The following is a 222,094-nucleotide window of genomic DNA, read 5'->3' on the forward strand; positions in this document are numbered from 1 at the left end:
ACGAGTGCCGACCGCTACGCGGCGCTCGAAGCCGCGGTCCGCGCCGCGCACCCATACGAACTTCCGGAGATCATCGCGGTCCCTGTTGTGCGGGGTCTGCCTGCTTATCTCGACTGGGTGGCCGCAGAGACGGCTCTGGCATCCACCGGGCACAGACCGACCCCGTGATCGCGCGCAGTGCGTCATCTTCGGACAGCTTGATCCTGGTTCAGGCTCCGTTGCCGGCCACGCCCCAGAATCCGACTAATTCCGACACCCTTCCCGAACCGATGCGCCGCCTCCTGTTACTGCTGGCCGCCCTGGCCAGCCTGCTTGCCCTGCTCCCGCCGACATTCGCGCAAGGCAGCCCGATCGAACCCGAAAAAGCCTTCCGCTTCGCTGCTCGCGCGCTCGATCCCGCCACCGTCGAGATCACGTTCGACATCGCCGACGACTACTACCTTTACGGCGACAAGTTCAAGTTCACCGCCGACCCGCCGGCCGTGCAACTGGGCATTCCGGAACGCGCGCCGGGCAAGATCAGGCACGACGAATTCTTCGGCGATGTCGAGACTTACCGCGACAAGATCAGGATCCTGCTGCCGGTCACCGCAGCCGAAGGCGTCACCGCGTTCCGCCTGACCGCGACGAGCCAGGGCTGCTGGGACGGCGGCATCTGCTACCCGCCGCTGCAGCAGAGCACCGACATCGACCTGACGGCGACGCCGGTAGCGGCGGGCGGCAGCCTGATCGACCGCCTCCTGTCGCCCGGCAACACGGCGGGCGCAAGCTCCGGGACGGCGCCGAGCGGCGACGAAAGCGGGCGCATTGCCGGCCTGCTGCGCGACGCGAGCGTACCGCTGATCCTGTTGAGCTTCTTCGGCTTCGGCCTGCTGCTCGCTTTCACGCCCTGCACTTTTCCGATGATCCCGATCATCTCGGGCGTCATCGTCGGCCATGGCCACCACATCTCGCGCGGACGGGCTTTCGCGCTGTCGCTCGTGTACGTGCTCGGCATGGCGACGGCCTATGCCGCGGCCGGGGTCGCGGCGGGCATCTCCGGCACGCTGCTGTCGGTAGCGCTGCAGAACGCGTGGGTGCTCGGCGCCTTCGCGCTGGTGTTCGTGCTGCTGTCGCTGTCGATGTTCGGCTTCTACGAGCTGCAACTGCCGAACGCGCTGCAAAGCCGCCTGAGCTCGACCGCGAACCACCAGAAAGGCGGCAGTCTCGGCGGCGTCGCGATCATGGGCGTGCTGTCGGCGCTGATCGTCGGGCCGTGCGTCGCCGCGCCGCTCGCCGGGGCGCTGCTCTACATCGCGCAGACCGGCAACGCGACGCTCGGCGGAGTCGCCCTGTTCGTCATGGCGCTCGGCATGGGCGCACCGTTGATCGCAGTCGGTGTCGCCGCGCGTTCGGTGCTGCCGAAAGTCGGCCCGTGGATGGAAGGCGTCAGGAAAGCGTTCGGCGTGATGCTGCTCGCCGTCGCAGTGTGGCTGCTGACACCGGTCGTCCCGGCGTTCGTGACGATGCTCGCGTGGGCGGCGCTGCTGCTGTTCTCGGGCATCTTCCTGCACGCGATCGACCCGCTGCCGGCGCACGCGAAAGGCTGGGCGCGCTTCTGGAAAGGCACCGGCGTCGTCATGCTGATCGCCGGGGCGGCGATGTTCGTCGGCGCGCTGGCGGGCTCGCGCGACCCGCTGCAGCCGCTCGCGGTGCTGCGGGCGGAAGCGTCGGCGTCCGTCGCGACTGCGCCGCGTTTCGAGAAAGTCGCGTCCGTCGCCGAGCTCGACGCGCGCCTCGCGTCGGCCGATCGGCCGGTGATGCTGGATTTCTACGCCGACTGGTGCGTGTCGTGCAAGGAGATGGAGCGCTTCACGTTCAGCGACGGCGCAGTGCAGGCGCGCATGGACCGAATGCTGCTGCTGAAAGCCGACGTCACCGCGAACAGCGACGACGACAAGGCGCTGCTGAAGCGTTTTACGCTGTTCGGCCCGCCGGGAACGATCTTCTTCGATCGCGACGGCAAGGAGCGCGAAGGCCTGCGAGTCGTCGGATTCATGGCAGCGGAACCGTTCGGCGAATTGCTCGACCGCGCGCTGCGCTGAACCCGGCGCAAGGGGCCGCGCGGGAAGCGATTGGCAATCCACCGTTTTTCGCCCACTTTCGCCTACAATCGCTGCTTCCCCACTTGCCCGTCCCTCCATCATGTTTTCCGGAATCGTGGCCGCCTGCGGCCGAATCGAACGTATCGAACCCCTGCAGGACGGCGTGCGCCTGACCGTGGATGCCGACGGGCTGGACCTCGCCGACGTGCAGATCGGCGACAGCATCGCGAACAGCGGCGTCTGCCTGACCGTCGTCGCGCTCGACGGCAGCCGCGTGCAGTTCGACGTGTCGCGTGAAACGCTGAACTGCACCACCGGCCTCGACACCGCCGGCAACGAAGTCAATCTCGAGAAGGCGCTGTGCCTCGCGGACCGCCTCGGCGGCCATCTCGTCACCGGCCACGTCGACGGCGTCGGTGAAGTCGTGAGCTTCACGCCGGTCGGCGAGAGCCACGACCTCGTGATCCGTGCGCCTGCGACGCTTGCCGGCTACATCGCGAAGAAAGGTTCGATCACGGTCAACGGCGTGAGCCTGACGGTGAACCGCGTCGAAGCCCGCGAATTCTCGATCAACCTGATCCCGCACACCGTGGCCGTGACCAATCTCAAGCATCTAGCCGCCGGCAGCCGCGTCAATCTCGAGATCGACCTCATCGCCCGTTACGTCGAACGCATGCTCGCCTGGCGCGAGGAGTCCGCACAATGACCGCATTGGCCCCGATCACCGAGATCATCGAGGACATCCGCGCCGGCCGCATGGTCGTGCTCGTCGACGAGGAAGACCGCGAGAACGAAGGCGACCTCGTGCTCGCCGCCGAACACGTGACGCCGGAAGCGATCAACTTCATGGCCAAGTTCGGCCGCGGCCTGATCTGCCTGACGCTGACCGAAGCGCGCTGCCGCCAGCTCGACCTGCACCTGATGGTGCGCGACAACCGCTCGCCGCACGGCACCGCCTTCACGACCTCGATCGAGGCGGCCGAAGGCGTCACGACCGGCATTTCCGCCCACGATCGCTCGCGCACGGTGCAGGCGGCCGTCGCGCGCCACGCGAAAGCCGCCGACATCGTCCAGCCCGGCCATATCTTCCCGCTGATGGCGCAGAAAGGGGGGGTGCTGATCCGCGCCGGCCACACCGAAGCGGGCTGCGACCTTGCGGCGCTCGCCGGACTCGAACCGGCGTCGGTGATCTGCGAGATCCTCAAGGACGACGGCACGATGGCGCGGCTGCCGGATCTCGTCGAGTTCGCGAAAGAGCACGGCCTGAAGATCGGCGCGATCCGCGACCTCATCGAGTACCGTTCCGCGAACGAGCACCTGGTCGAGCGCGTCGCCGAGAAGGACGTCGAGACGCCGTACGGCCGCTTCCGGCTCGCCGCGTTCGAAGACAAGACCACCGGCGAAGTGCATTTCGCGCTCTCGCACGGCGAAATCCGCCCCGAGCGCGAAACCCTGGTGCGCGTGCATGAGCCGATCTCGGTCGTCGACTTCATCGATCCCGAGAGCGGCCGCCACACTTTCCCCGTCAATCAGGCGATGGCGCGCCTGGCCGAAGCCGAACAGGGCGTCATCGTGCTGCTCTATCGGCCGCAATCGGGCAGCGAGCTGCTCGCCGGCCTGCGTGGCGACCCCTCGCTCGCCGCGAAATGGGACGCGCGCCTCTTTGGCGTCGGCGCGCAGATCCTGCGCGACCTGAAGGTCGGCAAGATGCGGCTCCTCGCGAGCCCGCGCAAGATCCCGAGCATGGCCGGCTTCGGCCTCGAGATCACCGGCTTCGTCGAGCGCCCCTGAGGGTGTTACCCTGAACCTCCCGCGCCGGAGCCGTCGCGCATCGCGGCCGCACTCCCGGCCTTTTTGTCGTTCAAGAATCGAAAATGACCCGCTACGAAAACATCCCCGAATTCGAAACCGATCTCGACGGCCGCGGCTTGCGCGTCGGCATCGTCATGAGCCGCTTCAACCAGGACGTCTGTGAAGGCCTGTTGTCGGCGTGCACCGCCGAGCTGCTGCGCCTGAACGTGTCGCCCGACCTGGTGCGCATCGCCACCGTTCCGGGGGCGCTGGAGATCCCGCTGACGCTACAGGCGATGGCGCGCAGCGGCCGCTTTGATGCGCTGATCGCGCTCGGCGCGGTGATCCGCGGCGAGACCTACCACTTCGAGCTGGTGTCGAACGAAACGGGCAGCGGCATCAACCGGGTCGGGCTCGACACCGGCGTACCGATCGCCAATGGCGTGCTGACGACCGAAGACGACGATCAGGCCCTCGCGCGGATGCAGGAAAAAGGCACCGACTGCGCCCGCACCGCGATCGAGATGGCCAAGCTGTTGAAGCAGCTCCAATGAGCGGCAAGGCTGCCCGCCGCCGGGCGCGCGAATTCGCGCTGCAGGGGATTTACCAGTGGCTGCTTTCGGCCAACTCGATGCCGCTCATCGAGGAGCATGTCAGCCAGGTCTCGGGCTTCGACAAGGCCGACCGCGAGCTCTTCATCAGCCTGCTGCGCGGCACGCTGAACAACGTCGACGACCTGCAGGCGGAGTTCGCGCCGTTCATCCATCGCGCCGTGCATGAACTGTCGCCGGTCGAACGCGCCATCCTGCTGCTCGCGACGCACGAACTCAAGCACAATCTCGACACCCCCTATCGCGTCATCATCAACGAGGCGATCGAGCTGGCGAAAGGCTACGGCGGCACGGACGGCCACCGCTTTGTCAACGGCGTCCTCGACAAGCTCGCGGCGCAGCTGCGCGCCACCGAAGTCAGCGCCGGCCGCAGCTGAAGCCGGCGGCGCCGGACGCGGCAGCCGGGTCCGGCGCCGCCGGAACGCACAACGCTGCCATCACCGGCGCGGCACGATGCCAAAAAACGAAAAGCGCGGAACCGCATTGTGGCGGTTCCGCGCTTTTTTCATTCCGGCATACAACGTGGAGCAGCCGGCCTGGCTGCGCGACGAGGTGCGCGGGCGGCTCACGCGCCGCGCGCCTCGTCGCAAGGACGACCCGTGGGCGGTCGTCCCGCTCGGTCGTTCAGCCGCGAGCGGCCGGACGCGGGCGGCGGGCGCCGTCCGGACGGTCGCCGCCGAAGCGGCTGCCTTCGCTGCGACCGGCGCCACCGTCACGACCGTAGCCGCCGCGGTTTCCGGACGGCGACTCCGACGACCAGCCCTTGCCGGCGCCCGGACGACTGTCGCGGCTTTCACGACCATACGACGACCCGCCCGGACGACCGCCGAAGCCCGGCTTGCCACCGGTCGGCGCGCGACGCGGCGACGACGGGCGCTGCGTCGGCTCGAGGCCTTCGATGACATGCACCGCCAGCGGTTTGCCGGTGAAGCGCTCGATCGCGCGGATGATGCCCATCTCGCGCGGCCCCGAGAACGTGATCGCGATGCCGTCGCGTCCGGCACGGCCGGTGCGGCCGATGCGGTGCACGTAGTCCTCGACCTGGCGGGGCGCGTCGAAGTTGATCACGTGGCTGATGCCCGCGACGTCGATGCCGCGCGCCGCGACGTCGGTCGCGACGAGCACGCCGATGCGGCCCTGGCGCAGCTTGTCGAGCGTGCGGTTACGCGCGGTCTGGTGCATGTCGCCATGCAGCGCGGCGGCCGAAAAGCCTTTTTCCTGCAGGTTCAGCGACACTTCCTCGGCCCCGCGCTTGGTCGCCGTGAACACGACGGCCTGCTGCAGGTCATCGCCGCCGAGCAGCGATTCGAGCAGGCGGTTCTTGTGCACGATGTTGTCGGCCATCAGCAGGCGCTGCTCGATGTTCGCGCGGTTCTCGACCGTCGCGGCGATCTCGATGCGCTGCGGATTGCGCGTCATCTTGCGCGCGAGGTTGCCGACGACGCCGTCGAGCGTTGCCGAAAACAGCAGCGTCTGGCGGCTCGCCGGGGTCGCGGCGACGATGGTCTCGATGTCCTCGACGAAGCCCATGTCGAGCATGCGGTCGGCTTCGTCGAGCACCAGCACTTCGATGTCGGACAGCTTGAGCTTGCGGCGGTTGAGGTGATCGATGAGGCGGCCCGGCGTCGCGACGACGACGTCGACGGGGCGCGACAGCAGCTTCGCCTGGGCGAAGAACGGCGCACCGCCGACGAGGCACGCGGTGTTCAGGTAACGCAGGTTGCGGGCGTAGGTCTTGACCGCTTTTTCGACCTGCTGCGCGAGTTCGCGCGTCGGGGTCAGCACCAGCACGCGCGGGCCGGCGCCGGGCGCCTGCTTGCGGTCGATCAGGCGGTGCAGGCTCGGAAGCGTGAAGGCGGCGGTCTTGCCGCTGCCGGTATGCGAGGACACCATCAGGTCGGCGCCGGCAAGCGCGGCGGGAATCGCCTGCTCCTGGACCGAAGTCGGGACCGTGTAACCGGTGGTTGCGATGGCTTGAAGCAGGGCTTCGTGGAGGCCGAGTTCCTGGAACGTCATGTGTTCTTCCTTGTATGTCCGGCACAACGGATGGTCGTGCCGAATCGATGCCCGGGTGAACGGGCAAATCAAAAAGCATCGCACCGTCCCACAGGGGACGCGGTGGCGGCAAGCGCGCGATGGGCTTGGGCCGGCCGGATTCCGCCGGAAAAACAGGCGAAAATCGACCGCGCATCGGCACCAACCGGCATTCGCGATGCCATACGATCAGAAGAACGAATGGAGTTCGACGGGAGGGTCGGGGGCGATGGGGCTGTGGATACAGTCCCTCGGCTGGGTCCGCGGAATCCTGATCCCGCGAGATAGACCTGAAAAAAGACCGACTGCTGCATTGCACAACGACGCGAATGGTACCCGATTTTCCGTATTCGGGAAAGAGAAAAACGAAGGACGAAAAACGAAGGACCCGGCACCAGGAGGCGCCGGGTCCTGCTTCGGCATGAAAAAGCCGGACTTCTTACTTGCTGTTGATTGCGGTCTTCAACGTGGCGCCGGCGGAGAACTTCGGCACGCGCGACGCGGCGATCTTGATCGAGGCGCCGGTTTGCGGATTCCGCCCGGTACGCGCAGCCCGCTCGGACACTTCGAAAGAGCCGAAGCCTGTGAAGGCAACTTTTTCGCCGGCAGCCATGCGCTCGACGATGATATCCAGCACGGTCGACAGCGCCCGGTCGGCCTGCGCACGGGAAACATCCAGACGGTCGGCCAGGGCCTCGACGAATTCACCTTTGTTCATGCTTATCCTCGATTGGTGTGTGTGTGGTACAGAATTGCAGCTTTACCGCGCGGATTCTAGCACCGTCACGGTCGCCGGGGATTTGCCCGGAACGTGGATACAACACGAAAAACAGCGATTTCATCGCCATAAAATCGTCATCCACCGAGCGTAGGATAGTCGATATAGCCCCGGTCGCCTCCCTGATAGAAGGTATCCGCATCCCACTCGTTCAACGGCGCCCCCACCCGGAAGCGTTCGACAAGATCCGGGTTCGAGATGTACGGGCGCCCGAACGCGACCGCATCGCAGATTCCGGCGGCGAGCGCAGCTTCGGCGCGTGCCTGGTCGAAGCCACCATTCGTCACGATCGCCATCGTTGCGATGTCGCGAAAATGGCGCGCCACCTCGTCGATCGCGCCGACCGCACCGTCGAGCTGGTTCGGCAGATACGGTTCGGTCAGGTGCAGGTAGGCCAGCTCATGGGCATTGGCACGACGCACGACGTACTCGAACATCGGCAGCGTGTCCTCGTCGACGCGCATGCCGTGGAAGCGGTTCATCATCGGATTGAGGCGGAAGCCGATGCGCGACGGCGACCACTCGGCGGCGACCGCATCGAGCACCTCGAAGAAGAAGCGCGCGCGGTTCGCGTGGCTGCCGCCGTATTCGTCGTCGCGCCGGTTGGCGGTCGGCGAAAAGAACTGGTGGATCAGATAGCCGTTCGACGAATGGATCTCGACGCCGTCGAAGCCCGCCCGCACCGCGTTGCGGGCAGCACGTCCGAAGTCGGCGACGATCGCGGCGATCTCCTCGCGGCTCAGCGCGTGCGGCGTGGGCGTCGTCTTCAGCCCCTCGGCCGAGAACATCTTCCAGTCGGCATTGACCGCGGACGGCGCGACCGGCAGTTCGCCGTCGTGGAATTCGGTCAGCGACAGGCGCCCGCAATGCCACAGCTGGCAGACGATGCGCCCGCCCGCAGCATGGACTGCGTCGGTCACGCGCTGCCAGCCGGTGACCTGGGCGTCGGACCAGATGCCGGGCGTGTAGGGGTAGCCGCGCCCTTGTGCCGAGACGATCGTCGCCTCCGACACGATCAGGCCGGCGCTCGCGCGTTGGGCGTAATAGCGTGCCGTCGACTCGGTCGGGGCAAATTCCGGATTGTCGGCGCGGCAGCGTGTCAGCGGTGCCATCACGACACGGTTCGGCAATTCCAGCGCGCCGAGGCGAACGGGTTCAAGCAGACGGGAATTCACGGTGCCTCCTGGGTCGGGAATCGAAAATTCGAACCGCGGTCATTCTGCCAGCATTCGCGGGCGATGCGCCACCGCATGGGCCGCTGCCCAAGGCCCGTTTCCGGCTCACCGGGCGGGCCCATGACTGCCGGGCAACGGGTGCGACGGACACCGGCATGCCGGGGGGCCGCCGCACCTCCCGCACTCAGGTCGACAGCATTTCCTGATGCTTGCCGCCGAGGCCGAGGTAGGCCTCGATGACGCGCGGGTCGTCGGCGAGCTGCCGGGCGGGGCCTTCCATCGCGATCTCGCCGGTCTCGAGCACATACGCGTAGTCGGCGACCTGCAGCGCGGCGCGCGCGTTCTGCTCGACGAGCAGGATCGACACGCCACGCCGGCGCAGCTCGCTGATGATGCGGAAGATCTCGCGCACGATCAGCGGTGCCAGGCCCAGGCTCGGCTCGTCGAGCATCAGGAGCTTCGGCTTCGCCATCAGTGCGCGGCCGACCGCGAGCATCTGGCGCTCGCCGCCCGAGAGCGTGCCGGCGAGCTGGCTGCGCCGCTCCTTGAGGCGCGGGAACAGCTGGTAGACCTCTTCCATCGTCTGCGCGTGGTCGCGGTGGCCCGAACGGTGGCGCTGGAACGCGCCGAGGACGAGGTTGTCCTCGACGGTCATCTCGCCGAACAGCTCGCGCTTTTCCGGCACCAGGTTCATGCCGCGCGCGACCATGCGCTCGACGACCGGCACGCCTTCGATCGTGCCGTCGAAGTCGACTTTGCCGCGCGACTCGAGCAGTCCCATGATCGCCGACAGCATCGTCGTCTTGCCTGCGCCGTTGGGACCGATGACGGTGACGATCTGGCCTTCGCCGACCTTGATGTTGGCGTTCGACAGCGCTTCGACCTTGCCGTACGACACGGTCAGGTCGCGCACTTCCAGCACGGTTTTCAGGATCAGGTTGCTGCCGTGGATGTTCGCGTTCATTCGACGCCTCCGAGGTAGGCTTCGAGCACCGCCGGGTTGCGCTGCACGTCTTCCGGCAGGCCCTCGGCGATTTTCTCGCCGAATTCCATGACGACGACGCGGTTCACCAGGCCCATCACGAAGTCCATGTCGTGTTCGACAAGCAGGATGCCGATCCCTTCGCCGCGCAGCTTGCGCAGCAGCTCCGCGAGCGCCTGCTTCTCCTTGAAGCGCAGGCCCGCGGCCGGCTCGTCGAGCAGCAGCAGGCAGGGGTCGGCGGCGAGCGCGCGGGCGATCTCGAGGATACGCTGTTGGCCGAGCGCGAGGCTGCCGGCCGCATCGAACATGTGCTCGGCCAAGCCCACCCGCTCGATCTGCCGCGCGGCTTCGTTCAGCAAGCGTGCCTCCTGGTTGCGGTCGAGCCGCCACGCCGACGACAGCACGCCCTTGTCGCCGCGCAGGTGGGCGCCGATCGCGACGTTCTCCAGCACCGTCATCGTCGGCAAGAGCTTCACGTGCTGGAACGTGCGGCTCATGCCCATGCGCGCGATCTCGCGCGAGTCGCGCCCGGCCACCGCGCGGCCGAGGAACAGCACTTCGCCCGAAGTCGGCGTATCGACGCCCGAGATCTGGTTGAACATCGTGCTCTTGCCCGCCCCGTTCGGACCGATCAGCGCGAGAATCTCGCCAGCGCGCACCGACAGGCTCATGTTGTTGTTGGCGACCAGGCCGCCGAAGCGGCGCGTGACCTCCTTGGCCTCGAGGATCACTTCGCCTTTGGCCGGCAGCGGCTTTCTCGGCAGCGCCTCGGCGGCGGCGTCGAGTTCGCGGCGCGTCGCGCGCACCGGCACGAGCCGCGCGAGCAGCGGCCACAGGCCGTCGCGCGCCCGCTGCAGCACGATGACCATCATCAGGCCGAAGAAGATCACTTCGAAGTTGCCGCTCTGGCCGAAGATTCTCGGCAGCACGTCCTGCAGCCACTGCTTGGCGATCGTGATCACGCCGGCACCGACGAGCGCGCCCCACACCTGGCCCGCCCCGCCGACGACCGCCATGAAGAGGTACTCGATGCCGATGTGCAAGCCGAACGGCGTCGGGTTCACGAAGCGCTGCAGGTGCGCGTACAGCCAGCCGGACGCACAGGCGTGCAGCGCGGCGATGACGAAGATGATCATCCGCGAGCGCGCGGTGTTCACGCCCATCGCCTCGGCCATCACCATGCCGCCCTTGAGCGCCCGGATCGCCCGCCCTTCACGCGAATCGAGAAGGTTCTGGGTCGTGAACACCGCCGACAGCAGGAACAGCCAGATCAGGTAGAACAGCTCTTCGCCGCGGTCGAGTTCGAAGCCGAACACCGTGATCGGCGGCACGCCGGTCAGGCCGGTGTGGCCGCCGAGCGTGTCGAGCGTGCCGAACAGGAAGTACAGGCTGATGCCCCAGGCGATCGTCCCGAGCGGCAGGTAGTGGCCGGACAGCCTGAGCGTCAGCGATCCCAGCACCAGCGCGACGACTGCGGTGAAGACCAGGCCGACGACGAGCGCGAGCCACGGCGACCCGCCCGCCCACGCGAGCCAGCCCGGCAGTTCGGTCGCCGTCGTCAGCACCGCGGTGGTGTAGGCGCCGAGGCCGACGAAAGCCGCCTGGCCGAAGCTCGTCAGGCCGCCGACGCCGGTCAGGAGCACGAGCCCGAGCGCGACGAGCGCATACAGGCCGATGTAGTTCAGCAATGTGACGTAGAACGGCGACAGCACCAGGGGCGCCACCGCGAGCACCGCGAGAAAGACGCCGAGAATCAGGCGCGGAGAGAACATCGGTTTCATTCCTCCTCCTCCACGTGGCGGCCTCTGAGCGACCGCCACAACAGAACCGGGATGATCAACGTGAACACGATCACTTCCTTGTGGGCGCTTGCCCAGAACGAGCTGAACGCTTCGAGCAGGCCGACCAGCAGCGCGCCGGCGGCGGCCATCGGATAACTCGCGAGCCCGCCGACGATTGCGGCGACGAAGCCTTTCAGGCCGATCAGGAAGCCGGTGTCGTAATAGATCGTCGTGATCGGCGCGATCAGCACGCCCGACAGCGCCCCGATCAGCGCGGCGAGGAAGAACGTGAGCCGCCCCGCGAGCGCCGGCGAAATGCCCATCAGCCGCGCCCCGACCCGGTTGATCGCGGTCGCCCGCAACGCCTTGCCGTAGAGCGTGCGCTCGAAGAACTGGTAGAGCGCGACGATCAGCACGAGCGACGAGACCACGACCCAGATCGTCTGGCCGGAAACCATGACCGGGCCCATTTCGAAACGCGCTTCCGAGAACGGCGGCGTGCGCGAGCCTTCGGCGCCGAAGAACAGGAGCCCCAAGCCCACCATTGCGACGTGCACCGCGACCGACACGATCAGCAGGACCAGCACCGGCGCGGCGGCGATCGGCTGGTAGATGAGCCGGTACATCAGCGGTCCCATCGGCACGACGACGGCGAGCGCGAAGAGGATCTGCGCGGCCATCGGGAAGTCCTTGACGGGCAGCGTGTACAGCAGCGCAACGAGGGCCAGCGGATAAGCGACATACCAACCGAGAAGGCGCACGAGCCGTCCGGGCTGGCCGGCGCGCAGCGCCAGGCGCACGTCGAGCGCCGCCGCCAGCAGCCCGGCACCGAGCAGCAGCCATACCGTCGCGGGAATCGCTCCGGCCTGGATCATGACCAGCGTGAGCGCGCCGTACGACACGAACTCACCCTGCGGAATGAAAATCACCCGGGTGACCGCGAACACCAACACGAGCGCGAGCGCGAGCAGCGCATAGATCGCCCCGTTGGTGATGCCGTCCTGCCCGAGCAGCATAGCTATCTGGAAATCCATGGACAAACCTCGTTACCGGACCAGAACCTGCCAAGGCGGGCCCGGTCTGTCTCCGATGCATCGAAAGCGGGTCCGGCGGCGCCGGACGACGCCGCCGAACTGGTCTCTTTCAGCGTGTTTCCGGCTGATTACTTGACGAGCTTCCAGGCCCCGTTCTGGATCTGCACCATCACGCGCGAACGCTGGTCGAGACCAAGGTGATCGGTCGGGCTCATCGTGAAGATGCCATGCGCCCCCGGCACTTCCTTCACGTTCTCGAGCGCGTCACGCAGCGCGGTGCGGAACTCCTTGGTGCCCGGCTTCGCCTTCTTCAGCGCTTCCGGCGCCGCCGCGGCGAGCAGCACGCCGGTATCCCAGGCGTGCGCACCGAACGTCGACACGCTGCCCTTGCCGTGTGCCGCCTCGTATTTCGTGATGTACTCGATCGCGCTCTTCTTCACCGGGTTGCTGTCGGCGAGCTGGCTCGCGACGAGCACCGGCCCGGCCGGCAGCAACGTGCCTTCGCAATCCTTGCCACAGACGCGCAGGAAGTCGTTGTTCGCGACGCCGTGGGTCTGGTAGATCTTGCCGGTGTAGCCGCGCTCCTTCAGCGCCTTCTGCGGCAACGCCGCGGGCGTGCCCGAACCGGCGATCAGGATCGCGTCAGGGCGCGCCGCGATCAGCTTCAGCACCTGCCCGGTCACCGAAGTGTCGTTGCGGTTGAAGCGCTCGTTGGCCACCAGCTTGAGCTTGCGGGCATCCGCGACGCTCGAGAACTGCTCGTACCAGCCTTCGCCGTAGGCGTCGGCGAAGCCGATGAAAGCGACGGTTTTCACGCCGCTGTTCGTCATGTGTTCGATGATCGCGGTGGACATCTGCGCGTCGTTCTGCGGCGTCTTGAACACCCAGCGCTTCTTGTCATCGACCGGTTCGACGATGCGCGCCGAAGCAGCCATCGAGATCATCGGCGTGCCGGATTCGGCAACGACGTCGATCATCGCCAGCGAGTTCGGCGAGACCGTCGAGCCGAGCACGATATCGACCTTGTCTTCGGAGATCAGCTTGCGCGTGTTCTTGACCGCCGCGGTGGTGTCCGAAGCGTCATCGAGCACGATGTAATTGACCTTCTCGCCGCCGATCGTCGTCGGCATCAGCGCGAAGGTGTTCTTTTCCGGGATGCCGAGCGAGGCGGCCGGGCCGGTGGCAGAAACGGTAACGCCGACGTTGATGTCGGCGTGAGCAGCACCTGCCGCGAAAGCCATGCCGAGAACCGCGATTACTGAAGTGCGTAGCTTCATGTGTGTCTCCTCCTCTTCGGTTTATAAGCGACCGACCCCGGACTGGGTCCCGGCCACGTGCAACACTTTTTGTTGCTCAAGCTGATTATTGTGTATCAAATCGCTGGTTGACGAGCAAAAATTCCTCATCTTGGCCGAATTGATGTGGCGGCTGGCGCCCCGTCCGGAAAACCGCCGTCGCATATCGTACATGCACCTTGGGCTGCGCTGCTCCCGGATGGCGCGAGAAGCAGTCGGGAAGGTGGCAGCGGCGGGCCCGCGAGGCTCGCCGCTCATGCCGTGACCCTGCCGCTCTGTTCGACGAAGCCTTTGACGCCATTGAGGAAAATCCCGGTGACGACCGGAGCCATGTCGCGGAAGGTGAGCCGCCCGTCGGTCCGCATCCAGGTGAAAGTCCAGTTGATCATGCCGAACAGGATCATCGCCACCGGGCGTTCGAGCTTGCGCCCCTTCAGGCCCGGCTCGATCCGCACGATCGCGTCGGCGAACGCCGAAACCACCCTGCGCTGCTTCTCGGCGATTTTCGCCGCCTGCTCCTGCTGCAGGAATTTCACGTCCTGGACGATCACGATGTGCTGGTCGTGCGCGTGTTCGTATTCCTCCATGAACCGTGTGACGAGCTCGGAGAAATGCGCGTCGTCGTCGAGGCCGCGTGCCGCAACGCCGTCGATGATCGCCAGCAGGCGGTCGATGTAGCTGTCCGCGATGTCGAAGAGGATGTGTTCCTTGTCGCGGTAGTAGTGGTACAGCAGGGGCTTCGAGACGCCGCAGGTTTCCGCGAGTGCCGACATCGATGCGTTGTGGAAGCCTTTCTGCGCAAACAGCGCGGCAGCCGCGCCGAGGATCGTCGCGCGCTGCAGTTCGAATGTGGGTGCCTTGCCTCGAGCCATGCGCTGTTTTTTCCGTTTCGTCCGTTTCCGGGCCGCCGCCGGGCGCTCAGCGCTCGTCGAACGTGATCACGACCCGCTCGGTCAGCGGATGCGCCTGGCAGGTGAGGATGTAGCCGGCATCGATATCGGGCTGCTCGAGGGTGAAGTTCTTGTCCATGCGCACCTTGCCTTCGATGACTTTCGCCCGGCAGGTGCAGCACACGCCGCCCTTGCACGAATACGGCAGGTCCATGCCGGCGCGCAGCGCGACGTCCAGGATCGACGGATCTTCGGCGCGGAACTCCATCTCGCGCCTGAGACCGTCGGCGATCACGGTGACTTTCGCCTGCGCCGCGTCGCCCGGCTCGACATGATGTTCGGGCGCGGAAGCCGGCACGCCGAAGCGCTCGAGATGAACGTGCTCGTGCGCGACGCCGGCCTTGTGCAGCGCCGCCTCCACTTCGTCGATCATGCCGCCGGGGCCGCAGATGAACGCTTCGTCGATGGTATCGACCGGGATCAGCGTGTCGAGGAACGCGGCGACGCGCGCGGCATCGAGCCGGCCGTTGAACAGCGGCACTTCCTGCTCCTCGCGCGAGAACAGGTTGTACAGCGTGAAGCGCGACAGATAGCGGTTCTTCAGGTCCTCGAGCGCCTCGGCGAACATCACGCTGCCCTGGCGGCGGTTGCCATACACCAGTGTGAAGCGGCTCTTCGGCTCGGCGCGCAGCGTCGTCTTGATCAGCGACAGGATCGGCGTGATGCCGCTGCCGGCGGCGAACGCGACGTAGTGCTTGGCATGCGACGGGTCGAGCGGCGTGTGGAACCGGCCTTCGGGCGTCATCACGTCGAGCACGTCGCCGACCTTGATGCCGTTGTCGTTAACCCAAGTCGAGAACGCGCCGCCGGCGATCTTCTTGATCGCGACGCGCAGTTCGTCGTCATCGACGCCGGCGCAGATGGAATACGAACGGCGCATCTCTTCGTCGCCGACCCGCACCTTCAGGTTCAGGTGCTGGCCCTGCACGAAGCGGTAGTCGTCGGCGAGCTCGGCCGGCACCTCGAAACGCAGGCTTACCGATTCGGCCGTCTCGCGCCGCACTTCGGTGACTTTCAGGGGATGGAATTTCGGCGTTCTGGGGGTCATCAGTGGTCTCCATGGCCGCTCTCGGGCGACTTAGATCGGTTTGAAATATTCGAACGGTTCGAGGCACGAGCGGCAGCGATACAGCGCCTTGCACGCGGTCGAGCCGAATTCGGACAGGCGCACCGAATCGGTCGAGCCGCAGCGCGGACACGCGAGCTTCTTCGGCACGAAGCGGATCGGCTGCGGGCCGACCGGCGCGTCGCCGCCCGGCGGGGCGATGCCGTAGGCGCGCAGTTTTTCCTTCGCCGGCTCGGTGATCCAGTCGGTCGTCCAGGCCGGCGCGAGACGCGTCTCGACCGTCACGTCTCCGCCGCCGGCAGCGACCAGCGCGTCGCGGATGCTCTGCGCGATGACTTCGGTCGCCGGGCAGCCGGAGTAGGTCGGCGTGACGACGACGCGCAGGCCGGTGGCCGTCGCGACGACTTCGCGCACGATGCCCAGCTCGGTCACCGAGATCACCGGGATCTCGGGGTCCGGCACGGCCTCGAGCACCTGCCAGGCGCGGGCTTCGGTCAGCATGGCGGTCGTCGCCCCGCTCACCACTGCGCGCCGGGGTAGGTGCGCTGCATGATCTGCATCTCGGCGAGCAGATGCCCCATGTGCTCGCTGTGGCGGCCGAACTTGCCGTACGAACGGAACGGCGTGCGCGCCGGCACCGTCAGCGTCGCCTCGGCCAGCACCGGCATGACGAGCGCTTCCCACGCCGTTTCCAGTTCGCTCCAGACCGGGCCGACACCGGCCGCCGCGACCGCGTCGTCCACCGGCGTCGTGGCGAAGAACTCGGCCGTGTAGGGCCACAGGTAGTCGAGCGCGCCTTGCGCCCGGGCGTGCGAATCAGCCGTGCCGTCGCCGAGGCGGATCACCCAGTCGCCGGAGTGCTGCGCGTGGTAGCGCGCTTCCTTGATGCTTTTCGCGGCGATCGCGGCCAGCTCGGCATCGCTCGACGTCATCAGGCGTTCCCACAGCAGCTTCTGGAAGCTGCTGTAGAGGAAGTTGCGCACCATCGTGCGGCCGAAGTCCTGGTTCGGCAGCTCGCACAGCGTCAGGTTGCGATAGTTCGGCTCGGTGCGCAGGAACGCGAGTTGGTCCTCGTCGCGGCCGCGCCCTTCGAGCCGGCCGGCGTGGGTGAGCAGCATGCGCGCCTGGCCGATCAGGTCGAGCGACATGTTCGCGAGCGCCATGTCCTCCTCGAGCACCGGCGCGTGGCCGCACCACTCGGACAGGCGCTGGCCGAGGATCAGCGCGTTGTCGCCGAGGCGCAGCACGTATTCGATATGTTCGGGGCTTGTCATCTGTTGGGTCATCGTCATCGCCCTCTTACATGTGGTTCACTTCGTCCGGCAGCTGGTAGAACGTCGGGTGCCGGTAGATCTTGTCCTCGGCCGGATCGAACAGCTCCGGCTTCGCGTCGGGGTCGGAAGCGACGATGTGGTCGGCCTGCACGACCCACAGGCTCACGCCTTCCTGGCGGCGGGTGTAGACGTCGCGCGCGACCTGCAGCGCGAGCTTCGCATCCGGCGCATGCACGCTGCCGCAGTGTTTGTGGTCGAGTCCGTTACGGCTGCGGACGAAAACTTCCCACAGCGGCCATTCCTTGCGTTCCATGTCTATCTCCTCTGTTGAGAGCGGCTCAGCCCGCCCTTCGGTCAATTTGTTATCGGGATTCAGGCCGCACGGCTGTCGCGTGCGTCGTGCTTGCGCGCATATTCGAGCGCGGCCTCGCGTACCCACGCGCCGTCGTCCCAGGCCTTGACGCGTGCCGCGAGCCGGTCGACGTTGCCCTGGCCGTGGCCGTCGACGACATTCCAGAACTCGTCCCAGTCGATCGCGCCGAAGTCGTAATGGCCGCGCGCCTCGTTCCACTTGAGCTCGGGGTCCGGCATCGTCACGCCGAGCACCTTGGCCTGCTCGACCGTCGCGTCGACGAACTTCTGCCGCAGGTCGTCGTTCGAGATGCGCTTGATGCCCCAGCGCGAGCTTTGCGCGGAGTGCGTCGAATCCTTGTCGTGCGGGCCGAACATCATGATCGACGGCCACCACCAGCGGTTCACCGCGTCCTGCACCATGTCGCGCTGCTCCTCGGTGCCTTTCATCATCGTCAGCAGCAGGTCGTAGCCCTGGCGCTGGTGGAAGGATTCTTCCTTGCAGATGCGCACCATCGCCCGGGCATACGGACCGTAGCTGCACTTGCACAGCGGGATCTGGTTCATGATCGCGGCGCCGTCGACGAGCCAGCCGACGACGCCGATGTCGGCCCAGGTCAGCGTCGGGTAGTTGAAGATCGAGCTGTACTTCGCACGGCCCGAGTGCAGCGCGTCGAGCAGCTCGTCGCGCGACACGCCGAGCGTCTCGGCCGCCGCGTACAGGTACAGCCCGTGGCCGCCTTCGTCCTGCACTTTCGCGAGCAGGATCGCCTTGCGCTTCAAGGTCGGCGCGCGCGTGATCCAGTTGCCTTCGGGCAGCATGCCGACGATCTCGGAGTGCGCATGCTGGCTGATCTGGCGCACCAGCGTCTTGCGATAGGACTCGGGCATCCAGTCCTTCGCCTCGATATAGCCGCCGGCGTCGATCTTCGCGTCGAACTCGGCTTGGTAGGCAGGGTTCTCGATCGTCCGCGGCCCCTTCGCCTCAGTGTTCTGCTGGGGAATATCCAGAGCTTGTGTGTACATCGAATGTGCTCCTTCTTCATGTCCGGCCGCGCACGATCGCGCTGCCGGAAAATTCAAATTCTCTGATGGGTGCTGCTGCGTTCATTCCTTCGGGCGGCGGTCGATGACGCGCCTGGCCTTGCCGATCGTCACGCGCTCGATCGAGAACGGCTCGCCGACATGCACCTTCGCCGAAACGCCGATGAAAGTCTTGATGTGGTGCGCAAGCTCCTTCGCCAGCGCTTCCTTCTGCTCCGGATGACGGCCGACATCGGCCTCCGGGTTGATCTCGACTTTCACCGTCAGCGTGTCCATGTGGCCCTGCTTATCGACTTCGAGCACGTACTGCGGCGCGAGCTTGGGCATCTTGCAGATCAGCTCCTCGACCTGCGTCGGGAAGAGGTTCACGCCGCGGATGATCAGCATGTCGTCGGAACGTCCGGTGATCTTCGCCATGCGCCGCATGCTGCGCGAGGTCGGCGGCAACAGCCGCGTCAGGTCGCGCGTGCGGTAGCGGATCACCGGCATCGCCTCCTTCGTCAGCGTCGTGAACACCAGCTCGCCCTCGGCGCCGTCTGGCAGCACTTCACCGGTATTCGGATCGATGATCTCGGGGTAGAAGTGGTCTTCCCATACGACCGGGCCGTCCTTGCTCTCGATGCACTCGCTCGCGACGCCCGGCCCCATCACTTCCGACAGGCCGTAGATGTCCACCGCGTCGAGCCCGGAATGCGCCTCCATCGCCTCGCGCATCCCCTGTGTCCAGGGCTCGGCGCCGAAGATGCCGACTTTCAGCGAAGTCGACTTCGGGTCGATGCCCATGCGCTCCATCTCGTCGAGGATCGTCAGCATGTAGGACGGCGTCACCATGATGATGTCGGGCTTGAAGTCCTGGATGACCTGGATCTGCTTCTCGGTCTGCCCGCCGGACATCGGCACCACCACGCAGCCGAGCCGCTCGGCGCCGTAGTGCGCCCCGAGGCCGCCGGTGAAGAGGCCGTAGCCGTAGGACACATGCACCATGTCGCCGGCCCGCCCGCCGGCGGCGCGGATCGAGCGCGCGACGACATTGGCCCAGGTGTCGATGTCCTTCAGCGTGTAGCCGACGACGGTCGGCTTGCCGGTCGTGCCCGACGACGCATGCACCCGCGCAAGCTTTTCGCGCGGCACCGCGAACATCCCGAACGGGTAGTTGTCGCGCAGGTCGGCCTTCGCGGTGAACGGGAACCGGGCGAGGTCTTCGAGCGTTTTCAGGTCGTCGGGATGGACGCCCTGCGCATCGAAGCTCTTGCGGTAATGCGGCACGTTTTCATACGCATGGCGCACGCTCCACTTCAACCGCTCAAGCTGCAACGCGCGCAGTTCGTCGCGGCTGGCGGTCTCGATCGGCTCCAGATCACCGGGCAACGGCGTCTTCACTGGCATGGTTCTCTCCTCCAAAGGTTTTCGGCTGCGTGGATTTCATCATGAAGCACGATTGTGGCCACCACTGGACCTCGCATGCCCCGATCCACATCAAGGGTTGTTCACAAATCCACGACCGCCCGGCCTTTCAGGCGGTATGACTTGCCGCGCATCATCGCGAGCAGCTCGCCTTTCTGGTTGACGACACTGATGTCATAGACCCCGGTGCGGCCGGCGACGAAAAGCTCTTTCGCTTCGGCGATGAGCACGTCGCCCGGGCGGCCCGGCGCCATGAAGTCGAGGCTGATGCCCGACGCGACAGTCATTTCGTTGTGGCTGTTGCACGAATACGCGAACGCCGCATCGGCGAGCAGCGTGATGAAACCGCCGTGGCAGATGCCGAAAGCGTTGAGCATGTCGTTGCGCACCGTCATCGTCAGCTTCGCGTAGCCCGGCCCGACCGCTTCGACGCCGATGCCGAAGCTCTTCAGCGTCGGGTCCTTCTCCGACATGCCGTCGCGCACCCGTTCAGCGAGTGCCTGCGGCGCGAGCCCGTTCGTGAGATCACGGAATCCGGCCTCAGTCATGCACCAGCTCTCCCTTGAAAGCCTTGCGCTGCAGGAACGGCGACACCCGATAACGCTCCTCGCCGTAATGCGCAGCGAGGTTCGAGATCACTTCGGCGATGAACGCCGCGCCGAGCTGATCGGCCCACGCGAGCGGACCGCCTTTCGGGTAGTTGGTGCCGTGGCACATCGCGGTATCGACGTCGGCAGCGCTGGCAACGCCGTACAACACCGCATCGGCGGCCTCGTTGGCGAGCATTGCGACGACGCGCAGCGACAGCAGGCCGGCCACGTCGTCGATGACCGTCACATTGACGCCGGCTTTCTGCAGCGTGCCGATGACGGCGCGGAACGCGCCCAGGCCGCACTGGTCGGCGCGCGCGACGGTGATGCGCCCGGTCGCGGCAAAGTCGAGGCACAGGTCGAGCAGCACCAGGTTCGGGCACTCCTCCTCGACCGCACGGCGGGTCGCAGTGCGCCCGTCGGACAGCGCGACGCACGCCGCGCCGATCTTCATCCAGCCGCGTCCGCCCTTGCCCGCTTCGCGCCGCACTTCGACGCCACCGGCTTCGAGCCGCGCGATCAGCGGCGCCGCGGCGCCAATGTCGCCGACAACCGCGATCTTCGCCTCGGCGTTGCGCAGCGGTTCGCTGCGCGCCGGCGGCCTGACCGCGCCTTCGGCATAGTCGTAGAAGCCGCGCCCGCTCTTGCGGCCGAGCCGGCCGGCAAACACCAGTTCCTGCTGGATCAGGCTCGGGGCGAAGCGGCGATCGTTGAAATACGCCTCGAACACCGATCGCGTCACGGCAAAATTCACGTCGTGCCCGATCAGGTCCATCAGTTCGAACGGTCCCATCGCGAAGCCGCAGCCTTCGCGCAGGATCGCGTCGAGCGTCTGCGGTTCGGCCGCTTTCTCGGCGAGCACGCGCAACGCTTCGGCGTAGTACGGTCGCGCGACGCGGTTGACGATGAAGCCCGGCGTCGACTTCGCATGCACCGGAATCTTGCCCCACGCGCGCGCCGTCGCGTGCAGCGTGTCGGCGACTGCGCGCTCCGTCGCGAGCCCCGAGACGATCTCGACGAGCGCCATGCGCGGCGCCGGGTTGAAGAAATGCAGCCCGGCGAATCGCTCGGGACGAGCGAGTCCGGCGCCCATCGCGGTGATCGACAGCGACGAGGTGTTGCTCGCGAGGATCGCGTCTTCGCCAAGCAGCGCTTCGAGGTCCCTGAACAGCGACTGCTTGACGCCGAGATCCTCGACGATCGCCTCGATCGCGAGGCCGGCATCGCGCGCGTCGGCAAGGGCTGATAACGGCAGCACGCGCGCCAGGATTGCCTGGGCGTCGGCTTCGGGCAGCCGCCCCTTGCCGACGAGGTAGCGCAGGTCCTTGTCGATACCGGCAAGACCTGACCGAACCGCCTCGGGGCGGCCGTCGTACAGATACACCGTGTGGCCGGCGCGCGCGGCAACGTGCGCGATGCCGCTGCCCATGGCGCCGGCGCCAATCACGAGCACTTTCACGTTCTTGTTGAGCGCCTTCATTTGACGTCCTTTACAGCGAATGGCGAGAGTTGCATGGTCCTAATCCCCCTTGAACCGGGGCGCGCGCTTTTCGATGAATGCGGCGACGCCTTCGCGATAGTCGTTCGACTGGCCGCACACCGTCATCATGTTGCGCTCGAGGTCGAGCTGGGTTTCAAAGTCGTTCGTCGAGCTTGCCCAGATCGCCTTCTTGGTCTGCGCGTAGCCGAAGGTCGGACCTTGCGCGAGGCTCGCCGCGACCTGCTGCACGGTCGGCATCAGCGCGTCGTCGTCGACGCATTTCCAGATCAGGCCCCACTGTTCGGCCTGTTCGGCGCCGAGCTTCTCGCCGAGCAGCGCGAGGCCGAGCGCGCGCGCCGGGCCGACGAGGCGCGGCAGGATCCAGCTGCCGCCGGTGTCCGGCACCACGCCGAGCTTGCTGAACGACTGGATGAAGCTCGCCGAACGCGCCGCGAACACGAGGTCGCACGCCAGCGCGATGCTCGCCCCGGCGCCGGCCGCCACGCCATTGACCGCAGCGATAACCGGCAGGTCGAGGTTGCGCAGCGCCATCGCCAAGGGCTTGTAGTTCTTCTCGACCGATGCGCCGAGGTCGACCGGCGCCTCGCCCGGGGCGACCGCGCGGTCGGAGAGATCCTGCCCGGCGCAGAAACCGCGCCCGGCGCCGGTGATCACGAGAACGCGGACGGTGCCGCTGTCGCGACCGGCCTTCACCGCGGCGAGCGCCTCGCGCACTTCCTCATGCATGCGGTTCGTGAAGCTGTTGAGCCGGTCAGGGCGGTTCAGCGTCAGCGTCGCGACTCCGCCGACGACTTCCATGCGGATCGTTTCTCCCTGCATGTCAAACTCGTTGCTCATTCAGGTCTCCTGATTGTTTGCCCGGGTGCGGCGTGGCACCCTGTCGGCGTCCCGGTCGCGTCCTGCCAGCGTCGAATTGGGGGTGCTGGGGGGTGCTGGAGTTGTTTGACCGACCGGTCAATCAATAGTAATCTTGACCCAGATCAAAAGACAACTGTTTTTTGCTTGACAAGTTTTCCGCGCTGCAACATCGGCGCACCCCAGAACGCAGAGCCCTGCGCGGCGGCATCCCATCCCGACGAGAGGAGAGTTCCATGACCCACCCGCTGTTCGAAAAACACCGCGCCACGCTCGACGCAGCCGTCCAGGCAATCCGCACCCGCGGCTTCTGGACGCCGTATCCCGAGATGCCCAGCCCGAAGGTCTATGGCGAGACCGCCAATGAAGACGGCAAGCGCGCGGTCGAAGCCTGCTTCGGCCAGGACTTTCCGCTCGACCAGGCGGGCGAAACCGGCCGGCACGCTCCGGAACGCTCGCCGTACGGCATCGATCTCGGCGTGCGCTATCCGGTGTGCTCCCCATCGGCACTCGTCGAGGCGGCGCAGGCCGCGCAGGATGGCTGGCAGCGGCTCGGGGCGGAAGGGCGCGTCGGCGTCTGCCTCGAGATCCTCGACCGCCTGAACAAGCGCAGCTTCGAGATTGCGCACGCGGTGATGCTGACGACCGGCCAGGGATGGATGATGGCTTTCCAGGCCGGCGGCCCGCACGCCCAGGACCGCGGGCTCGAAGCGGTCGCCTATGCGTGGGACGAGATGAGCCGCATCCCCGCCGAAACGGTATGGGAAAAGCCGCAGGGCAAGAATCCGCCGCTGCGGATGAAAAAGCACTTCGAGGTCGTCGGCCGCGGCGTGGCGCTGGTGATCGGTTGCGGCACGTTCCCGACTTGGAACACCTATCCGGGACTCTTCGCCGCGCTGGCGACCGGCAACCCGGTGATCGTCAAGCCGCACGAGCACGCGATCCTGCCGGCGGCGATCACCGTGCGCATCGCCCGCGAAGTGCTCGCCGAGCAGGGCCTGGACCCGAACCTCGTCAGCCTCGCGGTCGTCACGAAGCGCGAGGACACGCAAGCGCTCGCGACTCACCCGGCGGTCAAATCCATCGACTTCACCGGCGGCAACCTGTTCGGCCAGTGGCTGATCGACAACGCCCGGCAGGCGCAGGTGTATGCCGAGCTCGCCGGCGTCAATAACGTCGTCGTCGAGTCGACCGATGCATACAAGGCGATGCTGCGCAACCTCGCGTTCACGCTGTGCCTGTATTCCGGCCAGATGTGCACGACGACGCAGGCGATCCTGGTGCCGGCCGGCGGCATCGACACCGACCAGGGGCACAAGAGCTTCGACGAGTTCGCCGCCGACCTCGCCGCCGCGATCGACAAGACGCTCGCCGACCCGGCGGTCGCGACCGCGGTGCTCGGAGCGATCCAGTCCGCGGACACGCTGCGCCGCATCGACGAAGCCGGCGAGTACGGCAAAGTGGCGCTCGCGTCGCGCAAACTCGAACACCCCGAGTTCCCGAACGCGGAAGTGCGCACGCCGGTGCTGCTCACTTGCGACGCAAGCAACGAGAAAAGCTACATGACCGAGCGTTTCGGCCCGATCTCGTTCGTCGTCCGCGTCGCCGATGCCGACGCCGCGGTAGCGCTGTCCGAGCGCATCGTGCGCGAGCACGGCGCGCTGACGGTCGGCGTGTACTCGACGAAGCCGCAGGTGCTCGATGCGATGACCGCGGCGACGATGCATGCCGGGGCGGCGCTGTCGATCAACCTGACCGGTGCCGTGTTCGTCAATCAGTCGGCGGCGTTCTCCGACTATCATGGAGTCGGCATGAACCCGGCGGCCAATGCGAGCTACGCCGACAGCGCCTTCGTCGCAAACCGCTTCCGCGTCGTGCAGCGGCGCTATCACGTCGAATGAGGTAACGCCTCTCGCCGTGCAAACGGGGCGCTGCGGCGCCCCGTTTGCATCGCCGGCTGTGCGCCCACCGCACGCCGCGCTCTGGGCGCCACCCTCCGGCGCTCTTGTCCCTTTTCGAATCCGGGAGACTCAAACGATGCCCTGCTACGAAATCGACGGCCTGCGTCCGGTCGTCCACCCGAGCGCCTTCGTCCACCCCGACGCGGTGCTGATCGGTGACGTCATCGTCGGCGCGCGCTGCTACGTCGCGCCGCTCGCGAGCCTGCGGGGCGACTTCGGCCGCATCATTCTCGAAGCGGGGTCGAACCTGCAGGACAACTGCGTGATGCACGGCTTTCCGAACCTCGACACGATCGTCGAGGAGGATGGCCATATCGGCCACGCGGCGGTGCTGCACGGCTGCCGCATCGGCCGCAACGCGCTCGTCGGCATGAACGCGGTGGTGATGGACAACGCGATCGTCGGCGACTCGGCGGTCATCGCCGCCTGCGCCTTCGTCAAGGCCGACATGGTCGTCCCGCCACGCATGCTCGCCGCGGGCGTCCCGGCAAAGGTGGTCCGTGAACTCACCGCGCAGGAAATGGAATGGAAAGTCGACGGCACGCGCTGCTACCACGAACTCACCGTGCGCAGCCTCGCGACGCTGAAACCGTGCGTGCCGCTGGCCGAGCCCGAAGCGAACCGCCCGAAATTCGACCTGCCGCCAGGCATCGTGCCGCTCGTCGATCTGAAGCGGGGCAAGTGACGAGCCATGCCCGACCACGGCAATCTGTTCGACTTGCCGCCGCCCGCACCCGGCGCGGAGATTTTCGCCACGCTGTTCGCCAATGCGCACCTGCGTATCGAGCGCATCGCGTCGAACGCGGCGACGAGCCCTGAAGGCTTCTGGTACGACCAGCCCGACGACGAATGGGTGATGCTGGTCCGCGGCGAGGCAATGCTCGCGTTCGCCGACGGCCGGCAGTTGGTGATGGGTGCCGGCGACTGGGTGACGATTCCGGCACATTGCCGTCACCGCGTTGTCTCGACCGGGCCTGACGCCGTGTGGCTCGCCGTGCATGCGGCGGGCGAACGCGGGAACTCTTGAAGGGGCGCTGCGGCAGGCGAAATGCAAAAGCAAAACGGCGACGACCTTCCGGTCGTCGCCGTTTTGCCGTTCACCGCCGCCGTCACCGTGACGGACGACGGCTTGTGCGGACCAGGCTCAGTGGCCCGAGGCGCCGGCCGCGCCGATACCCGTCTCGGAGCGCACCTTCTGCGCGATGTAACCGGCCCGGTCTTCCTTCGCACGCGCACTGTTGTCGAGGATCGAGAACAGCCAGATGCCGATGAAGCCCGCCGCCATCGAGAACAGCGCCGGCGAGGTGTAGGGGAACAGTGCCGAGCCCTTCGGATTGCCGAGCGTCACTTCCCACACCGACGGCGACACGACGGTCAGCGCGACGGCAGTGATCAGAGTTTGTGAATCTTTCGTTCGCAGGACCGATTAGACGCGCGAGCGGGGTTAACGCCGTTTTGCTGGGCGCGATAGGGTTTTTGCATCGTTTGTGCTGCTATCGACGGTTCATTTGACGTTTTTCCCCATTTTTCGCCCCTTAAACCCCGATTCCGGGAACTGCGGACGCACCTGTCCCTACCCCGAGCAATTCCGGTGCGAGGCTGACCATGCGCATCAGGTTGTGCGCCAAAGCAAAGATCAGCATCACACACTTGACCTTCGCCAGACCCCGCACCCGGAACTGCTGCAGGCCGCGGTTGCGGCTGTGCGCATTGACGCATTCGGCCGTTGCCGCTCGCCGCTTGTAAATGACCTTGGCCTCGTCCGTGCCCATCCGCTGCCGCCAGGCCGCCACCGCTTCGCTGTCGCCGGCCTTCGCCTGGTGCGGATCGACCGCCTTGTCCTTGGGTTGCGGCACCGGCCCATAAACGACGGTGCTCCGGCTCGCCTGCTCGATCTGCTCGTGCCCGACGTAGCCGCCATCGACCAGCCAAGCCTCCGGGGCCTGACCACAGCGCGCGGTGACCTGCTCGATCATCGGCACCATCTGCCCTTGGTCGCTGCCGACGGTGGCCACCTCGACCCCCACGATCACCAGCGAGTCGGCGTCGCTCGCCAGCTGCGGGTTGTACGCCGGCCGAAAGCCGCCGTCGCCCATCTTCATCACCGTCGCTTCGGCATCGGTCATCGACGCGCGCGCCTGGTCGGGGTTTTTGCCTTGCCGCTGCTTGATCGCTTCGATCTCGGGCAGCCGCGCCAGCGCTTTCTCAAGACGCGCTTCACGCTCTTTCGCCGCCCGTAGCCGGGCCGCTTCCCGCGCCCGTTCGGCCTGCGCCGGGTCCGCCTCCACCTCGGCTTTGAGCCGCGCCACGGCCGCGCGCGCCGCCTCCAGGTAGCCTTCGAGCTTCTCCTTGCGGCGAAACGAGCCCGCCCCGGCGCTGGCGCGCACCCGCATCCCGTCCTGCGCCACCTGTTTGAGCTTGACCACCCCGGCCGCCATCAGGCTGGCGATGCTCACACTCAACAACTCGTCCAGCCCTTCGCCCTGATCCTTGCGAAAGTCCGAAAGGGTGTGGTGATTGACCTGAACCCCGCCGCACAACCAGCGGTAGGCGTCATGCGATTCGAGCAGCCGTGACACCGCCCGCGCGCTGCCCACCCCGTCGAGCGTGGCGTACAACCACAGCGCCAGCAAAATCTCCGGCGCGATTGCCGAGCGGCCCACCCCGCCATCGACCGCACGAATCCCGGCGTAGAACCGTGACAGGTCCTGCCGCTCGACGTACGCCCACACCAGGCGCGCCCGATGCCCCTCCGGCAGCAGTGACTCCAGGTCACTTGCCCGAAACTCCATCTGCCCCCGGTTGGGCAGCAGCACCCGTGCTCGCATCTTCGTCATCGGCGCAAATCCAGACCTCGTAGCAAGACCTAATTATAACAACGGCATATAACTGGCCGGGGATTTTTCACAGCCTCTCAGGCCGAGGAAACCCCCGATCGTCGCACCGCGCGTCGTGCAGTCCTTCCACAGCACCGACATGAACAGCACCGGGAAGTTGGCCGAAGCGGCGATCGCGAAGGCCAGCGACACCATGAACGCGATGTTCTGCTTCTCGAACGCGATGCCGAGCACGACGGCGACAACGCCGAGGGCGATCGTTGTCATCCGCGACACGCGCAGTTCCGAGGCCGAGTCCGCATTGCCCTTCTTGAACACCGTCGCGTACAGGTCATGCGACACCGCCGAGGCGCCCGACAGCGTCAGGCCGGCCACGACCGCGAGAATCGTCGCGAACGCCACCGCCGAGATGAAGCCGAGGAAGACGTTGCCGCCGACCGCGTTGGCGAGGTGGATAGCGGCCATGTTGCTGCCGCCGATCAGGCCGCCCTTCGCATCGAGGAAGCCGGGGTTCGTCGACACCAGCACGATCGCGCCGAAGCCGATGATGAAGGTGAGGATGTAGAAGTAGCCGATCCAGGTCGTCGCCCAGAACACCGACTTGCGCGCCTGCTTCGCATCGGGCACGGTGAAGAAGCGCATCAGGATGTGCGGCAGGCCGGCGGTGCCGAACATCAGCGCCATGCCGAACGAGATCGCCGAGATCGGGTCCTTGATGAACGAGCCCGGTCCCATGATCGCCTGGCCGATGATGCTTGCCTCCTCGGGCGTCTTGCCGGCCGACAGCGCGAGCTGCGCCTTGACCTGCGTCGAGGCGGCGAACAGCGCTTCAGGCGAGAAGCCGTAGGACAGCAACACCATGAAGGCCATGAAGGACGCGCCGGCGAGCAGCAGGCAGGCCTTGATGATCTGCACCCAGGTCGTCGCGGTCATGCCGCCGAACAGCACGTAGACCATCATCAGCGCGCCGACGATGACGACCGCTATCCAGTACTCGAGACCGAACAGCAGCTTGATCAGCTGGCCGGCGCCGACCATCTGCGCGATCAGGTAGAACGCGACGACGACGAGCGTGCCCGACGCGGCAAACGCGCGGATCGGCGTCTGCTTGAAGCGGTACGCGGCGACGTCGGCGAACGTGAACTTGCCGAGGTTGCGCAGCCGCTCGGCCATCAGGAAGGTGATCACCGGCCAGCCGACCAGAAAGCCGATCGAGTAGATCAGGCCGTCGAAGCCGCTCGCCATCACCGCCGCGGAAATACCGAGGAAGGACGCCGCCGACATGTAGTCGCCGGCGATCGCCAGCCCGTTCTGGAAGCCGGTGATGCCGCCGCCGGCGGTATAGAAGTCGGCCGCCGATTTGGTCTTTGCCGCGGCCCATTTGGTGATGTACAGCGTGCCGAGGACGAACGCGCCGAACATCGAGATCGCGGTCCAGTTGGTCGCCTGCTTCTCGGCCTGGCCGAGGTCGGCGCCGGCGGCGAGCGCCGCGGCCGACAGCAGCGCGAGGATCAGTCCTGCGCCGATATGCGTGAAACGGCCGCTCATTTGCCGGTCTCCTTGATGATTTCCTGGGTCAGCGTGTCGAACTCGGAGTTCGCGCGGCGGACATAGATGCCGGTGATGATGATCGTGAACACGATCACGCCGAAACCGACCGGGATGCCGACGGTCATGACGCCTTCGCCGAGCCGCTGCGAAAACACTTCTTTGTTGAACGCGATGATCGCGATGAAGCCGTAGTAGACGAACATCATCAAGGCGGTCAGCAGCCAGCCATACGACGAACGCGTCTTGACCAGCTGTTGGTACTTCGGATTGGCAATGACTCTTGCCACCATATCGTTCTGCATGTCTCCCTCCACTCGTACGGTAGTCAGGCCGGATTTTCATCCGGACAGACGAAACGTAGTCCCGGAGACTTACGCCCGGCTTACGCATCTCAAAAACTTGCTCTTATGTGCGTATAAAGACGGTTTTCGATTCGCCAGCGGGAGGCGAGCGTGGCGCAGGACGCGCTGCCCGGCACAATCAGTTGACGCGCACAAGCTGGCGCGGGCCGGCCAGCGGCGATGCCGGCGAATGATCGGGCGCGACCAGCTGCACCGGGCCGACGTCGGGCGCCGGAGGGAGTTCCCACAGTTCGCGGTAGGCTGCGCTGTAGTTCATCAGCTGCTCTTCCATGCGCGCGAGGCGATCGGCCGGGCGGGTCACCGTGACCGGGCCGATCGCCGAGTAGCCGAGTCCGGCGCGCTGGCCTTCGACGCGCAGCCCGATGAGGTCGAGCATCGTCGGCAGCATGTCGAAATGCGTGACCTGGTCGGTATTCTTCACGAGCTTCCTGTCGCCGCCGATCAGCAGGTTGAAGATCGTGCGGTGCGGGTTGCTGACCAGCTTGTCGTATGACGTGTTGCCCATCGCGAGGTGGTCGCCCTGCACGACGATCGCGACGCGATCCATCCAGCCCTTCGCGGCGATATGCTCGATGAAGTCGGCGACCTGGCCGGCCGTGCATTCGACGATGCCGTCGAAATCGCTGCGTCCCTCGCGCGCGCAGCGCGACGACAGATGCCCGTAGGGATGATGGGTGTCGATCGTCAGCACCGTCAGGTTGAACGGCCGTTTCGCTTTCATCAGCACGCCGAGTTCCTCGCGCGCGCGGCGGAACAGATCATCGTCGTGCAGTCCCCAGCCGCTCATCGTCTCGGGTTTTTCGCCGAGGCCGACCCACTCTTCGCGGCCGAGCACTTTTGCGTAATGGTGATCGCGGAAGAAATTGCCGACCCCGCCGAAGACAAGGCTCGAGCCGTTCAGGAACACGTTCGTGTAGCCCGCCCCGGCGAGGATGTCGCCGAGGCAGTGCGCCCGGGGCAGAAAGCGGTCGATCTGCTCGCCCTGCGTGTTGCCACCGAACAGCGCCACCGACTTCAACGGCAACCCGCACTGCGTCGCGACGATTCCCGCGATGGTGAAATGGGCGCCGGGCATCTGGCGATAGTCGTCGAACGCGATCGCCCGCGGCTTGTAGGCGTTCAGGCGCTGGAGCAGGTCGCGCCCGAACAGCGCCGGGTCCGAGTAAGTGTTCTCGAGGCTTTCGACGTAGATCAGGACCAGGCTTTTCGGTTTCTCCTTGCGCAGGCTGACGCGGCGCGGGTCGACATAGGATCCGGAAAAATAATCCTCGCCGAAATAGGTGCGGACATAGCTCGCAAGCGAGAAGCTGTCGATGAAGAACGCGCTCCCCGTGCCGAACACGACCAGCGGCAGGGCGTGCGGCAGCGCGCGCCGGAACGCTCCCTTCAACAGCTCGCCGACGTGCGCGCTGCGCCTGCGGATCGCGCCGAGCACCGGGCCGATCACCCGCATCGGCGCGGCTTCGCGATGCGCGCGGAGGTAGCGGACGTACGTGTCGAGTGCCCACAGCACGAGCGCGAGGGCGACCGGCAGCGCAACGCCGCGCCACAGGAAGCGCACGAGCAGTTGCGGGTCGCTCGAGAGCAGGCCTTCGGTGCCGAGGTTCAGGTGATAGAGAACCTGGTCGATGCTGACCGACCCGAACTCGTCGGTCAGCCAGTCGGGGACGGCGTAGAGGAGGCAGCCTGCGAGGTAGGCGAGGGGTTTCAAGAGTGAGTGCAGACGCATGGCCAAGCCCTCCGGAGGCCGGCTTCCGGGCGCAAGCAGGGTCCGGAAGGTGCGCAATATTACCGTAATGTTGCAGCGACCACCGAACGACGCGGCGGAGGCGTCCGTTGAAGGACCGCCACCGGCATGACGAACGACACACGCCTGTCACAGCCAGCGACGAATGCGGCGGCGGTGTGGCAAAGTAGCGTCTTGTCGCCTACCAGGCCCCGCGCCTTCACTACATGAGACCCGCCCGCGCGCTGATCGATCTCGACGCCCTGCGCCACAACTACAACCTTGCCCGCGGCCGTCACGGTGGCCGGGCCCTTGCCGTCGTCAAGGCGAACGCATACGGCCACGGCGCGGTGCAATGCGCGCGGGCGCTCGCCGCCGACGCCGACGGTTTCGCGGTCGCGTTCCTCGAAGAGGCGCTTGAACTGCGCGCCGCCGGCATCGACCAGCCGATCCTGCTGCTCGAAGGCGTGTTCGCCGCCGCCGAGCTCGACGAAGTGGTTCGCCACGACTTGTGGATCGTCGTCCATCATGCCGAGCAGCTGCGCATCATCGACCACGCGCGCCCGGCGCTGCCGCTCGAGGTATGGCTCAAGATGAACAGCGGCATGAACCGCGCCGGCTTCCTGTCGCACGAGCTGCGCCCGGCGTGGCAGCGCCTCAAGGACAGCGGCAAGGTCGGCGGCATCACGCTGATGACCCACTTCGCGCGCGCCGACGAACCGCACGTCCTCGCGACCACCGAGCAGCTCGCGGCATTCGACACTGCGACGCGCGACTTGCCCGGTCCGCGCAGCCTCGCGAACTCCGGCGCGATCCTCGGCTGGCCGGCCACTCACCGCGACTGGTCGCGCCCAGGCATCCTGCTGTACGGTGCCGACCCCATGCCCCACGAGCCGAACGGCCTGCGCCCGGTGATGACGCTCGAGAGCACGGTGATCGCGGTACGGGAGATCCCCGCAGGCGCGCCGCTCGGCTACGGCGGGCACTTTCACGCCGAGCGCGCGACCCGCGTCGGCCTCGTCGCGCTCGGCTACGCCGACGGCTATCCGCGCAGCGTGCCCAACGGCACTCCGGTCGCCGTTGACGGCCTGCGCACGCGCCTGATCGGGTGCGTGTCGATGGACCTGCTGACCATCGATCTAACCGATCTCCCCGCTGTCGGCCTGGGCAGCCGCGTCGAGCTGTGGGGCGCGAACATTCCGGTGAACCGCATCGCCCAGGCCGCGAAGACGATTTCCTACGAACTCCTCTGCAACGTCAAGCGGGTACGTTTCGAATATTCGGGCTGAGCGCACGGCCGGGAGCGGGAGGCTGCATGGCGACTGGCAAGAGACGAACGCTCGCCGCGCTGATCGCGGCGGGAAGCACGCTGCTGGCCGCGTGCGCCGGCCCGCCGTTTCGCGCGGCACCGCGCCTCGACCCGCACACGCGTTGCGAAGCCCTCTTCGCCCGCGTCGATGACGCCGTCGCGCGCGAAGGGGTCGGCGACGCGTCGGCGGCCCGCATCCGCGGCTTTCCGCACCTGAGGGTCGATCGCCTGCTCGCGAGCTTCGGCACCGAAGCGAGCGGCGACGCCGCGGTGCGGTTCTGGGCGGGGCGACTCGCACACCTCGACGCCGCGGCGCGCGACGCCGAAATCGCGAATCTTCCGCCGCCGGCACGCGACGCGCTCGCCGTCGCAATTCCGCAGCCGCACGCCGACCTCGCCGCGGCGCTCGCGCAGTGTCGCGGCGAACTGCTCGCGGCCGACCTTGCCGACCCCGTCCGGCTCGCCGCGCTGCGCGACGCCGCAGTGGTGCCGGATGACTACAGCACCGTACGGCGCATTGCCGGACTCTACCCGCTGACGCGGATCCCGTTCGCCGCCGGCGTCCGGATGTTCGAGCGCGAGACCGCGCAAGTCTTCGCGCTGCCGCTTGCCGCGTTGCCCGTTCAGGGTCGGCTGCAGCGCTTCGCCCCGTCCGACGAAGCATTGCCGTCGCGACGTGAACAGGCGCGACGGATTCGCCAAGCAGCGGCGAATCCGCTCGGCGTGCCGTACGTGGAGGGCGAAGCCCTGCACGTTCTCGCGCTCGCCCATGCCCCGGTGCTGGAAGTCGATGTCGCGGGCGACGACGACCTGATCGGCACGCCGGCGTGGCCGCCGCGAGGCCCGGCAAGCGTCGATCCGTCGCAGCCGGCCGTTTTCTACCGCGCGGCGCACACGCGCGTCGGCGGGCAGGTGCTGCTGCAGCTGGTCTACACGGCGTGGTTCCCGGCGCGGCCCCCGCACGGCGCGCTCGACCTGCTCGCCGGACATCTCGACGGCCTGGTGTGGCGCGTGACCCTTGCGCCCGACGGCGAACCGCTGCTGTTCGACAGCATCCACCCCTGCGGCTGCTACCATTTTTTCTTCCCGACGCCGCGAGCACGACCGCGCATCGCCCCGGCCTCGTTCGACGAGTGGCGGTTCGTGCCCCAGGCCCTGCCGCGCCAGGCCGAGCCGCAGCGCGTCGTGCTGCGCATCGCCGCGCGCACGCATTACCTGCAGCGCGTGCACGAGCAGCCATCTTCAGTGCCGACGCCGCCGTCCCGTTATGCCCTGCAACCGGACGACGTCCTGCGCCGCCTGCCGCTGTCGCACGGCGAAAGCCGCAGCCTGTATGGTCCCGACGGCTTCGTCGCCGGCACCGAACGCGCCGAGCGCTTCCTCTTCTGGCCGATGGGAATCGTCAACCCGGGCGCGATGCGCCAGTGGGGGCGGCACGCGACCGCGTTCGTCGGGCGCCGTCATTTCGACGATCCGCGCCTGATCGACGAGCGCTTCGAACTGCTCCTCGATGGCGAGGATGTTCCGCCGGCAAACACTCGATGACGTCGTCGCGCCGCCACGCGATTCTTGTTCTTGCTCAAGGCGGCAGCGCTTGCGGCTCCCTAGCATTTCCAACCAGCGGACACTTGCCGCACCCACCCCCACCCCCGGAGGATGCTTTCATGAATGAACTGCCGATCATCGACCGTTCCGTATTCCCGTTCGACGCCCGCGGCGTCGCCAAGCGCTTTCGCCACGCGGCGATCTTCGGCGCCCTCGAGTCCCTCGAAGAAGGGGAAACGATGCGTTTCGTGAACGACCATGATCCGCTGCCGCTGCTCGGTCAGATCCAGCAGCGTTATGGCTCGCAGATCAAGATCAATTACGTCGCCCGCGAACCGGGCAACATCGTCATCGATTTCACCGTCCAGCTGAACGCCCAGGAACCCGTACCGGCCGAACCGGCGCCGCGCAGTGCCGGCGGATGCGGTGGCGGTGGCGGCGGCTGCGGCTGCGCCGGGACCTGAGCACCTCCTCTTGCATCGGACGCGCGGGGTGCAACGTGCACTCCGCCGCGGCCGGATCGCGGCCACCTCCCCCGCGGTAACGTCCTCGCGGAAATACCATCGCCCGCGCATCCGGCGGATGACAGCGTTACTGGCGAACGCGGTCGATCACGATCTCCACGTTCGCCGCATCCGGCGCGACGTTCACCGGCTCCCCTTCGAGATCGCCTGCCCGGGCGGTCGCCTCGCCGTGCTTCGACAATCTCGCCCCGATGCTCAATTGCGCCGGGAGCGGTTCCTTCGACATGCGCGGTGCGTTTTCGAAGCTGAATGACGCGGGCAGGTCGCCCGCGCGCAGGCGCAGCGCCGCCACCGGCATCCCGCCCTCCACCGGGCGGGCGAAGACGAACACGGTGTCGTCCGCTTCGACCTGCGCAGCAAGCCCGGCCGAGATGCTGATCCGGCCGCTGACCTTGAGCGCCTCTTCAGCCCCCTGCGCGGCCCCCTCCCCGGCGCTGCCGCCCGTCCGCGCCGCGCCCGCACCCGCCGCTTCCAGCAACGGCATGCCGCCCTTGGCGCGCGCCTCGTTGATGCTTGCGACGACCGCTGCGTACACGCCTTCGCCGGGGTCCATGTTCGCGAGGATGCGTTCCCAGTGAGCGGATGCGGCGGCGAAATCCTCGCGCTGGAACGCCGCCGTGCCGGCGAGCGCCAGCGCCTTGAGGTGAGCCGGGTCGAGTTCGAGCGCCCGGCGGATGAGGCGGTCCGGGTCGCCGTCGAACCTGCCCCCCGCCGCGCCGGCGAGCAGGTCGGCCCAGTCGGCGAGAATGTCCGCCTGGTCCGGAATCTTCGCGCCGAGCTTGCGCCAGGTCGCCGCGGCCCCGTCGAGATCGTTCGTCATCGAGTAGGAGCGGCCGAGCATCATCCACCCTTCGACATCGTTCGGCTCGCGTTCGAGGCGCTGCGCGAGTTGGGCGACCAGTGCCGACATCTGCTCGGGCGTGATCTGGTGTTCCTGCTGCGCGGCGATCTGCGCCGGATCGAGCCCGCGCGGTTCGCCAAGTGCGAGGTAGAACAGCACCGCGAGCGCCGGCAGCGCGACCACCACCGCGACTGCCCATTGGCGTGCCGGCCGCAGATCGGCGCCGCCTTCAGCCGCGCGCCCCTCTTCGAGCGCGCGCTGTTCGAGCTCTTCGCGCGAGCGCTGATAGTCGGCCTCGGCAATGTGGCCGGCCGCATGTTCGGCCTCCAGCTCCGCCAGTTGCTCGCGCAGCACGACGAGCACGGTTTCGGCCTGGCGCTGCCGGTGCGCCTGTTCGCGCGCGCGGCTCCCGCCACCGAGCAGCGGCGGAACGACAAGCAGCAACGCACCGGCCACCAGCACGGTGGCCAGAATCAGGAAGGGAATCACGAACGGGGCTCCTCGGAGGAAGGGGACGTGCCAGGGGACGTGCCGTCGAGCAGGGCGCGGGCGCGGGCACGCTCGTCACGCGTCAGGTGCGGCGCGCTGCGGACCTCCTCGGCGCGGCGGCGCAGGCGCCATCCCAGCCAGCCCGCGCCGGCGACGAGCAGCAGCGCCGGCCCCAGCCACAGCAGCAGCGTCGTGCCCTTGAACGGCGGGAGGTACAACACGAAATCGCCGTAGCGCGCGACAAGATAATCGACGACTGCCTCTTCGCTCTTGCCGGCCGCCAGCTGCTCGCGGACCTGATTGCGCAGGTCCAGCGCGAGCGGCGCGTTCGACTCGGCGATCGACTGGTTCTGGCACACCAGGCAGCGCAGCTTGTGCGACAGATCCATGACACGCTCTTCGAGCTGCGGGTCGGTCACGAGCGGCGCGGCTTCGTCGGCGGCGAATGCCTGCGGCGGCGCGACGGCGAGGATCAGCGTGAACAGCGCGGCCGACACGGCCGAAGGCAGCAGATGCCGGAAGGAGCTAGCTCGCACGCGACAGCTCCGCGATCTTCGGCAGCAGCACGTCGCGCACCGCCTCCCGGGTGACCGGGCCGATATGCTTGTAGCGGATCACGCCCTGCCGGTCGATGAGGAAAGTCTCGGGCACGCCATACACGCCGTAGTCGATCCCCACGCGCCCGTCGGCATCGACGACCGAGGCCGTGTAAGGGTCGCCGTGCGCTTCGAGCCAGGCGATCGCTTCGGGGCGCGTGTCCTTGTAATTGAGGCCGACGAGCGGCACGACCTTGTCGCGCGCGAGTTCCATCAGCACCGGATGCTCCTCGCGGCACGACACGCACCACGACGCCCAGACGTTCAGCAGCCACACTTCGCCGCGCATGTCGGCGACGCCGAGCGCGGTGTCGGCGGCCGCCAGCGTCGCGAGGCGGAACTGCGGCGCCGGTTTGTCGACCAGCGGCGACGGCACTTCGCGCGGATTGAGCTGCAGCCCGTAGCCGAGGAAGCCTGCCAGCACGAGGAACAGCGCGAGAGGGACGAGAAACTTCGCTTTCATTGTCGATTACTCATGTCGTCCGGCGCGCCGCACCGGCAGGGACTTCACGCTCGGCGAGGCGGCGGTAGCGACGATCCGAGGCCGCGAAAACGCCGCCGACCGCCATCAGCAAGCACCCCAGCCATACCCAGCTGATGAAGGGTTTGTAGAACAGGCCGACAACCCAGCTGCCGTCGTCGAGGCGGTCGCCGAGGTTGACGTACACGTCGCGGAACGGGCCGATGTCGATCGACGCCTCAGTCATCGGCATCTGCTGCGCGACGTAGAAGCGTTTTTCGGGCTGCAGCGTCGCGACCGGAATGCCGCTGCGCGCCACGTCGATCGTCGCCCGCGCGGCATCGTAGTTCGGCCCCGGTGCGTCCGCGACACCGCGGAACGTGAAAGTGTAGCCGGCGAGTTGTGCGGTCTGGCCGGGCTGCATCTTGACGTCGAGGCGTTCGTGGAGACTGCCCGCCATGGTCGCGCCGATGATGAAGATGCCGATGCCGGCGTGCGCGAGCCACATTCCCCACCACGCTGCCGGAATGCCCCGCAGCACTGCCGCGGCGCTCGCGCCGCGACGCTCCGCGAAGCGGCTCGCCAGCAGCTGCGCGCTGCCGAGCAGCACCCACGACGCCAGCACCAGGCCGAGCACCGTGCGCACCGTGACGTGACCGACCGCGAACGCGACGCCGAGCCCGATCGCGATGCTCGCCACCATCACCGGCAGCAGCGGCCGCAGCACGCGGCCGAGGCCGTCGCCTTTCCAGCGGACGAACGGCCCGAGCACCATCAGCACCACGACCGGCGTCATCAGCGGCACGAACACCGCCTCGAAGTACGGTGGCCCGACCGAGATCTTGCCGAGGTTCAACGCGTCGAGGAACAGCGGGTAGAGCGTGCCGAGCAGCACCGAACCGGTCGCCACCGCGAGCAGGACGTTGTTGCCGAGCAGCGTCGCGTCGCGCGACACGAGGCCGAAGCTGCCGCCGCCTGAGAGCTTGGGCGCGCGCCACGCGAACAGCGTCAGCGAAACGCCGATCACGACGACCAGCAGCGCGAGGATGAACAGGCCGCGGCGCGGGTCGGTCGCGAACGCGTGCACCGACGTGATGACGCCCGAGCGGACCAGGAAAGTACCGAGCAGCGACAGCGAGAACGCACTGATCGCCAGCAGAATCGTCCAACTGCGGAACGCACCTCGTTTCTCCGTGACCGCGAGCGAATGGATCAGCGCGGTGCCGAGCAGCCACGGCATGAAGGAGGCGTTTTCGACCGGGTCCCAGAACCACCAGCCGCCCCAGCCGAGCTCATAGTAGGCCCAGCCCGACCCGACCGCGATGCCGGCGGTGAGGAACACCCACGCGACCGTCGTCCACGGCCGCGACCAGCGCGCCCAGGCGGCATCCATGCGGCCGCTGAGCAGCGCGGCGATCGCAAACGCGAAGGCGACCGAAAAGCCCACGTAGCCCATGTACAGCAGCGGCGGGTGGATGATCATGCCCGCGTCCTGGAGCAGCGGGTTGAGGTCGCGTCCCTGCGCGACCGCCGGCAGCAGGCGGTCGAATGGGTTGGACGTGACCAGCGTGAACGACAGGAAACCTGCGCTGATCCAGCCGAGCACGCCGAGGACGCGCGCCATGAAGGCGTCCGGCAGGTTGCGGCTGAACACCGTCACCGCGACCGTCCACAGCGACAGCGACAGCGCCCACAGCAGCAGCGATCCCTCGTGGTTGCCCCACACGCCGGTGATCTTGTAGATCAGCGGCGTGTCGGTATGCGAATTGACTGCCGCGAGCTGCAGCGAGAAATCACTCGTGACGAACGCCCAGGTCAGGCAGCCGAAGGCGAACGCGATGGCAAGGAACTGCCCTTGCGCCGCCGGCCGCCCGACCGCCATCAGCGCGATGCGGTTGCGGCTGGCGCCGATCATCGGGACGATCGCCTGGACGAGCGCGAGCACCAGCGCGAGAATCAGCGAAAAATGGCCGAGTTCGGGAATCATTGGGCCACCGTCTGTGCCGCTTTCTTGGCCTGATCCACGGCGTGCTGCGCCTCCGGCGGCATGTAGTTTTCGTCGTGCTTGGCGAGCACTTCGGACGCCTGGAACTGGCCGTCGGGGCCGAGCGTGCCCTGCACCACCGCACCTTTCCCTTCGCTGAAGAGGTCGGGCAGGGAGCCTTTGTAGGAGACCGGGATCACTTTCGCCGTGTCGGTGATCGCAAACTGCACGGTCACGCCATCGGCCGCGCGGCGGATCGAACCGGTCTCGACCATGCCGCCGATGCGGAATGCCCGGCCGACGGGCGCCTTGCCTTCCGCGACCTCGGTCGGCGTGTGGAAGAACACCAGGTTCTGCTGGAACGCGTTCAGCACCAGCGCCACCGCACCGACCAGCAGCGCGACGGCGCCGGCCACGAGCAGCAGACGTTTGCTACGGGGTTTCATTCAACGATCTCCTCAAAAGCCCGCCGCCCGCCGCTGCCGCCCGCCTTCGCGCGACGCAGCCTGAGCAGACGCCGCAGGGCGTCCTTACGACGGCGCATGACCATGATCAGTTCCCCGACCACCAGCAGCGCCGTGATGCCGTAGCTGCCCCACACGAACGGGGCGGCGCCTCCCATCTGCCAGAACGCGCTCCATGATTCCCACTGCATCAGACCTTGCCCTCCAGCGCGTCGAGTTCGGCCGCGACCCATTCGGCGTGGCGTTCACGCTCGAGAATCAGCGGGCGCACCCGCCACAAGGTCACCGCGATCGTGTAGGCCCATGACGCCAGCGCCATCACGAGCATGCCCGCGAGCATCGTCGCGGCCATCGAAGGTGCTTTCGTCAGGCTCACCGACGCCCCCTGGTGCAGCGTGTTCCACCACTTCACCGAGAAATAGATGATCGGCACATTGACGGCGCCGACCAGCGCGATGATCGCGCCCGCCTTGTCGGCGCGGCGCGGATCCTCGATCGCCTCGGTCAGCGCCATGAAGCCGAAATACAGGAACAGCAGCAGCAGCTGCGACGTCAGGCGCGCATCCCACACCCAGTACGCACCCCACGTCGGCTTGCCCCACAGCGCGCCGGTCACGAGCGCGACGACACAGAACATCGCTCCGGTCGGCGCCAGCGCGCGGGCCATCATGAACGACAGGCGGGTGTTCATGACCAGTCCGACCGCCGACCAGAACGCCATGATCAGATACACGAACATCGACATCCACGCCGCCGGGACGTGGATGAAGATCACGCGGTACACCTCGCCCTGCTGCGCGTCGGTCGGCGCAACGAAGAACGCGAGCCACAGCCCGATGATCGTGAGCGCCGCGGCGGCCGCGGCGAACCACGGCGCCAGCGCGCCCGCGAGCGGGTAGAACAGCTGGGGGGCCGCGAAGCGAAACAGGCTCTTGCCGCGTTCAGGTCTTTTCATCTCTTTCATCATTCGACTGCGATTCTGAGCGCCGCTGCGCATGCGACCGGCGCCAGCGCCAGCGCCCCGAGCAGCCCGCCACCGAGCAGCAGGATATGGGCGTCCGCCCCAGTGCCGGAAAGGTGGGAATCTACCGCGCCGGCACCGAAAATGAGCACCGGAACGAACAGCGGCAGGACCAGCAGCGCGAGCAGCATGCCGCCGCCGCGCAGCCCGAGCGTCAAGGCCGCGCCGACTGCACCGAGCAGGGCCAGGATCGGGGTGCCGAGCGCCAACGATAGGACGAGGACCCCGAGCGCTCCTTGCTCCACGTCAAATAGCAGGGCCAGCGCAGGCGCGACGAGCACGAGCGGCAGGCCGGTGGCGATCCAGTGCGCGACAACCTTGGCGACGACCCACAGCACGGTCGGCTCCGGTGACAGCAGCAGCTGTTCCAGCGTGCCGTCGGCGTGATCCTGCGCGAACAGGCGGTGCAGCGACAGCAGCGTCGCGAGCAGCGCCGCGACCCACAGCACGCCGGGCGCGATCGAACGCAGCTGGTTGGTTTCGGCGCCGACGCCGAACGGAAACAGGCACACCACGACGACGAAGAACGCGAGCGTGACCAGCACGTCGGCCCGGCCTCGCCATGCGAGCAGCAGATCGCGGCGCAGCACTGCGGCAAACGGACCCAGCGTACGGCTCAAGCAGCCACCTCGGAGAGATCGAGCACCGTCGGCGGCACGGCAAAAGGAGCGTCCTGATGTGTCGTCAGGATCACGACGCCGCCCGCGGCGCAGTGGTCCGACAGCGTCGTTGCGAGATCGGCGACCGCTGCGGCGTCGAGCGCGGTGAACGGTTCGTCGAGCACCCACAGGCTGCGGCGGATGCCGAGAAAAAGCCGCGCCAGCCCGACGCGCCGGCGCTGGCCCTGCGACAGCACGCGCGCCGGCAGATCGAGCTGGTCGGCGAGGCCGATGCGCACGAGCGCGTCGACGCAAGCGTCCTCGTCGACGTCGTCGCCCGCCGCGGCACACGCGAAGCGCAGGTTTTCGAGCGGCGTGAGCAGGTCGTTCAGGGCCGGCGCATGGCCGAGATAGAGCAGCGTGCGATGAAAGGATTCGCGGTCGCCCGTGATCGGCCGGCCGTTCCAGCGGATCTCGCCCGCTTCGGGATGCGCGAGCCCGCACAGGATGCGCAGCAGGCTGGTTTTGCCGAAGCCGTTCGGGCCGGCGATCCGAAGCATGGCACCGGGCGCCACCTGCAGGGAGAGGCCACGGAACAACAGGCGGTCACCCTTCAGACAGGCGAGATCGGCGGCATAAAGCATGGGCGTGGATTTAACCACAGAGCGGAGCGCTCCGGGAGGCTGCTTGAAGGTCGAACAGCGCGGTTTCGCCACGGGAAGCGAAACCGCGCTTCAGGATCGCCGGAACTCGCTCACTGCGGTTTCGCCGCGGCCGGCATCTGCCCCCCCATCACGACAGCGCTCGAGCGCAGCCCCTCACAGGCGTGAAAGTTCCAGGGTACGGGGGTCGCCGATCCACGCCTTGTCCAGCATGCCTCTGACAACCCGGGCACCCGGCGCATCGCCGCGCTGCTCGTAAAGCCGCATCAAGCCGAACAGCGCCCAGCCGTTGTTGGGCGCGCGTGCCAGGCTCGAACGCAGCACGTTCTCCGCATTGTCCAGGTCGCCGGCGAGCAGCAGTGCCGCCCCGAGGGACTGGCGCGTCGGATAGTACCAATAGGGTGGCTCGGTGTAGGCCAGCCCATCTTCCAGCGCGACCGCCGCTTCAAAATGACGGACGGCGCGCATCGGGTCCCGGTTCGCCTGGGCGATGCGCGCACGCAGCACCTGTTCGGCGAGGCGCAGCACGTCCTTCGCGGGCACGCCGCCGGCGACCAGATCGGCAAAGTCGTTTTGCTGCCCGAGGCGGACGATCGCATCGGCTTCGGCCTGCGCCGCGCTCACGTCACCGGCGCCGGCCAGGCCCACGCCGCGTGCGTAGTGCCACATCGCCTGCACATAGGGGAAGTCCGCCGGATCGGGCAGGCCGAGAATTGTCTTCGCGTCACTGAACTGCGCGTGGGCGAAATAGGGCGCGGCCATGATCGGCTGCACCCAGGGGATGTTCCTGGCCGCCGCATCGGAGACGATCCGGCTCAGCTTGGCGGCGGACTCGATGGCGGTGGCGCCATCGCCGGCCATTTGTGCGGACACCATCAGCGAGTGAATGTTGTGCGGATAGTAAGCCTGCGGATAGATGCCGACCGGTGCCGAACGGGCGATGTAGGTCTCGTCGGCACGCACGGCCTGCCGGTTCGCCTCGATCGCCTCCTTGTACATGCCGACACGGAAGAAAGTGTGGAACGGCATATGCACGACATGTCCGGCGCCCGGCATCAGCCGGCCGAGACGTTGCGCGTAGGGCACGGCGCGCGCAGGATCGCTGGAACTCTCGGTGAGATGGATGTAGTAGTGAATCGCGCCCGGATGATCCGGCGTCTTGCGCAGCACTTTCTCCAGCAGGCCGACGATCTCGGCCGCGCGCCCCTTGGCTCGAAAGCCGCCGGCTTCCCAGTAGTCCCAAGGCTGCCGATCCATCAGGGCTTCGGCGTAGGTCAGCGTGATCTGGTCGTCGTCGGGATAACGCTCCGCGACCCGCTGCATCGCGTCGGCATACGCCGCGTCGAGCGTCGCGCGGTCTGCCTGCGGATCCCGCGCGTAGCGTGCCGTCAGCGCTTCGATCAGGGCGCGTTCCTTCGCGCTCGCCCTGGCCGAGAGCCCGTGCGCCTTGTTCACCGCGTCGAAGGCAGGCGCGACAGCAGCGGGGTCCATCGGAGCGTTGATGTTGGGGCCCAGCACGAGCGCTTCACCCCAGTAGCACATCGCGCATTCGGGATCGAGCGTGCGCGCCTTGCGAAAAGCGCGCAGCGCCTCGCCGTGGTTGAAGGCGTAGGCAAGACGCAGGCCCTGGTCGAAGAACTGCTGCGCAGTGGGCTTGGAAGTCGTGATCGGGTAGTGCAGGGTACCCAGGTTGTCCATGAGCAGCGGGTTGGCATCTGCTTGGGCGATCGACTCCGCATCCGGGATCGCTCTGCTGAACGGACCGACTTCGGTTCGCGCCGGCTTACGGCCGTCGTCTGCTTGCGCCATGGCGAGCCGGAAGAAGGTCTTGTTCTTGTATTGGGGTCCGCTGCGTTGCGGCGCACAAAACGGCACGCCGATCGTCGTCAGCAGCGCGGAAGTATTGGCCCTGCGCGAAGCCTGGTACTCGCCGAACGCCATCGTACCGATCAGGCCAGCGCCGATCAGGGTAGTGATGAGTAGCTTGCGTTTCAACATGGTCCGGTTCCTCCGCGAAAAACGCTCCCTGCCAGGAAGCCCCGCTTGCAGAGGGCGAAGCTTCTGAACGAGTCGCGTCCTCAGCCGTCAATCTGACTTCAACATAGACCACGGCCTGGAAAAATGAGGGGGCCGGCCGGAGATCGCTGCGCGACGTGCGACCGGGAGGGCGCGAGCGATCGGCATTCAGCGCTCGCCGCGCTGGTTCGCGACCGCCCAAACGGCCGCTTCGACCCGCGAACGGAAGTTGAGCTTGCGCAGCACGTGCTTGACGTGCACCTTGACGGTGCCTTCGGCGATGCCCAGCTCGCGGGCGATCAGCTTGTTCGACAGGCCGGCCGCGATGCGCTCGAGGATGCGCTGCTCCTGCTCGGTGAGGCCTGCATCGGTGACGCTGTCGGGGCGTTTTTCCCGCCGCAGCGCCGCCGCCATCAGGTGGGTCAGCGCTTCGGACACGACGATGCGTCCCGCTGCCGCGGCCTGCAGCGCCTCGACCATCTGCTCCGGCTCCATGTCCTTGAGCAGGTAGCCGTCGGCGCCCGCGCGCAGCGCCGCGACGAGGTCCTCGGCAGCATCCGAGACCGTGACCATCACGACGCGCGTGTCCAGATCGGCCTGGCGCACGAACTTCAGCACCTCGAGCCCGGACATGTCCCTCATGTTCAGGTCGAGCAGCAGCAGGTCGGGGCGCAGATGCAGGATGTGTGCGATGCCTTCCTTGCCGTCGGCCGCTTCGGCGACCAGGCGGAAACCGGGCACGGTGCGCAGCAGCTGGATCAGTCCTTTGCGGAACAGCGGGTGGTCGTCGATGATGACGACCGACTGGTGAGTGTCGTTCCTGTCGTTCATTGCGCCTCGGGAGTCGGTGCGGGTGACGAAGCCTCGTGCCGGGCGACCGGGTCGAAGCGCACGCTGACGCGCGTGCCGCCGTCGGGACGGGGCACGATCTCGAGCACCCCGCCGAGCCCCCGCGCCCGCTCGCCCATGATCGCCAGCCCGTAATGGTGCGGCTCGGTGGCAGCGGCCGGGCGGATGCCCTTGCCGTCGTCCTCGATGATCACCCGGACTCCATCCGGATGGCCGAACAGCCCGACGCGGATCGAACTCGCGCGGGCATGGCGCGTCGCGTTCGACAGCGCCTCGCGGATGATGTGCAGCACGTGGATTTCCTGGTTCGGGTTCAGATGGCACACGCCGAGGCGGATCTCCAGCTCGATCGGCATGCCGCTGCGGCCAGCGTACTCCTCGACGGTGCTGCCGAGCAGGCGGGCGAAATCCCCCTCCATCTGCAGGCGGAAGGTGGACAGCAGCTCGCGCAGCTGCCGGTACGCGGCGTTGATGCCGCCTTTCATGTCGGCAAGGATGTCGGACGCGTCGTCGCGGCGTTCGGGCCGCTGCAGCGCCGACGCCAGCAGGCTCGCCTGGATCTTCATGTACGACAGCGACTGCGCCAGCGAGTCGTGCAGTTCGCGCGCGATGATCGAGCGCTCCTCCTGCAGCGCGAGGAGGCGCTCGCGCTCGCTCTGGTGCGAAATCCCCAGCGCAATCCCCATGTGGCGGGACACCGCCTCGACCAGCGTGTGCTGCCACGCGCGCAGCCGCTCGCCCGGCGGCAGCGCGAGCCGCATCATGCCGTAGAGGTGGTCGGCATCGCGCAGCGGCACCAGGAACACATCGAGGTCGCCTTCGCGGCGATAGCTCCACGGCATCGTCCGCCCGGGGCAATGGGTGCACTCCTCCTCGCTGCGCGAGCGGACCGGACAGTCCCCCATCGTCGTCGACAGGACGGTCGCGACCCCGCCATGCTTGGGCTGCACGCACACGAAGCTGCCCTTGAGCCCGAGCACCTGCTCGAGATCCTTGAGCGTCTCGGCATACGTCTCGGGCGAGGCCGGAGCGTGATAGAGACGCGCGATGACGTGGTACAGCAGCTCCAGCGCGCGGTTGCTGCGCATCAGGTCCGCGGTCTTCTGCTCCACCCGCTGCTCGAGGTCGCGATAGACGGTCGACAGCTCGTCGGCCATCGCGTTGAACGCCGAACCCACGCGGCCGAGTTCGTCGCGCCCGGTGTAGCGGCTGCGGGCGCGGAAATCGCCGCCGGCGATGCGTGCGGCGCAGTCGCGCAGCTCGGTCAGCGGCATGAACACGCGCTGGCGGATGACGCAAAGCGCCGCGACCATGACGACCATCACCATCCCGAGCGCGACCGCAAGCGTCATGCGCAGCTGCTCGATGCCGGTCTCGGTTTCCTGCTCGAGCACCGCCACCAGCGCGTCGATCTGCGCCGTGAAGGCGTCGACGTCGGCGAGCAGGTGCTCGTAGAACAACGCGTCCGGACTTTCGCTCGCGAGCTCCGGCGCCCCGAGCAGGCGCGGCCTGAGCTTCACATACCAGTCCGTGTGGATGCCGCGGTAGACCGAGGCGAAGAGGCTGCCCGGTTCGCGTTCGAGCACCTTCTCCAGCGTCGCATGGCCCAGCCCGGCCTCGAACGCACCGATCGCCGCTGCGACTTCGGCATGTCCGGTGCGGCCATCGAGGGCTGCGGCGAGCGCGACGCTGGCTGCGCGATGAGCAAGACGGCGCAGGCCGCCCGCCGCGTTGACCGCGCTGCCGCTGCCCTGGACGGTTTCGACGATGACCACCGAGGCGCCGATTCCGACCAGGCTGATGAACGCCACGGCGACGAACGCCAGCACCAGCAGGAGCTGCGTCGCGCGACCGGCGAGCGAGGCGCGCACACCATCCATGACCCTGATGCCGACAAAGACATCCGCATTGCCGGCACTGTTCACACCCATACCCCCTTTTCCCCGCAGTTGCTGGCGATCGCTACCATTATTCCGTATAAACCATTTACATCAATGGCTTGCATTTATTTCTCTCTACCTCCAAGGAGGTATCTTCCGTTTGCCTGCCCGACCCGCGGCGGGTCGATCGTCACGTGGAGCGTCTAGACTGCGGCCTGCATCCCTGAACACGAGCATCTCGAAGGAGCACGACAATATGGCGACCGCTATCCAGACCCCGGCGTTCCAGTCACTTTCCTGTCTTGAACCCTTCAGCAGCCTCGATGCGGCAACGCTGCAGCGCCTCTCGCGAGGCGTGCGGGTCTGCCGTGCGTCGCGCGGCGAAATGCTGATGCACCGCGGCGCGCGTCCGGCCGGCATGTACGCGGTCATCGAGGGCGAAGTCAAATTATTCCTGATCTCCAGTGCGGGCGCCGAGAAGATCGTGCGCCTGGCAGGCCAAGGCGACTCGTTCTGCGAGGAGAACATCCTGTCCGACACACCGCAGACGCTCGCGGCCCAGGCAACGCGCGACAGCGTGGTGCTGCATCTGCAGCGCCCGGCGCTGCAGACCGCGATGGCCGCGCACCCGTCGCTGACGCAGGCGCTGATGGCGCGGCTGTCGCAACGAATGGGCGAACTCGTCGAAGGGATGGAGCAATGCATCCAGCGCAGTTCGACCCAGCGCGTCGCTCATTACCTCGTGCAGCATGCCGACTGCAGCGCGCAGAACGTCGAAGTGCGCCTGTCGTGCGACAAGCAGACGATCGCCTCGCAACTCAACCTGACGCCGGAAACGTTCTCGCGCGTCCTCAACCGGCTCACCCGCGACGGCATCATCGTGCCGCGCGGCCGGCGGTCGATCACCCTCACCGACCTGCGCAGCCTGCAATCGATCGCCGCCTGACCCCCGAGGCCGCCCGGCCGGGAGCCCCAGGCCTGGCTCAGCCGGGATTTTCGATCGGTCGCACGGTGGCCAGATTCGCCTCGGCAGCGAACCAGCGCACCAGCATGCGGTAAGTATCGAGGTCGAAGCGGCGCGCGGGCACGTTGCCGAGCAGCGCCGCGAGCGCCTCGGCGCTGTCCGCGCTGCCAAGATGACACCAGTGGTCAACGAGATGGAAAGCCTCGCGCCCCGAATGCGCACAGCGCTCCTCGACGACGACCGCCCCGGCCCACGGCCACGCCCGCAGCGTCACCGCCCCGAGCGCGCCCGCAAGGCGCGCATCGTGCGCGGCGATGCTCTCCTTGCCGGCGCACACACCGGCGCAACGCCTTGCCTCGTGCGCGCCGCAGGGGCCGCTGCCGCCCTCGAGACCGAGACGGCGCGGACACAGCTGGTAAAGCTGGGCGAGTTCCCGCAGCAGGCTGTCGGCCTCCTTGCGGGTGCGAAAAGTGCCATGGACCGCTTCCCAGGCCGCTGGATCGGTCGCGTGCAGCGGCACGCGCTCGAAGATCGGCGCGCGCTTGCGCTGCGGCACGAGGCGCAGGCCGAACACCTCTTCGCCGCCGACCGCCGGCCGGGCATGAAGCGGCCGGCGCGCCCTGAGCAGCTCGGCTTCACGCAGCGACGCGGCAAACTCGCCGGCAGTTTCCTCCCATTCCACGCGGCGCACCTGGCGCGCCAATCCCGCCTCCCGGCTGCCGCCGCCGCCCGCCGAAAAATGTTCCATGACGCGCGCCCGCAGGCTCGCGCTGCGCCCGATGTACAGCAGCCGGTCGCTGTCGCCGAAGAACGAATACACGCCCGGCGCGTCCGGCACGCCCTCGAGCGCCCCTTCGGGCAGTCCGGGCGGCCGGGCCGGCAGCTTCATCGCCCGCTCGCACGCGCGCGCGAGCACGTCGGCGGAAAAGGATCCGGAGACCAGGCGCGCAAACTGCCACAGCACGTCGGTATCTCCCATCGCGCGATGGCGCGCGCCGCACGTGAAACCGTGGCGCTCGATCAGCGCGTCCAGTCCATGACGATGGTGTTCGGGGTACAGCGCGCGGGAAAGCTTGACGGTGCACAGCACCGACGCCTCGAACTGCTGGCCGAGGCGGGAGAACTCGTTGCGGATGAAGCCGTAATCGAAGCGCGCGTTGTGGGCGACGAACACTGCCCCGTCGAGATGCCCGCGCACGCGGTCGGCGAGTTCGGCGAACGTCGGAGCGGCCGCGACCATCTCGTCGGTGATGCCGACCAGACGCTGGATCAGCGACGGGATCGGGCGCTGCGGGTTGACGAGGCTCTCCCAGCGCGCGACGATTTCACCGCGCTCGATGCGCAGCACGGCAATCTCGGTGACGCGGTCGGAGACGGGGTTCGCGCCCGTCGTCTCGACGTCGATCAGGACCAGCGAATCAGGAAGCGACATGGGGGCATCGGTCGGACACGTTCGTGCATCCGACCCGCTCCACAATCAGGCGTTGCGTGCCGCAGCGCGGGCGGCGCGCGTCAGTGGTTGATATCGTAATAATAGGGCTTGACCGGCACTTTCGACTGGTCGAGGCGCGCCTGCGCGACGACGTCCTGCGGCTTGTCCCACCACAGCGCCCGGCCCTTGCGCTGCTCCTCGATTTCCTGCGGATGCTTCGCCAGCCACTCGCGCATGAATTGGGTGTGTTCGGATTCGTAGATCGCCATGCATTGCTCCCGGAAAGATCGGCAATTGTAGGCGAGCGTCCCGAATGCGCCAATCGCGATCGATGGGGCCGGCCGCATCGCACCGCCTCGCCGCCCGGTCAGCTGCGCACGTCACCCTTGAGCCGCCCGATCCGCACGACTTCCTGCACCCGGCGCACGCCGCGCATGACTTTCGCCAGATGCATCCGGTCGCGGACCTGCAGCACGAGGTTGATCGCGGTGTAGATGCCCTGCTCGTTGTCCATGCTGACGTTCTGGATGTTGCAGTCCTCCTCCGAGATCGCGCTCGCGACCTTGGCGAGGACGCCGCGGGTGTTGCGCGTCAGCACGCGGATCGTGACATCGAACAGGCGGTCTTCACCCGCCTCCCACTCGACGTCGACCCAGCGTCCGCGGTCGCTGCGCAGCTTCGCCACCACCGCGCAATCGTGCAGGTGGACTTCCAGGCCCTGGCCCTTGCGGATCATGCCGATGATCGGGTCGCCGGGGATCGGCTGGCAGCAGCGCGCGAGCTGCACCGCAATGCCCTCGCTGCCGCGGATCAGGATCGCGCCCGCGGGCTTGGGCTTGATGACGTCCGGCCGGCCCGATTCGAGGTCCTGCGCCTGCGCGACGCGCCGCGCGACGATGACCGGCAGGCGCCGGCCGAGCCCGATGTCGGTAAAGACTTCCTTTTTGCTGCGCATGCTGCGGTCGCGCAGGAAGCGCTCCCACGCGAACGTGCTGATCTGGCCCAGCGTCAGCCCGTGCGGGCGCAGCGCCTGGTTCAACAGCCGCTCGCCGAGGGCGACCGATTCTTCCTGCTGCGCGCCCTTGAGGAAGTGACGGATCTGCGCGCGCGCCTTGCCGGTACGCACGTACGCGAGCCAGGCTGGATTGGGATTGGCGTGCGCGGCGGTGATGATCTCGATCTGGTCGCCGTTGTGCAGTTCGGTGCGCAGCGGCATCAAGTCGCCGTTGACGCGGCAGGCGACGCAGCGGTTGCCGATGTCGGTATGCACCGCGTAGGCGAAATCGACCGGCGTCGAGCCTTTCGGCAACGACAAAATCTTGCCCTGCGGCGTGAAGACGTACACCTCGCCGGGGAACAGATCGATCTTGACGTGTTCGAGGAACTCGGTCGCACCGCCCGAGGCCGACTGCAGTTCGAGCAGCGACTGCAGCCACGAGTGCGTCTTCTGCTGCAGTTCGGTCAGCGTCTTCTCGTCTTCCTTGTACAGCCAGTGCGACGCGACACCGGTCTCGGCGATGTGATGCATCTCGGCGGTGCGCACCTGCACTTCGACCGGCGTGCCGAACGGCCCGATCAGCGTCGTGTGCAGCGACTGGTAGCCGTTCGCCTTCGGGATCGCCAGGTAGTCCTTGAACTTGCCCGGCACCGGCTTGTACAGCGAATGCAGCGCGCCGATCGCGAGGTAGCAGCTGGGCACGTCGCGCACGATGACGCGAAAGCCGTAGATGTCGAGCACCTGCGAAAACGACAGCCGCTTTTCGGCCATCTTGCGGTAAATCCCGAACAAATGCTTCTCGCGGCCCTGCACTTCGGCTGCGATGCCCCACTGCGGCAGGCGCTCCTCCATGCCCTGCAGCACCTTGCCGACGACCTCGCGGCGGTTGCCGCGCGCCGCCTTGATCGCGCGCGACAGCACGCGGTAGCGCAGCGGGTACTTGTGCTCGAACGCGAGTTCCTGCAGTTCGCGGTAAAGATTGTTCAGGCCGAGCCGGTTCGCGATCGGCGCGTAGATTTCGAGCGTCTCGCTGGCGATGCGGCGCCGCTTGGCGGAGCGCACGCACTGCAGCGTGCGCATGTTGTGCAGGCGGTCGGCGAGCTTGATGAGGATCACGCGCAGGTCGCTCGCCATCGCCAGCAGCATCTTGCGGAAGTTTTCCGCCTGCGCTTCCTCGTGCGAGCGGAACTCGATCTTGTCGAGCTTGGACAGGCCGTCGACGAGCTCGGCAGCGGTACGGCCGAAGCGGTCGGCGATCTCCTGCTTCGAGATGTGCGTATCCTCCATCACATCGTGAAGGAGGGCCGCGATCAGCGCCTGGGCGTCGAGGTGCCAGTCGGCGACGATGTCGGCGACGGCGACCGGATGCGAAATGTACGGGTCGCCGCTGATGCGCAGCTGACCCTCGTGGGCGCTCGCCGAGAAGTGGTAGGCAGCCTCGACCTTCTCGATATCCTCAGGCCGCAGATAGGTCCCGAGCTTCTTCCGGAGCGCGACGAAATCCGACGACACGGGGGGGCCGGACGGCGAACCGAAAGGGCCCGGAGCGGGAATCGCTGCAGCGTCCATCGGCTGTTCCCTCCCCCCGCAGGGGTCAGGCCTGCCCGCGATTGAGGACTTCCAGACCGACTTTTCCGGCCGCGATTTCGCGCAGCGCGATCACGGTCGGCTTGTCCTTGTCGCCCTTTTCAAGCTCGACCTGAGGCGTCGAGCCGATCGTGATCTGGCGCGCGCGGTAGGTCGCAGCGAGCGTGAGCTGGAAGCGGTTGGGGATCCTTTTCAGACAATCTTCGATCGTGATGCGAGCCATGGTTCAGTCCTGTTCAAGAAAATCGAAATACTGCAGATGTCGCGCGTGCTGGTTTGCATAACGCAGGCGCGAAGCCCGCACGACCGCGACGAGGTCGTCGATCGCACACTGCAAGTCGTTGTTGAGTATAACGTAGTCGAATTCCCCGACATGACGCATCTCGCCGCGCGCCCCGAGCAGCCGCCGCATGATCACGTCGTCGCTGTCGGTGCCGCGCCCGCGCAGGCGGGCTTCCAGCTCTTCGAGCGACGGTGGCAGGATGAACACGCCGACGGCGTCGGGAAAGCTCTTGCGCACCTGCTGCGCGCCCTGCCAGTCGATTTCGAGCAGGATGTCGCGCCCGGTCGCGATCTGCTGCTTCAACCAGACCTTCGAAGTAGCGTAGTAGTTTCCATGCACTTCGGCCCATTCGAGGAACTCGCCGCGATCGCGCAGCGCGCGAAACGTCGCGACATCGACGAAGTGGTATTCGCATCCGTCGCGCTCGCCGGGGCGCGGATCGCGCGTCGTGTAGGACACCGACATATTCACCTGCGGATCGCGTTCGAGCAGACCGCTGACGAGAGTCGTTTTGCCTGCACCCGAGGGCGCAGTGATGATGATCAGGGTTCCGGGCATGTCTTCGTTCGTGCCGACCCGCAGGCGGCGCACTCTCCGTCGTTTCTGGCAGGATTCGCTTACCGGGATGAAAGTATCCGCGGGACCGATTGTGCCAGCCCGTGCCGCCGATCACCAAGGGGCCCGCGTCGGAGCCGGCCGGCGCCGGGACAAAGGCGTCGATCGCTCGCGCGCAGCGGGATTCGACGGAGCGCGAGTCAGGCGTTACCCTGTCCCACTTTGCTGCGCCGGAACCCTGACGATGAACTCTTTTTTCGCGTGTAATGTCGCGCACCGACCCCCATAGCCTCCTAGGCCTGGCCCCGGGCGCCGGGGAACGCGAGATCAAGCACGCTTTTCGCCGCCTCGCCATGCGCTGGCATCCCGACCGCAATGCCGATCCGGCCGCGATCGAGCATTTCAAGCGCCTGCGCGCCGCCTACGAAGACCTTCTCGCCAGACATTCGCGCGGCCGGACGCCGGCAGCGGCGCGCCACGACGCGGAGGCCGGCGATGCCCCGCCCGACGAGCCTCCCGAAGCCACGCCGCGCGGAGCCGACCGTCGCGAGGATCTCGTGCTGAGCGTGGAGGAAGCGTTCGCCGGCGGCGAGAAAGCGTTCATGATCGCCGATGAAATTCCGTGCGACGCCTGTGGCGGCAGCGGCGAGGAAGTGCTGCGCCATACCCGGCTGTGCGCCACCTGCCACGGCTCGGGGCGTGTTCGCCATGGCAGGAGTCTCGCCCGCTGCGACGATTGCGGGGGCCGTGGCTATCTGAGCAGGCAGGCCTGCGCGGTCTGTCACGGCAGCGGGCAGGCGCGCGCAGCGCGGACGCTCCGTGTCCGGATTCCGGCCGGCGTGCTCGACGGCGACGAACTGCGGGTCGCCGGGGCCGGCGAAGTCTGCGATCGCGCCGGCGGCCAGGCGGGAGACCTCGTCCTGCGGGTCGTCCTGGCGCCGCACGCGCTGTACCGGCTCGACGGTCGCGACCTGATACTGAGCCGCCCGGTCAGCGCGTTCAGGATGCTGCTCGGCGGAGAACTGCCGATTCCGCTGCCGGACGGCGTTCGCCACCTGAAGCTCGAACCCGGGCGGGCGACGACGCGCGAACTGAGGGTCAAGGGTGCCGGCTTTCCCGGGCGCGGCGGACAGCGCGCCGGCGCGCTGATCGTGCGGTTGGTCCCGGTGCTGCCCGAAGCGCCCGACGCGGAAATCCTCGCCCTGCTCGATCTGGCCGAAAGTCACCTGCAGAACACCCTGTCCCGCCACTTGCCGGATGTGGCAAGCTGGGAAGCGCGCTGGCTCCCGGACGTCCCCGAAACGCGCTGAGCTCTCCGGCCGTCCGGTACGGTCCAATCGACAGAAAACCTCCATGATTCTCGACATCGATTTCGTTTCCGACTTCGTCTGCCCGTGGTGCTTCATCGGCAACGAACGCCTGCGCCAGGCCATCGAGGAAGTCCGCCACGGCGTGGCCGACCTCGAAGAAATACGCGTGAACCGGCTGCCGTTCTTCCTCGACCCGGACACGCCGGCGGCCGGGGTGCCTTATCGGCCGTTTCTCGACGCAAAGTTCGGCGGGCGGCGCAAGGCCGACGAAGTCCTGGCCCGGATCGTCGAAGCCGGCGCGCCCGATGGCGTGACTTTCGCTTTCGATCGCATCGCGACCCGTCCGGACACGCTGAACGCACATCGCCTGACTTACCGGGCGCAATCGCTCGGCCACACCCAGGAACATGTCAACGCGCTCGGCCACGCGTTGTTCGCTGCCCATTTCCAGGAGGGTCGCGACCTCGGCGACAACGCCACGCTCGCCGATATCGCCGCCGCGGCCGGAGACGAGCGCGAAACCGTCCTCGCCTATCTCGAAAGCGACGACGATGCGGCAGCGGTCAGGCGAATGGCGCGCCAGATCCAGCAGCAGGGCATCACCGCCGTTCCGTTCTTCATCTTCAACCGCAAGCTCGCGGTGTCGGGCGCGCAATCGCCGGCGGCGTTGGGCGCCGCGATCCTGCAGTCGCTGCACGCGTCGTAAGGCCAACCGGGCGGGTCTTGGAGCGGGGACCGGCACAACCGGGCGCCGTCCCAGGGCGCCCGGCCATGAAAAACCGCTCGCGCGGGTCGCGACGCGCCCGACCAGGGCCGCGAAGATCCGGCGTCTCGAAGCGAAACGGACGCAGGGCGAACGCAAGCGGCAACGGACGCGTCGCACGTCGCTCGACGAATGATGAATGACCAATGACGAATGACGAATGACCCGAAAACCTCACTTTTCCCCACAGGACCGCAGCCCATGAGATCTTCCCGTCCCCGCCCCGCCCTGCGCGCCCGCCGCCTCGCCGCCCTCCTTGCCCTGCTCGCGGCCGTGCCGCTGCCGCTACGGGCGGAATCGGTCGGCGAAGTATCGACGGTGTGGAAGCTGATCGGCCCGAACCACAAGGTCGTCGTCGAAGCGTACGACGACCCGCGTGTCGAGGGCGTGACGTGCTACGTGTCGCGCGCGAAGACCGGCGGATTGTCGGGGGCGGTCGGTCTTGCGGAAGACCTCGCGGAAGCGTCGATCGCGTGCCGCCAGGTCGGCCCGATCCGCACACGCGAACCGCTGCCGCAGCAGGAGGAAGTATTCTCCGAGCGCCTGTCGGTGCTGTTCAAGCGGCTGCAGGTCGTGCGCATGGTCGATGTGCGCCGCAACGTCCTGGTTTATCTCACCTACTCCGACAAGCTCATCGAAGGCAGCCCGAAGAACAGCGTCACCGCCGTGGCGGTCGACCGGGCAACGCCGATCCCGCTGCGTCGCTGACGCCGCCGCTCCCCTCGCCGCAAGGCGCCCCCCGAAAGTTCTGCCACTGAGCGGTTCTGAAATCCGGCCGCAGCAGCGATAATGCGCGGCCCGGCCGGGCGTTGTCGCTCATCGGCCGGAAAATGGCGGTCTGTGTACCGCTCTCTTCGACGGGTGTTGCGAACGCGCACGCTCAATTTAAGCCCCGGCGGCTTCCGCGCCGGGGCGGCTGACAGGAATCGGGACACGACAATGTCCGACATCAGTCGCGCCTTGCGCAGGCGCACGCTGGCGTCGCTCGCGAGCTTCGCGGCGCTTGCTGCTGCGCCGACGACGCTCGTCGCCGCAACTCGCGGCACGGGCGCGCCCGGCCGCTTCGAAGCGGTGGCGGTGGATCCGCGCGATGCACGCCCCGCGGTGCTGCAGGCGGCGCTGGAACCGCTGCGAAACCGGGCGGTACTCGTCAATTTCTGGGCGACCTGGTGCGAGCCGTGCCGCGCCGAAATGCCCGCGCTGGTGCGCCTCGACGCTGCCGAAGCGGGCCTCGCGCTGCTCACCGTCGCGGTCGCCGACCGCGAGGGCGACGTGCGCCGATTCTTCGCCGCGCGCGGCCTCGACCCGCTCGTCGTCGCCGACCCCGAACAGGTCATCGCCCGCGCCTGGGACGTGCGCTTCCTCCCGACGACGTTTCTCCTCGACGCCTCCCACCGGCCCCGCCACCGCATACGCGGCGAACTCGACTGGAACGACCCCGCCGTGCGCGAGCGCGTCATGACGCTCGTGGCGCCCCCGAACGACCCCACACCACACTGATCAGGACGATTGTCATGGACCGCAGGAATTTCCTCAAAACCTCCGCCCTCGCCGCCAGCCTCGCGCTCCCGGCCTGGAGCCGCGCCGCCGACTCCGCGACAGCGCAGCCTTTCGCGCCCCACCCCGCCAACGGCTGGCGCGTTTTCGAATTGACGAGCCGCATCGAGCCCGCCGCGAGCGGCGACCCGACGCGCGTCTGGGTGCCGTTGCCGTCCATCGACGATCCCCAATGGATACGCCCGATGGGCAACCTGTGGCGGGGCAATGCCGACACGATGCGCGTCGTCACCGAAGCGGACTACGGCGCCGCGATGCTGCAGGCCGAATGGGCGCCGGGCGCCGCGAGCCCGCTGCTCGAAGTCGTCAGCCGCTTCGCGACCTGCGACCGGGCCGTCGACTTCACCCGCCCGGGGCCCGCACGCGAGTTGCCGGCGGCCGAACGGGCGTTATACACCCGCCCCACCGCGCTGATTCCGACCGACGGCGTCGTGCGCGACACGGCAGAGTCGATCGTGCGCGGCGCAACCAGCGACGAGGAGCGCGCACGGGCAATTTACGAGTGGATCGTCGACAACACGTTCCGCAACCCAAAGACCCGCGGCTGCGGCCTCGGCGACATCCGCACGATGCTCGAAAGCCGCGATCTTTCCGGCAAGTGTGCGGATCTGAACGCCCTGTATGTCGGGCTCGCGCGCGCCGCGGGCCTGCCGGCACGCGACGTGTACGGCGTGCGCGTCGCCGACTCGCGTTTCGGCTACAAAAGCCTCGGCAAGAGCGGCGACGTCTCGAAAGCACAGCATTGTCGTGCCGAAGTCTGGCTCGAGCAGTTCGGCTGGGTGCCGGTCGATCCGGCGGACGTGCGCAAGGTCGTGCTCGAGGAACCGCCGGGCGGCCTCGCGCTCGACGACCCGAAAGTCGCAACCGCGCGCCGCGTGTTGTTCGGCGCGTGGGAGATGAACTGGCTCGGCTACAACGTCGCCCACGATGTGCGCCTGCCGGGCAGCAGCGGACCGCAGGCGCCGTACCTGATGTACCCGCAGGGCGAAAGCGGCGAAACGCGCTTCGACAGCCTCGACCCGGCGACTTTCCGCTATTCGCTGACGGCACGGGAAGTCGCTCTCGCCTGAGGGCGCTCGCTGCAGCGCGCCGGCCCGCCCCAGTCCCGGCCCGCGCGCTGCTACCATTGCCGTCATGAAACCGAATCCCGAATCCCGATGCGAGCAGCTCGATGTCCGCGGACTGCGCTACAACGTCCGGCACTGGGGCGCTGCGGACGCGCCACCGGTGTTCTTCCTGCATGGCTGGATGGACAACTCGGCGACGTTCCAGTTTGTCGTCGGCGCACTCGCGCAGGACTGGCACGTCATCGCGCCCGACTGGCGGGGTTACGGCGCGAGCGAGTGGCTGCGCAGGCCGTACTGGTTTCCCGATTACTACGCCGATCTCGACGCCCTGCTCGCCCATTATTCGCCGCACCGCCCGGCGCGCCTCGTCGGCCACAGCATGGGCGGCAACATCGCCGGCGTGTATTCGGGGGCGCGGCCGCAACGCGTGTCGCAGGTGGCGATACTCGACGTTCTCGGCCTCAAGGACGGCAGCGCCGACGACGCGCCGAAGCGCCTCGACCAGTGGCTCGACGCCGTGCTGGCCGACCCGCAGTTGCGGCGCTACGCGGATCACGACGCGCTGGCGCGGCGCCTGCAGCAGGCCAACCCGCGGCTGACGGAAGATCGTGCCGCGTTCCTCGCGCGCAACGTCAGCCGCGTACTGCCTGACGGACAGGTCGAAATGGCTTGCGACCCCTGGCACAAGACCGCCGCGCCTGCGCCGTACCGCCTCGACGACACGCTGGCCTGCTGGCGCGCGATCACGGCGCCGGTGCTGCTGCTGGTCTCGGAGGAGGGCTACGTCGTCGACCGGTTCCCCGCGGATTCGGACGACTACCGGCAGCGGCTCGCGTGTTTCACCGACGTGCGGGTCACCACCGTGACCGACGCCGGGCACAATCTCCAGCACGACCAGCCGGAGCAGGTCGCTGCGGCGCTCGAGAACTTCCTGCTGCGGGACTGAGCCGCAGGGCCGTCAACGGGCATCGCCGGGACGATCGGCGGTCGCGCCGCGCAGCCAGGCGGTGAAGCGCCGCGGGAACTCCGGCGCCCGGACGCAGAGAAAAAGTCCCGCCGCCGCGTTGAGCAGCGCCCCGACGAGAATCAGCTGCGGCACCGACAGGCCGGCCGCGAGCAGCCCCGCGCCCATGCCGGCGGCGACGACCATGAACAGCGCATTGAGGATGTTGAGGCCGGCGATGACGCGCGAGCGGTGAGCGGCCGCGGAACGGGCCTGGACGAGCGTGTAGAGCGGCACGATGAAGAAACCGCCGAACACGGCGATCAGCAGCAGATCGACCAGCACTCGCCACGTCGCCGCATCGGCGAGCACCGCGCCCAGCGGCAGCGGCGCACTGCCTGTCGCGAGCGCCGGGCTCGCCCACCACAGGTCGAACGCGAACAGGCTCAGGCCGATCGAGCCGAAAGGCACGAGGCCCGGCTCGAGGTGCTTGCCCGAGAGCCGCTCGCACATCAGCGAACCGATGCCGATACCGACCGAAAACACCGCGAGCAGCAGCGTCACCGCGTGCTCGTCGCCGCCGAGCACGTCCTTCGCATAGCCGGGGAACTGCGACAGCAGCAGCGCGCCGTAGAACCAGAACCACGAGATTGCGAGCACCGCGAGGAACACGGTACGGTCGCCGCGGGTGAAACGGATGTTGCGCCAGGTTTCGCTCAGCGGGTTCCAGTTGATGCGCAGCCCGGGATCGGCGGCCGGCGCGGTCGGGATCGCCCTGCTCGCGGCGTAGCCGAGCACTGCGACCGACAGCGCCGCGACCGACACCCACAGCGCGCCGCCCGGGAGGCTGATCGTCACTCCGCCGGCGATCGTCCCGACGAGGATCGCGACGAACGCGCCCGCCTCGACGAGCGCGTTGCCGCCGACCAGTTCGTCCTCGCGCAGATGCACCGGCAGGATCGCGTATTTCACCGGCCCGAACAGTGCCGACTGCGCGCCCATCAGGAACAGCGCGCCGAGCATCAGCGCCAGCGAGTCGAGCGCAAACGCCAGCGCCGCGAGCGCCATGACGAGGATTTCGAGCAGCTTCGTCCAGCGGATGAGCCGGCTTTTCTCGAACTTGTCGGCGCATTGGCCCGCTGTTGCCGAGAACAGGAAGAACGGCAGGATGAAAATCCCGGCAGCGAGGTTCACCAGCACGCCCGGCGCAATCGTCGTGAAACGCGCAGCTTCGAACGTCATCAGCACGACCAGGGCGTTCTTGTACAGGTTGTCGTTGTACGCGCCGAGAAACTGCGTGATGAAAAACGGCAGGAAGCGCCGTTCGCTCATCAGTCTGAATTGGGAACTCATGCCGCCCTGCACCATCGTGAATCCGGAGTGGGCGGATTCTGCCACCGGCGACGTTCGGCGCGGCAACTTTCGGGGGCGCAGGCGGCCGCCGAAAAAAGCTTCATGCGCCGCAGAATTACCGCCTGAACAGTATGACATTGCCACTGAACATACTGGCAATCCCCTATAAAACCCCGGGATGAGCGTGACAATCCATTTCACCCCTTGACCGCGCGTCCGTTTTTCACCAGACTGCGCGTGCGCATCTGCAATCGCGTGGTTTTTCGTGCTCGACGGCCTTTGGGTACTCAGTTCGTCTTTCCCCGATCTCGATTGCCGCACTTCCGGGCAAACGCCCTTCATTAACTTTGATTTGGGATTTTTCGAAATGGCAACTGGTACTGTTAAGTGGTTCAATGACTCCAAGGGCTTCGGTTTCATCACCCCGGACAACGGCGGCGAAGATCTGTTCGCACACTTCTCCGCGATCCAGGGCTCGGGCTTCAAGAGCCTGACCGAAGGTCAGAAAGTTCAGTACGACGAGACGTCGGGCCCGAAGGGCAAGCAGGCAGGCAACATCCGCCCGCTCTGATTCTCGATTCGATCTCGCGCGCAGCCGTCCGCTAAACCGCACGGCCTGCGCAACGAGCCAAAGCCCGGCATTGCCGGGCTTTTTGCTTTTGCGGGTCCGGACCCCCGCCGCTCACCCGTAGCGGCGTGCGGCCTCGACCGCGAGCCCGCTGCCGATGCTGCCGTAAAGGTCCCCTTCGACGCTGCGCGCGGCAGGCAGCTCAGCCGCGATGCGCGCGCGCAGCTGCGCGACGCCGCTCGCGCCGCCCGTGAAATAGATCGTATCGACACGCTCGCGCGCGACCCCCGCATCGGTCAGCAGCCCCGCCACCGCCGCTGCGACTCGCTCGACGAGCGCCATCGTCGCGCGGGCGAAAGCTTCGCGGCCGATCTCGTGCACGAGCCCGGCTTCGAGCCGGTCGAGCTGCAGCGCCGTGGCCGGCGCCTGCGACAGCTCGATCTTCGCCTGCTCGACCTGCAGCGCGAGCCAGTGCCCTTCGCGCCGACTGACGAGCCGCGACAGGCGATCGAGTTCCGTGCGTGCGCTCGCATCGCGGTAGATGTGCTGCAGGCCGGCCCACGCCTGCCGCGTGTAGGCGAAATTGATCGTGTGCCAGGTCGCGAGCTGGAAGAACAGGCTCGACGGCACTTCAGCGCCGTTCTTCATCCGGCCACGATAGCCGAGCAGCGGCATCACACATTCCAGGCTCAGCGCGCGGTCGAAATCGGTGCCCCCAACGTGCACACCGGCATTGCCGAGCAGATCCTCGCGGCGATCGTCGCGGCCGGCGCGCGCCGGCGACAGCCGCACGAGCGAGAAGTCCGCGGTGCCCCCGCCGATGTCGGCGATCAACACCAGCTCCTCGCGCGCGAGGCCGGTCTCGTAGTGCAGCGCCGCGCCGATCGGCTCGAACTGGAAGCTGACGTCGCGAAAACCCGCCTGCTGTGCGATCGCCTCGAGTGTGTCCTGCGCCTTGCGGTCGGCGCGCTCGTCGTCGTCGACGAAATGCACCGGCCGGCCGAACACGGCCTGCGTGAAGCTTCGTCCCGCTGCCGCTTCGGCGCGCGCCTTCAGTTCGCCGATGAAGCTCGCGAGGAGATCGCGGAACGGCAACGCGCGCCCGTGCACTTCGGTCTGGCCGTCCATCAGGCTGCTGCCCAGAAGGCTCTTCAGCGAGCGCATCAGGCGGCCTTCGTAGCCTTCGAGGTATTCGGCGAGCGCGGCGCGGCCATAGCACGTCGTCTCCTCGTCGGCATTGAAGAACACCGCGGACGGCAGCGTCCGCTTGTCGCCCTCGAGTTCGAGCGGCGCCGGGACGCTGGGCCGCAGCCAGCCGACCGTGGAGTTGGAGGTGCCGAAATCGACGCCGCAGGCCCGTGCGGAGGTCTTGCCCATAAGCGGATGCAGCCGGTCGGGAAAGGGGCGCAATGCTACGCCACGGCGGCGCACCGCGCGAGCGCATTCCAGACCACAGGACGACCCACCCATGTATGGCGCAATGCTACGCCACGGCGGCGCACCGCGCGAGCCTCACGGCGGCCCGCTGGCGGTCAGTGGTCAGTGGTCAGTGGTCAGTGGTCAGTGGTCAGCGGTCAGCGGTCAGCGGTCAGCGGAACACGATCGTCTTGTTGCGATGCACCAGCACACGGCCCTCGAGGTGGTAGCGCAGGCCGCGCGCAAGGACCATCTTTTCGATGTCCTTGCCGTAGCGGACCATGTCCTCGACCGAATCGGAATGGTCGATGCGGATCACGTCCTGGTCGATGATCGGCCCCTGGTCGAGGTCCGCAGTCACGTAGTGGCAGGTTGCGCCGATCAGCTTGACGCCTTTCGCCCACGCCTGGTGGTACGGTTTCGCGCCGACGAAGCTCGGCAGGAAACTGTGGTGGATGTTGATAATGCGCCCGGCGTACGCCGCGCACAGCTGCGGCGACAGCACCTGCATGTAGCGCGCGAGCACCATCGTCTCGCCGCGCACTTCCTCGAAGATGCGCCCCACTTCGGCGTAGGCCTGCGCCTTGTTGTCGGCGTTCACCGGCACGTGGTGGAACGGGATGCCGTGCCACTCGACGAGGCCGCGGAACGTGTCGTGATTCGAGATCACGCAGGGGATCTCGATGTCCAGCTCTTTCGACTGCCAGCGCGCGAGCAGGTCGTAGAGGCAGTGCTCCTGCTTCGACACCAGCACGACGACGCGCTTCTTGACCGCCGAATCGGTGATCGTCCAATCCATCTCGAGCTCGTCGGCGAGCGGGCGGAAACGCTCGCGGAACTCGGCGAGGTGAAACGGCAGCGACGAGGCCCTGATCTCGATGCGCATGAAGTAGCGCCCGAGCGCCTCGCCGTCGGCAGGAGGCTCGGCGTGCAGCGAAGTCTCGAGGATCCAGCCGCGATGCTCGGCAATGAAGCCCGACACCCGCGCGACGAGGCCGACGCGGTCGGGGCAGGACGCGGACAGCGTGAAACGGCGGTCGCGGTGCATGGCAGCTTCCGGTCAGGCGACGCGGGCGAAAGCCTTGTCGATCTCGCGGCGCAGCTCGGCGTAGTTGCGCGTCACCGGGAACTGCGGGAATTCGCGGATGACGTTTTCCGGCGGATGGAACAGGATGCCGCCGTGCGCCTCGCCGAGCATCGCGGTGTCGTTGTACGAGTCGCCGGCCGCGACCACCGTCAGGTTCAGCTCCTTGAAGCGCTTGACTGCCTCGCGCTTCTGGTCCGGCATGCGCAGGTGGTAGTTCACGAGCACGCCGTTCGCATCGGCTTCGAGGCGATGGCACAGCAGCGTCGGCCAGCCGAGCTGCTTCATCAGCGGCTTGGCGAATTCCTGGAACGTGTCGGACAGGATCACGACCTGGTAGCGCTCGCGCAGTTCGTCGAGGAACTCGCGCGCGCCGGCCATCGGCCCCATGCTGGAGATGACTTCCTGGATGTCCGGCAGGCCGAGCTTGCGCTCGGCGAGAATGTTCAGCCGGTACTTCATCAGCGTATCGTAGTCCGGCTCGTCGCGGGTCGTGCGACGCAGCTCGGGGATGCCGGTACGCTCGGCGAATTCGATCCAGATTTCGGGGACCAGCACACCTTCGAGGTCGAGACAGACGATCTGCACGGCGATATCCTGTAGCGGCAAGGGGAAAGCCGCGATTCTAGCAGCGGCGCGGACTGCCTGCCGGCGAATCCGGACCTCAGCCCGCGAGCAGGTTGCGCACGACGAGGCCCTGTGCGGCGAAGTGCCTCAGCAGCGCGTGCTGGTGCTCGGCATCGCGCGTCTCGATCTGCAGGATCACTTCGGTCATGCCGACCGCGACGTGCAGTTCGCCGCGGCGGTGTTCGACATGCCGCACGTTCATGCCGAGCTCGGCGACGGTCTTCAGCAGCGCGAGCAACTGGCCCGGCGCATCGGAAATCATCACCGCGACGCTCATCAGCCGCCCGCTCGACGCGAGGCCGTAGTCGATCGAACGGCCGACGAGCGTCATATCGACGTTGCCGCCCGAGATCACGACCACCGCGCGGTCGTCGGGCGCGAGGCGGACCTTGCGCTGCAGCAGCGCTGCGAGCCCGACCACGCCCGCGCCCTCGCCGATCGTGCGTGTGCGTTCGAGCAGCGTGACGATCGCCTCGGCGATCGCGTTGTCATCGACGGTGACGATGTCGTCGACGTGGCTCGTGATCACCTGCCGCGTCAGCATTCCCGGGCGCTTCACCTTGATGCCATCGGCGATCGTGTGCGCGTCCGGCCGCACCGCTTCGAGCGTGCCATCGTGCAGGAAATGCCGCCACGGCGCGACCGCGTCGGTCTGCACGCCAACGACGCGGATCGCCGGATTCTGCAGCTTCAGCGCCAGCGCGACGCCCGAAATCAGCCCGCCGCCGCCGAGCGGCACGATCGCGACGGTCATGTCCGGCGCGTCTTCGAGCATCTCCAGGCCGCAGCTCGCCTGGCCGGCGATCACGTCCCAGTCGTCATACGGGTGGATCAGCGCGAGCCCTTCGCCGTCAGCGAGCCGGCGCGCCTCGTCGCTGGCGGCTTCGAGCGTGTCGCCGACGAGTCGCACGTCGGCGCCGAGCTTGCGGCACGCCTGGATCTTCGTCAGCGGTGCGTTCGCCGGCATCACGACGACCGCGGAGAGGCCGGCCCGCGCCGCCGCCCGTGCAACGCCCTGCGCGTGGTTGCCGGCCGACGCCGCGACGACGCCGGCCGGCCGGGCCCCGCCTTCCAGCAGGCGGCCGATCTTGTGCGTCGCGCCGCGCAGCTTGAACGAGCCGGTGCGCTGCATGTTTTCGAGCTTCAGTTGCAGCGGCACGCCGAGCTCGTCGGACAGCGCGTCGTTCTGCCACTGCCCGGTGCGGACGACCGCGTCGCGGATGCGTTCGCGCGCAGCGACGAGATCGGGCAGTGCGAGCGGCACCGGGATGGACGACATGTCGATTCTCCGCAACCCGCCCGGAACGGGCGTTCGAATCGTTACTGTATGCGCAAAGCGGCGGCGCGGGCAGATGCCGGGGGCGTTGCCAACGCGCCCGGCGTGGCGCTCAGAGTCTGCGAATAGCTCTGCTGCGCGGGCCGATTGGTATGCATGCTTGAGCCGGCACCTCGAATTGCGTAGATACTGTTATCCGAGTCAAGCCCCATGCATAGCTGGATCGAAGTTCTTGCCAGACTTGAGCACGCCGTAGGCGACATGGACAAGCTTTCGCATCATGGCGCCAATGATGATCATCGGAATCTTTCCGTTTGCGGCCAGGCGCTGCTGGAAGTGCTGGCCCCAGTGGGTTCGGTACAAGGTTGCCACGGCGGGCATGTAAAGGGCTTTGCGCAGGAAGGCATGTCCGACCTTGGACATACGGGGTCGGCCTCTGACGCTGGTGCCCGACTCATGCTGTCGCGGGTCGAGGCCGGCGAAGGCCACGGCCTGTCGGGCGTTGGGGAAGTGCTGTGGATCGATCAGGTAGGCCAACAGCACGGCAATGGTGCGCTCACCCACGCCGGGAATGGACTCAAGCAGGCGCTGCTTTTCGCGCAGGGTGGGATCGCGATCGATGTGCTCGTGGATGGCCTTGACCAGGCGTTTGATCTCCTTGTCGAGCCATTGCAGATGATCGGCGATACCTTGCTCGACGGCCGGGCGGGCGACCTGCAGGCGATTGCTCTCCTGGGTATGCATGGTCTGCAGCGCATCGAGGCGCAGGACCAGGGCGCGCAAAGCCTGTTCGGCTGCAGAGGGGGCCTGCCAGAGGACGGGGTGACGCTCGAAGCAGAACTGGGCAATGAGCTTGGCATCGACCTTGTCGGTCTTGGTGCGCACCATCTGCGAGGCGCCAAAAGCCTTGATCTGAGCGGGATTGACCACGCTCACCGTGATCGTCTCGAAGGCGGCAAGAAACTCAGCCACCGCTTCCCAGTAAATGCCGGTGGCTTCCATGCAGGCATGGCACGCCTCGGCCCCTTGCTTGACGAGCCAAGCGTGCAGCGCCTCAAAGCCCGCGGGGGTGTTGGGCACAACCTTGTGTCGGATTTTGCCCTCGGGCAGGCGCAAGGCGCAGTCGAGCTTGGCTTTGGCGACATCAATGCCCAGATACGATGTGTGCATGGCGACTCCTTTGTTGCTCAAGCGCGTGGGTCCTCTCGTGATCGACCTTGTGAATGCGGGCTGCCGGCAAGCCGGGCCAAAGATACTGTCCGATCTATTCGTGAGGGTGAGCGGCTGCTGCAAGGATCTACGCAGCGGGCGCGAGGCCCAAGGGCGGATACGGCATCCAGCCGCTCGACCTGGGGCGCCCCCCAGGCATGCTGTTTCGACCGCCGCCGTTTTGGGGGCCCTCTTCAGTTGCGCTACGCGCGCCTTGCAAGGGCCCCCAAAACGGCAAACCATCAAGCGATCAACTTTGCACAAAACAAGATACAAGGGCGGATGAGCCGAAGGCGTTATCCGCCGTATGTGCCCGGCCGGCATTCGGCGGAAGGCGCTGCGCTTTTCCGCCCTACGCTCGCTGCGGCATAGGGGGCTGAACGGTTACCTCAGCACAGCTGCAATTTAATTAAATTTAGGCGCAACCATACTGTGGCAGCGAATGTAAGCTGCGGTCTCTGCCAACTCTTTTTGAAGTTTATATTCGCTGGCATAAAGCCCATGATCTTTGGTGGCACTAGCAAAGTGCAGTATTGCCGCCTCAGCCGCAGCCAACATCAAAAGCCCCGTACCTTTATCCATCTGTTTAGCTTTGCTTATCAATTCACTTACATTTCCCTGCCGAACCATCTCCTCGAAGACTTTAGCACCGAATTTTCCTACGCTCTCGCACATAGAATCTATTTGCTGTTTAGATTTAGCATTTACAGTAACTTTCGTGTCCGCTGGTACTGCAACTGCAACAGAGGCGACTGCAACAGAGGCGATTGCAGATAATTTTACAAACGTCTTAAACATTTTTCTAAATCTCTTTGAACAATTGCAAATTATCGGCAGCCGGGTGATACCTCCCGGAAACCAGCCCAATCAGTTCCGGGAACACACCCGCTGAACATCTTCGCTGCGGTACTCGGACAGCCACCGTTGAACCTGCCCAAGGTCTGACGTGGCAGCAACCCGATCATCCATGGTTTGTGCAGAATTGACCTTGCGTTCGTGATAGCGGCGATCTTTGCACAATTCGACTAGATCGCACTCACGGTCTCCCTGCCTGCCATCAGCCTTTCGAATCGAACAATCAGGATTAGCCGGGACAGCGGTAACAGCAGCCGTCCGTGAATCGGTTTTATTTCTCGGAGCCATCACTGATGCCACGATACCGATTACCCCAAGAATAATGATGTACTTCATCCAATTTTTCGACCCGCCAGCTTTCGCCGTTTCATTGGCTGTTGCTGGCTGCTTCACTTTAGGCTGCACTGCCGGTTTCGACGTTCCGCAATGCGGGCACGTCTTGGCTTCCGTACTGACCTCTTTCCCGCATTCCCTGCAAGCGACAAGCGCCATAGCTGATCCACTTATGAAAATTGCACATTTTGCCCAGTATTTTATGAAGACGAAAGCAGGAGCGACTGGGAACCTTGCGGCTTTTCATAGCAAGCAAGCGTTTTGGAACCAGATCAGGCATTTGGGCGGGAACACGGGGTCAGATCTTGCAACGCAGCCTCACCCCTCCCCGGATTGTTCGTTAGGGTCGCCGTGTCGGCGATGCCGCCGGACACCGCTCGCAGCGATTTCTTCACACCCTCGTAGAGCCTGTTCACCATCTCCGTAGCAGCAGAGCCAGGAAAGCCAAGTGGATGAACTGCGTTTTTCGTTTTATTCTCCCGTATCCCCTCGCTTTACTGGATGGAGCATTGCGATGACTGAAGCATGCCTTTCGCCGACCGCGCTGATCGACAGCGACCACCCCGAAGTCCTTGCCTTCGCGCGGAAACACTGCCGCGGCAACGACGTCCGCGAGCGCGCGGTGTCGCTGTATTACGCCGTGCGCGACGACTTCCGTTACGACCCCTATCGCATCGACCTGTCGGAAACCGGGATGAAGGCGAGCAGCGTCATCGCCAGCGGCGCGGGCTGGTGCGTGCCGAAAGCGACGCTACTGGCCGCGGTGTGCCGCGCGGCGGGAATTCCGGCGCGGCCCGGTTACGCCGACGTACGCAACCACCTCAGCACCGCACGCATGCGCGAGACGTTCGGCGCGGACCTGTACCGGTGGCACGGCTACACCGAAATCCTCATCGACGGATCCTGGTACAAGGCCACCCCGGCATTCAACCTCGCGCTGTGCGAGCGGTTCGGGTTGCTGCCGCTGGAATTCGATGGCCGCAGCGACTCGATTTATCATCCGTTCGACCGCAGCGGCAATCAGCACATGGAATACGTGCACCAGCGCGGCCACTACGCCGACGTGCCGCTGTCGCTGATCGCCGACGATTTCCGCACGCATTACCCCGTTTGGCTCGAACAGGCCGAGCAGCTGAGGGCGGCGGATTTCCTCGCGGATGTGGAAAGGGAAAACCAGCCCGCGTAGCGCGGGAAACCGGGGACGCTATTCGCGCTGTCGAGGTAAGAAGCAGGGCAATCACACGAATCCCGCCGTCGCAGACCCGCCGAAATGGTCGTTCACAATCAGGGAGTTGCGAAGGCGCTGTTCACACCGTCTCCCTATCCGTGCGCCCTTGCTCGAGCCACCATGTTTCGTACGCCTTCGGACATATTGATCGGGGTCATTTCAAGGCTCGGATGCGAGGCCTGAAAGACGCGGAAAATCTCGTCCGCAAAGGCCTGCCCGATCTCTTCGACACCGGCAAAATCGAGCACAACCGTCTGAAAGCGCTCGAAACGCATCGTCACCCGCTTGGCTTGCGAGCGCGACACGAGCTTCTCGCCCTCGTGCTGCGCAAGCCTCACCGGCACGATCGTCTTCGCAAAGGTATATTCCGCAGGCGCGGCAAATTCATCGAAGACGCCCCTGGTTGTGCGCGCGCTGTCATTGTCGAGGGTCATCACCACCGTCGTTCCGGTCACCTCTCCTTCCCCGTCGATCAGCCAGTCGTCGCTTGCAGCCTCGTGCGAAAAGTACAGGTCCCGGGAGATGATCGAAAAGCTGTCGAACATCCGTGACGTGAAGAACACCCCTTCGCCGCTGTGCCGCGCAGGGTCTGTCGTCAGTTTGCCCTTGGCAAGCTCAAGGATCGCTTCGCGCGGGTCGTACAGGCCCATCAGGCGCTGAATGCGGTGGAAGATACCTTCTTCTCCGTCATCGATGACGCGGGCAGTGGTTCGCAGCGCGTTGCGCTCGATGAAAACGGCTACTCGCTCCCCTTCGGAGTGATCGATCGCGTTATTGACCATCTCGGTGATCCCATAGCGCCAAATGTCGATCACGTTGGGCTGTAGATCCGAGACAAGCGGCGCGACATCGGCCAGCCACACCCGGTGTTCGTCGAGCCCTGTGATTGCGTAGGCCTTTCGCACCGACAGAAGCGGAAGCAGCGCGTACCGCCGACCGCGCCCCGCTCCTTCTGCCTTGATGACGTGCTCGCTCGCCATGCGTCTCAGCCGGGCAGCAATGGTTTGCCGAGAGACCCCGAGCTCCTTTGCTGCCGTGGTGGTCGGGTGCGCTTCACCTCTATCGATAATGCGCAAAATCAGCTTGTCGACGATGTCCATGGCGCCCGGATAAGTAAAGTATCTACCGGTTCAATGTAAAGTCACGCCAGAGAAATGTAAAGTGCTCGCCCACATACCCTCCGCCACAGTAATTGTTGATCCCGGTCGTGAAGCCGGCCGCCTCAACGCTGGTCCGCATTGATGCGGCGGAAGGCGCTGCGCTTTTCCGCCCTACGTGCAGGTCGCGCAAATCGTATTCGCAGGCGCTGATGAGCCGGGTATCCGCGCCGTCGGCACGAGCTGAGCTTCGTCGCCTGCCAGGGCCGCTACCACAGCGGCCGGGCGATGATCATCGCCTCGGCCGCTGCCGCGTCGAGTGGCCTGGCGAAGTGGTAGCCTTGGCCGTATTCCACCTGCAGCGCCCGCAGCTGCGCCAGCTGCCCGGCATTCTCGACCCCTTCGGCAATGAGGTCCATGTTCAGGGTGTGAGCCAGGATGACGATGGTCTGGATGATACTGGCATTCTCCCGGTCGACGTCCATGCGGCGCACGAACGAGGCGTCGATCTTCAGCGTATCGATCGGGAAACGATGCAGGTAGGACAGCGATGAGTAGCCGGTGCCGAAATCGTCCATCAGCAGCTTGATTCCCAGGGCGCGCAACTTCTCCAGCACCACCGTCGCCGCCTCGGCGTGCTCCATGATCACCGTCTCGGTCACTTCGAGCTTGAGACTCCCGGTGTCGAGACCGGTCTCCGCCAGCACCGCCTCGATCTGCTGCGCCAGGGCGGGCTCGGCGAACTGCCGTCCGGCGAGGTTCACGCTCATCTGCATCGGCGGGTGATCCGGGTAGCGCTGTTGCCAGACGCGCATCTGGCGGCAGGCCTCGGCCAGCACCCAGCGACCGATCGAAACGATCAGGCCGGTCTCCTCGGTGAGCGGAATGAATTCACTCGGCGGCACCACGCTGCCGTCGCGGCGACGCATGCGCACGAGGGCTTCGAAACCGGCGAGCCGGCCCGTCTGCAGCGAGACGACGGGCTGGTAATAGACGCAGAACTCCTCGCCCCCCAGCACCGCCTGGCGCAGTTCGGTTTCCATTTTGAACCGCGCGACGACGCGCTCGCGCATGTCGGCGGCGAATACCTCGTGGCACGCTCCGCCGCGCCGCATCGCGTCGTGGGCAGCAGTCTCGGCATCGCGCAGCAGGTCGCGGGGGTCGGCGTAGCCGGGGTGGCCGAGGACGATGCCGACGCTGGCGGTGGTGAACAGCTGATGCCCATCGACATTGTGCCCGGCCGCCAGCTCGCTCTGCAGCTTGTCGGCGAAACGCGTCGCTTCGCCAACGTCGTTCGCTTCGTCGAGGAGGATCGCGAAGCTCTCGCTGCCGACGCGGGCGAGCGTGTCGCTGGCGCGCAGGCCGGCGCCGAGGCGTTGCGCGACGGCGATCAGCAGTTGATCGCCGGCGGAAGCGCCGAGGCTGTCGGTGATCAGTCGGAAGCGGTCGAGGGTGAGGAACAGCAGCGCAAACCCACGCCCGGATTCGAGCCGGCGCCGGTCGAGGGCATCGTCGAGCCGGGACAGCAGCAGCGCGCGGTTGGGCAGGGCGGTCAGGCTGTCGCGCAGCAGCTCTTCCTCGACCACCGAGGCGAGCATGACCCGCGCCGAGGCGGCGCCGATGACGCCGGCCAGCTGTGCTTCGCAGTAGCGGGCGAGTTCGGCGTCGATCTCCTGCGGCCACTCCTGCCCGCGCTGCCGGGCATACGCGGCAAACGCCTGCTGGGCATTGTCGGCGCCGAGAAAGCGCGTCATCAGCGCCTGAAGATCCGGCAGCGAGCCGCTCGCCCGCCAGGCATGCCCGGCGCCGCGATCATGCCTGAAGACATCGACGAACAGCGTCGCCTGCGTCTGCTCGATGGCGCTCTGCTCGCTGATATTCGACACCGCCAGGTAGGCGCCGACGTTCGCGAGCATGCTCCACAGCATGGCATGGGTAATCTCGTCCAGCCCCTCCAGGCCGAACAGGGCGAGCGGCCGCAGGAGCGCGACGGCAAACGGCCCTTGCTCGAGGATCGCCATCGGCAGCCAGCCGGAACGGGCGAAGGCTGGCACCATCAGGGTATAGGCCCAGACCAGGAAACCGGCGCCGAGCCCGGCCAGCGCGCCACTTCGCGTGCCACCCTTCCAGTAGATGCCGCCGAGCAGCGCCGGCCCGAACTGGGCGACGGCGGCGAAGGAGATGAGGCCGATCGAGACCAGCGCGTAAGCCTCGCCCGCCAGCCGGTAATAGGCGTAGCCGAGCAGCAGGCCGAGCACGATGGTGATCCGGCGGATCGCCAGCAGCAGGCCGGAAAGGTCGGCGCGCTCGGCCAAGCGCAGCGCGCCGATGCGCAGCAGCACGGGCATCACCAGGTCGTTGCAGACCATCGTCGACAGCGCGATGGTCTCGACGATGACCATGCCCGTGGCGGCCGAAAAGCCGCCGAGAAAGACCAGCAGCGCCAGCGCCTCCTGCTGCGCGGACATCGGCAGGGTGAGGACGAAGGTATCGGGATTCACGCCGCCGGCACCAAAATGCAGCAGGCCGCCGAAGGCGATCGGCAGCACGAACAGGTTGAACAGGAAGAGGTACAGCGGGAACAGCCAGATCGCCTTGTTCAGGTGCGCCTCGTCGACGTTCTCGACCACCGCCACCTGGAACTGGCGCGGCAGGAACATGATCGCCAGCATGCTGATGAAGGCCAGCGAGAACAGCGAGGCCCAGCTCTGATAAATGTCGGACGAGCTGCTACCGCCGATGGTGAATACCTCGGCGATCTGTGGCTGCGCCGCGGCCCGCGCGAAGATATCGGTGATGCCGTCGTACATGCCCCAGGTGACGAAGGCGCCGACGGCGAGAAAAGCGAGCAGCTTGACCAGCGATTCGAACGCGATCGCCGCGACCATGCCCTCGTGACGTTCGGCCGTGTCGAGCTTGCGGGTGCCGAATGCGACGGTGAACGCCGCCAGCGCCAGCGCGACGTAAAACGCCGTGTCGTGCCAGACACTTTCCGGCTCCGGCGCGACCGGCAGGATCTCGGGGTAGCCGCGCAGGACCGTGAAGCTGGTGGAGATCGCCTTCAGCTGCAGGGAGATGTAGGGCGTGACGCCGACCACCGCGATCACCGTCACCAGCCCGGCCAGCGCCGCGCTCTTGCCGTAGCGCGAGGAAATGAAATCGGCCAGCGAGGTGATGCGATTGTCCTTGGCGATGCGGATGATCTTGCGCAGCACCACCCACCACAGCGCGATCATCACCGTCGGCCCGAGATAGATGGGCAGGAAGCCGATCCCGCTGGCGGCGGCACGCCCGACACTGCCGTAGAAAGTCCACGCGGTCGCATAGACGCCGAGCGACAGGGCATAGACGTAGGGGTTGGCGATCAGGCTGCGCCCGGCATCGGCCGCCTTGTCGCCGCGGTAGGCGATGACGAAAAGCAGCCCCAGGTAGGCCGCGGCAGCGAGCGCGATGATCCAGGCCGGCAAGATTCAGTCCTCGGGCCAGATCGGGTGGGACGAGCGCTCGGGCCGCATGGCCGCTACTTCCGCTCGATAACCAGCGCCAGCAGCCCGATCAGCAGTGCCCAGGCGGCGTACACATAGACGTACAGCAAAGGAACGCCCGCGACCATTCCGGTGCGGTTGAACAGGGCCAGCAGCGGGTAGTTGAACAGCAGGCCACCCAGCACAAACAATGCCGCGAGGCGCTGCGCCTTGATATTGGGCTTGTTCATGGCTCCCTCGCCGCGAAAGACTGCAAGGAGTTCCCTTGTCTTTATTCAACGTAGACAGCTTGCCTCTGCGCCGCAACACCGGCCAGGGCAGGCGGCGATCGATCCCGCCGCCCGGAATCGGTGCCACCCTCCCGCTTACCCGGCCGAGGCGCTGGCCGGATCTCGATCGGGCGTCGCGAATTTCGCAGCATCACCCCTTCCCGGATTGTTCGTTAGGGTCGCCGTGTCGGCGAGGCCGCCGGGCGCGGCTCGACGATTTCCTCACAACCGCTCAATCGGCCTGCAGCGCTTCGAGCTGCTCGGAGATTTCGAGCCAGCGCAGTTCGGCGTCGTCGACCCAGCCGGCGAGTTCCGCCTGGCGCTTCAGCAGTGTCTGCAGCTGGCCGGCTTCGGCGCCGGTGTAGAGCGCCGGGTCGGCGAGGCGCGCGTCGAGGAGTTTCTTCTCGCCGTGCCAGCCGGCGAGCTTCTTTTCGAGCTGCTCCAGTTCCTTGACCAGCGGACGGCGCGCGGCGAGGCGCGCCTGGCGCTCGGCGGCGGACTGTTCCCGGTCGGCCTTGCGCGCCGCCTTGTCAGCGCTGCGGTCGGGGCATTTCGCCGCCTCGCTCGCCTGTGCGCGACGCTCGGCGAGCCAGTCGCGGTAGTCGTCGAGGTCGCCGTCGAACGGCTGGATGCGGCCGGCGTCGACGAGCAGGAAGCGGTCGCAGGTCGCACGCAAGAGCGCCCGGTCGTGCGACACCAGCACCATCCCGCCGTCGTAGTCCTGCAGCGCGAGCGTCAGCGCGTGGCGCATCTCGAGGTCGAGGTGGTTCGTCGGCTCGTCGAGCAGCATCAGGTTCGGCCGCTGCCAGATCATCAGCGCCAGCGCGAGGCGCGACTTCTCGCCGCCCGAGAAGCTGCCGCACGGCGTCGTCGCCGGCGTCGAAGTGCCACCGACGCCGTCACCGCGGAAGTCGAAGCCGCCGAGGTAGTCGCGCAGTTCCTGTTCGCGGGCACGCGGGTCGAGGCGCGTCAGATGTTGCAGCGGCGACTCGTCCGGGCGCAGCGTTTCGAGCTGGTGCTGCGCGAAATAGCCGATCGCGAGGCCTTTGCCTTCGCTGCGGCTGCCGGCGGCGAGCGGCAGCTGGCCGGCGAGCAGCTTGATCAGCGTCGACTTGCCGGCGCCGTTACGCCCCAGCAGGCCGATGCGCTCGCCCGGGCGCAGCGTCAGGCGGATGCCGCCGAGCACGGTGCGCTCGGCGTAGCGCACGACGCCATCCTCGACCTGGAGTAGCGGATCGGGCGCCGGCGGGCCGTCGCGGAAACTGAAACTGAACGGCGTGTCGATATGCGCCGCGGCGATGCGCTCCATGCGTTCGAGCGCCTTGATGCGGCTCTGCGCCTGGCGCGCCTTCGTCGCTTTCGCGCGGAAGCGACGGATGTAGTCCTCGATGTGCGCGATCTCGCGCTGCTGCTTGTCGAACAGCGACTGCTGCTGCGACAGGCGCTCGGCGCGCTGGCGCTCGAAGTCGGAGTAGCCGCCGGAATACAGCGTCAGGCGCTGCGACTCAATGTGCGCGATGTGCGTGACGCAGGCGTCGAGGAACTCGCGGTCGTGCGAGATCAGCACCAGCGTGCCGCGGTAGTCGCGCAGCCACTGTTCGAGCCACAGCACCGCGTCGAGGTCGAGGTGGTTCGTCGGCTCGTCGAGCAGCAACAGGTCGGAGCGGCACATCAGCGCCTGCGCGAGGTTCAGCCGCATGCGCCAGCCGCCGGAGAAATCCGACACCGGACGCTCGGCCTCGCCCGGCAGGAAGCCGAGGCCGTCGAGCAACGCCGCGGCGCGGGCGCGCGCCGCGTAGCCGCCGATCTCGTGCAGGCGCGCATGCAGCTCACCGATATGCGCGCCGTCGTGCGCGGCTTCTGCCGCCGCGAGCTGCGCCTCGATGGTGCGCAGCTCGACGTCGCCGTCGAGCACGTACTCGATCGCGGCTTTCGCCAGCGCCGGGGTTTCCTGCGCGACGTGCGCGATCTGCCAGCCGATGGGGATGTCGAGATCCCCCTGGTCCTGGTGCAGTTCGCCGCGCAACAGCGCGAACAGGCTCGATTTGCCGGTGCCGTTGGCCCCGGTCAGACCGACCCGCCAACCGGGGTGGATCTGCAGGGAGGCGGCATCGACGAGGATTTTGGCGCCTCGGGCGAGGCGGAGGTTGCGGAACTGGATCACGTCAGCGCATCTTCGGGCAAAGGCGTTATTCTACGCATCCCCCCAATCGACCGCTGCCGAATGCCGATGATCCCTCGCCTGCTGCCGCTGCTGTTCGCCTTCGCCGCCGCGACCGCCGGCGCCGCCGAAGCCGATCTCGCGCACGCCGAGCGCCTGCGCGACGAAGCCCGAGCGCTGCGCGCAGCGGCCGACGACGCGCTGCGTCGCGCCGAACCGGCGTGTTATGAGCGTTTCCTCGTCAATCGCTGCATCGCGCAGGCGAAGGAAGCGCGCCTCGACAGGATCCGCAAGGCGCGCGCGATCGAAGCCGAGGCGAGCCGCCTCGAACTCGCCGAAAAACAGCGCCAGGCCGCGCTGCGCGGCACCATGCCGCCCGCGCCGCCGCCGGGAGCACCGGCTCCGCTGCCGGTCGCGCCGCCCCCTGCCGCACCATCCGCCGACACGCAGATCGCGCCCGATCCTGCCGCCGAGGCCACGCGCCGGGAACGCGACGCGCAGGCTGCCCGCGATGCCGCCTCCTCCCGTGACCGGCAGCGCGAGCAGGACGCGGAAAAAGCGCGCGAACGTTCGAGAGCCGAAGCCGACGCTGCGAAACGGGCCGAAGACGCCGCGCGCGACCGCGCGCGCTACGACGAACGGATCCGCAAGCGCGAGCAGGAAAAGGCCCGCGGCGGCAACTGAACCGTCGCGCGCGACCTCAGGCGGTCGTGCGCTGCGCCCACGCGAGCGCGTCCTCCAGGCGGTCGTTGCCCCAGAACATCTCATCGCCGATACGAAAGCTGGGCGCGCCGAACAGCCCCAGTTCGGCCGCGCGCTCGGTCTGGCGGCGCAGCGCAAGCTTGTTGTCGTCCGCCACCGCGGCGGCGAGCAGCTCCCGCGCCGGCAGACCGAGATCGGAGAGAATCCCGCTGATCACCTCCGCCTCGCCGATCTCGCGGTCCTCGGCAAAATTCGCGAGCATCACCTTGCGCGAAAACGGGGCCACCACCCGGCCCCGACCCCAGCAGCGCGACGCGCGCGGCGAGCACGCCGCTGCGCGGGAAACGGGTGGGCAGGCGGAAGGGCAGGTCGTACTTGTCCGCCAGCCGTGCCAGATCGCGCCACATGTAGCGTCCCTTGGGGGGATAGATGTTGAACGGCGAATCGTTCCAGCCCATCGCGAGGAACACCGGCCCGAGCAGGAAGGGCCGCCACTGCACGTCGACGCCGGCATCGGTCGCGAGCCCCTCGATGCGCATCACCGACAGGTAGGAATACGAGCTGGCGAACTCGTACCAGAACTCCATCTTCGGACTCGACATGGGGGTCGCACTCCAGTTCGTTGAACGGTTGATAAGTCAATGTAGCCGATCCGGAGCGCGGATGTCCCGGATCAGGCCACGCGGTGCATGCGGACGCGCCCCTCGAGCGCGGCGCACACGCGGCTGCCCGCGCGCGGATCGAGCCAGCCCGCGAGCCGCCGCAGCCAGCCCGCTCGCGCTGCTGCCGCGCTCCCCGGCTGCGCCGCGCGCAGGATCAGTTCCGCACCGCGCGACGTCGTCATGACGACGCCCGCGGCGCTTTCCAGCGTGAAGGACTGGCCCTGCTCGAGCACGATGTCGCGGCTGTCGCCATGCTGGGTCAGCCATACGCAGCCCTGGCGCGCGATCACTTCCACGCCCTGCGCGTGGTCGAGAACCATCGTTTCGCGCGGCCCGAGGGCCAGCCTGGTGATTTGCGTAGGCCTGCTCATGAGGAACTCCTGTGACGGCGATTTCGGATGCACGTCGTGCATCTATCCGTAACGCCGTGACTGCAGTATCGTCAGCACATCATGGCCCTGCAAACGGAAAAGGCGCATCGCTCGGATGCGCAAAACTCATGCATACCCCACTCCGCCGACTCCCGCCGCTCGATCCGCTGCGCGGCTTCGTCGCCGCCGCGCGGCACCTGAGCTTCACGCGCGCCGCAGAGGAACTGTTCCTGACCCAGTCGGCAATCAGCCGGCAGGTGCAGGCGCTGGAGGACGCCCTCGGAGTGCGGCTGTTCGTGCGCGGCGTGCGCACTCTGGCGCTGACCGCCGAAGGCGCCCGGCTCGCGCGTGCTGCGCAAGGCTGGCTGGACGACTATGCCGCACTCGCCGACGCGCTGCGCGCGCACGGCCCGCGGCCGGTGACGGTGACGGCCACCATCGGCATTTCGGCGCTGTGGCTGGTACCGCGGCTGTCGCGTTTCCAGGCGCGCTACCCCGACATCGACGTACGCGTCGCGGCCAGCAACCGGGTGTTCGACCTGGAGCGCGAAGGTGTCGATCTGGCAGTGCGCTATTGCGCCGACCGCGACGCGCCGGCCGGCGCCGAGCACCTGTTCGGCGAGTCGGTCGTGCCGGTCGCAAGCCCGGTGCTGGCCACGCGCCCGCTCGACGCCGCGACGCTCCCCGACACCGTGCTGCTCGACTTCGACGACCCGCGCTATCCGTGGCTGCGCTGGAGCGACTGGCTCGCGGCGATGGGACTGGAGCACGTGCGGCCACGCGCGGTGCTGGTATTCAACCACTACGACCAGCTCATCCAGGCAGCGGTCGCCGGCCAGGGCATCGCGATCGGCCGCGCCCAGCTGCTCGATCAGTTGCTCGCCGACGGCCGTCTGCAATGCGTCGGCGGCAGCCCGCGCGAGATTGCGCACCGCGGTTTCTGGCTCGTCACCGCAGCGGGGACGCCGCGCCCGGAGGTCGCGCGCTTTGCCGAGTGGCTGCGCGCAGAGGGCGCAGCCACGGCCTGAGGCCGCTGCAGGCGGGGCGCTCAGCGCGCCGGCGACGGGCGATTCGCGATCCAGATGCCGGCGCCGACGAGCGCGAGCGCGGCGAACACCGCCGGCGTCAGCGCCTCGCCGAGCAGGATGCCGCCGGCGAGCACGCCCATCACCGGCGTCAGGAACGAGAACGACGACAGCCGCGTCGCCGGATACTGGCTGATCAGCCAGAACCATGCGACGTAGCTCGCGGCGGCGACGACAACGGTCTGGAATGCGAGGCTCGCCCACACCATCGCCGTCGGCGCGAACACGCCGGGCTCGCCGAACGCGAGCGACAGCAGCGGCAGCACCAGCGCCGAGACGCCCAATTGATACAGCAGCGTCTTTTCGGCCGGCACGCGGATCAGCGGACTGACCTTGACGGTCAGCGTGGTCGCGGCCCACATGCTCGCGGCGAGCAGCATCATCAGGTCGCCGATCCAGGCGCGGCCGGACCCGAGCAGCAGGCTCTCGCCAAACAGCGTCAGCACACCGAGGAACGCCAGCGCCATGCCTGCCCACTGCGCGCGACGCATGCGCTCGTGCGGCAGCAGCCACACTGCGCCGAGCGCGACGAAGAACGGCGCGGTGTACAGGAAGATCACGCCGCGCGACGCAGTCGTGAATTCGAGCGCCCAGAAGATCAGCGCGAACTCGCCGGCGAACAGCAGACCGGCGACGAGGCCCGGCGCGAGCGTTCCGTCCGACGACCACAGCTTCACGCCGCGCGCGCTCGCCCACGCCCACACCAGCGCCGTCGCGCCGAGCGAGCGCAGACCGGCCTGCCATACCGGCGAAATGCCCGCATTGGCAAGCTTGATCGCGACCTGCTGCAATCCCCACACGGTGCACAGCAGCACCATCAGTCCCATGGCGAAGCGATCGAGATGCGGGCGAGGGGGCATGATCAACCTATTCGACGACAGTGACTCCGGGCGTGCCGGAGGGGAACTGGAGGCGGGCGCGCAGCGCGCGGGTGACTTCGATGCGGCCGTCGGCGGTGACGCGCAGCGCATGATCGATATCGTAGCGGCGGGTGTATTCGCGCCAGTCGTCGCCGGCGATGAAGGCGGGCTTGCTCGCCGCGTCCGACAGCGTGCCGGCGTCCTCGCGCGGCGTGACCAGCACCGTCAGCGACTGGCTGCCGGTCGCGGGCATGCCGGTGCGCGGATCGAGCAGATGCGAATAACGTCGCCCCTCGAGTTCGAAATAGCGCTGATAGTCGCCCGACGTCCCGATCGCCTCGCCGTCGTACAGTGGCAGTGTCGCGAGCGGTTGCGGCTCGCGCGGATGCTGCAGTCCGAGGCGCCACGGCGCATCGCCTTTCTTGCCGAGCGCCATGACATTGCCGCCGATATTGACGAGCGCGTTGTCGATGCCCTTGTCGCGCAGGATCGCGACTGCGCGGTCGAGTGCGTAGCCTTTCGCGTAACCGCCCAGATCGAGCTGCACGACCGGATTGCGGCTCTCGACGCGATTGCCGGTGATGACGAGGTCCGACATGCGCGGCCGCGCTTCGAGCACCGTGCCCAGCGCGGCCGCATCGGGCAGGCGCGGCGCGAATTCGTCGGCGTGGAAGCCCCACAGGCCGATCAGCGCGCCCATCGCCGGGTTGAACAGTCCGTCGCCGGCAGCGGACAGGCGTTGCGCGTCGGTCAGCATCGCGGCGAGCTCGTCGGACACCGTAGCGGCCTCGCTGCGCGCGATGGCCTCGTTCAGCGCCGTCAGTTCGGAAGGCTGCCACGCGTGGTAGGCGCGGTGCAGGCGGTCGAACTCCTGCAGCACCGCGCCCATCGCCTCCGCCGCGGCCTCGTGCGGTTCGCCGTATACGGTGAGATCGACGCGCGTGCCGAACACATAGGCTTCCTGGTGGAAGAGCTGCGGCTGCGTGCACGCGCCGAGGAGCACGACGCACCACAGGGCGACCCAAGCCGCGCCGAGGCGACCAAGCGCGTGCCACCGGCGCATCAGGCGCAGGCCTGTTCGAGCTTGTCGACGAACAGCCCGGCGACCGGAAAACCGGTCTGCGCGGCGATCTCGACGAAGCACGTCGGGCTCGTGACGTTGATCTCGGTCAGGTGGCCGCCGATGACGTCGAGGCCGACGACCATCAGGCCGCGCTGCCACAGGACCGGTGCAAGGAATTCGGCGATCTCGCGCTCGCGGCCGGTCAGCGGCATCGCCACGCCGCGCCCGCCGGCGGCGAGGTTGCCGCGCGTCTCGCCGGGTTTCGGGATGCGCGCGAGTGCGTACGGCACGACGTCGCCGCCGATGATCAGCACGCGCTTGTCGCCGTCGGCGATCGCCGGCAGATAGCGCTGCGCCATGATGGTGCGCGCGCCTTCGTGCGTCAGCGTCTCGACGATGACGTTGCGGTTCGGATCGTCGGCACGCACGCGGAAGATCTGGCTGCCGCCCATGCCGTCGAGCGGCTTGAGGATCACGTCGCCGAGCTCGTCGATGAACGCGTCGATATCGGCGGCGTCGCGCGCGACCAGCGTCGTCGCGGTGAACTGCGGGAATTCGGTGATCGCGATCTTTTCCGAATGGTCGCGGATCGCGCGCGGATCGTTGAACACGCGCGCCCCGCCGGCGACCGCGCGTTCGAGCAGCCACGATGCGGCGATGTATTCGAAGTCGAACGGCGGGTCCTGGCGCATCACGACGGCGTCGAACGCGGTGAGCGGCAGCGACGCCTCGTCGCCCGCTTCGTACCAGCCGCGCTCGTCGGCACGGGTGTGGATCGCGTGGCTGCGCGCGGCGACCACGCCCTCGCGCCACGTCAGCGCCTCGCGCTGGATCGCCGATACGCGGTGACCGCGCGCCGCGGCCTCGCGCATCATCGCGATGCTCGAATCCTTGTAGGCCTTGAGGCCGTGCAGCGGGTCGAGGATGAAGGCAAGGTTCAGCGGGCGCGACGGCCGCACTTTGGGCTCAGGCACCGGGCGCTCGCCGGGAATCCGATCGGGGCAGCTCATTCACGCCGCCAGTTCGGCTTCGGCCGGCATCGTTTCCTCGATCTCGATCGAGGCCGCGAGCAGCGCGAGCCGGGCGACGACGCCGTACGCGTAGAACCGGTTCGGCGCCGCGTCCGGGCCCTGGCGGCAGTCGGGCAGCGAGCAGCAGGTCTCGAACGCCAGCGGCTTGAAGTGCATGCCCGGCGCGTTGAGGTTCTCGTCGCGCGCGCGCTCGGTGTGCACGCGGTAGAAGCCGCCCACGACGTAGTGGTCCATCATGTAGACGACCGGCTCGGCGACCGCGTCGTCGACGGTCTCGAAGGTATGCACGCCTTCCTGGATGATGACCTCGTGCACTTCGAGGCCTTCCTTGACGACGCTCATCTTGTTGCGCTGGCGGCGGTTCAGGCCGCGCACTTCGGACGCGTCCCGCACCGTCATGACGCCCATGCCGTAAGTGCCGGCATCGGCTTTGACGACGACGAACGGCGTCTCGGTGACTTCGTATTCGCGGTATTTCTCGCGGATGCGCGCGAGCAGCGCGTCGACCTCGTCGGCAAGGCGTTCCTCGCCGGTGCGTTCGTGGAAGTCGATCTGGCTGCACACGCCGAATTCGGGGTTGATGCGCCACGGGTCGATGCCGATGACTGCGGCGAAATCGCGCGCGACACGGTCATAGACGGCAGCGTGGATCGACTTGCGGCGCACATGCCAGCCCGCATGCAGCGGCGGGATCAGCCACTGGTCGTCGAGTCCCTTGAGAATCGGCGGCACGCCGCCCGACAGGTCATTGTTCAGCAGCACCGCGCACGGCTCGAAATCGGCGAGGCCGATGCGCGCGCCACGTCGTTCCAGCGGCTCGAGCGTCAGCGTGCTGCCGTTCGCCAGCTCCAGCGTCGTCGGGGCAGTGATCTCGGGCAGCAGCGAGCCGAGGCGCACGTCGAGCCCGGTGAGCTGCAGCACCGACACCAGCTTGGCGACGTTCTGCAGGTAGAACTGGTTGCGCGTGTGGTTTTCCGGGATCAGCAGCAGTTGCCGCGCATCGGGGCAGATGCGCTCGATCGCCGCCTGCGCCGCCTGCACGCACAGCGGCATGAAGGCGTCGTTGAGGTTGTTGAAGCCGCCCGGGAACAGGTTCAGGTCCACCGGCGCGAGCTTGAAACCGGAGTTGCGCAGATCCGTCGAGCCGTAGAACGGCGGCAGGTGGTCCTGCCACTGCACGCGCATCCAGCGCTCGATTTCCGTCGCGTGGTCGAGGAATCGCTTTTCCAGTTCCAAAAGCGGGCCGGTCAACGCGGTAGTCAGATGAGGAACCATGAGCTTTTCTCGGGAAAGTCCGCGGGCGGACGTGCCGCGGCAAGTGAATTGCAAACAATATTACACCAGCCGGTGTAGCGTGCTCCCACGCCACTCAGACCGCGGCGAAGGCCCGGAAGTGCTCCGGCAGCGGCGCGTTCTCGAGGCTGCGCTGCGAAAAGAGGAAGCGGCCATCGCAGACGAAGCCCAGATCGGCCCAGTCGACGTCGTTCAGCGCATCGCGGAAAGCCGCGATATCGATGTCCGCGCGGCGCGGGAAAACCGCCAGCACCGCGCCGTCGTAATGGCGGCATTCGTGCAGGAAGAACGGCCGTGGCGTGCGCGTGCGGCCATTGACGTACACGCGCGGCTGCTCCGACTGATGGTAGCCGCGCCCCCAGTGCCACCAGTTCGACTCGTCGAAAGGCTGGACGCGGCGCGCGATCAGCCGCGTCTTGTGCGCGAGCAGCGCCGGCGGGGGCGGTTCACCCGGCGCGATCCACAGCATGCGGCGCGTCTCGCCGGTCCTGACCGTCGCCGAGCAGACGAAATCGCGGTTCGCACCCGCCGCGCCGGCGTACAGGTCGTCCGCGCCCGACACTGCGCCGACCTTGACGAACGCGACGTTCGAGAGCCGCAATGGATAGTCGCCGCGCGCGAACATCAGGTGCCCGGCGCATTCGATGAGGTGGCGGACCTCCCAGCGCGGCGCGGCGAGGGCCGCGGCAAGGCGGTCGGCGACGCCGATCTGCGCGTAGCGCATGCCGCGCGCGAAGCAGTCCTTCTCGAAGCGCCAGACCAGGCAGTTCGGCACCGCGTCGTCGAACACCCGCGCGTCGCCCAGTTCGATCGCCTCGGTGATCGTGCCGGCGGCGAACAGCAGCCGGTTGAGCTTCACGGCGGAGGTTCCCTTGAGGAAGTCGCGCGGCGTGATGAAGATCAGCTCGCCGCCCGGCGCAAGATGGCGCACGCACTTCTCGATGAAGAACAGGTACAGGTTCGAGCGCCCGTCGAAATGTTCCGCGTGCAGCAGCTGTCGCGTCGCCGGCGGAATGTCCTGGAAGCGCACGTAGGGCGGATTGCCGATGATGGTGTCGAAGCGCTCGGCGACCGGATAGGCGAAGAAATCCTCGTTCAGCGCGCCCGGCGGACAGTGTGCGCGATCGAACTCGATGCCCACCGCGCCGGGCAGGTGGCGCAGGAACGCGCCGTCGCCGCACGCCGGCTCGAGCACGCGGCCGCGATTGCGCCGCAGCGCGAGCATCGCCTGCACGACCGGCTCCGGCGTGAACACCTGGCCGAGCGCGGCGACGTCACGCAGGCCGAGTTCGAGCTGCACGCTCATGCGCGGCAGTCCGCAGCGCCGGCGCGGACGCTTCCGCGGCGGGGTGGTTGCACGGGTTTCATCGGCATCCTCGGGCTCGTATCGGGAAACAGCAAAGCCTGCGAAGATAAACCGCCGCGCAGACCGACGCAACGCGCGGCGCCCGCGCGGAGGTCCGGGAGGGAACCGTCTTCCCCGCCGCACCTCTGACGTTCGATACCGGAGCCACGCATGGGACTGACCGCTGCAGACATCGAAGACCTGCGCCGCGCGCGCGCGCTGCTCGAGAACCCCGGGCTGGCCGCGCGCATCAGCGACGTCGTCGGGTCACCGATCGAGCGCGGCTTCGGAATGCTGCCGAAGAGCTGGAACGCGGCGGTGATGAACGCCACGCGCAAGGCGATCGAGGCCGCGCTCGACGTCGCATTGCGCACACTGGACCCCGAACGGGCCGAGACGACGTCGAACCGCTGGCACAAGCTCGCGGTGGGGACGACCGGCGCGGCGGGCGGCGCATTCGGCCTCGCGGCGCTGGCGATCGAGCTGCCGCTGTCGACGACGATCATGCTGCGCTCGATCGCCGAGATCGCGCGCAGCGAGGGCGAAGACCTCGGCTCGGCCGAAGCGCGCCTGCAGTGCGTCCAGGTGCTGGCGCTGGGCGGGAAATCCGGTCATGACGACGCCGCGGAGACGGGATACTTCGCGGCGCGCGCGGCGATGGCGAAAGCCGTGTCGGAGGCCGCACGATACGCCGCGCAGCAGGGCGCGATCGCCCGTGGCGCGCCGGCGATCGTGCAGCTCATCACCCAGGTCGCGTCGCGTTTTTCGATCACCGTGTCGCAGAAAGTCGCGGCACAGGCGGTGCCGGTCGTCGGCGCGCTCGGCGGGGCGCTGATCAACACCTTGTTCATCGACCACTTCCAGGACATGGCCCGCGGCCACTTCATCGTGCGTCGCCTCGAACGGGTGCATGGTGCCGACCAAGTCAGGCTCGTCTATAAGGAACTGTGAAGCTCGCCACAGGCCGCGCCACCGGCGACAGTCCCGCGGCAACATACGAGGAGGCAGCGATGGTCGTTCGTATCGTGCGGCTCGGTACGCCGCGCGCCGCAGACGAAGGGTTGCGCATCGGGACTGTGCGCCGGCCTCCGCGCGGCGTACCGAAAGCCGAGTTCGCATCGCGCGACTGGTACGACGTCTGGTATCCGAACCTCGCGCCGAGCGTGGCGACGATGAAGATGGCGCAACACGCCAGCACGCCCGCCGACTGGCAGGCTTTTGCCAGGCACTACCGCGCCGAGATGGTGACACCCGAGAACAGCCGTTCGCTCGACGTGCTCGCCGCGCTGTCGCACCACGCGAACTTTTCCGTCGGCTGCTATTGCGCCGACGAGTCGCACTGCCATCGCTCGATTCTTCGCGCGCTGCTGGCCGAAAAAGGCGCGCGGGTGGATCCCCCCAGCTCCTGAATCCTGCGCCTGCCCGGCTGAAAAACTTACCGGTTTCTTGCAGTCTTTTTGCAGTTTCTACCGCTCCGGGGCGATCACCGACGGCAGCGGCCGCGGGAACCGGCAGGCGGCCCCGGGTCCGCCGATTGCTGAAGCAAGATTCGCCGTCGTAGACGAATCCCGTTACCGGCTACCGGAGACCGTCATGCCTGTGTCGCCTGTGTCGCAACCCCCTGCGTCGGCTCCTCCGCCTTCGACGCGGCAGGAAGAGCTGCGCAGCTTCCTGTTCCTCGCCGTCGTGACCGCGCCGGTGCTCGCCGTCATCGTCGTCGGCGGCTACGGTTTCCTCGTCTGGATGTACCAGCTGCTGTCCGGCCGGCTGCCGACGGCCTAGTGTCGTGCCCCCGCAAGCTGCGATACCCGAAGTCCCCGCGATGCCTGAAGTGCACATCGCCGGAATTCTCGTGCAGGCGCGCGCCGAGCGCGTCGCGAGCGTCACCGAGGCGATCCGCGCGCTGCCGGGGCTCGACGTTCCGGCCGTCGCGGCGGGCCGGCTGGTCGTCGTCAGCGAATGCGCGAGCGCCGCCGGGACGCTCGCGCTGATCGACTGCATCCGTGCCCTGCCCGGCGTGCTGAACGTCGCGCTGGTCTATCAGCACGCCGAAAGTGCCGGCGCGATGGAAGAGGAGGTGTCCGATGAAACTGACCCGCCGGGAGTTCATTAAGCACTCGGCCGCTGCCGCGACCGCCGTCGCGGCGGGAATCCCGCCCGACGCGTTCGGCCAGAACGTCGTCACCGACCGGCTGCTGACGCAGCTGAAGTGGGACAAGGCGCCGTGCCGTTTCTGCGGCGTCGGCTGCGGCGTCAATGTCGCAGTCAAGGACGGCCAGGTGGTCGCGACGCACGGCGACATCAACGCCGAGGTGAACCGTGGCATCAACTGCGTGAAAGGCTATTTCCTGTCGAAGATCATGTACGGCGCGGACCGCCTCACCGAGCCGCTGCTGCGCCAGACGAACGGGCAGTACGACAAGAACGGCGAGCTGCAGCCGGTGTCGTGGGAGCGCGCCTTCGACGTCATGGCCGAGCAGTTCAAGAAGACGCTGCGCGACAAAGGGCCGAGCGCGGTCGGGATGTTCGGCTCGGGGCAATGGACGATCTGGGAAGGCTACGCCGCGCTGAAGCTGATGAAAGCCGGATTCCGCACCAACAACCTCGACCCGAACGCGCGCCACTGCATGGCGTCCGCCGTGGCCGGCTTCATGCGCACCTTCGGCATGGACGAGCCGATGGGCTGCTACGACGACATCGAGCAGGCCGACGCCTTCGTGCTGTGGGGTTCGAACATGGCCGAGATGCACCCGATCCTGTGGACCCGCGTCACCGACCGCCGGCTGTCGGCGCCGCACGTGAAAGTCGCAGTGCTGTCGGTGTTCGAGCATCGCTGCTACGACCTCGCCGATGTCGCCCTGACTTTCCGGCCGCAGACGGACCTGGCGATCCTCAATTACATCGCGCACCACATCATCCGCAGCGGCCACGTGAATCGCGACTTCGTGAACCGGCACACGCGCTTCATGCTCGGCAACACCGACATCGGCTACGGGCTGCGGCCCGAACACCCGCTGCAGAAGGGGAAGAATATCGGCGACCCCGGTGGCGGCAAGCCGATCACGTTCGACGAGTACGCGGCCTTCGTCAGCCGCTACGACCTCGACACGGTCGCCGAGCTGTCGCACGTGCCGCGCGAGCGCCTCGAACGGCTCGCGCAGCTGTACGCCGACCCGGCAGTGAAGCTCGTGTCGTTCTTCACGATGGGTTTCAACCAGCACACGCGCGGCACCTGGTGCAGCAACCTGCTCTACAACCTGCATCTGCTGACCGGCAAGATCTCGGCGCCGGGCAACGGCCCGTTCTCGCTCACCGGCCAGCCGTCGGCCTGCGGCACGGCGCGCGAGGTCGGCACGTTCTCGCACCGCCTGCCGGCCGACATGCTCGTGACGAACCCCGAGCACCGCAAGAGCGCCGAGCGCATCTGGAAGCTGCCGCCGGGCACGATTCCGGACAAGCCGGGCTACCACGCGGTGCTGCAGAACCGCATGCTCAAGGACGGCAAGCTCAACGCGTACTGGGTGATGTGCAACAACAACATGCAGGCAACGCCGAACATCATGGAGGAGGGGTATCCCGGTTATCGCAACCCGGCGAATTTCATCGTCGTCTCGGACGCCTACCCGACCGTGACGACGCTCGCCGCCGACCTCGTGCTGCCGACCGCGATGTGGGTCGAAAAGGAAGGCGCGTACGGCAACGCCGAACGACGCACGCAGTTCTGGCACCAGCTCGTCAAGGCGCCGGGGCAGGCGCGCTCGGATCTGTGGCAGCTGGCCGAATTCTCGAAGCGCTTCCGCGTCAGCGAAGTGTGGCCGAAGGAACTGCTCGACCAGGCCCCGGCCTGGCGCGACAAGACGCTGTTCGACCTGCTCTTTCGCAACGGCAGCGTCGACCGTTTTCCGAACTCGCAGATCGAGCCCGGCTACCTGAACGACGAAGCCGAGGCTTTCGGCTTCTACATCCAGAAAGGCCTGTTCGAGGAATACGCCGAATTCGGCCGCGGCCACGGCCACGACCTTGCGCCGTTCGATATGTATCACGAGGCGCGCGGGCTGCGCTGGCCGGTCGTCAACGGCCGCGAGACGCGCTGGCGCTACCGCGAAGGCTACGATCCGTACGTCAAGGCGGGCGAAGGGGTGCGCTTCTACGGCCACGCGGACGGCAAGGCGGTCCTCTACGCGCTGCCGTACGAACCCGCCGCCGAGGAGCCCGACAGCGACTATCCGTTCTGGCTATGCACCGGCCGCGTGCTGGAACACTGGCATTCCGGTTCGATGACGCGGCGCGTGCCCGAGCTGCATCGTGCGGTACCGAACGCGGTGTGCTTCATGCACCCGGAGGACGCGCGCCGGCTCGGGCTGCGGCGCGGCGACGCGGTCGAACTGGTGTCGCGGCGCGGCGCGATGAAGACCCGCGTCGAGACGCGCGGGCGTGACAAGCCCCCGCCCGGCCTCGTGTTCGTGCCGTGGTTCGACGCCAGCCAGCTGATCAACAAGGTGACGCTCGACGCGACCTGCCCGATCTCGCTGCAAACCGACTTCAAGAAATGCGCGATCAACATCCGCAAGGCGTAGGAGAACGCAATGCGCGCCCTTCCTGTGATGCGTCCTGTCAGCCTCGTCGTCCTGTGCGCCGCCCTCGGCTTCGCGCCGGCCGCCACGCTCGCGCAGCGGCCGGTGCCTTCCGACCTGCCCGGCCATTACGACCGCATGCGCGGCAACGTGCCGATCCCCGAGGAGGCCACCCCGCCGCCGCTCACCAACCCGGACAACAGCGACGTGCGCCGCTCGCGCGCGTACGCGATGCAGCCGCCGGTGGTGCCGCACAAGATCGAAGGCTACCAGCTCGACCGCAACGCGAACCGCTGCATGTTCTGCCATGCCCGCACGCGCACCGAGCAAAGCCAGGCGCCGATGATCAGCGTCACGCACTTCCAGGACCGTGACGGCAACTTCCTCGCCGAGCTGTCGCCGCGACGCTACTTCTGCCTGCAGTGCCACGTCCCGCAGGCGCCGGTGAATCCGCTCGTCGACAGCCGCTTCGTCGACGTCGAAACGATGCTGCGCCGCAGCGGTTCACCGTCGGTCCCGCCGGGCGGGCCGGCGCCTGCGTCGCCGCGCGAGCCGGGGCAGCGATGATCGGCCTGCTGCGCCGTTACTGGCAGGTGATCCGGCGCCCTGCGGTCCATTACAGCCTCGGCTTCCTGACGATCGGCGGCTTCATCGGCGGCGTCATGTTCTGGGGCGCGTTCAACACGGCCCTCGAAGCGACGAACACCGAAGCGTTCTGCATCAGCTGCCACGAGATGCACGACAACGTCTACCAGGAGCTGCAGGGCACGATCCACTTCACGAACCGCAGCGGCGTGCGCGCGACCTGCCCGGACTGCCACGTGCCGCATCGCTGGACGTCGAAGATCGCGCGCAAGATGCAGGCCTCGAAAGAAGTCTGGGGCAAGCTCTTCGGCACGATCGACACGGCGGAAAAGTTCGAGGCGCTGCGCCTGCAGCTCGCGTCGAACGAATGGAAGCGGCTGAAGGCGAACGACTCGCTCGAATGCCGCAACTGCCACAAGTTCGAGTACATGGACTTCACGCGCCAGAGCCCGCGCGCAACCCGCGCGCATTCGACTTCGCTTGCGAGCGGCACGCGCACCTGCATCGACTGCCATGTCGGCATCGCGCACCGCCTGCCGGACCTCGCCGGCATTGCGAAGCTCCCCGAGGAGCGCCGCAGTCCCGATGCCTTGCCGGGGGTCGTGCGCAGCGGTGGCGTGGAACCGCCTGCCGAAGAAACGGCGGATTGAGGAATCCTGCGGACGCGCGCCGATCAAAGGTGCAAAAGGGCAGGCATGCTCCTATCGCCGTGCAGCTCCGGCGAAAGGGGGAGAAGCGTTTTTTGAACCCGCCCGCAGCGTGATTGCAGCCGCGGGATCTGCCCCGATGCACCCTCCACGGCATTCCGTCACCGGATGAATCTACTTGTTGTTGACATAGAGAACACCCATTACGCAGTATTCCTCACACGGCTTCCCGCGGGACGCCGTACTGGCCCACGGTAAACCCGCGAATGCACAGGGAGCGTTGAAAACTGGCGCGCCGGCCAACCCGAGGCATGCAATGAGCATCGCCGCCACCTTCCGTTTCTGCACAGCAGGCCCTGTCCTGGAGCGATGGCAATGGATGCACGATCGAGTTCCCAATGGAAGAGGCAGCATCAGCTCCCGCGCCTGATTCTTCTCGCGCTGGCGGGCGCTTTTCTCGGCATCGTCGTCGACCCGGCGCTCGCGCTGCTGCCGGTCGCGCTCCACTTCCTTTTCAGGAGCTTCGGCGCACGGCACGTCTCCGCGGCGGAGGGTTCTTCACCCCTGGTTGCCGAGGATTCCCCGGCCCATGTCCCGGGAATCCTCGTCGAGACGCAGCCCGAACGGACCGCGGAGGTTGCCCGGACAATCGCAGCGGTGCCCGAGCTCGACATCTGCACGATCAACCCGGCGGCAGGCAGACTCGCCGTGATCAGCGACTGCACGCGCTTCTCCGACACTCTGGAACTGGTCGGCTGGATACGGGAAATCCCCGGCGTGGTGAGCGCGACACCGGTGTATCACCGCCCACATGTCGACGCGGCGAACGGCCCGCCGCGCCGTCGCCCCGAAAAACGCCACGCTCCTTAGGCCGCTCGCCCGGGCCCGGCATGGCCGGCGTGCATCCGCCGCTGCGTTACGCGACACACGCCTCAAAAAAACGCCAGCAGAGCTTCAGCGCGTCAGGCCCCTGCGGATCGGAGAAAGCCTGCTTCGATGCCCCGCCGCTCCACGCATGGCCGAGCCCCGCGACGCGGATCATCCGCACATATGCGCGGCGGCCGCGCTTCCAGTCAGTCACCGCATACGGATGCCGCGCCCCGCGCCGTGCCGTGCGGGATATCCCCGCCGAGGCGACGACCGGCGCCATCAGCCCGAGCCAAAGCGCAACCGATTCCTCGGCGTTCGCCCATGCAACGCTGCGATCGGCGTCGCCGTGGATGACGACCAGTGGCGGCAGGCGGCGCCCCGCGAGCCGCTGGCGCAGCCCCGCCAGTTCGGGCGAACGCCGGCCCCGCATCGCGTGCCCGGCCTGCAGCGCCGACGACGCGCTGTGCGGCACGGCGCCGGAGTGGGTGCCGACGGCGGCGAAAAGCGCCGGATAGCGCAGCGCGAGCGTCAGCGCCATCGCACCCCCCGCCGACAGGCCGAGCGCGAACACCCGGTCGGACCGCAACGGATGGGCGTCGCAGACGTGATCGACGATGGCTTTCAGGATCGCAGCCTCCGTCGCCACGACCGGCTCGCGCCCGAACCAGTTCCAGCAGCGGTTCGGGTTCGCCTCGGAGGCCTGCTCGGGCAACAGCACCGCGTAGCCCCCGGCGCGGGCGTTCGCCGCGGCGCGTGTCGTCGCCGCGAAACTCGCCGAATCCTGACCGCAGCCGTGCAACAGCACGACGAGCGGCAGCGGCCGGCGGATGCCCGGCGGCAGGTACAGGCGGTAGCGACGCATCGCCATCGGCCCGAGCCCCCAGCGGCCGACCTCCCAACGTCCGCCGCCGCGCGTCGCGGGAGGCGGGGTCGGCGTCGCGACGCCGGTCAATAGCTGCGTCGCGGCCTTGCGCAGCGCCGGTGCGGCGCGCTTTGCCGCCGCCTTGCCGGCCGCCCGGCTGATCTTTCCCGACGCGCGGGCGCTCGTCCGGGCAAAATCGAACCACACGCCGACCCAGCCGGATTTTCGTGCTCTCATCGGCGATTTCTCCCTGTGATGGCGATGCCGGCGAATTGCTCGCACGTTGCCGGGACGCCCGACGATAACCGCGATCGCCGCGGTTGCCCGCAAGCCTTTGTTTCATCCCTGTTGCGCCCGGAACGCACGATCCGGCGACCTCCGCCCCGTTCGCGCTTGCGCCGCCCCGACGGGCCGGATGCCGGACGGTGGTCTAAGCTTCGGAAAGGTTTTCCGGCGTTGACGGCGCCTGATCGGGTGGAATCGTGCTGCCGACCGCCCCTCACGGAGGGAAAAGAATGAAAACGACAGCTTTCGCGCTCGCAATCGCAGCAATCGCAGCAATCGCAGCAATCGCAGCAATCGCAGCAATCGCGGCGGCCGCCCCGGCCACTGCGGCCACGCCTGCTGCGACTGACGCAACCGTCAGGATCACTCCGCTCGGAAGCCACGACGGCGAATTCTGCGCGTTCGACCGCGCGATGGTGTTCGAGGACCCTGACGGCACCCGCGTCCTCTACGACCCCGGGCGCACCGTGCGCGGCGCGGACGACCCGCGGCTCGGGCAGATCGACGCGGTGCTGCTGACGCACGTGCATGGCGACCATCTCGGCGACGCCCACACGCCGGCGGCGAACGCGGGGGAATGCGGCAAACCGGATGCCTCGGTGAAGGTGACGCCGAATTCCAACACGGTGAACATCGCCGTCGGCAAGAAAGCGAAACTGATCGTCGGCGGCGAGATGCACGGCTTTCTCGCGGCCCGTGTCAAGGCCGCGGGCGGCGACCCGAAGCAGGTCCAGCTGCTGCGCTTCGGCGGCAGCGCAAAAGTCGGCGGAGTCGCCATTGCCAGCGTGCCGGCGGTGCACAGCAACGGCCTCGACCCGGCGTTTCTCGACGACGGCCATGCCGAAGCGCTGAAAGCCGCCGGACTGACCGCTTACGTCGGCCCGCCCGGCGGCTACGTGCTGAAGTTCTCGAACGGCCTCGTCGCGTACCTGTCCGGCGATACCGGCGTGACGGCCGAGCAGGATCTCGTCGTGCGGCGCTTCTACAACGCCAAGCTTGCGGTGATCAACATCGGCGGCACCTTCACGACAGGCCCGGCCGAAGCGGCTTATGTCATCAACGAAATGGTCAAGCCGAACGCGGTGATCGCGTCGCACGCGAACGAGGCGGCGACGCGCGACGGCCAGTTGCTGCCGGAGACGCGCACCGCGCAGTTCGGCAAGGCCCTGACAGCACCGATGCACCTGCCGCTGAGCGGCCGGACGATGACGTTCGACGCCGACGCAAAGTGCCTCTCCGGCTGCTGAACATCAAGCGGCGGAGTCCGCGAGCTTCGCCAGATAGGCACGGATCCGCTTCGCGTTGGCACCGACGTCACTGACGCCGACGCGTGACGCCGAGCGGACGTCGACGCGGCTGCCGCCGTCCGCCGGCGCGACGCGCACGACGACATCGTCCCTGAAGCCGAACCACAGCGTCGTTGCCGTCGCTTCGATCCGCCCCGCCGCGGCATCCTGCGCGACGATCTCCCAACCCATCGCGCGTGCCGTCCGCAGCGCCGACGCGAACGCTTCCTCGGGCGGCAGCGGCAGCACCAGCGGCCGGATATCCGGATAGGCGCGGCGCTGCGCCTCGGCAACCGCCGGGCCGCCATGCTCGGGCGGATTCGACGCGTCGCCCCGCTGCGCCAACACCGCGGCGAAAGCCGGCGGATTGTCGAGGTCCGTGCTGAGGTCGTGAATCGGCGGCACCTTGCCGGCCGCCTGCAACCAGTAGGCCGGCACGGCCGCGACGGCGAGGCCGAGCATGAGCGCAGCGGCGAACCAGCGTCCCTGCCCGGCGCGCAGCTTCGGCGCGAGCAGGCCGACGAGCGCAACCGCGGCCGCCGCGAGCCCGAAATACGCGGCCCATTTCAGCAGCAGGAAGCCGGTCGGAAACGGCCACAGCCCGAAGCGCGTGCCCGAACCGGACATGAACAGCACCAGGGCGGCGAGGATCGCGACGCCGAGCGTGAGGCGGGACAGCATCATGTCGAAGTCTCCCGGGTTCGATTCCCGCCCGTGCGGCGCCACGCGATGCATATTGGCCGGTGCCGCGAGGTGGTGGCAATCTCGGCGTCTTGTGCGCCGTCGGCGCGGGCCTGCTGTATGTTTAGCATACTGGTCTCAGCGACACGATGCTTGTTCCACCCTCAAGGGACACGAGCGCTCATGCCTGCCAAGGGTTGATGACCGCCTTCCGCCGCATGCCTGTCTCGACGCCATTTACCCGAGGCGTGTTGCATGTAACGATGGCAGCGACTATATTGTCGTATGTAACAGATAAAGGACGCTTCACATGGCAAACACGCCCGTAAATGCCCGCGTTCAAAAACACCGCGACGCGTTGCGCAGGGCCGGGCTTCGTCCGGTGCAGATCTGGGTGCCGGATACGCGACGGCCAGACTTCGCAGAGGAATGCCGCCGCCAGAGCCGTCTTGCTGCCGAAGTGGACATGGCCGACCTGGACCTGCAGCACTTCATGGATGAAGTCTTGGCTGACGTTGACGGCTGGACGGAATGATGCGGGGCGACCTCGTGACTGTCGCCATGCAAGGCGACTTTGGCAAGCCAAGACCCGCCCTGGTGATTCAAGCCGACTCGTTTAGCGAGCACGCCACCGTCACGGTGCTGCCGGTAACAAGCACGCTGGTCGCTGCGCCGCTGTTTCGCATCACTGTCCAACCGAGCCCGGAGAACGGCCTGCAGAAGCCTTCGCAGGTGATGGCGGACAAGGCGATGACCGTGAAACGCGCCAAGCTAGGGCAAGCCTTCGGCCGCATTGATGCGGATGCGATGGTGGAGGTCGAGCGTTGCCTGGCCGTGTTCCTGGGGATCGCCAAGTGAAGCGGTCGCCTTGAAGAGCAAAAATCTACGCGGAAACCCTGTCGGATAGGCTCGATGGCTGGAAACCTTGCCGCTGATGTTTTCCGTCTGCGAAGTGGCGGCTGATGTCAAGCGACGTTTGCTCTACCCCCAAGGGACACGAGCTCTCATGCCTGCCAAGGGTTGATGACCGCCGCGCCGGCGGCCTCGAAGGGGCTGGTGTTCCGTGTGGCGACCGCGAAACCGTTGGCGGCAGCGATCGCCGCGATGTAGCCGTCGGCGGTGGCAATGGCGAGCCCGGCTGTTCGTGCCTTGGCCATCAGCTCCGCATAGGCTCGCGTGCAGGCCAGGTCAAAGGGCAGCACGCGGCCGGCGAACAGCGGCAGCACGCGCTTTTCCAGGTTTTCCTGCAAGCCCGAGCGCCGCTTGCCAGCAGGCAGCAGCGCCACCCCCGCGCGCAATTCCGCGACGGTGATGGCGGACAAAAACAGCGTTTCCAGCGGCTGGACGTCGATCCACTCGATCACGCGGACTTCGGGCGCGTGGCGCAGCGGCTCCGACACCACATTGGTGTCCAGCAGGATCATTCGAAGCTCACCGGACGAGAAGGGATCTTGTCGCGCACCTGCTCGAAGACGGCGAACTCCTCATCGCTCAGCCTGGCTTGGCGGCCCATGTCGGCCAGCAGCGAGCCCAGCTTCACGCGGCCTTGCGGGCTGACGGCGGACTCCAGAATCTCACGCACCTCAGCCTCCATGCTGTGACCATGCCGGGCGGCACGCATGCGCAGGGCCCGGTGCACCGCCTCCGGAATGTTGCGAACGGTCAACATCGCCATCTTCACTACCTCGCTTTGCATTCGATGCATGCATTCTATTGATTTGAATGCACTCGGGCAAATGGCCTCACCCAGCCCGTGACTGACTTTCCCCTTGAGTACGGCCAGCGAGCGGGCGGAAAAGCGCAGCGCGACGGCGGGCGGCGCGAGTGCTGATCGCTCCGCTGCGGGGGCCGCACTCAGGCGAACCAGCGCAGAAAGGCCGCCGCCGACAGCGCGGCCGCGGCGAGGGCGAACAGCGCGCGCCATGCGTCCCGGCGACGCCGCTCCTGCCAGCGGTGGGCGAAGCGCAGATAGGCGGCGGCGAGCAGGAAGCCGCTCGCCGCGCAGACCATCTTCACGACGAGTGCCGCGACCGCGATGCCGTGCAGTTCCGGAAAGCGACCGTACCAGGCATAACTCACGGCGCCGAAGCCGGCGCCGCTCGCCGCCTGCAGCGCCCAGCCGGCGAGCGCGAGCCACGCAAGGCCGCGCGGCGCAGGCGGCCGCCCGTCTGCCCACCATGCCGCCGCCGCGCTGCCGGTGACGGCGACCGCCCCGAAGTTATGCACCAGCTGCACCAACGCATAAGCGAGGTTCTGCAGATCGACCGCCACCCCGGCGGCTCTCACTGCACGTCGACCTTGACGCACTTGTCGACACCGATCGGCGTGTGGTTCTTGTTCACCACCTTGATGCACAGCTCGTGCATGCCGCTGGCGAGCGGCTCCAGCTTGTGGCTGCCCTTCAGCTGACGCAGCACCGCCGCCTCGTCCCCGTCCACATAGAGGTGGGTGTGGTCGCCGCGCGGCCCCGGCGTCGCGTCATAGACGATCTCGATCGGCGCCGTCGCGGCGAGCTTGGCGCCGTCGGCCGGCGAACTGATCGTCACTGTCGCGTCCTGCGCGAAGGCGGCGGCAGCCAGGCCGAGGCTGGTGAAAAAACTGGCGCAAAGGGCGTGGCGGATCAGGGTCTTCATGTCTCTTCCTCCTCGTGAGTATCGAAAGCCCCCGCTTTCCAATGTAGCAGCCACGCCGGCCCTGGCCAGGCGCATTCCATTACACGCAACATGAAGGTCATCCCGTAACATCGTGATTTTTCGATCGGATCACGCCCACGCGCTGGGCTGCCGAAGAGTTCGAGATCCTCGACCTGGGCGACCAGCGGCTGAGCCGACGGGCGGTGCTGCAGGCCGAGCGCCTCGCCGCCCAGCCCACGGCGAGCATTCCGGTAGCCTGCGGTGGCTGGGCCGAGACCCAAAAATCTGCTCGAAGACGACGAACTCCTCATCGCTCAGCCTGGCCTGGCCGCAGGCGCCTTCCGCCGCAGGGTACTTCCGCTGCATGACCGATGCCAATCCCCTTGCCATCCGGCGGATAACGCCGCTGCGCGGCCCATCCGCCGTTCTGTCGACGGACTCGTGATACCGCCGCCCGGGTACCGCAGGATGAATTCGAGCGTTCGATCGCACCCGTTGCACAGCGCATCGAGGGCGTCGAGATTGTCCAGGCTCACTCCGAGGGCCGGTTGTCGCGTTCCAGCAGCAGTTGGTCAACCAGCTCAACGATCAACCGCCGCTGGTGCGCGCTGAGCCTGCGCAGGCCGGCCAGCAGCCGGGTTTCGACGACGTCGGCTGCGACCGACGCGTACTTGCCGTCGACCGGTTCGCGTGCCGGGGGGAAGGGCAGGACGACCGGATCGCCCGGCGTGCCATGGGTCAGCCAACGGGCGGAAACGCCCAGCCATGCCGCCAGCGTCTCGACCTTGTCCGGCGTGGGACGGGCCCTGCCGGTCAGCCATTTATGGACGGCTTGCTGCGTGACCGGGTCGCCACGGTGGCGCAGGTTGAACTCGACGGCGAGCTCGGCCGACGAGTGGATGGCCTTCGGGCTGCGCGTCAGCGCAAGCTTCAGTCGCTCGGCAAAGGCTCGCTTCTCACCGCTGGGCATCCGCGGAGTTTGAAGCACGGCCGTAATACTGAGAAAACCATCCAGTTGATCGCAACAACCAACGTGTATATACTCCGCCGGCTGTATGCGAATGCAATAGTCCGCAACATTACTCCCGGACAGCCATGACGATTCCCCTCCACGGCCGCGCCCTCCCTGCTGAAGACGATACCGCCGAAGCGCGCGGCGTCGCGACCGATGCAAAACGCTGATGGACCAGAAGCTCCGTACACGCGGCAGCCGTCGGCGGACCCGGTTGCACCGGCTCGCCTACTACGATGCCCTCACCGGCCTGCCCAACCGGCATCTCTTCGACGACCGCATCGATCACGCCGTTGCTCGCGCACGCCGCACCGGCACGTCATTCTCCCTGCTGTTCATCGACCTCGACCGCTTCAAGCAGGTGAACGACAGCCTGGGGCACAGCGCCGGGGACCGCCTCCTGATCGAGGTGGCCCGTCGCCTGCGCGAGACGACCCGTGAGTCCGATACCATCGCCCGGCTGGGCGGCGACGAGTTCACGGTGATTCTGGAAACCGCGCCCGACGCCGGCGCTGCCGCCGCGGCGGCGAGGAAAATCCTCGCGGCCCTTTCGGCGCCCGTGCCGATCGGCGACTGCAGGCTCCAGGTTTCGGCCAGCATCGGCATCGCATGCTTCCCGGACGACGGACGATCCGCCGAGGAGCTGATCCGAAACGCGGATACGGCGATGTACAGTGCCAAGGAAACAGATCGCGGACTGCTTCGTTTCTATACCCCGAAACTGCATGCCGGGGTATCGGAACGCTTGGAGCTCGAATCCAGTCTGCGTGAGTGCCTTGCCTCGCCCCCCGACGGCCTCCCCCTGATCTGGCAACCGCGGGTACGGCTGGCCGATGGCGTGCTCGTCGGAATCGCGGCGTCGGTGCAATGGAAGCACGCCGGCGGAGATACGGCTGGCCCCTCCCGTCGGATTCCGCTCGCCGAGCAATGCGGGATGAGCGTGGACATCGACCGCAGGGTGCTGGAGGAAGCGGCAAGTGCGGCGTCGCCGTGGCTGCAGTCGCACAACGCCCGGGCGCTGCGTATTACCCTCGACGTATCGCCCGCCCGCCTGCGCCACCGCGACGCAAGCGCGGAGACCCTCGCCACACTGCGGCAGCATGGCCTGCAGCCGGACCAGCTCGAGCTCCGGCTCCCCGAGAACGCGTTTGCATACCGCGATGCGGCGGCAGCGCATTTCGTCCGGCAACTCGGCGCATTCGGCGTCCGGTTCGCCGCGGAAGAAATCGGCACCGGCCATTCCGGCCTTGGCCACCTCGGGCAATCCGCGATCGACCGAATGAAGATCGCCCCACGCTTCATCCAAGACCTCACCACGAGCGAAACCGACCGCAAGATCGTCGCGGCGCTGATCGCGCTCGGTCACGCGCTGGGGCTCGCCGCCGTGGCGCTGGGCGTCGAAACCGAGGCGCAGCGTCGACTGCTCGAGCGCTTGGGGTGCGACGAAGCGCAGGGCGGCCTGTTCGGATCGCCGGCCGACCTCGACACCCTGTGGCGACACTGGGCCCCATTGGCCGTGCCGGGAGATGGACAACAATCGTAACCCGTTGCGCGCAGCCGGCCCTCGGTGGCCCCTGCCCCGCGCCCCCCGTACCTTCGCCCGCTGGCAGGGTTCACACGGCGTGCATGGGCTCGGGTAAGACAACTCCCCTTACGGCCTTCGGGTTCAGTCCTCCAGCGGCCGCTCCGGATGCAGCCGCCGCCACAGTTCCGGCATCGCCTCGGCCGCGCGCAGGCGCAGGCGGTGGGTGACGATCTCGCTGACTCCGGTTTCGCCGGGGTTGATCTCGACGCTCGGCACGCCGACCTGGTCGGCCCACCAGATCGGCCCCGAGATGTACGGGAAGACGCTGGTGGTACCGATCGACACGACGAGGTCGACGCCGTCGTCGAGCAGCGCCTCCAGCCGGCGCAGGCCGGTTTCCGGCAGCATTTCGCCGAACAGCACGACGTCCGGCCGCAACACCCCGCCGCACACCGGGCAGCCGGGCGGAATCCGCAGCCCGGAATAGTCGGGCACCGAGCGCGCGTGCTTGCATTCGGTGCAGCGCAGGCGATGCACGCTGCCGTGGATCTCGATGAGGTTGCGCGATCCGGCCGCGCGGTGCAGGCCGTCGACGTTCTGCGTCAGCACCCATACGCCGGGGTGCTCGTGCTCCAGCGCGGCGATGATGCGGTGCGCGATGTTCGGCGCGGCGCCGCGGCAGTTGGCCTCGATCTCGGCGATGTATTTCCACGCGACTTCAGGGCGCGCCTCCATCATCTCGCCCGACAGCGCTTCTTCGATCGTCAGCCCGTCGTCGGTCAGGCGCTCGTGGTAGAGCCCGCCGATGCCGCGGTAGGTCGGCAGGCCCGAATCGGCCGAGATGCCGGCGCCGGTGATGAACAGGATGCGCCGGGCCTCGGCAACCAGCCGCGCGACGGCATCGAGAACCTGCGCGTCAGTCATCGTGCGCCGCCTTCGCGACTTCGACGAGACAGTCATAGAACGTCGGGCCGCCGCCCATGTCGGTCAGCGCCTTTGATGTCACCGCGTTCGCGTTCTCGCCGTCGCCGGACAGCTTGCGCCACCACACCGAGGGCGCGACGACGACGCCGGGGCGCACGCGATCGGTGGGCACTGCGCGTGCGTGGAATGCGCCGCGCTCGTTGAAGATGCGCAGCCGGTCACCTTCGACGATGCCGCGCGCCGCCGCGTCGGCGGGGTGGATCTCGAGCGACGGGCCGCGTTCCTCGCCGAGAAAGCGCGGCAGGTTCGCGAAGCTGGTGTTGAGGAAGTTGCGCGCCGGCGGCGAAATCATCGCCAGCGGAAAGCGCGCCGCGAGCGCTGGGTTGCTGACCGGCGACTCGTGTGGCGGCACCCACGCCGGCAGCGGGTCGTGCCCTTGCCGGGCGAGGCTGGCGGAGAAAAATTCGCACTTGCCCGACGGCGTGAGGAAACCTCCTTTCGCGAACGGCGCGAACGGCCGCGGCAGGTTCAGGCGCGCCCAGCCCTGCGCGGCAAGGCAACGTTCCAGCCCATACATACGGTTGTCGCGGCGCTTGAACGCCGCCGCGGCGATCGCGTCGTCGGATTCGAACAGCGCCGGGTCGGTGAAGCCGAGCCGCGCGGCGAGCAGGCGGAACACTTCGGTGTTCGGCTTCGCCTCGCCGAGCGGCGCGATCGCCGGCTGGTTGTCGACCGCGTACAGGTGGCCGTAGGACTTGTGCAGGTCGCGGTGCTCGAGCTGGCTCGTTGCCGGCAGCAGGATGTCGGCGTAGTCGGCGGTGTCGGTCTGGAAGAGTTCGTGCACGACGCAGAACAGGTCCTCGCGCGCGAAGCCTTCGCGCACCCTGCGGTTGTCCGGCGCGACCGCGAGCGGATTCGAGTTGTAGACGTAGATCGCGCGGATCGGCGGGTCGTCCGCGGTGAGCAGCGCATCGCCGATCGTCGCCATGTTGATCGTGCGCGGCGGGCGACCGGGCGCGTGCGGGTACAGGTCGGGCCGCTCCAGCGCGTGCTGGTCGACGGGAAAATTGCCGGACGTCGACAGCACCGCGCCGCCGGCGGGATGGCGCCACGCGCCGGTCAGCGCCGGCAGGCACGCGATGTTGCGGATCGCCATGCCGCCGCCGGCGCAGCGGTTGAGCCCGTAATTGAGGCGGATCGCCGCGGGCTTTGCGCTGCCGTACTCGCGCGCGAGGCTGCGGATCGCCTCCGCCGACAGGCCGGTCAGCGGCGCCGCCCATTCCGGCGTGCAAGGTTTGACGCGTTCGGCGAGCGCGTCGAAGCCGAGCGTATGCGCTGCGATGTAGTCGCGGTCGAGCAGGTCGTCCTCGATCAGCACCTGCATCATCGCCAGCGCCAGCGCGCCGTCGCTGCCGGGCCATGGCGCGAGATGCTCGTCGCATTTTTCCGCAGTCTGCGTGCGCCGCGGGTCGATGCACACGAGCTTCGCGCCGCGCCGCTTCGCCTCCTGGAGGTAGCGCCAGCCGTGCAGGTTCGACACCACCGGGTTCGCGCCCCAGATCAGGATCAGCTTCGCGTCGACAAGCGCTTCCGGGTCCGTGCCGACCATTGCGCCGATCGTCGCTTTCCAGCCTGCGACGCCCGCCGACGAGCAGATCGTGCGATCGAGCAGCGACGCGCCGAGGCGATGGAAGAAGCGGAAATCCATGCTGCCGCCCTGCACGAAGCCGAGCGTGCCGCCATAGCTGTACGGCAGGATGCCGCGCGCATCGTCAGCGGCAATCGCACCGAACTTTGCGGCGATCGTGTCGAGCGCCTCGTCCCAGCCGATGCGCTCGAAGCGGCCTTCGCCTTTGCGGCCGACGCGCTTCATCGGGTGCAGCAGGCGCTGGTCCGAATACACCCGTTCAAGGTAGCGCGCGACTTTCGGGCACAGCGCGCCGTTCGTGAACGGCAGGTCGGCGGCGCCGCGGATGTTCACCGCGCGGCCGTCGACGACCGTCACTTCCATCGCGCAGGTATCGGGACAATCGTGCGGGCAGGCCGCGCGGACCACCTTTTCAACGGGCTGGCTCATGAGTTTTCCTCAAAACCGTCACAGGGCATCGCGTCCGCCAAAGGGCCGCCGTGCAGCGAACGCAGCGTCGTCGCCCCTTCGCGAAGAACGCTCAGCGCCGCCCCTCAGCGGCGCCCTTCTCCGGCCGCGATCAGCTCGGCGTAGCGGCGCCGGTCGGCGGCGAAACGCGCCTGCACGGCCTCGGTTTCGCGGATTTTCGCATCGATGATGCTTTTCTGCGCCGCGAGTTCGCCGTCGACGCTCTGCTGTGCGACCGCGATATTGCGCGGCAGCTCCTTGCCGCGGTAAGCCGCCGCCTCTTCGGCAAGGCGCCTGCGCTCGGCCAGCAGCTCGGTTTCGCGGGCACGCGCCGTTTCGATCTCGCCGCGGATATCGGCGATCGCGCGGTCCTGGCGGTTGTCGATGTCTTCGAGGCTCGTGTATGTATCGAGCAGCGCCTGGTCGAGCCGCCGCTGCTTGAGCAGGCGGGCTTCTTCATCCTTGCGCCGCTGCATCTCGGCGTCGCGCTGCGCGATCTCGCGACTCGTCAGCGGCGCCGCGACGTGGCGGCGCACCGTGCCCTGCGGACTGATTTCCCGATAGGCGCGGCCGTAGCAGACGGTCGGCAGCACATCGCCGCACACCGGCCTGCCGTTCGCGTCCTCGCAGCAATAGATCGTGCGCTCACTCTGCGCAGCGACTGCGGGCGGCAACGCCAAAAGCACTGCGCACAGCAGCTCAGCGCGGCGAACAAATGCCATACGTGTCGCGATAGGCCTGCACCGCGTCGAGATTCGCGGCGAGTTCCGGGCTATCGCCGAGGTAAGCGATAAGGTCGTCGAGCGTCGCCACGGCGATCACCGGAATATCGAAGCTTGCGCGCACTTCTTCGACCGCCGACTGGGCGCCCTTGCCACGCTCCATGCGGTCCAGCGCGATCACCACGCCGGCCGGGACAGCGCCACCGGCGCGGATCAGTTCGACCGACTCGCGCACCGACGTGCCCGCGGAGATCACGTCGTCGAGAATCAGCACTCGGCCATCGAGCGGCGCGCCGACCAGCGTGCCGCCTTCGCCGTGATCCTTCGCTTCCTTGCGGTTGAACGCGAAAGGCAGATTCACGCCGTCTTCGGCCAACCGGATCGCGACCCCGGCGACGAGCGGAATGCCTTTGTACGCCGGCCCGAACAGCATGTCGCACGGCACGTCCGCCGCACGCAGCGCGCGCGCGTAGAAGCCGCACAGCTCGCGGAACGACGCGCCGTCGTCGAACAGGCCGGCGTTGAAGAAATACGGCGAATTGCGCCCAGCCTTGGTCACGAACGAACCGAAGCGCAGCACCCCTTTGGCGCAGGCCAATGCAATGAAATCCCGGCTAAAATCCACGTTTTGCTTCCACTTTGAGCTTATCCGGCAGAATGTTACGCGTCATCACCCTCAACCTCAACGGCGTCCGCTCGGCGGTCAGCAAGGGCTTTCTCGACTGGCTCGCCGCGCAGCACGCCGATGTCGTCTGCGTGCAGGAGCTCAAGGCGCAGGCCGGCGATCTCACCGACGCGGTGCGCATGCCGAACGGCCACACCGGCTATTTCCATCACGCTGAAAAGAAAGGCTACAGCGGTGTCGGGCTCTACACGCGGCGCCCGCCCGACCGCATCGTCGAAGGACTCGGCATCGCCGACATCGACGCCGAAGGCCGCTTCCTGCAACTCGATTTCGGCCCGCTGTCAGTGGTGTCGCTGTATCTGCCGTCCGGCTCCAGTTCCGAGGAGCGGCAGCAGATCAAGTTCAGCTTCATGGAGCGCTTCCTGCCGCATCTCGCGACGCTGCGCGCCTGCGGCCGCGAGATCATCGTCTGCGGCGACTGGAACATCGCGCACCAGGAAATCGACCTGAAGAACTGGAAATCGAACCAGAAGAATTCCGGCTTCCTCCCCGAAGAGCGCGCCTGGTTCAGCCGCGTGCTCGAGGAGCAGGCGTGGGTCGACGTCTATCGCCGGCTGTATCCCGATGCCGGCAGCGAAGGCTACACCTGGTGGTCGAACCGCGGCCAGGCGTGGGCGAAAAATGTCGGCTGGCGCCTCGACTACCAGATCGCGACGCCCGGTATCGCCGCAACTGCGAGGTCTGCCTCTGTGTACAAAGCGGAGCGCTTCAGCGACCACGCGCCACTGGCGGTTGATTACGATTTCGGCTTCTGACCGTTCGCGAGGGAGTTCGATGCTACTGACCGGAGACGGGCCGGAAGCGGCCACTGAAAGCGGGCGTAAGCGGAGAGCTATTACTGGCTCGTGGAATGCCGGGCGGTGGCGTCAGGCGAAGGCTTCCGGGTCTTGCATCCAGGCGGGAATGTCGCGCTGGCCATGCAGCACACGCCAAACATCAATGTGATCTGGCCGTTCGATATAGAAGACGAGGTAGGGGTAGCGAGACAGCGCCCAAGAGCGCAGACCAGGAAGGTGCAATTGATGCCCATAGCGAGGCGAACCCGTGCCGGGATGGCGACTAATGTGGGTATAGGCCTGTTCCAATGCGTCGATGAAATCGAGTGCCACCGACGCGGCACCCTCTTCCAAGTAGTAGGCGACCGCGTCGTCAACGTCTTGGTTGGCCTGCTCGCGCGGAACCACCGGTTTGATCTTCACCCGCGAGAAACAGGCTTGGCAGCTTTGCGTACCCGGTCACGCAGCCCTTCGAAGTAAGCGACATCGGCTGGCGATGCCGGTGCAGAGGCTGCACCCGCCAGCAGCAAGCCACGCAACTTCTGGCGATCCTGATCCTTGCGGATCAACTCGCGCACGTACTCGCTGCTGGTGCCGTAGCCGCGCTCGCTGACCTGCGAGTCCACGAAGGCCTTCAGGCTGTCGGGCAAGGAAATGTTCATCGTGCTCATGGCTTCAGCCTAGGTGACTTGGCAAAATTTGGCAAGAATCGGGTTTCCGGGCCTCGATGCGCCTTGGGGTGCCGCTTCGCAGCGATGCCGATGACTACATTGGGTCGTTTGCCGAGACTGCCGACAGGCGCTTTCCGATATTTCATCCGGTGACTACCAAACCGCGACGCCGGGCATCGCCAGCTGCGGGGACAATGCGACCGCGTCCAAGGCGCTGCGTTTTTTGATTGCGCACCACTGATAATCGACCGCAAACGCAGCCTGTGACGACTCCCGCCAAGGACATGCGGTTTGCGGCGACCCCTCGCCCCTGTTCGTGCACTCCCCGCATGCATCGTTTCACTCACGATTTGCCTTCATTTGGGAATGGCGCTAGCGTGTACTCAGCTCGCGCGTCCGCGCGGATGTCATGACCTGAAAGGGGATCACAACATGCTGAATACAACCGATACGGTGTCCCGCGACAAGCTCGTCGCCGACTTCAAGGTGGTGGTCGCGGATGCCGAGGAACTGCTGAAACTGACCGCCGGCCAGGCAGGCGAGAAGCTCACCGATGTGCGCACGCGGCTGGGCGACCGCCTGGTCACGGCCAAGGACCGCATCGCGGATGCCGAATCCGCGGTGCGCGAACAGACGAAGAAAGTCGCCCATGCGACCGACGACTACGTTCACAAGAATCCTTGGCAATCGGTAGGCGTCGCCGCCGGCATCGCGTTCCTGCTCGGCCTGCTGGCCGGGCGTCGCTAATCCAATACCCGATGCCGGAGGATTCGAGGCCGCGTCTGGCCGCCAGCCTGCGCGGCCTCCTGGATTCGGGGCTGGGGATCGTCCAGTCGCGGCTCGAACTGCTCGTCGTCGAGGTGCAGGAAGAAAAGCTGCGCCTCGCCGGCCTGCTGCTGAACATCGTGCTCACCGCGGTGCTGGTCGGATTCGGCGTCGTGTTCCTGGCGATTTTCCTCACCGTGCTGTTCTGGGAAGAGCATCGCCTCCTCGCCCTCGGGCTCGGCACCGTGGCCCTGTTCGGCGCGGGCTTGTTCACCGCCTCCAACGCCGCCGCCGATCTGCGCCGCGGCACCCGGCTGTTCGCGGCGAGCCTCGCTGAACTCACACGCGATCGCGAAGCGGTGCGGCACAAGGAATGAACCCGAGGCTCGTCGAACTGGCGCTGAAGAAGCAGGCGCTGCAGATCCGCGCGGACCAGCAGCGCACGGAAATGCTCCGGCACCTGCGCGGCATCGAGTCCGCGCTCGATCTCGTCGACCGGGCGCGCGACCAGGTGCGCTGGGCGCGCGAGCACGTCCCGCTGCTGTCTTCCGTGGTGCTGATCGCGGCGCTCGTCAGGCCGCGCGCGACGTTACGTGTGGCGCGCCGGGCATGGCTCGGCTGGATCGTTTTCCGCAAGCTCGGTCAGCGCTTCGCCCCCGCGCTTGGGGCGTTCGAGCGCTGGCGCGCCGCCCGTTTGTAGCGATTCCGGCCCCTGCCGGCGAAACTTCCAGGGCCGGCGGCAGCCTCACGTAGCGGATCGGTTCGTCCGGCAAGTCGCCCGCCGCCCCGTACTGACCCCGGAAGCCGGGGCCATCGCCCGGTAGAATGGCCGGCCCGACGTTTTCGCAATGTTTCAGGAGGCTGCTGCAATGCCGGTCGATATGGACGAAATCATCCGCGCCCGCGAGGAGGCCGATTGCCTCGCCGACGCCACTGCGGTCGATGCTGCGCTCGCGCGCATGGCGGCGGAAATCACTGCGCAGATGGCCGGCAGCAATCCGATGGTGTACACGGTGATGAACGGGGGGCTGATCCTTGCCGGCCGCATCCTGCCGCGGCTGCCGTTCCCGCTCGAAGTCGGCTACCTGCATGCGACGCGCTACGGCCATGCGCTGAAAGGCACGCAGCTCGACTGGCGCGTTCGCCCGACGTCCGACCTGCGCGGGCGCACCGTGCTGGTGCTCGACGACATCCTCGACGAAGGCCACACGCTGCACGCGATCCTGCAGTACCTGCGCGCCGAAGGGGCGAAGGAAGTGCTGGCCGCGGTGCTCGCGCACAAGGTGCACGACCGCAAGGCCTACCCCGGGATGCGGGCGGATTTCACCGGAATCGACGTCGCCGACCGCTTCCTGTTCGGCTGCGGCATGGACTACAAGGGCTACTGGCGCAACGCGCCGGGGATATACGCAGTGAAGGGACTTTGAGGAGATCTGCGATGCTGTACACATTCAAATCGGACGCCGCCGCCGACGTCATCATGTTCGCCGACGTCGCGAAGAAGCTGGTCGCGATCCTCGGCAAGGATCCGGAAGACGTGAAAGGCATCGTCACCGTCGAACAACTGCCCGACGCGATCGAGCGGCTGCGCACTGCGATCGACGAGGACAAGGCGCGGCAGGCCGCGCGTGACGAGGAGACCGAGGAGGAAAAGGAGGCCGCCGCCGCCGCGGGCAAGACCGGCATGGGCGCGCCGGTCGGTCTCGCCCAGCGCGCGTGGCCGCTGCTCGACATGCTGCAATCGTCGCTGAAGGACGGCGTACCGGTCGTGTGGGGCGTCTGACCGTCAGCGCTCGAGCGGTACCACCGTCTGCTCGATCGCGCCGAACACGTCTTCGCCGCGCGCGGTCAGCATCTCGATCCGGATGCGATCGCCGAAACGCATGAACGGCGTCTTTGGCGTGCCGGTTTCGATCGTCTCGTAAGTCCGCACTTCGGCGAGGCAGCAGTAGCCGACGCCGCCATTTTCGATGCTCGAACCGTGCAGCCCGCCCTGCCTGTTCGACACGGTGCCCGAACCGATGATCGAGCCGGCTTCGAGCTCGCGCGTCTTCGCGACATGGGCGATCAGCTGCGGAAAGCTGAAGGTCATGTCGACGCCGGCGTTCGGGCAGCCGAAAAGCTGGCCGTTGTGGGTCACGCGCAGCGGCAGATGCACGCGCCCGTCGTGCCACGCCATGTCGAGCTCGTCCGGCGTGACCGCGACCGGCGAGAACGCCGAGGCCGGCTTCGACTGGAAGAAACCGAAGCCTTTCGCGAGCTCGGCCGGAATCAGGTTGCGCAGCGAAACGTCATTGACGAGCATCAGCAGGCGGATCTTCAGCGCGCATTCGTCGGCGGAGGCGCCGAGGGGCACGTCGCCGGTGACAACCGCCACTTCAGCCTCGAAGTCGATCCCCCAGTCCTCGCTCGCCGCGACGATGTCATCGCGCGGGCCGATGAAACTGTCCGAGCCGCCCTGGTACATCAGCGGATCGGTGTGGAACGACGGCGGCAGCTCGGCGCCGCGGGCGCGACGCACGAGTTCGACGTGGTTGACGTACGCCGAACCGTCCGCCCACTGGTACGCGCGCGGCAGCGGCGAATGGCACTGCGCCGGGTCGAACGGGATCACATGCCGGCCGAATTTTCCGGCCCGCCCGTGGTTGAGCATGTCGTAGACCAGCTCGAGGTCGTCGACGACGGCGTCCCAGTCGTCGAGCGCCGCCTGCAGCGTCTTCGCGATCGCCGCGACCGGCTGGCAGCGCGTGAGGTCGCGGCTGACGACGACCAGCGTGCCGTCACGGCCGCCGCGCTTGAGCGTCGCGAGCTTCATTGTGCGCCCCCTTCCCGGCTCATGCTGCCGTCGTGCATCCAGCGCGCGTGCTGCGGCGCCCGCTTCGTCCGCGACCATTCCTCGATCATGTCCCGCTTGACCGCGTCGAGCTTCTCGAGCATTTCCGGCGTGCCGGTGTTCGCCGCGAGTTCGAGCCGGTGGCCGCTCGGGTCGAAGAAGTAGATCGACTTGAAGATCGTGTGATCAGTCGGGCCGACGACCTCGATGCCGGCGGCTTCGAGGCGCGCCTTCGTCGCGAGCAGCACGTCCACCGACTCGACTTCCATCGCCAGATGCTGCACCCAGTCCGGCGTATTGCGGTCGCGGTCCATCGGCGGCTTGGTCGGCAGCTCGAAGAACGCCAGCACGTTGCCCTGGCCGGCGTCGAGGAAGATGTGCATGTACGGGTCGGGCGCTTTCGTCGACGGCACTTCGTCCTCGGCGATCGCGAGCACGAGCTTCATGCCGAGGTGCTTTTCGTACCACTCGACGGTTTCCTTCGCATCGCGGCAGCGGTACGCGACGTGGTGAATCTTCTTGATCAGCATCGGGCTCTCCTGGGCGGAATGCACGTCACGCGCCGTCGCGGGCGATTTTCATCGCTTCGCGCAGCACCGAGATGTCGCCGATATGGTTCGCGAGCAGCAGGATCAGGCGCGCATTGACCATCGCGCTCTGCTCGGCGGTGAGGTCGCGGTGCGTCTCGATCAGCACCTCGTAGAAGTCGTCACCGGGGCTGAACGCGCGGAAATAGCGTTTGCCGGGCGTGAAGAAGTTCGAATCGGTATTGAGGCTCATGTTTTCGCTCCTTCAGGCGTTGCAGGTGGCGCGGGCGAGCGCGGCGCGGACGAGGCCGGCATCGAACGTGCGCCAGCGTGCCGCGACGTGCTGGTCGGGCCGCACGAGGTAGGTCGTGGCCGGTTGCAGATCGTAGCGCTCGCGGATGCGCTCGCGGCTGTCGATCAGCGTTTTCAACCCACCCGGAGCGGTGCCGCGCTCGGCGACGACGAGGACTTCGACCGCGACCGGCGCATCGGCCAGCGCGGCCAAGGCGGCGGCGTCGACCGGGGCGATGGCCGCTGCGTCCGGGGCATAGTAGAGCAGCTGGAAGCGGTTGCCGGTGGCCTGCAGCAGCCACTGCTCGCCGCCCGGCGTCTCGCACGGCGCGTCGTCGAGCGGCGCGCCCGGCACCATGACGCCGGCGAAGACATCGGCGTCCGGCGTGTTGAGCCGCGATTCGGTGAGAAAGCTCGGCACCGACAGGCGGCCGGAATTGACCAGCGCGCGGGCGAACGGGTAGTCCTTCGCCAGACCCAGCACGGCGTTGCGGAACATCTTGCTGACGGCGCTTTTGGGCGTGATGAAATCGGTCGAGCGCGTCGAATTGACCAGGTTCTCGTCGGCCGCGAACATCCGTTCTTCCGAATACGTGTCGAGCAGCGCGGGCGGCGCCTTGCCGTCGAGGACGAGCTTCAACTTCCACACCAGGTTGTCGCTGTCCTGGATGCCCGAGTTCGCGCCGCGCGCGCCGAACGGCGACACCTGATGCGCGGCGTCGCCGGTGAACAGCAGCCGGCCGTGGCGGAACTCGTGCATGCGCCGGCACTGGAACGTATACACGCTGACCCATTCGAGTTCGAACTCGCGCTCCTCATTTCCCTTAGCTGCCAGCATCGCCTTGATGCGCGGAATCACGTTCTCGGGCTTTTTCTCCTCTTCCGGGTCGGCGCGCCAGCCGAGCTGGAAGTCGATGCGCCACACGTTGTCGGCCTGGCGGTGCAGCAGCACGGACTGGTTCGGGTGGAACGGCGGGTCAAACCAGAACCAGCGTTCCGCCGGGTAATCCGCCTTCATGACGACGTCAGCGATCAGGAAGCGGTCCATGAAGATCTTGCCTTCGACTTCCAGCCCCATCATGTGGCGGATCGGGCTGCGTGCGCCGTCGGCGACGACGAGCCAGTCGGCATCGAGCGAATACGCGCCATCGGGTGTTTCGACGCGCAGCGCGACGCGCTCGCCTTCGTCGGCCACGCCGATGACATTGTTCTTCCAGCGCAGATCGATGTTCGGCAGGCTCTGCGCCCGGCGCACGAGGTGTTCCTCGAGGTAGTACTGCTGCAGGTTGATCATGCCCGGACGATGGTGGTCGGGCTGCGGGCACAGGTTGAAGTTGAACACTTCCTCCTCGCGGAAAAAAGTGCGCCCGACGTTCCACGACACGCCTTTCTGCACCATCTCTTCGGCGCAGCCGAGCCGGTCCATGATCTCGAGCGCACGCTTCGCGTAGCACACGCCGCGCGAGCCGATGCTCACCGTGTCGTCATTGTCGAGCAGCACGACCGGCGTGCCCTGGATCGCCAGGTCGATCGCCGCGGCCAGGCCCACCGGGCCGGCGCCGACGACGACGACCGGATAATGCCCGTCGCGCTGCCCGGCAAGTTCCGGCGGCCTGCGGTATTCGAACTTCGGATAGTTGTACGTGCTGAGCACGGGTTCTCCTCCTCTCTGCTTTTGATCGGCCGACGCCGCCTTCTGCGGGCGGTCACCGGCCTGTCGTCTGTCTCGTCTGTCGGGGCGGGGGTGCGGACTATTGCTGCAGCGCGTGCCACATCTGCTGGTCGCGCTCGGCGGTCCAGATACGCGGATCACGGATGCCCGACGCCTCGTCGAACGCACGTGTCACGTCGAACGGCAGGCAGTGCTCGTAGATGAACACCTCGCCGAAATGCGGATCCATGTGCTTGCGCGTGAGTTCCATCGTCGCCTTGAGGTCCATGCCCTGCGCGACCGCCTCCTGCGCGCTGCGGTACAAGGCGATGACGAAAGCCTTCGTGTAGGCGAGCCCCTGCTCCACCCGCTCGGGCGTCGTCAACGCCGGGCCGCGACCGGGCACGAGCTTTGCCGCACCGAACTGGGCCAGCCGGTCGAGCGTCGCCGGCCAGTCGGCGAGGTAGGCATCGCCGGTGTAGCAGGCCGCGTCGTACTCGACGAGATCGCCCGAAAACAGTACGCCGTCCTGCGGCAGCCACACCACCGTGTCGCCCTTCGTGTGGCCGCGGCCGACCTGCATGATCTTCACTTCGAGCTTGCCGAGCCACAGGCTCATCTCACCCTGGAACGTGAGCGTCGGCCAGGTCAGCCCGGGCACGCTCTCAACCGCGTCGAACAGGCGCGGGAAGCGGCCGATCTCGGAATCCATGTCCTGCTGGCCGCGCTCGACGATCAGGTCATACGTATCGCGGCTGGCGATGATCTGCTCGAGCCCTTCGCTCTTGTAGCCGGACGCGCCAAGCACGCGCACGGCGTGGTAATGCGTCAGCACGACGTACTTGATCGGCTTGTCGGTGATCTCGCGCACCTTGGCGATGACGCCCTGCGCCATCACCGGCGTCGCGGTGGCGTCGATGATCATCACGCCGTCGTCGCCGACGATGATGCCGGTGTTCGGATCGCCCTCGGCGGTGTAGGCCCAGGCGTGGTCGGAAAGCTGCTCGAAGCTGATCTGCTTCTCTTCGAGGTCGGCTTGCGAAGCGAAAACCTTGGTGTTCATGAACGGACTCCTTGAAAGGCGGGGGATGGACAAAGCGTAGACGACGATTTGTTATTAGTCAATCGATTCGCTATTGTTAAATTCACCCACCCCCGGAAAGTATGTTTTTGCCGCCCCGCTGCTAAGATTCGCGCCGCACAGGAGACCACCGTGAAAGACGAGCAAGTGACCGGGCTAATCGCCACACGCCCCGCCGAACGTAACGGCGACCGCCGCGGCATCCAGTCGATCGAAGTCGGCGGCGCGCTGCTGCAGGCCCTCGTGCGCCACGGCGCACCGATGATCCTCAAGGACCTCGCCCGCGAAGCCGGCATGCCGCCGGCCAAGGCCCACCCCTACCTCGTCAGTTTCGGCAAGCTCGGCCTGATCGAACAGGACCCGCTGACCGGCCGTTACGGGCTCGGCGCGTTCTCGCTGCAGCTGGGCCTGTCGGCGCTGCACGGACTCAACCCGCTGCGCGTCGCGACGCCGGAAGCCGCGAAGCTCTCCGACGAGATCGGCCAGAACGTCGCGATCGCGGTGTGGGGCAACCAGGGCGCGACGGTCGTCAGCATCGAGGAATGCAGCCGCCAGGTGCACGTGAACATGCGCGTCGGCACGGTGATGAACCTCGTCACCTCCGCAACCGGCCGCGTCTTCGCCGCGTTCCTGCCGGCGCGCCTGACCGAAACGCTGATCACCGAAGAGCTCGCCCATCTCGCCCGCGCCAGCGACCCGTCGCTGCACCTGACGAGAAGACAGCTCGACGACGAGCTGGAAGAAATCCGCCGCCAGCGCCTCGCCCGCGCCGTCGGCCAGCCGATCCCCGGCATCAACGCGTTCTGCGCCCCGGTCTTCGACCACAACAGCCACATCGCGCTGACGATCACCGCAATGGGCGCCGCCGACAACTTCGATGCAGACTGGCACGGCCCGCTGGCAGAGAAACTGCGAGGCTGCGCGGAGTCGATCTCGGCGCGGCTGGGGAAGACGGAAGGCTGATCTGGAAAATATGCAAAGAGCAATGACGTAATTCCTCGTCAAATGCCATAAGGATTGTCAGGATCACGCAACCCCACCCGCGAGGTTGCCGTGAGCCAGACCGATCGCATCGTCCGCATCCGCGCGCTGCTCGACCAGCGGCGCGCCGTCAGCCGCCGGACGCTGCTCGACACGCTCGAAATCTCCGCCGCGACGCTCAAGCGTGACATCGCCTTCCTGCGCGACGCGATGAATACCCCGATCGTGTGGGACCGCGAACTCGGCGGCTACCGCCTCGATCTCGCCCAGACCCGCGGCGCGCAATACGAACTGCCCGGCCTGTGGTTCTCCGACAAGGAAATCCACGCACTGCTGACGATGCAGCATCTCCTCGCCAACCTCGACCCCGGCGGCCTCCTCGCCCCGCACGTGCAGCCGCTCGTCGCCCGCCTCGACAAACTGCTCGGCGCCGCCGAACACGCCGCCGACGAAGTCCGGCGCCGCGTGCTGATCGTCGGCATCGGCAAGCGCAGCATGAAACTCGCCCACTTCGAAAACATCGGCTCCGCGCTGCTGCGGCGCAAACGCCTCGCGATCCGCTACTACGCCCGCGGCCAGGACGAAGAGTCGACACGCGAGATCTCCCCGCAGCGCCTCGTCCACTACCGCGAAAACTGGTACCTCGACGCCTGGTGCCACCTGCGCGGCGCCCTGCGCAACTTCGCCGTCGACAGCATCCGCAAGGTGGAACTGCTCGAACGAACGGCGAAAGACGTGGCGAACTGCACCCTCGACACGGTCCTCGGCCCGGGCTACGGCATCTTCGCCGGCGAACAGTTGCAATGGGCGAAGCTGCGCTTCTCTGCCGAACGCGCCCGCTGGGTCGCCACGGAACACTGGCATCCGCAGCAAAAAGGGGCGTTCGAGGAGGATGGCAGCTACGTGCTGGAAGTGCCGTATGCGGACCACCGGGAATTGGTGATGGATGTGCTGAAGCACGGGACGCATTGCGAGGTGCTGGGGCCGGAGGAGTTGCGGGGGGTTGTGGCGGCGGAAGTGGTGGCCATGTCGGCCAAATATCCAGTCAGAAAATGAAGGGAGGGGTCATCCTGTGAGCCCGTCCACCTGCATCATGGCTGCGACGTTCCAGGTGAGAAACCGATGATTCAATTCTCGAGACTGTCGGCCGCGTGCCGCTATGTATGGGCCAAGAGCGGCGAAGGACACGGCCATGGGGTGCTCGCCCATATGCTAGACGTGGCCGCGGTCGCGACCGCGATCCTCGAGCGCGAGGCGCCCAGCACCCGAAGTTGGATAGCCCGCAACTTCGCACTGCCGTTTGATTCGGCGGTGCGATGGTTAGCGACAATCGTCGGCCTCCATGACTTTGGCAAGGGGATCACGGGCTTTCAGGCGAAATGGCCGGAAGGGCGACAAGTTGATGAGTCCGCCGGTTTGCCGTTCGCGCCACGCAACCTCGAACCCCACGACCATGCGGCCGCGACATGGGCTCTGCTGCGAGCACTGCTGAGCGAAAAGATCGAACATCGGGGCTGGATCAGCGGCGTCCTGCAGGGGATCAGCGCACACCACGGTTTCAACTACCTGCGACCAGAAATTGAACGCGCACGACCGGCATATGAAGCGACCGCTTGGACCGACACGCGGCAGGAGCTCTTCGATGCCTACTGGCAAACGATGGCACCTATTGGCCAGCCCACGTGCGAAGCGCTGTCGCTTACTGCCGTCGAGTGGCTGGCGGGGCTCACAAGTGTTGCCGACTGGATCGGTTCCAATGCTGAGTGGTTCCCGCTTGGTGAACGGGCCGATGACCTGACCAAACACTTCGACGCAGCCAGGCAACTAGCCGAACGCGCACTCGATCGCATCGGCTGGCCGCATTTCCGCCCGCTTCTGGCCGGAGTGGAAGACATCGACCGCCTGATCCGACGCATTATTGGCACTGACGACGAAGTCCGGGCTCGCCCCCTTCAGGCCACCGCCGACACGCTGCTTGCGAGTGCCGACGGACCGACGTTACTGATCGTCGAAGCCCCCATGGGCGAAGGCAAGACTGAACTGGCTATGCTGGCCCACCTGCGCTTGCAAGCGGCAAACCATCACCGGGGCCTCTACGTCGCCCTGCCGACGCAGGCGACCGGCAACGCGATGTTCGACCGCACCTTGAGTTTTCTGCGCGCTTTCACCGATGGCATGCCGCTCGATATCCAGCTCGCCCATGGCGGCGCCGTGCTGGATGAGCGCGTCGCACATCTGCGCGGCATTCACGGAGAACCGGGCGACAATGTGAGTTCTTCGGCCTGGTTCTCCCAACGTCGTCGTGCGCTGATCTCGCCCTATGGCGTCGGCACCATTGATCAGGCGCTGTTCGCGACGCTCAACGTCAAGCATCACTTCGTACGCCTGTGGGGCTTGGCCAACCGGGTCGTCGTCCTCGACGAAGTGCACGCCTACGACACTTACACCAGCGGCCTGATCGCCGCGCTGCTGCGCTGGTTGAAGGCGCTCAACTGCTCGGTTGTACTGATGAGTGCGACGCTTCCACGGAAACGCCAGACGGAACTGCTGGCTGCGTGGGGCATTGCGAAATCCGACGTGCCGACACTCGCCTACCCACGCCTGCTTGCAGCACATCAAGGGGGAATCATCGGAGATACCGTCGCAGCCCGCCCGTTACCCCCAATTAACGTGCACGGCATCGCGGAGGCGCCGGAAGCACTCGCCGCTCACGCGATGGCACAGCTCGCATCGGGCGGTTGCGGCGCCATCGTCGTCAATACCGTGGACCGCGCCCAACAACTATATCGGCTGTTGCATGATCAGCTTTCCGCCGACTGCACATTGATGCTGTTTCATGCCCGCTATCCCGCCGACGAGCGCAGCCAGCGCGAACGGGCAGTCCTGGGCTCCTTCGGCCGGAACGGAAAACGCCCGGCCCGTGCCCTGCTGATCGCCACTCAAGTGGCGGAACAGAGCCTGGATATCGACTTCGATTTCATGATCTCCGACCTTGCTCCGATCGACCTCCTGCTCCAGCGCGCCGGACGTCTGCACCGGCACGAGCGTACGCGCCCCGACGCACACAGCGAGGCGCAACTCGCGGTCGCCGGCCTGATCGCGGGGCGCTTTCCAGAGCTCAAGGAAACGGCGTGGCAGTACGTGTACGACGCCTATATCCTCGGTCGTACCTGGGCGCTGACCGCAAGCGAGACCGTATGGCAGTTGCCGCACGATATCGACCGGCTGGTCCAGCGTGTCTACGACGACGACGTCGAACTACCGGATGACCTTTCAGCGGAAGATCGCAAACGCATCGACGAAAGTACCTACGGCGAGCACCGCGCCAAGGAACAGCAAGAGTTTCTCTATGCCATGCATGCAGCCATCGACGCCGATGCCGAACCCCAGCATGCCTACGCGGACAAACCCCGCGGCAATGAGGAAGGCGAGGGGTTGGGCATCCGCAATCGCACTCGTCTGGGCGATGACGGCATCACAGTCGTTCCCGTCTGGGTGTCGGACACAGGTTGGCGCGTACATCCGGACGAGCCCCCATTCAACCCTGAGGAACCGGCATCCGACGCCTTGGCACACCGCCTGTTTGCCCGTCAGCTCAAATTGAGCCACAAGGCCGTAGTCGCCGAGCTCGGCGCTGTCGAGCCCCCCCGCTGCTTCACCGAGCACCCCCTGCTACGAAACCTGAAACCCCTGCGTTTCGCCGACGGCCACGCCACAGCAGGCGACCTGACACTACGGCTCGATCCGGAGTTGGGGCTGGTTTATGACAAGGGCTGAAAAGCGAAATGACGGCAACAGCTGTAGGCGTAAGTATGCGGGACGACGGGAAGTCCCCGCCGCCCCGCATACAGCCCCGCGAGGCGGGGAATACCTTGCGTAACCGACAGCAGCAACACTGAACAAGGTCCATCCCCGTGCAGACGGGGAAACAGCCCTGCGATTGTATCGAGAGCAACGCCAGGACGCAGTGCCATGAATGCGTTTCGTATAACACGGAACACTTTGCATAGTTTAATTACATATGCTAATTTGATTCTACGAAACACCACCTCCGCACTTTCTTGAGCGAGGACACATGCGATGACACGCAGCTTCAACCTGTTGGACGAACCGTGGATTCCGGTGCACTTCGGCACAGGCGAACGCCGGGAGATCGGACTGATCGAGCTCTTCAAGCGCGCCAATGACATCACTGCGCTGACCGAAACGTCGCCCCCCAACCTGATCGCGCTGCATCGCCTGCTGCTGGCGATCACCCATCGGGCGCTGATTCAAACGAAGGGCAACTGGAAGGATAGGGACCGGGCGGAGTGGTACCGCAAGGGCTTACCGCCTGATGCCCTGCGCGGCTATCTCGAACAATGGCGGGATCGCTTCTGGCTATTCCACCCGGAACATCCGTTCATGCAGGTCGCCGCACTGGCCGAGGCAGCGGAAACGCGAGACAAGACAAAACCCTGGACTCAGATCACGCTGGACAGCGCCAACGGCAATGCACCAGTGGTATTCGATCATTCGGTCGACACAATCCCGTCCGCAATTTTGCCTGCGCAGGCCCTTCGCAACCTCTTGGGTTTCCTGCAATTCACGCCGGGTGGCCTCGTCAAGGTGATTCGCGGTTCGGACAAAGCGGGGGCACTGGCGAACACGGCGGCAGTGTTGCCGCTTGGCCAAAGCCTGAATCAGACCTTGTGTCTGGCGCTTCATCCGTCGAGTCGCGCCAGCGAATACGATCTTCCCGCGTGGGAATCCACACCGCCGATGCTTGCCGCGCTGAGCGCCGATTCTCGCCTTGCCACCGGACCGTGCGACCGCTACACCCGCCTGTCGCGCGCTGTGTTGTTCATCCGGGACGACGACACGTCCGGCATTCGTCACATTCGGTTTGCCGCCGGACTGGCGCTGGCCGACGATGCAAACGCACCGGACCCGATGGCAAGCTACCGGATCGGCACAAACGGCCCGGTTCGCGTTTCCTTCACCGAAGGACGTGCGGTATGGCGGGATCTTTCATCGCTGATGCCGGATAGCAGCGGCAAGCTTGCCATTCCCGCCAGCGTCCTCGCATGGGCCGCGGCGCTCCACGAAGCAACGGATACGTGGGATGCAGAAGTGCCAGTACTTGTTGCCGGACTGGCCAGCGACCAGGCCAAGCTGCTGCGCTGGCGCTCGGAACGCTTCACCCTCCCGGCGCCCCTCCTGCTCAACCCCGATGCGGGAATGCTACTGCGGCAACAACTCAAAGCGGCCGACGACACCTGGTTCCGCTTGCGTGGCATCGCCGCCGACATGATCGCGGAGACGATGCCCGATCCGGCCAGCAAGGACACACGCACACGGGCTCGGGCAGTGCTCGACAACGGCCCGTGCGCGGCAGCCTACTTTGCCAATGCCGAACGTTCCCTGCCCCGCCTGTTGCAGCGCATCGCCAACGGGGAGATCGACGAGGCTGACAGCCACTGGCGCAACACTCTCGCCGTCTCAGCACAGAACGCATGGGAAGCGGTTTGCCGAAGTCTCGGACAATCGACAGAAGCCATTCGCGCCGAAGCGCGGACCCATTTCAGGTTGCGCCTCTTGCTGCGCGAATTGCGCGGCGAAGTTGCCGGCACCGCCAGACCAACCCCAAAGACCGAACCCAGCATTGAAGCCGAGGAGGTATATCCGTGACCGCAGCAAGCTCACCCAAGCAGCCCAGCCTGGCGCAGGACTTCGTGCGGCACCTCATGCATCTTGCCGAACGAGACCGGGGCGCGTTGGCGGCGTTGCGGCGTAGCCTAGCCTTCGACCCAGGCAGTTATCCGCCCGCCTTCCCTTTCGTAGAACGCTTTGTCGGATCCCAGCGCCATACGGCGGATCCGTTCCGCAAAGCGCTCTACGTGGCGGCTGGCCTCTTTGCCCTGCACCCGGCGCAGCGCGCCGACTACAGCCTTGCAATGGCCTTCGGGCACCTGAAACTCAAACGCGACAGCAACAGTATCGAACAGCGCTTCATCACGCTACTCGCCGCGGATCCCGAGAACCTGTCGAACTACCTGCGGCAAGCCGTTTCGCTGCTGGCCGCCGATGGCATTGCCTTCGATTACACCATGCTGCTCGACGATCTCACCCGATGGCTCAACCCCTACGCACACGAGCAGCGCGACGCACTGCGCCAGCGATGGGCAAGAGATTTCTACCGGGCGCTCGCCCCGCGCGAGGCCGGAGAAGATGCAGTTCCCGATTCCAGCACGATCACCGAATAAAGCGAGGACGTCATGGCCCTGTTTGTCGAGTTCCACCTGATCCAGAACTTTGCCCCTTCCAATCTCAATCGTGACGATACCGGCGCACCGAAAGATGCACTCTTCGGCGGCCACCGCCGAGCGCGGGTGAGCAGCCAGTGCTTCAAGCGAGCAATCCGGCTTGCGGCCAAGGATCACGCCACCATTCCCCCCGAGTTTCAGGGCGTGCGCACCAAGAAGTTGGTACAGATGATCGAGGAGCGTCTCGCCGCAATGGGCCGCAACGAAGCACAGCCACGCATCGAAGCGGCCCTCAATGCAGCCGGTCTCAAGCTCAAGGACGACGGCAAAACCGAGTACCTGCTGTTCCTCGGCATGAACGAGATCGACGGCTTTGCCCGGTTGGTGAACGAACACTGGGACGAACTGGTAACCGCGACGGGAGGGAACGGCGAGAAGAAGAGCAAGAAGGAAGCGAAAGCCAGTGCTCCGGAGGGCGTAGCGAAGAAGGCCAAAGCCTTGCTCGACGGGGGCAAGGCAGTGGACGTGGCGCTGTTTGGCCGCATGCTCGCCGATCTACCCGAAGTCAATCAGGACGCCGCATGCCAGGTCGCGCATGCCATCAGCACCCATCGCGTAGAGCGTGAGTTCGACTACTTTACTGCCGTCGACGACGAGGGTGCAGCCGACGAAACCGGTGCCGGCATGATCGGCCAGGTGGAGTTCAACTCCGCCACCTTCTATCGTTACGCTGTCGTCGACGCAAACAAGCTGGCAAACAACCTTCAACAGGACTCGGCACTGGCGCTCACCGGCCTGGAAGCCTTCACCAAGGCGATGGCACGCGCTATCCCGACGGGCAAGCAGAACACCTTTGCCGCGCACAACCTGCCGAGCTTCGTCGGCGTCGTGCTGCGCCGGACAAGCCCGATCAACCTCGCCAACGCTTTCGAGAAGCCCGTCTGGCCGAAACAGGACTTCCCGCTGAGTGCACTCTCGGTCGCGGCATTGGCCGAGCACGACACCAAGGTCAGCGCCGTCTACAGCGACGGCCAGGATGCGTGGGCCTATCTCGACCTCTCGGGCATGTGGCCGGACGGCAAGGGCAAGGGACAACCCAATCTTGATGCACTGGCCGCCTGGGTGAAGGAGCAGGTCGCAGCCCGATTGGGAGTCTGAACCATGCCGACTCTGCTCTTGCGACTGGCCGGCCCGATGCAGTCATGGGGTACCACCAGCCGCTTCGATGAACGCGACACCCAACTCGAGCCCTCCAAATCCGGCGTCCTCGGCCTCGTTTGCGCTGCGCTAGGACGCGACCGGGCCGAGGCAATCGACGATCTTGCCGCTTTGCGCATGGGCGTTCGGGTGGACCAGGAAGGCATCCTGATGCGTGACTACCAGACCGCCACCGGCGTCATGATTGCCACAGGCAAGGCCGACCTTAAGCGCACGGTCGTCAGCCCGCGCTACTACCTGGCCGATGCCGCGTTTCTCGTCGGACTGGAAGGCTCAGACCGCAGACTGCTCGAATCCATACAACAAGCATTGCGAGCACCGGTTTGGCCGCTTTCACTCGGCCGCAAGAGTTTTCCGCCAAGCCAACCGGTCTGGCTGCCGGACGGCCTGCGGGAGTCAGACCTGGAAACCGCGCTGCGCCAGGAGCCGGCCATCGCGGAGCCGCAGAGGGAGCACACGGGTCATGGCGTTCGGCTGATGACGGAGCATGCATCGGAAGGCGCCGTCCGGCTGGACCAGCCCCTCGCCCCATTCGCCACGCGCCGCTTCGGGCCGCGCTTTGTTCGTTCAGGAGTGGTCGATGTACTTATCCAAGCTCATCCTTGACCACGGCCATCCGCAGGCGCGACGCGATCTTGCCGACGCGTACGAGATGCACCGGACCTTGTGCCGTGCATTTTCTCCACTTGCCGATGCCCCACCCAAGCGCTTCTTGTGGCGCGCCGAGTACAACAACGGTCACACTGACACCGATGGCGCCGTTGTTCTGGTGCAATCGACTGAGCCGGGCGACTGGCAAACGCTGCTCGCCCAGCATGACTATGCTCGACAACTCCATGCCAACAAGAATGTGGATCTTGGCGCGCTCCTGCGACAAGGCCGACGCTACCATTTCCGCATTGTGGCCAATCCTACCGTCACGCGCGCCGGGAAACGCTATGGGCTGTCACAGGAGGACGAACAGCAAGCGTGGCTCGCACGCCAGGGAGAACGTTATGGCTTCCGGCTCCTCGAGGCCGTCCGTGGCAGCAGCGAACGCCTGACGGTCAGGCAGCACAACAAGGGGAACAGGATTACGGTTCAGACCGTACGGTTTGACGGGATCCTGGAAGCCGCCAATGTAGAAGCGCTCGGAAAGGGCCTGCTCTGCGGCATCGGGCACGGCAAGGCGCTCGGACTGGGAATGCTGTCCCTTGCCCCAGCGCGCGGCTGAGATTGTTCTATCATTTGATAGCACAATCATGAGATCGGGGCCGTCCATGGAAACCTTCACCGTCCGCGACCTGCGCGAGCGCACCGGGGAACTGATCCGGGGCGCCGAGGCGGGCAAACTGTCCGTCATCACCAAGCACGGCAACCCGGTCTTCGTGGCGGTCCCCTTCGATGACGCCCTGCTGGAAAGCGGGGTACGGACCTCGCTGGCGATCAAGCTGTTCGACGAGGGCACGGTCACGCTGGCCCAGGCTGCGAAGCTGGCCGGGCTCGGGATCGAGGAGATGATCGAGCGCACCGGCGCGGCAGGCGTGGCCGTGGTGCAGCAAACACCGGCCGAGCTGGACGAGGAGCTCGATGTGATCGCGCGTCATGGTCGTCGCCGATAGCGGACCGCTGATCGCGTTGGCACGACTGGAGCTGCTTCGGTTGCTGCCGAGCCATTTCGATGAAGTGCTGGTGCCCGATGAGGTCTTTGCCGAATGCACGATTCAGCCGCAGCGCCTCGGCGCCCGGGCGATTCTCGCCGCGCGCGAGTCCGGGTTGTTCGAGTGTGTCGCAGTGACGGGGACAGCGCAGTTTGCAGCAGACCATCTGCTCGGACGCGGCGAGGCGGCGGCGCTGATTCTGGCGCGGGACCGGGCCTGTCCTGCCCTTGTCGACGAACGCAAGGGACGCCGGGTCGCGCAGCAGCTTGGCATTCCGGTCGTGGGCACCGTCGGCATACTGCTTGCCGCACGACAAGCCGGCAACGTCGACGCGCTCTCGCCGCTTTTCGATGCGCTGGCCGCGTTCGGCTATCGAGTGCCGGCAGATCTGATGCGCGAAGCGCTTCGCCGCGCAGGAGAACTCTGAACGTGCTTCCACCGCTCAAACCCATCCCTATCAAGGAACGGATGTCGATCGTCTTCGTCGAGAAGGGCGAGATCGACGTCGTGGACGGTGCCTTCGTCGTCGTCGACAATCAGGGCCTTCGGGTACGCCCGGTGCTCACGCATATTCCGGTGGGCGGGGTTGCCTGCATCATGCTGGAGCCGGGCACGCGGGTATCCCATCGGGCGGCAGCGCTGGCGGCGCGGGTGGGAACGTTGCTCGTGTGGGTTGGTGAAGCCGGCGTCCGGCTCTATTCATCCGGCCAGCCCGGCGGCGCGCGGGCAGACCGACTGCTCTATCAGGCGAAGCTGGCTCTCGATGAAGCACTGCGACTGAAGGTCGTGCGCAAGATGTATGCGGTGCGGTTCGGCGAGGAGCCGCCGACGCGACGAAGCGTCGAACAGTTGCGCGGTATCGAAGGCGCACGAGTACGGCGCACCTATCAGTTGCTGGCACAGAAATTCGGTGTGAAATGGTCGGGACGCGACTACAACCCGGAGAGTTGGGATGTGTCGGATTTGCCCAACCGCTGCCTGTCCTCGGCGACGGCGGCGCTGTATGGCGTGACGGAGGCTGCCGTACTCGCCGCAGGCTACGCACCCGCGGTAGGCTTCATCCACACGGGAAAACCGCTGTCGTTCGTCTATGACGTTGCGGATATCTACAAGTTTGAAACCGTCGTCCCGGCCGCATTCAAAGTAGCCGCGAGCGGACCACCGAACCCGGAACGTGCGGTACGCCTCGCCTGTCGCGACATTTTCCGGCAAACGAAACTGCTGGAGCGGATCATCCCGGACATCGAGGAAATCCTCGCTGCCGGCGAAATTCCGCGACCGGAAGCGCCTGAAAACGCTGTCGGCCCCGCCATTCCGAATCCGGAGAACTTGGGCGATGCTGGTCATCGTGCTTGAAAACGCTCCGCCCCGTTTACGCGGGCGGCTTGCTGTGTGGCTGCTGGAGATACGTGCCGGGGTCTACGTGGGCAATTACTCGCGCAAGGTGCGGGAGCACGTTTGGGAGCAGGTGGAGGAAGGCATCGAAGACGGTAACGCAGTGATGGCATGGCATACAAACAACGAAGCAGGCTTCGAATTTCAAACTCTCGGTGCCAACCGGCGTCTGCCCGCTGATTGGGACGGAGTACGGCTGGTGAGCTTCCACCCGGAAGCCGACAACCCCGATCCTTAACAATCCGAAAAATATCTTTTTGGCATACAATTCAGCCGGTAGCATTTGAACACTCTGAAATCCCATTAGAATTCATGGAGATGGAAGAAGTGTGTTCCCCACGCCCGTGGGGATGAACCGACGTCCCCGCCGGGACTGTTGATCGCGACCGTGTGTTCCCCACGCCCGTGGGGATGAACCGCGGGAATTTTTGGTACGGGGTGCGCCGGTTGTGTGTTCCCCACGCCCGTGGGGATGAACCGTCATGGCGTGGATTTTCGTCATTGGCCTTATCGTGTTCCCCACGCCCGTGGGGATGAACCGCGAACTAATGTGCTGTTTCTTCTGGTTTTCTCGTGTTCCCCACGCCCGTGGGGATGAACCGCGCGACGACCTGGCCGGCTGGAAACTGGCGCAGTGTTCCCCACGCCCGTGGGGATGAACCGTCCGGGTCGCAGAACGCAGCCCCTTCGGGCACGTGTTCCCCACGCCCGTGGGGATGAACCGTAAGGCTCAGGCGAGGCGATCGAGCGGGCTGGGTGTTCCCCACGCCCGTGGGGATGAACCGGTCGCCAGCTCGGGGATTCGGCCTCTGAGTGGGTGTTCCCCACGCCCGTGGGGATGAACCGGTGAAGGAACAAGCCGAGGCGCTGGCATTCGTGTGTTCCCCACGCCCGTGGGGATGAACCGTTCATCAATCACATGAGGAAATCGAAATGGCTGTGTTCCCCACGCCCGTGGGGATGAACCGCTTGCGCTGCCAAAGCAGGTTTATTACCTGCTGTGTTCCCCACGCCCGTGGGGATGAACCGATTGCGCCGAACAGCTGCAGAAAGCCGTGCGCGTGTTCCCCACGCCCGTGGGGATGAACCGGGGAATACTAGTACCTCTGCACACAGAATTTGACAGGTTGATGGTCGGGCGAGCGCAGGAGGGGCAGGGCTTCGGGCGGGGCGAGGAGTCGGATGCTGCGTGCGACTCCAGGCTGTCGGCTGAGGAGTCCCAGGCGCTCGAGCGTGAGCACCATCTGATGCACCGAGGGTGGCGTGATGTGGAAGTAGCGTTGCAAGTCGGCTTCGGCCGGCGGCCGGCCGAGCACCTGAGTGTACGCATAGATGAAGGCGAGGTACTGCCCTTGCACCGGTGTGAAGCGCGGTGACGAAGGGGTGAGTTCCGCGTCGGAGTTCTGGCTCATTTGTTGTCTCTCCAGATTTTGGAGGGGCCGCGATGAATGTACGCTACCGGGTCGAATTGAGCCAAGCCGAACGCGACGAATTGAGGATGCTGCTGGGCGGCGGCAAGGCAGCGGTGCGCAAGGTGAAACGCGCGCAGATCCTGCTGGCGGCCGATGCCGGAGCCGGCGACGAGGAGATTGCCACGAACGTCGGAGTGGGCAGCTCGACGGTCTATCGGACCAAACGCCGCTTCGTGCTGGGCAGCATCGAAGCGGCGCTCAGCGACGAGCCGCGCCCCGGGGCGGAGCGCAAGCTCACCGGCAAGGAAGAGGCGCTGCTGGTCGCCACGGCATGCACCAAGCCGCCAACGGGGCGGTCGCGCTGGACGCTCGAATTGCTGGCGGGGGAGATAGTCAAGCTCACCGAGCACGCGAGCCTGTCACGCGAGACGGTGCGCCGCCGCCTGGCGGAGAACGAGCTCAAGCCTTGGCGCCAGAAGATGTGGTGCATCCCGCAGGTCGACGGTCACTACGTTGCCCGGATGGAGGACGTGCTCGACCTCTACGCTGAAGTCCCCGATCCCGAGCGCCCGGTGGTCTGCTTCGATGAAAGTCCCACCCAGCTCATCGGCGAGGCGCGCCAGCCCATCCCGGCGATGCCCGGACAGCTCGAGCGCTACGACTACGAGTATCGCCGCAACGGGACCGCCAACCTGTTCGTCTTCCTCGACGCGCACCGGTCCTGGCGCCGGGTCAAGGTAACCGAGCAGCGCACCGCGCGCGACTTCGCCGAATGCATGCGCGAACTGGTCGACTGCCACTATCCGCAGGCCGAGCGTATCCGTGTCGTCCTCGACAACCTGTCGACCCATACGCCCGGCGCGCTCTATGAAGCCTTCCCGGCGCCCGAAGCTCATCGGTTGCTGCATCGTCTGGAATTCCATTACACCCCCAAGCACGCCAGCTGGCTCAACATGGTCGAGATCGAAATCGGGGTGCTGCGCAGCCAGTGCCTCGACCGGCGCATCGGCGACCGCGACCGACTCGTCAGCGAAATTGCAGCTTGGGAGCAGCAGCGCAACGCCATCGGCGCTCGCATCCACTGGATGTTCACCACCGACCGCGCCCGGAGCAAACTGGCCCGCGCTTACCCGCACCCAGCCAAACAGTCATAACCTCTGTGCAGAGGTACTAGTTACGCGGGTCGGTGGGGCATGTGTTCCCCACGCCCGTGGGGATGAACCGGGGCAGGAGTCCCTGAGTACGTCGCTCAGCTTGTGTTCCCCACGCCCGTGGGGATGAACCGGTGTTCGGCCTCTACAAATCCGCGTCGCTGCAGTGTTCCCCACGCCCGTGGGGATGAACCGTATTTCCGCGAGGCCTGCGTCGCGCTGTCGATCGTGTTCCCCACGCCCGTGGGGATGAACCGAATGAACCGCGCAGCCCGCCGCCAGGCCAGCCGTGTTCCCCACGCCCGTGGGGATGAACCGTCGTCAATGCCCTCCGCGAACTGGAGGAAAACGTGTTCCCCACGCCCGTGGGGATGAACCGAAGCGGGACGAGGCGCGGGCGGCTGGGTGACGGTGTTCCCCACGCCCGTGGGGATGAACCGCCATTGAGTATGATGCGTTTCTCATTTTCAAAGTGTTCCCCACGCCCGTGGGGATGAACCGGGGGGCGATCTTCATCGTGATCGCGCCCGTCGCGTGTTCCCCACGCCCGTGGGGATGAACCGCTCGATTCGATGGCGGTCCAGTCGCCGTAGCGGTGTTCCCCACGCCCGTGGGGATGAACCGGCGCAGAACGGCTCACGCCGCGCGCCTCGTCGGTGTTCCCCACGCCCGTGGGGATGAACCGCACACGAGATAACAATAACAAAATCCATTTGCGTGTTCCCCACGCCCGTGGGGATGAACCGGATGACGAATTGATGCTTGGATAGGAAACTAGGTGTTCCCCACGCCCGTGGGGATGAACCGAACCTGCTCCAGAGGAGGAACCGCCGAAAGACGTGTTCCCCACGCCCGTGGGGATGAACCGTTCGCCGCTGTTCCGGTTGTGGCTGTGCTGTTGTGTTCCCCACGCCCGTGGGGATGAACCGCCGTCCATAAGCAAGCTTCGCGTGATGCAGCAGTGTTCCCCACGCCCGTGGGGATGAACCGTAGCTGGTGACCACAGCCCGGAATCGCGCCAACGGTGTTCCCCACGCCCGTGGGGATGAACCGTAGCCACAGCGCATCGAGCAGCGGGGCGGCGTGTGTTCCCCACGCCCGTGGGGATGAACCTGCAGCACGCGATCGCGAAACGGCAGCGCCGCGGTGTTCCCCACGCCCGTGGGGATGAACCGCGAATATGACCTCTACCTCGACTGGGTCTACCGTGTTCCCCACGCCCGTGGGGATGAACCGGTGGCGATGGAATCCGGCGCGGTCAGGCCGGCGTGTTCCCCACGCCCGTGGGGATGAACCGCAGATGGTCAAACTCGACGCCCCCAAGAGGCCGTGTTCCCCACGCCCGTGGGGATGAACCGTGGCTGTGGATGAGATCAGTGTTGAGGAAGATGTGTTCCCCACGCCCGTGGGGATGAACCGCATGAGCAAGATCAAGGCGGCGAGAAAGGCCAGTGTTCCCCACGCCCGTGGGGATGAACCGGCGCCGACGCGCTGCGGCAATGGGCGCAGGCCGTGTTCCCCACGCCCGTGGGGATGAACCGCTGGCGTTCGAGGTGTCGGACGAGCTGCGCTAGTGTTCCCCACGCCCGTGGGGATGAACCGGCATCGTCGAGACGCAGCGCTGGATGATTGCGGTGTTCCCCACGCCCGTGGGGATGAACCGCCTCGATGAGCTTGCGTACGAGCGGGCTCGCTTGTGTTCCCCACGCCCGTGGGGATGAACCGGTCGGCGACGGCGACGGCCTGGCCGTCGGGGCGTGTTCCCCACGCCCGTGGGGATGAACCGGCCGCGCAGTACTTGACCGTGTCGCCGGCGTAGTGTTCCCCACGCCCGTGGGGATGAACCGGCCACCTTGTGAATACCCTCATTCCTATGGAGGTGTTCCCCACGCCCGTGGGGATGAACCGACCCTCGTCGCCGCGCAGAGAGTCATCGAGCAGTGTTCCCCACGCCCGTGGGGATGAACCGACGTACTCGAAGCGATGCGGCAAGCGCTCGACGGTGTTCCCCACGCCCGTGGGGATGAACCGCGGGTGGCAGAGGTCGTTGGAATCGACCCTGCGTGTTCCCCACGCCCGTGGGGATGAACCGCCAGTCGCGAAGACCAGCATCTCACCGAAGACGTGTTCCCCACGCCCGTGGGGATGAACCGCGAAACCCGAAGCGCCCGCGATGCGTTGGCTGGTGTTCCCCACGCCCGTGGGGATGAACCGAAGAAGGCGCTGCCGGTCTTGTCGCGGATCTTTGTGTTCCCCACGCCCGTGGGGATGAACCGGCGGCGCTGAACCGCTCGATCGGCTGGAACGAGTGTTCCCCACGCCCGTGGGGATGAACCGCGAACTGGCTCGGGCGAAACTGCACATCCTGACGTGTTCCCCACGCCCGTGGGGATGAACCGCCTCTCCCGCATTCAGGGGTGCACCCTGAATTGTGTTCCCCACGCCCGTGGGGATGAACCGCACGCGCGATGACTGCGCTTGGCTCGGCTCGCGTGTTCCCCACGCCCGTGGGGATGAACCGAAGCTGCGCATGACGGAAGAGGACCTGGTGATGTGTTCCCCACGCCCGTGGGGATGAACCGTACTTGTACCAGATCGCGACAGGACGGCGTAGGTGTTCCCCACGCCCGTGGGGATGAACCGGATTCTGGCGCGACGACGCGAAAGTGAAGATCGTGTTCCCCACGCCCGTGGGGATGAACCGCGCGGCGACTCGCGCGACAAGACCCGCGAAGCGTGTTCCCCACGCCCGTGGGGATGAACCGCGGGCGACGTCCTGAACTGGATGATTTGCCTGGTGTTCCCCACGCCCGTGGGGATGAACCCGTGAGAAGCGGCCGTCTGCTGTACGAAGCGGACGTGTTCCCCACGCCCGTGGGGATGAACCGCCGGTTGAGTGCGAGTGCATGTCGACTGCCGGCGTGTTCCCCACGCCCGTGGGGATGAACCGACGGAATCGTCGTCAATATGGCGATCGGCACGGTGTTCCCCACGCCCGTGGGGATGAACCGCAGGCGCAGCGACTGCCCCTCCTGCACGATAAAGTGTTCCCCACGCCCGTGGGGATGAACCGGAATAGTAGGCGTTGATCTCGCTCGCGCGCAGGTGTTCCCCACGCCCGTGGGGATGAACCGAAGTGGCTGATCAACATCAGCGCATCCGTGTCCGTGTTCCCCACGCCCGTGGGGATGAACCGGACGCGTGGCGCGAACTGCTTGCGACGATCACGTGTTCCCCACGCCCGTGGGGATGAACCGCACGAAAGAGCGACCCATTGGCGGTCGCATACAGTGTTCCCCACGCCCGTGGGGATGAACCGATGGGGCGCGCCATCTCACACCCCCTGCAGCAGTGTTCCCCACGCCCGTGGGGATGAACCGGGATATGGCTGGAGGCCTGCTTTATCGCAACGGTGTTCCCCACGCCCGTGGGGATGAACCGGTTTTGCCGCAGAACACGCGCACGCCGGAGAAGTGTTCCCCACGCCCGTGGGGATGAACCGCCGATAGCCTGCTCGCGTTCTACGACGCAAACGTGTTCCCCACGCCCGTGGGGATGAACCCCACCAAGTCGCAATAGCCGCCTTTGAGCAGTTCGTGTTCCCCACGCCCGTGGGGATGAACCGGGTCGCCGGCGAGCTCGACGACCGGCGCCTCTGGTGTTCCCCACGCCCGTGGGAATGAACCGGCGACGAGCGGGCGGGGTGAGCCGCTCGGGAGGTGTTCCCCACGCCCGTGGGGATGAACCGGCGCTTCACTCACCTTCGGCGGGGCTTTTTCGGTGTTCCCCACGCCCGTGGGGATGAACCGGTCGGCCGCCAGAAGACGCTGGCCGACCAGGTGTGTTCCCCACGCCCGTGGGGATGAACCGCCTGCTCTACATCATGGGTTGCGAGCCGGCAAGTGTTCCCCACGCCCGTGGGGATGAACCGACCATCACCGGCGCGACGCAGGCCAACCCCGTCGTGTTCCCCACGCCCGTGGGGATGAACCGTTCAACACGCCGCTTCCGGTGATATCGACAGCGGTGTTCCCCACGACCGTGGGGATGAACCGAAAAAATCGGCCTGCTGTCGGCAGCGTACGTAGTGTTCCCCACGCCCGTGGGGATGAACCGACTTTTTTGGGCAACTGCTCGAAGGTGCGCAGGTGTTCCCCACGCCCGTGGGGATGAACCGTCGCCATCAGCGATGGCGAGGGCGGCTACGACGTGTTCCCCACGCCCGTGGGGATGAACCGTTCGACGTCACGGGCATCGCGGACGGCGCTGCGTGTTCCCCACGCCCGTGGGGATGAACCGGCGCCGGAGGGCTACATCCGGCGCTCGCTCTGGTGTTCCCCACGCCCGTGGGGATGAACCGAGCGTTTTGCCGTCGCTCATCGTCGGGCCGAGGGTGTTCCCCACGCCCGTGGGGATGAACCGGCCACGCCGTTGATGTTTTTCGAGGCGTTCGGCGTGTTCCCCACGCCCGTGGGGATGAACCGTCGCTGTGGGCCGGCAACCCGACCGGAAACGCGTGTTCCCCACGCCCGTGGGGATGAACCGCTCGTGCATCCGCACACCCTGAGGCACAGCTTCGTGTTCCCCACGCCCGTGGGGATGAACCGCATGGGCCGTGACTGACGCCCGGAGCGCGCCAGTGTTCCCCACGCCCGTGGGGATGAACCGACGACACCCGCCGCTGGCCGATCGACACCTACCTACGGAGCAAGACCTGACAAGCTCGCGCCCGACGAACACACGTGCGAAGACCTGATCGTGCAGTGCGCGATTCACGCCTGACTGGAAGATACCGCCCGCAGCGTCGCTCAGATCCAGGCCGTCATCCACACCCTCAAATCCATCCACTTCGACACACGCGGCACCGATCTGCTTCGCGCGCGTGATTCGCTCGGCCGGCTCCGCATGGTGAACGCCGAACTGGGACAACCGCTGCCGCGTGGAGATATCGAGGGGCGTGAGGCGACGTGATGAGCATATTTCCTGAAAGCCAAGGCCTGCTTGTGCTTCCCTGTCTGCGCACGCAGAACGCCAATGCGATTTCCAGCCCCCTCACGCGCGGCTTCCCACCGCAAGCCTGCCGGCCAGCAAGGGAATTTCCGCTGCGGACGACGTTCGAATTGCGCGAGGGATGGTGCTTCTTCCGAATCGTCGGCGGGCCATCAGTCTCATCGAAGGGCAGCTTCAAGCGGCCGGGGTGACACCGTGAGAAAAGCAATTCAGGGAAGTTCGTTGTCTCACCCGGAGAACAATCCCCAGGTCAAGGCCGCATGGGAGAAGCTCCTGAGCGGGCAATTCCGTGGCACGACCCGCGCGCTGCGCCCGGCGATCGACGATTCGTGGCGGCGCTGCCTCATCGGGCAGGTGGATCCCGGGGGCGGTGGGGCGCGGCCGGCGGTGGAGCGCGGCGAACTGGAGGCATTGCGCAACCGGAATGAACGCCTGATCTCGGCCAGCGCTCCCTTCATGATCCAGGCCCGGGAATTTCTCGCCCACACCGGCACGGTGATGATCCTCACCGACCCTGAGGGCACGATCCTCGACGTGGAAGGCGACGCGCACCTGCGGGACCCGATCCAGCGCGCGGGGCTGGTCCCGGGCCACAACTGGCACGAGTCGAGCATGGGCACCAATGCCATCGGCACCGCGCTGGCCCTCGGGCAGCCGATCCAGGTCCATGCGTCCGAGCACTTCTGTGAAGAGGTCCAAAGGTGGACCTGCGCCGCCGCCGTGATCCGCGACCCGGTGGACGCGTCAATCCTCGGCGTGCTCGACCTTTCCGGCCTCCGGCACGATTACAGCCAGCACAGCCTGCCGCTGATCGCCACCACCGCGAACAGCATCGAAGCCCGCCTGGCGCAGATGGAACTGGAGCGGCGCTTCCAGTTGCTGGAGGCAGCGGTGCAGCGGCTGTCCGCGGCCGACGGCGTGATCGTCTTCGATACCCGCGGCCGGCTGGTCAAGGTCAACGAGCGCGCCGCGCCGGCGCTGGCCGCATGGGGAGTCACGCTGAGTACGGACACCCGCATTCCAGTCGGCAGCGGACTGTCCGGGGTGGCCTCGCCGCAACTGCCGGACTGGGTCCTCGCCAGTCGCATCGAGCCCGTCTTCCGCGGCGTCGGACTGCTCGGATTCGTCGTCTCCATCCCGCTGCCCGCGGTCTTGCCGCAAACGCCGGACAACGTCCCGGCCGAAACCGCGCCGGTGCCGGCAAGGGAGTCGGGCGGCCGGCAAGCGATGCTGGCGACGATGATCGACCAGACGGCCTCGCTGGTTTCCCTCAAGGACCTGGACGGCCGCTACGAATTCGTGAACCGCCGCTTCGAAGAGGTGTTCGGCATGAAATCCGCTGACATCGTGGGTCGGACCGATGCGCAGCTGTTCGAGCGGGAGCAGGCCCGGCAGATGCGCGCGCGGGATCTCGAGGCCGTCGAGCGGACTGTCCACAGCGAATCGACGGACGAGATCGACCTCGGCCACCGTCGGGTCCGCCTCGCCGCGGTGCGCTTTCCGATCTTCGACGAAGCCGGTCGGGTCACGGCGCTGTGCACGCAGGCGACCGAACTCGGCCGACCCGGCCTGCAGGGCCCGGCGCCGAGCGCGGCCGATGCGATGGAGCGTGCCGACGAAGGGGTCATGATCACCGATGCGCGGGGCGTGATCCTGACCGTCAACGCCGCCTTCACGCGGATCACCGGCTACAGCCTGCAGGACGTCGCGGGCAAGCTTCCCAGCATCCTGCAGTCCGGGCTCCATTCGCAGGAGTTCTACGAAAGCTTGTGGCTCAGCCTGGCCGAGCACGGCCGCTGGCAGGGGGAGATCCAGAACCGGCGCAAGAGCGGCGAGATTTTTCCGGAGTGGCTGACGATCTATGCGGTGAAAAGCGCCGACGGCGAAGTGCAAAGCTACGTCGGCATTTTCGGCGACAGCAGCGCGTTGCAGACCTCACAGCGGCGCATCGAGTTCATGACCACGCACGACGGGCTGACCGGCCTGCCCAACCGCAATCTGCTGATGGACCGCCTGTCGGACTGCATCGCCGACGCCCGCCGGCGGCGCGACAGCCTCGCGGTCATGCTCATCGACCTGGACCACTTCAAAGGCATCAACGACTCGCTCGGCCACGACGTCGGCGACCTGCTGCTGCAGCAGGTCGCCGAGCGTCTGCGGCGCTGTCTGTGCGATGCCCACACGCTGGCCCGGGTCGGCGGCGACGAGTTCGCCGTCATCGTGCGCAGCCGCACGGTCGACGAGATCCGTCGCCTGGCGGCCCACACCCTCGAGTATCTGTCGGTGTCCTTCTGCATTCGGGGGCACGAACTGTGCGGCGCCGCCAGCATCGGGATCAGCCTCTTTCCCGAGGATGGCGACACCGCGACCAGCCTCCTGCAGAATGCCGACACCGCGCTGTACGAGGCCAAGGCGCAGGGCCGCAATCGCTTCCGCTTCTTCGCCGCGGCGATGCAGGCCATGGTGCAGCAGCGCATGACGCTGGAAACCGGCCTGCGGACGGCAATCGACAACGACCGCTTCGAGATCGTCTATCAGCCGCAGAACGCGCTGGCCGGCGGCGAGCTGGTGGGCGCCGAAGCCCTGTTGCGCTGGCGCGACCCGGTCCTCGGCGAGATCCCGCCGGGGCGCTTCATTCCCGCGGCGGAGGAAGCCGGGCTGATCGTCACGCTGAGCGAGCACGTGCTGACCAAGGTGCTGAGCCGCATTGCCCTGTGGCGCCGTCAGGGTTTCGTGCCGCCCCGGATCTCGATCAACATCGTCGCTCAGCAGCTGCGCGAACCGCATTTCGTCGAACACCTGTGCGAACTGCTCGAAAGCCGCGGCGTGCCGCCCGCAGCGATCTGTCTCGAGCTGACCGAAGGGACGCTGATGGAAGACCTGGACGGCGCCAGCCAGATGCTGTCCCGACTCACCGAGCGCGGCATCGCCGTCAGCATCGACGATTTCGGCACCGGCTATTCTTCTCTCGCCTATCTCGGCCGTCTGCCGATCCACGAACTCAAGGTGGACCAGAGCTTCGTGCGAGGCATCGCCAGCGAGGCCAGCAAGCGTTCGATCATTGCCGCGATCATCGACATGGCGCACGCGCTGGGGATGCAGGTGCTCGCCGAAGGCATCGAGACCGAAGACCAGCTGGCGTTCCTCAAGGAGCGGCACTGCGAAATGGGGCAGGGCTACCTCTTCCATCGCCCCCTCAGCGCCGAAGCCTTCGAGCGGCTGTTCGTACCCTGCGGCGGGCTGCCGCCCTGCGCGGCGGCGCCGGCTGCCCGCGTCGTCTCGTGACCGCGTTCATCGGTGTGCCGCGGCGCCCGCAAGCGCTTCGATGGGCGCCTCGATTCGGGCCTGCTTGCGGCCTGATGGCTATCGCCGCAGTGGCGCTCCCCCTTGCCGCGCATGCCGGGCCCGGACGCGCCCCGCTCGTCGCCGTCGACGTCGGCCACACGCTCGCCGCGCCGGGTGCGATCAGCGCACGCGGCCGCGCCGAGTTCGACTTCAACCGCGACCTCGCGCTGCAAGTGGTCGCGGCGCTCGCCCGGCTGAACGTCCGGACCGAACTCGTGAACCCGGACGGCGCGATCGAATCGCTCGCGGCGCGGCCGGCGCAGGTGCCGGCCGCAGACTTCTTGCTGTCGATCCATCATGATTCGGTCGGCGAGCGGGAGCTCGAGCACTGGCAGCCGGATGGCGAGACGCACAGCTACAGCGACCGCTGGGCGGGGCATTCGCTGTTCGTGTCGCGGCGCAATCCGGATCCGGGGCACAGCGTGCTGTGCGCGGTGGCGATCGGGGCGCGGCTGCAGCGGGCGGGTTTCGTGCCGACGCAGAAGAACGGCCGCCAGCGGGAATACGCCGACCGGCCCCATGCCGTGCATTTCTACGACAACCTGGTCGTGCTGTACCGCGCGCGGCAGCCGGCGCTGCTGTTCGAAGCCGGAGTCATCAAGCACCGCGATGAGGAGCTGCTGCTGCGCGACCCGCGGCGCCAGGCGCTGATGGCCGGCGAAATCGCGACCGGTATCGCGGCATGCCTCGCCGCGGGGCGCTGACGGCAGTCGCGGTGCGGCGCGCTTTCCGGCGCGCCGCGGCTTTCAGCTCAGCTTCTCGCCGTGTTCCCGCGTCGCGTGGAAGCCGACTTTCGGCCACTTTTCCATCGTCACTTCGAGGTTGTAGCGGCTCGTCGCCAGATACACCGGATTGCCGTCGACATCCTTGCCGACGCGCATGCCCTGTTCGCGCTCGAAGTTGCGGCGCGTGACTTCGTCCGGGAAGGTCAGCCAGCGCGCGGTGTGGATGTCGGCGGACTCGAAGACCGCGTCGACCTTGTATTCGTCCTTGAGGCGCTGCGCGACGACTTCGAACTGCAGCTGGCCGACCGCGCCGAGCAGCATGTTGCCGCCTTCCTGCTCGAACACCTGAATCGCCCCTTCCTCGCCGAGCTCCTGCAGGCCTTTCTGCAATTGCTTGGACTTCAGCGGGTCGCGCAGGCGCGTGGCACTGAAGAGTTCCGGCGAGAAATACGGGATGCCCTTGTAGCCGAGGTTTTCGCCTTCGGTCAATGTGTCGCCGATGTGCAGCTGGCCATGGTTGTGGATGCCGATGATGTCGCCGGCGACGCCGTCTTCCATCAGCACGCGCTCGTTGGCCATGAAGGTCAGCGCGTTGGCGAGCTTCATCTCGCGCCCCATGCGCACGTGCTTCACTTTCATGCCGGAGCTGTAGCGGCCCGAGCAGATGCGGAAGAACGCGATGCGGTCGCGGTGCTTCGGGTCCATGTTGGCCTGGATCTTGAACACGAAACCGGTGAAGGGTGCTTCGGCCGGCATCACGAGGCGGGTGTCCGCCGCATTGACGCCAGCCGCCGTGACGCCTGCCACTCGCGGCTGGGGCGGCGGCGCCCAGTCGAGCAGCGCCTGCAGGATCTCCTGCACGCCGAAGTTGTTGATGCCGGAGCCGAAGAACACCGGCGTCTGCTTGCCGGCGAGGAAGTCGCCGAGCGAGAACGGGTGCGAGGCGCCCTGAATCAGCTCGACTTCCTCGCGCAGCTTGCCGACTTCGAGCGGGAACAGCTCGTCGAGCTGCGCGTTCGCGATGCCCTTGATGACTTCGGCCTCGCTGCGCTTTTCCTCGCCGGGAGCGAAGCGCAGCACGCGGTCTTCGAGCAGGTGATAGACGCCGCGGAATGTCTTGCCCATGCCGATCGGCCACGTGATCGGCGCACAATCGATCTTCAGCACCTCCTCGATCTCCTGCAGCAGATCGAAGCTCTCGCGCACTTCGCGGTCCATCTTGTTGACGAAAGTGATGATCGGCGTGTTGCGCAGCCGGCACACTTCGAGCAGCTTGATCGTCTGCGCCTCGACGCCTTTCGCCGCGTCGATGACCATCACCGCCGCGTCGACCGCGGTCAGCACGCGGTAGGTGTCTTCCGAGAAGTCCTGGTGGCCAGGCGTGTCGAGCAGGTTGATGGTGTGCCCGGCGTAATCGAACTGCATCACCGAGCTGCTCACCGAGATGCCGCGCTGCTTTTCGACTTCCATCCAGTCGGAGGTCGCGTGGCGCGCGCTCTTCCTCGCCTTGACGGTGCCGGCAAGCTGGATTGCGCCGCCGAACAGCAGCAGCTTCTCGGTCAGCGTGGTCTTGCCGGCGTCGGGGTGGGAGATGATGCCGAACGTTCTTCTTCGCTTGACTTCATCTGCGATTGGACCATTCGACATCAGCAAACCCTTCCCCATATGTACGCAGCCATGTACGCAATCCTTTCGGATGCGTCCCCGAGTGACATAACATGATAACCTAAAAATTGCGTGACAGAAAAACCTAGATGCGATAAAACATAAAAACCTATAAACCGCAAGACAGGATATCCTGGAAACACATGGCCACTCCTTCAGACAAGCTTGCCCAGTCTCTCGCGGCGCTCAAGAGCTTCCAGGACGCCGGGGTTGTTGCCATCCGCGCAACGAACCTGACCCGCGTCCATCGCGAGCGCCTGCTGAAGAACGGATTCATCCGGGAAGTCATGAAGGGTTGGTACATCCCCGTCCGCCCCGACGGATCGGCGGGCGAGACTACCGACTGGTACGCTTCCTTCTGGCCGTTCTGCGGTGCCTATCTCTCGGAGCGGTTCGGGGACGAATGGTGCCTCGGCGCGGAACACTCGCTGGCGCTTCATACCGGCCACTGGACGGTTCCCCGGCAGTTGCTTGTTCGGGCGTCCAGGGGCGGGAACAAGCCCACGGGCCTACTGCACGGTACGTCGATCTTCGATGTGCGGCTGGAAGTTCCGGCGGCAGGCGATACGGAAGTCATCGATGGAATGCGCGTCATGCGGCTGCCCGCAGCGCTGATCGTGTGCTCGCCGGGACATTTTGCATCCCACCCTGTCGAGATGCGCGCGGCGCTCGCCATGGTCGCGGATGCCTCGGACGTTCTCACTCGTTTGCTTGCGGGAGGTCATAGCAGCATTGCCGGACGCTTGGCCGGGGCCTTCCGCAACATCGGGCGCGCCCGGATGGCGGACATGATCACCGAAACCATGCGGGCCGCTGGTTACACGATCAGCGAGACGGACCCGTTCAATGACCGTCCCCCTGTCGCGATCGGCACGCGGCAAACCTCTCCCGCCGTCAACCGGCTCCGCATGACATGGGGGCTAATGCGCGAGGACGTGCTGGCCCGCTTCCCGAAGCCGCCCGGCCTTCCCTCTGACGTTGCCGGGTATCTGCGCAGAGTCGAGGACGCCTATGCAGCGGACGCCTATAACTCGCTCTCCATCGAGGGCTACAGAGTCAGCGCCGATCTTATCGAGCGCGTGCGTTCGGGCGACTGGAATCCTGAGGATGCGCGTGACCGCGAACATCGCGACGCGCTGGCTGCGCGCGGCTACTGGCAAGCGTTCCAGCAAGTCAAGAAAAGTGTAGGCCGCATCCTTGCCGGCAAGAATGCGGGCGATGTCGCGCAGGACGATCACGGTGCCTGGTACAGAGAACTATTCGGCCCGAGCATTGTGGCCGGGATACTGAAGCCCGCGGACCTCGCGGGATACCGCAACGGGCCTGTCTATATTCGGCAGTCGATGCATGTCCCGCCACGCAGCGAGGCGGTACGCGAACTGATGCCCGCACTCTTCGATCAACTGCGCGAAGAGAGCGAGCCTGCGGTACGGGTTGTTCTCGGGCATTTCTTCTTCGTCTATATCCATCCGTATTTCGACGGGAACGGGCGTATGGGGCGCTTCCTGATGAACGCGATGATGGCCTCGGGCGGCTATCCGTGGACCGTCATACCTCTGGCAGAGCGCGCCCGCTATATGGCTGCGCTCGAAACTGCGAGTGTCCATCAGGACATCAAGCCCTTTGCGGCGTTCCTTGCTGAACTCGTGAAGCGGCGCAAGAACGAAGCGCAGCGATGACGAAGGGTTCCGATCGCCTGCCCTGCGAATCGCGGGAGGCCGGGACAAGCCCAATTCTATCAAGTAATTACCGGAGCGCAGCAGATTGGCGCGGGCGGGCGGAAATCTGCGATGATGCGGTCCTCCCGCAATTCGACGATATCGTCATGCCCCGAGCCACTCCAACGCTGCGCCAGCGCAAGATCTTCGCCCTCACCCGCATCCTCGCCGGCCTCGTCGCCGCGTGCTATCTCGGCTACGTCGTCGTCGCCAATCTCGCCGCCGGGCTGCCGTTCGACCGCACGCTGCTGTTCACGGCGCTGGTCTCGGTCGCGGGATTCGCGTATGCGGCGTGGTATCTGCGCGACCTGTCGGCCGTCGCCCGCGAGGAGCGCGAACAGCGCGGCGCGAACGACTCGCGGTAACGGCGCCACGTCGCCGCCGCGCCGGCTGTGCGGCGGTCTCTCCCAAGGCACGCCCCGCGCCGCAGATGGACTCCGGAGCGCGGGATTGCCGCCGCTTCGCTCAGGCCCGCTCCCCCGCCTTGTCGGCAACATACGGCTCGTGCAGCACCACCGGCTTCGCCGCCCGCTTGCGCATGCGGATGTTGAGCATCTCGACGACGACCGAGAACGCCATCGCCGAGTAGATGTAGCCTTTCGGCACGTGGTGGCCGAAGCCTTCGGCGATCAGCACGACGCCGACGACCATCAGGAACGACAGCGCGAGCATCTTCACCGTCGGGTGCGCCGAGACGAATTCGCTGATCGGCCCGGAGGCGACCATCATCAGCCCGACCGACGCGACGACCGCCGCGACCATCACGGCGAGGTTGTTCACCATGCCGATCGCGGTGATGATCGAGTCGAGCGAGAACACCAGGTCGATGACGATGATCTGCGTGATGATCGCGGCGAACGTCGCCTTGACCGCGCTCGACGCTTCGCCCTCCTCGCCTTCCATCAGCTGGTGGATCTCGCCGGTGCTCTTCCACACGAGGAACAGGCCGCCGAGCAACAGGATCAGGTCGCGCGCCGAGAAACCGTGCCCGAACAGCTCGAACAGTGCCCTGTTCAGGCCGGCGAGCCAGGCGAGGAGCGACAGCAGCGCGAGGCGCATGAACATCGCGAGGAACAGGCCGAGCCGCCGGGCGAAGGCGCGCCGCTCGGGCGGCAGCTTGTCGACGAGGATCGAGATGAAGATGATGTTGTCGATCCCGAGCACCAGCTCGAGAACGGTGAGGGTGAGGAAAGCGACTATCAGCTGCGGGTCGGTCAGGAGTTCGATCATGGCGTGTCATGCGGATGCGATGGCGCCCGACTATACAACACGTTGTCGTCAAAGATGCCAAACCGCGGGTTCCGGCGCCGGACACCCGCGGTTTGGCGACGCAACCGCGCCTTCGCGCGCGCTGCGAAAACCTCAAGGATGGCGCCGCTTGCCGATCTGGTCGCCGATCACGCCGCCGATCGCCGCACCCCCGACGGTACCGAGCACCCCGCCGTCACTCATGACTGCCCCGGCCGTGCCGCCGACACCCGCGCCGATCACGGCACTCCTTTCGCGCGACGACATGTTGTCCCACGTTGCACAACCGCTGGCGGCGATCGCCAGCACTATTGCCGAAACACCGGTCCGGATGTTCATGATGACCTCCTGACTGCAAAAGCAGGTTTTCCCGGCGGCGACGGTCGACCCGACTCGCGCCGCTCCTTTTTCGGACGAAACGCGGAAACACGGCGTTCCCGTTTTCCAGCCGCTTTTGTTACCAGAAATTCCGTGACTCACGCTCCGGCCGGCGGCATACAGCGACCCGGTGCGCCTCCGGGCACCGCGCGGGGTTCGATGCCGGAAATCAACATTTACATTATTCTTGCCACGTCGGACCACCTGCGCCTGCGCGACTGCGGATGGGGAGGCGGCCGCCAATACCTTCGACGTAGTAGAAGCGGTATCCTTCGCGCCGTGCTGCCACCGGCTGTGCAGCCCTCCGCCCCGACCACGATGACGATTTCCCGTACCGCCCGATCCCTGTGGGTGCCGTTCGCAAGTTGCGCAATCGCGACATGCGCGGGTGCCGGCGAAGTGCCGTATCTCGAAGAACTGCCCCGCGTGCTCAGCGCGTCGCGGCTGTCGCAGCCGCTGCACGAGGCGCCCGGCGCCGTCACGGTGATCGACCGCGAACTGCTCGCCGCCACCGGTTACCGCGACCTCGCGCGGGTGTTCCGGCTCGTCCCCGGCATGCAGGTCGGGCAGGAGCGCGGCCACGCCCAGTGGGTCACGTACCATGGACTGTCGAACGATTTCCCGACCGAGATGCAGGTGCTGATCGACGGGCGCTCGGTGATCACGCCGAGTGCGTTCGGCGGCGTCGACTGGAGCGCGCTGCCGCTGACCCTCGACGAAATCGACCGCATCGAGATCGTGCGCGGCACCAACGCGGCGAGCTTCGGCGCCAATGCGTTTCTCGGCGTCATCAATATCATCACGCGCCACAGCGCCGAAGGCGCAGGCACCCGCGGCGCGCTGCGCTTGGGCAGCGGCGGCGTGCGTGACGCCGAAGCGGGCTGGACGAGCAACGGCGGCTCGCCGGTTTCGCTGCGGATCAACGCCGCTTCGCAGCGCGACGACGGCTTTGACGGGCTGCACGACACGCGCCACATGGATATCGCCACGGTACGCGGCGACTGGCAACTGTCGTCGCAGGACAGCGTGATGCTGCGCGCCGGTGCGAGCGCCGGACTGCGCGGCGAGGGCTACGCGGATTCGGTGTTCGGCAACAATGGCCCGCGCAACGCGCGCAGCGAAACCACGACGCTGCACCTGAAGGGGCGCCACGGCGTCGACGACGGCGAGGAATGGCTGCTGAATTATTACCGCACCGACGAACATGTGCGGGACGAATGGATTGCGAGCGCGCCGGGCTACCCGCTCGTACCGCTCGACCGCAACCGGCACAGCGTGCGCAACCACCTCGAACTGCAGCATCGCAGCAGGCCGTCGCCGGCCATGCAGCTGGTGTGGGGCGCCGGGGCACGGCGCGACGAGGTCGACGCGCCGTTCCTGTTCTTCACCGGCAACCCCGCTCCGCAGCACCTGTATCGCCTGTTCGGCAACGCCGAATGGCGCCCGCTGCCGCAGCTGACGCTGAACCTCGGCGGCGCCCAGGAAAAGTATTCCACCGCGCCGGCGCATTTCAGCCCGCGCGCGTTCGCCAACTGGCAGGCGACCGACACCGACACGCTGCGCGGCGGCTATTCGCGCGCCTGGCGCCAGCACAATCTCTTCGAACGCCATGGCGACATCCGCGCCATCGACCCGGCCAGCGGAGAACTCCTCGCCCGCCCGTTCCTGCCGCATCGGGATCTGCGCCAGGCGCGCGTCGATACCGTCGAATTCGGTTACTTCGGCCGCTTCGCAACGTGGAACACGAAGCTCGACGTGCGCCTCTTCAACGAGCGCATCGACGATTTCGTGGTGCGCGTGCCGCAGCCCGAGCTGCTGCCGGCGCCGGTCCTCGCCGGCTTTCTCGGCTCGACACGCTACGAGAACCTCGACCGGCCGGTCACGCTGCGCGGCGTCGAATACCAGCTCGTCGCGCGGCCGCGTAGCGGAACCGAACTGCGTCTCGCGCACAGCCTCATCGACCGCGACGCCGGGGACCGCGGCCTCGAAGCCCGTGCGGCGCCCTACACCGCGAGCCTGAGCTGGCTGCAGGATTACGGCACGGGCTGGAAAAGCATGCTCAGCGTGCTGCGCATCGGGCCGCTCGCCGGCGGCGAGGGCTACGTGCCGCGCTTGCGCTACGTCGCCCGGTCCTATACGACGGTCGACGCAAACCTGAGCTACGAGACGCGACTCGGCGGAAAACCGCTGCGATTCGCGCTGAGCGCGCTGAACCTCGGGCCACGCCACCAGGAGATCGCGAACGGCAGCGAGCAGATGCTGCATGGCGGGCGCGTGGCCAATCCGGCAACGCGGCAGGTCTATCTCTCGATCGCGCTGGCGCTCGACTGACAGCCGCGATGAGCGTCGCCGGCGATTCCATTGCGCTGTTCCCCCATCCGCGAACGCCGTGCGCGGCAGTCCAAGCGCTCGATGTGCGGGTCGGCGTCGCGCCCGATGGCATGCTCGGCCTGCGCTACCGGCTGCAAGGCGACCTGGCGCGGCTGCGCATTCCGTCGCCGCGCCCCGCCGCCCGCGTCGACGGCCTGTGGGCGCACACGTGCTTCGAATTTTTCGTCGCCGCGGCCGGCACCGGGGCTTACCGCGAATTCAATTTTTCGCCGTCCGGCGAATGGGCGGCATATGCGTTTCGCGCCTACCGCGAGCGCGACGACGAGGTCGCGCCCGCGCTGGCGGCGGTCGCGCCGCGCATCGTCATGCACGCGGACGGCGGCCGGCTCGATCTCGACGTCCACGTTCACGCCGCCGCGTTGCCCGCAGGCAGCATCGACGGCCTGCAACTCGGGCTGACGGCGGTCATCGAAGACATCGACGGCGTGTGCTCGTACTGGGCGCTGCGCCATCCCGGCGCGGCCCCCGACTTTCACCTTCGCGGGGGCTTCGCACTCACGCTCGGACACGCCGCCGCGGCCATTCCGCGGCTGCGTCAAAGGACCCCATGAAACCCTCGATCCAGTTCGGCCTCGACCGCCTGCTCGACACCCCGGCGCTGCGCCGCCCGCTCGCCGGACGCCGTGTCGCGCTGCTCGCGCATCCCGCTTCCGTGACCCGCAGCCTCGTCCATTCGCTCGACGCGCTCGCCGCCCTGCCCGACCTGCAGCTGAGCGCCGCCTTCGGGCCGCAGCACGGGCTGCGCGGGGACAAGCAGGACAACATGGTCGAGTCGCCCGATTTCGTCGACCCGCTGCATCACATCCCGGTATTCAGCCTGTACGGCGAAGTGCGCCGGCCGACCGACGCGATGATGGACAGCTTCGACGTGCTGCTCGTCGACCTGCAGGATCTGGGCTGCCGCATCTACACCTTCATCACGACGCTGCGCTACGTGCTCGAAGCCGCTGCCGAGCACGGCAAGACGGTGTGGGTACTCGATCGCCCGAATCCCGCCGGGCGGCCGGTCGAAGGCCTGCTGCTGCGCCCCGGCTGGGAAAGCTTCGTCGGCGCCGGGCCGCTGCCGATGCGCCACGGCCTGACGATCGGCGAGCTCGCGCGCTGGTTCATCACGACGCTGCGGCTCGACGTCGACTGCGAGGTCGTCACGATGCAAGGCTGGGAGCCCGACGCCGCGCCTGGCTTCGGCTGGCCGGCGGGCGAGCGCAGCTGGGTCAACCCGAGCCCGAACGCGCCGAGCCTGTCGATGGCGCGCGCGTATGCCGGCACCGTGATGCTCGAAGGCACGACGCTGTCCGAAGGCCGCGGCACGACGCGCCCGCTCGAACTCTTCGGCGCGCCGGACATCGACGCCCGCGCGCTGCGGGCCGGCATGCGCGCGCTCGCGCCCGACTGGCTCGCCGGCTGCGTGCTGCGCGAATGCTGGTTCGAGCCGACCTTCCACAAGCACGCCGGCCGCCTGTGCAGCGGCCTGCAGATCCACGTCGACGACCCGGCACACTATGACCACGCCGCGTTCCGCCCGTGGCGCCTGCAGGCGCTCGCGTTCAAGGTGCTGCGCCTGCTGTGGCCCGACTACCCGCTATGGCGCGACTTCGCGTACGAATACGAGCACGACCGCCTCGCGATCGACCTGATCAACGGCAGCGAACTGCTGCGCGACTGGGTCGACGATCCGGGCGCGACCCCGGCGGACCTCGAAGCGCTGGCGCAGCCGGACGAAGCCGCGTGGCAACAGGAGCGCGAAGCGTTTGTGCTGTACCGCTGACGGCGGCTCGCAGGTTTGTTGCACAATTTTTGCGGCGCGAGCCGAAAAGCCTACAATCCGCGCGTCAGCTTCCAGCGAGAAACGCGATGAACGACGCCCTCCGCATTTTCGCCTGCAACTCGAACCGCGCACTCGCCGGGGAAATCTGCGAGCACCTCGGCATGCGCCTGAGCCCCGTCGACATCTCGCGTTTTTCGAACGACAACCTGCGCGTCCAGATCCTCGACAACGTGCGCGAACGCGACGTCTTCGTCGTGCAGTCGTTCACCGAGCCGGTCAGCGACCACATCATGGAACTGCTGATCACGCTCGACGCCTTGCGCAGCGCCTCGGCGCGGCGGGTGACCGCGGTGATCCCGTATTATTCGTATGCGCGTTCGGACAAGAAAGACGCGCCGCGCATCTCGATCACCGGCCGGCTGATCGCCGACATGCTCGCGACCGCCGGCGCGAACCGCGTGCTGACGATGGATCTGCACGCCGACCAGGTGCACGGCTTCTTCAGCGTGCCGGTCGATCACCTCACCGCGATCCCGACGATCGCCGAGCATTTCCGTCAGCACTACGACCTGTCGCGGATGGTCGCGGTCGCGACCGACGCCGGCGGCGCGAAACGCGTCGGCCGCTTCTCGGAGCGGCTCGGCATCCCGATGGCGATCATCGACAAACGCCGCGTCAGCGACACCGACGTCAAGCAGGGCCGCGTCGTCGGCGAGGTCGCCGGGCTCGATGCGGTGATCTTCGAGGACGAGATCTCGACCGGCGGCACGCTGCTGGCGACGATCGACACGCTGCGCGCGGCCGGCGCACGTTCGATCCACGCCGGCGCAGTGCACGCGGTGCTGTGCGGACCGGCGATCGAGCGGCTGCGCAATGCGCCGATCGAATCGATCGTCGTCACCGACACCGTGCATGTGCCGCCGGCCAAGCGGCTCGACAAGATCACGCAGCTGACCGTCGCGCCGTTGTTCGCGGCGGCGATCGAACGGATTCATACGGGCGAGAGCGTCGGCGCGCTGTTCAGCTAGGGAAACGGCCGCGATCGACCGGTAGCGCCCGTCCCGCCCGGCACCAACCGCAGCCATCAAGGCACGACCTTGATCGGCGTCCAGCCGGCATGGTCGAATTGGCGACCGTAGTTATCCAGCGCGGCGATGATGTAACTGACGCCGTGGGTGCGCTGGTTCTCGGCCGTCCTCGCGGTGACCCGGTCGATGCCGCTCGATAATTCCCCCAGGAGGTCGTGCAATACCGCGTCTGCCGCAGGCTCGAGTTTGCAGTTTTTCACAATATATGCCATTTGCGTTTCGATCGCCTGGCCCAGGGCATTATAGTGTTCCTCGCCGAATTGGTCTGCCCGAATCCGCGGGAGGCTCTGTTCGACGATTGCCCGAATATTCAGCATGCCTTGCTGGAGAGCCGTGTCAGTTTGCCATTTGACGTCGGCCTGCATCGGCGGTACTTGATCGTTTGCAGCGACTGCTCCCGTGGTGACGCCGGCAATCCCAGTCAGCGCGAGCGCGCAGGCGATGGCCAGTTTTCTTGCAGATTTCGCGTTCATTTCCTGTCTCCTTTCTGTTGTCACTGAAGGCCGTCCCGCAATTCGGGCCAGCCTCGAAGCGGTCTGGGATGAAACGAGGGAGCCGGCGGCCGCAAACCGACTCCCCATTCCTTTCTTTACGGGGAGTTCATGACGTTCTCCAGTTACCGTGGAATCAGGTTTGAACGTTACGCGGGTCGAGCTGAATGCAAAATGAACGGTGAGCACCGCTACGTACGCAGGCTTCATGCGCCTTCGCGCGCTGCGGCGGGCCGCGATCCAATAAGCCGCACGTGTGGAAGTCGGCAAGAATTCAGGACGACGCGCAGCGCTCGAAAAACCGGGATCTTTGGCCAGTACCGTCTCCGGTCGGGCTACGTGTAGTCACTCGTTGGGAGCAGCACATGAACTCGTTCAACAAGCGAACCGCGGTACGGATTGCGGTCGTCAGCGCGCTGCTCGCTGCGCTGGTCAGTCCGGTCGCGTGGTTCGTCGCGTATAAAGGTGCCGAGGACGGAACGGTATGGCTGGCAATCGACGAGTCACGCCGCCTTCTGCATCATTTCGGCGCTATTACGCTGACCGGCCCGGAGGCTGGGGACAACGCCCGCAAGGCCGCGAGTGCTCTTGCCGGGGGACTGTTCGACATCGCCGAAATCTATGACGGGCAAGGAGTAAAGCTCGCCCAGGCAATGACCGAGGAGGGCGAAGCGGTTGAACAACAGCTGCCCTCGCACGTACGTCCCGCTTACCGTGCCGGCTTTCATGAGAGCTTCAGACTTGAAGACAGGCGTTGGGTGTTGCGAGTTTTTGTCCCGCTGCGAGGAGCCGCCGAGGCGGATCGGATCACGGGATACTTCGAAGGGGTTCGCGTCGTCCCCGCGTGGCAGCGCGAACAGATGCGCACGAATGCGCTCAACGCAGCCCTGATGGTCGGATTCGCCTCACTGCTGTGCGGCACCGCAATTTATCCCGTCGTCGTACGCTTGTCCGCCGACAACGAGCGCAAGGCCCGCGAAATCCTTGATTCACACCTGTCGATGATGGAAGCGCTCGGGCGTGCCGTCGCGATGCGGGATTCCGATACCGGCGCCCACAATTTTCGCGTTGCGTGGCTTGCTGCGCGCATCGGCGAACGTCTCGGCCTGCGCGGCAGAGCGATGCAGTCGTTGATCGTCGGCAGTTTTCTGCACGACGTCGGCAAGATCAGCATTCCCGATGCGATTCTGCTCAAACCGGGCAAGCTCGACGCCGAAGAGAGCAAAATCATGCATACGCACGTCGCGCATGGCGAGGAAATTGTTTCCGGCATCGGGTGGCTCGAGGACGCGAATGCGGTGGTCGCGGCCCATCACGAAAAGTGGGACGGCTCGGGTTACCCGCGCAAACTGTCGGGCGACGAAATCCCGCTTGCCGCCCGCATATTTGCCGTGGCGGACGTCTTCGATGCGCTCAGCTCGAAACGACCCTACAAAGAGCCAATGGGCTTCGAGACCACGATGTCGATCCTGGAGGCGGACACCGGGAGCCATTTCGACGCGCATGTGATGGCCGCCTTCCGCCCGATTGCCCGCGAAGTGTTCAACCGCCTGGGCCAGTGTAACGAGGAGGATGTCCGGCGCCTGCTGGAAGAGCGGGTTCGGTTTCATTTCGGCGTTTAAGACCGGAAGCGAGAAAAACTGACCGTCCTCTAAAACTGCGACCGCGGCGTCCGTACGCCAACGTTGCCTCATGCCTTCGTGGTGCACAGCTCCGTCGTGCAGATTTCGTTCGCCGCCGATCTTCACGCCGCGCCGTTCAGCATGGATTCATGTCTGTTTCCACAGAATGTGTTCCATGCCATCCCGGCATGAAAGGAGAACAGCCATGAAACTTCACCATCTCATCGTCGCCGCTTCCAGCGTGCTGATTGGCACCACCGCTTTCGCCGGCCCGGCCTGCACCGAAACCCCGGAAAGCAGCTGGATGCCGCAAACGACCATGCTCCGCAAGCTCGTCGACGCCGGGTACACGCTCGAGCGCTTCCAGGTCACCAAGGGGAATTGCTACGAGCTATACGGCACGGACAAGGACGGCAACAAGGTCGAGATCTACCACAACCCGGTCGACGGCAGTGTCGTCGAGTCGAAGACGAAGACGAAGACGAAGAAGTCTTGAGCCGAGGCCGGGGAAATCGGCATCACGCCCTTCCTCGCCTGGCTCGACGCGCTTCGGGCAAGTCCCGCCGCAGCGCCGGTCGCCGACCTGCACTACTGCACCCGCGCCGGCGCCGACGATCCTTTCGTCGGGCGACTGGAAACGCTGTGCCGAGACATGCCATCGGTCACGCTGCATGTTCACGACACCGCTCGGCATGGCGCGCGGATGCCGCGGTATTGCTCGCGGGTCAGCGCGTCGTTGCCGAGTCGCCCGTTGGCGGCGTAGCCCCGGAAGTCCTTGCGCACCTGCGTTGAACGGAAAAGGGCTCGAAATACGCGTCAACCGAGCCGGAAGACCGGCATCAGCCGGCCCGTCACGACGCCCGCGTGATTGCGGATTTCAGCGTCGCGCCATTGCAGCAGGGGTCTGGGGTCGGGCGGCAGCAGGCCGAGCTGCTCGAGCACCGCGTAGGTTGCGACCCGTACCGCCCGCGGGGCGCCGTCCGCGATCTTGAGCGCGATGCCGATGCCGCGGCTTGCGATGCCGAGCGCCTGCACCCCTTCGGCGCCGCCCTTCGCGACCCGATCTCCCGGGGCGCCCTGCATCAGGATCAGGTCACCGCGCCGTTCACCCGACACCATCCCGGGGTGAGCGGTCATCGCATTGAAAAGCGTGCCGAGATCGGCTGCCGGGCCGGCGTCTTCACCGGGCGCTGCGAGCCGCGCATAGGCGTACGCGAGCCGTGCAAGCGGAAGCGCGTAATTCGGCGCGCCGCAGCCGTCCGTGCCGGCGACGAACTCGTTCTCGCCGCAATCGAGAAACCCGGCGAGCGCGCGCCGGATGGCTTGCTGTAGCGGGTGGTCCGCGTCGAGATAGGTCTCGCATGGCTCGTCGTGCAGGCGGCACCACGCGAGAAAACCGGCGTGCTTGCCGGAGCAGTTGTGATGCAGCGGCGTCGCCGGCAGGGCGGGCGGAACGGGAATGCCGCTCGCAGCGTAAAAAAGCGGCGCATGCGAACCGCACTGCAGGTCGCGCTCGCTGCAGCCGACCCGCGCGAGCATGTCGGCGACGGCCGCGACGTGGCGCGGCTCGCCGGAGTGGCTCGCGCACATCAGTGCGATCTGTTCCGGCGAGAAGCCGAAGCGGCCCGGGCCACCGTCGGCGACGAAGGGAAGCGCTTGGAACGGCTTCAGCGTCGAGCGCGTGAACACCGGGAAATCGACGTCGCCGGCACTGCAGACGAGGCTGCCCGTCGCGCTCGCGACTGCGATCGAGCCGTAATGCACGGACTCGACCGCAGCGCCCCGGGTCGCGACGACGAGCGGCACGTGCCGCGGAAGCGGTGTCGTTTCGTTCATCGAGGCGACACGGAGCTCACAGCAGCGGCGCGAGCCAGCGCGCGGCGGCGTCGACCGTCATGCCGGTGCGCCGTGCCCAGTCCTCGAGCTGGTCGCGGCCGATCTTCGAAATCGCGAAATAGCGGGCGTCGGGGTGCGCGAAATAGAAGCCGCTGACGGAGGCCGCCGGGCTCATCGCGAAGGATTCGGTCAGCGTCATGCCGGCGTTCCGCGGCGCATCGAGCAGCTCGAACAGCGCCGCCTTGACGGTGTGGTCCGGGCACGCCGGGTAGCCGGGCGCCGGGCGGATGCCGCGGTATTGCTCGCGGATCAGCGCGTCGTTGTCGAGCGCCTCGTCGGCGGCATAGCCCCAGAACTCCCTGCGCACGCGCGCGTGCAGCCATTCGGCGCAGGCTTCGGCGAGCCGGTCGGCGAGGCTTTTGAGCATGATTGCGTGATAGTCGTCGTGCACGGCGTGGAAGTCGGCGAGCCTCTTCTCGATGCCGATGCCGGCGGTGACCGCGAACGCGCCGGCGTAATCGGCGACGCCCGAATCCTTCGGCGCGACAAAGTCCGCGAGGCAGTAATGCGGCTTGTCCGCCGGGCGTTCGTGCTGCTGGCGCAGGCCGTGCCACCTCATCAGCGCCGCCGAGCGCGTCTCGTCGCCGTAGAACGCGATGTCGTCGCCGAGGCTGTTCGCCGGGAACAGGCCGAACACCGCGCGCGCCTGCAACCAGCTTTCGGCGATGACGCGCTCGAGCAGCGCCCGGCCGTCGGCAAACACGCTGCGCGCGGTCTCGCCGACGACCTCGTCGTCGAGGATCTTCGGGTAGCTGCCGGCGAGGTCCCAGGTCTGGAAGAACGGCCCCCAGTCGATGAATGGGACAAGCTCGGCGAGCGGCACGTCGAGCGCGTGCACGCCGAACGTGTTCGGCTTCGGCGGCAGATAGCCCGCACCCGCCTTCGCTTCGCGGACTTCACCGGGCTCGTCGCCCGCCGCGGCGGGAACCGGAGAAATCGGGGACAGACCACGATTTCCCTTCAGGAAATCGTGGTCTGTCCCCGATTTCCTGATCCAGTCGGTGCGGAACGCGTTCGCGCGCGCCGCTTCGAGGCTGACGAGCTGCACACCCTTCTTGTTCGCATGTTGTGCGCGGATCCTGTCGTAGTCGGCAGCGAGCTGCGTCTTGAAGTCCGCGGCGCCGCCTTCGGACAGCAGCGCGGTGACGACGCCGACCGCGCGCGACGCGTCCGGCACATACACGACCGGCCCCTCGTAGTGCGGGGCGATCTTGATCGCGGTGTGCGCGCGGCTCGTCGTCGCCCCGCCGATCAGCAGCGGCAGCGCGGCGCCGTCGGCGAAACCCTGGCGCTGCATCTCGGCCGCGACGTGGCTCATCTCCTCGAGCGACGGCGTGATCAGGCCCGACAGGCCGATCGCCTGCGCGCCGTGTTCGCGCGCGGCATTGAGGATTTTCTCGGCCGGCACCATCACGCCGAGGTCGATGATTTCGTAGCCGTTGCAGCCGAGCACGACGCCGACGATGTTCTTGCCGATGTCGTGCACGTCGCCTTTCACGGTCGCGACAACGATGCGGCCTTTCGACGTCGCGCCGGTCCTGAGTTTCTCGGCTTCGATGTACGGGATCAGGTGCGCGACCGCCTGCTTCATCACGCGCGCGGATTTGACGACCTGCGGCAGGAACATCTTGCCCGCGCCGAAGAGGTCGCCGACGACGTTCATGCCCGCCATCAGCGGCCCTTCGATGACCGACAGCGGCGGGCGGCCTTCGGCTTCGAGCTTCGCGCGCACTTCCTCGGTGTCGGCGACGACGTAGTCGGTGATGCCCTTGACGAGCGCGTGCGACAGCCGTTCCTCGACCGGCAGCGTGCGCCACGCGAGGTCCGGGCCGGCGTTCTTCGCGCGGCCTTCCTTGACGCTCTGCGCCGCCTCGACGAGCGCCTCGCCGGCGCCCGCATGCCTGTTCAGCACGACGTCCTCGACCTTGTTGCGCAGCGCCGGATCGAGCTCGTCATAGACGCCCAATTGCCCGGCGTTGACGATGCCCATCGACAGGCCGGCCCGGATCGCGTGGTACAGGAACACCGTATGGATCACCTCCCTCACCGCGTCGTTGCCGCGGAAGCTGAAACTGACGTTCGACACGCCGCCGGAGGTCTTCGCGTACGGCAGGTTCGCCTTGATCCACGCGACCGCGTTGATGAAATCGACGGCGTAGTTGTCGTGCTCCTCGATGCCGGTCGCGATCGCGAAGATGTTCGGATCGAAGATGATGTCTTCGGGCGGAAAGCCGATGCCGGTCAGGAGGTCGTACGCGCGCTTGCAGATCCCGGTCTTGCGCACGAACGTGTCGGCCTGGCCCTGCTCGTCGAACGCCATGACGATGACCGCCGCGCCGTACTGGCGGCACAGCCGCGCCTGGCGCAGGAACTCGGCTTCGCCTTCCTTCATCGAGATCGAATTGACGACGCCCTTGCCCTGGATGCACTTCAGGCCCGCCTCGATGACGCTCCACTTCGACGAGTCGAGCATGATCGGCACGCGCGAGATGTCCGGCTCGGACGCGATCAGCTTGCAGAAGCGCTCCATCGCCGCGAGCGAATCGAGCATCGCCTCGTCCATGTTGATGTCGATGACCTGCGCGCCGTTGTCGACCTGCTGGCGCGCGACGGCGAGCGCGTCATCGAAACGGCCCTCCAAAATCATCCGCGCGAACGCTTTCGAGCCGGTGACGTTGGTGCGCTCGCCGACGTTCACGAACAGGCTGTCGGCGCCGACGTTGAACGGTTCCAGGCCGGACAGGCGCAGCTTCTTTTCGAGCACCGGCACCGCGCGCGGCGCGAGGCCGGAAACCGCGTCGGCGATGGCCTTGATATGCGCCGGCGTCGTGCCGCAGCAGCCGCCGACGATGTTGACGAGGCCGGACGACGCCCATTCGCGGATGTCGCGCGCGAGATGTTCCGGCGTCTCGTCGTAGCCGGTCGGCGACAGCGGGTTCGGCAGGCCGGCGTTTGGGTGCGCCGAGACGTGGGTGTCGCAGAGGTTCGACAGTTCCTCGACGTACTGGCGCAGCTCCTTCGCGCCGAGCGCGCAGTTCAGGCCGAACGAGATGGGCCGCGCGTGCGCGAGCGAGTTCCAGAACGCCTCCGCGGTCTGGCCCGACAGCGTGCGTCCCGACGCGTCGGTGATCGTGCCGGAAATCATCACCGGCACGCGGTTGCCCCCTTCGCGGACGCGTTCGGCGAACAGCTTCTCGACGGCGAAGATCGCCGCCTTCGCGTTCAGCGTGTCGAAGATCGTCTCGATCAGCAGCAGGTCCGCGCCGCCTTCGAGCAGCCCGCGCGCCGAGTCGTAATAGTCGTCGACGAGCGCCTCGAACGAGATGTTGCGAAAGCCCGGATCATTGACGTCGGGCGAGATCGACAGCGTGCGCGACGTCGGCCCGAGCACGCCGGCGCAGAAGCGCGGCTTGGCGGGGTTCTGCGCCGTGTACTCGTCGCACAGCTCGCGCACGAGGCGGCTGCCTGCGACGTTGATCTCGTACGCACAATCGCCAAGACCGTATTCGGCCTGCGACACGCGCGTGCCGTTGAAAGTGTTCGTTTCGATGATGTCCGCGCCGGCGTCGAGATAAGCGCGGTGGATGCCGGCGACAATGTCCGGGCGCGTCAGCACCAGCAGGTCGTTGTTGCCCTTCAGGTCCTTCGGGTGCGCCTTGAAACGTTCGCCGCGGTAGTCCGACTCGCCGAGCTTGTGCTGCTGGATCATCGTGCCCATCGCGCCATCGAGGATCAGGATGCGCTGGGCGAGGAGAGTGCGGAGTTCTTCGGTGCGGTCGGCTTGCATGGTTCTACCTCGGTCGTGCGGGTGGGTCACTGCGAAACACGCCGGGCAGACGCCGCAAAAGCAAACGGCGCGGCAAACCCGGCTGATGGTTTGCGAGCGCCGTTGTTCGGTTGCTGAGCCTGGCCCCGGGAATCACAATCCGTCGCGGGTCGCAGCGCTCCTCAGCAAGGAGGTGATTCTAGGGAATTTGCCGCAGCGTGCCAAGGCAGCTCATGGGCGGATGCCCCCTGACCGGTGGCCGCGTCGTCGATCCGGATCACGCCGGAAAGCGTTCATCTGTCGCTTGCCCCGCGATCAGCCGGAGGCGACGCGATTCGGCCTCCGGAGCGGCTGGTGGCTAGTCTTCCACGCCGCCACACAACTTGATCACGCGTTGAATTATTTTTCGCGTGAAAGGAATTCCTTCACGCCAATTTATATTGTATACAGTAGAATTGTTTAATTTCAACAAAAATGACGTCTGTCGAAAATAAAATATTTAAATATAAAAATGCAAAACAACCTCAGAATACTAGAAGCGTTTGCTTGTATGTTAGTTTATTTAATGATGCAGAATGCGACTTACGCTCAAGTCTCTCCCAAGTCGATCCCGACGGCATCTCAATATACAGCTCCTTACACACTACCTCTGACTGAAGAAGAGCTTGAGAATAGTTATCGGAAAGCTCTCATAATTGAAACAATTCGAAATCCATTTTCAGCAGCTCTCCGTGCTAGTGCAAATGAAATATCTGCTTCGGTGTATTGTATGATTGCATATATTGCAGAAAAATCAACACATTATGAGCGGTCGATTATCTTTTACAAGACAGCTGAAAGACTAAAGCGAGACGCTGGCGATCTCAGAGCTTGTGAATCTTTCGTTCACGCGACCCGCTGGTCACGCAAGCGGTTCTGACGCCGTGGCGCCGGGCGGGATATGTGTTTTGCATCGTTTGTGCCGCTATAGCCTGCTCATCTGACCAGTTTCCGCCGATTTTTCGCCCTCAAGCCCCGATTCCGGGGATTGTGGACGCACCTGTCCCTATCCCGAGCAACTCCGGCGCGAGGGCGGCCATGCGCATCAGGTTGTGCGCCAGGGCAAACATCAGCATCACGCACTTGACCTTGGCCAGCCCGCGCACCCGAAACTGCAGCAAGCCGCGGTTGCGCGCCTGCGCATTGACGCATTCGGCGGTGGCCGCGCGCCGCTTGTAGATGGCCTTGGCCTCGTCGGTGCCCATGCGCTGCCGCCAGTCCGCCACCGCAGCGCTGTCGCCGAGCTTGGGCTGGTGGGGATCGACCGTTTTGTCCTTGGGCGCGGGCACCGGGCCATACACGACCGTGTGCTCGGCGGCGCGCTCGATCTGTTCGTGGCCGACGAAGCCACCATCGACCAGCCAGGCGTCGGGCGCCTGGCCACAGCGCGCGGTGACCTGCTCGAGCATCGGCACCAGCTGCCCCTGGTCGCTGCCGACGGTGGCCACTTCGACGCCGACGATCACCAGACTGTCGGCATCCGAGGCCAGTTGCGGGTTGTAGGCGGGCCGAAAGCCGCCGTCGCCCATCTTCATCACCGTCGCCTCAGCATCGGTCATCGATGCGCGCGCCTCAGCCGCCTTCTTGCCTTGCCGCTGCTTGATCGCTTCGATCTCGGGCAGCCTTGAGAGCGCCTGCTCCAGCCGCGCTTCACGTTCCTTGGCCGCCCGCAGCCGCGCCGCTTGCCGTGCCCGTTCGGCCTGCGCCGGGTCGGCTTCGAGCTCGGCCTTGAGCCGGCTCACCTGCCCACGCGCCGCCTCCAGGTAAGCTTCGAGCTTCTCGTGCCGGCGGAACGAGCCCGCCCCGGCGCTCGCCCGCACCCGCATGCCATCCTGCGCCACCTGACGCAGCTTGACCACGCCAGCGGCCATCAGACTGGCGATGCTCACCGAGAGCAACTCGTCGAGCGCCTCGCCGTGGTCCTTGCGAAAGTCCGACAAGGTGTGGTGATTGACCTGAACGCCCCCGCACAACCAGCGGTAGGCATCGTGCGATTCGATCAGTCGCGACACTGCCCGCGCGCTGCCCACCCCGTCGAGGGTGGCGTACAGCCACAGCGCCAGCAAGATCTCGGGCGCGATCGCCGCCCGTCCCACGCCACCGTCGACCGCACGAATGCCCGCGTAGAACCGCGTCAGATCCTGCCGTTCGACATAGGCCCACACCAGCCGCGCCCGATGTCCTGCCGGCAGCAGCGACTCCAGGTCGCTCGCCCGAAACTCCATCTGCCCCCGGTTGGGCAACAACACCCGTGCTCGCGTCTTCATCAGCTGTGCAGTCCAGTTCCAATCTCAAGCAGCAATTATACTAAATGCATATATCATGCCGGAAATTTTCACAGCCTCTCAGACGTGCGCAATGATGATAAATAGCCAACGAGGTGCTGAATGAGCGGGCAGGATTTCAAGTTATTGGTTATTTTAATATTTGCCATTATTTTAATTCCGGCAACAATCCTCTCTATCGCGCGATTTGCTCTTGACCGATTTAATATCGACATTTCAGACGATCAAAGTGAACAGTCATTGGTTTTGTTTTTTATTTTCGGTGTGTTTGCATACTCTTTATACTCGATATGGGATGATTCATTTCATATTGTGTACATAATTTCAAGAGCACTATTTACTAGCATGGCAGTCTTTGCGCATGTAATAATCATCCGTATATCTTCTCTTGCAGTCGACAGAATGTTTTTCCAGCGTACCGCTCAAAATAGATTAGCAACGGCTCTGCTGTACTATGGCGCCGCCATCATCTATTATTACTTATATAAAAACGACTTATTTATTCAACACGTGCATTAAAATAAAAATACGGACGGGAAATCAAAATGAACAAGGAAGATGTTAAAATAATATCGGCTTTCATAATGGTCACGCAAGCTGCTGCAGCGCACTCAAGCGGTGACCTAGTGTTTAATTGCGTAAGTTAACAATAGTATTACGAAGCTGTGACCCGCGAACCTCTCGTTTGCGCCAGACGAATGGCGCTGCGTTTTCGTTGTAGGCGGCAGTGAAGGCATGGATGGCCTCAATGAGTTGCTCGACGCTTCGGAAGCTCGCGTTGTTCAGCGTCTTTCGCTGGAAGATGCCGAACCAGATTTCGACTTGGTTGAGCCAGCTCGCACTGGTAGGCGTGAAGTGAAAGGTGACGTTCGGATGTGCGGCGAGCCAGTCCTCGTTCTTCTTGTGGGTGTTCAAGTTGTCCAGGATGACGTGGATCTGCCGGTCGACGGGCTGGTCGGCAACGACCTCGTCCATGAAGGCCTGGAAGTCGGCGCGCTTTTTAGTCTGCGTCGTCTTGCCTCGGATGACGCCGGTGGCGACCTCCAATGCGGCGAACAAATTGACGGTGCCGTGCCGCTTGTAGGTGCTCTTCATTCCCTGGACGACCTTGCCACTGCTGGTCTGCACGTAGCCGCGCGCCCGCTCGAGGGCTTGAATCGAGGGCTTCTCGTCGACGCTGATCACCAGGGCGTTCTCGGGCGGGTTCAAGTACAGCCCGATTATGTCGGCCGCTTTGGCGGCAAACTCCGGGTCCGTGCTGACGCACCACGAACGGTGGCGCTGCAACTGGATGCCTTCCTTGCGCAGGATGCGCCACACCGCGTGATCGGACACGCTCAGCGCCTTGGCCAACGAGCCCCCGTCCCAGCTCGCCATGCCGGCCGGTGGCGGCAATTCGAGCTGCGCCAAGATTCGGTCGCGCAACTCGACGCCGTACTTGGCGGGCTTGCCGGGCCGGGGCGCGTCGCGAAGCCCTGCGATACCTTGCTCGGCAAAGCGTCGGCGCCACAGCCCGACCGTATTCGGTCGAACACCGAGCTCGCTGGCAACCTCGTCATTGCGCTTGCCATGCAGGCACGCCAGAACGATGCGCGCACGCTCGACCAGGCGAACCTCGCCGCTCCGACTTCGAGACAGACGCTCAAGCTCCGACATCACTTCTGCCGGACACGACAACTCAACCGCCACTCGCGCCATGAGACCCCCTTGTGTCAAGCGAAGTGGGTATCATAATACTATCTTGTATTAACGCAACTAAACACTAGCATTCGACGTAAGTCGATGTTTTTTTGTATATGCTCCAATAGTTCAGGTCGGGAAAAATATATCTCATCCGGAAATACATCGGTTTGGACAAGAGAGAATGAGCGCAATAAAGCCATACATTGATAGTAATATTGCGAATCCTCATTTAAAGAAGATTTTTGAAGACAATCTCGTGAGCAATAAAGTGCTCGGCAAAAAAATAGAAGTTACTTTATTGAAATCTATTTCACAGCGCGACGCAATCGGCTTTTCGTGGGTATTTCAAGAAGCAGTTACATGCGACCGAGAACTCGGAATAGCGACTACCTTTATACCGAAACTTTGACGTCGTTTTCCTGTTCCTTGAGCTGGCCCCAGCCGGAGAAAAACGCGGCGCCGAGCATTTAGTTCAGCTGTAGTGAGGTTATGCGTCTAGCTCAACGCAACCTCACATTGCGAACGGCGAAGTGTTCTGTCTTCTTGTACTCAGCATCGAGGCCTTTGGGAAGCAAGCCGAGAACGACGTGTTTGAGTGCGGAACCTACGGCGCTTACACCTTGGGAGTCGCTGAAACCCCAAGTTGGGTCTTCGTCATTCGCGGACTCCGCGAAGCGGAAGACAGTTTCAAAGAACCGTTCGATGCTCTGAATCGCATGATCCGTCTTCATCGCATCGAGCTGGCAGCAGATGGCAGATGAGAAATCGAAGTATGCGGCTTTGGCTGTCGAGTCGAATCGAGCGTTCGTGAGAAGCAACTCGCAACCACCGCCGTACTGCCAAGTTGTGCGTGATTCGATTTCTTTTCGCAGGGCGTTGAAGCTCTTTGCGCTGTATAGCCATGGGTCTGAACCAGGAATGTCGACCTCTATGTAGTCCTGGGTGGGGGGGTGAGGATAGGTGTAGCCAACGAAGTAAAAATCAATGTGGTCTCCGGACCGAATGTGCCAGTCATTGAGTTGCGGAATGATCTCGGATTTTGCGAGCGGCGAATTCGGTCTGGCGAAAATGATCCCGACCATACGCGTTCGATACGATGGGTCACCGTCGTATCGGGACCGGAACCGCTCCGTCAGGCGTCTGATAAGTTCGTGGTAGTCAACAGCCGGTTGCATAGATCTTCCCAAGTTGCTCTAAGGCGCAACACATTCAAGGGCACCCCGAATAACCCGAGGATTTCAGCAAATCCAGCTGCAGCGCGATGACTGCGGCCGAATTCGGTTCAATTTCTCTGGCGAATCATCGCTTTTCCCGGCTGTGTCGCCCCGTTTCTGCTTCGAATCGCCTCTGGCCGCGGCGATTCGGCCCACTGCGGGCGTCAGAAGCATACCGTTATACATAAATTCTTTGGCATGAAATATATTCATATAAATCAATGCTTTGCCGATTTGCATACTTTTTTCGCAAAATCTTGCGATGCTTCTGGTAAAAACAAGCACTTACGGAAGCCTGGCTTCATGCCATACGAGTTGCGTGTAACGCAATGCGTCAGAAGGCCTCGATTCCGGCCTTCCTGAAATACACCAGCGGCTTCAGGTTGTAGATGGCCGCCATCATCGTCATCGCGAAGTTCGTCCGCGCCTGACCGATCGTGCGGATCAGTTTCCCCCCATCTGTTCGATGGCCGCAAACACGTGCTCGACGCGCGCACGGGTCTTGGCGATGCGTTGGTTGCGTCGCTGCTGGCATTCGGAAAGCGGCTTGTTGCGCTTGCCCTTTCTCTGGATCTGATTGCGAAAGCCGTTTGCCTTGAGCCCGCCTTCACGCGCGTCCGACGTGGGTCATGGGTCTTGCAATACAACATCCCGTCCTCCTTCCTCGAATTTTCACCATTCTCCCTACCGACTCAACTCGTGCGGAGACAGTGCTCAACGAGCGCCACCATCATTTGGCGGCTCGCGCAATTGCGTTCATACACGCGGCAGCTGCGTAGCGGCTTATTCCGTCCGATCGAAACCGGAATCCCGTGTCCCGAAAAGACGCAGATCGGTGATGAATTCCTGCGGCTGCCCGATGCCGATTCTTGCAAACGACGGGTGCAGCGGGTTCAGCAGGTAGTTGGTTTCCGATGGAATCACAGCGCTCGGCACGGCCAGCACGGCGGCCGATTTCCGTTTGCCCCATTCGCTGCCGATGGCCTGCAACGGCTCGCGCGCCGCGAGACTGCGCCAGTCGCCGGGAAGGTCTTCGGCAACGATGCGTTCGATCTTCAGGTTTTTCGGCAACGTGGCCGGGATCATGACGTAGCGGGCGCGCAGCGGTTCGTCCTGCACGAGCATTTCGAGCATCGCCAGCGACTGGCTCCCCGCCGTGTACACCATCGGCGTGCCCTTGCGGTTCCAGCGTCCGCCGTACAAGCGGGCGCCCTCGCCCGAGAACGCGGTCTCCGCGAATCGTGCCGTAAGCAGCCGCCAGACCGTCAGCATCAGGCGAAAACGCCGTGCTCGATCCGACCCAGTGTATCCAGCACGCTTTCCGCGCCGATGTCCGTGTCCATCAGCGAAAGCGGGATAAGCCCGGCAAGCGCCGCGTTCGGGGATTTCAGCCAGTTCAGGGCGGCGTCCAGATCCTCGAAGACCGCTTCGGCGCGTTCGACCACGCGGGCCAGACGAACCAGCCTGGCCGATTCCTCGCTGTTGAGCGTGCCCTCCCGCTTGCGCCGGGCCAGGGTGCGCTCCGGGATGCCTAATGCCGCCGCAAGCTCGGCCTGCGTTACGCGCAGGGTTTTCGTCACCGCATCGACTGCTGCCGAGGAAATTCCCCGGCGAATGACCGCCACCCAGTCGAGCGCGGTACGTGGCTTCGCGTGCAGCACGCCGTTGCCGCCGAGCAGCGATTCGATCGAGTGACCGGCGGGGATGGTGGCTGCGCTTGATGTCATGCTTGCACCCATTTATTGCCAACTGGCATCCAGTATAGGCAATATTGGCACAGCCTGCGATTTCGACCACGCAATCATCAGGCCGCAGCCTGGGCACGTCACGCCGCGCGCATCCTCCCGCTCAATCAACTGTCCTGCATCAACTCCCGGTGCATGTGTTATTGCAAGACCTGGCCCCATCGTCCCCTGCGGATCACGCCGGCGCACATGCCCGCCACATCCCGTTACAATCGCCGCAAAGGAGGGCGCCATGAATATCGAATGGTGGCAGTGGACGGTCGCAGGCATCGTGCTGATTCTCGCCGAACTGGCGATCCCGTCCTTCTTCGTGATCTGGTTCGGCGTCGCCGCCCTCGTGATGGCGCTCGTCGTGCTCGCCGCGCCGGCGCTCACGCTTACGACCCAGCTCGCGCTGTGGACCGCGCTCTCGCTCGCGATGGTCGCGCTGTGGTTCCGCGTGTTCAAACCCGGCTTTCACAAGACCCGCATCGGCACCTCCGCCGGCGAGGTCATCGGCGAGGTCGGCCTGCTCGTCGGCGCGGTTGCGCCGTTCCAGCGCGGCCGGGTGCGCTTCCAGCGCCCGGTGCTGGGCGCCGAGGAATGGGTATGCCTCGCCGAGAGCGAGATTCCCGCCGGCGAGCGCGTGCGCGTCGTCGCGGTCGAAGGCAGTTTCCTGAAAGTCGTCCAAGCCTGAGCAAGGGGGTTCCATGAGCGAAGGGTTCATCGTCGTCGTCGCAGTCCTGATTTTCGTCGTCATCACGCTCGCGAAGGGCGTGCGCATCCTGCCGCAGGGCGAGGAATGGATCGTCGAGCGCCTCGGCAAGTACCACGGCACGCTGAAACCCGGCCTCAACCTCATCATCCCCTACCTCGACAAGGTGGCCTACAAGCTCGTCACCAAGGACATCATCCTCGACGTGCAGGAGCAGGAGGTCATCACGCGCGACAACGCGGTGATCGTCACGAATGCGATCGCCTTCATCAAGGTCACCGACCCGGTCAAGGCGGTGTATGGCGTCACGGACTTCGCCGAGGCGATCCGCAACCTGATCATGACGACGCTGCGCTCGATCGTCGGCGAAATGGAGCTCGACGCCGCGCTGTCGTCGCGCGACAAGATCAAGGCGCGGCTGCGCGAGAGCATCGCCGACGAAGCCGTCGACTGGGGCCTCACCGTCAAGTCGGTCGAGATCCAGGACATCAAGCCGTCCGCATCGATGCAGCGCGCGATGGAACTGCAGGCCGCCGCCGAGCGCGAGAGGAAAGCCGCGGTGACCAAGGCCGAAGGCGCGAAGCAGGCCGCGATCCTCGAAGCCGAGGCGCGCCTCGAATCGGCGAAACGCGACGCCGACGCGCAAGTGATGCTCGCCGAAGCCTCCGCCGAAGCGATCCGCCGCGTCGCCGCCGCGATCGGCGACCAGCCCGGGCCGATGATGTACATGCTCGGCGAGAAATACATCGCCGCGATCGAGCGCATGGGCTCGACCGACAGCGCCAAGCTCGTCGTGCTGCCGGCCGACCTGCACGAGACCGTGCGCGGCCTGCTCGCGCGCGGCAAGCTCGTGGTGTAGTGGCAACCGTCCCTTTGCTGGCATAGCTGACAACCGGTAATGACCATCCGGTCGTAACAGGTCAACACCGGCGATCCGGTCACGGTAGCGTTCAAGAAGCGGTGCGTTCATCGCACCCCCACTTCGCGTCACTGAGCGCTGGCACTTTAACCCGCAGCGGTACTGAATCGGCCGCGAAATCCGCACTGCCCGGGTCTAGGATGAAATCCCCTGCAGGTGAACCAACGGAGAGCCGATATGAAAAAAATTCTTTCCCTTGCCGTCCTTGCCGTCCTTGCTGCTGCCGCGATCTTGTCGCCGCTCGCGACGGCGGCCGGTCGCGTCTATTTCATCGAGCCCGCCAACAGTGCGGCGGTGCCCGAGGAATTCACGGTGAAGATGGGCGTCGAGGGCATGCGCATGCAACCCGCGGGCCAGCTCGCCGAGGGCACCGGGCATCATCACCTGATCGTCGATGGCAAGCCGATCGAAGCCGGCAAACCGGTGCCGACCGATGCGACGCACCTGCATTTCGGCAAGGGCCAGACGGAAACCACGCTCAAGCTCGCACCCGGAAAGCACACGCTCACGCTCCAGTTCGCCGACGGCCTGCACCAGTCGTACGGCCCCGGGTTCAGCGATACGATCAGCGTCCACGTGAATAGCCCCGTGGCCGCCACGCCGACAGTGCTCGAACCATAGAACGCGGGATGGCGGCAGAGCGCCGGTGCGCGGTGCGAAAAGCGTCAGCCGCTCGTCCGGCTGCCCCACCCGCCCGCAGCGACGGTGCGCGGCCTCACCACGGGTGCCACGGGTAGCCGTGCCACCCGAAGCCCCAGCCCCAGTAGGGCGACCGGTACGAAAACGGATAGCCGTACGGATAGCGATAGGAATACGGGTACCAGTGGCCGAATACCATGCCGTCGCGGGGATAGACGTAGGTGCGGCTCGTGCGCACGACCTTGCCGTTGATGAAATGCACGTTGAACAGCGTCGCGACGCCCGGGCCGTCGTTGTACACGTTCCAGTCCCACACCTCCTCGCCGCTGAGCTTGAACACCTGCACCGAGCGGTGCGTGCCGAGCAGGCGCGACACTTCATCCTGCGTCATGCCCGGCTTGACCCGCGCGAGATTCTCGTCGGAGAGCGCGTCGTGCTGGTCGATCACGACGCCGCTCGCGTCAACGGTCACCATCAGGGCGCGGTGACCATACGGCTGCGTCGAGTATTCCAGCGTCGTCGTGCCGTCGCCGTTGTCCCAGCGCCGCGTCGGTTCGCCGTGCACGGCGAGTGCCTCGGCTTCGGTCGTCAGCGGAGGCGGCGGGGCGAAGGCGGCGCAGCCGGAGAGGATCAGCAGCGCAAGCAGCGTGAGGATGCGGGATGCCATTCAGCCTCCTCGATATTCGGTGTTCCGGCTCGTCTTCGCGACGCGCCCGTCGCTGTTGAAATGGACCGTGAAGAACATCGGATCGCTCGAAGGCGGTGGCGGTTCGATGCGCCAGTTCCACACGGTCTCCTTGCCCAGCTCGAAGTACTGGCGCGACGCCGGCTTGCCCAGCACGCGGCGCACTTCGTCGCCGGTCATGCCGCGTTGGATGCGCGCGAAACCCGTTTCGTTCAACACCTGATCGACGCTGCGCAACACGTTGTCGGAGCCGATCGTGATCATGTAGCACTTCGTGCCCTCGGGCTGGCGCGAATATTCCCACGTCACCGAGCCGTCGTCGTTCTTCCACTCCATGCCGGGAGGGCCGAAGCGGTCGCGCACATCCATCGCCGTGGACACCCCGGGCTTGAGTTCCTGCAAGTTGAAATAGTCGCACGCGGGCAGGCCGATGGCCGCGAGCACGCTGCACAGAAGCAGGAAAAGGCGCTTCATGGACTGGTTTCTCCCCGATGCCGGACGGCTCCGATGGCTATCGTGCCGTGGGCTAGAATCGCATCATGCCGGCGTGCGAATCAAGTCGCTGCCGCTGGTGACCTGCATCCATCCGGGAGGAGCCTCATGAAAAGGACATTGCTCGCACTCGCACTGGTCGGCTTCGGTTGGTCGGCCCACGCCCAGACGTTAGTGAAGATCGGCCACGCCGGGCCGCTGACGGGCCCCATCTCCCACATCGGCAAGGACGGCGAAAACGGTGCGCGCCTGGCGATCGAGGACGCCAACGCGAAGGGCATCACGATCGGCGGCCGGAAGGCGCAGTTCGAACTCGTCGGCGAGGACGACCAGGCCGACCCGCGCGTGGCGACGACAGTCGCGCAGCGCCTCACCGACGCCGGCGTCAAGGGCGTCGTCGGCCACGTCACGTCGGGGGCATCGATTCCGGCGTCACGCATCTACGAACAGGCCGGCATACCGGTGATCACGCCGTCATCGACAAACCCGAAGCTCACGCTGCAGGGCTACGAGGTGACGTTCCGCGTCATCGCGAACGACCTGCAGCAGGGCGCGGCGATGGCCAGGCATGCGGCGCAGAACCTGCAGGTCGGCAAGGTCGCGATCATCGACGACCGCACGGCGTACGGGCAGGGGCTCGCCGACGCGTTCGCCGACAGCCTGAAGCAGCGGGGCGTGCAGATCGTCGGGCGCGAATTCACGACCGACAAGGCGACCGACTTCACCGCGATCCTGACGAAAATCAAGGGCCGGCAGCCGGACGCGCTGTTCTTCGGCGGCATGGACGCGCAGGCCGCGCCGATGCTGCGCCAGATGAAGCAGCTCGGTATCGGCGCGCGCTTTCTCGGCGGCGACGGCGCGTGCACCAGCGAAATGATCAAGCTCGCCGGCGACGCGATGAGCGCCGACACGTATTGCACGCAAGCCGGCATCCCGATGGCGAAAATGCCCGGCGGCGCGCAGTTCAACGAGCGCTTCAAGGCGCGCTTCAAGACCGACGTGCAGCTGTATGCCCCCTACAGCTACGACGCGACGATGGCGCTGATCGAGGCGATGAAGACGGCCGGCTCGGCCGAGCCGGAGAAATACCTGCCGGCGCTGCGCAAGCTGAACATGCAGGGCATCACCGGCACCATCGCGTTCGACCGGAACGGCGACATCCGCGACGGCGGCGTCACGATGTACCGCTTCAGCAATGGCAAGTGGGAAGCGCTGAACTGAGCGCGCGACGTTGACGCCACGCGGCTGCGGCGCAGCGGGGCGAAATTCCGCTGCGCGGGAGGCGGCGGACTCGCCATGCCGCCATTGCCGGGCAGTATAGTGGCGCTTTCCGCAGTGTCCGTCGCCGCAGCCGGGCGGCACGGCCGGCTTGCCGCGCGCAGCTGCCGAGGGCGCGGGTGACGGGACGCGCGGCGCATCAGCCCGGTTTTCCGATTTTCACTGGAGGGGCAAGCATGAAGAGAAGCGTTGTTGCACTCGCAGTCATGGGGCTCGGCCTGTCGCTGGCCCATGCGCAGGAAATGGCCGTCAGGCTCGGCAGCGTCGCTCCGCTGACCGGCACGATCTCCCACCTCGGCAAGGACAACGAGAACGGCGCGAGGCTCGCGATCGAGGACGCGAACGCGAAAGGCGTGACGATCGCCGGCAAGAAGGTCAGGTTCGAACTGCTGGGCGAGGACGACCAGGCCGACCCGCGCACCGGCACGACCGTCGCGCAGCGCCTCGTCGATGCCGACGTCAAGGGCGTCATCGGCCACCTGAACTCGGGCACGACGATTCCCGCGTCGCGCATCTACAACCAGGCCGGCGTGCCGATGGTGTCGCCGTCGGCGACAAACCCGACATTGACTCGCCAGGGCTACCCGGGCGTGTTCCGCACGATCGCCAACGACGTGCAGCAAGGAGGCATGCTCGGCAAGTTCATCGTCGGCTCGCTCGGCGCGAAAACGGTCGCGATCATCGACGACCGCACCGCGTACGGCCAGGGTCTCGCCGACGAGACCGACAAGGCAGTCAAGGCGGCCGGTGGCAAGGTCGTCGCACGCGAATTCACGACCGACAAGGCGACCGATTTCAACGCCATCCTGACCAAGATCCGCGGCGTCAAGCCGGACGCGATCTTCTTCGGCGGCATGGATGCGCAGGCCGGCCCGATGCTGCGCCAGTTGAAGCAGCTCGGCATCGACGCGAAGTTCGTCACCGGCGACGGCGGCTGCAGCCCGGAGATGATCAAGCTGGCCGGCGACGCGATCAACGCCAGCGCCTACTGCTCGATGCCCGGCCTTGCGATCGACAAGATGCCGGGCGGGCCGGAGTTCCGCAACCGCTACAAGGCGCGCTTCAATACCGACGTGCAGATCTATTCGCCGTACGCCTACGACGCCGCGACGGCGATCATCAGGGCGATGCAGGCGGCAGATTCGGCCGAGCCGTCGAAGTACCTGCCAGCGCTGAAGAAATCGAACTTCCAGGGCGTCATCGGCACGGTCGCGTTCGACGACAAGGGGGACATCAAGGAAGGCGCGGTGACGATGTACCAGTACAAGAACGGCGCGTGGTCGCCGATGTGAGCCTCGCCGAGAGGTGACGGCGCACGGCCGGAACCGGGGCGCGACAGAGGTGATCGCGCTCCGCAGTCGCCCCGGCATCACAAGGGTAACGATGGAAATCTTCCTGCAGCAGCTGGTCAACGGTCTGGTCGTCGGCAGCGTCTACGCGCTCGTCGCGCTCGGCTACACGATGGTCTACGGCATCCTCGGACTGATCAACTTCGCGCACGGCGACCTCGTCATGGTCGGCGCGATGAGCGCGCTGCAGACGATGCTGTTCCTGATGGGGGTCACGCCCGGGATGTCGCCGCTCGCGATGCTGACGCTGTCGCTCGCCGTCGCGATTCCCGTATGCATGATGCTCGGCTACACGATGGAGCGCCTCGCATACCGGCGGCTGCGCAACGCGCCGCGGCTGGCGCCCTTGATCACCGCGATCGGCATGTCGTTCCTGCTGCAGACGATCGCGATGATGCTGTGGGGACGCAACTACCACACTTTCCCGCAGCTCGTCTCGACCGCGCCGATGCAGCCGGTCGCGGGCGTGTTCGTCACGCCGATCCAGGTGACGATCATCGTCGGCTCGGCGCTCATCATGGCCGCGCTGATCGTGCTCGTGACGAAGACGAAGCTCGGCCGGGCGATGCGCGCGACCGCCGAGAACCACCGTGTCGCGGCGCTGATGGGCGTCGACACCAACCTCATCATCGCGCTCACCTTTGTCATCGGCGCCGCGCTGGCCGCGGTCGCGGGCGTGATGTACGCGAGCAACTACGGCATCGCACACTACGGCATGGGTTTCATGCCCGGGCTGAAGGCCTTCACTGCGGCGGTGCTTGGCGGCATCGGCAACCTCGGCGGCGCGATGCTTGGCGGCGTCGTGCTGGGTCTCGTTGAATCCTTCGGCGCCGGCTACATCGAGCACATGACTTTCGGCTTTTTGAATTCGTCCTACCAAGACATCTTCGCCTTCATCATCCTCGGCCTCGTGCTCATCTTCCGGCCCACCGGCCTGCTCGGTGAACGCGTGTCCGACCGGGCCTGAACGGGGAGCGCCGAACCATGAACGAGCTCGCTTCGGCCGTCCCCTGGCTCGGCCGCCGCAACCCGCAGGCCGCGCGCTGGCTGATCGTCATCGTCGCGATCGCCGCCCCGCTCGTCGCGGTCCTGTTCGGCCGCACCTGGGTGCGGGTGCTCGACTTCGCGCTCTTGTATGTGATGCTCGCGCTCGGGCTGAACCTCGTCGTCGGCTTCGCCGGACTCCTCGACCTCGGTTACATCGCGTTCTACGCGGTCGGCGCCTACACCGCCGCGTTCCTCGCGTCGCCGCATTTCGGCGTGCATCTGCCGTTCTGGATCGTGCTGCCGGTCGCGGCCGGCTTCGCTGCGCTGGCCGGGATCATGCTCGGCTTTCCGGTGCTGCGGCTGCGCGGCGACTACCTCGCGATCGTCACGCTCGGCTTCGGCGAGATCGTGCGCATCTTCCTGAACAACCTGAACTATCCGGTCAACATCACGAACGGGCCGCAGGGGATCAACGCCCTCGACCCGCTCGTGCTGTTCGGCTGGGACCTGTCGCGCAACCTCGAGATCACCGAGAACCTGTCGATCAACTCGCTGTTCCTGTACTACTACTTCTTCCTCGCGTGCGTCGCAGGCTCGATCGTGTTCATCCAGCGCCTGCAGGTGTCGCGCGTCGGGCGCGCGTGGGCGGCGATGCGCGACGACGAGCTCGCCGCCAAGGCGATCGGCATCAACACGCGCAATCTCAAGCTGCTCGCGTTCTCGCTCGGCGCGACGTTCGGCGGCGTCGCGGGGGGGCTGTTCGGCGCGTTCCAGGGCTTCGTGTCGCCGGAATCCTTTTCGCTGATGGAATCGATCGCGGTGCTGACGATGGTCGTGTTCGGCGGCATGGGCAACGTCGCCGGCGCGATCGCAGGCGCCTTGATCCTGTCGGCGCTGCCCGAGATCCTGCGCCACCTCGCGGTGCCGGTGCAGCAGGCGCTGTTCGGCACCGTGCTGCTCGACCCCGAGGTGCTGCGCATGCTGCTCTTGTCGCTGGCGATGATCCTGATGATGCTGCTCAAGCCCGCCGGCCTGATCCCGGCGAACGCGCGCTACTCGCACGTCGAACACCTGAAACGCCACGGGGTGTCGCGATGATCACGCTGCTCGAAGCCCGCCACATCGACAAGCGCTTCGGCGGCCTGAAAGCGCTGTCGGAGGTGTCGCTGACGATCGGCAAGGGCGAGATCTACGGTTTGATCGGCCCGAACGGCGCCGGCAAGACGACGCTCTTCAATGTACTGAGAGGCTGTGAAAAATCCCCGGCCAGTTATATGCCGTTGTTATAATTAGGTCTTGCTACGAGGTCTGGATTTGCGCCGATGACGAAGATGCGAGCACGGGTGCTGCTGCCCAACCGGGGGCAGATGGAGTTTCGGGCAAGTGACCTGGAGTCACTGCTGCCGGAGGGGCATCGGGCGCGCCTGGTGTGGGCGTACGTCGAGCGGCAGGACCTGTCACGGTTCTACGCCGGGATTCGTGCGGTCGATGGCGGGGTGGGCCGCTCGGCAATCGCGCCGGAGATTTTGCTGGCGCTGTGGTTGTACGCCACGCTCGACGGGGTGGGCAGCGCGCGGGCGGTGTCACGGCTGCTCGAATCGCATGACGCCTACCGCTGGTTGTGCGGCGGGGTTCAGGTCAATCACCACACCCTTTCGGACTTTCGCAAGGATCAGGGCGAAGGGCTGGACGAGTTGTTGAGTGTGAGCATCGCCAGCCTGATGGCGGCCGGGGTGGTCAAGCTCAAACAGGTGGCGCAGGACGGGATGCGGGTGCGCGCCAGCGCCGGGGCGGGCTCGTTTCGCCGCAAGGAGAAGCTCGAAGGCTACCTGGAGGCGGCGCGCGCGGCCGTGGCGCGGCTCAAAGCCGAGGTGGAGGCGGACCCGGCGCAGGCCGAACGGGCGCGGGAAGCGGCCCGGCTACGGGCGGCGAAAGAGCGTGAAGCGCGTCTTGAGAAAGCGCTGGCGCGGCTGCCCGAGATCGAAGCGATCAAGCAGCGGCAAGGCAAAAACCCCGACCAGGCGCGCGCGTCGATGACCGATGCCGAAGCGACGGTGATGAAGATGGGCGACGGCGGCTTTCGGCCGGCGTACAACCCGCAGCTGGCGAGCGACGCCGACTCGCTGGTGATCGTGGGGGTCGAGGTGGCCACCGTCGGCAGCGACCAAGGGCAGATGGTGCCGATGATCGAGCAGGTCACCGCGCGCTGTGGTCAGGCCCCGGAGGCTTGGCTGGTCGATGGCGGCTACGTCGGGCACGAGCAGATCGAGCAGGCGAGCCGGAGCACCGTCGTTTATGGGCCGGTGCCGCAACCCAAGGACAAGGCGGTCGATCCGCACCAGGCGAAGGCCGGCGACAGCGAAGCGGTGGCGGCCTGGCGGCAGCGGATGGGCACGGACGAGGCCAAGGTCATTTACAAGCGGCGAGCGGCAACGGCCGAATGCGTCAATGCGCACAGCCGCAACCGCGGCCTGCAGCAGTTCCGGGTGCGGGGTCTGGCGAAGGTCAAGTGTGTGATGCTGATCTTTGCTTTGGCGCACAACCTGATGCGCATGGTCAGCCTCGCACCGGAATTGCTCGGGGTAGGGACAGGTGCGTCCGCAGTTCCCGGAATCGGGGTTTAAGGGGCGAAAAATGGGGAAAAACGTCAAATGAACCGTCGATAGCAGCACAAACGATGCAAAAACCCTATCGCGCCCAGCAAAACGGCGTTAACCCCGCTCGCGCGTCTAATCGGTCCTGCGAACGAAAGATTCACAAACTCTGAGCGGCGCCTACGCTCCCGACGGCGGAGAATTCGTGTTCAAGGGCGCAGCGCTGCCTTCGGCCAAGCCGCACCTCGTCGTCGCACAGGGGATCGCGCGCACGTTCCAGAACATCCGTCTCTTCCGCGAGCTGACCGCGCTCGAGAACGTGATGTGCGGCCATCACCTCCGCACGACGGCGAGCGTCTTCGGCATCCTCGTGCAGAACCGGCACACGCGCGAGGAGGAGCGCCTGACGACCGAGCGCGCGTACGAGCTGCTCAAGTACGTCGGCATCGAGCGCTTTGCCACCGCGACAGCGAAGAACCTGTCGTACGGCGACCAGCGCCGCCTCGAGATCGCCCGCGCGCTCGCGACCGAGCCGCAACTGCTCGCTCTCGACGAGCCGGCCGCCGGCATGAACGCAACCGAAACCGCCCAGCTCAAGCTCTTGATCGAGCAGATCCGCCGCGACGGCATCACCGTGCTGCTGATCGAGCACGACGTGAAGCTCGTGATGGGGCTGTGCGACCGCGTCGCGGTGCTCGACTTCGGCTGCAAGATCGCCGAGGACATCCCCGCCGTCGTGCAGACCAACGAGGCGGTCATCAACGCCTACCTCGGCGGCGGCTGCCGGCATGAACACTGACCCGCCTAACCCGCCCTCGCCGCTGCTGCAGCTCGACGGCGTGCAGATCGCGTACGGCGGCATCCAGGCCGTGAAAGGCATCGGCCTGCAGCTCCACCGCGGCGAGCGCGTCAGCCTGATCGGCGCGAACGGCGCGGGAAAGACGACGACGCTGAACGCGATCGCCGGCATCCTGCCGCTCGCCCGGGGCGAAATCCTCTACGAAGGCGACAGGATCGGGCAGGTGCCGGCGCACAAGCGGCTGCGCCGCGGCATCGCGCTGGTGCCCGAAGGGCGCGGCATCTTCACGCGTCTCACGGTCGAGGAAAACCTGCGCATGGGCGCGTATTCGCGCCGCGACGCCGCGGGCATCGAAGCCGACCTGGAACGCGTGTACACGATGCTGCCGCGCATCAAGGAGCGCCTCGCCCAGGTCGCCGGCACGCTGTCCGGTGGCGAGCAGCAGATGCTCTCGATCGGCCGCGCGCTGCTGTCGCGCCCCAAATTGCTGCTGCTCGACGAGCCGTCGATGGGGCTCGCGCCGCTGGTCGTCGAGAAGATCTTCGAAGTCCTCCGCTCGGTCGGCAAAGAAGGCGTGACGATCCTGCTCGTCGAGCAGAACGCGAACCTCGCGCTGGAATTCTCGCAGCGCGCGTATGTCATGGAATCGGGCCGCATCACGCTGTCGGGCAGCGGTGCGGAGCTGCTGACGGACCCGAAAGTGCGGACGGCCTATCTCGGCGAGATCGACGCCGTCGGCGAACGTGGCTGAACCCGCCCTGCGGGCGTGCCGGATCAGGCTTCCAGCCGGCGCTGCCAGGACAGGAAGCACAACAGGCCGAGCAACAGGAAGCCCGCCATGCCGGCGGCAAGCGTCAGCGGCGAGTACCACAGCAGCGGCGCGAACACCCCCGCGGTCACCGCATTGACGCCAACCTGCAAGAAGCTCTGGCAGCTCGACGCCAGCCCGCGGCGCGCGGGGAACCGGTCGAGCGCGATCAGCGTCAGGCTGGGCGTCGCCAGCGCCATGCCGATCGTGTAGATCGCGATCGGCAGCACCGACCACGGCAGGCCGGGCGTCACCAGCGCGCCGATCAGCACGTTGAGCCCTGCCGCCCCGCCCATGATCGCGAAACCGGTCGTGATCGTGCGCCCGTGATGCCAACGCCCGGCCATGCGCCCCGACAGCGCCGAACCGCACACGAGCCCGGCGACCGTCGGCACGAACATCCAGCCGAACTGCTGCGGCCCGAGGCCGAGATGGCCGATCAGGAAGGCCGGCGCGGACAGCACGTAGAGGAAGAACCCGTTGAAGTTGAACGCGACCGCCCCGGCGACGAGCAGGAACGCGCCGCTGCCGAGCACTTTCGCGTAGGCGCGGCCGAGGCTGACCGGGTGCAGCGGATGGCGCGCCGCGGCGGGCAGCGTCTCGGGCAGGTAACGCCAGGTCAGGTAAGTCAGCCCCCCGGCGAAGAGCGCGAGGAACACGAACACCGCGCGCCAGCCGGCGATCGCCAGCAGCAAGCCGCCGATGATCGGCGCGATCGCCGGCGCGATGGCGAAGATCATCATGACGCGCGACATCAGGCGCTGCGCCTGCACGCCGTCGTAGAGGTCGCGGATCACGGCGCGCCCGACGACCATCCCCGCGCCGCCGGACAGCCCCTGCAGCACGCGCCCGGCCCACAGCCATTCGATCGACGGCGCCAGCGCGCACACGAGCGACGCCAGCACGAACAGCACCATCGACCCGAGGATCACGCGCCGCCGGCCGAAATGATCGGCCAGCGCGCCGTGCCACAGCACCATGAACGCGAAAGTCGCCATGTAGGCCGTCAGCGTCTGCTGCACTTCGATCGGCGTCGCCGCGAGCGAGGCGGCGATCGCCGGAAAGGCCGGCAGGTAGGTGTCGATCGAAAATGGTCCGATCGCGGCAAGCGCAGCAAGAATCGCCGCGAGCCAGGGCGAGGAAGCAGGCATCGGAATCTCTCCGGGAATCTTCTGTTTTTTTCTGTTTTTCTTCGCGTCGCCGGAGCGGGCCGCGGCTTCGACCCGAGCGCAGCCTTCGCCCGCGATGCACACGCCGCCCGGCATCGGCCCGGCAGTGCAACGCGACCGGACACGCGCTAGTGTTTAATTGCGTAAGTTAACAATAGTATTACGAAGCTGTGACCCGCGAACCTCTCGTTTGCGCCAGACGAATGGCGCTGCGTTTTCGTTGTAGGCGGCAGTGAAGGCATGGATGGCCTCAATGAGTTGCTCGACGCTTCGGAAGCTCGCGTTGTTCAGCGTCTTTCGCTGGAAGATGCCGAACCAGATTTCGACTTGGTTGAGCCAGCTCGCACTGGTAGGCGTGAAGTGAAAGGTGACGTTCGGATGTGCGGCGAGCCAGTCCTCGTTCTTCTTGTGGGTGTTCAAGTTGTCCAGGATGACGTGGATCTGCCGGTCGACGGGCTGGTCGGCAACGACCTCGTCCATGAAGGCCTGGAAGTCGGCGCGCTTTTTAGTCTGCGTCGTCTTGCCTCGGATGACGCCGGTGGCGACCTCCAATGCGGCGAACAAATTGACGGTGCCGTGCCGCTTGTAGGTGCTCTTCATTCCCTGGACGACCTTGCCACTGCTGGTCTGCACGTAGCCGCGCGCCCGCTCGAGGGCTTGAATCGAGGGCTTCTCGTCGACGCTGATCACCAGGGCGTTCTCGGGCGGGTTCAAGTACAGCCCGATTATGTCGGCCGCTTTGGCGGCAAACTCCGGGTCCGTGCTGACGCACCACGAACGGTGGCGCTGCAACTGGATGCCTTCCTTGCGCAGGATGCGCCACACCGCGTGATCGGACACGCTCAGCGCCTTGGCCAGCGAGCCCCCATCCCAGCTCGCCATGCCGGCCGGTGGCGGCAATTCGAGCTGTGCCAAGATTCGGTCGCGCAACTCGACACCGTACTTGGCGGGCTTGCCGGGCCGGGGCGCGTCGCGAAGCCCTGCGATACCTTGCTCGGCAAAGCGTCGGCGCCACAGCCCGACCGTATTCGGTCGAACACCGAGCTCGCTGGCAACCTCGTCATTGCGCTTGCCATGCAGGCACGCCAGAACGATGCGCGCACGCTCGACCAGGCGAACCTCGCCGCTCCGACTTCGAGACAGACGCTCAAGCTCCGACATCACTTCTGCCGGACACGACAACTCAACCGCCACTCGCGCCATGAGACCCCCTTGTGTCAAGCGAAGTGGGTATCATAATACTATCTTGTATTAACGCAACTAAACACTAGCGCGCGTCCAGCCCGCGTCGATACTGGATCGCCTCAGCCAGATGCGCCGGACCGATGGCAGGCGCATCGGCCAAGTCGGCGATCGTGCGGGCGACTTTCAGGATGCGATGATAACCCCGCGCCGACAGGTTCAACCGCTCGATCGCATGGGCCAGGAGCTTGCGGCCTTCGCCGTCGGGCGCGCACAACGCGTCCACGCGGCCTGCGGACAGCCGGCTGTTCGGCTCATTCTGGCGCTCGCGCTGGTGCGCCCACGCGCGCTCGACGCGCAAGCGCACCACTTCGCTCGATTCGCCGGCGGGTTGCGCGAGCATCTCGGCCTGATCGAGCAGCGGCACTTCGATGATGACGTCGATGCGATCGAGCAGCGGTCCCGACAGCTTGCCGCGGTAGCGCGCGATCTGGTCGGGCGAGCAGCGGCAGCGGGCGTTGCCGGCATGGCCGCAGGGGCAGGGGTTCATCGCCGCGACGAGCTGGAAGCGGGCGGGGAATTCCGCCCGCCGCCGCGCGCGCGACACGGTCACGAGGCCGGTTTCGAGCGGTTCGCGCAGCGCCTCGAGCACGCGCCGGTCGAATTCGGGCAGCTCGTCGAGAAACAGCACACCATGGTGCGCGAGGCTGATCTCGCCGGGCCGCGGGTCGGCGCCGCCGCCGACGAGCGCCGGCGCGGACGCCGAGTGGTGCGGGGCGCGATACGGCCGGCGCCCCCAGTGCCGCACGTCGAACGAGCCTTCGATCGACTGGATCGCAGCGCTCTCGATCGCTTCGGCCTGCTCCATGCGCGGCAGCAACCCGGGCAGGCGCCGCGCGAGCATCGACTTGCCGGTCCCGGGCGGCCCGAACAGCAGCAACGAATGCTGGCCGGCCGCCGCGACTTCGAGCGCCCGGCGCGCCTGGAGCTGTCCCTTGACCTCGGCGAGATCGGCCTCGGGCGGCCCGCTCCGGCTGCGCAGCGGGGGCGGGTGGCGCGGCAGCGCGGCGTGCCCGTTCAGGTGCCCACACACCGCGAGCAGGCTCGCCGCGGCCAGCACGCTCGCTCCCTCCGCGAGCGCCGCCTCGTCCGCATTGGCGACCGGCAGCACCAGCGCGCGCCCTTCTCGGGCGGTTTCGAGCGCGACCGCGAGCGCGCCGCGCACCGGCCGCAGTGCGCCGTTCAGCGACAGCTCGCCGACGAACTCGTGTCGCGAAAGCGCGCCGGCGTCGATCTGGCCGGATGCCGCGAGGATGCCCAGCGCGATCGGCAGGTCGAAACGCCCGCCCTCCTTCGGCAGGTCGGCGGGGGCGAGGTTGACGGTGATGCGGCGCTGCGGGAACTCGAACTGCGACGTGACGATCGCGGCCCGCACGCGATCGCGCGCCTCGCGCACTTCGGTGTCGGCGAGCCCGACGAGGTTGAAGGCAGGCAGGCCGTTGGCGAGGTGGACTTCGACCGTCACTTCCGGTGCGGCGAGGCCGACCAGCGCGCGGGTACGTACGAGAGCCAGCGACATCGAGGTCTCCGGAATGGACTGGGAGCAGTCTACCCTACCGGAGACGGGGACGATGACAAGCGCTTGGACGCGCCGCAGCCGAAAGCGCCGTCGTGCCAAAGGATCAGGGCGATCGCGGGAGCCCGCACGGCCGCAGGATCTCGTCCGGCGCATCGCGTTGCGCCGGATGAGGTGGCGGTGCGCGGGAGTGCCCCGCGGCGTCAGCCGGCGTCGTTTTCGGTGCGCACGCGCGTCAGTTCGGATTCCAGCGCGGCGACGCGGTCTTCGAGTTCGGCGAGTTTTTGCCGGGTATGGGCGAGCATTTCGCGCTGGACGTCGAATTCCTCGCGCGTGACCAGATCGAGCTTGCTGAAGGCACTGCCGAGCAGGGCTTTGGCGTTCTTCTCGAAATCGCGCGCCGGATTGCTCGCGGCAATTTCGGAAAGCTTGGCGCCGAGTTCATCGAGGATGCGGGGACCGGGCATGGCGGCACCTGTGCGGCGGTTGTGATGGGACGGGCAGTTTATCACGGTCGATTTCGACCCGCCGGCCAGGGAAAGGCACATGACGCACCATCGTGAGGCGAGCGCACCTTTAATGTGCATCGCGATCAGGGAGGCCCCTTGCCACGTGCTGCCAATCGGCGCGCGAGCATATCCTCATGCCGCGTAGTTTGTTTGCGAGTGCGAGGTTTGAGGGCGCATATCGCAAGATGGCACAGACCGTGCTTATGGTGCACTGCCAGATAATACCAATCCATGAAGGAGCACCCAATGCGCAAGAGCACAATCGCCGCCGCCCTCTTCACCATCGTGCCGGCCTTCGGCACAGGCTCCGTCCTCGCTGCCGACGGCCCGTTCACTGCGAACGTCAGCCTGATCACCGACTATGCGTACCGCGGCATCAGCCAGACCGATGAACGCCCGGCGCTGCAGGGCGGTTTCGACTACGCCCACGCGAGCGGCTTCTATGCAGGGGTGTGGGGCTCGAACGTTTCGTGGCTGCGTGACGCCGAAACGAGCTCGTCGTCGGGCAACAGTCTTGAACTGGACGTGTACGGCGGCTACAGGACGTCCATCGGCGCGCTCGGCCTCGACGTCGGCCTGCTGCAGTACTACTACCCGGGCGATTTCGACCGCTCGTGGCGGCGCGACACCGGGCTGTCGAAGCCGGACACGCTCGAAGGCTACGTCGGGCTGAGCTGGGAATTCCTGACCTTCAAGTATTCCCATGCCTTCACCGATCTGTTCGGCACGCCCGGCTCGGACAACAGCAAGTACCTCGACCTGACGGCGACCCACGAGGTGATGCCCGGCCTCGCGCTGAGCGCGCATGTCGGCCGCCAGATGATCACCGGCCCGGCCGATTCGTACACCGACTGGAAGATCGGCGCGACGAAGGCGGTCGGCGACTTCACGGTCGGCCTGCACTACGTCGATACCGACCTCGACGACATCGACCTCGCCGAAGAGCGCCTGATCCTCTCGCTGAGCCGAACCTTCTGAACCCCCACCGCTGCCGCGGGCACGTCCCGCACGACTGAAAGGAAAGACCATGAAATTCGTCACCGCCATCATCAAGCCGTTCAAGCTCGACGAAGTGCGTGAAGCTCTCTCGGCGATCGGCGTGCAGGGCATCACCGTCACCGAAGTCAAGGGTTTCGGCCGCCAGAAAGGCCACACCGAGCTGTATCGCGGCGCGGAGTACGTCGTCGATTTTCTGCCCAAAGTGAAGATCGAGGCTGCGATCCGCCCCGACCTGCTCGACCAGGCGATCGAGGCGATCGAGAAATCGGCCGCGACCGGCAAGATCGGCGACGGCAAGATCTTCGTTTTCGATCTCGAACAGGCGATCCGCATCCGCACCGGCGAAACCGGGCCCGACGCGCTGTAACGGAGAAAAAATCATGAAGAAACTGTACGCAATGCTGCCCGCGGCGCTTGCGCTCGGGCTGGCCGGCGGCGCGCTCGCCCAGGACGCTGCAACGGCTGTCGCCCCCGCCGTCGAAGCGGCCACGGCAGCGCCGATCGTCGAGAAAGGCGACGTCGCGTGGATCATGACCTCGACGCTGCTCGTGCTGTTCATGGCGCTGCCCGGCCTCGCGCTGTTCTACGGCGGCCTGGTGCGCTCGAAGAACATGCTGTCGGTGCTGATGCAGGTGATGGTGGTGTTCTCGCTGATCGCGGTGCTGTGGGTGTTCTACGGCTATTCGCTCGCGTTCACCGAGGCGAGCCCTTTCATCGGTTCGCTCGACAAGCTGTTCCTCGCCGGGGTCACGACCGACACGCTCGCCGACACTTTCACCGACAACGTCAAGCTGCCCGAGTACGCGTTCATCGCGTTCCAGGCGACGTTCGCCGGCATCACCGGGGCGCTGGTCGTCGGCGCGTTCGCCGAACGGATGAAGTTCTCGGCGGTGCTGGTGTTCTCGGTGATCTGGTTCACGCTGTGCTACCTGCCGATCTGCCACATGGTGTGGGGCCCGGGCGGCATGCTGCTCGGCGACGGCGCGCTCGACTTCGCCGGCGGCACGGTGGTGCATATCAACGCCGGGGTCGCGGGTCTCGTCGGCGCGTACATGGTCGGCAAGCGCATCGGCTTCGGCCGCGAAGCGCTGACGCCGCATTCGCTGACGCTGACGATGGTCGGCGCGTCGATGCTGTGGGTCGGCTGGTTCGGCTTCAACGCCGGCTCGAACCTCGAAGCGACGTCGGGTGCCGCGCTGGCGTTCATCAACACGCTGGTCGCGACCGCCGCCGCGGTGCTCGCGTGGTCGCTCGGCGAGGCGCTGTTCAAGGGCCGGCCGTCGATGCTCGGCGCCGCGTCGGGCGCCGTTGCCGGCCTCGTCGCGATCACGCCGGCCTGCGGCTCGGTCGGACCGATGGGCGCGATCGTCATCGGCCTGCTCGCCGGCTTCGTCTGCCTGTGGGGCGTCAATGGCTTGAAGCGCATGCTCGGCGCGGACGACGCGCTCGACGTGTTCGGCGTGCATGGCGTCGGCGGCATCCTCGGCGCGATCCTGACCGGGGTGTTCACCGCCCCGTCGCTCGGCGGCACTGGTGCCGAGGACTTCTCGATCGCTGGCCAAGTCTGGATCCAGACCTATAGTGTATTGATCACGATCGCGTGGTCGGCGGTCGTCGCAGTGATCGCCTACAAGGTCGCCGACATCCTCGTCGGGCTGCGGGTGCCCGAAGAGGAGGAACGCCAGGGGCTCGACGTCAGCGCCCACGGCGAGACGGCGTACCACCACTGAGCTTCACGGCCGGGGTTCCCTCCTCTTCCCCGGCCACTGGGCGGGCGCCCCGTCGCGGGGCGCCCGTTTTTCGTCTGCGACCGGCAAAAGTGCGCCCATGCTGGGCGCACAGACAAAAAAGGAGGCTTGCGCCTCCTTCCGCGTTTCGGCTGCGCCGCCGCCCGCTTACCCGATCGTCCAGGTCTCGCCGCCTTGCAGCAGATCGGCGAGGCGGCCGTCGCCTTTCTTCGCGCGCGTGTCGGCGTGCAATTGCGCGTTGAGCTCGTCGTAGCTGTCCTTGCGCACCGAGCGGAACACGCCGAGCGGCACCGGCAGGTCCGGCGTGTCGAACTGCGACAGGAAGAACGCGAGGCCGCTGTGCGCCGCCTTCTCGTCATGCACGACGAGCTCGCTCTCGGCGACGCCGCCTTCGCCGAGCGTCACGACTTCCGGCTCCATGCCGCGCAGGCGGATGCCGCGGTCGCGCGCCTTGCCGAACACCAGCGGCTTGCCGTCCTCGAGGATCACGCGCGCATCGTCGCGGGTCGCCTTGTCGGTCAGCGTCGAATACGCGCCGTCGTTGAACACGATGCAGTTCTGCAGGATTTCGACGAACGCCGTGCCCTTGTGCGCCGCGGCGCGCGCGAGCACTGAGCTCAGGTGCGGCAGGTCGGTGTCCACCGAACGGGCGACGAAGGTCGCACCGGCGCCGAGCGCGAGCGCAACCGGCGAGAACGGCCGGTCGATGCTGCCCAGCGGCGTGCTCTTGGTCTTCTTGCCCATTTCGGAGGTCGGCGAATACTGGCCTTTCGTCAGGCCGTAGATGCGGTTGTTGAGCAGGATCACCTTCAGGTCTACGTTGCGGCGCATCGCGTGGATGAAGTGGTTGCCGCCGATCGCCAGCGCATCGCCGTCGCCGGTGACGACCCACACCGACAGGTCCGGGCGGGCGAGCTTCAGGCCGCTTGCGATCGCCGGCGCGCGCCCGTGGATGCTGTGCATCCCGTAGGTTTCCATGTAGTACGGGAAACGGCTCGAGCAGCCGATGCCGGAGATGAAGGCGAAGTTCTCGCGCGGGATGCCGAGCGTCGGCAGCAGCTTCTGGATCTGCGCGAGAATCGCGTAGTCGCCGCAGCCGGGACACCAGCGCACGTCCTGGTTCGATTCGAAGTCTTTTTTCGTCAGCGCGACGGGGGAGGACATGTCGTTCATGATGATCTTCCTGTAACAGTGGGGCTCGGGGACGCGGTTCGGCTCGTGCGGACGCGCGTCAGCTCAGTTCGAGGATGCGGTCATGGACTTCGCTGACCTTGAAGGGCTTGCCCTGCACCTTGTTCAGCGGCACGACGTCGCGCAGGTAGCGTTCGCGCAGCAGCTTCGAGAGTTGCCCCATGTTGAGTTCCGGCACCAGCACCGTCTTGTAGCGCCCGAGCAGCTCGCCGAGGTCCGGCGGCAGCGGGTTCAGGTGGCGCAGATGCACGTGCGCGACCGAGCGGCCTTCGGCCTCGGCCTTCTCGCGCGCCTGCGCGATCGTGCCGTAGGTGCTGCCCCAGCCGATGACGAGCAGATCGCCGGACGCAGGCCCTTCGACCGTCGTCGGCGGGATGTCCTGCGCGGTGCCGGCGACTTTCGCGGCGCGCACATCGACCATGCGCTGGTGGTTCAGCGGGTCGTGCGAGATGTTGCCGCTGAGGAAGTCTTTTTCCAGGCCGCCGACGCGGTGCTCCATGCCCGGCGTGCCGGGGCGCACCCAGGCGCGGGCGAGATTCTCGTCGCGCGCGTACGGCTGGAAGCCTTCCGGATCGGTGCGATAGCTGACCTCGACTTTCGGCAGGGTCGCGACATCCGGAATCCGCCACGGCTCGGCAGCGTTCGCGATGCCGCCGTCGGTCAGCAGGATCACCGGCGTCATGTACTTGACGGCGATGCGGAACGCCTCGATCGCGCAGTCGAAGCAGTCGGCGGGCGAGCGTGCCGCGATCACCGGGATCGGGCATTCGCCGTTGCGCCCGTAGATTGCCTGCAGCAGGTCGGACTGCTCGATCTTCGTCGGCAGGCCGGTCGACGGGCCGCCGCGCTGCACGTTGACGATCACCAGCGGCAGCTCCAGCATCACCGCGAGGCCCATCGCCTCGGTCTTCAGCGCCATGCCCGGGCCGGAAGTCGTCGTCAGGCCGAGCGCGCCGCCGTAGGCCGCGCCGATCGTCGAGCAGATGCCGGCGATCTCGTCCTCGGCCTGGTAGGTCGTGACGTTGAAATGCTTCAGCGCGGACAGTTCATGCAGGATGTCGGTCGCCGGCGTGATCGGGTACGAGCCGAGGAAGAGCTCGACGCCCGACGACTCGGACGCGGCGACAAAGCCGAGCGCCGCGGCGTGGTTGCCGGTGATGCTGCGATAGATGCCCGGCTTCGCCGCCGCTTCGCGCACCTGGTAGGTCGCGGCGAAGATCTCGGCGGCGTCGGCATACGCGAAGCCGGCGCGCAGCGCATTGACGTTGGCGTCGGCGAATTCCGGCTTCTTGGCGAACTTCTCGTAAATGTCGGCGATTTCGTCCTCAATCGGCCGGCCGTACAGGCACAGCATCAGGCCGAGCGCGAAGTAGTTCTTGCAGCGGCCGACTTCCTTCTTCGACAGGCCGGAATCGCGCAGCGCCGCCGCAGTCAGCGCCGAAATGTCGATCTTGAACAGGCGATAGCCGTCGAGGCTGCCGTCCTCGAGCGGATTGCTCGTGTAGCCGGCTTTCGCGAGGTTCGTGTCGGCAAACGCGCCGGTGTTCGCGATGATGATGCCGCCGTGCTTGACGTCGGCGAGGTTCGTCTTCAGCGCCGCCGGGTTCATCGCGACGAGCGCGTCGGGCGCGTCGCCGGACGTGAAGACCTGGCGCGACCCGTACTGGATCTGGTAGCCGGAGACGCCGAACAGGGTGCCGGTCGGCGCGCGGATTTCGGACGGGTAGTCGGGATGCGTCGCGAAGCCGTGTCCGGCCTTCGCGACGGCTTTCGAGAATTCCGAACCGGTGAGCTGCATGCCGTCACCGGAGTCGCCGACGAAACGGATCACGACGCTGTCGAGCGCCTCGACCGCCCGTACGCTCGACGCGCCGGCGGTTTCGGTGCTGCCGCTGCCGATCGCTTCCCTGGTATTCACTTCGGCCTCGGACGTGTATCCGGCTTCTGACATGACTTTTCCTCCTCGATGGGCCCGGGTTGCCTGCCCTCGTTGCGGGGCGACGTCATCGACCGCGGGCGGGTTTTTGTTGATTACAAACAGTTTGACGTCCATCAGTATTGACGCAGGTCAAGAGAAGCGAAATATCACCGAATTGAAACGCTGTTGCCGAACCGGCAGGATCACGCAAGCGCATCGTGCGCTTGCATGGAGCGCATGCGGTGACGGTCGAAACGGGCGGCAGCGGGCGGCGTGGGACCGGGCGCGGGGCACGACCGGACGCACCTCATCGCAGCCGTCGACGGAGCGGCGGAGCGGCGAAGCGGCCTTTTCAACCGGCGCAGTCGATCTCGTCGCGGTGGCCGAAGCCCGCGGAGTTGTCGATGAAATACAGCCGCTCGGGCACGAAGCGGTACCAGCGCACTTTCGCCAGCGCCTTGACGATCGCGGCCGGGGCCAGCGCGAGCTTGCCGACGACCGGGTACCTGTCGCCATACAGCCGGCGCGCGCGCTTTTCCTCGTCGCCCGACACCTCGCAGGCGAGCCCTTCGGCCTGGATGCCCTTGATCTGCGGCCAGTCCGCGTAATCTTCCTGCACCGTGATCGCGACCCGCGCCGGCGCGGCGATCGCAGTGGCGTGCCGGCTTGCCGGCGCCGACAGGAAATACAGCGTGAAGCCGTCGCTGACGTAGAACACTGCCGCAGCCCACGGGCCGTCACTGCCGTGCGTCGCGAGCGTCATCACGTGGTGCGCCTGCAGGTACGCGAGCGCCGCCTCGCGCGCCGTGGCCGCGGTCAAGATTCGACGCTCCCCGGTTCGCGCGCGGGCTGCGGCGTCGCCCGCGCGTGGCCGCTTTCGTGCAGCCGCTTGAGCCGGTACGCGAGCTGCGGGCGGCTCAGGCCGAGCATGCGCGCCGCGGACGACAGGTTGCCGCGCGCCTTGTCCGTGGCGGCCTCGATCAGCATCGCCTCGACCTGGTCGAGCGTCATCGTGCCGTCGCACACCGCGTCGCAGATCGACTTGCCGGCGTCGCCCTCCCCGGCGTCGAGCTTGCCGTCCGGGTCGAGCCCGAACTCGCGCGCTTCGTTGCCCCAGGACAGGAACAGGTGCTCGACTTCGATGCGCGTGCCGTGCGGTGCGAGGATGACGCCGCGTTCAACGGTGTTCTGCAGCTCGCGGATGTTGCCCGGCCACGCGTAGGTGGTCAGCGCGCGCTTGGCCTTGTCGGTGAAACCGAGCAGCTTCTTGCCGTTGATCGCGGCGTGCTTTTCGAGGAAATGCTTGGCGAGGACGGAGATGTCCTCGCGGCGTTCGCGCAGCGGCGGGATATTGACCTGGTAGGCGTTGAGGCGATAGTAAAGGTCGGCGCGAAAGCGCCCTTCCTTGACGAGCTGCGGCAGCCCGGCGTTGGTCGCCGCGACGAGGCGCACATTGATCTTGCGGATCCGGTCGTCGCCGAGGCGCTCGACCTCGCCTTCCTGCAACACGCGCAGCAGCTTGCTCTGTGCGGTCAGCGGCAGCTCGCCGATCTCATCGAGGAACAGCGTGCCGCCATCGGCGCGTTCGAAACGTCCCGGACGCGACACCAGCGCGCCAGTGTAGGCGCCCTTCTCGACGCCGAAGAGCTCGGATTCGACCAAGTCGTGCGGGATCGCCGCGCAGTTGATCGCCACCAGCGGACGGTCGCGGCGCGCGCTCATCTCGTGCAGCGCGCGGGCGAACAGTTCCTTGCCGACGCCGGTCTCGCCGAGCAGCAGCACCGAGATGTGGCTCGCCGCCGCCTGGCTCAGCAGCTCGAGCGCGACACGAAAACCCGGCGAAGTGCCGATCATGTCGCCGGGAAGCTGGTTCTTCTCGCCGATCGTCGAGCGCAGCTGTACGACTTGCGTCTGCAGGTCGATCAGCTCATCGACGATCGACTCCGGCGCGAAGAAGCGCATGTGTTCGTCGGCGTCCTCCCATTCCTCGACCGGCTTGCCGACGATGCGGCAGCCCTCGTCGCCCATGCCGACGCATTCGACCTCCTTGTACAGGATCGAACGCCCCATGAACGCAGAGGTGTAGCCGCAGGCGTAACCGATCTGCGTCCAGCACACCGGCTCACTGTGGGTGCCGAAGTGCCGCCGGTGCGACTGGCCTTCCCACGAGTTGATCCAGCGGAACTCACCGTAGAAGCTGCCGGATACGCGGTCGAACTCGACGCGGATCGGCACGACGCCGACGTTGCCTTCGAGCGCGTGCAGCCGCGGGCCGGTCATGAAGACTTCCATGTCCGCCATGTCCTGCGCCCGGGTGCGGACGAGCTCGGCGTCGCGCATGCCCGAAGCGTAGCCCATGCGCAACAGCAGCCCGCGCGCGCGCGGGATGCCCAGCGTGTCGATCAGTTCCTTGCGCAAGGACGCCTGCGCCTCCGCATGCACGAGCAGCATGCGGTGTTCGTGCAGCCATATCTGTCCGGTGTCGGAACAGAAATGCACGCGTGACCTCAGGTCAGCGCCGTCTGCGCGGCTCGCGTCTTGGAGCTTGGTCATGCCTCGCCCTCCTCCTGGATCGCTTGTTCTACGCGTCGCCGCGACATCTCGTGTTGACCTGGATCAAACAGTTCAGGCAACAACCACCTGGACAAAATCGGGCCCCTCTGAACGTCCATTCATCAAATGATCAAGACGCCCGGCCGGCGGAGGTGAAATCTCATCAATTGATAAAGCCGCGGTCGCAGCCAACTGCCTGGTCGCGGCCCGTGCCCCGCGCCCTTGCGGGCATTTTGCATGATCTCGCAAAAACACCTGGATCGCCTGCCACGACTGAGCCGCGGCCCGGCCGAAGCGCCCGCGGAAAGTCCGTTTGCCGGACCTGCGCAGCCGCAATGGCACACCCCTTGCAAAGGGACTCCGGCAAGCGTCGTCCAACAAAATCCGGTTGCCACGATCGACACCGGAATTACAAAGGAGGGGGCATCAGATGAAGTTTCCTGTTCCGCACGACATCAAGGCCAAGACGATTCCGGGGACCGAAGGCTGGGAGCGGATGTATCCGTACCAGTACCAGTTCGTCACCGACGACCCGCAGCGCAACCAGTACGAGAAGGACACTTTCTGGTTCTACGACGGGCTGCATTATCCGGAACCGCTGTACCCGTTCGACACGATCTGGGACGAAGCCTGGTACCTCGCGCTGTCGCAGTTCAACAACCGCATCTTCCAGGTGCCGCCGGTGCGCGGCGTCGATCACCGCATCATCAACGGCTACGTCTATATCTCGCCGGTGCCGGTCAAGGACCCCGCCGAAATCGGCGCGCGGGTGCCGAATTTCATGGAGCGCGCGGGTTTCTACTACAAGAACTGGGACGCGCTCGAAGCGAAGTGGAAAGTGAAGATGGAGGCGGCGATCGCCGAGCTCGAGGCGCTCGAGATCCCGCGCCTGCCCGACGTCGAGGACCTCAGCGTCGTCACCGACGGCATCGGCGAGTCGAAGGGCTACCACCTGCTGAAGAACTACGACGACCTGATCAACCTCGGCATCAAGTGCTGGCAGTACCACTTCGAGTTCCTGAACCTCGGCTACGCGGCCTACGTGTTCTTCATGGACTTCACGCAGAAGCTGTTCCCGAGCATTCCGTTGCAGCGGATCACGCAGATGGTTTCCGGCATCGACGTGATCATGTACCGGCCTGACGACGAGCTGAAGGAACTGGCGAAGAAGGCGGTCGCGCTCGAAGTTGACGACATCGTCGCCGGCCATCGCGAATGGGACGACGTCAAGGCCGCGCTCGGCGCGCACCGGCACGGCGACGAGTGGCTCGCGGCGTTCGAGAAGGCGCGCTACCCGTGGTTCAACATCTCGTCGGGCACCGGCTGGTTCCACACCGACCGCAGCTGGAACGACAACCTCAACATCCCGCTCGACGGCATACAGACTTATATCGGCAAGCTCCGCGCGGGGGTCTCGATCGACCGGCCGATGGAAGCGGTGCGTGCCGAGCGCGACCGGATCACCGCCGAATACCGCGATCTGATCGACAGCGACGAGGATCGCAAGCAGTTCGACGAACTGCTCGGCTGCGCCAAGACGGTGTTCCCGTACGTCGAGAACCATCTCTTCTACGTCGAGCACTGGTTCCACTCGGTGTTCTGGAACAAGATGCGCGAAGTCGCCGCGATCATGAAGGAACACGGCATGATCGCCGACGTTGAAGACATCTGGTATCTGCGCCGCGACGAGATCAAGCAGGCGCTATGGGATGTCGTCACCGCGTGGGCGACCGGCGTCACGCCGCGCGGCACCACGACCTGGCCGGCCGAAATCGAATGGCGCAAGGGCGTGATGCAGAAGTTCCGTGAATGGAACCGGCCGCCGGCGATCGGCGTCGCGCCGGAGGTGATCCAGGAACCCTTCACGATCGTGCTGTGGGGCGTCACGAACAACTCCCTGTCCGACTGGGCCGCGGTGCAGGACATCGCCGACCCGGACAGCATCACCGAGCTGAAAGGCTTCGCCGCGAGCCCCGGCACTGTCGAAGGCCGTGCCCGCGTGTGCCGCAGCGCCGAGGACATCCGCGACCTGCAGGAAGGCGAGATCCTCGTCGCACCGACGACCTCGCCGTCGTGGGCGCCGGCATTCGCGAAGATCAAGGCCTGCGTCACCGACGTCGGCGGCGTCATGAGCCACGCCGCGATCGTGTGCCGCGAATACGGCATGCCGGCGGTCGTCGGCACGGGAGTGTCGACACGCGTGATCCGCACCGGCATGACGCTGCGGGTCGACGGCTCGTCCGGCGTGATCTCGATCATCACGGCCTGAAGAGGTGACCCCGATGGGAAGCGTTATTTCTGCAGCAGCCCTGCCCTGGGCCGCCCTCGACAGCGTCGCGCCGAAAGTGTGTTCTTTCGAGGAATGCGGCAAGGACTCGGTGCAGCTGGTCGGCGGCAAGTGCGCGTCGCTCGGCGAACTGATCAACGCGGGTGTGCGGGTGCCGCCGGGCTTCGCGCTCACCACCCGCGGCTATGCACAGTTCATGCGCGAGGCCGGCATCCAGGCCGAAGTCGCGGGGCTCCTCGACGGCCTCGACCACGAGGACATGGACAAGCTCGAGGAGGCCTCGCACGCGATCCGCGAAATGATCGAATCGCGCCCGCTGCCGATCGAGCTCGAGGACCTGATCGCCGAGGCCTACCGCAAACTGTCGGTGCGCTGCTACCTGCCGGCGGTGCCGGTCGCAGTGCGCTCCTCCGCGACCGCCGAGGACCTGCCGGGCGCGAGCTTCGCCGGCCAGCAGGACACCTACCTGTGGATCCGCGGCGTCGATGACGTGATCCATCACGTGCGGCGGTGCATCTCCAGCCTCTACAGCGGGCGGGCGATCGCCTACCGCATGAAGATGGGATTCCCGCACGAACAGGTCGCGATCAGCGTCGGCATCCAGAAGATGGCGAACGCCTACACCGCGGGCGTGATGTTCACCGTGCATCCGGCGACCGGCGACCGCTCGGTGATCGTCATCGACGCGAACTTCGGCTTCGGTGAATCGGTGGTGTCGGGCGAAGTCACGCCGGACAACTTCGTCGTCAACAAGATCACGCTCGACATCATCGAGCGGACGATTTCGACGAAGGAGATCTGCCACACCGTCGATCTGAAAACTCAGAAGTCGATCGCGCTTCCGGTCCCTACCGAGCGCCAGAACATCCAGTCGATCACCGATGACGAGATCGGCGAACTCGCGTCGATGGCGAAGAAGATCGAAAAGCACTATGGCCGCCCGATGGACATCGAATGGGCGATCGACAAGCACCTGCCAGCCGGCGGGAACATTTTCATCCTGCAGGCGCGCCCCGAAACGATCTGGAGCAATCGCCAGAAAACCACCGGTGCGGCAAGCAGCACGTCGGCGATGGATTACATCGTGTCGAGTCTGCTCGCCGGAAAACGACTCAGCTAGGAGGACGACCAAAGTGATCGTACGTAACTGGATGCAGCCGAATCCGACCGTGTTGACCGGCGACACGCTGCTGTCCGAGGCGAAGCGGATCCTGTCGGAAGCCAATGTCCACGCGTTGCCGGTCGTCGATGACGGCCGCCTGCGTGGCCTCATCACGCGCGCCAGCTGCCTGCGCGCCGCGCACGCCGCGTTGCGCACCCAGGACACCGACGAGCTCAGCTATTTCTCGAATCACGTCAAGGTCAAGGACATCATGGTCCGCAACCCCGCGACGATCGACGCCGACGACACGATGGAGCACTGCCTGCAGATCGGCCAGGAGCACGGCGTCGGCCAGTTGCCGGTGATGGACGGCGACAATGTCGTCGGCATGATCTCGGCGATCGAGATGTATTCGCTGGCGGCGCATTTCCTCGGCGCCTGGGAAAAGCGCAGCGGCGTGACGCTCGCGCCGATGGAACTCAAGCCGGGAACGATGGGGCGCATCGCCGACATCGTCGAGGCGGCGAACGCCGAACTGCTCGCGATCTATCCGATCAGCATTGGCCACCTGAACGCGTCCTCCGCGTCGCACGCCAAGAAAGTGATCGTCCGCTTTCACGCCGCAGATACCGACACGGTGATCTGCGCACTCGGACGCGCAGGATTCGAAGTCATCGAATCCGTCCAGGCAATGCATTGAACCCTCATTGAACCCCCTTCCGCTGACTTGCACCGTCACTCACCAAGGAGTTTTCGAATGGACCTGAGATATTTCATCAACCAGTGCGCCGAAGCCCACGAGCTCAAGCGCGTCACGACCGAAGTCGACTGGAATCTGGAGATCTCGCACGTCTCCAAGCTGACCGAGGAGAAGAAGGGCCCGGCGCTGCTGTTCGAGAGCGTCAAGGGCTATGACACTCCGGTCTTCACCGGCGCGTTCGCGACGACCAAGCGCCTCGCGATCATGCTCGGCCTGCCGCACGACCTGACGCTGTGCGAATCGGCGCAGCAGTGGATGAAGAAAACGATCACCTCCGAAGGCCTGATCAAGGCGAAGGAAGTCAAGGACGGGCCGGTGCTGGAAAACGTGCTCAGCGGCGACAAGGTCGATCTCAACATGTTCCCGGTGCCGAAGTTCTTCCCGCTCGATGGCGGGCGCTACATCGGCACGATGGTGTCGGTGGTGCTGAAGGACCCCGAGACCGGCGAGGTGAACCTCGGCACGTATCGCATGCAGATGCTCGACGACAAGCGCTGCGGTGTGCAGATCCTGCCCGGCAAGCGCGGCGAGCGGATCATGAAGAAGTACGCGAAGATGGGCAAGAAGATGCCCGCGGCGGCGATCATCGGCTGCGACCCGCTGATCTTCATGGCCGGCACGCTGATGCACAAGGGTGCGAGCGACTTCGACATCACCGGCACGGTGCGCGGCCAGCAGGCCGAGTTCCTGATGGCGCCGCTGACCGGGCTGCCGGTGCCGGCCGGCGCCGAGATCGTCCTCGAAGGCGAGATCGACCCGAACGCCTTCCTGCCGGAAGGGCCGTTCGCCGAATACACCGGCTACTACACCGACGAACTGCACAAGCCGATCCCGAAGCCGGTGCTCGAAGTCAAACAGATCCTGCACCGCAACAACCCGATCCTGTGGGCGACCGGCCAGGGCCGGCCGGTGACCGACGTGCATATGCTGCTCGCCTTCACGCGCACCGCGACCTTGTGGACGGAGCTCGAGCAGATGCGCGTGCCGGGCATCAGCTCGGTGTGCGTGCTGCCGGAGTCCGCCGGCCGCTTCTGGGCCGTCGTGTCGGTCAAGCAGTCCTACCCCGGCCACTCACGCCAGGTCGCCGACGCAGTGATCGGCAGCAACACCGGCAGCTACGGCATCAAAGGCGTCATCACGGTCGATGAGGACATCCAGGCCGATGACCTGCAGCGCGTGTTCTGGGCGCTGTCGTGCCGTTACGACCCGATGCGCGGCACCGAACTCATCAAGCGCGGCCGCTCGACGCCGCTCGACCCGGCGCTCGACCCGGACGGCGACAAGCTCACGACGTCGCGCATCCTGATGGACGCGTGCATCCCGTACGAGTGGAAACAGAAGCCGGTCGAGGCGCGCATGGACGAGGAAATGCTCGCCAAGATCCGCGCCCGCTGGCACGAGTACGGCATCGACTGAGCGACAACTACCACCGACACGCAACGGCCGTCCGGCGAGGCGGCCTCACCGAGGATATGGAAACATGGAACAGGCAAAGAACATCAAGCTGGTGATCCTCGACGTCGACGGCGTGATGACCGACGGCCGTATCGTCATCAATGACGACGGCATCGAATCGCGCAACTTCGACATCAAGGACGGCATGGGCGTGATCGTGCTGCAGCTGTGCGGCATCGACGTGGCGATCATCACGTCGAAGAAGTCCGGCGCGGTGCGCCATCGTGCCGAGGAGCTGAAGATCAAGCGCTTCTACGAAGGGATCAAGAAGAAGACCGAACCGTATGCGCAGATGCTCGAGGAGATGAACATTTCCGACGCCGAAGTCTGCTACGTCGGCGACGACCTCGTCGATCTGTCGATGATGAAGCGCGTCGGGCTCGCGGTCGCGGTCGGCGACGCGGTCGCCGACGTCAAGGAAGCCGCGACCTACGTGACGACGGCGCGCGGCGGCCACGGTGCGGTGCGCGAAGTCGCCGAGCTGATCCTCAAGGCGCAGGGCAAGTGGGACGCGGTGCTCGCGAAGATCCACTGAACGGTTCAACACCTTTTCGAATCGCTTCCATCCACAGCAAGGAGATCGACGTGGCAAAGATTTCGGCACCGAAGAACAACCGCGAATTCATCGACGCGTGCGTCGCGTCCGGCGATGCGGTACGCATCAAGCAGGAAGTGGACTGGGACAACGAGGCCGGCGCGATCGTGCGCCGCGTGTGCGAGCTCGGCGAAGCCGCACCCTTCATGGAGAACATCAAGGACTACCCGGGCTTCAGCTATTTCGGCGCGCCGCTGTCGACCTATCGGCGCATGGCGATCGCGCTCGGCATGGACCCGGCCTCGACCTTGCCGCAGATCGGCGCGGAGTACCTCAAGCGCACCAACAGCGAGCCGATCGCACCGGTCATCGTCGACCGCCGCGATGCGCCGTGCAAGGAGAACATCCTGCTCGGCGACGACGTCGACCTGTGCAAGCTGCCGGTGCCGCTGGTGCATGACGGCGACGGCGGGCGCTACGTCGGCACCTGGCACGGCGTCATCACCAAGCATCCGGTACGGGGCGACGTGAACTGGGGCATGTACCGCCAGATGATGTGGGACGGCCGCACGATGTCGGGCGCGGTGTTCCCCTTCTCCGACCTCGGCAAGACGCTGACGGATTATTACCTGCCGCGCGGCGAAGGCTGCCCCTTCGCGACCGCGATCGGCCTGTCGCCGCTGGCCGCGATGGCCGCGTGCGCGCCGAGCCCGATCCCCGAGCCGGAGCTGACCGGCATGCTCGCCGGCGAGGCGGTGCGGCTCGTGAAGTGCGAGACGAACGACCTCGAAGTGCCGGCCGACGCCGAGATCATCATCGAGGGCATGATCCTGCCCGACTACAAGGTCGAGGAAGGCCCGTTCGGCGAATACACCGGCTACCGCACCAGCCCGCGCGACTTCCGCGTGACCTTCCGCGTCGATGCGATCACCTATCGCAACAACGCGACGATGACGATCTCGAACATGGGCGTGCCGCAGGATGAAGGGCAGCTGCTGCGCTCGTTCTCGCTCGGACTGGAGCTGGAGAAGCTGCTGAAGAGCCAGGGCATCCCGGTGACCGGCGTCTACATGCACCCGCGCTCGACGCACCACATGATGATCGTCGGCGTGAAGCCGACCTACGCCGGCATCGCGATGCAGATCGCGCAGCTCGCGTTCGGCTCCAAGCTCGGGCCGTGGTTCCACATGGTGATGGTGGTCGACGACCAGACCGACATCTTCAACTGGGACGAGGTCTATCACGCGTTCTGCACGCGCTGCAATCCGGAGCGCGGCATCCACGTCTTCAAGAACACGACCGGCACCGCGCTCTACCCGCACGCGACCCCGCACGAGCGCAAGTACTCGATCGGCTCGAAGGTGCTGTTCGACTGCCTGTGGCCGGTCGACTGGGACAAGACCAACGACGTGCCCACGGTCGTCAGCTTCAAGAATGTCTATCCCAAGGACATCCAGGAGAAGGTCGTCAACAACTGGGCCGATTACGGCTTCCGCGGCGCGAAGAAATAAGGAGCGGTCATGGCAAACAAGTGGGAAGTGTTCGTGATGGACCTCGGGGAACTCGCCGAGGGCAAGGAGCTGGAACTGACGATCCGCACGCTCAACGACGGGCTGCACAAGTACACCTACCAGCGCGCGAAGGTGGAGGTATCGAGCAAGCTCGACCAGTTCGCCGACAGCCTGCAGGTGCGGCTCGGGCGCGGGCAGTTGAGTGACCGGAAGTTCTCGATCCGCGTGATCGAGCGCGTCGAGCGCTTGCCGGCGCAGTACCGGTAAGCACTCCGAACCGGGCGGGCCGCGAGGCTCGCCCGAACCCTCCACGCATCATCGAACGGAACACGAAGACGATGGCCTACCCCGACCTGCGCAGCTTCCTGGCCGACCTCGGCGACGACCTGCTGCACGTGCGCGACGAGTTCGACCCGCAGTTCGAGATTGCGGCGGTGCTGCGCAGCCTGCCCGCCGACGCGCCCGCGGCGCTCTTCGAGAACGTGCGCGGCTACCCCGGCGCGCGCGTCGCCGGCAACCTGTTCGGCGCCCGCCGCCGCGTCGCGCGCGCTTTCGGCACGACGGAAGACCGGCTCGCGCAGGCCTGGCTCGCGAACAAGCAGCGCGCGATCGCGCCGGTCGTCGCGAAGAGCGCGCCGGTGCAGGAGGTCGTGCACGAATCCCCCGACGATCTGCTGTCGCTGCTGCCGGTACTGACTCATCACGAGAAGGACGGCGGCCCCTTCATCACGACCGGCGTCGTGCTGTGCACCGACCCGGCGACCGGCCGTCGCGGCATGGGCATCCATCGCCTGATGGTCAAGGGCGGCCGCCGGCTCGGCGTGCTGCTCGCGAACCCGCCGCTGTCGCAGTTCCACGCCAACGCCGAAAGCCTCGGCCGGCCGCTCGACGTCGCGATCGCGCTCGGGCTGGAGCCCGCGACGCTGCTCGCGTCGGTCGTGCGCAGCGGCCCGCAGGGGCCGGACAAGATGGCCGTCGCCGGCGGCCTGCGCGGCGAGCCGGTCGAGCTGGTGCGCGCGCGCAGCGTGGAGGTCGAAGTCCCGGCGCGCGCCGAGATCGTCATCGAAGGCCGCATCCTGCCGGGCGTGCGTGAGAGCGAAGGCCCGTTCGGCGAGAACACCGGCTACTACTTCACGAACGTCAGCCCGGTGATCGAAATCAGCGCGGTCACGCACCGCGACAACTTCATCTATCCGGGGCTGTGCCCGTGGTCGGGCGATGTCGATACGCTGCTGTCGCTCGCGGCCGGTACCGAACTGCTCGGCCAGTTGCAGACGATGGTCGCGGGCGTCGTCGATCTCGACCTCACATCGGGCACCGCCGGCTTCTCGGCCGCGATCGCGGTGAAGGGCTGCCCGCGGCACGAGGCGCGCCGCCTCGTGATGCTCGCGCTGAACCTGGACAAGCGTCTCAAGACCGTCACCGTCGTCGATGACGACGTCGACATCCGCAACCCGCGCGAAGTCGCCTGGGCGATGGCGACGCGCTACCTGCCCGAACGCGACACCGTGATCCTCGGCGGCGCCGAAGGCTACGTCATCGACCCTTCATCGGCGGGCAGCAGCGCGGGCTCGAAAGCGGGCTTCATCGCGACGCGCGGCGCCGGCCCCGAATTCGACCGCATCACGCTTCCCGCCGCCGCACTCGCGAAGGCGCAGGCCCTGCTCGCCACGCTGCACAAATAACGGAGACAGCACCATGAGAATCGTCGTCGGCATTTCCGGAGCAAGCGGTGCGATCTACGGAATCCGCATCCTCGAAGTGCTCAAGCGCATCGGCGTCGAAACCGACCTCGTGATGTCGGATTCGGCGAAGCGCACGATCGCCTACGAGACCGATTACTCGATCAACGACGTCAAGTGCCTCGCCTCTTGCGTCCATGACATCAACGACGTCGGCGCCTCGATCGCGAGCGGCTCGTTCCGCCACGCCGGCATGATCATCGCGCCGTGCTCGATCAAGACGCTGTCCGCGGTCGCAAACTCGTTCAACACGAACCTGCTGATCCGCGCCGCCGACGTCACGCTGAAGGAACGCCGCAAGCTCGTGCTGATGCTTCGCGAGACGCCGCTGCACCTCGGCCACCTGCGCCTGATGACGCAGGTCACCGAGACCGGCGCGGTGCTCGTGCCGCCGCTGCCGGCGTTCTACCACCGGCCGAAGACGCTCGACGACATCATCAACCAGTCGGTGACGAAAGTGCTCGACCAGTTCGACCTCGACATAGACCTGTTCGGTCGCTGGACGGGCGACGAGGAACGCGAGTTCGCGAAGTCGCGCCAGGGGCAGCCGGCATGCTGACCACCGCCACCAGCCTCGAACTCGAAGGCGAAGTCGCGCCGGGGCTCGGCGAAGGCTCGCGCTTCACGGCGATCGACTGGGTGATCGTGGAGTTTCGCAAGAAGCTCGGCTTCATCCCGTGGCCCGGCACCTTCAACCTGCGCATGCACGGCATGCGCTGGGAGGCGCTGCGCCGGCGGCTGCTCGCCGCGAGCGGTATCGCCATCACACCGGCTGACGGGTTCTGCGCGGCAAAGTGCTTCCCGGTGCGCATCGCGGGGCGCCTTTCCGGCGCGCTGGTGCTGCCCGACATGAACGACTATCCGCCGGACAAGTTCGAGATCGTCGCGCCGGTGTCGATCCGCGAAACGCTGGGACTCGCCGACGGCGACCTCGTGAACCTGCGTCTCGACCTCGCCCTGCCCGTCGCGCGCGACGACGCGGCGGCCGCCTGACCCCTTCAAGGAGCACCAAGATGGCCCCGAAGTTCTGCCCGCAATGCAGCACGCCGCTGGTCCTCGCGAAGATTCACGGCCGCGAACGCGAGACCTGTCCCGCCTGCGGCGAGACCTTTTTCCACAAGCCCGCGCCGGTCGTGCTGGCCGTGATCGAGCACGCGGACCGGCTCGTGCTGATCCGCCGCAAGCTCGATCCGCTCGCGGGCTACTGGGCGCCGCCCGGGGGCTACGTCGAACAGGGCGAATCGCTCGAAGAGGCGGTGATCCGCGAGGCGCGCGAGGAAAGCGGGCTCGAGGTCGCCGTCGACGGGCTGATCGGCGTGTATTCGCAGGCCGACGTGCGCGCCGTGATCCTCGCCTATCGCGCGCATTCGATCGGTGGCGAGCCGGTGGCCGGCGACGACGCCGGGGAAATCTGCCTCGTCGCGCCGGGACAGCTGCCGATGCAACGCCCGCCCGAACGCGGCGAGGCGATCGACCAATGGTTTTTCAGGGTCATCCAGGGGGTGACCGCCCCGTGGAAGTGGGGGCGCCGTACCGGCGCCAAGAAGATGATGAGGAGCTAGGAGACGAACATGACCAGTGCAAACGTGATTACCCCCGACATGCCCGCCAAGCTGTTGGACTACCTTCGCCGCGGCGGACCGGCGCTGCTGCTGACGACGGGCGCCGACGGCTACCCGAGTTCGGCCTATACATGGGCCGTGGCCCTCGACGGCAAGCGCTTGCGCTTCGGCGCCGACGAGGGCGGGTCCGGCTACGGCAACCTGCAGCGCACCTCGCAGGCCGCGGTGCACATCATCGGCCCGGACAACCTCGCCTACCTCGTCAAGGGCACGACGCGTTTCCTCAAGGAGCACATCAACGCCGCATCGCCCGCGCGCATGGCGCTGTTCGAGCTGGATGTCATCGGCGCCCGCGACCAGTCCTTCCCGGGAGTGACGGCAAAGCCCTTCACCTACGAATGGCCGGCCGCCCAGCGCGACGCGCTGACGAAGATGGAACAGTCGGTATTCACCGAAATGCGCGATTTCGCGAAGTAACAAACGCCACGCCTTACCGGCACCTCGTTCAGACCTTCAGGAATTTACCCATGTCGTATTTCGATCAAGCCACCGAAACCCTCCCGCGCGAACAGCTCGCCGCGCTGCAGTTGTCGAAGCTGCAGGCGATGTCGGCCGAGCTGTGGGGCAAGAACCGCTTCTACACCGACAAGTGGCGCGCCGCCGGCGTCGAGCCCGGCGATATCCGCTCGCTCGCCGACCTCGCGAAGCTGCCGCTGACGAAGAAATGCGAGCTGATGGAAGACCAGGCGGCGAACGGCCCGTTCGGTACCAACCTGACCTACCCGATCGAGCAATACGTGCGGCTGCACCAGACCTCCGGGACCACCGGCGTCCCGCTCAAGGTGCTCGACACCGCGGATTCGTGGGACTGGTGGGGGCGGTGCTGGGCGCACGTGCTCGCCGGGTCAGGCGTGAATTCGTCCGACCGCGTGTTCCTCGCGTTCGCGTTCGGCCCGTTCATCGGCTTCTGGGCCGCAATGGAAGGCGCGCGCAAGCTTGGCGCGGTGATGATTCCGGGCGGCGGGCGGGATTCGGCGCAGCGGCTCGAACTGATGCGCGACACCGGCGCGACCGTGCTGTGCTGTACGCCGACCTACGCGCTGCGACTCGCCGAAGTCGCGCGCGAGACCGGCTTCGACCTCTCCGCGATCCCGATGAAGTCCACCGTCCATGCGGGCGAACCGGGCGCGAACATCCCGGCGACGAAGAACCGCATCGAGGGCGCGTGGAGCGCGAAGTGCTTCGACCACGCCGGCGCGTCCGAGATCGGCGCGCACTCGTTCGAATGCGAAGTCCAGCCCGGCGGCACGCACGTCATCGAGAGCGAGTTCATCGTCGAAGTCATCAACCCCGAGACGCTCGAAGCGGTCGCGCCCGGGCAGCGCGGCGAACTCGTGATCACGAACCTCGGCCGCTGGGGTTTTCCGCTCGTGCGCTACCGCACCGGTGACCTTGTCGAGACCGATCTCTCGCCCTGCGGCTGCGGCCGCAGCTTTCTGCGCTTTACCGGCGGCATCCTCGGCCGGGCGGACGACATGGTCACGGTGCGCGGCGTGAACGTCTTCCCGGCCGGCGTCGAGAACATCCTGCGCAAGTTCGCCGAAGTCGATGAATTCCGCATCACGGTGAACAAGGTCAAGCAGATGGACGAGATGGACATCGAAGTCGAGCTGCGCGAAGGCTCAGACCCGCGCATCGTACAGGCGATCGCCGAGCGGCTCGACGCGATGCTCGCGTTCCGCCCGCGCGTGAAGGACGTCGGCCGCAACATGCTGCCGCGCTTCGACATGAAGGCGAAGCGCTTCCACGTGAACCGTGCTTCGTGACGCCACGGACGAAGTGGCCGGCCGGCCGCCGATGACATTGAAATGGTCGTCGTGCGCGCCGCCGCCGGGCGAGGTCGCACCGGTCGGCGCGACTTCGCCCGGCACCGTCGTCTATGCGATCGGCGACATGCACGGCTGCTGGGCGCTGCTCGACGCGATCCACGAAGGCATCCTGTTCGACGCCCGCTTGCGCCGCGCCGCGCGCCGCAAGGTGATCTATCTCGGCGACTACGTCAGCCGCGGCCCGGACTCGCGTCAGGTCGTCGAGCGGCTGATCGAATGGCGGCCGCCGGGCTTCGAGATCGTCCCGCTGAAAGGCAACCACGAAGACCTGCTGCTGCGCTTTCTCGACGGCGACTTCGCGAACGGTGCGCAGTGGCTCGACCACGGCGGCGTCGAGGCGCTCGCGCATTACGACGTCTTCCTCGAAGATTCCACCGCGCGCGACGACGCGACGCTCGCCGACGCGCGCCACCGCCTGCTCGCCACCGTCCCGGCCGCACACCGCACCTTCCTGCGCGGCCTCGCGACGAGCCATCGCGACGGCGATTACCTCTTCGCGCATGCCGGCGTGCTGCCGGGCGTGCCGGTCGACGATCAGTGCGACAGCAACCTGATGTGGATCCGCAGCCGCTTCCTGGAATCCGCCGCGGACCACGGCGCGATCGTCGTCCACGGCCACAGCATCTCGCCCGCGCCGGACATCCGCCACAACCGCATCGGCATCGACACCGGCGCCTACCGCAGCGGCATACTCACGTGCGCCGTGCTCGACGGCACCGAACGCGCTTTCCTGCAGACCGAGATTGGAAATGGCCCGGCCGAGGCCAGGGGCGCGTCGCCCCGATTCGTGCCAACCACCGCACCGCAGCACACCAAAACAATCAAGGAGGAAACATGACACTCAAGCACATCGGCATCGCGCTGGCCGTCGCCGGGCTGACGGTCGGCGCCGCGAGCGCGAAGGAAGGCGCCGACCAGTACCCGCACGGCAGCGAGAACTGGTTCGCCGGCGCGCTGCCGCCGCCGGGAGACTATTTCCTCAACTATTTCGGCTATTACGAAGGGGATCTGCGCGACGGCAGCGGCGACAAAGTGCGGGGCGCGTCGGTCGAAGTGTGGTTCGACGCGCTGCGCTGGGTCAAGGTCACCAACAAGAAGATTTTCGGCGCCAACTGGACGGTGCACGCGATTGTCCCGATCGTGCATCAGCGCACCGAACTCGGCGGCGTGCGCGACACGGTCTCCGGTCTCGGCGACATCATCTTCTCGCCCTTCACGCTCGGATGGCACGCCGGCAACTTCCACTGGCTTTTCGCACTCGATTTCTACGCGCCGACCGGCAAGTACGAATCCGGCGAGCCGACCAAGAGCATCGGCGCGAACTACTGGAGCGTCGAGCCGGTGTTCGCGGTGACGTGGCTCAACGAGAAAGGCTGGGAGGTATCAACGAAGTTCATGTACAACATCAAGGCGAAGAACAACGACTTCCGCCCCGCGCCCGGCGCACCGAAAATGGACTACGAGTCCGGCGACGAGCTCCACATCGACTACCTCGCCGGCAAGCGCTTCGGCCCGTGGGGCGTCGGCCTGTCGGGCTACTACGTGAAGCAGACGACCGACGACGAGCTCGAGGGCGACGCAATCTCGTCGGCGCTCGGCCCGTGGTCCAAGGGCCGCAAGGGCGAAGTCTTTGCGATCGGCCCGAGCGTCAGCTACACGACGAAAGGCGGCACGATGCTCGTCGCACAATGGCAGCACGAAACCGAAGCCGAAAACCGTTTCCGCGGCGACAAGGCCTGGTTCAAGCTCGTGACGCCGTTCTGAGCAAGGCTGCGGCGCGCGGGGTTGCACAGCGCACCGCAGTCTCTTGTGCGGGCAGGCGGCAGGCTGTCAGCCGGTGCCGTCCGCCCCCGGCAGATCGGCCGGGCGGCCCTGATCGGCCTGCCGGTAGTCACAGATGCCCTGCGGAAAGATCCGCTCCAGTCGCGCCCGGTAGGGACGCATGTCGATCGGTTCGTAGAGCCCGGCATCCAGCGCCTCGCCGACCGTCTGCAGCGCGCACTTGAAATGATCGCCGCGTATCGTGTCGCCCGCGACGATGCGCGTATTGCCGTAGATGGGATAGGCGCGCATGCACGGGCCGGGCGGACGCTGGTTCCATTCGCCGTCCCATACCCGATCGCCGCTGAACATCGTCTTGCCCTGCGCATCGATACAACGATCGCTCGCGGCCGCCGGACGCAGCGCGGACCAGGACTGCTCGGGACGTGCCCGCTTGGCCGCGAGCCATCGCTCGATCGCGGCGAAGGCCTCGGGGGTCGGATCGTGCTTCCTGTCGCTGACCCAGATCGCCTGGTTTCCCGCATCTCCCTGTGCCGCAAGGAGCCGCGCGCGCACCGAAAAGGACGCCGAAGCATGGTGCATGTCCAGCACCGGTTCCAGATAGTGGCGCACGTCGATGACCGGAATGTCGAGCCGCCCCAGAAAGACCTGGCCCGATCGATACGCCGCTGCCATCGCCAGGCGGTCGCCCTCGAAGCGCGGCGCCGGCGCGTCGCGGGTCTTGCCGCGATTCATGTTGTGCGCGCTCCACGGCGAGAAATCCTGCAGATCACTGCTGGCCCCGCGCAGGATCCAGAAACGCTCGCGCTCCATCTCGGCGACGGGCTTCCAGCTGCCGACACGGGCATTGAGGCGCAGGAACTGCTCGGCGTCGATCTGCCCGCGCTGCAGCGCCCGCAGGCCGTATTGGACCCCCACGTTGTCCCACGGGATGCGCGCATATCCGTGCGCATCGGTGCCGTAGAAATCCTTCAGATCCTCGAAATAGCTCCACTGCACGCGCCTGAACACCCGTCTGGCGAGCCGGTCTTCGATGAACGCGAAGCGCGGGTTCAGCACCAGCGGCGTCAGCCCGCGCCAGCCGACCACGCATTCGGTCTGGCCCTCGGCGTCCGCCAGCCGACGCTCGCCGGCCAGCAGGGCGAGCCGGGTGGTCGTCGCGATTCTTCTTGCCCTGCCCTCACCCTGGTAATCGTTGCTGGCGTTGAGACCTTCGACCCATTGCCGATGTTCGGCCTGGTGCCACAGCGGATTGCGGCGGTCGGTCCTGTCGAAGTAATACTCAAGCAGTTCGCAATCGAGCGCCCAGATGGTCTGGGTGACCATGTCGGGATACGAATACTGCGCGATCGCCGCATCGATCAGGCCGGGACGGTTCTGGGCCAACAGATACTGCTGAATCGCACCACCGGACCCGCCCACGCCGATCGTGTAATCCGGTTCGCCGTACAGCGCGACGAACTGGCGCTTTACGCGCAACGCGGTATCTTCGGCCAGCCAGATGTTGTAATGGGTGGAAGTCGTCGTGCCGGTCGACGCGACCACCGCATAGCCCTGCGCCAGTTGCTCGCGCCGCCCCTCGAGGACCCTCGACGGCTTCACCCTGCCTTGCCGGTGCCCGATGCCGACGCCACCGGAAAACTGGTAGATCAGGCGGCCGTTCCAGTGCGCGGCACTCGGGGCAGCGAGGGTTTCATGAGGCCCCTTCAGCGCCGCGATGACGTAGATGAAACGGTTGATCGTGCCCATTTCCACGCGCACGATGAACGGCACCTGGGCACCGTTGATGCTGACGCTGTCGACGTCCCGCACCACCTCCGACCACCGCTCGAATTTTTCCTTGTCGCGGGGCTTGTAGTAATACCAGGCCCGGGTGCGCACCAGACAATCCTGGCTGTAACCGATCGGCGCGGGGTTCGCAAAGACCGTGGCGGCCTTCGAGACGACCGGCGTGCCGACCCTGGCATGATTGTCCACCAGCGGTTGGCCCAGGCCGGAAGCTTCGGTGTCGCAAACAAACGGATACTGCCTGGGACCGGCAAACAGGGCTTCGCCCGGCCCCACCTCGCCGAGCCTTATCGGAAACCGGAACGTCTCGGCAGGGCGCTGCAGCCGCGACGGGTGCGGTCCGTCGTAGGGTGCGGCGGGCGCCTTCGCATCGAAGCCGGCCGGCAAGCCGACCACGATCGGACTTTGCGCCTTCGGCGGCGCGGAGGACCCGGCGGGCAGCGTGGCCGTCAGCAGCAAGCTCAACCACACCCACCCTTTCGCCGGCATATTCCCCCCTATGCGAGTGAATCGATCAGGACCCTTTCTTTACGTGTTCGCGGGTCACTTGCGCGGTGTCGTCGTCCGTTTCCGGATCCGGATCCTTGCTCGGGTCCGGCACGGGGTCGGGCTCCGGTGCCGGGTCAGGCTGCGGCCCCGGCACCGGCGGTGTAGTCGTATGCATCATCCACTCCCTCACTGACTCGGCAATCGCTCGCCGTCGCATGCGCCGGTCGGCTTCGGCCTGCCGCCGTCGCCTTCCAATATTAGGACACGCCGCCGGGCCCAGCCGCTTTTCCGCGGCGACAAGCCGGGCGGCGCGCGCCATCGCTCGCCGTTCGAAAGCGCGCAGCCAGATCCAAAAATTCGATATCCACAATCCGGCCGATCGAATTTACAAACCCTACCCCGCCCTTTAACTTAGCGATGACCCCGGCACCGTCGGGGATTTGGAAAGCGCGGGACGGGCACGGCCGGGGCCTCCCGTTCCGCGCGGATCCTGAAGGCTTCACGACGTTCGGGGGCGGGGTTCTATGCATGCAGCGAAACCGGTCGAAGCAGGCGCAGCGTGGAACAGGGGACGGCGCTTGACCGGCGCTGTACCGCCCGCGGGAGCCGGATCATGATGCTCATGCGGCGCTGGTCGGTACGCCGCGCCTCGGCGCTGGCGCGCGTCTACCGCGCGGTGCTGGCCGTCATGCCGGTCGCCCGGGCCGGCCTGCGGCTCGTCGGGCGAGCGCCGGCCGAACGGCTGCTCGCGCCGATCGAGCGCGCCGCCAAGGCCTTCCTCTTCGATTGCCGCATGTGCGGCCAGTGCGTGCTGTCATCGACGGGCATGGCCTGTCCGATGAACTGCGGCAAGCAGATGCGAAACGGCCCGTGCGGCGGCGTGCGGCCGGACGGCGGCTGCGAAGTTGTGCCGGGAATGCGCTGCGTGTGGCTCGAGGCGACCGACGGGCGCAGGCGCATCGCGTACGGACAGCGACTCCCCGCAACCCGGCTGGCACCGCTCGATCACCGCCGCCGCGGCCAGTCGACGTGGATCCAGGTGATCGCCGCCGAGACGCCGCAAACTCCCGCACCGCCGGCTGCGCGCGCACCGCGCCCGGCGCATCCGGCGGGCGCTTTCGAGCGCGCCTGCGCCTCCGGCCGCTTCCTCGTGACGGTCGAAGTCGGCCCGCCGGACTCCGCCGACCCCGCTGCGCTGCTGCAGCGCGCGGCCCGTTTCCGGGGACTCGTCGACGCGATCAACATCACCGACGGCGCGGGCGGCAACTGCCACATGTCGAGCGTCGCCGCCTCCGCGCTGCTGGTGGCCGCCGGCATGACGCCGATCTACCAGGTGACGTGTCGGGACCGCAACCGCATCGCGATCCAGGGCGACATCCTCGGCGCCGCCGCGCTCGGCGTGCGCAACATCCTGTGCCTGACCGGCGACGACGTCAGCCGCGGCGACCAGCCTGAAGCGAAGCCGGTGTTCGACCTCGACGCGGTGTCGCTGCTGGGCACCGCGTGCGGCATGCGCGACGGCGGCACGTTCGCCTCCGGCCGCAGGCTCGACACGCCGCCGGACCTCTTCGTCGGCGCGACCGCGAACCCGTTCGTGCCGCCGCACCGCGAGCGCATCATCAACCTCGAGAAGAAGATCGACGCGGGCGCGCAGTTCATCCAGACGCAGTTCTGCTTCGACCTCGACCTGCTCGAAGACTTCATGCGCGAAGTACGCGCCCGCGAGCTGCACCGGCGCGCACGCATCATCGTCGGCGTCGGTACGCTCGGCTCGGCCCGCGCGCTGCAGTGGATGGCCGCGCACGTGCCCGGCGTGCACGTCCCGGAAGCGACGCTGCGACGCATCGCCGCGGCCCGCGACCAGAAGGAGGAAGGACGCCGCGTGTGCCTCGAAACCATCCGCGCGCTGACGCAGATCGACGGCGTGGCGGGCGTGCACCTGATGGGCCACAAGAACGAGGACGTGCTGGCGGACATCATCGCCGCTTCGGGCCTGCGCCGCCGGCCAGCCCTGCAAGTCCATTGAAATCCCGTGTCGATTGAGGAGGAAACCCGAATGAACGCGATGACCGATCAGGAAACACTGCTCGTGGAGTGGCTCGCCGACATGAACGAGGACGACGCGCTCGAACTCGCGAAGAAGATGCTGTTCGACGAGAAAGCGGACCCGTTGCGCGTGCTGGAGCTTTGCCGCATGGCGATGGACGAGGTCGGCAGGCGCTTCGAGCAGGGCGAGTACTTCCTGCCCGAGCTGGTGCTCGCCGGCGAGATGCTCGAGACCATCGGCGCGCTGGCCAAGCCGCTGATCAGCGAGGACGGCGAAGGCGCGCAGAAGCTCGGCCGCGTGCTGCTCGGCACCGTGCACGGCGACCTGCACGACATCGGCAAGAACATCGTCGGCTTCATGCTCGACATCAACGGCTTCGAGGTCAAGGACATCGGCATCGACGTGCCGGTCGCGGAGTTCCTCGCCGCGATCCGCGAGTTCGATCCGCAGGTCGTCGCGCTGAGCGGCTTTCTGACGCTCGCGTTCGACTCGATGAAGGAGACGATCGAGGCGATCGAGCAGGCGGGCCTGCGCGAGGGGCGCAAGATCATGATCGGCGGCGGGCAGATCGACAACGCGGTGTGCACCTACACCCGTGCCGACGCGTTCGGCGTCAACGCCGTCGATGCGGTGACGCTGAGCAAGGGCTGGATCGGCGTCGCCGCGTGATCGCGGCCGGCGGCGAGACGGATTCCCGGATGCCCTGCGCGCGCGGCTTCGACGTGCTGAAGGCGGTGGACGGCCTGCCGGAAGGATCGGCGAGCCACAGCCGGCTGCGGCGCGAAGTCCTCGATCTCGCGCGCGACGAAGGGCTCGTCGAAGCCGCCTACAGCTACCGCATCGTCGCGCTCGACGCGCCGGCGGGTGAGTGGCTGCGCGCGGGCGGTGAGGCCTTCCATGCGCCGTGGCTGCTGCCCGAATCGGGACGGTTGACCGCACTGGCTTGCGCGAGCTGCACCATCGGCGCGGGCATCGAGAGGCGCGTCGCGAGCCTCGTCGCCGCGCGCCGGGCGTCGCGTGCGCTGGCGCTCGACCAACTCGGCAACGAGCTGCTGTTCGAAGTCTCCCGCATCGCGCAGGACCGCATGCTCGCCGACGCGAGGCGCCGGGCGCTCACGATGGCGGGCGAGCTGCGCCCCGGCGATCCGGGCCTCGCGCTCGACGCCCAGGCCGCCGTGCTGCGGCTCGCGGATGCCGCCGCGATCGGCATCGAGCTCAACGCCGGCCTGCTGATGCGCCCGCACAAATCGACGTCGATGGTGCTCGGCGTCGGCATCGACCTGCCGGCCGTATCGTGGTCGCGCTGCCAGCACTGCCGCTCCCGCGCAAGATGCCGGCACGGCGCGGCAGTGGCTGCGGCCGCCTGATCCTGACGAAAACGCTGCGGAGCCTCCATGACCAGTCGTGACAAACCGTTCGCGCGGGCACTGACGCTGAACTTCCCGCAGCTCGGCCGCGCCATTACCGCGAGCGGCGGCGAGACGGTCCTCCAGAGCGCGCGGCGCCACGGCATTCGCATCGTCGGCGCGTGCGGCGGCCGCGGCACCTGCGGCGCGTGCATGGTGCACATCAGTGACGGCGAGATCGAAGCCGATCATGCCGATCCCGCCGCCCCGTCGCCCGCCGCGCCGGCAAACCGGAAGAAATGGGTCCGCGCCTGCCGGGTTCGCGCCCGCAGCAACTGCACCGTCGAAGTCGCGCCGCGCTCGCTCGCACCGGTCGCGCGCGCGGACGTCGCGGGCGACGGCGACGCCGACCTCCTGCGCCTCGACGCGGCGGTCGTGAGCCGCGAGGTGCACGTCGCCGAAGCGACGCTCGCCGACAATGTCGCCGACATCGACCGCGTGATCCGCGCGCTCGCCGTGCCGCTCGACACGCCCGGCGCGCCGTCGATCGGCACGGTCGACCTGGTCGCCGCGCGGCAGCTGCCGCAGATGCTGCGCGACGCCGCCTGGTCGCTGCGCCTGTGCCTGAGAGGCTCCGAGCTGATCGATGTCGCCCCGCCGGGCAGCCGCATGCTCGGGCTTGCTGTGGACCTCGGCACGACCAACGCGGCCGGCTTCCTCGTCGATCTGCAAAACGGCACGCGCCTGGCCAGCCTCGGCCTCGAAAACCCGCAAGTCGCATGGGGCGCGGACCTGATCAGCCGCATCGATTACACCGTCGGCGGGCCAGCGGAGGCGGCCGACGAACTGCGCGCGGCGGCGCTCGCCGTGATCGATGCGCTCGCCCATGACCTGTGTGCCGCGGTCGGCGCGAGAGCGACCGAAATCGTCGACGTCGTCGTCTGCGGCAACACTGCGATGCATCACCTGCTGCTCGGGCTGCCGGTGCGGCAACTCGGCCGCGCGCCGTTCGTCGCGGCGGTGCGCGACGCCATGGACGTCAAGGCGCGCGAGTTCGGCCTCGCCGTGAGCCCCGGCGCGTATGTCCACGTCGCGCCGAACGTCGGCGGCTTCGTCGGCGGCGATCATGTCGCCGCGCTGCTCGCGACCGAAAGCCACTGGCGCGCCGCCGCGACGAGTCTCGTGATGGACATCGGCACGAACACCGAAATCTCGCTGATCCACGACGGCGTCTTCCTGTCCGCGTCGAGCCCGTCGGGGCCGGCGCTCGAAGGCGGCCACATCTCGTGCGGCATGCGCGCCGCCGAAGGCGCGATCGAACGCGTCGGTCTCGACGGCGGCCGCCTCGCGGTGCGCACGATCGGCGGCAAGGCGCCGCTCGGCCTGTGCGGCTCGGGCGTGCTCGACACGCTGGCGACGCTGCGCCGCGCCGGCATCGTCGATCGCCGCGGGCGCATCCAGGCGCCGCACCGCGACGTCGGCGGACAGGACGGCGAACGCTTCGCGGTGCTCGCCCCCGGCGTCCATTTCACCCAGGCCGACGTGCGCGCGGTGCAGCTCGCGAAAGCCGCGATCCGCACCGCCGTCGACCTGCTGCTCGCCGACGCCGGGCTCGAGGCGCCGGCGATCGGGCGCTTCATCATCGCCGGCGCTTTCGGCACCTACATCGACATCGACAGCGCGGTCGCGATCGGCATGTTCCCGGATCTGCCGCGCGAGCGTTTCGTCCAGGTCGGCAACGCGGCCGGCGCCGGCGTGCGGCAGATGCTCGCCAGCACGGCAGCCCGCAGCCGCGCACGGCAGCTCGCCGCCGGCTGCCGCTATGTCGAGATGAGCACGCGCGCGCAGTTCCAGCGGGCGTTCATGCACAACATTGGATTCCACTGAAGCACACACGGAGGAAAGATCGTGACGACAGGCAACAGCTTCGACATCCGGATCATCGGCGAGCGCATCAACCCCGGCTTCAAGAGCACGCGGGCGCTGTTCGACAACAGCGACATTCCCGGCATCCAGGCGCTGGCCATCAGGCAGGTCGAGGCCGGAGCGGTGTACCTGAACGTGAATGTCGGCTCGCAGGCGATGACCGACCGCCCGTTCCTGACCGACGTGATCCAGGCGATCCAGGACGTCGTGGACGTGCCGCTGTCCTTCGACGTGCCGAACACCGAGCTTTTCGAACTGTGCCTGAAAACCTACGACCGTGACGCGGCGGGCGGCGAGCTGGCGATCGTCAATTCCATCACCGAGCACCGCTGGGACGCGATGGACCTGTACCGCGAGCATCCGTTCAAGGTCATGGTCATGGCCTCGGAGAGCGTCGTCGATGGCGTCGCGAAGAACAACAAGACCGCCGAGGATATCGCCTCGACGGCGCGGCGCGCGGCGCTGCGCCTGCGCGACGACTGCGGCATGCCGATGGATCACATCTACATTGACCTGTCGGTCAGCGCGATCATCGCCGACACTGAAGGCCTCAACCGCGCCACGCTCGACGCGGTGCGGCTGATCGGCACCGACCCGGACCTCGAAGGCCTGCACATGACCGGCGGGCTGTCCAACATCGGCCAGCAGCTGCCGGCGAAAGCCGCCGACGGCTCGGACCTCAAGCATTGCCTCGAGAACGCCTTCCTCACGCTCGCGGTGCCTTTCGGCTTCGACACCGTGCTCGGCACGCCGTGGCGCGGCTATCACCCGCTGCCCGAGGACGACTACGTACTGACGACCTACCGCCACTTCCTCGACCAGAAAGGCAGCCAGGCGCTGCGCGCGGTGCGCAAGTTCTACAAGGCGTGACGCGATGCCGACCGAAACCATCATTGTCGACAGCTACTTCGACGGCGAGCGCCACCACGAGCACGGCCCATACGGCTTCCTGATCACCGAGGGGCGGATCGCCGCAATCCTGCCGGCAGCCCAGCTCGCGCTCGTCGCGCCCCCGGCCGCGACGCCGCAATGCGCGGCATTCCTGATGCCGGGCCTCGTCGACGCCCACGTGCACCTGTTCCTCGATGGCACCCAGCTCGACGCGACGCGACGTGCGGACTACTTGAAGGCGCCGCTCGACGAGATGCTCGCGGTGGCGGCGCACAACGCGGCGGCGACGCTCGCGTGCGGCATCACGACGGTGCGCGACGCGGGAGACCGCTTCGGCATCAACCACCGCCTGCGGACGGCGGCCGCGGAACGGGACGCCGGCCTGCCGGCAGTACGTTCCGCCGGCCTCGGGCTGAAGCGCCCGAAGCGCTATGGCGCGTTCATGGGGCGGGACGTCGCCGACAGCGACGAGATCGTCGCCGCAGTGCATGAGCTTGCCGCCGACTGCGACGACATCAAGCTGATCCTCACCGGCATCATCGATTTCGACGCCGGCTGCGTCGCCGGCGAGCCGCAATTCGACGTGGAGTCGGCGGGGCTGGTCGTGCGCACCGCGCACGCGCTCGGCAAACGCGTATTCGCGCACTGCAGCGGGACGGCCGGGCTCGATGTCGCGATCGCGGCGAAAGTGGATTCGATCGAGCACGGTTTCTTCATGACGCGCGACAGGGTCCGGGCGATGGCCGAGCGCGGCATCGCGTGGACGCCGACCTTCGCGCCGGTGCATTTCCAGTGGGCGCGCCCCGAAGTCGCAGGGTGGTCACCGCAGACCGTCGACAACATCGCCCGCATCCTCGGCGAACATGCGGAAAACCTCGTGCGCGCCGACGACGCGGGCGTCACGCTGCTGTGCGGCTCCGACGCCGGAAGCCACGGCGTCGGCCATGGCGCCGGGCTGCTCGACGAGCTGCAGTGGCTGCACGAAGCCGGGCTGTCGGTGGCGGCAGTGCTGCGCGCGGCGACCGCGGCGGCCCGGCGTCACTGGGGCGAACCGGCGCTGCTCGCCGCAGGCGCGGCGTTCGACGCGGTGCTGCTCAGGGCGTCGCCATTCGAGCGTTTCGGCGCGCTGCGCGAGCCGGTCGTGGTGTTCCGCGACGGCCGGCGGCTCGCGTCGCCTCTTGGCGTGACAACGCGCCCGGGCGCAACGGAGCGCAGCCGGACGTGGCTGGCGGAAGCCTGAAACAAGCGGCGGCGGCCTCGGGAGCGTCGGACGCCCCCGAGGCCGGCCCGCCGGGATCGGCTACTGCATGAGCATCGCCTTCGCGTCCGCGAGCAGCTTGTCGCCGTCGTAGCCTTTGGCCGTGACCTCCTTGACCCATTCGAGCGCCACGCCCTCGGAGGCCTTGATCCAGTTCTGCACTTCGGCGGCCGGCACGGTGTAGAACGCGTTGTTGCGCGCTTCGGCCAGCTTGCGGTTCGGCGCTTTCGCCTCATCCCAGATCCGGCCAATCCAGGCCGAGGTCTCGGCGCCGCTGTTCGCATCGATCACTTTTTTCAGCTCGGGAGGCAGGCTCTCGTATTTGGCCGGGTTCATCGCCAGGACGAAAATGGTGTTGGCGATATTCGGCAACGAAGAATCGGTCTCGGTGTGGTACTTCACGATTTCGTCGAGCTTGAGCCCCGGCATCACCTCCCACGGCAGCAGCGCACCGTCGATGACCCCTTTGGCGAGGCTTTCCGGGACCTGCGGCACCGGCATCGGCACCGGCGTCGAGCCCAGCGCCGCAACCAGCTTGGTCGACAGGCGGCTCGGCGCGCGCAGCTTCAGCCCGGCGAAGTCCGCGATCGTCCTGACCTGCTTCTTCGTCGTGTGGATCTGCGCCCCTTCGTGAGTGTGGAAGGCGAGCGGCCGCACGCCCTTGTATTCCTCGGCGGCGTACTTCGCGGCGTAGTTCCACAACGCGCGGCTGGCTTTTTCGGCGGTGCTCGTCATGAACGGCAGCTCGAACACTTCGGTGACCGTGAAGCGCGCCGCCTGGTAGGTCGGGACGGTCAGGATGATGTCCGCGACGCCGTCTTTCGCCTGGTCGAACAGCTGCGTCGGCATGCCGCCCAGCTGCATCGACGGATAGATCTGGCACTTCAGCCCGCCGGCGGATTCCGCGGCGATCTTCGCGCACCACGGGCCGAGCAGCCTGGTCTGGGCGGTGGAGCTCGGCGGCAGCATGTGATGGACCTTGAGTACGACTTCCGCATGCGACGGCAAGGCGCCCGCCATGGCCCCTGCGGCGAGCACAGGTAAGAGAAGCGCGCGTGTTTTCATGCTTTGGGTCTCCCGGGAATCAGTCGGACTGGCTGCCGACGGCGACGTGATGGCGGCCTCGCGGAGGCACGAGGGACGGTGAAGGCGCGGTGGCTCGATTCGTCTGCCCGAGCCCTGGGCGAAGCCGCACTCCGGCTTTGGTGAGGATCGGGTGCGCGCACTCAACCCGCATACTTGCGGGCGGCGGCGAACATCGCGCGGACGTTGTCGACCGGCGCCTCGTCGGGCAGGCCGAACGCACAGTCGAGGATCAGCTTGCCGCCTTTGTGAAACACGTTTTCGGCGAGGTGGCGCACCGCGGCGTCGACCTCGGCGGGCGTCCCGGTGGTCATCATCGACGGCGACAAATTGCCGCGCAGCGCCACCACGTCGCCGAGCACTTCGAACGCCTTGACCATGTCGGTGCGCTCGAACCAGTAGATGCACTTGCCGGGCGGGACATCCTTGATGATCTCGAGCCGCTTCGTGCAATCGGCTTCCCACAGCGGCATCGGGATCAGGCCGGCGTCGATCAGGCCGATCAGCAGGCGGCGGAACGACGGCCACCAGAACGTCTCGAACTGCTTCGGCGACATGAACGCGTCGGGCGCCCAATGCACCGGGATGAACACGATGGGATTGCCGGAAGCGCGCGCGGCCGAGACGATCTGCTTCAGCAGGAACACCGCAACCTTGTCCAGCAGGGCCAGCAACTGGTCCTTCTTGCGGTACAGGTCCTTCATCATGCCGGTCGCGCCGCGAAAGTAGTCGGCGATGAAGTCGTAGGGCGCGATGCCTGTCGTGCCGTTCGTGCTCGGGTAGCCGAGCGTCGCCAGGCGGTCGGTGAAGGCGATATGGTGCTGCGCGAAGCGCTCGGCCTCTTCAGCGGCCCGGATGACTTTTTCCAGCGCCTCGCGCACCCGCGGCTTCGCGAACGGGCGGATGCCGCCGAGCAGCCGGAAGTAGTACAGCCCGGGAAGATAAGGCAGGTCCTCGAAGCCCTCGAACGCCGAGGCGACACGCGGCAGGTAGGTGTGCAGGTAATAGCCGGTCGGATCGAAGATGAAGTCTTCGTACTCGTCGGCTTTCATGTATTCGCGGTCGAGGTACTGGAACGGCTGGTCGTCGCCGACGCCGTGCCCCGGCCACTGCAGCTGCTTGAAACCGATGGCTTCGAGCGACGGGCCGGCGGTCGCCGTGAGCAGCAGCGGACTGACGACGTCGGGGTCGAATTCCAGCACCGCGCGCTCGCCGATCTCGCGCGTCTTTTCGTAGTCGTACATCAGCTCGCGGCACGTGATGCCGGCGTAGCGGGCGAGCCAGAATGTCGAGTAGAAAGCCACCGGCATGCGGTCCGGCTGCTTCAGCGCGACGCAATCGATGATCCGCTGCCAGCGCGTGTCGAAGGCGGAAGGGGTGGCGGCGACCGCGGCCGGGGTTTCATCGAGCGTTTCGCAGATGTCGTTCATCGTGTGCATTGCCTCCCTGCGGCTGAGGGCCAATATCCGGAAAGTGCTAGAGTCCGTCAATCCGCTCCGATGGATTAGGGAAATCCAAAAAATGAATCTTCATTCAGTGGATCTGAATCTATTGGTAGTCTTCGATGCGATCCTGCGCCACAAGAGCGTCAAGGACGCCGGAGCCGAGCTCGGCCTCAGCCAGCCGGCGATGAGCTATGCGCTGGCGAAGCTGCGCACGACCTTCGACGATCCGCTGTTCTTCCGCACCGGAATCGAGATGCTGCCAACGGCGCGCGCGTCGCTGCTGGCGATGCCGATCGGCGAGGTGATCGAAAAGATAAAGAACGACGTCTTCGGCGCCGCGCCGTTCGACCCGGCGCAATCGACGCGCCGCTTCACGCTGTGCATGGCCGACATCGGCGAGAGCAACTATGTGCCGATGCTGATGAACGCGCTGCAGGTCAAGGCCCCGGGCGTCAGCCTCCGAACCGTGTTCATGCCATCGAACGCGATGAAGGAAGCGATGCTCACTGGGGAAGTCGACCTCGCGATCGGCCCCTTCACCGACCTCGAACAGGGCCAGTATTTCCAGCAGGGGCTGCTCGACTGCGGCTTCGTCTGCATCGTCCGCGCGGACAACCCGCTCGCACGGGGCGAGCTGACGATGGAGCGTTTCCTCGCGGCGCGCCACGTCACGGTGAGCTCCCCCGCCCGCAGCATGGTGCTGATCGAGCAACACATGCGCCAGCTCAGGCTCGATCTCAACGTGAAACTGCGGGTGTCGAGCTTCCTGAGCCTGCTCCACATCGTCACCCGCACCGATCTCATCGCGGTGGTTCCCGCCGAGGTCGCGCGCACGCTGAAGGAATCGGGCGGGGTCGAGGCCTTGCCGCTGCCTTTCGACGCGCCGACCTTCACGATCCGCCAGTTCTGGCACCAGCGCTTCCATAACGACCCGGGCAACCGCTGGCTGCGCCGCGAAATCCACCACTTGTTCCGGCCCCTCGCCACGGCCTGAGCGCGCGCCGCAGGATGCTGTTTCGGCTGGAATAGAATGATCACTCGTTCGGCGCCTTGCCACAGCCCCCATCGAAGCCGGACGCGATGGAGCGCGGCCTGCAACGGAAGCACGCATTTTGCAGTTGACCGATCCGCGCGCACACGTCACCTTCTCGTCGAAGGCGGTACGACGGGCCTCGCGTGGACGCTGACGAAACTTCCGCGCAGGCCGTCCCGATGACCCCGGCCGCCACCCGTAATGGAAGAGAGATCACGATGCACACCGCGGATACCCAAAGCGCCGGACCGGTCGCGAGCGGCGATGAAACGGACCAGCGGAACACCCGCCTCGTCGCTTCATGCCGGTTGCCGACCCCCTGGGCCACCTTCCGGATGCACGGCTTCGAAGAGCCGGCGACCGGGCGCGAGCACGTCGCGCTGACGCTTGGCACGATCGCCGACGGCAAGCCGGTGCTGACCCGCGTTCACTCCGAGTGCCTCACCGGCGACGCCCTGTTCAGCCGGCGCTGCGACTGCGGCCCGCAACTCGAAGCGGCGCTCGCAGCGATCGCCGCCGAAGGGCGCGGCGTGCTGCTGTACCTGCGCCAGGAAGGCCGTGGCATCGGCCTGCTGAACAAGGTCCGCGCCTACGCGCTGCAGGACGAAGGCGCGGACACCGTCGAAGCCAATCACCTCCTCGGCTTCGACGCCGACACGCGCGATTACGCGGTCGCCGCCTCGATGCTGCGCGAACTCGGTATCGCCTCGCTGCGGCTGATGACGAACAATCCGCGCAAGGTCGACGCGCTCGAGCAGTACGGCATCGCGGTCGCCGAGCGCGTGCCGCACGTCATCGAGCCGAACCCGCACAACGCGAACTACCTGCGCACCAAGGCGCAGCGGCTCGGCCACCTGCTCGCCGGACACTGACGCGGCAACGGCGCACGGCCGTTGCCGCTCGCCTCACGGCTTGACCGCGATCTTCAGCACCCCGTCGCGCTGGTTCGCGAACAGGTCATAGGCGGCGACGATGTCGTCGAGCGCGTAGGTGTGCGTCACGAGGGCGCCGAAATCGGCGCGACCGGACGCGACGACGTTCATCAGCCGGCGCATCCGCTCCTTGCCGCCGGGGCACAGAGAAGTGACGATCTTGTTGTCGCCGAGGCCGGCGTGGAACGCGCCAAGCGGGATCGTCAGGTCGCTCGAATACACGCCCAGGCTCGACAGCGTGCCGCCCGGCTTGAGCACGCGCAGCGCCGATTCGAACGTCGATTGCAGGCCGAGCGCCTCGATCGCGGCATCCACGCCGCGCCCGCCGGTGATCCTGAGGATTTCGCTGACGATATCGACTTCGCGGAAGTTCAGCGTCACGTCGGCGCCCATGTTGCGCGAGATCCGCAGACGTTCGTCGACGCCGTCGACGGCAATGATCAGGCTCGCACCGCGCAGCTTCGCACCGGCGGTCGCGCACAGCCCGATCGGTCCCTGCGCGAACACTGCGACGATGTCGCCGATGCGGATGTTCGCGGCTTCGGCGCCGGCAAAGCCCGTCGACATGATGTCCGGGCACATCAGCACCTGCTCGTCGGTGAGGCCGTCCGGAACCGGGGCGAGGTTCGCCGTCGCGTCCGGCACGAGGACGTAGTCGGCCTGAGCGCCGTCGATCGTGTTGCCGAAACGCCAGCCGCCCATCGGCTTGTAGCCGTGGCCGACATGGCCGCCATCCTGCGACGGCACGCCGTCCTGGCAGCCGTAGGACGTGAAACTCGGGCAGATCGCGCCCGCGATCACGCGCTGCCCTTCGACGTAGCCCTGCACGTTGCTGCCGAGCCGTTCGATGACGCCGACCGGCTCGTGGCCGATCGTCAGCCCGGTTGCGACCGGATATTCACCCTTGAGGATATGGACATCGGTGCCGCAGATCGTCGTCGTCGTGATGCGCATCAGCGCGTCGTTCGGGCCGACCGCCGGAACCGGTTTTTCGACGAGCTCGATGCGACCCGGCGCTTTGAAGACGGCTGCTTTCATGATGGTCATGGCAATGCTCCGCTGAGGGATGAAACAATGACATCAGTCTATGCCCCGATGCGGGACCGCGCAAACGCGGCCGCCGTGACGCCGAACACGACGTGGGCAGCGGCCGTGATCCAGTCTCTCGCGACATCGAACCACGGAAACACGAGCGTGAAGCCGTACATGTTCACCACGAACAGCGCGAGGCCGAATACGCCGCCGGCGAGCAGCGCCCGGCGCGTGTCGAGCGCGGCGGCCAGTGGCGCCAGCACCACGCCGTAGACGATCGACAGGGCGAAATGCACGACGGTCGCGACGAGCATCACGACGACATCGAAAGTCGCCGGCGGCGGCAGTACGCCCGGGCCCATGACAATTGCCGCCGCGAGCCGCGCATCGCGAAAGAGAATGCCGGGCAGCGCCTCGGAGAAGAGCCACCACAACGCGAGCTGCGCCCCCGTCGCGACGACCCCGGCAACGATTCCGGCGATGGCGCCGCTCACGACGAGCCGCCTTGCGCGACCGCCACCCCGGGAAGAGCCTGTTCGCATTGCTGGATCTCCTGTTGCTCGGCGCGAAGGCTACTGCGAGGGCTGCTCCTCGGGGCGTCGTCCTCGTCAGGCCACAGTGGCGCGCTTCATGCAGGCGCGATAGCGCATGTGCACCCGCTCGGCAAACCACGCGGTCGTGAGCTTGCGCTGGATCTTCGGGCTCTTGAGCTCGATGCGCGGCATCGCTTCGCGCGGCACGCGGGCTCCGGCGGCCTGGTCGACCATCGCGAAGACGCGCAGGTAAAGCTGGGTACGCGCGAACGACTCGCGCTTTTCCTGCCGCAACGCGGCGAGGATTTCCGCGGAATCGAGTTTCAACCGTCCGGACAGCGCCATCACCGCCTTCTGCGTCGCGCTGGCCTCACCGCTCGGTTCCCCGTTTTCGTAACGCAACAGATCCCCGTCGAGGACCAGCTTGACGCCGGTCAGCCGCGCCACCGCCTGCTGGAAGGCCGCATTGCGGCTGCTGTAATGCCCGGCGTTGAAATCGGCGAAGCGAAACAGCGGGTCGTGATACGGCGCCGGGTAATCGAGCAGGTGGGCAATGCCGAAATAAAGTCCGCCCGGACGGGTGAATACCGCGTTGCGCAGCCCCTTGCCGGACCCCCCGCCGTATTCCGGGGCGGCCCGTGCATGCGCTTCGGCGAACGCAATGCTGACCTGCATCGGCCCGCCGGTGTGCACCGGGTTGTAGCCGCTCAGCAGCAACCGGCCGCCGGGCAGCTCGGCGATCATGTCGTCATAGAGCAGGCTCATCTCCCGCTCGGTGCGGAGCGTATCGAGCCGGCGCTTGTATGTCTGGCCGTCCGGCGACGGTTTCGCCAGCGCCGCCTCCAGCGCGAGCTTCGGGATATGGAAGCGCTGGCGACGCGCCTCGATTTCTCGCCATGCGATGCGCGACAGCCCCGGCACCACCGGGTCGGCGACAAAGCCCGATTCCTGTTCGATGACGGCAATCGCGGCACAGAAGTTTTCGGCGGTCGGCGCAAGGCGCAACGCGGCAAAAGCCGCGAAGATGTCCGCGGCCCAGCCGTCCCTGTCCCGCGTCACGCTCGGCGGCAGCAGCTCCAGCACCCGTGCGACGCCCTGCTGGCGGCCCGGGTAGCGCGGCGCCGAGATCGGGCCGACCGGCGCCGGCGGGAAAATCGCCTCCGGCGGCTCCGATGCCGGAGGTGCCGCGGGGCGCACGACGGGCGCAGGCGGCGGGAGGGCAGGCTCGCGAACGGTTTTCGGCAACCGGACCTCGACCGGGGCCGGCGCCTGGGCCTCGACCACCGGCTCGGAAATCGTGGTGCAGCCTGCGAGCAGCGCGCATGCGGCAAGTGCGAAACCTCTGATGTTCGCGATTCCCTGGGCTTTCCTCATCGTTCTCCTTGTTCGTCAGCGGGCGAAAGACGGATTTTTCATCCCGCCCCAACCCGGCATTATCGTGGCGCCATCGAGCACTGCGAAGCTGCCGGCGGCCTCGTGCCGGCTCGCCGGCGCGGCTGAAACGGCCCGCATCGTACCGCACGGCGCGATGCGCCGCTCGTCGTCACGGTCGGCCGGCAATTCTCGGGGCACCAACGGTACGCCCTCTCCCGGCTCGCCCGACAGGGATCTGCGGTGACACTCGTATCGATGCACCGGCCCGGACTGCGGCACAATACGCACGAATCCCCGGTCGATGCGACCTCGCCCCGCACGACGACGTGACCCCGACAAAGGAATCGAGCTCCCGATGCGGCTCCTGCACACTTCCGACTGGCATCTCGGCCAGTCCCTGCATGACTTCGACCGCACCTACGAGCATCAGCAATTCCTCGACTGGCTGCTGGTCCTGATCGCCACCGAGCGGCCCGATGTCCTGCTGATCGCCGGCGACGTCTTCGACAACGCGAATCCGTCGGCCGGCGCGCAGCACCAGTTGTACCGTTTCCTCACCGCCGCTCGCGAGCGCATGCCGCATCTGTCGATCGTCATCATCGCCGGCAATCACGACTCTCCGGGGCGGCTCGAGGCCACTTCGCCGTTTCTGGAGCTGTTCGACGCCGCCGTCGTCGGCCACGTCCATCGCCGTGCCGATCAGTCGATCGACGTCGAACGCCTGGTGGTGCCGCTGAGGAATCGCGAAGGGACTGTCGCCGCGTGGTGCCTCGCGATCCCGTTCCTGCGCCCGGGCGACGTGCCCCGCGTCGCCGGCGAAGGCGAGCACGACGCGTACCTCGCGGGCGTCGCCGAACTCTATCGCCAGGCACTCGCGGTGGCGCAATCGCGTCGCCAGCCGGGCCAGGCGATCGTCGCAATGGGCCATTGTCACATGGCCCACGGCAAGCTCTCGGAACTCTCGGAACGCCGCATCGTCATCGGCGGCGCCGAAGCACTGCCCGCTGGCATTTTCGACGCGGCGGTCGCCTACGTCGCGCTCGGGCACCTGCATCTGGCGCAACCGGTCGGCGGCCGCGACCACATCCGCTACAGCGGCAGCCCGTTGCCGATGTCGTTCGCCGAGCTCGACTATCCGCACCAAGTCGTGTGCGTCGAGCTCGACGGTGAAGCAGTCGCCGAAATTCGTCCGGTACGCGTGCCGCGCAGCGTCGAGCTGATCCGCGTGCCGAAGACCCATGCCTCGATCGACGAAGTCCTGCCCTTGCTCGAAGCGCTCGATCCGGGCGCGGCAGCCGAAAGTCCCGCCCACGCCCATCCCTACCTCGAAGTGCGCGTCCGGCTCGACGCCCCCGAGCCGGGGCTGCGCGCCCGCATCGAGGCAGCGCTTGCCGGCAAGCCGGTGCGGCTCGCGCGCATCGACCCGCTCAGTTCGCGCAGCGGCGATGCGCCCGCCAGTTCCGCGATGTCGCTAGGCGACCTCGAACGGCTCGCGCCCGAAACGGTGTTCGCGCGCTTGTGCGAACAGCGCCTCGGCGGCGATCCCGACGAGCGCGAAGTCCTGCTCGGCGCGCTCGCGGCGGCCTTCGCCGAACTCGCGATCGAGCCCGCCGAGAGGACTTCCGCATGAAGATCCTCGCGATCCGCGGCAGCAACCTCGCTTCGCTGGCCGGCGCGTTCGAAGTCGACTTCCAGGCCGAGCCGCTGGCCTCGACCGGACTTTTCGCGATCAGCGGTCCCACCGGCGCGGGCAAAAGCACGCTGCTCGACGCGTTGTGCCTCGCGCTTTTCGACGATACACCGCGCCTGCGCAACGCCGGCGGACGGGGCATTGAACTGCAGGGCAATCGCATCAAAATGCGGATGCCATTGTCGTTGACCCACTGAAAAAACCGTTAACAGTCAATGGATTACGCCGGGGCTGTTCACAGGATCTTGATTTGTGTAGTTTTCTGTCTTTTTGGGGTGACTCATGGAGACGGGAAATCGGGGAACTGGAAGCGAGAAGTTGTCGCTGGTGGAGGCGTTTTCTGGCCTTCCTGATCCGCGTGTGGCGGGACGGTCGAAACACGACTTGGTGGAGATACTGGTGATCACGGTCTGCGCCCTGGTGTGCGGGATCGACGACTTTGTCGGCGTTGAAGACTGGTCCAAGGAGCGCCTTGACTGGTTGCGGCGCTTCTTGAAGCTGGAGAACGGGATTCCGTCGCACGACACTATTGGCCGTCTGTTCGGGCTGCTGGACAAGAAAGCGCTGGAGGCAGGGTTCCGCCGCTGGGTCGGCGGCGTGCTGCCGGCGCTGGCCGAAGGCACGGTCGTGGCGATCGACGGCAAAGCGAGTCGGCGCAGTCGTCAGGCGGGCAAGCAGGCATTGCACATGGTCAGTGCGTTCGCCGCCGAGGCCGGATTGGTGTTGGGGCAGGAAGCCTGTGCCGAGAAGTCCAACGAACTGACCGCGATTCCCGTCCTGCTGGAAGCCCTGATGCTCAAGGGTGTCATCGTCACCATCGATGCCATGGGTACCCACGCCAACATCGCCCAATCGATTCGGGACAAGGAAGCCGATTACGTCCTGTCCGTGAAGGACAACCAGCCGACCCTGGCTGAATCGATCACGACCTTCTTCGAGATCGGCCAGTCCGAGGGCTGGAAAGCGACCAGGCACACCTACGTCGAGTCGGTCGAGAAGGATCACGGCCGTCTGGAAGTGCGCCGCTGCTGGGCCTTCGATCAACTGGCGTGTTTGGCCAATCCGCAGCAATGGCCGGACCTCATGATGTTCGGGGTGATTGAGGCAGAACGGACGATCAACGGCAAGACCAGCTGCGAGCGTCGCCTCTATATCGGCAGCATTGCCGCCGATGCCGCAACGCTGGCGAATGCGGTTCGCAGTCATTGGGGCATAGAAAATCGTGTTCATTGGTGCCTCGATGTCGCCTTGAACGACGACCAGATGCGTGCCCGCGTAAAGAACGCCGGCGCCAACCTCGCCATCATTCGTCGTCTTGTCCTCAATCTCTTTCGCCTCGACTCTTCTCGAAAAACCGGCATCCACACTCGACGCATCATCGCCGCCTCTTCCGACTCCTACCGCGAAACTATCTTGGGACTACAGGGGATTTGATGCGATTGCCCTGCATTGAACTGCCCGACGTCGGAACGGAGACAACCTTGCCGAACGACCGGCGCAACATCCTGCGCCGCGGTTGCGCCGAAGCGCAGGCGGAAGTCGACTTTCGCGGCAATGACGGCGTCGGCTACCGGGCCCGCTGGAGCGTGCGCCGGGCACGCAGCAAGGCGAACGGCAAGCTGCAGCAGTCCGAGATGTCGCTGTGTCGCATCGAGGATCTGCAGCCGGTTGGCGGGCGGTTGAAATCCGAGGTGCTGCCGGCCATTGCCGCGCGCATCGGCCTTTCGTTCGAGCAATTCACCCGCGCCGTGCTGCTCGCGCAGAACGAGTTCTTCACTTTTCTCAAGGCCGGCGAAGACGAGCGGGCGACGCTGCTGCAGACGCTCACCGCGACCGACCGCTTCGAAGTGCTGTCGCGGCGCGCCTACGAGCGCAACAAGCTGGAGCAGCAGAAGCTCGAAGCCTTGAAGGCGCAACTCGAGCACCAGCAGCCGCTTGCCGCGGAAGAACGCGCGCACATCAACGAGGCGCGGGCCGGCACGAAAGCCGCGCTCGCCGAGCAGGAATCGCTGGAAAAGCACCTGCAGACGCAGCTCCAGTGGCACCGCGAGCTCGACCTGGCGCGGGAGCGTGAAGCCGAGGCGCGCGCGATGCTCGACAGGGCGCTCGCGCAGCGCGAAGCGGCGAGCGCGCGGCGCGAACATCTCGCCCACGTCGAAGCGGTTCAGCCAGCCCGCGCAATGGTCACCGAGAGCGAGCGGCTGGCGCGCGAACACGGCAACGCCACTGCCCGCGCGGCGCAAGCCGAAGCGGCCGTCGAGGCCGCTGCCAGCCTCGTCGCGACAGCGAACACCAGCCGGATTGCCGCGGATGCTGCCCTTGCCGACGCCGAGGCGGTGCAGCAGCACTTCCACCCGCTGATCGCCCGTGCGCGGCAACTGGACACCGAAATCGCCGCGCTACGCCCGGAACATGCGAAGGCTGCACGCGCGCGCGAAGAAGCCGCGGCGGCGCTCGCCAAAGCGCGCAACGATGCCGACAGCAACGCCGCAGCGCGCAGCGCCCGGCTCACCCGGCTTGCAGCCGCCCAGGCGTGGCTCGCTGCCTCCGCGCCGCTCGCACCGCTGGCAGAGGGCTGGATCAAGTGGGATTCGCTACTTGAGCACGCGGCGATCGAACGCCGCGCTCGACTCGCCGCACGCGCAAAGCTGCAGCAGCTGACGCAACAGTCCCGCAGCGAGGCCGATGCGCTGAAGGCCGCCGTGATCACCCAGTCCGCCACCGCGCAGGAACTGGCGCGGCGGGAAACCGAAGTGGCCACGGCGACGAACGCGCTCGAATGCTTCGACGTCGCGACGCTCGCTGCGCGCCGGTCCGGGCTCGAGACGAAGCAGCAGGCCATCCAGTCCGCCGAGCGCACCTGGCGGGATTTGTGCGCTCTCCAGGCGCAGCGAAACGATCTGGCCAGTCAGTGCGAGGCGCAGCGCGAAGCCTTGGCAGCCAACCAGATGCGCGGCGCGGAACTCCGCGCCCTGCGGCCAGCCGCGGAAGCCGCTTTTGCGCAGGCCGACCAGGGCTGGAAAGTCGTGTTCGAGGCGACGCAGGCGAGCGTCGAAGCGTTGCGCGCGCAACTTCGGCCGGACGCGCCTTGCCCCGTGTGCGGCGGCGCAGACCACCCCTATGTCGCCCGCCACCCGGCTTTCGATGACGCGCTCAACCGGCTTGCAGGGGAACGCGAACGCTGTCAAAGCGTCCTGCACGAGCTGACAATCGAGGAACAGGCGCTCGCCAAGGACACCGCGGCGCGCGACAGGCAGCGGGCGGAAATCGCGCCCCGACTTGCGGCTCTCGATCAGCAGCAGGTGGTGCTGCACGACGCGTGGGGTGATGCACTGCGTGACCTCGGCGAGTTTTTCGCGCCAAGGCCGGCCGACGACGGCGCGACGATATCGGCGTGGCTCGCAGCGTGCAACACGGAACTTCGCCAGGCGGCGCAGAGCCTCGCCACCGACGAAGCCGCGTACCGCCACGCGCAGGAAAAACGCCAGGCGGCGCAGCAGGCACTCGACGACAGCCGCAAAGCGGAGCACTGCGCCCGCGAGGCCGTCACGCGGCTGCAATCGGCCGCAGACCGGACAGCCGCGGCCCTGCAATCCGGCGCCGAAATGCAGGCGCAGTGCGAAATCCGCCTCGAGGATCTGCTCGCCCAGCTGGACGCCGCACATCTTCAGCCGGCGGGCGACGAGCGGACCTGGCGCGCCGCGTGGGAAGCCGATCCCGCTGCCTACCACGCCGGCTGTCGACAGTCCGTCGCCGAGTGGAGCGCCCAACGGGACACCACGACGACGCTGCAGGCGGAGATCGCGAAGCTCGACACCGAAGCGGTCGGGATTGCGCGCCTCGTCGAACAGGCAAATCTGCGGCAACGACAGGCGGACGCGGCAGCGGATGACCTTCGCCGCGCGCTCGACGCAAAAGAGGCTGCCCGTCGCACGGTTTTCGCCAGCATGACCCTCGCGGCCCAATCCGGCCCGCCGATCCCGCTACCCGCTGACACCCTGACCGTTGCCGAAATCGAAGCTGCGCTGGATGGCGCGCTGGCTGCTGCCCGCCAGCGCCGGGACGCATGCGAACAGGCTGCAAAGGAGGCCGAACAGCAACTCGCCAGCTGCCAGTCAACCCTCGCCGAGCTGGCCCGGCAAGCGGCGACGATCGCGGAATCCGGCCGCTGCGCCGCCGCAACGCTCGACGAGTGGCTCGTGGCGTTCAACCGGCAGCAGAACCAGCCGGACGAGACCGCCAATCTCGACCTTACCGCCCTGCACTTCCTTCTGGCGCAGGACGCAGCATGGATCGCGACCGAGCGCGAAGCCTTGCAGCAACTCGAGGCGGCGGTCGCGAATGCGAATGGCGGCCTCGACAGGATGCGTGACCTGCGCGAAGCGCACGAGCGCGCCCGCCCAACCGCGGCGCTGCCGGACGTCGACACGCCGGACGCCCTGCACGCCGCGCTCGCTGCAACCGTCACTCGCATCGCCGCATTGCGGGACAAACTCGGTGAGCTCGAACTCGCCCTGCGCCGCGACGCCGAAGTGCGCGAGCATTCCGCGAAACTCGTCGAGGCGATCGAGGCGCAGACCCGGGCGGCCCGCATCTGGTGGCAGATGAACGAACTCATCGGCGCCGCCGACGGCAAGAAGTTCCGCAACTATGCGCAGCAGCTTACGCTGGACATCCTGCTCGCCTACGCCAACGCGCACCTCAAGGATCTCGCGCGCCGCTACCGGCTTGAGCGCGTACCGAACAGCCTGGGGCTCATGGTGGTCGACCAGGACATGGGCGACGAGCAACGCTCGGTCCATTCGCTTTCCGGGGGCGAATCGTTCCTGGTTTCCCTCGCGCTCGCGCTAGGCCTCGCATCCCTGTCCTCGCATCGCGTGCAGGTCGAGTCGCTGTTCATCGATGAAGGTTTCGGCAGCCTTGATTCCGACACCCTGCGGGTCGCAATCGATGCGCTCGACAGCCTGCAGTCCATGGGGCGCACGGTCGGCGTGATATCACACGTGCAGGAAATGACCGAGCGCATCGGCACGCGCATCCACGTCAAACGCCTCCCCGGCGGGCAGAGCCGGGTGGTCGTGACGAAGGGGTTCTGAAACTGGAGGCTGTCGAGACGCAGGCTGGACCGCGGTCGAAGCAGAGGCCCGAGGGCCTATGCCTTCTTTCCGCTCCGGGCGACGCGGCGCTTACGCCCGAGTGGGCGGGAGTGCGATTTTCAGCGTCTGCGCTCAACAAAGCAAAGAAGCCGCTTTCCGGGTGGGGAAAGCGGCTTTTCGGCGCAAGGGGTAGTCTGACGATGACCTACT

211 protein-coding genes, 7 pseudogenes, 2 CRISPR repeat arrays and 1 riboswitch (1 of these 221 only partly in view) are annotated in these 222,094 nt (G+C 66.5%); of the genes and pseudogenes, 112 read left to right on the forward strand and 106 right to left on the reverse strand.

Features of this window, described 5'->3' with window-relative positions; genetic code table 11:
• From cutA to nusB, 6 genes are all read left to right on the forward strand, one after another.
• Positions 1-168, forward strand: partial view of a divalent-cation tolerance protein CutA gene (gene cutA, locus GO606_RS03410; RefSeq protein WP_169118437.1) — the end only. 180 nt of this gene lie to the left of the window's left edge; 168 of the gene's 348 nt are visible here — the last part of the coding sequence; its start codon lies off the left edge, out of view; the stop codon is at positions 166-168.
• Between the two features lie 101 nt (positions 169-269).
• Complete coding sequence (gene dsbD, locus GO606_RS03415) at positions 270-2,084, forward strand: protein-disulfide reductase DsbD (protein WP_169118436.1); 1,815 nt, start codon at positions 270-272, stop codon at positions 2,082-2,084.
• 100 nt (positions 2,085-2,184) lie between these two features.
• Complete coding sequence (locus GO606_RS03420) at positions 2,185-2,790, forward strand: riboflavin synthase (RefSeq protein WP_169118435.1); 606 nt, start codon at positions 2,185-2,187, stop codon at positions 2,788-2,790.
• Entirely contained in the window at positions 2,787-3,875 is a 1,089-nt protein-coding gene (ribBA, locus tag GO606_RS03425) for a bifunctional 3,4-dihydroxy-2-butanone-4-phosphate synthase/GTP cyclohydrolase II (protein WP_169118434.1), read from the forward strand. Before GO606_RS03420 ends, ribBA begins: the two co-directional genes overlap by 4 nt.
• 83 nt (positions 3,876-3,958) lie before the next feature.
• Positions 3,959-4,429 (forward strand): 6,7-dimethyl-8-ribityllumazine synthase, encoded by a 471-nt coding sequence (gene ribH / locus GO606_RS03430; protein ID WP_169118433.1) that lies wholly within the window; start codon positions 3,959-3,961, stop codon positions 4,427-4,429.
• Positions 4,426-4,863: a transcription antitermination factor NusB gene (gene nusB / locus GO606_RS03435; RefSeq protein ID WP_169118432.1), complete on the forward strand. Its 438-nt coding sequence runs from the start codon at positions 4,426-4,428 to the stop codon at positions 4,861-4,863. Before ribH ends, nusB begins: the two co-directional genes overlap by 4 nt.
• A 247-nt stretch (positions 4,864-5,110) precedes the next feature.
• Here the strand turns inward: nusB and GO606_RS03440 are convergent, their stop codons facing one another.
• The 17 genes from GO606_RS03440 to paaG all read right to left on the reverse strand — a co-directional run bounded on the left by GO606_RS03440 (position 5,111) and on the right by paaG (position 22,582).
• On the reverse strand, positions 5,111-6,502 hold the full coding sequence (locus tag GO606_RS03440) for a DEAD/DEAH box helicase (RefSeq protein WP_169118431.1): 1,392 nt from the start codon (positions 6,500-6,502) through the stop codon (positions 5,111-5,113).
• 457 nt (positions 6,503-6,959) lie between these two features.
• The gene (locus tag GO606_RS03445; RefSeq protein WP_053420808.1) at positions 6,960-7,238 is read right to left on the reverse strand and encodes an HU family DNA-binding protein; all 279 of its coding nucleotides are present in this window, start codon (positions 7,236-7,238) and stop codon (positions 6,960-6,962) included.
• Between the two features lie 137 nt (positions 7,239-7,375).
• A complete protein-coding gene (locus GO606_RS03450; RefSeq protein ID WP_169118430.1) occupies positions 7,376-8,473 on the reverse strand; it encodes an alkene reductase in 1,098 nt (365 codons plus the stop codon).
• A 184-nt stretch (positions 8,474-8,657) separates the two neighbouring features.
• Positions 8,658-9,437, reverse strand: a complete 780-nt coding sequence (locus GO606_RS03455; RefSeq protein WP_169118429.1) for an ABC transporter ATP-binding protein — start codon at positions 9,435-9,437, stop codon at positions 8,658-8,660.
• The gene (locus tag GO606_RS03460) at positions 9,434-11,227 is read right to left on the reverse strand and encodes a branched-chain amino acid ABC transporter ATP-binding protein/permease (protein ID WP_169118460.1); all 1,794 of its coding nucleotides are present in this window, start codon (positions 11,225-11,227) and stop codon (positions 9,434-9,436) included. The genes GO606_RS03455 and GO606_RS03460 overlap by 4 nt, the downstream gene beginning before the upstream one ends.
• Positions 11,228-11,232: 5 nt before the next feature.
• Positions 11,233-12,270: a branched-chain amino acid ABC transporter permease gene (locus GO606_RS03465; RefSeq protein ID WP_169118428.1), complete on the reverse strand. Its 1,038-nt coding sequence runs from the start codon at positions 12,268-12,270 to the stop codon at positions 11,233-11,235.
• A 128-nt stretch (positions 12,271-12,398) separates the two neighbouring features.
• Positions 12,399-13,547 (reverse strand): ABC transporter substrate-binding protein, encoded by a 1,149-nt coding sequence (locus GO606_RS03470; protein WP_169118427.1) that lies wholly within the window; start codon positions 13,545-13,547, stop codon positions 12,399-12,401.
• Between the two features lie 272 nt (positions 13,548-13,819).
• Positions 13,820-14,437: a TetR/AcrR family transcriptional regulator gene (locus GO606_RS03475; RefSeq protein ID WP_169118426.1), complete on the reverse strand. Its 618-nt coding sequence runs from the start codon at positions 14,435-14,437 to the stop codon at positions 13,820-13,822.
• Positions 14,438-14,483: 46 nt separating this feature from the next.
• The gene (gene paaE / locus GO606_RS03480) at positions 14,484-15,563 is read right to left on the reverse strand and encodes a 1,2-phenylacetyl-CoA epoxidase subunit PaaE (RefSeq protein WP_169118425.1); all 1,080 of its coding nucleotides are present in this window, start codon (positions 15,561-15,563) and stop codon (positions 14,484-14,486) included.
• 30 nt (positions 15,564-15,593) lie between these two features.
• Entirely contained in the window at positions 15,594-16,082 is a 489-nt protein-coding gene (gene paaD, locus GO606_RS03485; RefSeq protein ID WP_169118424.1) for a 1,2-phenylacetyl-CoA epoxidase subunit PaaD, read from the reverse strand.
• A gap of 17 nt (positions 16,083-16,099) precedes the next feature.
• Positions 16,100-16,867, reverse strand: coding sequence for a 1,2-phenylacetyl-CoA epoxidase subunit PaaC (gene paaC / locus GO606_RS03490; protein WP_169118423.1), 768 nt, complete (start codon positions 16,865-16,867; stop codon positions 16,100-16,102).
• Positions 16,868-16,880: 13 nt separating this feature from the next.
• The gene (gene paaB / locus GO606_RS03495) at positions 16,881-17,168 is read right to left on the reverse strand and encodes a 1,2-phenylacetyl-CoA epoxidase subunit PaaB (protein WP_011237819.1); all 288 of its coding nucleotides are present in this window, start codon (positions 17,166-17,168) and stop codon (positions 16,881-16,883) included.
• 59 nt (positions 17,169-17,227) lie between these two features.
• Positions 17,228-18,232, reverse strand: a complete 1,005-nt coding sequence (paaA, locus tag GO606_RS03500) for a 1,2-phenylacetyl-CoA epoxidase subunit PaaA (RefSeq protein ID WP_169118422.1) — start codon at positions 18,230-18,232, stop codon at positions 17,228-17,230.
• A gap of 81 nt (positions 18,233-18,313) precedes the next feature.
• Complete coding sequence (gene paaK, locus GO606_RS03505; RefSeq protein ID WP_169118421.1) at positions 18,314-19,636, reverse strand: phenylacetate--CoA ligase PaaK; 1,323 nt, start codon at positions 19,634-19,636, stop codon at positions 18,314-18,316.
• 101 nt (positions 19,637-19,737) lie between these two features.
• The gene (gene paaI / locus GO606_RS03510) at positions 19,738-20,202 is read right to left on the reverse strand and encodes a hydroxyphenylacetyl-CoA thioesterase PaaI (RefSeq protein WP_169118420.1); all 465 of its coding nucleotides are present in this window, start codon (positions 20,200-20,202) and stop codon (positions 19,738-19,740) included.
• Positions 20,195-21,724, reverse strand: coding sequence for a 3-hydroxyacyl-CoA dehydrogenase PaaH (gene paaH, locus GO606_RS03515; RefSeq protein WP_169118419.1), 1,530 nt, complete (start codon positions 21,722-21,724; stop codon positions 20,195-20,197). Before paaH ends, paaI begins: the two co-directional genes overlap by 8 nt.
• 39 nt (positions 21,725-21,763) lie before the next feature.
• Positions 21,764-22,582 carry a 2-(1,2-epoxy-1,2-dihydrophenyl)acetyl-CoA isomerase PaaG gene (gene paaG / locus GO606_RS03520; RefSeq protein ID WP_211166616.1) on the reverse strand — a complete coding sequence of 273 codons (819 nt, stop codon included), beginning with the start codon at positions 22,580-22,582 and terminating at the stop codon, positions 21,764-21,766.
• Between the two features lie 254 nt (positions 22,583-22,836).
• Between paaG and paaN the strand changes: the two genes are divergently transcribed.
• The 3 genes from paaN to GO606_RS03535 all read left to right on the forward strand — a co-directional run bounded on the left by paaN (position 22,837) and on the right by GO606_RS03535 (position 25,588).
• Positions 22,837-24,501 carry a phenylacetic acid degradation protein PaaN gene (gene paaN, locus GO606_RS03525; protein ID WP_169118418.1) on the forward strand — a complete coding sequence of 555 codons (1,665 nt, stop codon included), beginning with the start codon at positions 22,837-22,839 and terminating at the stop codon, positions 24,499-24,501.
• Between the two features lie 136 nt (positions 24,502-24,637).
• Positions 24,638-25,246 carry a phenylacetic acid degradation protein PaaY gene (gene paaY, locus GO606_RS03530; protein ID WP_169118417.1) on the forward strand — a complete coding sequence of 203 codons (609 nt, stop codon included), beginning with the start codon at positions 24,638-24,640 and terminating at the stop codon, positions 25,244-25,246.
• A gap of 6 nt (positions 25,247-25,252) precedes the next feature.
• On the forward strand, positions 25,253-25,588 hold the full coding sequence (locus tag GO606_RS03535) for a cupin domain-containing protein (protein ID WP_169118416.1): 336 nt from the start codon (positions 25,253-25,255) through the stop codon (positions 25,586-25,588).
• A 117-nt stretch (positions 25,589-25,705) separates the two neighbouring features.
• Here the strand turns inward: GO606_RS03535 and actP are convergent.
• From actP to GO606_RS03560, 5 genes and pseudogenes are all read right to left on the reverse strand, one after another.
• A pseudogene (gene actP / locus GO606_RS03540) lies at positions 25,706-25,957 on the reverse strand (cation acetate symporter); the annotation flags it as partial.
• A 139-nt stretch (positions 25,958-26,096) separates the two neighbouring features.
• Positions 26,097-27,398 carry an IS1182 family transposase gene (locus tag GO606_RS03545; RefSeq protein WP_246979332.1) on the reverse strand — a complete coding sequence of 434 codons (1,302 nt, stop codon included), beginning with the start codon at positions 27,396-27,398 and terminating at the stop codon, positions 26,097-26,099.
• A 78-nt stretch (positions 27,399-27,476) separates the two neighbouring features.
• A pseudogene (locus tag GO606_RS03550) lies at positions 27,477-28,946 on the reverse strand (cation acetate symporter); the annotation flags it as partial.
• Complete coding sequence (locus tag GO606_RS03555) at positions 28,943-29,251, reverse strand: DUF485 domain-containing protein (protein WP_169120499.1); 309 nt, start codon at positions 29,249-29,251, stop codon at positions 28,943-28,945. The pseudogene GO606_RS03550 and the gene GO606_RS03555, both read right to left, overlap by 4 nt.
• A gap of 178 nt (positions 29,252-29,429) precedes the next feature.
• Positions 29,430-31,040 carry a sulfatase-like hydrolase/transferase gene (locus tag GO606_RS03560; protein ID WP_169120501.1) on the reverse strand — a complete coding sequence of 537 codons (1,611 nt, stop codon included), beginning with the start codon at positions 31,038-31,040 and terminating at the stop codon, positions 29,430-29,432.
• 224 nt (positions 31,041-31,264) lie between these two features.
• Between GO606_RS03560 and alr the strand changes: the two genes are divergently transcribed.
• The 3 genes from alr (at position 31,265) to GO606_RS03575 (ending at position 34,355) form a co-directional block, all read left to right on the forward strand.
• Positions 31,265-32,326 carry an alanine racemase gene (gene alr / locus GO606_RS03565; RefSeq protein ID WP_169120502.1) on the forward strand — a complete coding sequence of 354 codons (1,062 nt, stop codon included), beginning with the start codon at positions 31,265-31,267 and terminating at the stop codon, positions 32,324-32,326.
• 26 nt (positions 32,327-32,352) lie between these two features.
• Complete coding sequence (locus GO606_RS03570; protein WP_169120503.1) at positions 32,353-33,891, forward strand: hypothetical protein; 1,539 nt, start codon at positions 32,353-32,355, stop codon at positions 33,889-33,891.
• A gap of 119 nt (positions 33,892-34,010) precedes the next feature.
• Entirely contained in the window at positions 34,011-34,355 is a 345-nt protein-coding gene (locus tag GO606_RS03575) for a DUF2249 domain-containing protein (RefSeq protein ID WP_169120504.1), read from the forward strand.
• A 127-nt stretch (positions 34,356-34,482) separates the two neighbouring features.
• Here GO606_RS03575 and ccmI read toward each other — a convergent pair whose 3' ends face one another.
• The 12 genes from ccmI to GO606_RS03635 form a co-directional block, all read right to left on the reverse strand.
• On the reverse strand, positions 34,483-35,745 hold the full coding sequence (gene ccmI / locus GO606_RS03580; protein ID WP_246979336.1) for a c-type cytochrome biogenesis protein CcmI: 1,263 nt from the start codon (positions 35,743-35,745) through the stop codon (positions 34,483-34,485).
• A complete protein-coding gene (locus GO606_RS03585; RefSeq protein ID WP_169118893.1) occupies positions 35,742-36,281 on the reverse strand; it encodes a cytochrome c-type biogenesis protein in 540 nt (179 codons plus the stop codon). The genes ccmI and GO606_RS03585 overlap by 4 nt, the downstream gene beginning before the upstream one ends.
• Entirely contained in the window at positions 36,271-36,804 is a 534-nt protein-coding gene (locus tag GO606_RS03590) for a DsbE family thiol:disulfide interchange protein (protein ID WP_169118892.1), read from the reverse strand. The genes GO606_RS03585 and GO606_RS03590 overlap by 11 nt, the downstream gene beginning before the upstream one ends.
• Before the next feature lie 10 nt (positions 36,805-36,814).
• A complete protein-coding gene (locus GO606_RS03595; protein WP_169118891.1) occupies positions 36,815-38,788 on the reverse strand; it encodes a heme lyase CcmF/NrfE family subunit in 1,974 nt (657 codons plus the stop codon).
• Positions 38,785-39,231: a cytochrome c maturation protein CcmE gene (gene ccmE, locus GO606_RS03600; RefSeq protein WP_169118890.1), complete on the reverse strand. Its 447-nt coding sequence runs from the start codon at positions 39,229-39,231 to the stop codon at positions 38,785-38,787. Before ccmE ends, GO606_RS03595 begins: the two co-directional genes overlap by 4 nt.
• A complete protein-coding gene (gene ccmD / locus GO606_RS03605; RefSeq protein ID WP_211166662.1) occupies positions 39,228-39,440 on the reverse strand; it encodes a heme exporter protein CcmD in 213 nt (70 codons plus the stop codon). Before ccmD ends, ccmE begins: the two co-directional genes overlap by 4 nt.
• Positions 39,440-40,204 (reverse strand): heme ABC transporter permease CcmC, encoded by a 765-nt coding sequence (gene ccmC / locus GO606_RS03610; protein WP_169118889.1) that lies wholly within the window; start codon positions 40,202-40,204, stop codon positions 39,440-39,442. Before ccmC ends, ccmD begins: the two co-directional genes overlap by 1 nt.
• A gap of 8 nt (positions 40,205-40,212) precedes the next feature.
• The gene (gene ccmB, locus GO606_RS03615; RefSeq protein WP_169118888.1) at positions 40,213-40,890 is read right to left on the reverse strand and encodes a heme exporter protein CcmB; all 678 of its coding nucleotides are present in this window, start codon (positions 40,888-40,890) and stop codon (positions 40,213-40,215) included.
• Positions 40,887-41,513, reverse strand: coding sequence for a cytochrome c biogenesis heme-transporting ATPase CcmA (ccmA, locus tag GO606_RS03620; protein WP_169118897.1), 627 nt, complete (start codon positions 41,511-41,513; stop codon positions 40,887-40,889). The genes ccmB and ccmA overlap by 4 nt, the downstream gene beginning before the upstream one ends.
• Positions 41,514-41,687: 174 nt before the next feature.
• The gene (locus tag GO606_RS03625) at positions 41,688-43,529 is read right to left on the reverse strand and encodes a tetratricopeptide repeat protein (RefSeq protein ID WP_169118887.1); all 1,842 of its coding nucleotides are present in this window, start codon (positions 43,527-43,529) and stop codon (positions 41,688-41,690) included.
• Between the two features lie 186 nt (positions 43,530-43,715).
• Complete coding sequence (gene narL, locus GO606_RS03630) at positions 43,716-44,378, reverse strand: two-component system response regulator NarL (protein WP_169118886.1); 663 nt, start codon at positions 44,376-44,378, stop codon at positions 43,716-43,718.
• Complete coding sequence (locus GO606_RS03635) at positions 44,375-46,327, reverse strand: histidine kinase (protein WP_211166661.1); 1,953 nt, start codon at positions 46,325-46,327, stop codon at positions 44,375-44,377. The genes narL and GO606_RS03635 overlap by 4 nt, the downstream gene beginning before the upstream one ends.
• Before the next feature lie 205 nt (positions 46,328-46,532).
• Between GO606_RS03635 and GO606_RS03640 the strand changes: the two genes are divergently transcribed.
• On the forward strand, positions 46,533-47,222 hold the full coding sequence (locus GO606_RS03640) for a Crp/Fnr family transcriptional regulator (RefSeq protein WP_169118885.1): 690 nt from the start codon (positions 46,533-46,535) through the stop codon (positions 47,220-47,222).
• Positions 47,223-47,259: 37 nt separating this feature from the next.
• On the opposite strand, the gene GO606_RS03645 is transcribed toward GO606_RS03640, so the two are convergent.
• The 5 genes from GO606_RS03645 to gmk form a co-directional block, all read right to left on the reverse strand.
• Positions 47,260-48,672, reverse strand: coding sequence for an exonuclease domain-containing protein (locus GO606_RS03645; protein WP_169118884.1), 1,413 nt, complete (start codon positions 48,670-48,672; stop codon positions 47,260-47,262).
• 80 nt (positions 48,673-48,752) lie between these two features.
• A complete protein-coding gene (locus tag GO606_RS03650) occupies positions 48,753-48,941 on the reverse strand; it encodes a DUF3460 family protein (RefSeq protein ID WP_169118883.1) in 189 nt (62 codons plus the stop codon).
• Positions 48,942-49,039: 98 nt separating this feature from the next.
• Positions 49,040-51,238 (reverse strand): RelA/SpoT family protein, encoded by a 2,199-nt coding sequence (locus tag GO606_RS03655; protein ID WP_169118882.1) that lies wholly within the window; start codon positions 51,236-51,238, stop codon positions 49,040-49,042.
• Between the two features lie 25 nt (positions 51,239-51,263).
• Positions 51,264-51,479: a DNA-directed RNA polymerase subunit omega gene (rpoZ, locus tag GO606_RS03660; RefSeq protein ID WP_169118881.1), complete on the reverse strand. Its 216-nt coding sequence runs from the start codon at positions 51,477-51,479 to the stop codon at positions 51,264-51,266.
• A gap of 3 nt (positions 51,480-51,482) precedes the next feature.
• Positions 51,483-52,097 (reverse strand): guanylate kinase, encoded by a 615-nt coding sequence (gene gmk / locus GO606_RS03665; protein WP_169118880.1) that lies wholly within the window; start codon positions 52,095-52,097, stop codon positions 51,483-51,485.
• A 263-nt stretch (positions 52,098-52,360) separates the two neighbouring features.
• Between gmk and GO606_RS03670 the strand changes: the two genes are divergently transcribed.
• The 6 genes from GO606_RS03670 to GO606_RS03695 all read left to right on the forward strand — a co-directional run bounded on the left by GO606_RS03670 (position 52,361) and on the right by GO606_RS03695 (position 57,737).
• Positions 52,361-53,404 (forward strand): DnaJ C-terminal domain-containing protein, encoded by a 1,044-nt coding sequence (locus tag GO606_RS03670; protein ID WP_169118879.1) that lies wholly within the window; start codon positions 52,361-52,363, stop codon positions 53,402-53,404.
• Between the two features lie 43 nt (positions 53,405-53,447).
• Positions 53,448-54,110: a DsbA family oxidoreductase gene (locus GO606_RS03675; protein ID WP_169118878.1), complete on the forward strand. Its 663-nt coding sequence runs from the start codon at positions 53,448-53,450 to the stop codon at positions 54,108-54,110.
• Between the two features lie 258 nt (positions 54,111-54,368).
• A complete protein-coding gene (locus GO606_RS03680; protein WP_169118877.1) occupies positions 54,369-54,875 on the forward strand; it encodes a CreA family protein in 507 nt (168 codons plus the stop codon).
• Positions 54,876-55,106: 231 nt separating this feature from the next.
• The gene (locus GO606_RS03685; protein ID WP_169118876.1) at positions 55,107-55,667 is read left to right on the forward strand and encodes a TlpA family protein disulfide reductase; all 561 of its coding nucleotides are present in this window, start codon (positions 55,107-55,109) and stop codon (positions 55,665-55,667) included.
• A gap of 14 nt (positions 55,668-55,681) precedes the next feature.
• The gene (locus GO606_RS03690; protein ID WP_169118875.1) at positions 55,682-56,794 is read left to right on the forward strand and encodes a transglutaminase-like domain-containing protein; all 1,113 of its coding nucleotides are present in this window, start codon (positions 55,682-55,684) and stop codon (positions 56,792-56,794) included.
• A gap of 64 nt (positions 56,795-56,858) precedes the next feature.
• Entirely contained in the window at positions 56,859-57,737 is an 879-nt protein-coding gene (locus tag GO606_RS03695) for an alpha/beta fold hydrolase (RefSeq protein WP_168954350.1), read from the forward strand.
• A 12-nt stretch (positions 57,738-57,749) separates the two neighbouring features.
• Here the strand turns inward: GO606_RS03695 and GO606_RS03700 are convergent, their stop codons facing one another.
• Entirely contained in the window at positions 57,750-59,087 is a 1,338-nt protein-coding gene (locus GO606_RS03700) for an MFS transporter (RefSeq protein WP_246979339.1), read from the reverse strand.
• 367 nt (positions 59,088-59,454) lie between these two features.
• Between GO606_RS03700 and GO606_RS03705 the strand changes: the two genes are divergently transcribed.
• Entirely contained in the window at positions 59,455-59,658 is a 204-nt protein-coding gene (locus GO606_RS03705; protein WP_011237778.1) for a cold-shock protein, read from the forward strand.
• A gap of 111 nt (positions 59,659-59,769) precedes the next feature.
• On the opposite strand, the gene GO606_RS03710 is transcribed toward GO606_RS03705, so the two are convergent.
• From GO606_RS03710 to GO606_RS22065, 8 genes and pseudogenes are all read right to left on the reverse strand, one after another.
• On the reverse strand, positions 59,770-61,032 hold the full coding sequence (locus tag GO606_RS03710) for an Hsp70 family protein (RefSeq protein WP_169118874.1): 1,263 nt from the start codon (positions 61,030-61,032) through the stop codon (positions 59,770-59,772).
• Between the two features lie 211 nt (positions 61,033-61,243).
• Positions 61,244-62,119, reverse strand: coding sequence for a formyltetrahydrofolate deformylase (purU, locus tag GO606_RS03715; RefSeq protein ID WP_169118873.1), 876 nt, complete (start codon positions 62,117-62,119; stop codon positions 61,244-61,246).
• Between the two features lie 12 nt (positions 62,120-62,131).
• Positions 62,132-62,743 (reverse strand): bifunctional phosphoserine phosphatase/homoserine phosphotransferase ThrH, encoded by a 612-nt coding sequence (thrH, locus tag GO606_RS03720; RefSeq protein WP_169118872.1) that lies wholly within the window; start codon positions 62,741-62,743, stop codon positions 62,132-62,134.
• A gap of 76 nt (positions 62,744-62,819) precedes the next feature.
• Entirely contained in the window at positions 62,820-64,061 is a 1,242-nt protein-coding gene (gene ilvA, locus GO606_RS03725) for a threonine ammonia-lyase (protein ID WP_169118871.1), read from the reverse strand.
• A gap of 198 nt (positions 64,062-64,259) precedes the next feature.
• On the reverse strand, positions 64,260-65,228 hold the full coding sequence (locus GO606_RS03730; RefSeq protein WP_169118870.1) for an IS110 family RNA-guided transposase: 969 nt from the start codon (positions 65,226-65,228) through the stop codon (positions 64,260-64,262).
• A 444-nt stretch (positions 65,229-65,672) separates the two neighbouring features.
• Positions 65,673-66,065, reverse strand: coding sequence for a hypothetical protein (locus GO606_RS03735; RefSeq protein WP_169118869.1), 393 nt, complete (start codon positions 66,063-66,065; stop codon positions 65,673-65,675).
• Positions 66,066-66,134: 69 nt separating this feature from the next.
• The gene (locus GO606_RS03740; RefSeq protein ID WP_246979341.1) at positions 66,135-66,458 is read right to left on the reverse strand and encodes a hypothetical protein; all 324 of its coding nucleotides are present in this window, start codon (positions 66,456-66,458) and stop codon (positions 66,135-66,137) included.
• 81 nt (positions 66,459-66,539) lie between these two features.
• Positions 66,540-66,614: pseudogene (locus tag GO606_RS22065) on the reverse strand (zinc-ribbon domain-containing protein); the annotation flags it as partial.
• 355 nt (positions 66,615-66,969) lie between these two features.
• On the opposite strand from GO606_RS22065, the gene GO606_RS03745 reads away from it, so the two are divergent.
• Positions 66,970-67,641 carry a transglutaminase-like domain-containing protein gene (locus GO606_RS03745; RefSeq protein WP_169118867.1) on the forward strand — a complete coding sequence of 224 codons (672 nt, stop codon included), beginning with the start codon at positions 66,970-66,972 and terminating at the stop codon, positions 67,639-67,641.
• A gap of 134 nt (positions 67,642-67,775) precedes the next feature.
• Here GO606_RS03745 and GO606_RS03750 read toward each other — a convergent pair whose 3' ends face one another.
• From GO606_RS03750 to GO606_RS03765, 4 genes are all read right to left on the reverse strand, one after another.
• Positions 67,776-68,783, reverse strand: a complete 1,008-nt coding sequence (locus tag GO606_RS03750; protein ID WP_169118866.1) for an STAS-like domain-containing protein — start codon at positions 68,781-68,783, stop codon at positions 67,776-67,778.
• Positions 68,784-69,049: 266 nt separating this feature from the next.
• On the reverse strand, positions 69,050-72,250 hold the full coding sequence (locus GO606_RS03755) for an EAL domain-containing protein (protein WP_246979358.1): 3,201 nt from the start codon (positions 72,248-72,250) through the stop codon (positions 69,050-69,052).
• A gap of 50 nt (positions 72,251-72,300) precedes the next feature.
• Positions 72,301-72,495, reverse strand: coding sequence for a hypothetical protein (locus GO606_RS03760; protein ID WP_169118864.1), 195 nt, complete (start codon positions 72,493-72,495; stop codon positions 72,301-72,303).
• A gap of 271 nt (positions 72,496-72,766) precedes the next feature.
• Entirely contained in the window at positions 72,767-74,698 is a 1,932-nt protein-coding gene (locus GO606_RS03765) for an ATP-binding cassette domain-containing protein (protein ID WP_169118863.1), read from the reverse strand.
• A gap of 66 nt (positions 74,699-74,764) precedes the next feature.
• Between GO606_RS03765 and GO606_RS03770 the strand changes: the two genes are divergently transcribed.
• Positions 74,765-75,379, forward strand: a complete 615-nt coding sequence (locus GO606_RS03770; protein ID WP_169118862.1) for a hypothetical protein — start codon at positions 74,765-74,767, stop codon at positions 75,377-75,379.
• Positions 75,380-75,395: 16 nt separating this feature from the next.
• Here GO606_RS03770 and GO606_RS03775 read toward each other — a convergent pair.
• Positions 75,396-75,999 (reverse strand): annotated as a pseudogene (locus GO606_RS03775) (DsbA family protein).
• A 71-nt stretch (positions 76,000-76,070) separates the two neighbouring features.
• Positions 76,071-76,430 carry a DUF2917 domain-containing protein gene (locus GO606_RS03780; RefSeq protein WP_169120610.1) on the reverse strand — a complete coding sequence of 120 codons (360 nt, stop codon included), beginning with the start codon at positions 76,428-76,430 and terminating at the stop codon, positions 76,071-76,073.
• Positions 76,431-76,558: 128 nt separating this feature from the next.
• Between GO606_RS03780 and GO606_RS03785 the strand changes: the two genes are divergently transcribed.
• Positions 76,559-77,458 carry a LysR substrate-binding domain-containing protein gene (locus GO606_RS03785; protein ID WP_169120608.1) on the forward strand — a complete coding sequence of 300 codons (900 nt, stop codon included), beginning with the start codon at positions 76,559-76,561 and terminating at the stop codon, positions 77,456-77,458.
• A gap of 20 nt (positions 77,459-77,478) precedes the next feature.
• Here the strand turns inward: GO606_RS03785 and GO606_RS03790 are convergent, their stop codons facing one another.
• The 5 genes from GO606_RS03790 to GO606_RS03810 form a co-directional block, all read right to left on the reverse strand.
• Positions 77,479-78,375 (reverse strand): DMT family transporter, encoded by an 897-nt coding sequence (locus GO606_RS03790; RefSeq protein WP_169120606.1) that lies wholly within the window; start codon positions 78,373-78,375, stop codon positions 77,479-77,481.
• Positions 78,376-78,382: 7 nt separating this feature from the next.
• Positions 78,383-79,438: an FAD:protein FMN transferase gene (locus GO606_RS03795; RefSeq protein WP_169120604.1), complete on the reverse strand. Its 1,056-nt coding sequence runs from the start codon at positions 79,436-79,438 to the stop codon at positions 78,383-78,385.
• Positions 79,438-80,448, reverse strand: coding sequence for a glutathione synthase (gshB, locus tag GO606_RS03800; protein ID WP_169120602.1), 1,011 nt, complete (start codon positions 80,446-80,448; stop codon positions 79,438-79,440). Before gshB ends, GO606_RS03795 begins: the two co-directional genes overlap by 1 nt.
• Entirely contained in the window at positions 80,449-81,744 is a 1,296-nt protein-coding gene (gene gshA / locus GO606_RS03805; protein ID WP_169120600.1) for a glutamate--cysteine ligase, read from the reverse strand.
• Positions 81,745-81,838: 94 nt separating this feature from the next.
• Positions 81,839-83,068, reverse strand: coding sequence for an Eco57I restriction-modification methylase domain-containing protein (locus tag GO606_RS03810; protein WP_246979342.1), 1,230 nt, complete (start codon positions 83,066-83,068; stop codon positions 81,839-81,841).
• 210 nt (positions 83,069-83,278) lie between these two features.
• On the opposite strand from GO606_RS03810, the gene GO606_RS03815 reads away from it, so the two are divergent.
• From GO606_RS03815 to GO606_RS03850, 8 genes are all read left to right on the forward strand, one after another.
• Positions 83,279-84,058: an EcsC family protein gene (locus GO606_RS03815; RefSeq protein ID WP_169118854.1), complete on the forward strand. Its 780-nt coding sequence runs from the start codon at positions 83,279-83,281 to the stop codon at positions 84,056-84,058.
• Positions 84,059-84,117: 59 nt separating this feature from the next.
• Positions 84,118-84,516: a DUF488 domain-containing protein gene (locus GO606_RS03820; RefSeq protein ID WP_169118853.1), complete on the forward strand. Its 399-nt coding sequence runs from the start codon at positions 84,118-84,120 to the stop codon at positions 84,514-84,516.
• 184 nt (positions 84,517-84,700) lie between these two features.
• Positions 84,701-84,889, forward strand: coding sequence for a periplasmic nitrate reductase, NapE protein (gene napE, locus GO606_RS03825; protein ID WP_169118852.1), 189 nt, complete (start codon positions 84,701-84,703; stop codon positions 84,887-84,889).
• A 40-nt stretch (positions 84,890-84,929) separates the two neighbouring features.
• Entirely contained in the window at positions 84,930-85,220 is a 291-nt protein-coding gene (locus GO606_RS03830) for a chaperone NapD (RefSeq protein WP_169118851.1), read from the forward strand.
• Entirely contained in the window at positions 85,192-87,684 is a 2,493-nt protein-coding gene (gene napA, locus GO606_RS03835) for a periplasmic nitrate reductase subunit alpha (protein ID WP_169118850.1), read from the forward strand. The genes GO606_RS03830 and napA overlap by 29 nt, the downstream gene beginning before the upstream one ends.
• 9 nt (positions 87,685-87,693) lie before the next feature.
• Positions 87,694-88,248, forward strand: coding sequence for a nitrate reductase cytochrome c-type subunit (locus tag GO606_RS03840; protein ID WP_246979344.1), 555 nt, complete (start codon positions 87,694-87,696; stop codon positions 88,246-88,248).
• Positions 88,245-88,916 (forward strand): cytochrome c3 family protein, encoded by a 672-nt coding sequence (locus GO606_RS03845; protein WP_169118849.1) that lies wholly within the window; start codon positions 88,245-88,247, stop codon positions 88,914-88,916. Before GO606_RS03840 ends, GO606_RS03845 begins: the two co-directional genes overlap by 4 nt.
• Before the next feature lie 372 nt (positions 88,917-89,288).
• On the forward strand, positions 89,289-89,783 hold the full coding sequence (locus GO606_RS03850; protein WP_169118848.1) for a chaperone NapD: 495 nt from the start codon (positions 89,289-89,291) through the stop codon (positions 89,781-89,783).
• 46 nt (positions 89,784-89,829) lie between these two features.
• Here the strand turns inward: GO606_RS03850 and GO606_RS03855 are convergent, their stop codons facing one another.
• Entirely contained in the window at positions 89,830-90,882 is a 1,053-nt protein-coding gene (locus GO606_RS03855) for an extracellular catalytic domain type 1 short-chain-length polyhydroxyalkanoate depolymerase (protein ID WP_169118847.1), read from the reverse strand.
• A gap of 278 nt (positions 90,883-91,160) precedes the next feature.
• Between GO606_RS03855 and GO606_RS03860 the strand changes: the two genes are divergently transcribed.
• The gene (locus GO606_RS03860) at positions 91,161-92,177 is read left to right on the forward strand and encodes an MBL fold metallo-hydrolase (RefSeq protein ID WP_246979346.1); all 1,017 of its coding nucleotides are present in this window, start codon (positions 91,161-91,163) and stop codon (positions 92,175-92,177) included.
• Positions 92,178-92,180: 3 nt separating this feature from the next.
• Here the strand turns inward: GO606_RS03860 and GO606_RS03865 are convergent, their stop codons facing one another.
• Positions 92,181-92,900 carry a DUF1499 domain-containing protein gene (locus GO606_RS03865; RefSeq protein ID WP_169118846.1) on the reverse strand — a complete coding sequence of 240 codons (720 nt, stop codon included), beginning with the start codon at positions 92,898-92,900 and terminating at the stop codon, positions 92,181-92,183.
• A gap of 307 nt (positions 92,901-93,207) precedes the next feature.
• Here GO606_RS03865 and GO606_RS03870 point away from each other — a divergent pair, with 307 nt between their 5' ends.
• Positions 93,208-93,432, forward strand: a complete 225-nt coding sequence (locus GO606_RS03870; protein ID WP_169118845.1) for an antitoxin MazE family protein — start codon at positions 93,208-93,210, stop codon at positions 93,430-93,432.
• Positions 93,433-93,446: 14 nt separating this feature from the next.
• Positions 93,447-93,755: a type II toxin-antitoxin system PemK/MazF family toxin gene (locus GO606_RS03875; RefSeq protein ID WP_246979347.1), complete on the forward strand. Its 309-nt coding sequence runs from the start codon at positions 93,447-93,449 to the stop codon at positions 93,753-93,755.
• 146 nt (positions 93,756-93,901) lie between these two features.
• Here GO606_RS03875 and GO606_RS03880 read toward each other — a convergent pair whose 3' ends face one another.
• From GO606_RS03880 to GO606_RS03895, 4 genes are all read right to left on the reverse strand, one after another.
• A complete protein-coding gene (locus tag GO606_RS03880) occupies positions 93,902-94,321 on the reverse strand; it encodes a type II toxin-antitoxin system VapC family toxin (protein ID WP_169118844.1) in 420 nt (139 codons plus the stop codon).
• Complete coding sequence (locus tag GO606_RS03885; protein ID WP_169118858.1) at positions 94,318-94,572, reverse strand: FitA-like ribbon-helix-helix domain-containing protein; 255 nt, start codon at positions 94,570-94,572, stop codon at positions 94,318-94,320. Before GO606_RS03885 ends, GO606_RS03880 begins: the two co-directional genes overlap by 4 nt.
• A 179-nt stretch (positions 94,573-94,751) precedes the next feature.
• Entirely contained in the window at positions 94,752-95,183 is a 432-nt protein-coding gene (locus GO606_RS03890; RefSeq protein WP_246979349.1) for a hypothetical protein, read from the reverse strand.
• A complete protein-coding gene (locus GO606_RS03895; protein ID WP_169118843.1) occupies positions 95,180-95,530 on the reverse strand; it encodes a hypothetical protein in 351 nt (116 codons plus the stop codon). The genes GO606_RS03890 and GO606_RS03895 overlap by 4 nt, the downstream gene beginning before the upstream one ends.
• Before the next feature lie 128 nt (positions 95,531-95,658).
• On the opposite strand from GO606_RS03895, the gene GO606_RS22070 reads away from it, so the two are divergent.
• Positions 95,659-95,898 (forward strand): IS4/Tn5 family transposase DNA-binding protein, encoded by a 240-nt coding sequence (locus GO606_RS22070; protein WP_425532185.1) that lies wholly within the window; start codon positions 95,659-95,661, stop codon positions 95,896-95,898.
• A 164-nt stretch (positions 95,899-96,062) separates the two neighbouring features.
• Here GO606_RS22070 and GO606_RS03900 read toward each other — a convergent pair whose 3' ends face one another.
• Positions 96,063-96,500 carry a transcriptional regulator gene (locus GO606_RS03900; RefSeq protein WP_169118842.1) on the reverse strand — a complete coding sequence of 146 codons (438 nt, stop codon included), beginning with the start codon at positions 96,498-96,500 and terminating at the stop codon, positions 96,063-96,065.
• A 211-nt stretch (positions 96,501-96,711) separates the two neighbouring features.
• Here GO606_RS03900 and GO606_RS03905 point away from each other — a divergent pair, with 211 nt between their 5' ends.
• The gene (locus GO606_RS03905; protein ID WP_169118841.1) at positions 96,712-98,085 is read left to right on the forward strand and encodes a putative bifunctional diguanylate cyclase/phosphodiesterase; all 1,374 of its coding nucleotides are present in this window, start codon (positions 96,712-96,714) and stop codon (positions 98,083-98,085) included.
• 123 nt (positions 98,086-98,208) lie between these two features.
• Here GO606_RS03905 and GO606_RS03910 read toward each other — a convergent pair whose 3' ends face one another.
• The 4 genes from GO606_RS03910 to pyrE all read right to left on the reverse strand — a co-directional run bounded on the left by GO606_RS03910 (position 98,209) and on the right by pyrE (position 102,433).
• Entirely contained in the window at positions 98,209-98,991 is a 783-nt protein-coding gene (locus tag GO606_RS03910) for an NAD-dependent deacylase (protein WP_169118840.1), read from the reverse strand.
• A complete protein-coding gene (locus GO606_RS03915) occupies positions 98,984-101,068 on the reverse strand; it encodes a molybdopterin-containing oxidoreductase family protein (RefSeq protein WP_169118839.1) in 2,085 nt (694 codons plus the stop codon). The genes GO606_RS03910 and GO606_RS03915 overlap by 8 nt, the downstream gene beginning before the upstream one ends.
• A gap of 104 nt (positions 101,069-101,172) precedes the next feature.
• Positions 101,173-101,808 (reverse strand): DUF4124 domain-containing protein, encoded by a 636-nt coding sequence (locus GO606_RS03920; protein ID WP_169118838.1) that lies wholly within the window; start codon positions 101,806-101,808, stop codon positions 101,173-101,175.
• Complete coding sequence (gene pyrE / locus GO606_RS03925) at positions 101,786-102,433, reverse strand: orotate phosphoribosyltransferase (protein ID WP_169118837.1); 648 nt, start codon at positions 102,431-102,433, stop codon at positions 101,786-101,788. Before pyrE ends, GO606_RS03920 begins: the two co-directional genes overlap by 23 nt.
• A gap of 32 nt (positions 102,434-102,465) precedes the next feature.
• On the opposite strand from pyrE, the gene GO606_RS03930 reads away from it, so the two are divergent.
• Positions 102,466-103,248: an exodeoxyribonuclease III gene (locus GO606_RS03930; RefSeq protein WP_169118836.1), complete on the forward strand. Its 783-nt coding sequence runs from the start codon at positions 102,466-102,468 to the stop codon at positions 103,246-103,248.
• Between the two features lie 111 nt (positions 103,249-103,359).
• On the opposite strand, the gene GO606_RS03935 is transcribed toward GO606_RS03930, so the two are convergent.
• Both GO606_RS03935 and GO606_RS03940 read right to left on the reverse strand, forming a co-directional pair.
• The gene (locus GO606_RS03935; RefSeq protein ID WP_169118835.1) at positions 103,360-103,692 is read right to left on the reverse strand and encodes a type II toxin-antitoxin system RelE/ParE family toxin; all 333 of its coding nucleotides are present in this window, start codon (positions 103,690-103,692) and stop codon (positions 103,360-103,362) included.
• Positions 103,689-103,940, reverse strand: coding sequence for a type II toxin-antitoxin system ParD family antitoxin (locus tag GO606_RS03940; protein ID WP_169118834.1), 252 nt, complete (start codon positions 103,938-103,940; stop codon positions 103,689-103,691). Before GO606_RS03940 ends, GO606_RS03935 begins: the two co-directional genes overlap by 4 nt.
• 432 nt (positions 103,941-104,372) lie before the next feature.
• Between GO606_RS03940 and GO606_RS03945 the strand changes: the two genes are divergently transcribed.
• The 5 genes from GO606_RS03945 to GO606_RS03965 all read left to right on the forward strand — a co-directional run bounded on the left by GO606_RS03945 (position 104,373) and on the right by GO606_RS03965 (position 106,488).
• Positions 104,373-104,687, forward strand: a complete 315-nt coding sequence (locus GO606_RS03945) for an ElaB/YgaM/YqjD family protein (protein ID WP_169118833.1) — start codon at positions 104,373-104,375, stop codon at positions 104,685-104,687.
• A gap of 11 nt (positions 104,688-104,698) precedes the next feature.
• On the forward strand, positions 104,699-105,082 hold the full coding sequence (locus GO606_RS03950) for a phage holin family protein (RefSeq protein WP_169118832.1): 384 nt from the start codon (positions 104,699-104,701) through the stop codon (positions 105,080-105,082).
• Positions 105,079-105,405, forward strand: coding sequence for a YqjK-like family protein (locus GO606_RS03955; protein WP_169118831.1), 327 nt, complete (start codon positions 105,079-105,081; stop codon positions 105,403-105,405). Before GO606_RS03950 ends, GO606_RS03955 begins: the two co-directional genes overlap by 4 nt.
• 169 nt (positions 105,406-105,574) lie before the next feature.
• Positions 105,575-106,132 carry a hypoxanthine-guanine phosphoribosyltransferase gene (locus GO606_RS03960; protein ID WP_169118830.1) on the forward strand — a complete coding sequence of 186 codons (558 nt, stop codon included), beginning with the start codon at positions 105,575-105,577 and terminating at the stop codon, positions 106,130-106,132.
• 11 nt (positions 106,133-106,143) lie between these two features.
• Complete coding sequence (locus GO606_RS03965) at positions 106,144-106,488, forward strand: DUF1840 domain-containing protein (protein WP_169118829.1); 345 nt, start codon at positions 106,144-106,146, stop codon at positions 106,486-106,488.
• Between the two features lie 3 nt (positions 106,489-106,491).
• On the opposite strand, the gene GO606_RS03970 is transcribed toward GO606_RS03965, so the two are convergent.
• From GO606_RS03970 to GO606_RS03990, 5 genes are all read right to left on the reverse strand, one after another.
• Positions 106,492-107,520, reverse strand: a complete 1,029-nt coding sequence (locus GO606_RS03970; protein WP_169118828.1) for a fumarylacetoacetate hydrolase family protein — start codon at positions 107,518-107,520, stop codon at positions 106,492-106,494.
• A complete protein-coding gene (locus GO606_RS03975) occupies positions 107,517-108,068 on the reverse strand; it encodes a VOC family protein (RefSeq protein ID WP_169118827.1) in 552 nt (183 codons plus the stop codon). Before GO606_RS03975 ends, GO606_RS03970 begins: the two co-directional genes overlap by 4 nt.
• A gap of 25 nt (positions 108,069-108,093) precedes the next feature.
• Positions 108,094-108,318, reverse strand: coding sequence for a DUF2783 domain-containing protein (locus tag GO606_RS03980; RefSeq protein ID WP_169118826.1), 225 nt, complete (start codon positions 108,316-108,318; stop codon positions 108,094-108,096).
• 12 nt (positions 108,319-108,330) lie between these two features.
• Positions 108,331-110,010, reverse strand: a complete 1,680-nt coding sequence (locus GO606_RS03985) for an FAD-dependent oxidoreductase (RefSeq protein WP_169118825.1) — start codon at positions 110,008-110,010, stop codon at positions 108,331-108,333.
• Positions 110,011-110,107: 97 nt separating this feature from the next.
• Positions 110,108-111,070, reverse strand: coding sequence for an MBL fold metallo-hydrolase (locus tag GO606_RS03990; protein WP_169118824.1), 963 nt, complete (start codon positions 111,068-111,070; stop codon positions 110,108-110,110).
• A 150-nt stretch (positions 111,071-111,220) separates the two neighbouring features.
• On the opposite strand from GO606_RS03990, the gene GO606_RS03995 reads away from it, so the two are divergent.
• The 12 genes from GO606_RS03995 (at position 111,221) to cas2e (ending at position 122,805) form a co-directional block, all read left to right on the forward strand.
• Complete coding sequence (locus GO606_RS03995; protein WP_246979350.1) at positions 111,221-112,051, forward strand: IclR family transcriptional regulator; 831 nt, start codon at positions 111,221-111,223, stop codon at positions 112,049-112,051.
• A gap of 90 nt (positions 112,052-112,141) precedes the next feature.
• On the forward strand, positions 112,142-113,125 hold the full coding sequence (locus GO606_RS04000; protein ID WP_169118823.1) for a helix-turn-helix transcriptional regulator: 984 nt from the start codon (positions 112,142-112,144) through the stop codon (positions 113,123-113,125).
• 66 nt (positions 113,126-113,191) lie between these two features.
• Positions 113,192-115,846: a CRISPR-associated helicase Cas3' gene (cas3, locus tag GO606_RS04005; RefSeq protein ID WP_169118822.1), complete on the forward strand. Its 2,655-nt coding sequence runs from the start codon at positions 113,192-113,194 to the stop codon at positions 115,844-115,846.
• 303 nt (positions 115,847-116,149) lie between these two features.
• Positions 116,150-117,739 carry a type I-E CRISPR-associated protein Cse1/CasA gene (casA, locus tag GO606_RS04010; RefSeq protein WP_169118821.1) on the forward strand — a complete coding sequence of 530 codons (1,590 nt, stop codon included), beginning with the start codon at positions 116,150-116,152 and terminating at the stop codon, positions 117,737-117,739.
• On the forward strand, positions 117,736-118,314 hold the full coding sequence (gene casB, locus GO606_RS04015) for a type I-E CRISPR-associated protein Cse2/CasB (protein WP_211166652.1): 579 nt from the start codon (positions 117,736-117,738) through the stop codon (positions 118,312-118,314). The genes casA and casB overlap by 4 nt, the downstream gene beginning before the upstream one ends.
• 12 nt (positions 118,315-118,326) lie before the next feature.
• Positions 118,327-119,472, forward strand: coding sequence for a type I-E CRISPR-associated protein Cas7/Cse4/CasC (gene cas7e, locus GO606_RS04020; protein WP_169118820.1), 1,146 nt, complete (start codon positions 118,327-118,329; stop codon positions 119,470-119,472).
• A 3-nt stretch (positions 119,473-119,475) separates the two neighbouring features.
• Positions 119,476-120,138: a type I-E CRISPR-associated protein Cas5/CasD gene (gene cas5e / locus GO606_RS04025; RefSeq protein ID WP_169118819.1), complete on the forward strand. Its 663-nt coding sequence runs from the start codon at positions 119,476-119,478 to the stop codon at positions 120,136-120,138.
• The gene (cas6e, locus tag GO606_RS04030; protein ID WP_169118818.1) at positions 120,113-120,745 is read left to right on the forward strand and encodes a type I-E CRISPR-associated protein Cas6/Cse3/CasE; all 633 of its coding nucleotides are present in this window, start codon (positions 120,113-120,115) and stop codon (positions 120,743-120,745) included. The genes cas5e and cas6e overlap by 26 nt, the downstream gene beginning before the upstream one ends.
• Positions 120,746-120,791: 46 nt before the next feature.
• Complete coding sequence (locus GO606_RS04035) at positions 120,792-121,133, forward strand: type II toxin-antitoxin system prevent-host-death family antitoxin (protein ID WP_169118817.1); 342 nt, start codon at positions 120,792-120,794, stop codon at positions 121,131-121,133.
• On the forward strand, positions 121,117-121,599 hold the full coding sequence (locus GO606_RS04040; protein WP_169118816.1) for a PIN domain-containing protein: 483 nt from the start codon (positions 121,117-121,119) through the stop codon (positions 121,597-121,599). The genes GO606_RS04035 and GO606_RS04040 overlap by 17 nt, the downstream gene beginning before the upstream one ends.
• Before the next feature lie 2 nt (positions 121,600-121,601).
• The gene (gene cas1e / locus GO606_RS04045) at positions 121,602-122,528 is read left to right on the forward strand and encodes a type I-E CRISPR-associated endonuclease Cas1e (RefSeq protein WP_169118815.1); all 927 of its coding nucleotides are present in this window, start codon (positions 121,602-121,604) and stop codon (positions 122,526-122,528) included.
• Positions 122,509-122,805 carry a type I-E CRISPR-associated endoribonuclease Cas2e gene (gene cas2e, locus GO606_RS04050; protein WP_169118814.1) on the forward strand — a complete coding sequence of 99 codons (297 nt, stop codon included), beginning with the start codon at positions 122,509-122,511 and terminating at the stop codon, positions 122,803-122,805. The genes cas1e and cas2e overlap by 20 nt, the downstream gene beginning before the upstream one ends.
• 91 nt (positions 122,806-122,896) lie before the next feature.
• Positions 122,897-123,657: a CRISPR direct-repeat array (repeat unit 29 nt; unit sequence GTGTTCCCCACGCCCGTGGGGATGAACCG).
• Between the two features lie 7 nt (positions 123,658-123,664).
• On the opposite strand, the gene GO606_RS04055 is transcribed toward cas2e, so the two are convergent.
• Positions 123,665-123,979, reverse strand: a complete 315-nt coding sequence (locus tag GO606_RS04055) for a LexA family protein (RefSeq protein WP_246979211.1) — start codon at positions 123,977-123,979, stop codon at positions 123,665-123,667.
• Positions 123,980-124,011: 32 nt separating this feature from the next.
• Here GO606_RS04055 and GO606_RS04060 point away from each other — a divergent pair, with 32 nt between their 5' ends.
• The 5 genes from GO606_RS04060 (at position 124,012) to GO606_RS04075 (ending at position 134,189) form a co-directional block, all read left to right on the forward strand.
• On the forward strand, positions 124,012-125,133 hold the full coding sequence (locus GO606_RS04060; RefSeq protein ID WP_169120929.1) for an IS630-like element ISAzo9 family transposase: 1,122 nt from the start codon (positions 124,012-124,014) through the stop codon (positions 125,131-125,133).
• Positions 125,134-125,174: 41 nt separating this feature from the next.
• Positions 125,175-129,798: a CRISPR direct-repeat array (repeat unit 29 nt; unit sequence GTGTTCCCCACGCCCGTGGGGATGAACCG).
• Between the two features lie 114 nt (positions 129,799-129,912).
• Positions 129,913-130,101 carry a type I-F CRISPR-associated protein Csy1 gene (locus tag GO606_RS22075; RefSeq protein ID WP_169119301.1) on the forward strand — a complete coding sequence of 63 codons (189 nt, stop codon included), beginning with the start codon at positions 129,913-129,915 and terminating at the stop codon, positions 130,099-130,101.
• Positions 130,101-130,331, forward strand: a complete 231-nt coding sequence (locus GO606_RS04065; protein ID WP_169119284.1) for a type I-F CRISPR-associated protein Csy2 — start codon at positions 130,101-130,103, stop codon at positions 130,329-130,331. The genes GO606_RS22075 and GO606_RS04065 overlap by 1 nt, the downstream gene beginning before the upstream one ends.
• Before the next feature lie 31 nt (positions 130,332-130,362).
• The gene (locus GO606_RS04070; RefSeq protein WP_246979351.1) at positions 130,363-133,425 is read left to right on the forward strand and encodes an EAL domain-containing protein; all 3,063 of its coding nucleotides are present in this window, start codon (positions 130,363-130,365) and stop codon (positions 133,423-133,425) included.
• Between the two features lie 74 nt (positions 133,426-133,499).
• On the forward strand, positions 133,500-134,189 hold the full coding sequence (locus tag GO606_RS04075; protein ID WP_169119285.1) for an N-acetylmuramoyl-L-alanine amidase family protein: 690 nt from the start codon (positions 133,500-133,502) through the stop codon (positions 134,187-134,189).
• A gap of 42 nt (positions 134,190-134,231) precedes the next feature.
• Here GO606_RS04075 and GO606_RS04080 read toward each other — a convergent pair whose 3' ends face one another.
• A complete protein-coding gene (locus GO606_RS04080) occupies positions 134,232-135,857 on the reverse strand; it encodes a peptide chain release factor 3 (protein ID WP_169119286.1) in 1,626 nt (541 codons plus the stop codon).
• Between the two features lie 161 nt (positions 135,858-136,018).
• On the opposite strand from GO606_RS04080, the gene GO606_RS04085 reads away from it, so the two are divergent.
• Entirely contained in the window at positions 136,019-137,554 is a 1,536-nt protein-coding gene (locus tag GO606_RS04085) for a Fic family protein (protein ID WP_169119287.1), read from the forward strand.
• A gap of 146 nt (positions 137,555-137,700) precedes the next feature.
• Positions 137,701-137,958 carry a hypothetical protein gene (locus GO606_RS04090; RefSeq protein WP_169119288.1) on the forward strand — a complete coding sequence of 86 codons (258 nt, stop codon included), beginning with the start codon at positions 137,701-137,703 and terminating at the stop codon, positions 137,956-137,958.
• 100 nt (positions 137,959-138,058) lie between these two features.
• Here the strand turns inward: GO606_RS04090 and GO606_RS04095 are convergent, their stop codons facing one another.
• Together GO606_RS04095 and GO606_RS04100 are read right to left on the reverse strand one after the other, a co-directional pair.
• The gene (locus GO606_RS04095; protein ID WP_169119289.1) at positions 138,059-138,823 is read right to left on the reverse strand and encodes a TerC family protein; all 765 of its coding nucleotides are present in this window, start codon (positions 138,821-138,823) and stop codon (positions 138,059-138,061) included.
• 132 nt (positions 138,824-138,955) lie between these two features.
• Positions 138,956-139,180: a glycine zipper 2TM domain-containing protein gene (locus GO606_RS04100; RefSeq protein ID WP_169119290.1), complete on the reverse strand. Its 225-nt coding sequence runs from the start codon at positions 139,178-139,180 to the stop codon at positions 138,956-138,958.
• 357 nt (positions 139,181-139,537) lie between these two features.
• On the opposite strand from GO606_RS04100, the gene GO606_RS04105 reads away from it, so the two are divergent.
• From GO606_RS04105 to GO606_RS04120, 4 genes are all read left to right on the forward strand, one after another.
• A complete protein-coding gene (locus GO606_RS04105; RefSeq protein WP_169119291.1) occupies positions 139,538-141,550 on the forward strand; it encodes a TonB-dependent receptor plug domain-containing protein in 2,013 nt (670 codons plus the stop codon).
• An 8-nt stretch (positions 141,551-141,558) separates the two neighbouring features.
• On the forward strand, positions 141,559-142,161 hold the full coding sequence (locus GO606_RS04110; RefSeq protein WP_169119292.1) for a DOMON-like domain-containing protein: 603 nt from the start codon (positions 141,559-141,561) through the stop codon (positions 142,159-142,161).
• Complete coding sequence (locus GO606_RS04115; protein WP_169119293.1) at positions 142,158-143,378, forward strand: exo-beta-N-acetylmuramidase NamZ family protein; 1,221 nt, start codon at positions 142,158-142,160, stop codon at positions 143,376-143,378. The genes GO606_RS04110 and GO606_RS04115 overlap by 4 nt, the downstream gene beginning before the upstream one ends.
• Before the next feature lie 86 nt (positions 143,379-143,464).
• Positions 143,465-144,406 (forward strand): ribose-phosphate diphosphokinase, encoded by a 942-nt coding sequence (locus GO606_RS04120; protein ID WP_169119294.1) that lies wholly within the window; start codon positions 143,465-143,467, stop codon positions 144,404-144,406.
• A gap of 56 nt (positions 144,407-144,462) precedes the next feature.
• Here the strand turns inward: GO606_RS04120 and GO606_RS04125 are convergent, their stop codons facing one another.
• Positions 144,463-144,939, reverse strand: a complete 477-nt coding sequence (locus GO606_RS04125) for a hypothetical protein (protein ID WP_169119295.1) — start codon at positions 144,937-144,939, stop codon at positions 144,463-144,465.
• Between the two features lie 383 nt (positions 144,940-145,322).
• On the opposite strand from GO606_RS04125, the gene GO606_RS04130 reads away from it, so the two are divergent.
• On the forward strand, positions 145,323-146,579 hold the full coding sequence (locus GO606_RS04130) for an HD-GYP domain-containing protein (RefSeq protein ID WP_169119296.1): 1,257 nt from the start codon (positions 145,323-145,325) through the stop codon (positions 146,577-146,579).
• Between the two features lie 205 nt (positions 146,580-146,784).
• Positions 146,785-147,075 (forward strand): PepSY domain-containing protein, encoded by a 291-nt coding sequence (locus tag GO606_RS04135; RefSeq protein WP_169119297.1) that lies wholly within the window; start codon positions 146,785-146,787, stop codon positions 147,073-147,075.
• 320 nt (positions 147,076-147,395) lie between these two features.
• Here GO606_RS04135 and GO606_RS04140 read toward each other — a convergent pair whose 3' ends face one another.
• Positions 147,396-148,415, reverse strand: coding sequence for an asparaginase (locus GO606_RS04140; protein ID WP_169119298.1), 1,020 nt, complete (start codon positions 148,413-148,415; stop codon positions 147,396-147,398).
• A gap of 16 nt (positions 148,416-148,431) precedes the next feature.
• Positions 148,432-152,262 carry a methionine synthase gene (gene metH, locus GO606_RS04145; RefSeq protein WP_169119299.1) on the reverse strand — a complete coding sequence of 1,277 codons (3,831 nt, stop codon included), beginning with the start codon at positions 152,260-152,262 and terminating at the stop codon, positions 148,432-148,434.
• 87 nt (positions 152,263-152,349) lie between these two features.
• Positions 152,350-152,431, reverse strand: a riboswitch (S-adenosyl-L-homocysteine riboswitch).
• A 321-nt stretch (positions 152,432-152,752) separates the two neighbouring features.
• Here metH and GO606_RS04150 point away from each other — a divergent pair.
• Positions 152,753-153,160: a hypothetical protein gene (locus GO606_RS04150; RefSeq protein WP_169119300.1), complete on the forward strand. Its 408-nt coding sequence runs from the start codon at positions 152,753-152,755 to the stop codon at positions 153,158-153,160.
• Between the two features lie 88 nt (positions 153,161-153,248).
• Here GO606_RS04150 and GO606_RS04155 read toward each other — a convergent pair whose 3' ends face one another.
• Positions 153,249-154,547 carry an IS1182 family transposase gene (locus tag GO606_RS04155; protein WP_169120923.1) on the reverse strand — a complete coding sequence of 433 codons (1,299 nt, stop codon included), beginning with the start codon at positions 154,545-154,547 and terminating at the stop codon, positions 153,249-153,251.
• Between the two features lie 120 nt (positions 154,548-154,667).
• Here GO606_RS04155 and GO606_RS04160 point away from each other — a divergent pair, with 120 nt between their 5' ends.
• The gene (locus GO606_RS04160; protein ID WP_169120954.1) at positions 154,668-155,084 is read left to right on the forward strand and encodes a hypothetical protein; all 417 of its coding nucleotides are present in this window, start codon (positions 154,668-154,670) and stop codon (positions 155,082-155,084) included.
• Between the two features lie 111 nt (positions 155,085-155,195).
• Here GO606_RS04160 and GO606_RS04165 read toward each other — a convergent pair whose 3' ends face one another.
• Positions 155,196-156,263, reverse strand: coding sequence for an IS630 family transposase (locus GO606_RS04165; RefSeq protein WP_169200649.1), 1,068 nt, complete (start codon positions 156,261-156,263; stop codon positions 155,196-155,198).
• Positions 156,264-156,429: 166 nt separating this feature from the next.
• Here GO606_RS04165 and GO606_RS04170 point away from each other — a divergent pair, with 166 nt between their 5' ends.
• Positions 156,430-156,657, forward strand: a complete 228-nt coding sequence (locus GO606_RS04170) for a hypothetical protein (RefSeq protein WP_169120227.1) — start codon at positions 156,430-156,432, stop codon at positions 156,655-156,657.
• A gap of 91 nt (positions 156,658-156,748) precedes the next feature.
• Here the strand turns inward: GO606_RS04170 and GO606_RS04175 are convergent, their stop codons facing one another.
• From GO606_RS04175 to parS, 4 genes and pseudogenes are all read right to left on the reverse strand, one after another.
• Positions 156,749-157,330 carry a hypothetical protein gene (locus GO606_RS04175; RefSeq protein ID WP_169120226.1) on the reverse strand — a complete coding sequence of 194 codons (582 nt, stop codon included), beginning with the start codon at positions 157,328-157,330 and terminating at the stop codon, positions 156,749-156,751.
• Positions 157,331-157,796: 466 nt separating this feature from the next.
• A pseudogene (locus GO606_RS04180) lies at positions 157,797-158,083 on the reverse strand (transposase); the annotation flags it as partial.
• A 162-nt stretch (positions 158,084-158,245) separates the two neighbouring features.
• The gene (locus GO606_RS04185) at positions 158,246-158,734 is read right to left on the reverse strand and encodes an RES family NAD+ phosphorylase (protein WP_169120225.1); all 489 of its coding nucleotides are present in this window, start codon (positions 158,732-158,734) and stop codon (positions 158,246-158,248) included.
• On the reverse strand, positions 158,734-159,189 hold the full coding sequence (gene parS / locus GO606_RS04190) for a type II RES/Xre toxin-antitoxin system antitoxin (protein ID WP_169120224.1): 456 nt from the start codon (positions 159,187-159,189) through the stop codon (positions 158,734-158,736). The genes GO606_RS04185 and parS overlap by 1 nt, the downstream gene beginning before the upstream one ends.
• 250 nt (positions 159,190-159,439) lie before the next feature.
• Here parS and GO606_RS04195 point away from each other — a divergent pair, with 250 nt between their 5' ends.
• The 3 genes from GO606_RS04195 (at position 159,440) to GO606_RS04205 (ending at position 161,441) form a co-directional block, all read left to right on the forward strand.
• On the forward strand, positions 159,440-159,883 hold the full coding sequence (locus tag GO606_RS04195; RefSeq protein WP_169120223.1) for an NfeD family protein: 444 nt from the start codon (positions 159,440-159,442) through the stop codon (positions 159,881-159,883).
• Between the two features lie 13 nt (positions 159,884-159,896).
• Positions 159,897-160,760 carry an SPFH domain-containing protein gene (locus tag GO606_RS04200; RefSeq protein WP_169120222.1) on the forward strand — a complete coding sequence of 288 codons (864 nt, stop codon included), beginning with the start codon at positions 159,897-159,899 and terminating at the stop codon, positions 160,758-160,760.
• A gap of 237 nt (positions 160,761-160,997) precedes the next feature.
• A complete protein-coding gene (locus GO606_RS04205) occupies positions 160,998-161,441 on the forward strand; it encodes a DUF4399 domain-containing protein (RefSeq protein ID WP_169120221.1) in 444 nt (147 codons plus the stop codon).
• 94 nt (positions 161,442-161,535) lie between these two features.
• Here the strand turns inward: GO606_RS04205 and bamE are convergent, their stop codons facing one another.
• Positions 161,536-162,126 (reverse strand): outer membrane protein assembly factor BamE domain-containing protein, encoded by a 591-nt coding sequence (gene bamE / locus GO606_RS04210; protein WP_169120219.1) that lies wholly within the window; start codon positions 162,124-162,126, stop codon positions 161,536-161,538.
• Positions 162,127-162,618 (reverse strand): hypothetical protein, encoded by a 492-nt coding sequence (locus GO606_RS04215; RefSeq protein ID WP_169120217.1) that lies wholly within the window; start codon positions 162,616-162,618, stop codon positions 162,127-162,129.
• A gap of 126 nt (positions 162,619-162,744) precedes the next feature.
• Between GO606_RS04215 and GO606_RS04220 the strand changes: the two genes are divergently transcribed.
• The 8 genes and pseudogenes from GO606_RS04220 (at position 162,745) to GO606_RS04255 (ending at position 170,394) form a co-directional block, all read left to right on the forward strand.
• Positions 162,745-163,857, forward strand: coding sequence for a branched-chain amino acid ABC transporter substrate-binding protein (locus GO606_RS04220; RefSeq protein ID WP_169120215.1), 1,113 nt, complete (start codon positions 162,745-162,747; stop codon positions 163,855-163,857).
• Positions 163,858-164,090: 233 nt separating this feature from the next.
• Positions 164,091-165,206 (forward strand): branched-chain amino acid ABC transporter substrate-binding protein, encoded by a 1,116-nt coding sequence (locus GO606_RS04225; RefSeq protein WP_169120213.1) that lies wholly within the window; start codon positions 164,091-164,093, stop codon positions 165,204-165,206.
• Between the two features lie 91 nt (positions 165,207-165,297).
• Positions 165,298-166,230, forward strand: coding sequence for a branched-chain amino acid ABC transporter permease (locus GO606_RS04230; RefSeq protein ID WP_169120211.1), 933 nt, complete (start codon positions 165,298-165,300; stop codon positions 166,228-166,230).
• 17 nt (positions 166,231-166,247) lie between these two features.
• Complete coding sequence (locus tag GO606_RS04235) at positions 166,248-167,348, forward strand: ABC transporter permease subunit (RefSeq protein WP_169120209.1); 1,101 nt, start codon at positions 166,248-166,250, stop codon at positions 167,346-167,348.
• Positions 167,345-167,500, forward strand: a pseudogene (locus GO606_RS04240) (ATP-binding cassette domain-containing protein); the annotation flags it as partial. The gene GO606_RS04235 and the pseudogene GO606_RS04240, both read left to right, overlap by 4 nt.
• 72 nt (positions 167,501-167,572) lie before the next feature.
• Positions 167,573-168,874: an IS1182 family transposase gene (locus tag GO606_RS04245; protein ID WP_246979332.1), complete on the forward strand. Its 1,302-nt coding sequence runs from the start codon at positions 167,573-167,575 to the stop codon at positions 168,872-168,874.
• Between the two features lie 139 nt (positions 168,875-169,013).
• Positions 169,014-169,643, forward strand: a pseudogene (locus GO606_RS04250) (ABC transporter ATP-binding protein); the annotation flags it as partial.
• The gene (locus GO606_RS04255) at positions 169,633-170,394 is read left to right on the forward strand and encodes an ABC transporter ATP-binding protein (RefSeq protein ID WP_169120828.1); all 762 of its coding nucleotides are present in this window, start codon (positions 169,633-169,635) and stop codon (positions 170,392-170,394) included. The pseudogene GO606_RS04250 and the gene GO606_RS04255, both read left to right, overlap by 11 nt.
• 23 nt (positions 170,395-170,417) lie before the next feature.
• On the opposite strand, the gene GO606_RS04260 is transcribed toward GO606_RS04255, so the two are convergent.
• The 4 genes from GO606_RS04260 to GO606_RS04275 all read right to left on the reverse strand — a co-directional run bounded on the left by GO606_RS04260 (position 170,418) and on the right by GO606_RS04275 (position 174,845).
• Positions 170,418-171,602 (reverse strand): multidrug effflux MFS transporter, encoded by a 1,185-nt coding sequence (locus tag GO606_RS04260; protein ID WP_169120830.1) that lies wholly within the window; start codon positions 171,600-171,602, stop codon positions 170,418-170,420.
• 153 nt (positions 171,603-171,755) lie between these two features.
• Complete coding sequence (locus GO606_RS04265) at positions 171,756-172,823, reverse strand: IS630 family transposase (protein ID WP_169200649.1); 1,068 nt, start codon at positions 172,821-172,823, stop codon at positions 171,756-171,758.
• Between the two features lie 64 nt (positions 172,824-172,887).
• Positions 172,888-174,381 (reverse strand): YifB family Mg chelatase-like AAA ATPase, encoded by a 1,494-nt coding sequence (locus tag GO606_RS04270; protein ID WP_169118774.1) that lies wholly within the window; start codon positions 174,379-174,381, stop codon positions 172,888-172,890.
• A 200-nt stretch (positions 174,382-174,581) separates the two neighbouring features.
• A complete protein-coding gene (locus tag GO606_RS04275; RefSeq protein WP_169118775.1) occupies positions 174,582-174,845 on the reverse strand; it encodes an accessory factor UbiK family protein in 264 nt (87 codons plus the stop codon).
• A gap of 288 nt (positions 174,846-175,133) precedes the next feature.
• Between GO606_RS04275 and GO606_RS04280 the strand changes: the two genes are divergently transcribed.
• From GO606_RS04280 to GO606_RS04290, 3 genes are read left to right on the forward strand one after another with little or no spacing between them, the layout of a single operon-like run.
• Entirely contained in the window at positions 175,134-175,865 is a 732-nt protein-coding gene (locus GO606_RS04280; protein ID WP_169118776.1) for a TorF family putative porin, read from the forward strand.
• Positions 175,866-175,914: 49 nt separating this feature from the next.
• Positions 175,915-176,253: a P-II family nitrogen regulator gene (gene glnK / locus GO606_RS04285; RefSeq protein WP_011237608.1), complete on the forward strand. Its 339-nt coding sequence runs from the start codon at positions 175,915-175,917 to the stop codon at positions 176,251-176,253.
• Positions 176,254-176,266: 13 nt separating this feature from the next.
• Positions 176,267-177,616: an ammonium transporter gene (locus GO606_RS04290; protein WP_211166646.1), complete on the forward strand. Its 1,350-nt coding sequence runs from the start codon at positions 176,267-176,269 to the stop codon at positions 177,614-177,616.
• A gap of 165 nt (positions 177,617-177,781) precedes the next feature.
• On the opposite strand, the gene GO606_RS04295 is transcribed toward GO606_RS04290, so the two are convergent.
• The 4 genes from GO606_RS04295 to GO606_RS04310 all read right to left on the reverse strand — a co-directional run bounded on the left by GO606_RS04295 (position 177,782) and on the right by GO606_RS04310 (position 183,296).
• A complete protein-coding gene (locus GO606_RS04295) occupies positions 177,782-178,807 on the reverse strand; it encodes a 2-oxoacid:ferredoxin oxidoreductase subunit beta (protein WP_169118777.1) in 1,026 nt (341 codons plus the stop codon).
• Between the two features lie 58 nt (positions 178,808-178,865).
• Positions 178,866-180,776 carry a 2-oxoacid:acceptor oxidoreductase subunit alpha gene (locus GO606_RS04300; RefSeq protein WP_169118778.1) on the reverse strand — a complete coding sequence of 637 codons (1,911 nt, stop codon included), beginning with the start codon at positions 180,774-180,776 and terminating at the stop codon, positions 178,866-178,868.
• 319 nt (positions 180,777-181,095) lie between these two features.
• Positions 181,096-181,563 (reverse strand): pyridoxamine 5'-phosphate oxidase family protein, encoded by a 468-nt coding sequence (locus GO606_RS04305; RefSeq protein ID WP_169118779.1) that lies wholly within the window; start codon positions 181,561-181,563, stop codon positions 181,096-181,098.
• Entirely contained in the window at positions 181,560-183,296 is a 1,737-nt protein-coding gene (locus tag GO606_RS04310) for a sigma-54-dependent Fis family transcriptional regulator (protein WP_169118780.1), read from the reverse strand. The genes GO606_RS04305 and GO606_RS04310 overlap by 4 nt, the downstream gene beginning before the upstream one ends.
• A 430-nt stretch (positions 183,297-183,726) precedes the next feature.
• On the opposite strand from GO606_RS04310, the gene GO606_RS04315 reads away from it, so the two are divergent.
• The 15 genes from GO606_RS04315 to GO606_RS04385 all read left to right on the forward strand — a co-directional run bounded on the left by GO606_RS04315 (position 183,727) and on the right by GO606_RS04385 (position 197,903).
• The gene (locus tag GO606_RS04315) at positions 183,727-185,565 is read left to right on the forward strand and encodes a PEP-utilizing enzyme (RefSeq protein WP_169118781.1); all 1,839 of its coding nucleotides are present in this window, start codon (positions 183,727-183,729) and stop codon (positions 185,563-185,565) included.
• 13 nt (positions 185,566-185,578) lie between these two features.
• Positions 185,579-186,703 carry a PEP/pyruvate-binding domain-containing protein gene (locus GO606_RS04320; protein WP_169118782.1) on the forward strand — a complete coding sequence of 375 codons (1,125 nt, stop codon included), beginning with the start codon at positions 185,579-185,581 and terminating at the stop codon, positions 186,701-186,703.
• Between the two features lie 13 nt (positions 186,704-186,716).
• Positions 186,717-187,385 carry a CBS domain-containing protein gene (locus GO606_RS04325; RefSeq protein ID WP_169118783.1) on the forward strand — a complete coding sequence of 223 codons (669 nt, stop codon included), beginning with the start codon at positions 186,717-186,719 and terminating at the stop codon, positions 187,383-187,385.
• A 57-nt stretch (positions 187,386-187,442) separates the two neighbouring features.
• Positions 187,443-188,861, forward strand: coding sequence for a phenylphosphate carboxylase subunit beta (gene ppcB, locus GO606_RS04330; RefSeq protein WP_169118784.1), 1,419 nt, complete (start codon positions 187,443-187,445; stop codon positions 188,859-188,861).
• A gap of 64 nt (positions 188,862-188,925) precedes the next feature.
• On the forward strand, positions 188,926-189,435 hold the full coding sequence (ppcD, locus tag GO606_RS04335) for a phenylphosphate carboxylase subunit delta (RefSeq protein WP_169118785.1): 510 nt from the start codon (positions 188,926-188,928) through the stop codon (positions 189,433-189,435).
• A gap of 50 nt (positions 189,436-189,485) precedes the next feature.
• Positions 189,486-190,946, forward strand: a complete 1,461-nt coding sequence (gene ppcA, locus GO606_RS04340; protein ID WP_169118786.1) for a phenylphosphate carboxylase subunit alpha — start codon at positions 189,486-189,488, stop codon at positions 190,944-190,946.
• Between the two features lie 9 nt (positions 190,947-190,955).
• Positions 190,956-191,213: a phenylphosphate carboxylase subunit gamma gene (gene ppcG, locus GO606_RS04345; RefSeq protein WP_169118787.1), complete on the forward strand. Its 258-nt coding sequence runs from the start codon at positions 190,956-190,958 to the stop codon at positions 191,211-191,213.
• A gap of 71 nt (positions 191,214-191,284) precedes the next feature.
• Positions 191,285-192,631, forward strand: a complete 1,347-nt coding sequence (locus GO606_RS04350) for a UbiD family decarboxylase (protein WP_169118788.1) — start codon at positions 191,285-191,287, stop codon at positions 192,629-192,631.
• A gap of 13 nt (positions 192,632-192,644) precedes the next feature.
• Complete coding sequence (locus GO606_RS04355; RefSeq protein WP_169118789.1) at positions 192,645-193,247, forward strand: UbiX family flavin prenyltransferase; 603 nt, start codon at positions 192,645-192,647, stop codon at positions 193,245-193,247.
• Positions 193,241-193,681: a DUF120 domain-containing protein gene (locus tag GO606_RS04360; protein WP_169118790.1), complete on the forward strand. Its 441-nt coding sequence runs from the start codon at positions 193,241-193,243 to the stop codon at positions 193,679-193,681. The genes GO606_RS04355 and GO606_RS04360 overlap by 7 nt, the downstream gene beginning before the upstream one ends.
• 20 nt (positions 193,682-193,701) lie before the next feature.
• A complete protein-coding gene (locus tag GO606_RS04365; RefSeq protein ID WP_169118791.1) occupies positions 193,702-194,250 on the forward strand; it encodes an NUDIX hydrolase in 549 nt (182 codons plus the stop codon).
• Positions 194,251-194,259: 9 nt separating this feature from the next.
• Positions 194,260-194,727: a pyridoxamine 5'-phosphate oxidase family protein gene (locus GO606_RS04370; RefSeq protein ID WP_169118792.1), complete on the forward strand. Its 468-nt coding sequence runs from the start codon at positions 194,260-194,262 to the stop codon at positions 194,725-194,727.
• Between the two features lie 50 nt (positions 194,728-194,777).
• Entirely contained in the window at positions 194,778-196,076 is a 1,299-nt protein-coding gene (locus GO606_RS04375; RefSeq protein ID WP_169118793.1) for a phenylacetate--CoA ligase family protein, read from the forward strand.
• 31 nt (positions 196,077-196,107) lie between these two features.
• Positions 196,108-196,977: a metallophosphoesterase gene (locus GO606_RS04380; protein WP_169118794.1), complete on the forward strand. Its 870-nt coding sequence runs from the start codon at positions 196,108-196,110 to the stop codon at positions 196,975-196,977.
• Entirely contained in the window at positions 196,974-197,903 is a 930-nt protein-coding gene (locus GO606_RS04385; RefSeq protein WP_169118795.1) for a SphA family protein, read from the forward strand. Before GO606_RS04380 ends, GO606_RS04385 begins: the two co-directional genes overlap by 4 nt.
• 66 nt (positions 197,904-197,969) lie before the next feature.
• On the opposite strand, the gene GO606_RS04390 is transcribed toward GO606_RS04385, so the two are convergent.
• The gene (locus tag GO606_RS04390; RefSeq protein WP_169118796.1) at positions 197,970-200,198 is read right to left on the reverse strand and encodes a DUF6351 family protein; all 2,229 of its coding nucleotides are present in this window, start codon (positions 200,196-200,198) and stop codon (positions 197,970-197,972) included.
• 613 nt (positions 200,199-200,811) lie between these two features.
• Between GO606_RS04390 and GO606_RS04395 the strand changes: the two genes are divergently transcribed.
• Genes GO606_RS04395 through GO606_RS04420 form a run of 6 tightly spaced genes read left to right on the forward strand, consistent with a single transcriptional unit; the run spans position 200,812 to position 207,648 of the window.
• Complete coding sequence (locus tag GO606_RS04395; RefSeq protein WP_169118797.1) at positions 200,812-202,224, forward strand: methylenetetrahydrofolate reductase C-terminal domain-containing protein; 1,413 nt, start codon at positions 200,812-200,814, stop codon at positions 202,222-202,224.
• 30 nt (positions 202,225-202,254) lie between these two features.
• Complete coding sequence (locus GO606_RS04400; RefSeq protein WP_211166647.1) at positions 202,255-202,914, forward strand: cobalamin B12-binding domain-containing protein; 660 nt, start codon at positions 202,255-202,257, stop codon at positions 202,912-202,914.
• 29 nt (positions 202,915-202,943) lie between these two features.
• Complete coding sequence (locus tag GO606_RS04405) at positions 202,944-203,612, forward strand: hypothetical protein (RefSeq protein ID WP_169118798.1); 669 nt, start codon at positions 202,944-202,946, stop codon at positions 203,610-203,612.
• A 27-nt stretch (positions 203,613-203,639) separates the two neighbouring features.
• Complete coding sequence (locus GO606_RS04410; RefSeq protein ID WP_169118799.1) at positions 203,640-205,478, forward strand: ASKHA domain-containing protein; 1,839 nt, start codon at positions 203,640-203,642, stop codon at positions 205,476-205,478.
• A gap of 21 nt (positions 205,479-205,499) precedes the next feature.
• Positions 205,500-206,387: a dihydropteroate synthase gene (locus GO606_RS04415; protein ID WP_169118800.1), complete on the forward strand. Its 888-nt coding sequence runs from the start codon at positions 205,500-205,502 to the stop codon at positions 206,385-206,387.
• A gap of 4 nt (positions 206,388-206,391) precedes the next feature.
• A complete protein-coding gene (locus GO606_RS04420) occupies positions 206,392-207,648 on the forward strand; it encodes an amidohydrolase family protein (protein ID WP_169118801.1) in 1,257 nt (418 codons plus the stop codon).
• A gap of 60 nt (positions 207,649-207,708) precedes the next feature.
• Here GO606_RS04420 and GO606_RS04425 read toward each other — a convergent pair whose 3' ends face one another.
• A complete protein-coding gene (locus GO606_RS04425; protein ID WP_169118802.1) occupies positions 207,709-208,731 on the reverse strand; it encodes a TRAP transporter substrate-binding protein in 1,023 nt (340 codons plus the stop codon).
• A 161-nt stretch (positions 208,732-208,892) separates the two neighbouring features.
• Positions 208,893-210,179, reverse strand: coding sequence for a uroporphyrinogen decarboxylase family protein (locus GO606_RS04430; protein ID WP_169118803.1), 1,287 nt, complete (start codon positions 210,177-210,179; stop codon positions 208,893-208,895).
• A 91-nt stretch (positions 210,180-210,270) separates the two neighbouring features.
• Between GO606_RS04430 and GO606_RS04435 the strand changes: the two genes are divergently transcribed.
• Positions 210,271-211,188 carry a LysR family transcriptional regulator gene (locus GO606_RS04435; protein WP_169118804.1) on the forward strand — a complete coding sequence of 306 codons (918 nt, stop codon included), beginning with the start codon at positions 210,271-210,273 and terminating at the stop codon, positions 211,186-211,188.
• Between the two features lie 257 nt (positions 211,189-211,445).
• Entirely contained in the window at positions 211,446-212,099 is a 654-nt protein-coding gene (gene ribA, locus GO606_RS04440) for a GTP cyclohydrolase II (protein ID WP_169118805.1), read from the forward strand.
• Positions 212,100-212,132: 33 nt separating this feature from the next.
• Here the strand turns inward: ribA and GO606_RS04445 are convergent, their stop codons facing one another.
• The 3 genes from GO606_RS04445 to GO606_RS04455 form a co-directional block, all read right to left on the reverse strand.
• Positions 212,133-213,206, reverse strand: a complete 1,074-nt coding sequence (locus GO606_RS04445) for an NAD(P)-dependent alcohol dehydrogenase (protein WP_169118806.1) — start codon at positions 213,204-213,206, stop codon at positions 212,133-212,135.
• Between the two features lie 38 nt (positions 213,207-213,244).
• Positions 213,245-213,685, reverse strand: coding sequence for a sodium:proline symporter (locus GO606_RS04450; protein WP_246979352.1), 441 nt, complete (start codon positions 213,683-213,685; stop codon positions 213,245-213,247).
• Positions 213,686-213,799: 114 nt separating this feature from the next.
• Entirely contained in the window at positions 213,800-215,098 is a 1,299-nt protein-coding gene (locus GO606_RS04455; RefSeq protein WP_169118808.1) for a DUF1615 domain-containing protein, read from the reverse strand.
• On the opposite strand from GO606_RS04455, the gene GO606_RS04460 reads away from it, so the two are divergent.
• The 5 genes from GO606_RS04460 (at position 215,070) to GO606_RS04480 (ending at position 221,884) form a co-directional block, all read left to right on the forward strand.
• Positions 215,070-215,342 carry a hypothetical protein gene (locus tag GO606_RS04460; protein WP_169118809.1) on the forward strand — a complete coding sequence of 91 codons (273 nt, stop codon included), beginning with the start codon at positions 215,070-215,072 and terminating at the stop codon, positions 215,340-215,342. The two genes, GO606_RS04455 and GO606_RS04460, sit on opposite strands and share 29 nt — an antisense overlap.
• Before the next feature lie 111 nt (positions 215,343-215,453).
• Positions 215,454-216,728, forward strand: coding sequence for an exonuclease SbcCD subunit D C-terminal domain-containing protein (locus GO606_RS04465; RefSeq protein WP_169118810.1), 1,275 nt, complete (start codon positions 215,454-215,456; stop codon positions 216,726-216,728).
• Complete coding sequence (locus GO606_RS04470; protein WP_211166648.1) at positions 216,725-216,985, forward strand: AAA family ATPase; 261 nt, start codon at positions 216,725-216,727, stop codon at positions 216,983-216,985. Before GO606_RS04465 ends, GO606_RS04470 begins: the two co-directional genes overlap by 4 nt.
• 85 nt (positions 216,986-217,070) lie before the next feature.
• Positions 217,071-218,222: an ISAs1 family transposase gene (locus tag GO606_RS04475; protein WP_246979353.1), complete on the forward strand. Its 1,152-nt coding sequence runs from the start codon at positions 217,071-217,073 to the stop codon at positions 218,220-218,222.
• A gap of 47 nt (positions 218,223-218,269) precedes the next feature.
• Positions 218,270-221,884 carry an SbcC/MukB-like Walker B domain-containing protein gene (locus tag GO606_RS04480; RefSeq protein WP_169120742.1) on the forward strand — a complete coding sequence of 1,205 codons (3,615 nt, stop codon included), beginning with the start codon at positions 218,270-218,272 and terminating at the stop codon, positions 221,882-221,884.
• Positions 221,885-222,094 lie beyond the last annotated feature (210 nt).

Source organism: Aromatoleum anaerobium (genome assembly GCF_012910705.2).
In the GTDB taxonomy this organism is placed as follows: Bacteria; Pseudomonadota; Gammaproteobacteria; order Burkholderiales; family Rhodocyclaceae; genus Aromatoleum; species Aromatoleum anaerobium.

Excerpts from the sequence above, each read along its gene's own strand:
- GO606_RS04080 (WP_169119286.1), bottom strand. The coding sequence starts at position 135,857 with ATGTCGAATGGTCCAATCGCAGATGAAGTCAAGCGAAGAAGAACGTTC.
- ilvA (WP_169118871.1), bottom strand. The coding sequence starts at position 64,061 with ATGTCGTCCATCCCGGTGCCGCTCGCACTGCCCGATCTCGTCGCTGCG.
- GO606_RS04390 (WP_169118796.1), bottom strand. The coding sequence starts at position 200,198 with ATGCCGGCGAAAGGGTGGGTGTGGTTGAGCTTGCTGCTGACGGCCACG.
- GO606_RS03970 (WP_169118828.1), bottom strand. The coding sequence starts at position 107,520 with ATGAAGCTCGCGACGCTCAAGCGCGGCGGCCGTGACGGCACGCTGGTC.
- GO606_RS03960 (WP_169118830.1), top strand. The coding sequence starts at position 105,575 with ATGCCGGTCGATATGGACGAAATCATCCGCGCCCGCGAGGAGGCCGAT.
- paaE (WP_169118425.1), bottom strand. The coding sequence starts at position 15,563 with ATGACCCCCAGAACGCCGAAATTCCATCCCCTGAAAGTCACCGAAGTG.
- ppcG (WP_169118787.1), top strand. The coding sequence starts at position 190,956 with ATGGCAAACAAGTGGGAAGTGTTCGTGATGGACCTCGGGGAACTCGCC.
- GO606_RS03905 (WP_169118841.1), top strand. The coding sequence starts at position 96,712 with ATGGACCAGAAGCTCCGTACACGCGGCAGCCGTCGGCGGACCCGGTTG.
- GO606_RS04315 (WP_169118781.1), top strand. The coding sequence starts at position 183,727 with ATGAAGTTTCCTGTTCCGCACGACATCAAGGCCAAGACGATTCCGGGG.
- GO606_RS04085 (WP_169119287.1), top strand. The coding sequence starts at position 136,019 with ATGGCCACTCCTTCAGACAAGCTTGCCCAGTCTCTCGCGGCGCTCAAG.
- GO606_RS03945 (WP_169118833.1), top strand. The coding sequence starts at position 104,373 with ATGCTGAATACAACCGATACGGTGTCCCGCGACAAGCTCGTCGCCGAC.
- GO606_RS03695 (WP_168954350.1), top strand. The coding sequence starts at position 56,859 with ATGAAACCGAATCCCGAATCCCGATGCGAGCAGCTCGATGTCCGCGGA.
- GO606_RS04350 (WP_169118788.1), top strand. The coding sequence starts at position 191,285 with ATGGCCTACCCCGACCTGCGCAGCTTCCTGGCCGACCTCGGCGACGAC.
- GO606_RS03455 (WP_169118429.1), bottom strand. The coding sequence starts at position 9,437 with ATGAACGCGAACATCCACGGCAGCAACCTGATCCTGAAAACCGTGCTG.
- GO606_RS04115 (WP_169119293.1), top strand. The coding sequence starts at position 142,158 with ATGAAACCCTCGATCCAGTTCGGCCTCGACCGCCTGCTCGACACCCCG.
- GO606_RS03920 (WP_169118838.1), bottom strand. The coding sequence starts at position 101,808 with ATGGCATTTGTTCGCCGCGCTGAGCTGCTGTGCGCAGTGCTTTTGGCG.
- GO606_RS03675 (WP_169118878.1), top strand. The coding sequence starts at position 53,448 with ATGATTCTCGACATCGATTTCGTTTCCGACTTCGTCTGCCCGTGGTGC.
- GO606_RS03635 (WP_211166661.1), bottom strand. The coding sequence starts at position 46,327 with ATGGGTGTGAACAGTGCCGGCAATGCGGATGTCTTTGTCGGCATCAGG.
- GO606_RS04120 (WP_169119294.1), top strand. The coding sequence starts at position 143,465 with ATGAACGACGCCCTCCGCATTTTCGCCTGCAACTCGAACCGCGCACTC.
- GO606_RS03980 (WP_169118826.1), bottom strand. The coding sequence starts at position 108,318 with ATGAGCCTCAATACCGATTCGAACTTCTTCACGCCCGGCAAACGCTAT.
- ribBA (WP_169118434.1), top strand. The coding sequence starts at position 2,787 with ATGACCGCATTGGCCCCGATCACCGAGATCATCGAGGACATCCGCGCC.
- GO606_RS03780 (WP_169120610.1), bottom strand. The coding sequence starts at position 76,430 with ATGAGCAGGCCTACGCAAATCACCAGGCTGGCCCTCGGGCCGCGCGAA.
- GO606_RS04105 (WP_169119291.1), top strand. The coding sequence starts at position 139,538 with ATGACGATTTCCCGTACCGCCCGATCCCTGTGGGTGCCGTTCGCAAGT.
- GO606_RS03475 (WP_169118426.1), bottom strand. The coding sequence starts at position 14,437 with ATGGCTCGAGGCAAGGCACCCACATTCGAACTGCAGCGCGCGACGATC.
- paaY (WP_169118417.1), top strand. The coding sequence starts at position 24,638 with ATGCCCTGCTACGAAATCGACGGCCTGCGTCCGGTCGTCCACCCGAGC.
- GO606_RS03990 (WP_169118824.1), bottom strand. The coding sequence starts at position 111,070 with ATGAACACCAAGGTTTTCGCTTCGCAAGCCGACCTCGAAGAGAAGCAG.
- GO606_RS03625 (WP_169118887.1), bottom strand. The coding sequence starts at position 43,529 with ATGTTGAAACGCAAGCTACTCATCACTACCCTGATCGGCGCTGGCCTG.
- parS (WP_169120224.1), bottom strand. The coding sequence starts at position 159,189 with ATGACATCAAGCGCAGCCACCATCCCCGCCGGTCACTCGATCGAATCG.
- ccmD (WP_211166662.1), bottom strand. The coding sequence starts at position 39,440 with ATGCAGTGGGAATCATGGAGCGCGTTCTGGCAGATGGGAGGCGCCGCC.
- GO606_RS04090 (WP_169119288.1), top strand. The coding sequence starts at position 137,701 with ATGCCCCGAGCCACTCCAACGCTGCGCCAGCGCAAGATCTTCGCCCTC.
- GO606_RS04360 (WP_169118790.1), top strand. The coding sequence starts at position 193,241 with ATGCTGACCACCGCCACCAGCCTCGAACTCGAAGGCGAAGTCGCGCCG.
- GO606_RS04370 (WP_169118792.1), top strand. The coding sequence starts at position 194,260 with ATGACCAGTGCAAACGTGATTACCCCCGACATGCCCGCCAAGCTGTTG.
- GO606_RS03770 (WP_169118862.1), top strand. The coding sequence starts at position 74,765 with ATGATCCCTCGCCTGCTGCCGCTGCTGTTCGCCTTCGCCGCCGCGACC.
- GO606_RS03795 (WP_169120604.1), bottom strand. The coding sequence starts at position 79,438 with ATGCGCCGGTGGCACGCGCTTGGTCGCCTCGGCGCGGCTTGGGTCGCC.
- GO606_RS04265 (WP_169200649.1), bottom strand. The coding sequence starts at position 172,823 with ATGGCGCGAGTGGCGGTTGAGTTGTCGTGTCCGGCAGAAGTGATGTCG.
- GO606_RS04355 (WP_169118789.1), top strand. The coding sequence starts at position 192,645 with ATGAGAATCGTCGTCGGCATTTCCGGAGCAAGCGGTGCGATCTACGGA.
- GO606_RS03815 (WP_169118854.1), top strand. The coding sequence starts at position 83,279 with ATGGGACTGACCGCTGCAGACATCGAAGACCTGCGCCGCGCGCGCGCG.
- GO606_RS04135 (WP_169119297.1), top strand. The coding sequence starts at position 146,785 with ATGAAACTTCACCATCTCATCGTCGCCGCTTCCAGCGTGCTGATTGGC.
- cas7e (WP_169118820.1), top strand. The coding sequence starts at position 118,327 with ATGGCCCTGTTTGTCGAGTTCCACCTGATCCAGAACTTTGCCCCTTCC.
- GO606_RS04385 (WP_169118795.1), top strand. The coding sequence starts at position 196,974 with ATGACACTCAAGCACATCGGCATCGCGCTGGCCGTCGCCGGGCTGACG.
- GO606_RS03760 (WP_169118864.1), bottom strand. The coding sequence starts at position 72,495 with ATGAACAAGCCCAATATCAAGGCGCAGCGCCTCGCGGCATTGTTTGTG.
- paaN (WP_169118418.1), top strand. The coding sequence starts at position 22,837 with ATGACCCACCCGCTGTTCGAAAAACACCGCGCCACGCTCGACGCAGCC.
- cas3 (WP_169118822.1), top strand. The coding sequence starts at position 113,192 with ATGATTCAATTCTCGAGACTGTCGGCCGCGTGCCGCTATGTATGGGCC.
- GO606_RS03865 (WP_169118846.1), bottom strand. The coding sequence starts at position 92,900 with ATGATGCTGTCCCGCCTCACGCTCGGCGTCGCGATCCTCGCCGCCCTG.
- GO606_RS03910 (WP_169118840.1), bottom strand. The coding sequence starts at position 98,991 with ATGACTGACGCGCAGGTTCTCGATGCCGTCGCGCGGCTGGTTGCCGAG.
- GO606_RS03855 (WP_169118847.1), bottom strand. The coding sequence starts at position 90,882 with ATGAGAGCACGAAAATCCGGCTGGGTCGGCGTGTGGTTCGATTTTGCC.
- GO606_RS03560 (WP_169120501.1), bottom strand. The coding sequence starts at position 31,040 with ATGCGTCTGCACTCACTCTTGAAACCCCTCGCCTACCTCGCAGGCTGC.
- paaC (WP_169118423.1), bottom strand. The coding sequence starts at position 16,867 with ATGACCCAACAGATGACAAGCCCCGAACATATCGAATACGTGCTGCGC.
- GO606_RS04280 (WP_169118776.1), top strand. The coding sequence starts at position 175,134 with ATGCGCAAGAGCACAATCGCCGCCGCCCTCTTCACCATCGTGCCGGCC.
- GO606_RS04130 (WP_169119296.1), top strand. The coding sequence starts at position 145,323 with ATGAACTCGTTCAACAAGCGAACCGCGGTACGGATTGCGGTCGTCAGC.
- GO606_RS03790 (WP_169120606.1), bottom strand. The coding sequence starts at position 78,375 with ATGCCCCCTCGCCCGCATCTCGATCGCTTCGCCATGGGACTGATGGTG.
- GO606_RS03570 (WP_169120503.1), top strand. The coding sequence starts at position 32,353 with ATGGCGACTGGCAAGAGACGAACGCTCGCCGCGCTGATCGCGGCGGGA.
- paaK (WP_169118421.1), bottom strand. The coding sequence starts at position 19,636 with ATGCCAGTGAAGACGCCGTTGCCCGGTGATCTGGAGCCGATCGAGACC.
- GO606_RS03590 (WP_169118892.1), bottom strand. The coding sequence starts at position 36,804 with ATGAAAGCGAAGTTTCTCGTCCCTCTCGCGCTGTTCCTCGTGCTGGCA.
- GO606_RS04035 (WP_169118817.1), top strand. The coding sequence starts at position 120,792 with ATGGAAACCTTCACCGTCCGCGACCTGCGCGAGCGCACCGGGGAACTG.
- GO606_RS03750 (WP_169118866.1), bottom strand. The coding sequence starts at position 68,783 with ATGGACATCGTCGACAAGCTGATTTTGCGCATTATCGATAGAGGTGAA.
- paaB (WP_011237819.1), bottom strand. The coding sequence starts at position 17,168 with ATGGAACGCAAGGAATGGCCGCTGTGGGAAGTTTTCGTCCGCAGCCGT.
- paaH (WP_169118419.1), bottom strand. The coding sequence starts at position 21,724 with ATGAAGGCGCTCAACAAGAACGTGAAAGTGCTCGTGATTGGCGCCGGC.
- GO606_RS03575 (WP_169120504.1), top strand. The coding sequence starts at position 34,011 with ATGAATGAACTGCCGATCATCGACCGTTCCGTATTCCCGTTCGACGCC.
- GO606_RS03940 (WP_169118834.1), bottom strand. The coding sequence starts at position 103,940 with ATGAGCACGATGAACATTTCCTTGCCCGACAGCCTGAAGGCCTTCGTG.
- gmk (WP_169118880.1), bottom strand. The coding sequence starts at position 52,097 with ATGCCCGGAACCCTGATCATCATCACTGCGCCCTCGGGTGCAGGCAAA.
- GO606_RS04110 (WP_169119292.1), top strand. The coding sequence starts at position 141,559 with ATGAGCGTCGCCGGCGATTCCATTGCGCTGTTCCCCCATCCGCGAACG.
- rpoZ (WP_169118881.1), bottom strand. The coding sequence starts at position 51,479 with ATGGCTCGCATCACGATCGAAGATTGTCTGAAAAGGATCCCCAACCGC.
- GO606_RS04470 (WP_211166648.1), top strand. The coding sequence starts at position 216,725 with ATGAAGATCCTCGCGATCCGCGGCAGCAACCTCGCTTCGCTGGCCGGC.
- GO606_RS03445 (WP_053420808.1), bottom strand. The coding sequence starts at position 7,238 with ATGAACAAAGGTGAATTCGTCGAGGCCCTGGCCGACCGTCTGGATGTT.
- gshA (WP_169120600.1), bottom strand. The coding sequence starts at position 81,744 with ATGGTTCCTCATCTGACTACCGCGTTGACCGGCCCGCTTTTGGAACTG.
- GO606_RS04320 (WP_169118782.1), top strand. The coding sequence starts at position 185,579 with ATGGGAAGCGTTATTTCTGCAGCAGCCCTGCCCTGGGCCGCCCTCGAC.
- GO606_RS03685 (WP_169118876.1), top strand. The coding sequence starts at position 55,107 with ATGTCCGACATCAGTCGCGCCTTGCGCAGGCGCACGCTGGCGTCGCTC.
- GO606_RS03535 (WP_169118416.1), top strand. The coding sequence starts at position 25,253 with ATGCCCGACCACGGCAATCTGTTCGACTTGCCGCCGCCCGCACCCGGC.
- gshB (WP_169120602.1), bottom strand. The coding sequence starts at position 80,448 with ATGAGCTGCCCCGATCGGATTCCCGGCGAGCGCCCGGTGCCTGAGCCC.
- GO606_RS03830 (WP_169118851.1), top strand. The coding sequence starts at position 84,930 with ATGCCTGAAGTGCACATCGCCGGAATTCTCGTGCAGGCGCGCGCCGAG.
- GO606_RS03650 (WP_169118883.1), bottom strand. The coding sequence starts at position 48,941 with ATGGCGATCTACGAATCCGAACACACCCAATTCATGCGCGAGTGGCTG.
- GO606_RS04395 (WP_169118797.1), top strand. The coding sequence starts at position 200,812 with ATGATGCTCATGCGGCGCTGGTCGGTACGCCGCGCCTCGGCGCTGGCG.
- GO606_RS04235 (WP_169120209.1), top strand. The coding sequence starts at position 166,248 with ATGAACGAGCTCGCTTCGGCCGTCCCCTGGCTCGGCCGCCGCAACCCG.
- GO606_RS04310 (WP_169118780.1), bottom strand. The coding sequence starts at position 183,296 with ATGACCAAGCTCCAAGACGCGAGCCGCGCAGACGGCGCTGACCTGAGG.
- casA (WP_169118821.1), top strand. The coding sequence starts at position 116,150 with ATGACACGCAGCTTCAACCTGTTGGACGAACCGTGGATTCCGGTGCAC.
- GO606_RS04225 (WP_169120213.1), top strand. The coding sequence starts at position 164,091 with ATGAAGAGAAGCGTTGTTGCACTCGCAGTCATGGGGCTCGGCCTGTCG.
- GO606_RS04140 (WP_169119298.1), bottom strand. The coding sequence starts at position 148,415 with ATGAACGAAACGACACCGCTTCCGCGGCACGTGCCGCTCGTCGTCGCG.
- GO606_RS04195 (WP_169120223.1), top strand. The coding sequence starts at position 159,440 with ATGAATATCGAATGGTGGCAGTGGACGGTCGCAGGCATCGTGCTGATT.
- GO606_RS03700 (WP_246979339.1), bottom strand. The coding sequence starts at position 59,087 with ATGAGTTCCCAATTCAGACTGATGAGCGAACGGCGCTTCCTGCCGTTT.
- napA (WP_169118850.1), top strand. The coding sequence starts at position 85,192 with ATGAAACTGACCCGCCGGGAGTTCATTAAGCACTCGGCCGCTGCCGCG.
- GO606_RS03745 (WP_169118867.1), top strand. The coding sequence starts at position 66,970 with ATGACTGAAGCATGCCTTTCGCCGACCGCGCTGATCGACAGCGACCAC.
- GO606_RS03645 (WP_169118884.1), bottom strand. The coding sequence starts at position 48,672 with ATGTCGCTTCCTGATTCGCTGGTCCTGATCGACGTCGAGACGACGGGC.
- narL (WP_169118886.1), bottom strand. The coding sequence starts at position 44,378 with ATGAACGACAGGAACGACACTCACCAGTCGGTCGTCATCATCGACGAC.
- GO606_RS04435 (WP_169118804.1), top strand. The coding sequence starts at position 210,271 with ATGAATCTTCATTCAGTGGATCTGAATCTATTGGTAGTCTTCGATGCG.
- GO606_RS04430 (WP_169118803.1), bottom strand. The coding sequence starts at position 210,179 with ATGAACGACATCTGCGAAACGCTCGATGAAACCCCGGCCGCGGTCGCC.
- GO606_RS04410 (WP_169118799.1), top strand. The coding sequence starts at position 203,640 with ATGACCAGTCGTGACAAACCGTTCGCGCGGGCACTGACGCTGAACTTC.
- GO606_RS03900 (WP_169118842.1), bottom strand. The coding sequence starts at position 96,500 with ATGCCCAGCGGTGAGAAGCGAGCCTTTGCCGAGCGACTGAAGCTTGCG.
- GO606_RS04275 (WP_169118775.1), bottom strand. The coding sequence starts at position 174,845 with ATGCCCGGTCCCCGCATCCTCGATGAACTCGGCGCCAAGCTTTCCGAA.
- GO606_RS03690 (WP_169118875.1), top strand. The coding sequence starts at position 55,682 with ATGGACCGCAGGAATTTCCTCAAAACCTCCGCCCTCGCCGCCAGCCTC.
- cas5e (WP_169118819.1), top strand. The coding sequence starts at position 119,476 with ATGCCGACTCTGCTCTTGCGACTGGCCGGCCCGATGCAGTCATGGGGT.
- GO606_RS04155 (WP_169120923.1), bottom strand. The coding sequence starts at position 154,547 with ATGAAGACGCGAGCACGGGTGTTGTTGCCCAACCGGGGGCAGATGGAG.
- GO606_RS04055 (WP_246979211.1), bottom strand. The coding sequence starts at position 123,979 with ATGAGCCAGAACTCCGACGCGGAACTCACCCCTTCGTCACCGCGCTTC.
- GO606_RS04290 (WP_211166646.1), top strand. The coding sequence starts at position 176,267 with ATGAAGAAACTGTACGCAATGCTGCCCGCGGCGCTTGCGCTCGGGCTG.
- GO606_RS03440 (WP_169118431.1), bottom strand. The coding sequence starts at position 6,502 with ATGACGTTCCAGGAACTCGGCCTCCACGAAGCCCTGCTTCAAGCCATC.
- paaD (WP_169118424.1), bottom strand. The coding sequence starts at position 16,082 with ATGCTGACCGAAGCCCGCGCCTGGCAGGTGCTCGAGGCCGTGCCGGAC.
- GO606_RS03860 (WP_246979346.1), top strand. The coding sequence starts at position 91,161 with ATGAAAACGACAGCTTTCGCGCTCGCAATCGCAGCAATCGCAGCAATC.
- GO606_RS04170 (WP_169120227.1), top strand. The coding sequence starts at position 156,430 with ATGAGCGCAATAAAGCCATACATTGATAGTAATATTGCGAATCCTCAT.
- GO606_RS04300 (WP_169118778.1), bottom strand. The coding sequence starts at position 180,776 with ATGTCAGAAGCCGGATACACGTCCGAGGCCGAAGTGAATACCAGGGAA.
- GO606_RS04185 (WP_169120225.1), bottom strand. The coding sequence starts at position 158,734 with ATGCTGACGGTCTGGCGGCTGCTTACGGCACGATTCGCGGAGACCGCG.
- GO606_RS03915 (WP_169118839.1), bottom strand. The coding sequence starts at position 101,068 with ATGAGCCAGCCCGTTGAAAAGGTGGTCCGCGCGGCCTGCCCGCACGAT.
- ppcD (WP_169118785.1), top strand. The coding sequence starts at position 188,926 with ATGGAACAGGCAAAGAACATCAAGCTGGTGATCCTCGACGTCGACGGC.
- GO606_RS03820 (WP_169118853.1), top strand. The coding sequence starts at position 84,118 with ATGGTCGTTCGTATCGTGCGGCTCGGTACGCCGCGCGCCGCAGACGAA.
- GO606_RS04160 (WP_169120954.1), top strand. The coding sequence starts at position 154,668 with ATGAGCGGGCAGGATTTCAAGTTATTGGTTATTTTAATATTTGCCATT.
- GO606_RS04165 (WP_169200649.1), bottom strand. The coding sequence starts at position 156,263 with ATGGCGCGAGTGGCGGTTGAGTTGTCGTGTCCGGCAGAAGTGATGTCG.
- GO606_RS04060 (WP_169120929.1), top strand. The coding sequence starts at position 124,012 with ATGAATGTACGCTACCGGGTCGAATTGAGCCAAGCCGAACGCGACGAA.
- cas6e (WP_169118818.1), top strand. The coding sequence starts at position 120,113 with ATGTACTTATCCAAGCTCATCCTTGACCACGGCCATCCGCAGGCGCGA.
- GO606_RS04260 (WP_169120830.1), bottom strand. The coding sequence starts at position 171,602 with ATGCCTGCTTCCTCGCCCTGGCTCGCGGCGATTCTTGCTGCGCTTGCC.
- GO606_RS03740 (WP_246979341.1), bottom strand. The coding sequence starts at position 66,458 with ATGAAGTACATCATTATTCTTGGGGTAATCGGTATCGTGGCATCAGTG.
- GO606_RS04270 (WP_169118774.1), bottom strand. The coding sequence starts at position 174,381 with ATGTCGCTGGCTCTCGTACGTACCCGCGCGCTGGTCGGCCTCGCCGCA.
- GO606_RS04215 (WP_169120217.1), bottom strand. The coding sequence starts at position 162,618 with ATGAAGCGCCTTTTCCTGCTTCTGTGCAGCGTGCTCGCGGCCATCGGC.
- cas2e (WP_169118814.1), top strand. The coding sequence starts at position 122,509 with ATGCTGGTCATCGTGCTTGAAAACGCTCCGCCCCGTTTACGCGGGCGG.
- GO606_RS03680 (WP_169118877.1), top strand. The coding sequence starts at position 54,369 with ATGAGATCTTCCCGTCCCCGCCCCGCCCTGCGCGCCCGCCGCCTCGCC.
- alr (WP_169120502.1), top strand. The coding sequence starts at position 31,265 with ATGAGACCCGCCCGCGCGCTGATCGATCTCGACGCCCTGCGCCACAAC.
- GO606_RS04400 (WP_211166647.1), top strand. The coding sequence starts at position 202,255 with ATGAACGCGATGACCGATCAGGAAACACTGCTCGTGGAGTGGCTCGCC.
- GO606_RS03465 (WP_169118428.1), bottom strand. The coding sequence starts at position 12,270 with ATGGATTTCCAGATAGCTATGCTGCTCGGGCAGGACGGCATCACCAAC.
- GO606_RS04255 (WP_169120828.1), top strand. The coding sequence starts at position 169,633 with ATGAACACTGACCCGCCTAACCCGCCCTCGCCGCTGCTGCAGCTCGAC.
- GO606_RS03950 (WP_169118832.1), top strand. The coding sequence starts at position 104,699 with ATGCCGGAGGATTCGAGGCCGCGTCTGGCCGCCAGCCTGCGCGGCCTC.
- glnK (WP_011237608.1), top strand. The coding sequence starts at position 175,915 with ATGAAATTCGTCACCGCCATCATCAAGCCGTTCAAGCTCGACGAAGTG.
- GO606_RS04095 (WP_169119289.1), bottom strand. The coding sequence starts at position 138,823 with ATGATCGAACTCCTGACCGACCCGCAGCTGATAGTCGCTTTCCTCACC.
- GO606_RS03870 (WP_169118845.1), top strand. The coding sequence starts at position 93,208 with ATGGCAAACACGCCCGTAAATGCCCGCGTTCAAAAACACCGCGACGCG.
- GO606_RS04150 (WP_169119300.1), top strand. The coding sequence starts at position 152,753 with ATGCAAAACAACCTCAGAATACTAGAAGCGTTTGCTTGTATGTTAGTT.
- GO606_RS04175 (WP_169120226.1), bottom strand. The coding sequence starts at position 157,330 with ATGGTCGGGATCATTTTCGCCAGACCGAATTCGCCGCTCGCAAAATCC.
- GO606_RS04460 (WP_169118809.1), top strand. The coding sequence starts at position 215,070 with ATGTTCGCGATTCCCTGGGCTTTCCTCATCGTTCTCCTTGTTCGTCAG.
- ribH (WP_169118433.1), top strand. The coding sequence starts at position 3,959 with ATGACCCGCTACGAAAACATCCCCGAATTCGAAACCGATCTCGACGGC.
- GO606_RS03785 (WP_169120608.1), top strand. The coding sequence starts at position 76,559 with ATGCATACCCCACTCCGCCGACTCCCGCCGCTCGATCCGCTGCGCGGC.
- purU (WP_169118873.1), bottom strand. The coding sequence starts at position 62,119 with ATGCACCGCGACCGCCGTTTCACGCTGTCCGCGTCCTGCCCCGACCGC.
- GO606_RS03670 (WP_169118879.1), top strand. The coding sequence starts at position 52,361 with ATGTCGCGCACCGACCCCCATAGCCTCCTAGGCCTGGCCCCGGGCGCC.
- metH (WP_169119299.1), bottom strand. The coding sequence starts at position 152,262 with ATGCAAGCCGACCGCACCGAAGAACTCCGCACTCTCCTCGCCCAGCGC.
- GO606_RS04375 (WP_169118793.1), top strand. The coding sequence starts at position 194,778 with ATGTCGTATTTCGATCAAGCCACCGAAACCCTCCCGCGCGAACAGCTC.
- GO606_RS03965 (WP_169118829.1), top strand. The coding sequence starts at position 106,144 with ATGCTGTACACATTCAAATCGGACGCCGCCGCCGACGTCATCATGTTC.
- GO606_RS03655 (WP_169118882.1), bottom strand. The coding sequence starts at position 51,238 with ATGGACGCTGCAGCGATTCCCGCTCCGGGCCCTTTCGGTTCGCCGTCC.
- GO606_RS03885 (WP_169118858.1), bottom strand. The coding sequence starts at position 94,572 with ATGGCGATGTTGACCGTTCGCAACATTCCGGAGGCGGTGCACCGGGCC.
- GO606_RS04295 (WP_169118777.1), bottom strand. The coding sequence starts at position 178,807 with ATGAACGACATGTCCTCCCCCGTCGCGCTGACGAAAAAAGACTTCGAA.
- GO606_RS04465 (WP_169118810.1), top strand. The coding sequence starts at position 215,454 with ATGCGGCTCCTGCACACTTCCGACTGGCATCTCGGCCAGTCCCTGCAT.
- GO606_RS03710 (WP_169118874.1), bottom strand. The coding sequence starts at position 61,032 with ATGGGCAAGACCTCCGCACGGGCCTGCGGCGTCGATTTCGGCACCTCC.
- GO606_RS04420 (WP_169118801.1), top strand. The coding sequence starts at position 206,392 with ATGCCGACCGAAACCATCATTGTCGACAGCTACTTCGACGGCGAGCGC.
- GO606_RS04040 (WP_169118816.1), top strand. The coding sequence starts at position 121,117 with ATGGTCGTCGCCGATAGCGGACCGCTGATCGCGTTGGCACGACTGGAG.
- ccmA (WP_169118897.1), bottom strand. The coding sequence starts at position 41,513 with ATGCTTTATGCCGCCGATCTCGCCTGTCTGAAGGGTGACCGCCTGTTG.
- napE (WP_169118852.1), top strand. The coding sequence starts at position 84,701 with ATGCCTGTGTCGCCTGTGTCGCAACCCCCTGCGTCGGCTCCTCCGCCT.
- GO606_RS04405 (WP_169118798.1), top strand. The coding sequence starts at position 202,944 with ATGCCCTGCGCGCGCGGCTTCGACGTGCTGAAGGCGGTGGACGGCCTG.
- GO606_RS03955 (WP_169118831.1), top strand. The coding sequence starts at position 105,079 with ATGAACCCGAGGCTCGTCGAACTGGCGCTGAAGAAGCAGGCGCTGCAG.
- GO606_RS04380 (WP_169118794.1), top strand. The coding sequence starts at position 196,108 with ATGACATTGAAATGGTCGTCGTGCGCGCCGCCGCCGGGCGAGGTCGCA.
- GO606_RS04245 (WP_246979332.1), top strand. The coding sequence starts at position 167,573 with ATGACGAAGATGCGAGCACGGGTGCTGCTGCCCAACCGGGGGCAGATG.
- GO606_RS03595 (WP_169118891.1), bottom strand. The coding sequence starts at position 38,788 with ATGATTCCCGAACTCGGCCATTTTTCGCTGATTCTCGCGCTGGTGCTC.
- GO606_RS03975 (WP_169118827.1), bottom strand. The coding sequence starts at position 108,068 with ATGCTGATCAAGAAGATTCACCACGTCGCGTACCGCTGCCGCGATGCG.
- GO606_RS04475 (WP_246979353.1), top strand. The coding sequence starts at position 217,071 with ATGGAGACGGGAAATCGGGGAACTGGAAGCGAGAAGTTGTCGCTGGTG.
- paaI (WP_169118420.1), bottom strand. The coding sequence starts at position 20,202 with ATGACTGAGGCCGGATTCCGTGATCTCACGAACGGGCTCGCGCCGCAG.
- paaA (WP_169118422.1), bottom strand. The coding sequence starts at position 18,232 with ATGTACACACAAGCTCTGGATATTCCCCAGCAGAACACTGAGGCGAAG.
- GO606_RS04125 (WP_169119295.1), bottom strand. The coding sequence starts at position 144,939 with ATGAACGCGAAATCTGCAAGAAAACTGGCCATCGCCTGCGCGCTCGCG.
- ccmC (WP_169118889.1), bottom strand. The coding sequence starts at position 40,204 with ATGAAAAGACCTGAACGCGGCAAGAGCCTGTTTCGCTTCGCGGCCCCC.
- GO606_RS04220 (WP_169120215.1), top strand. The coding sequence starts at position 162,745 with ATGAAAAGGACATTGCTCGCACTCGCACTGGTCGGCTTCGGTTGGTCG.
- GO606_RS03555 (WP_169120499.1), bottom strand. The coding sequence starts at position 29,251 with ATGCAGAACGATATGGTGGCAAGAGTCATTGCCAATCCGAAGTACCAA.
- GO606_RS04205 (WP_169120221.1), top strand. The coding sequence starts at position 160,998 with ATGAAAAAAATTCTTTCCCTTGCCGTCCTTGCCGTCCTTGCTGCTGCC.
- GO606_RS04365 (WP_169118791.1), top strand. The coding sequence starts at position 193,702 with ATGGCCCCGAAGTTCTGCCCGCAATGCAGCACGCCGCTGGTCCTCGCG.
- GO606_RS04230 (WP_169120211.1), top strand. The coding sequence starts at position 165,298 with ATGGAAATCTTCCTGCAGCAGCTGGTCAACGGTCTGGTCGTCGGCAGC.
- GO606_RS03850 (WP_169118848.1), top strand. The coding sequence starts at position 89,289 with ATGGATGCACGATCGAGTTCCCAATGGAAGAGGCAGCATCAGCTCCCG.
- GO606_RS04100 (WP_169119290.1), bottom strand. The coding sequence starts at position 139,180 with ATGAACATCCGGACCGGTGTTTCGGCAATAGTGCTGGCGATCGCCGCC.
- GO606_RS04455 (WP_169118808.1), bottom strand. The coding sequence starts at position 215,098 with ATGAGGAAAGCCCAGGGAATCGCGAACATCAGAGGTTTCGCACTTGCC.
- ribA (WP_169118805.1), top strand. The coding sequence starts at position 211,446 with ATGCACACCGCGGATACCCAAAGCGCCGGACCGGTCGCGAGCGGCGAT.
- GO606_RS03545 (WP_246979332.1), bottom strand. The coding sequence starts at position 27,398 with ATGACGAAGATGCGAGCACGGGTGCTGCTGCCCAACCGGGGGCAGATG.
- GO606_RS03840 (WP_246979344.1), top strand. The coding sequence starts at position 87,694 with ATGCGCGCCCTTCCTGTGATGCGTCCTGTCAGCCTCGTCGTCCTGTGC.
- GO606_RS04425 (WP_169118802.1), bottom strand. The coding sequence starts at position 208,731 with ATGAAAACACGCGCGCTTCTCTTACCTGTGCTCGCCGCAGGGGCCATG.
- GO606_RS04200 (WP_169120222.1), top strand. The coding sequence starts at position 159,897 with ATGAGCGAAGGGTTCATCGTCGTCGTCGCAGTCCTGATTTTCGTCGTC.
- GO606_RS04445 (WP_169118806.1), bottom strand. The coding sequence starts at position 213,206 with ATGACCATCATGAAAGCAGCCGTCTTCAAAGCGCCGGGTCGCATCGAG.
- GO606_RS03730 (WP_169118870.1), bottom strand. The coding sequence starts at position 65,228 with ATGCACACATCGTATCTGGGCATTGATGTCGCCAAAGCCAAGCTCGAC.
- GO606_RS03735 (WP_169118869.1), bottom strand. The coding sequence starts at position 66,065 with ATGTTTAAGACGTTTGTAAAATTATCTGCAATCGCCTCTGTTGCAGTC.
- GO606_RS03640 (WP_169118885.1), top strand. The coding sequence starts at position 46,533 with ATGGCGACCGCTATCCAGACCCCGGCGTTCCAGTCACTTTCCTGTCTT.
- GO606_RS03420 (WP_169118435.1), top strand. The coding sequence starts at position 2,185 with ATGTTTTCCGGAATCGTGGCCGCCTGCGGCCGAATCGAACGTATCGAA.
- dsbD (WP_169118436.1), top strand. The coding sequence starts at position 270 with ATGCGCCGCCTCCTGTTACTGCTGGCCGCCCTGGCCAGCCTGCTTGCC.
- GO606_RS03930 (WP_169118836.1), top strand. The coding sequence starts at position 102,466 with ATGTTACGCGTCATCACCCTCAACCTCAACGGCGTCCGCTCGGCGGTC.
- GO606_RS03895 (WP_169118843.1), bottom strand. The coding sequence starts at position 95,530 with ATGAAGACCCTGATCCGCCACGCCCTTTGCGCCAGTTTTTTCACCAGC.
- GO606_RS03705 (WP_011237778.1), top strand. The coding sequence starts at position 59,455 with ATGGCAACTGGTACTGTTAAGTGGTTCAATGACTCCAAGGGCTTCGGT.
- bamE (WP_169120219.1), bottom strand. The coding sequence starts at position 162,126 with ATGGCATCCCGCATCCTCACGCTGCTTGCGCTGCTGATCCTCTCCGGC.
- GO606_RS03810 (WP_246979342.1), bottom strand. The coding sequence starts at position 83,068 with ATGAGCGTGCAGCTCGAACTCGGCCTGCGTGACGTCGCCGCGCTCGGC.
- ppcB (WP_169118784.1), top strand. The coding sequence starts at position 187,443 with ATGGACCTGAGATATTTCATCAACCAGTGCGCCGAAGCCCACGAGCTC.
- GO606_RS03460 (WP_169118460.1), bottom strand. The coding sequence starts at position 11,227 with ATGTTCTCTCCGCGCCTGATTCTCGGCGTCTTTCTCGCGGTGCTCGCG.
- GO606_RS04065 (WP_169119284.1), top strand. The coding sequence starts at position 130,101 with ATGAGCATATTTCCTGAAAGCCAAGGCCTGCTTGTGCTTCCCTGTCTG.
- ccmE (WP_169118890.1), bottom strand. The coding sequence starts at position 39,231 with ATGAAACCCCGTAGCAAACGTCTGCTGCTCGTGGCCGGCGCCGTCGCG.
- GO606_RS04075 (WP_169119285.1), top strand. The coding sequence starts at position 133,500 with ATGGCTATCGCCGCAGTGGCGCTCCCCCTTGCCGCGCATGCCGGGCCC.
- paaG (WP_211166616.1), bottom strand. The coding sequence starts at position 22,582 with ATGAGCAACGAGTTTGACATGCAGGGAGAAACGATCCGCATGGAAGTC.
- GO606_RS03880 (WP_169118844.1), bottom strand. The coding sequence starts at position 94,321 with ATGATCCTGCTGGACACCAATGTGGTGTCGGAGCCGCTGCGCCACGCG.
- nusB (WP_169118432.1), top strand. The coding sequence starts at position 4,426 with ATGAGCGGCAAGGCTGCCCGCCGCCGGGCGCGCGAATTCGCGCTGCAG.
- GO606_RS03470 (WP_169118427.1), bottom strand. The coding sequence starts at position 13,547 with ATGAAGCTACGCACTTCAGTAATCGCGGTTCTCGGCATGGCTTTCGCG.
- GO606_RS03845 (WP_169118849.1), top strand. The coding sequence starts at position 88,245 with ATGATCGGCCTGCTGCGCCGTTACTGGCAGGTGATCCGGCGCCCTGCG.